Origin of the sequence: Kangiella sp. HZ709 (assembly GCF_009674675.1) — a bacterium.
Lineage (GTDB): Bacteria > Pseudomonadota > Gammaproteobacteria > Enterobacterales > Kangiellaceae > Kangiella.
In genome coordinates this window covers 57,672-288,357 of sequence record NZ_WKJC01000002.1, presented here as the reverse complement: position 1 = coordinate 288,357, position 230,686 = coordinate 57,672, and the positions used below count along the sequence as shown (strand labels likewise).

201 protein-coding genes, 6 tRNA genes and 2 pseudogenes (2 of these 209 only partly in view) are annotated in these 230,686 nt (G+C 39.2%); 136 read left to right on the top strand and 73 right to left on the bottom strand.

The annotated features are described in order from the left end of the window. Positions 1-644: the 3' portion of an EF-P lysine aminoacylase EpmA gene (epmA, locus tag GJS41_RS10250; protein ID WP_154247271.1), read on the top strand. 301 nt of this gene lie to the left of the window's left edge; 644 of the gene's 945 nt are visible here — the last part of the coding sequence; its start codon lies beyond the left edge, outside the window; it ends in the stop codon at positions 642-644. A gap of 67 nt (positions 645-711) precedes the next feature. On the opposite strand, the gene nudC is transcribed toward epmA, so the two are convergent. Beyond that, positions 712-1,608 (bottom strand): NAD(+) diphosphatase, encoded by an 897-nt coding sequence (nudC, locus tag GJS41_RS10245; RefSeq protein WP_154247270.1) that lies wholly within the window; start codon positions 1,606-1,608, stop codon positions 712-714. Then, positions 1,608-2,564, bottom strand: coding sequence for a putative sulfate exporter family transporter (locus GJS41_RS10240; RefSeq protein WP_154247269.1), 957 nt, complete (start codon positions 2,562-2,564; stop codon positions 1,608-1,610). Before GJS41_RS10240 ends, nudC begins: the two co-directional genes overlap by 1 nt. A 246-nt stretch (positions 2,565-2,810) precedes the next feature. Here GJS41_RS10240 and GJS41_RS10235 point away from each other — a divergent pair, with 246 nt between their 5' ends. The 10 genes from GJS41_RS10235 (at position 2,811) to GJS41_RS10190 (ending at position 17,810) form a co-directional block, all read left to right on the top strand. Next, positions 2,811-3,230, top strand: coding sequence for a GntR family transcriptional regulator (locus tag GJS41_RS10235; RefSeq protein WP_154247268.1), 420 nt, complete (start codon positions 2,811-2,813; stop codon positions 3,228-3,230). Beyond that, complete coding sequence (locus GJS41_RS10230; RefSeq protein ID WP_154247267.1) at positions 3,223-4,077, top strand: ABC transporter ATP-binding protein; 855 nt, start codon at positions 3,223-3,225, stop codon at positions 4,075-4,077. Before GJS41_RS10235 ends, GJS41_RS10230 begins: the two co-directional genes overlap by 8 nt. Next, positions 4,077-5,042 (top strand): hypothetical protein, encoded by a 966-nt coding sequence (locus GJS41_RS10225; RefSeq protein WP_154247266.1) that lies wholly within the window; start codon positions 4,077-4,079, stop codon positions 5,040-5,042. The genes GJS41_RS10230 and GJS41_RS10225 overlap by 1 nt, the downstream gene beginning before the upstream one ends. Positions 5,043-5,139: 97 nt before the next feature. After that, positions 5,140-5,319 (top strand): hypothetical protein, encoded by a 180-nt coding sequence (locus tag GJS41_RS10220; protein WP_154247265.1) that lies wholly within the window; start codon positions 5,140-5,142, stop codon positions 5,317-5,319. Between the two features lie 316 nt (positions 5,320-5,635). Next, complete coding sequence (locus GJS41_RS10215; RefSeq protein WP_227551324.1) at positions 5,636-7,591, top strand: DUF1302 domain-containing protein; 1,956 nt, start codon at positions 5,636-5,638, stop codon at positions 7,589-7,591. A gap of 34 nt (positions 7,592-7,625) precedes the next feature. Continuing rightward, positions 7,626-9,002, top strand: coding sequence for a DUF1329 domain-containing protein (locus GJS41_RS10210; protein WP_154247263.1), 1,377 nt, complete (start codon positions 7,626-7,628; stop codon positions 9,000-9,002). A 117-nt stretch (positions 9,003-9,119) separates the two neighbouring features. Beyond that, positions 9,120-10,136, top strand: a complete 1,017-nt coding sequence (locus tag GJS41_RS10205; RefSeq protein ID WP_154247262.1) for a YCF48-related protein — start codon at positions 9,120-9,122, stop codon at positions 10,134-10,136. Positions 10,137-10,152: 16 nt separating this feature from the next. After that, a complete protein-coding gene (locus GJS41_RS10200; RefSeq protein ID WP_154247261.1) occupies positions 10,153-12,507 on the top strand; it encodes an RND family transporter in 2,355 nt (784 codons plus the stop codon). A 132-nt stretch (positions 12,508-12,639) separates the two neighbouring features. Beyond that, complete coding sequence (locus tag GJS41_RS10195) at positions 12,640-17,466, top strand: NAD-glutamate dehydrogenase (protein ID WP_154247260.1); 4,827 nt, start codon at positions 12,640-12,642, stop codon at positions 17,464-17,466. Positions 17,467-17,594: 128 nt separating this feature from the next. Next, positions 17,595-17,810: a hypothetical protein gene (locus GJS41_RS10190; protein ID WP_154247259.1), complete on the top strand. Its 216-nt coding sequence runs from the start codon at positions 17,595-17,597 to the stop codon at positions 17,808-17,810. 44 nt (positions 17,811-17,854) lie between these two features. Here GJS41_RS10190 and GJS41_RS10185 read toward each other — a convergent pair whose 3' ends face one another. The 7 genes from GJS41_RS10185 to GJS41_RS10155 are packed head-to-tail and all read right to left on the bottom strand — an operon-like array spanning position 17,855 to position 25,632. Further along, positions 17,855-18,613 carry an SDR family NAD(P)-dependent oxidoreductase gene (locus GJS41_RS10185; protein ID WP_154247258.1) on the bottom strand — a complete coding sequence of 253 codons (759 nt, stop codon included), beginning with the start codon at positions 18,611-18,613 and terminating at the stop codon, positions 17,855-17,857. Positions 18,614-18,671: 58 nt separating this feature from the next. Beyond that, positions 18,672-20,318 (bottom strand): BatD family protein, encoded by a 1,647-nt coding sequence (locus GJS41_RS10180; protein ID WP_195758381.1) that lies wholly within the window; start codon positions 20,316-20,318, stop codon positions 18,672-18,674. A gap of 35 nt (positions 20,319-20,353) precedes the next feature. After that, a complete protein-coding gene (locus tag GJS41_RS10175; protein WP_154247256.1) occupies positions 20,354-22,060 on the bottom strand; it encodes a VWA domain-containing protein in 1,707 nt (568 codons plus the stop codon). Beyond that, complete coding sequence (locus GJS41_RS10170) at positions 22,053-23,075, bottom strand: VWA domain-containing protein (RefSeq protein ID WP_154247255.1); 1,023 nt, start codon at positions 23,073-23,075, stop codon at positions 22,053-22,055. The genes GJS41_RS10175 and GJS41_RS10170 overlap by 8 nt, the downstream gene beginning before the upstream one ends. Further along, the gene (locus GJS41_RS10165; RefSeq protein WP_154247254.1) at positions 23,068-23,550 is read right to left on the bottom strand and encodes a DUF4381 domain-containing protein; all 483 of its coding nucleotides are present in this window, start codon (positions 23,548-23,550) and stop codon (positions 23,068-23,070) included. Before GJS41_RS10165 ends, GJS41_RS10170 begins: the two co-directional genes overlap by 8 nt. A 1-nt stretch (position 23,551) precedes the next feature. After that, positions 23,552-24,586, bottom strand: a complete 1,035-nt coding sequence (locus GJS41_RS10160) for a DUF58 domain-containing protein (protein ID WP_154247253.1) — start codon at positions 24,584-24,586, stop codon at positions 23,552-23,554. A gap of 26 nt (positions 24,587-24,612) precedes the next feature. Then, positions 24,613-25,632, bottom strand: coding sequence for a MoxR family ATPase (locus GJS41_RS10155; RefSeq protein WP_154247252.1), 1,020 nt, complete (start codon positions 25,630-25,632; stop codon positions 24,613-24,615). Positions 25,633-25,875: 243 nt separating this feature from the next. Between GJS41_RS10155 and fadI the strand changes: the two genes are divergently transcribed. After that, the gene (gene fadI, locus GJS41_RS10150) at positions 25,876-27,198 is read left to right on the top strand and encodes an acetyl-CoA C-acyltransferase FadI (protein WP_154247251.1); all 1,323 of its coding nucleotides are present in this window, start codon (positions 25,876-25,878) and stop codon (positions 27,196-27,198) included. Further along, a complete protein-coding gene (gene fadJ, locus GJS41_RS10145; RefSeq protein WP_154247250.1) occupies positions 27,198-29,345 on the top strand; it encodes a fatty acid oxidation complex subunit alpha FadJ in 2,148 nt (715 codons plus the stop codon). The genes fadI and fadJ overlap by 1 nt, the downstream gene beginning before the upstream one ends. Positions 29,346-29,494: 149 nt before the next feature. On the opposite strand, the gene GJS41_RS11425 is transcribed toward fadJ, so the two are convergent. From GJS41_RS11425 to GJS41_RS10135, 3 genes are all read right to left on the bottom strand, one after another. Then, positions 29,495-29,653 (bottom strand): hypothetical protein, encoded by a 159-nt coding sequence (locus GJS41_RS11425; RefSeq protein WP_195758380.1) that lies wholly within the window; start codon positions 29,651-29,653, stop codon positions 29,495-29,497. Between the two features lie 240 nt (positions 29,654-29,893). Next, complete coding sequence (locus GJS41_RS10140; protein ID WP_154247249.1) at positions 29,894-30,514, bottom strand: outer membrane beta-barrel protein; 621 nt, start codon at positions 30,512-30,514, stop codon at positions 29,894-29,896. Positions 30,515-30,622: 108 nt separating this feature from the next. Further along, a complete protein-coding gene (locus GJS41_RS10135) occupies positions 30,623-31,153 on the bottom strand; it encodes a hypothetical protein (protein ID WP_154247248.1) in 531 nt (176 codons plus the stop codon). A gap of 146 nt (positions 31,154-31,299) precedes the next feature. Here GJS41_RS10135 and GJS41_RS10130 point away from each other — a divergent pair, with 146 nt between their 5' ends. Genes GJS41_RS10130 through pepE form a run of 5 tightly spaced genes read left to right on the top strand, consistent with a single transcriptional unit; the run spans position 31,300 to position 36,563 of the window. Further along, positions 31,300-32,217, top strand: coding sequence for a MoxR family ATPase (locus GJS41_RS10130; RefSeq protein ID WP_154247247.1), 918 nt, complete (start codon positions 31,300-31,302; stop codon positions 32,215-32,217). A 20-nt stretch (positions 32,218-32,237) separates the two neighbouring features. Continuing rightward, a complete protein-coding gene (locus tag GJS41_RS10125) occupies positions 32,238-33,191 on the top strand; it encodes a DUF58 domain-containing protein (RefSeq protein ID WP_154247246.1) in 954 nt (317 codons plus the stop codon). An 11-nt stretch (positions 33,192-33,202) separates the two neighbouring features. Then, positions 33,203-35,161 (top strand): DUF3488 and transglutaminase-like domain-containing protein, encoded by a 1,959-nt coding sequence (locus GJS41_RS10120; RefSeq protein WP_154247245.1) that lies wholly within the window; start codon positions 33,203-33,205, stop codon positions 35,159-35,161. A 30-nt stretch (positions 35,162-35,191) separates the two neighbouring features. Continuing rightward, complete coding sequence (locus GJS41_RS10115) at positions 35,192-35,803, top strand: tRNA-(ms[2]io[6]A)-hydroxylase (RefSeq protein WP_154247244.1); 612 nt, start codon at positions 35,192-35,194, stop codon at positions 35,801-35,803. 49 nt (positions 35,804-35,852) lie between these two features. Beyond that, the gene (gene pepE, locus GJS41_RS10110; protein WP_154247243.1) at positions 35,853-36,563 is read left to right on the top strand and encodes a dipeptidase PepE; all 711 of its coding nucleotides are present in this window, start codon (positions 35,853-35,855) and stop codon (positions 36,561-36,563) included. 2 nt (positions 36,564-36,565) lie between these two features. On the opposite strand, the gene GJS41_RS10105 is transcribed toward pepE, so the two are convergent. Then, a complete protein-coding gene (locus GJS41_RS10105) occupies positions 36,566-37,282 on the bottom strand; it encodes a UDP-2,3-diacylglucosamine diphosphatase (protein WP_154247242.1) in 717 nt (238 codons plus the stop codon). After that, entirely contained in the window at positions 37,282-37,785 is a 504-nt protein-coding gene (locus tag GJS41_RS10100) for a peptidylprolyl isomerase (protein WP_154247241.1), read from the bottom strand. Before GJS41_RS10100 ends, GJS41_RS10105 begins: the two co-directional genes overlap by 1 nt. A 139-nt stretch (positions 37,786-37,924) precedes the next feature. Between GJS41_RS10100 and cysS the strand changes: the two genes are divergently transcribed. After that, entirely contained in the window at positions 37,925-39,322 is a 1,398-nt protein-coding gene (gene cysS, locus GJS41_RS10095; protein WP_154247240.1) for a cysteine--tRNA ligase, read from the top strand. Positions 39,323-39,356: 34 nt separating this feature from the next. Here the strand turns inward: cysS and folD are convergent, their stop codons facing one another. Then, positions 39,357-40,211: a bifunctional methylenetetrahydrofolate dehydrogenase/methenyltetrahydrofolate cyclohydrolase FolD gene (folD, locus tag GJS41_RS10090; protein WP_154247239.1), complete on the bottom strand. Its 855-nt coding sequence runs from the start codon at positions 40,209-40,211 to the stop codon at positions 39,357-39,359. 238 nt (positions 40,212-40,449) lie between these two features. Between folD and GJS41_RS10085 the strand changes: the two genes are divergently transcribed. From GJS41_RS10085 to clpP, 6 genes are all read left to right on the top strand, one after another. After that, positions 40,450-40,526 (top strand) — tRNA-Pro (locus GJS41_RS10085). A gap of 36 nt (positions 40,527-40,562) precedes the next feature. Beyond that, a tRNA-Arg gene (locus GJS41_RS10080) sits at positions 40,563-40,639 on the top strand. A 40-nt stretch (positions 40,640-40,679) separates the two neighbouring features. Beyond that, positions 40,680-40,755: transfer RNA gene (locus GJS41_RS10075), tRNA-His, on the top strand. 97 nt (positions 40,756-40,852) lie between these two features. Then, a tRNA-Leu gene (locus GJS41_RS10070) sits at positions 40,853-40,937 on the top strand. A 130-nt stretch (positions 40,938-41,067) separates the two neighbouring features. Next, positions 41,068-42,357, top strand: a complete 1,290-nt coding sequence (gene tig, locus GJS41_RS10065; protein WP_154247238.1) for a trigger factor — start codon at positions 41,068-41,070, stop codon at positions 42,355-42,357. Positions 42,358-42,448: 91 nt separating this feature from the next. Next, the gene (clpP, locus tag GJS41_RS10060; protein WP_154247237.1) at positions 42,449-43,096 is read left to right on the top strand and encodes an ATP-dependent Clp endopeptidase proteolytic subunit ClpP; all 648 of its coding nucleotides are present in this window, start codon (positions 42,449-42,451) and stop codon (positions 43,094-43,096) included. Between the two features lie 47 nt (positions 43,097-43,143). On the opposite strand, the gene GJS41_RS10055 is transcribed toward clpP, so the two are convergent. Further along, entirely contained in the window at positions 43,144-45,054 is a 1,911-nt protein-coding gene (locus GJS41_RS10055; RefSeq protein WP_227551358.1) for a metallophosphoesterase, read from the bottom strand. A gap of 245 nt (positions 45,055-45,299) precedes the next feature. On the opposite strand from GJS41_RS10055, the gene clpX reads away from it, so the two are divergent. The 6 genes from clpX (at position 45,300) to GJS41_RS10025 (ending at position 51,999) form a co-directional block, all read left to right on the top strand. Then, the gene (clpX, locus tag GJS41_RS10050) at positions 45,300-46,565 is read left to right on the top strand and encodes an ATP-dependent Clp protease ATP-binding subunit ClpX (protein WP_154247235.1); all 1,266 of its coding nucleotides are present in this window, start codon (positions 45,300-45,302) and stop codon (positions 46,563-46,565) included. Between the two features lie 119 nt (positions 46,566-46,684). Beyond that, on the top strand, positions 46,685-49,114 hold the full coding sequence (gene lon / locus GJS41_RS10045; protein ID WP_154247234.1) for an endopeptidase La: 2,430 nt from the start codon (positions 46,685-46,687) through the stop codon (positions 49,112-49,114). Between the two features lie 191 nt (positions 49,115-49,305). Continuing rightward, complete coding sequence (gene hupB, locus GJS41_RS10040; RefSeq protein WP_370515695.1) at positions 49,306-49,578, top strand: nucleoid-associated protein HU-beta; 273 nt, start codon at positions 49,306-49,308, stop codon at positions 49,576-49,578. A gap of 12 nt (positions 49,579-49,590) precedes the next feature. Beyond that, positions 49,591-49,666 (top strand) — tRNA-Val (locus GJS41_RS10035). A 77-nt stretch (positions 49,667-49,743) separates the two neighbouring features. Beyond that, positions 49,744-49,820, top strand: a tRNA-Asp gene (locus tag GJS41_RS10030). A gap of 283 nt (positions 49,821-50,103) precedes the next feature. Further along, entirely contained in the window at positions 50,104-51,999 is a 1,896-nt protein-coding gene (locus GJS41_RS10025; protein ID WP_154247233.1) for a SurA N-terminal domain-containing protein, read from the top strand. A gap of 85 nt (positions 52,000-52,084) precedes the next feature. On the opposite strand, the gene GJS41_RS10020 is transcribed toward GJS41_RS10025, so the two are convergent. Genes GJS41_RS10020 through GJS41_RS10000 form a run of 5 tightly spaced genes read right to left on the bottom strand, consistent with a single transcriptional unit; the run spans position 52,085 to position 57,399 of the window. After that, complete coding sequence (locus tag GJS41_RS10020) at positions 52,085-52,873, bottom strand: ABC transporter ATP-binding protein (RefSeq protein WP_154247232.1); 789 nt, start codon at positions 52,871-52,873, stop codon at positions 52,085-52,087. Continuing rightward, on the bottom strand, positions 52,873-53,829 hold the full coding sequence (locus GJS41_RS10015; RefSeq protein ID WP_370515694.1) for an ABC transporter ATP-binding protein: 957 nt from the start codon (positions 53,827-53,829) through the stop codon (positions 52,873-52,875). Before GJS41_RS10015 ends, GJS41_RS10020 begins: the two co-directional genes overlap by 1 nt. Before the next feature lie 42 nt (positions 53,830-53,871). After that, a complete protein-coding gene (locus GJS41_RS10010) occupies positions 53,872-54,771 on the bottom strand; it encodes an ABC transporter permease subunit (protein WP_154247230.1) in 900 nt (299 codons plus the stop codon). A gap of 10 nt (positions 54,772-54,781) precedes the next feature. Beyond that, positions 54,782-55,744, bottom strand: a complete 963-nt coding sequence (locus GJS41_RS10005; RefSeq protein ID WP_370515693.1) for an ABC transporter permease subunit — start codon at positions 55,742-55,744, stop codon at positions 54,782-54,784. Next, positions 55,744-57,399: an ABC transporter substrate-binding protein gene (locus tag GJS41_RS10000; protein ID WP_154247229.1), complete on the bottom strand. Its 1,656-nt coding sequence runs from the start codon at positions 57,397-57,399 to the stop codon at positions 55,744-55,746. The genes GJS41_RS10005 and GJS41_RS10000 overlap by 1 nt, the downstream gene beginning before the upstream one ends. 395 nt (positions 57,400-57,794) lie before the next feature. On the opposite strand from GJS41_RS10000, the gene GJS41_RS09995 reads away from it, so the two are divergent. The 12 genes from GJS41_RS09995 to GJS41_RS09940 all read left to right on the top strand — a co-directional run bounded on the left by GJS41_RS09995 (position 57,795) and on the right by GJS41_RS09940 (position 70,542). Then, positions 57,795-59,000: a hypothetical protein gene (locus GJS41_RS09995; RefSeq protein WP_154247228.1), complete on the top strand. Its 1,206-nt coding sequence runs from the start codon at positions 57,795-57,797 to the stop codon at positions 58,998-59,000. A 283-nt stretch (positions 59,001-59,283) separates the two neighbouring features. Then, positions 59,284-60,060, top strand: a complete 777-nt coding sequence (locus tag GJS41_RS09990; protein ID WP_154247227.1) for a DUF3450 domain-containing protein — start codon at positions 59,284-59,286, stop codon at positions 60,058-60,060. After that, positions 60,057-61,403 carry a MotA/TolQ/ExbB proton channel family protein gene (locus tag GJS41_RS09985; protein ID WP_154247226.1) on the top strand — a complete coding sequence of 449 codons (1,347 nt, stop codon included), beginning with the start codon at positions 60,057-60,059 and terminating at the stop codon, positions 61,401-61,403. The genes GJS41_RS09990 and GJS41_RS09985 overlap by 4 nt, the downstream gene beginning before the upstream one ends. An 11-nt stretch (positions 61,404-61,414) precedes the next feature. Then, positions 61,415-61,927 (top strand): MotA/TolQ/ExbB proton channel family protein, encoded by a 513-nt coding sequence (locus tag GJS41_RS09980; protein ID WP_154247225.1) that lies wholly within the window; start codon positions 61,415-61,417, stop codon positions 61,925-61,927. Positions 61,928-61,945: 18 nt separating this feature from the next. Then, positions 61,946-62,347, top strand: coding sequence for a biopolymer transporter ExbD (locus GJS41_RS09975; protein WP_154247224.1), 402 nt, complete (start codon positions 61,946-61,948; stop codon positions 62,345-62,347). A 1-nt stretch (position 62,348) separates the two neighbouring features. After that, complete coding sequence (locus GJS41_RS09970) at positions 62,349-62,981, top strand: energy transducer TonB (protein WP_154247223.1); 633 nt, start codon at positions 62,349-62,351, stop codon at positions 62,979-62,981. A gap of 11 nt (positions 62,982-62,992) precedes the next feature. Beyond that, complete coding sequence (locus GJS41_RS09965) at positions 62,993-64,357, top strand: tetratricopeptide repeat protein (RefSeq protein ID WP_154247222.1); 1,365 nt, start codon at positions 62,993-62,995, stop codon at positions 64,355-64,357. Positions 64,358-64,387: 30 nt separating this feature from the next. Beyond that, positions 64,388-66,016, top strand: coding sequence for a hypothetical protein (locus GJS41_RS09960; RefSeq protein WP_154247221.1), 1,629 nt, complete (start codon positions 64,388-64,390; stop codon positions 66,014-66,016). Between the two features lie 118 nt (positions 66,017-66,134). Then, on the top strand, positions 66,135-67,508 hold the full coding sequence (locus tag GJS41_RS09955) for a YcjX family protein (RefSeq protein WP_370515692.1): 1,374 nt from the start codon (positions 66,135-66,137) through the stop codon (positions 67,506-67,508). Continuing rightward, a complete protein-coding gene (locus tag GJS41_RS09950; protein ID WP_154247220.1) occupies positions 67,505-68,554 on the top strand; it encodes a YcjF family protein in 1,050 nt (349 codons plus the stop codon). Before GJS41_RS09955 ends, GJS41_RS09950 begins: the two co-directional genes overlap by 4 nt. Beyond that, positions 68,547-69,344: an ABC transporter ATP-binding protein gene (locus tag GJS41_RS09945; RefSeq protein ID WP_154247219.1), complete on the top strand. Its 798-nt coding sequence runs from the start codon at positions 68,547-68,549 to the stop codon at positions 69,342-69,344. The genes GJS41_RS09950 and GJS41_RS09945 overlap by 8 nt, the downstream gene beginning before the upstream one ends. A 1-nt stretch (position 69,345) precedes the next feature. Further along, entirely contained in the window at positions 69,346-70,542 is a 1,197-nt protein-coding gene (locus GJS41_RS09940; protein ID WP_154247218.1) for an ABC transporter permease, read from the top strand. A gap of 79 nt (positions 70,543-70,621) precedes the next feature. Here the strand turns inward: GJS41_RS09940 and GJS41_RS09935 are convergent, their stop codons facing one another. Then, positions 70,622-72,049 carry a LysM peptidoglycan-binding domain-containing protein gene (locus tag GJS41_RS09935; protein ID WP_154247217.1) on the bottom strand — a complete coding sequence of 476 codons (1,428 nt, stop codon included), beginning with the start codon at positions 72,047-72,049 and terminating at the stop codon, positions 70,622-70,624. 6 nt (positions 72,050-72,055) lie between these two features. Next, positions 72,056-72,829: a hydroxyacylglutathione hydrolase gene (gloB, locus tag GJS41_RS09930; RefSeq protein WP_154247216.1), complete on the bottom strand. Its 774-nt coding sequence runs from the start codon at positions 72,827-72,829 to the stop codon at positions 72,056-72,058. Between the two features lie 144 nt (positions 72,830-72,973). Between gloB and GJS41_RS09925 the strand changes: the two genes are divergently transcribed. The 3 genes from GJS41_RS09925 to dnaQ are packed head-to-tail and all read left to right on the top strand — an operon-like array spanning position 72,974 to position 74,848. After that, on the top strand, positions 72,974-73,627 hold the full coding sequence (locus tag GJS41_RS09925; protein WP_154247215.1) for an SAM-dependent methyltransferase: 654 nt from the start codon (positions 72,974-72,976) through the stop codon (positions 73,625-73,627). 15 nt (positions 73,628-73,642) lie between these two features. Next, positions 73,643-74,125: a ribonuclease HI gene (rnhA, locus tag GJS41_RS09920; RefSeq protein ID WP_370515691.1), complete on the top strand. Its 483-nt coding sequence runs from the start codon at positions 73,643-73,645 to the stop codon at positions 74,123-74,125. Between the two features lie 30 nt (positions 74,126-74,155). Then, positions 74,156-74,848 carry a DNA polymerase III subunit epsilon gene (dnaQ, locus tag GJS41_RS09915; RefSeq protein WP_154247214.1) on the top strand — a complete coding sequence of 231 codons (693 nt, stop codon included), beginning with the start codon at positions 74,156-74,158 and terminating at the stop codon, positions 74,846-74,848. Between the two features lie 67 nt (positions 74,849-74,915). Here dnaQ and nhaB read toward each other — a convergent pair whose 3' ends face one another. Beyond that, a complete protein-coding gene (nhaB, locus tag GJS41_RS09910; RefSeq protein ID WP_154247213.1) occupies positions 74,916-76,508 on the bottom strand; it encodes a sodium/proton antiporter NhaB in 1,593 nt (530 codons plus the stop codon). A gap of 232 nt (positions 76,509-76,740) precedes the next feature. On the opposite strand from nhaB, the gene fadR reads away from it, so the two are divergent. From fadR to GJS41_RS09885, 5 genes are all read left to right on the top strand, one after another. Then, positions 76,741-77,463: a fatty acid metabolism transcriptional regulator FadR gene (fadR, locus tag GJS41_RS09905; protein ID WP_154247212.1), complete on the top strand. Its 723-nt coding sequence runs from the start codon at positions 76,741-76,743 to the stop codon at positions 77,461-77,463. Positions 77,464-77,607: 144 nt separating this feature from the next. Further along, on the top strand, positions 77,608-79,776 hold the full coding sequence (locus GJS41_RS09900; protein WP_154247211.1) for a hypothetical protein: 2,169 nt from the start codon (positions 77,608-77,610) through the stop codon (positions 79,774-79,776). 97 nt (positions 79,777-79,873) lie between these two features. After that, entirely contained in the window at positions 79,874-80,968 is a 1,095-nt protein-coding gene (sohB, locus tag GJS41_RS09895) for a protease SohB (protein ID WP_154247210.1), read from the top strand. 12 nt (positions 80,969-80,980) lie between these two features. After that, on the top strand, positions 80,981-81,640 hold the full coding sequence (locus tag GJS41_RS09890; protein WP_154247209.1) for a thiopurine S-methyltransferase: 660 nt from the start codon (positions 80,981-80,983) through the stop codon (positions 81,638-81,640). Further along, positions 81,637-83,532: a S9 family peptidase gene (locus tag GJS41_RS09885; protein WP_154247208.1), complete on the top strand. Its 1,896-nt coding sequence runs from the start codon at positions 81,637-81,639 to the stop codon at positions 83,530-83,532. The genes GJS41_RS09890 and GJS41_RS09885 overlap by 4 nt, the downstream gene beginning before the upstream one ends. Positions 83,533-83,582: 50 nt before the next feature. On the opposite strand, the gene GJS41_RS09880 is transcribed toward GJS41_RS09885, so the two are convergent. Beyond that, positions 83,583-84,848, bottom strand: coding sequence for a dicarboxylate/amino acid:cation symporter (locus GJS41_RS09880; RefSeq protein ID WP_154247207.1), 1,266 nt, complete (start codon positions 84,846-84,848; stop codon positions 83,583-83,585). Between the two features lie 170 nt (positions 84,849-85,018). Here GJS41_RS09880 and GJS41_RS09875 point away from each other — a divergent pair, with 170 nt between their 5' ends. The 3 genes from GJS41_RS09875 to GJS41_RS09865 all read left to right on the top strand — a co-directional run bounded on the left by GJS41_RS09875 (position 85,019) and on the right by GJS41_RS09865 (position 87,427). Further along, positions 85,019-85,474, top strand: coding sequence for a DUF4920 domain-containing protein (locus GJS41_RS09875; RefSeq protein ID WP_154247206.1), 456 nt, complete (start codon positions 85,019-85,021; stop codon positions 85,472-85,474). A 93-nt stretch (positions 85,475-85,567) separates the two neighbouring features. After that, positions 85,568-85,927, top strand: a complete 360-nt coding sequence (locus GJS41_RS09870; protein ID WP_154247205.1) for a BlaI/MecI/CopY family transcriptional regulator — start codon at positions 85,568-85,570, stop codon at positions 85,925-85,927. 3 nt (positions 85,928-85,930) lie between these two features. Then, the gene (locus GJS41_RS09865) at positions 85,931-87,427 is read left to right on the top strand and encodes a M56 family metallopeptidase (RefSeq protein ID WP_154247204.1); all 1,497 of its coding nucleotides are present in this window, start codon (positions 85,931-85,933) and stop codon (positions 87,425-87,427) included. A gap of 35 nt (positions 87,428-87,462) precedes the next feature. On the opposite strand, the gene astB is transcribed toward GJS41_RS09865, so the two are convergent. The 3 genes from astB to astA are packed head-to-tail and all read right to left on the bottom strand — an operon-like array spanning position 87,463 to position 91,381. After that, positions 87,463-88,836, bottom strand: a complete 1,374-nt coding sequence (gene astB / locus GJS41_RS09860; RefSeq protein WP_154247203.1) for an N-succinylarginine dihydrolase — start codon at positions 88,834-88,836, stop codon at positions 87,463-87,465. Beyond that, the gene (gene astD / locus GJS41_RS09855; protein ID WP_154247202.1) at positions 88,836-90,302 is read right to left on the bottom strand and encodes a succinylglutamate-semialdehyde dehydrogenase; all 1,467 of its coding nucleotides are present in this window, start codon (positions 90,300-90,302) and stop codon (positions 88,836-88,838) included. The genes astB and astD overlap by 1 nt, the downstream gene beginning before the upstream one ends. Positions 90,303-90,322: 20 nt before the next feature. Then, on the bottom strand, positions 90,323-91,381 hold the full coding sequence (gene astA / locus GJS41_RS09850) for an arginine N-succinyltransferase (protein WP_227551323.1): 1,059 nt from the start codon (positions 91,379-91,381) through the stop codon (positions 90,323-90,325). Positions 91,382-91,587: 206 nt separating this feature from the next. Between astA and GJS41_RS09845 the strand changes: the two genes are divergently transcribed. Next, positions 91,588-92,820 carry an aspartate aminotransferase family protein gene (locus tag GJS41_RS09845; RefSeq protein ID WP_154247201.1) on the top strand — a complete coding sequence of 411 codons (1,233 nt, stop codon included), beginning with the start codon at positions 91,588-91,590 and terminating at the stop codon, positions 92,818-92,820. A gap of 89 nt (positions 92,821-92,909) precedes the next feature. On the opposite strand, the gene GJS41_RS09840 is transcribed toward GJS41_RS09845, so the two are convergent. Further along, positions 92,910-93,521 carry an arylesterase gene (locus GJS41_RS09840; RefSeq protein WP_154247200.1) on the bottom strand — a complete coding sequence of 204 codons (612 nt, stop codon included), beginning with the start codon at positions 93,519-93,521 and terminating at the stop codon, positions 92,910-92,912. 228 nt (positions 93,522-93,749) lie between these two features. Here GJS41_RS09840 and GJS41_RS09835 point away from each other — a divergent pair, with 228 nt between their 5' ends. From GJS41_RS09835 to rlmKL, 5 genes are all read left to right on the top strand, one after another. Then, positions 93,750-94,493, top strand: a complete 744-nt coding sequence (locus GJS41_RS09835; protein ID WP_154247199.1) for an ABC transporter ATP-binding protein — start codon at positions 93,750-93,752, stop codon at positions 94,491-94,493. Then, positions 94,493-96,991, top strand: coding sequence for an ABC transporter permease (locus tag GJS41_RS09830; protein WP_154247198.1), 2,499 nt, complete (start codon positions 94,493-94,495; stop codon positions 96,989-96,991). The genes GJS41_RS09835 and GJS41_RS09830 overlap by 1 nt, the downstream gene beginning before the upstream one ends. A 203-nt stretch (positions 96,992-97,194) precedes the next feature. Next, a complete protein-coding gene (gene topA, locus GJS41_RS09825) occupies positions 97,195-99,897 on the top strand; it encodes a type I DNA topoisomerase (RefSeq protein ID WP_154247197.1) in 2,703 nt (900 codons plus the stop codon). Positions 99,898-99,977: 80 nt separating this feature from the next. After that, positions 99,978-101,012, top strand: a complete 1,035-nt coding sequence (locus tag GJS41_RS09820; RefSeq protein WP_154247196.1) for a quinone-dependent dihydroorotate dehydrogenase — start codon at positions 99,978-99,980, stop codon at positions 101,010-101,012. Positions 101,013-101,104: 92 nt separating this feature from the next. Next, positions 101,105-103,270 (top strand): bifunctional 23S rRNA (guanine(2069)-N(7))-methyltransferase RlmK/23S rRNA (guanine(2445)-N(2))-methyltransferase RlmL, encoded by a 2,166-nt coding sequence (gene rlmKL / locus GJS41_RS09815; RefSeq protein WP_154247195.1) that lies wholly within the window; start codon positions 101,105-101,107, stop codon positions 103,268-103,270. Between the two features lie 61 nt (positions 103,271-103,331). Here rlmKL and GJS41_RS09810 read toward each other — a convergent pair whose 3' ends face one another. Continuing rightward, entirely contained in the window at positions 103,332-104,057 is a 726-nt protein-coding gene (locus GJS41_RS09810) for a hypothetical protein (protein WP_154247194.1), read from the bottom strand. Positions 104,058-104,199: 142 nt separating this feature from the next. Here GJS41_RS09810 and GJS41_RS09805 point away from each other — a divergent pair, with 142 nt between their 5' ends. The 10 genes and pseudogenes from GJS41_RS09805 to GJS41_RS09760 all read left to right on the top strand — a co-directional run bounded on the left by GJS41_RS09805 (position 104,200) and on the right by GJS41_RS09760 (position 117,659). After that, on the top strand, positions 104,200-104,451 hold the full coding sequence (locus GJS41_RS09805; protein ID WP_154247193.1) for a glutaredoxin family protein: 252 nt from the start codon (positions 104,200-104,202) through the stop codon (positions 104,449-104,451). A gap of 216 nt (positions 104,452-104,667) precedes the next feature. Next, positions 104,668-105,297, top strand: a complete 630-nt coding sequence (locus GJS41_RS09800) for a TetR/AcrR family transcriptional regulator (protein ID WP_154247192.1) — start codon at positions 104,668-104,670, stop codon at positions 105,295-105,297. 55 nt (positions 105,298-105,352) lie between these two features. Next, positions 105,353-107,851 carry an acyl-CoA dehydrogenase gene (locus GJS41_RS09795; RefSeq protein WP_154247191.1) on the top strand — a complete coding sequence of 833 codons (2,499 nt, stop codon included), beginning with the start codon at positions 105,353-105,355 and terminating at the stop codon, positions 107,849-107,851. A gap of 220 nt (positions 107,852-108,071) precedes the next feature. Then, positions 108,072-109,217, top strand: a pseudogene (locus GJS41_RS09790) (2-isopropylmalate synthase); the annotation flags it as partial. Between the two features lie 30 nt (positions 109,218-109,247). Beyond that, positions 109,248-109,829 (top strand): hypothetical protein, encoded by a 582-nt coding sequence (locus GJS41_RS09785; RefSeq protein ID WP_154247189.1) that lies wholly within the window; start codon positions 109,248-109,250, stop codon positions 109,827-109,829. 19 nt (positions 109,830-109,848) lie between these two features. Then, on the top strand, positions 109,849-110,301 hold the full coding sequence (rimI, locus tag GJS41_RS09780) for a ribosomal protein S18-alanine N-acetyltransferase (protein ID WP_154247188.1): 453 nt from the start codon (positions 109,849-109,851) through the stop codon (positions 110,299-110,301). Between the two features lie 33 nt (positions 110,302-110,334). Next, positions 110,335-111,912, top strand: coding sequence for a peptide chain release factor 3 (prfC, locus tag GJS41_RS09775; protein WP_154247187.1), 1,578 nt, complete (start codon positions 110,335-110,337; stop codon positions 111,910-111,912). Between the two features lie 28 nt (positions 111,913-111,940). Beyond that, on the top strand, positions 111,941-112,747 hold the full coding sequence (locus tag GJS41_RS09770; protein WP_154247186.1) for a TatD family hydrolase: 807 nt from the start codon (positions 111,941-111,943) through the stop codon (positions 112,745-112,747). Positions 112,748-112,898: 151 nt separating this feature from the next. Continuing rightward, on the top strand, positions 112,899-115,802 hold the full coding sequence (locus GJS41_RS09765) for a TonB-dependent siderophore receptor (RefSeq protein WP_154247185.1): 2,904 nt from the start codon (positions 112,899-112,901) through the stop codon (positions 115,800-115,802). A gap of 87 nt (positions 115,803-115,889) precedes the next feature. After that, positions 115,890-117,659 carry a GspE/PulE family protein gene (locus GJS41_RS09760; protein ID WP_154247184.1) on the top strand — a complete coding sequence of 590 codons (1,770 nt, stop codon included), beginning with the start codon at positions 115,890-115,892 and terminating at the stop codon, positions 117,657-117,659. Here the strand turns inward: GJS41_RS09760 and mltF are convergent. Further along, positions 117,643-119,334, bottom strand: a complete 1,692-nt coding sequence (gene mltF, locus GJS41_RS09755; protein ID WP_154247183.1) for a membrane-bound lytic murein transglycosylase MltF — start codon at positions 119,332-119,334, stop codon at positions 117,643-117,645. The genes GJS41_RS09760 and mltF overlap by 17 nt on opposite strands. Positions 119,335-119,534: 200 nt before the next feature. On the opposite strand from mltF, the gene purL reads away from it, so the two are divergent. The 8 genes from purL (at position 119,535) to GJS41_RS09715 (ending at position 130,077) form a co-directional block, all read left to right on the top strand. Next, positions 119,535-123,443, top strand: a complete 3,909-nt coding sequence (purL, locus tag GJS41_RS09750) for a phosphoribosylformylglycinamidine synthase (RefSeq protein ID WP_154247182.1) — start codon at positions 119,535-119,537, stop codon at positions 123,441-123,443. A 77-nt stretch (positions 123,444-123,520) separates the two neighbouring features. After that, complete coding sequence (locus tag GJS41_RS09745) at positions 123,521-124,039, top strand: hypothetical protein (RefSeq protein ID WP_154247181.1); 519 nt, start codon at positions 123,521-123,523, stop codon at positions 124,037-124,039. Between the two features lie 127 nt (positions 124,040-124,166). Further along, positions 124,167-125,735, top strand: coding sequence for a glutamate--cysteine ligase (gshA, locus tag GJS41_RS09740; RefSeq protein ID WP_154247180.1), 1,569 nt, complete (start codon positions 124,167-124,169; stop codon positions 125,733-125,735). An 18-nt stretch (positions 125,736-125,753) separates the two neighbouring features. Beyond that, on the top strand, positions 125,754-127,256 hold the full coding sequence (gene putP, locus GJS41_RS09735) for a sodium/proline symporter PutP (RefSeq protein ID WP_154247179.1): 1,503 nt from the start codon (positions 125,754-125,756) through the stop codon (positions 127,254-127,256). A gap of 2 nt (positions 127,257-127,258) precedes the next feature. After that, positions 127,259-127,735, top strand: coding sequence for a GNAT family N-acetyltransferase (locus GJS41_RS09730; RefSeq protein WP_154247178.1), 477 nt, complete (start codon positions 127,259-127,261; stop codon positions 127,733-127,735). Positions 127,736-127,834: 99 nt separating this feature from the next. Continuing rightward, a complete protein-coding gene (gene lysM, locus GJS41_RS09725) occupies positions 127,835-128,269 on the top strand; it encodes a peptidoglycan-binding protein LysM (protein ID WP_154247177.1) in 435 nt (144 codons plus the stop codon). A 112-nt stretch (positions 128,270-128,381) separates the two neighbouring features. Next, positions 128,382-129,563, top strand: a complete 1,182-nt coding sequence (gene purT, locus GJS41_RS09720; protein WP_154247176.1) for a formate-dependent phosphoribosylglycinamide formyltransferase — start codon at positions 128,382-128,384, stop codon at positions 129,561-129,563. 58 nt (positions 129,564-129,621) lie between these two features. After that, positions 129,622-130,077, top strand: coding sequence for a universal stress protein (locus tag GJS41_RS09715; protein WP_154247175.1), 456 nt, complete (start codon positions 129,622-129,624; stop codon positions 130,075-130,077). Here GJS41_RS09715 and GJS41_RS09710 read toward each other — a convergent pair. From GJS41_RS09710 to GJS41_RS09700, 3 genes are read right to left on the bottom strand one after another with little or no spacing between them, the layout of a single operon-like run. After that, positions 130,069-132,573 (bottom strand): RND family transporter, encoded by a 2,505-nt coding sequence (locus GJS41_RS09710; protein ID WP_154247174.1) that lies wholly within the window; start codon positions 132,571-132,573, stop codon positions 130,069-130,071. The two genes, GJS41_RS09715 and GJS41_RS09710, sit on opposite strands and share 9 nt — an antisense overlap. Positions 132,574-132,575: 2 nt before the next feature. Continuing rightward, on the bottom strand, positions 132,576-133,844 hold the full coding sequence (locus GJS41_RS09705; RefSeq protein WP_154247173.1) for an HlyC/CorC family transporter: 1,269 nt from the start codon (positions 133,842-133,844) through the stop codon (positions 132,576-132,578). Between the two features lie 3 nt (positions 133,845-133,847). Continuing rightward, positions 133,848-134,645: an inner membrane protein YpjD gene (locus GJS41_RS09700; protein WP_154247172.1), complete on the bottom strand. Its 798-nt coding sequence runs from the start codon at positions 134,643-134,645 to the stop codon at positions 133,848-133,850. 188 nt (positions 134,646-134,833) lie between these two features. Here GJS41_RS09700 and ffh point away from each other — a divergent pair, with 188 nt between their 5' ends. After that, positions 134,834-136,246 (top strand): signal recognition particle protein, encoded by a 1,413-nt coding sequence (gene ffh / locus GJS41_RS09695; protein WP_154247171.1) that lies wholly within the window; start codon positions 134,834-134,836, stop codon positions 136,244-136,246. A 90-nt stretch (positions 136,247-136,336) separates the two neighbouring features. Here the strand turns inward: ffh and GJS41_RS09690 are convergent, their stop codons facing one another. From GJS41_RS09690 to GJS41_RS09670, 5 genes are all read right to left on the bottom strand, one after another. Then, positions 136,337-136,960 (bottom strand): hypothetical protein, encoded by a 624-nt coding sequence (locus GJS41_RS09690; protein ID WP_154247170.1) that lies wholly within the window; start codon positions 136,958-136,960, stop codon positions 136,337-136,339. A 71-nt stretch (positions 136,961-137,031) separates the two neighbouring features. Next, positions 137,032-137,367: a PQQ-binding-like beta-propeller repeat protein gene (locus GJS41_RS09685; RefSeq protein ID WP_154247169.1), complete on the bottom strand. Its 336-nt coding sequence runs from the start codon at positions 137,365-137,367 to the stop codon at positions 137,032-137,034. Between the two features lie 151 nt (positions 137,368-137,518). Beyond that, on the bottom strand, positions 137,519-138,241 hold the full coding sequence (locus GJS41_RS09680) for a hypothetical protein (protein WP_154247168.1): 723 nt from the start codon (positions 138,239-138,241) through the stop codon (positions 137,519-137,521). A 172-nt stretch (positions 138,242-138,413) separates the two neighbouring features. After that, positions 138,414-139,127 carry a sel1 repeat family protein gene (locus GJS41_RS09675; protein WP_154247167.1) on the bottom strand — a complete coding sequence of 238 codons (714 nt, stop codon included), beginning with the start codon at positions 139,125-139,127 and terminating at the stop codon, positions 138,414-138,416. A gap of 156 nt (positions 139,128-139,283) precedes the next feature. Further along, positions 139,284-139,583, bottom strand: coding sequence for a DUF6482 family protein (locus GJS41_RS09670; protein WP_154247166.1), 300 nt, complete (start codon positions 139,581-139,583; stop codon positions 139,284-139,286). Positions 139,584-139,834: 251 nt separating this feature from the next. On the opposite strand from GJS41_RS09670, the gene rpsP reads away from it, so the two are divergent. From rpsP to GJS41_RS09635, 7 genes are all read left to right on the top strand, one after another. Then, positions 139,835-140,080 (top strand): 30S ribosomal protein S16, encoded by a 246-nt coding sequence (gene rpsP / locus GJS41_RS09665; RefSeq protein WP_154247165.1) that lies wholly within the window; start codon positions 139,835-139,837, stop codon positions 140,078-140,080. 30 nt (positions 140,081-140,110) lie between these two features. Continuing rightward, on the top strand, positions 140,111-140,635 hold the full coding sequence (gene rimM, locus GJS41_RS09660; RefSeq protein ID WP_255473457.1) for a ribosome maturation factor RimM: 525 nt from the start codon (positions 140,111-140,113) through the stop codon (positions 140,633-140,635). Between the two features lie 26 nt (positions 140,636-140,661). After that, positions 140,662-141,417, top strand: coding sequence for a tRNA (guanosine(37)-N1)-methyltransferase TrmD (gene trmD / locus GJS41_RS09655; protein WP_154247164.1), 756 nt, complete (start codon positions 140,662-140,664; stop codon positions 141,415-141,417). 75 nt (positions 141,418-141,492) lie between these two features. Next, positions 141,493-141,855, top strand: a complete 363-nt coding sequence (gene rplS, locus GJS41_RS09650; RefSeq protein ID WP_154247163.1) for a 50S ribosomal protein L19 — start codon at positions 141,493-141,495, stop codon at positions 141,853-141,855. Positions 141,856-141,988: 133 nt separating this feature from the next. Next, complete coding sequence (locus GJS41_RS09645; RefSeq protein WP_154247162.1) at positions 141,989-142,567, top strand: outer membrane beta-barrel protein; 579 nt, start codon at positions 141,989-141,991, stop codon at positions 142,565-142,567. Between the two features lie 126 nt (positions 142,568-142,693). Then, positions 142,694-143,278 carry an outer membrane beta-barrel protein gene (locus tag GJS41_RS09640; RefSeq protein ID WP_154247161.1) on the top strand — a complete coding sequence of 195 codons (585 nt, stop codon included), beginning with the start codon at positions 142,694-142,696 and terminating at the stop codon, positions 143,276-143,278. 118 nt (positions 143,279-143,396) lie between these two features. Beyond that, positions 143,397-144,431, top strand: a complete 1,035-nt coding sequence (locus tag GJS41_RS09635) for an SRPBCC family protein (protein ID WP_154247160.1) — start codon at positions 143,397-143,399, stop codon at positions 144,429-144,431. A 13-nt stretch (positions 144,432-144,444) separates the two neighbouring features. Here the strand turns inward: GJS41_RS09635 and GJS41_RS09630 are convergent, their stop codons facing one another. Then, positions 144,445-145,659, bottom strand: coding sequence for an erythromycin esterase family protein (locus GJS41_RS09630; RefSeq protein ID WP_154247159.1), 1,215 nt, complete (start codon positions 145,657-145,659; stop codon positions 144,445-144,447). A gap of 15 nt (positions 145,660-145,674) precedes the next feature. Between GJS41_RS09630 and xerD the strand changes: the two genes are divergently transcribed. After that, the gene (xerD, locus tag GJS41_RS09625; protein ID WP_154247158.1) at positions 145,675-146,565 is read left to right on the top strand and encodes a site-specific tyrosine recombinase XerD; all 891 of its coding nucleotides are present in this window, start codon (positions 145,675-145,677) and stop codon (positions 146,563-146,565) included. A gap of 228 nt (positions 146,566-146,793) precedes the next feature. After that, on the top strand, positions 146,794-147,555 hold the full coding sequence (locus tag GJS41_RS09620) for a thioredoxin fold domain-containing protein (protein WP_154247157.1): 762 nt from the start codon (positions 146,794-146,796) through the stop codon (positions 147,553-147,555). Between the two features lie 9 nt (positions 147,556-147,564). Here GJS41_RS09620 and GJS41_RS09615 read toward each other — a convergent pair whose 3' ends face one another. After that, positions 147,565-147,933 (bottom strand): Mth938-like domain-containing protein, encoded by a 369-nt coding sequence (locus GJS41_RS09615; RefSeq protein ID WP_370515690.1) that lies wholly within the window; start codon positions 147,931-147,933, stop codon positions 147,565-147,567. Positions 147,934-147,990: 57 nt separating this feature from the next. Here GJS41_RS09615 and GJS41_RS09610 point away from each other — a divergent pair, with 57 nt between their 5' ends. Both GJS41_RS09610 and recJ read left to right on the top strand, forming a co-directional pair. Next, positions 147,991-149,214 (top strand): amidohydrolase family protein, encoded by a 1,224-nt coding sequence (locus GJS41_RS09610; RefSeq protein WP_154247156.1) that lies wholly within the window; start codon positions 147,991-147,993, stop codon positions 149,212-149,214. Between the two features lie 3 nt (positions 149,215-149,217). Beyond that, a complete protein-coding gene (gene recJ / locus GJS41_RS09605) occupies positions 149,218-150,933 on the top strand; it encodes a single-stranded-DNA-specific exonuclease RecJ (RefSeq protein ID WP_154247155.1) in 1,716 nt (571 codons plus the stop codon). 13 nt (positions 150,934-150,946) lie between these two features. Here recJ and GJS41_RS09600 read toward each other — a convergent pair whose 3' ends face one another. Beyond that, on the bottom strand, positions 150,947-151,339 hold the full coding sequence (locus GJS41_RS09600; protein ID WP_227551322.1) for a hypothetical protein: 393 nt from the start codon (positions 151,337-151,339) through the stop codon (positions 150,947-150,949). Between the two features lie 161 nt (positions 151,340-151,500). On the opposite strand from GJS41_RS09600, the gene GJS41_RS09595 reads away from it, so the two are divergent. After that, positions 151,501-152,340 carry a mechanosensitive ion channel family protein gene (locus GJS41_RS09595; protein WP_154247154.1) on the top strand — a complete coding sequence of 280 codons (840 nt, stop codon included), beginning with the start codon at positions 151,501-151,503 and terminating at the stop codon, positions 152,338-152,340. A 131-nt stretch (positions 152,341-152,471) separates the two neighbouring features. After that, positions 152,472-153,845, top strand: a complete 1,374-nt coding sequence (gene mtaB / locus GJS41_RS09590) for a tRNA (N(6)-L-threonylcarbamoyladenosine(37)-C(2))-methylthiotransferase MtaB (protein ID WP_154247153.1) — start codon at positions 152,472-152,474, stop codon at positions 153,843-153,845. A gap of 3 nt (positions 153,846-153,848) precedes the next feature. Here mtaB and GJS41_RS09585 read toward each other — a convergent pair whose 3' ends face one another. Both GJS41_RS09585 and GJS41_RS09580 read right to left on the bottom strand, forming a co-directional pair. Further along, positions 153,849-156,680 carry a response regulator gene (locus GJS41_RS09585; RefSeq protein WP_370515689.1) on the bottom strand — a complete coding sequence of 944 codons (2,832 nt, stop codon included), beginning with the start codon at positions 156,678-156,680 and terminating at the stop codon, positions 153,849-153,851. Continuing rightward, on the bottom strand, positions 156,677-157,777 hold the full coding sequence (locus tag GJS41_RS09580; RefSeq protein WP_154247152.1) for a hypothetical protein: 1,101 nt from the start codon (positions 157,775-157,777) through the stop codon (positions 156,677-156,679). The genes GJS41_RS09585 and GJS41_RS09580 overlap by 4 nt, the downstream gene beginning before the upstream one ends. Positions 157,778-157,845: 68 nt before the next feature. Here GJS41_RS09580 and GJS41_RS09575 point away from each other — a divergent pair, with 68 nt between their 5' ends. Further along, on the top strand, positions 157,846-158,628 hold the full coding sequence (locus GJS41_RS09575) for a 3'-5' exonuclease (protein ID WP_154247151.1): 783 nt from the start codon (positions 157,846-157,848) through the stop codon (positions 158,626-158,628). 35 nt (positions 158,629-158,663) lie between these two features. Next, positions 158,664-159,998, top strand: coding sequence for a 23S rRNA (uracil(1939)-C(5))-methyltransferase RlmD (gene rlmD, locus GJS41_RS09570; RefSeq protein WP_154247150.1), 1,335 nt, complete (start codon positions 158,664-158,666; stop codon positions 159,996-159,998). Positions 159,999-160,061: 63 nt separating this feature from the next. Here the strand turns inward: rlmD and GJS41_RS09565 are convergent, their stop codons facing one another. After that, a complete protein-coding gene (locus GJS41_RS09565) occupies positions 160,062-160,436 on the bottom strand; it encodes a TonB-dependent receptor (RefSeq protein ID WP_154247149.1) in 375 nt (124 codons plus the stop codon). A gap of 156 nt (positions 160,437-160,592) precedes the next feature. Here GJS41_RS09565 and relA point away from each other — a divergent pair, with 156 nt between their 5' ends. The 24 genes from relA (at position 160,593) to GJS41_RS09445 (ending at position 187,067) form a co-directional block, all read left to right on the top strand. After that, positions 160,593-162,815, top strand: coding sequence for a GTP diphosphokinase (relA, locus tag GJS41_RS09560; protein WP_154247148.1), 2,223 nt, complete (start codon positions 160,593-160,595; stop codon positions 162,813-162,815). Positions 162,816-162,817: 2 nt separating this feature from the next. Continuing rightward, a complete protein-coding gene (mazG, locus tag GJS41_RS09555; protein ID WP_154247147.1) occupies positions 162,818-163,615 on the top strand; it encodes a nucleoside triphosphate pyrophosphohydrolase in 798 nt (265 codons plus the stop codon). Then, positions 163,612-164,439, top strand: coding sequence for a peptide-methionine (S)-S-oxide reductase MsrA (gene msrA / locus GJS41_RS11600; protein WP_154247146.1), 828 nt, complete (start codon positions 163,612-163,614; stop codon positions 164,437-164,439). The genes mazG and msrA overlap by 4 nt, the downstream gene beginning before the upstream one ends. A 138-nt stretch (positions 164,440-164,577) precedes the next feature. Then, a complete protein-coding gene (locus GJS41_RS09545; RefSeq protein ID WP_154247145.1) occupies positions 164,578-165,057 on the top strand; it encodes a hypothetical protein in 480 nt (159 codons plus the stop codon). 273 nt (positions 165,058-165,330) lie between these two features. Continuing rightward, entirely contained in the window at positions 165,331-166,962 is a 1,632-nt protein-coding gene (locus GJS41_RS09540; RefSeq protein WP_154247144.1) for a CTP synthase, read from the top strand. A gap of 27 nt (positions 166,963-166,989) precedes the next feature. Beyond that, on the top strand, positions 166,990-167,850 hold the full coding sequence (kdsA, locus tag GJS41_RS09535; RefSeq protein ID WP_154247143.1) for a 3-deoxy-8-phosphooctulonate synthase: 861 nt from the start codon (positions 166,990-166,992) through the stop codon (positions 167,848-167,850). 46 nt (positions 167,851-167,896) lie between these two features. After that, a complete protein-coding gene (gene eno / locus GJS41_RS09530) occupies positions 167,897-169,171 on the top strand; it encodes a phosphopyruvate hydratase (RefSeq protein WP_370515688.1) in 1,275 nt (424 codons plus the stop codon). A 65-nt stretch (positions 169,172-169,236) separates the two neighbouring features. Beyond that, positions 169,237-169,524, top strand: coding sequence for a cell division protein FtsB (ftsB, locus tag GJS41_RS09525; protein ID WP_154247142.1), 288 nt, complete (start codon positions 169,237-169,239; stop codon positions 169,522-169,524). A gap of 3 nt (positions 169,525-169,527) precedes the next feature. Next, positions 169,528-170,220, top strand: coding sequence for a 2-C-methyl-D-erythritol 4-phosphate cytidylyltransferase (gene ispD, locus GJS41_RS09520; protein ID WP_154247141.1), 693 nt, complete (start codon positions 169,528-169,530; stop codon positions 170,218-170,220). A gap of 177 nt (positions 170,221-170,397) precedes the next feature. Further along, a complete protein-coding gene (locus tag GJS41_RS09515; RefSeq protein ID WP_370515711.1) occupies positions 170,398-170,760 on the top strand; it encodes a DUF4156 domain-containing protein in 363 nt (120 codons plus the stop codon). 316 nt (positions 170,761-171,076) lie between these two features. Then, positions 171,077-171,997 carry an ATP phosphoribosyltransferase gene (gene hisG / locus GJS41_RS09510; protein ID WP_227551321.1) on the top strand — a complete coding sequence of 307 codons (921 nt, stop codon included), beginning with the start codon at positions 171,077-171,079 and terminating at the stop codon, positions 171,995-171,997. A 10-nt stretch (positions 171,998-172,007) separates the two neighbouring features. Next, positions 172,008-173,696, top strand: coding sequence for an aminotransferase class I/II-fold pyridoxal phosphate-dependent enzyme (locus GJS41_RS09505; protein WP_154247138.1), 1,689 nt, complete (start codon positions 172,008-172,010; stop codon positions 173,694-173,696). Next, on the top strand, positions 173,693-174,271 hold the full coding sequence (hisB, locus tag GJS41_RS09500; RefSeq protein ID WP_154247137.1) for an imidazoleglycerol-phosphate dehydratase HisB: 579 nt from the start codon (positions 173,693-173,695) through the stop codon (positions 174,269-174,271). Before GJS41_RS09505 ends, hisB begins: the two co-directional genes overlap by 4 nt. After that, on the top strand, positions 174,268-174,858 hold the full coding sequence (gene hisH, locus GJS41_RS09495) for an imidazole glycerol phosphate synthase subunit HisH (RefSeq protein ID WP_154247136.1): 591 nt from the start codon (positions 174,268-174,270) through the stop codon (positions 174,856-174,858). Before hisB ends, hisH begins: the two co-directional genes overlap by 4 nt. Continuing rightward, the gene (hisF, locus tag GJS41_RS09490) at positions 174,846-175,643 is read left to right on the top strand and encodes an imidazole glycerol phosphate synthase subunit HisF (RefSeq protein ID WP_154247135.1); all 798 of its coding nucleotides are present in this window, start codon (positions 174,846-174,848) and stop codon (positions 175,641-175,643) included. The genes hisH and hisF overlap by 13 nt, the downstream gene beginning before the upstream one ends. Then, positions 175,637-176,875, top strand: a complete 1,239-nt coding sequence (gene hisI / locus GJS41_RS09485; RefSeq protein ID WP_154247134.1) for a phosphoribosyl-AMP cyclohydrolase — start codon at positions 175,637-175,639, stop codon at positions 176,873-176,875. The genes hisF and hisI overlap by 7 nt, the downstream gene beginning before the upstream one ends. Beyond that, on the top strand, positions 176,865-178,082 hold the full coding sequence (gene hisD, locus GJS41_RS09480) for a histidinol dehydrogenase (protein WP_154247133.1): 1,218 nt from the start codon (positions 176,865-176,867) through the stop codon (positions 178,080-178,082). Before hisI ends, hisD begins: the two co-directional genes overlap by 11 nt. Before the next feature lie 20 nt (positions 178,083-178,102). After that, on the top strand, positions 178,103-178,579 hold the full coding sequence (gene ispF / locus GJS41_RS09475; RefSeq protein ID WP_154247132.1) for a 2-C-methyl-D-erythritol 2,4-cyclodiphosphate synthase: 477 nt from the start codon (positions 178,103-178,105) through the stop codon (positions 178,577-178,579). Then, entirely contained in the window at positions 178,579-179,703 is a 1,125-nt protein-coding gene (gene truD / locus GJS41_RS09470; RefSeq protein WP_154247131.1) for a tRNA pseudouridine(13) synthase TruD, read from the top strand. Before ispF ends, truD begins: the two co-directional genes overlap by 1 nt. Next, the gene (gene surE / locus GJS41_RS09465; protein ID WP_154247130.1) at positions 179,681-180,427 is read left to right on the top strand and encodes a 5'/3'-nucleotidase SurE; all 747 of its coding nucleotides are present in this window, start codon (positions 179,681-179,683) and stop codon (positions 180,425-180,427) included. The genes truD and surE overlap by 23 nt, the downstream gene beginning before the upstream one ends. Positions 180,428-180,439: 12 nt before the next feature. Further along, positions 180,440-181,108 carry a protein-L-isoaspartate(D-aspartate) O-methyltransferase gene (locus tag GJS41_RS09460; RefSeq protein ID WP_154247129.1) on the top strand — a complete coding sequence of 223 codons (669 nt, stop codon included), beginning with the start codon at positions 180,440-180,442 and terminating at the stop codon, positions 181,106-181,108. After that, entirely contained in the window at positions 181,105-181,692 is a 588-nt protein-coding gene (locus tag GJS41_RS09455) for a YqaA family protein (protein WP_154247128.1), read from the top strand. Before GJS41_RS09460 ends, GJS41_RS09455 begins: the two co-directional genes overlap by 4 nt. 35 nt (positions 181,693-181,727) lie before the next feature. Then, positions 181,728-182,696, top strand: a complete 969-nt coding sequence (locus tag GJS41_RS09450; RefSeq protein ID WP_154247127.1) for a peptidoglycan DD-metalloendopeptidase family protein — start codon at positions 181,728-181,730, stop codon at positions 182,694-182,696. 156 nt (positions 182,697-182,852) lie between these two features. Next, a complete protein-coding gene (locus tag GJS41_RS09445) occupies positions 182,853-187,067 on the top strand; it encodes a M36 family metallopeptidase (protein ID WP_154247126.1) in 4,215 nt (1,404 codons plus the stop codon). 32 nt (positions 187,068-187,099) lie between these two features. On the opposite strand, the gene GJS41_RS09440 is transcribed toward GJS41_RS09445, so the two are convergent. The 4 genes from GJS41_RS09440 to GJS41_RS09425 are packed head-to-tail and all read right to left on the bottom strand — an operon-like array spanning position 187,100 to position 188,750. Continuing rightward, positions 187,100-187,549 (bottom strand): DUF2007 domain-containing protein, encoded by a 450-nt coding sequence (locus tag GJS41_RS09440; RefSeq protein ID WP_154247125.1) that lies wholly within the window; start codon positions 187,547-187,549, stop codon positions 187,100-187,102. Continuing rightward, positions 187,549-187,812, bottom strand: a complete 264-nt coding sequence (locus GJS41_RS09435; RefSeq protein WP_154247124.1) for a BolA family transcriptional regulator — start codon at positions 187,810-187,812, stop codon at positions 187,549-187,551. The genes GJS41_RS09440 and GJS41_RS09435 overlap by 1 nt, the downstream gene beginning before the upstream one ends. A gap of 11 nt (positions 187,813-187,823) precedes the next feature. After that, positions 187,824-188,123 carry a YciI family protein gene (locus tag GJS41_RS09430; protein ID WP_154247123.1) on the bottom strand — a complete coding sequence of 100 codons (300 nt, stop codon included), beginning with the start codon at positions 188,121-188,123 and terminating at the stop codon, positions 187,824-187,826. A 15-nt stretch (positions 188,124-188,138) separates the two neighbouring features. Next, on the bottom strand, positions 188,139-188,750 hold the full coding sequence (locus tag GJS41_RS09425) for an inner membrane-spanning protein YciB (protein WP_154247122.1): 612 nt from the start codon (positions 188,748-188,750) through the stop codon (positions 188,139-188,141). 71 nt (positions 188,751-188,821) lie between these two features. Here GJS41_RS09425 and GJS41_RS09420 point away from each other — a divergent pair, with 71 nt between their 5' ends. The 9 genes from GJS41_RS09420 to ppk1 all read left to right on the top strand — a co-directional run bounded on the left by GJS41_RS09420 (position 188,822) and on the right by ppk1 (position 197,674). Then, entirely contained in the window at positions 188,822-189,640 is an 819-nt protein-coding gene (locus GJS41_RS09420; RefSeq protein WP_154247121.1) for a PHP domain-containing protein, read from the top strand. A 30-nt stretch (positions 189,641-189,670) separates the two neighbouring features. Then, positions 189,671-190,294: an L-threonylcarbamoyladenylate synthase gene (locus tag GJS41_RS09415; protein ID WP_154247120.1), complete on the top strand. Its 624-nt coding sequence runs from the start codon at positions 189,671-189,673 to the stop codon at positions 190,292-190,294. 11 nt (positions 190,295-190,305) lie between these two features. Then, positions 190,306-190,632: a DUF6122 family protein gene (locus GJS41_RS09410; protein ID WP_154247119.1), complete on the top strand. Its 327-nt coding sequence runs from the start codon at positions 190,306-190,308 to the stop codon at positions 190,630-190,632. Positions 190,633-190,849: 217 nt separating this feature from the next. After that, positions 190,850-192,025, top strand: a complete 1,176-nt coding sequence (locus GJS41_RS09405) for a tryptophan--tRNA ligase (protein ID WP_370515710.1) — start codon at positions 190,850-190,852, stop codon at positions 192,023-192,025. Beyond that, positions 192,026-192,988: a ScpA family protein gene (locus GJS41_RS09400; RefSeq protein WP_154247117.1), complete on the top strand. Its 963-nt coding sequence runs from the start codon at positions 192,026-192,028 to the stop codon at positions 192,986-192,988. It begins immediately after the preceding gene. An 11-nt stretch (positions 192,989-192,999) separates the two neighbouring features. Beyond that, entirely contained in the window at positions 193,000-193,752 is a 753-nt protein-coding gene (scpB, locus tag GJS41_RS09395) for an SMC-Scp complex subunit ScpB (protein WP_154247116.1), read from the top strand. Between the two features lie 221 nt (positions 193,753-193,973). Then, the gene (locus tag GJS41_RS09390; RefSeq protein ID WP_154247115.1) at positions 193,974-194,546 is read left to right on the top strand and encodes a hypothetical protein; all 573 of its coding nucleotides are present in this window, start codon (positions 193,974-193,976) and stop codon (positions 194,544-194,546) included. 134 nt (positions 194,547-194,680) lie between these two features. Continuing rightward, positions 194,681-195,508, top strand: coding sequence for a 23S rRNA pseudouridine(2605) synthase RluB (gene rluB / locus GJS41_RS09385; RefSeq protein ID WP_154247114.1), 828 nt, complete (start codon positions 194,681-194,683; stop codon positions 195,506-195,508). A 51-nt stretch (positions 195,509-195,559) separates the two neighbouring features. Next, complete coding sequence (gene ppk1, locus GJS41_RS09380) at positions 195,560-197,674, top strand: polyphosphate kinase 1 (RefSeq protein ID WP_154247113.1); 2,115 nt, start codon at positions 195,560-195,562, stop codon at positions 197,672-197,674. A 16-nt stretch (positions 197,675-197,690) separates the two neighbouring features. Here ppk1 and GJS41_RS09375 read toward each other — a convergent pair whose 3' ends face one another. Together GJS41_RS09375 and GJS41_RS09370 are read right to left on the bottom strand one after the other, a co-directional pair. Continuing rightward, on the bottom strand, positions 197,691-199,217 hold the full coding sequence (locus tag GJS41_RS09375; protein WP_227551320.1) for a phosphatase: 1,527 nt from the start codon (positions 199,215-199,217) through the stop codon (positions 197,691-197,693). 51 nt (positions 199,218-199,268) lie between these two features. Further along, positions 199,269-200,015 (bottom strand): YciK family oxidoreductase, encoded by a 747-nt coding sequence (locus GJS41_RS09370; RefSeq protein ID WP_154247112.1) that lies wholly within the window; start codon positions 200,013-200,015, stop codon positions 199,269-199,271. 101 nt (positions 200,016-200,116) lie between these two features. On the opposite strand from GJS41_RS09370, the gene pdsR reads away from it, so the two are divergent. Beyond that, positions 200,117-200,812: a proteobacterial dedicated sortase system response regulator gene (gene pdsR, locus GJS41_RS09365; RefSeq protein ID WP_154247111.1), complete on the top strand. Its 696-nt coding sequence runs from the start codon at positions 200,117-200,119 to the stop codon at positions 200,810-200,812. After that, positions 200,809-202,815, top strand: coding sequence for an ATP-binding protein (locus GJS41_RS09360; protein WP_154247110.1), 2,007 nt, complete (start codon positions 200,809-200,811; stop codon positions 202,813-202,815). The genes pdsR and GJS41_RS09360 overlap by 4 nt, the downstream gene beginning before the upstream one ends. A gap of 12 nt (positions 202,816-202,827) precedes the next feature. Here GJS41_RS09360 and GJS41_RS09355 read toward each other — a convergent pair whose 3' ends face one another. Genes GJS41_RS09355 through GJS41_RS09345 form a run of 3 tightly spaced genes read right to left on the bottom strand, consistent with a single transcriptional unit; the run spans position 202,828 to position 205,525 of the window. Next, a complete protein-coding gene (locus GJS41_RS09355; RefSeq protein WP_154247109.1) occupies positions 202,828-203,493 on the bottom strand; it encodes an HAD-IA family hydrolase in 666 nt (221 codons plus the stop codon). Between the two features lie 10 nt (positions 203,494-203,503). Next, positions 203,504-204,205, bottom strand: coding sequence for a bifunctional 2-polyprenyl-6-hydroxyphenol methylase/3-demethylubiquinol 3-O-methyltransferase UbiG (gene ubiG / locus GJS41_RS09350; RefSeq protein ID WP_154247108.1), 702 nt, complete (start codon positions 204,203-204,205; stop codon positions 203,504-203,506). A gap of 15 nt (positions 204,206-204,220) precedes the next feature. Further along, a complete protein-coding gene (locus GJS41_RS09345; RefSeq protein ID WP_154247107.1) occupies positions 204,221-205,525 on the bottom strand; it encodes a hypothetical protein in 1,305 nt (434 codons plus the stop codon). A gap of 245 nt (positions 205,526-205,770) precedes the next feature. On the opposite strand from GJS41_RS09345, the gene gyrA reads away from it, so the two are divergent. The 3 genes from gyrA to GJS41_RS09330 are packed head-to-tail and all read left to right on the top strand — an operon-like array spanning position 205,771 to position 210,230. After that, positions 205,771-208,383, top strand: coding sequence for a DNA gyrase subunit A (gene gyrA / locus GJS41_RS09340; protein ID WP_154247106.1), 2,613 nt, complete (start codon positions 205,771-205,773; stop codon positions 208,381-208,383). Between the two features lie 3 nt (positions 208,384-208,386). Then, a complete protein-coding gene (gene serC, locus GJS41_RS09335; RefSeq protein WP_154247461.1) occupies positions 208,387-209,481 on the top strand; it encodes a 3-phosphoserine/phosphohydroxythreonine transaminase in 1,095 nt (364 codons plus the stop codon). 8 nt (positions 209,482-209,489) lie between these two features. Further along, positions 209,490-210,230 carry an enoyl-CoA hydratase gene (locus tag GJS41_RS09330; protein WP_154247105.1) on the top strand — a complete coding sequence of 247 codons (741 nt, stop codon included), beginning with the start codon at positions 209,490-209,492 and terminating at the stop codon, positions 210,228-210,230. Between the two features lie 53 nt (positions 210,231-210,283). On the opposite strand, the gene GJS41_RS09325 is transcribed toward GJS41_RS09330, so the two are convergent. The 17 genes and pseudogenes from GJS41_RS09325 to GJS41_RS09255 form a co-directional block, all read right to left on the bottom strand. Continuing rightward, positions 210,284-211,726 (bottom strand): DASS family sodium-coupled anion symporter, encoded by a 1,443-nt coding sequence (locus GJS41_RS09325; protein ID WP_154247104.1) that lies wholly within the window; start codon positions 211,724-211,726, stop codon positions 210,284-210,286. A 27-nt stretch (positions 211,727-211,753) separates the two neighbouring features. After that, positions 211,754-211,888: a hypothetical protein gene (locus GJS41_RS11595; RefSeq protein ID WP_255473455.1), complete on the bottom strand. Its 135-nt coding sequence runs from the start codon at positions 211,886-211,888 to the stop codon at positions 211,754-211,756. A gap of 16 nt (positions 211,889-211,904) precedes the next feature. Continuing rightward, positions 211,905-212,630: a M15 family metallopeptidase gene (locus tag GJS41_RS09320; protein ID WP_370515687.1), complete on the bottom strand. Its 726-nt coding sequence runs from the start codon at positions 212,628-212,630 to the stop codon at positions 211,905-211,907. After that, positions 212,617-213,762: a succinyl-diaminopimelate desuccinylase gene (dapE, locus tag GJS41_RS09315; RefSeq protein ID WP_154247103.1), complete on the bottom strand. Its 1,146-nt coding sequence runs from the start codon at positions 213,760-213,762 to the stop codon at positions 212,617-212,619. Before dapE ends, GJS41_RS09320 begins: the two co-directional genes overlap by 14 nt. Next, positions 213,762-214,106, bottom strand: a complete 345-nt coding sequence (locus GJS41_RS09310) for a Spx/MgsR family RNA polymerase-binding regulatory protein (RefSeq protein ID WP_154247101.1) — start codon at positions 214,104-214,106, stop codon at positions 213,762-213,764. Before GJS41_RS09310 ends, dapE begins: the two co-directional genes overlap by 1 nt. Before the next feature lie 9 nt (positions 214,107-214,115). Then, positions 214,116-214,928, bottom strand: coding sequence for a 2,3,4,5-tetrahydropyridine-2,6-dicarboxylate N-succinyltransferase (gene dapD, locus GJS41_RS09305; RefSeq protein WP_154247100.1), 813 nt, complete (start codon positions 214,926-214,928; stop codon positions 214,116-214,118). A 10-nt stretch (positions 214,929-214,938) separates the two neighbouring features. After that, a complete protein-coding gene (gene glnD / locus GJS41_RS09300; RefSeq protein WP_370515686.1) occupies positions 214,939-217,581 on the bottom strand; it encodes a [protein-PII] uridylyltransferase in 2,643 nt (880 codons plus the stop codon). Positions 217,582-217,587: 6 nt separating this feature from the next. Next, complete coding sequence (gene map / locus GJS41_RS09295; RefSeq protein WP_154247098.1) at positions 217,588-218,421, bottom strand: type I methionyl aminopeptidase; 834 nt, start codon at positions 218,419-218,421, stop codon at positions 217,588-217,590. A gap of 245 nt (positions 218,422-218,666) precedes the next feature. Beyond that, complete coding sequence (locus tag GJS41_RS09290) at positions 218,667-219,548, bottom strand: class I SAM-dependent methyltransferase (RefSeq protein ID WP_154247097.1); 882 nt, start codon at positions 219,546-219,548, stop codon at positions 218,667-218,669. A 93-nt stretch (positions 219,549-219,641) separates the two neighbouring features. Beyond that, positions 219,642-220,016: a VOC family protein gene (locus tag GJS41_RS09285; protein WP_154247096.1), complete on the bottom strand. Its 375-nt coding sequence runs from the start codon at positions 220,014-220,016 to the stop codon at positions 219,642-219,644. After that, positions 220,003-221,208, bottom strand: coding sequence for a GGDEF domain-containing protein (locus GJS41_RS09280; RefSeq protein WP_154247095.1), 1,206 nt, complete (start codon positions 221,206-221,208; stop codon positions 220,003-220,005). Before GJS41_RS09280 ends, GJS41_RS09285 begins: the two co-directional genes overlap by 14 nt. 65 nt (positions 221,209-221,273) lie before the next feature. After that, positions 221,274-221,759, bottom strand: coding sequence for a GNAT family N-acetyltransferase (locus GJS41_RS09275; RefSeq protein ID WP_154247094.1), 486 nt, complete (start codon positions 221,757-221,759; stop codon positions 221,274-221,276). Continuing rightward, positions 221,759-222,130: pseudogene (locus GJS41_RS11675) on the bottom strand (VOC family protein). Before GJS41_RS11675 ends, GJS41_RS09275 begins: the two are co-directional and overlap by 1 nt. A 69-nt stretch (positions 222,131-222,199) precedes the next feature. After that, a complete protein-coding gene (locus GJS41_RS09270) occupies positions 222,200-222,598 on the bottom strand; it encodes a DoxX family protein (RefSeq protein ID WP_154247092.1) in 399 nt (132 codons plus the stop codon). 117 nt (positions 222,599-222,715) lie between these two features. After that, entirely contained in the window at positions 222,716-223,243 is a 528-nt protein-coding gene (locus GJS41_RS09265; protein WP_227551319.1) for a fasciclin domain-containing protein, read from the bottom strand. Between the two features lie 190 nt (positions 223,244-223,433). Beyond that, positions 223,434-224,249: a phosphodiester glycosidase family protein gene (locus GJS41_RS09260; protein ID WP_154247091.1), complete on the bottom strand. Its 816-nt coding sequence runs from the start codon at positions 224,247-224,249 to the stop codon at positions 223,434-223,436. Positions 224,250-224,257: 8 nt separating this feature from the next. After that, entirely contained in the window at positions 224,258-226,084 is a 1,827-nt protein-coding gene (locus tag GJS41_RS09255; RefSeq protein WP_227551318.1) for a PLP-dependent transferase, read from the bottom strand. Between the two features lie 371 nt (positions 226,085-226,455). Here GJS41_RS09255 and rpsB point away from each other — a divergent pair, with 371 nt between their 5' ends. The 3 genes from rpsB to GJS41_RS09240 all read left to right on the top strand — a co-directional run bounded on the left by rpsB (position 226,456) and on the right by GJS41_RS09240 (position 229,061). Then, positions 226,456-227,184 carry a 30S ribosomal protein S2 gene (gene rpsB, locus GJS41_RS09250; RefSeq protein WP_154247088.1) on the top strand — a complete coding sequence of 243 codons (729 nt, stop codon included), beginning with the start codon at positions 226,456-226,458 and terminating at the stop codon, positions 227,182-227,184. 228 nt (positions 227,185-227,412) lie between these two features. Further along, positions 227,413-228,279, top strand: a complete 867-nt coding sequence (tsf, locus tag GJS41_RS09245) for a translation elongation factor Ts (RefSeq protein WP_154247086.1) — start codon at positions 227,413-227,415, stop codon at positions 228,277-228,279. 122 nt (positions 228,280-228,401) lie between these two features. Next, positions 228,402-229,061, top strand: coding sequence for a DUF2799 domain-containing protein (locus GJS41_RS09240; RefSeq protein ID WP_195758379.1), 660 nt, complete (start codon positions 228,402-228,404; stop codon positions 229,059-229,061). A gap of 37 nt (positions 229,062-229,098) precedes the next feature. Here GJS41_RS09240 and GJS41_RS09235 read toward each other — a convergent pair whose 3' ends face one another. After that, the gene (locus GJS41_RS09235; RefSeq protein WP_370515709.1) at positions 229,099-229,461 is read right to left on the bottom strand and encodes a helix-turn-helix domain-containing protein; all 363 of its coding nucleotides are present in this window, start codon (positions 229,459-229,461) and stop codon (positions 229,099-229,101) included. Positions 229,462-229,623: 162 nt separating this feature from the next. Next, positions 229,624-230,385 (bottom strand): phytanoyl-CoA dioxygenase family protein, encoded by a 762-nt coding sequence (locus tag GJS41_RS09230; protein ID WP_154247082.1) that lies wholly within the window; start codon positions 230,383-230,385, stop codon positions 229,624-229,626. A 220-nt stretch (positions 230,386-230,605) separates the two neighbouring features. Between GJS41_RS09230 and pyrH the strand changes: the two genes are divergently transcribed. Next, positions 230,606-230,686: the beginning of a UMP kinase gene (gene pyrH, locus GJS41_RS09225; RefSeq protein ID WP_154247081.1), read on the top strand. The gene runs 636 nt beyond the window's last position; 81 of the gene's 717 nt are visible here — the first part of the coding sequence; the start codon lies at positions 230,606-230,608; the stop codon falls past the right edge of the window.

Below are 230,686 nucleotides of genomic sequence, written 5' to 3'. Positions count from 1 at the left end.
ACCCTGAGTTCACTATGCTGGAGTGGTATCGAGTAGATTTTGATCACTGGGCCTTGATGGATGAAACATTTGAATTGTTGGTAAAAGTTTTAGGCCAAAGGCAAAGAGTTAATTACTCTTATCAAGAAGCTTTCAAAGTCTTTTTAAACATTAATCCTTTTACCATCAGTTTAGAACAATTAAAAATTTTATCGGAAAAAACATTAGGTGAATTGCCAGATAATTTAGAGCCTGATGATTATTTAAGTCTATTATTTGAAGATCAAATTGAGCCTAAGCTCGGCACAGAAAACACCATAACATTTATTATAGACTTTCCTGCAAGTCAGTCAGCGTTAGCAAAAATCGATCCTAAAAATCCAAAAGTTGCACAAAGGTTTGAAGTCTATATTGAAGGCTTTGAGCTAGCCAATGGCTTTAATGAGTTACAGGATTCTGGTGAGCAATTAGAGCGTTTTAAAGCGGATAATGCATGGCGAAAAGCTAATGGCTTAGAAGAAGTTGATATCGATACCAACTTTATTCAGGGGTTAGAAAGTGGTTTGCCTCAATGTGCCGGAATTGCGTTGGGTCTTGATAGATTATTGATGATTCATTTGAACTTAAAACACATTAAACAAGTTCTAGCATTTCCTGCACACTAGCAGCGTTTTATAAGTAAGTTATCTTTCTCTTGAAGATCCTTTAACTAAAGTTCCCTTGAACCAAATATCACTTTAACCAAAGATCGATAATATGCCTTGAGATAGAATAGTTCATTGGCAGAATTAACTTTTCAGCTTTAATAAGATTGTGAATTTCTTCACGTGAAAACCAAGCCGCATTTTCCAACTCTTTATCTTTTAAGATTATTTCAGTGGTTACTGCCTTGGCTTTAAAGCCAAGCATAACCGATTGAGGAAAAGGCCAAGGTTGCGATGTGATATATTCCACCTGGCTAAGTTCAATTCCAACTTCTTCTAACGCTTCTCTTTTTACCGCCTGTTCAAGGCTTTCGCCAGGTTCAACAAAGCCTGCGACATTCGAATAACGGTTTTCTTCCCAGGTAGATTGACGGCCTAAAAGTATTTTTTCGTGACCTTTATCATCGGTATGGGTGATAGCGACAATAATAGCCGGATCGGTTCGTGGGAAGTGTTGCTTAGCACATTCTTGATTACTGCATTTACGGACAAAACCTGAGTCCATGGCGTAGGTTTCATTACCACAGTAACCACAAAATTGATGGACGCTATGCCATTGATTTAGAGCTGTAGCGACATTGACTAGATAGCTATCTCTTTCATTCAAAACCGCTATTAAGCTGCGTAAATTACTGCTGTTTGACGAGATAGTCTCTAATGCTTGCTGTCCAGACACACGATAGGCAAAATAATGCTGCTCATCAATTAAGCCTAAATAGATAAAATGAATATCCGAAAGCTTACCAACTCTCTCAGCTAGTTCACTCTTACTTAACCAATTAGCACCTTTTTCTGTGCTTGAAACCGTTTGTCTAAATACGGGTAAGAATAGTGTATTGGGGTGGTCAATAGCTGATTTAATGAAAGCGTTATCTTGGCGCATTTCGCCTTGTCTATTGAGCTGGTCAAACTGAAAAGTAAACATTAGAAATACCAATAAATCACTGTTAGTCCTATGATTGAAATTAACAACCATAAGATAATGCCGAGAATAAAGGCTTTAGGAGAGATGCCTAATATACTCTTTTTATTTAAACTTGCGCCCATCCAAAGTAAGCTCAGCGCAAATAGACTTTTAGCAACAAACTGAATATTCGGTTTCATCGTATCAAGCGGCAAAAAATCACTCATAAAACTGGCAACGATAAATAAAACAATAAACCATGGAATAGTCACTTTAGTGCTCTGATTCTCAGTGGCCTTTTTATTGGAAATGAATGCCGCTAATAATGCAACAGGGATTATCCAGAGTGCTCGTGATAATTTTGTGGTGGTGGCTACATTTAAAGCTTCTTCCCCATATTGAGATGCAGCACCAACTACACTGGAAGTATCGTGTATTCCAATGGCAGCCCAAAGACCGAACTGTAACTGAGAAAGTCCAAGCCAGTGACCAATGATGGGGTAGAGGAACAGTGCGACGGCATTTAGAATAAATACGATGGCTAAGCAAAGGGCCATATTATTGCCTGAAGCTTTGATTGAAGAACCTATGGCGGCAATAGCACTACCACCGCAGATAGCCGTTCCCGAGCTGATTAACCAAGCGATTTCGTTGTTAAGTTTAAGTGCCTTAGATAACAGTAATCCGATTAATAGGGTTCCGCCAATAACGGCGACTGTTAACCCAAAGCCGGTTTTAGCGGTTGCTAGTAATTCTGTCACCGGAAGCGAAAAGCCTAAGATCACAATTGCGATTTTGAGTAGTAATGAAGCCCACTTGTTTAATGATGAGCTTTCTAGTGGTTGATATCGGCCATTGGCAAACCAACCTAAAATTAAGCCACTGGCTAACGCATAACTGGCATTTAACCAGCCAAAAAGGGCTGCTATGCTCAATAATAAGAGTATCCCAAAAGCTATTTTAGGTGTGTTACTCAAGCTATATCACCCTGACTATAACAGTCATTAACGAACTTTAGTTAAAATCTATGTTAGCTATTCTATAAAAATATACTAGCAAAATCATATATTTATATTCTTGGAGAAAAATTATTTGTGAAACAAGCTTGACGTGAATAGGTGTTATATATTAGTATAACACTAAATCGGCATAACACTTAAGATGTCTTAAGCCGAACCAAGCGACGAGTTTCGCAACCATAGTTACTCAATTAGGACAAAGGTATGCAAGTACACTGGGATGATACCCAACCAATTTATCTGCAATTAAAAGACAAGGTTCTTAATATGATCCTTGAAGGCGCAATTGCAGAGGGAGAAGCGTTACCTTCGGTACGAAATATTTCAGCAGAATATAAGCTGAATCCAATAACCGTATCTAAGGCTTACCAACTTTTAGTGGATAACGAATTAGCAGAAAAACGCAGAGGTTTAGGAATGTTTGTCACAGAAGGGGCTAAAGCAAAATTATTAGCGGCAGAGCGTGAGCAGTTTTTAACGATTGAATGGCCAGCATTATTAGAAAAGATTGAACGCTTAGGCATTTCACTGGAGGATTTGGTCCAGTCTGCAAAAACTGATGAAGAGAAGTTTCAAAAGCCACAAAAACAACTAGATGAAAGCGGGGAAAGCAACAATGGCTAATATCTTACAAGCACAAGGCTTAAGTAAGAAATATGGCAATTACAAAGCCTTAAACAATGTGAATCTGAGTTTAGATTCAGGCCGCATTTTAGGCCTTATTGGTCCAAATGGTGCCGGCAAAACGACCTTGCTAAAGTCGATTTTGGGGTTGACTCCTTATGATGGGAAGTTAGAGATTTTTGGTCTTGATCCTCATAAGCAGCGTGATGAGTTGATGGAGCGCGTTTGTTTTATTGCCGATGTGGCTGTATTGCCTCGTTGGATAAAAGTTAGCCAAGCTATCGACTTTGTCGAGGGCGTTCACTCGAGATTTAATCGAGAGCGCTGCATGGGTTATTTGGCGAAAACCAAAATCAAGCAAGATTCAAAAGTAAAAGCGCTGTCAAAAGGCATGGTAGTGCAATTGCACTTAGCTTTGATTATGTCGATTGATGCTGACTTGTTGATTTTGGATGAGCCTACTTTAGGTTTAGATATCCTGTTCCGTAAAGCATTTTACGAACAATTATTAAACGATTATTTTGATGAAAATCGCACTATCATTATTACTACCCATCAGGTTGAAGAAGTTGAGCATATTTTGAGTGATTTGGTTTTTATCCAAAATGGCGAAATCGTACTGGACGATTCTATGGATGCGATTGCAGAAACTTACTTTGAAGTCATGGTTGAGAAGGAGTATGAGGAACAAGCCTTGGCGATGAAACCACTAAGTGTACGCGAAGTCTTCGGACAAAAAGTGTGCTTATTTAGTGGCGTCGCCAAGCCTCATCTTGAAGAAATGGGTAAGGTTCGTAAACCAAGCGTTGCCGATCTGTTTGTAGCCAAAATGCAAGGAGAAGCCTAATGAACACTTTTTTGACATTACTTAAAAGAGAATACTGGGAACATAAAACCGGCTTTCAATGGGTGCCAGTTGGAATTTCAGCGCTAGTACTATTTACCTCTTTGCTATTAGTGATTTTTTTCACTAATGACACTGTAAAAGTTAGTATTGGTGCCACTAACCCTACGGATTTATTGGGCTTGTGGGAAGCAACCGCTTCTGAAGGTGATAAAAACTTGGCTATGACGGCTTGGTATTACATGAACATCTTTAATCTTGCGATTGTGATGGCGTTTGTTGGTTACTTTTACTGCTTAGGTGCGCTGTATGATGATCGCAAAGATAAAAGCATTTTGTTTTGGAAATCATTACCGATTTCAGATACACAAACGGTGTTATCAAAAGTAGTTAGTGTGACTGTAGTATTACCGCTAGTGATTTGGGTCATATCCATGGTCACTAACCTAGGTATGATGTTGATAGGTTTGTTATTTGCCGCCATGTCTAATGGCGACATTGCTGGACTGGTCTTTTCTCCTAGCGCCATCTTTATGGCTAGTAGTTATCAGTTAATGGCCAATGTGATGGCGGTATTATGGATTTCTCCATTTATTGGTTACTTATTGTTTATTTCAAGCGCTACTAAAAGAGTTCCATTTTTAGTTTCTTGGTTACCGATAATCGTAGTATTGATAGTAGAAAGTATCGCATTTAGGTCTGCTCATTTTCTAGGTTGGATAGGTAACCAATTTACAGGTATAGGTAAAGCGTACTCAACACCGATGGCAATGATGTCTCAAGTTGAAGAAGGAGGGGTGTCAGAGTTAGTAGAAGTACTGGGTCGAGTAGGCTGGGAATTTGACAGTGGTTGGGGCAGTTACCCTAATCAACTGATGGACCCCAATTTATGGTTCGGTTTGATTGTTGGTGCGGTATTCATAGTGGGAGCTATTTACATCCGCCGCTACCGAGATGAAGCGCTATAAATAGTTTAAGAAATATTAGATGCATCTAATCCAAATGGGCCTTAGCTGCATCTAATTAAAGAGAAATGGATACATAGGATTAAGTGAGGATAGTAAAATGACGTTAAATAGACAAAGTATTAAATGGTTACCGAAAATAAGTTTAGTAATTGGCGTGGTGTTATTAACGGTATTGGTTTTAGTTAAAACTGCTAATTCAAGCCCTGAAATGGACATGTTAAATTCGCTTGAGAGAGTAAATAATGTTCAGGAGTTTTTAAAAGACCTACTTTTTTAGTTGTGACTAAAATTTTAAAGATTCCTTACTTATTTATCCTATGTTATTGATCTAGCAAAAGGATTTGCTAACAGTAACCTTAACTTTATCAAAAAAAACAGCAAAAGAATTACCCTGATTCAGTTTTTTCTACCCTTCATTCATCGGCTATTCAGCAGATAGGTTAAAAAATAGGCGCATATACGATAAAACCTTGCGAGCTAACAGATTTTACTGCTAGTATGCGATTATCAAGTGGTATGATGACTTATAAATTTATGCTATTGAAACTCAATAAAACGATAGATTCCTATCACGGGGGAAGGAATTAATGAAAATGAACGAGTTAAATCAAAAAAACTCTCCTCTTAAAGCTCTGTCAAAAGTCGCTGTTGGTGTTGCACTAGCTCTTTCTGCAGCTTCAGTTCAAGCAGTTGAATTTGAAACAGAAAACTTTGAGATTAGCTTTGACAGTACATTCAGTGCCGGTGCCAGTTGGCGAGTAGATGAGCGTGACAACAATCTCATTGGTAAAGCTAATCTGTATCCAAGATTAAATGGTGGGCTTCCAATATCTGCTGCATATGCTTGTAATTTGAATCCAGCATGTCCAGGAGTACCTCCTGGTGCTTGGTCAAACAATTCTGATGACGGCAACCTCAATTATGACAAAGGTGATGTATTCTCCAACGTTTATAAGGGGTTGCATGAATTTGATATGCGCCATAAAGATGGTGAGTTTGGTGTGTTTGCACGTGCCTTATGGTTTTATGATGCTGAGATCATGGATGGAACGACCCGTTTCAAAGACTTGGACGCTACTCCAAGAGGTGCTTTTGCTGCAGGTGAAAATACAGCTAAAACAGAACAAGGCCGTGACGCTGAAATTTTAGATTTCTATGCCTGGGCTACTTGGGATATCGGTGAAGCTTCGACTCTACAGGTTCGCTTAGGTGAGCAAGTCGTTAGCTGGGGTGAGTCGACTTTCATTCAGCACAGCTTAAATGAAGCAAATGCTGTTAACCTTCGCACCTTGCGTAACCCTGGTGCTGAGTTAAAAGAGGCTTTGATTCCATCTGGAATGTTATGGGCATCTTTAGATTTAACTGAAAGCTTATCGATGGAAGCTTTCTATCAGTATGAGTGGGAACCGGTGCGTGTTGATGAGCCGGGTACTTATTTTGCGACTCGTGACTTTTTAGGCTTTACTGGTCAAGACGTACATTTAGGTTTTGCTCAAGTTCCAGAAGGTACTCCAGGAACTGTGGCAGTACGTCGCGAAACTCGTAATGCTGACGACCAAGGTCAGTATGGTTTGAAGCTTGCTTACTTCACTGAAGGCGGCACTGAATGGGGCTTCTACTATATGAATTATCATAACAGACGCCCAATTATTTCAGGTGTTTCTGCTGATACAACTGGTACTGTTAGTGGTTTCCTTGAGTATCCAGAAGATATTCAAATGGGTGGCCTTAGCTTTAATACTGCTACCGATAACGGTTGGTCAATTGGTGGTGAGATTTCTTACCGTTTCGATGAGCCTTTGCAAGTTGACGATGCTGAATTGTTATTTGCGCTATTAGAGCCATTAGATGGTTTGACAGCTCCAGGCCCAGTACTTCGCGGAACCAGCCAAGTTGCTAATATCACAACGTTTAATACTGAAGTTTCAGGTTATCGCTTGTTAGATACCATTCAAGCTCAGGCAACATTTACTAAATTGTTGGGCTCTTTGTGGGGTTCCGATCAAACCGTATTCTTAGTAGAGGTTGGTTTAAACCAAATACAAGACATGCCTTCACAAGATGAATTACGCTTTGAAGCTGAAGGTACTTTCCGCTCGGGTAATGCAGCACGTGTATGGGATGGCAATGGTAATGGTATTGGCGAAGGCTTTTTCGTAGCCACTGGTAATACCGCTTCTCCTTGTGGCTTTACTAACCCAGCAAATGGACAGCGCGTTTATACTGAGTGCGAAGGCTTAGAAACCAATGGCTTTGCTGATGACTTCTCTTGGGGTTATCGTATGGCAATGCGTTGGAATTACGAAAATGCGTTATTCGGTGGTAATTTAGCTCCTCGCCTCGTCTATCAACATGATGTGAGTGGTAATACTCCTGCGCCTATCAGTAACTTCCTCGAAGGACGTAAGGCACTAGCAGTAGGTATGAGCTGGGACTACTTAAGCACTTGGAGAGTCGATTTAAATTATAATCGTTTCTTCGGCAACGAAAGTGCAAACTTAATTCACGACCGTGACTATGTGTCGCTTGCGGTTAGTTATTCAATATAACTTATATAGTTAATTAAAAAGGGCTAGTTACAATATGGCTAAAATTATGAATAAATGGTTATTGGCAACCGCGGTAGCTTCAACTTTCTTAGGGGCAACTGCTGATGCGAAAGTTACGGCTGAAAAGGCGGCGCAGTTAGGCGGTGATACTTATACTCCAATGGGTGCAATCAAAGCAGGTAATGCTGACGGCTCAATCCCAGCTTGGAATGGTGGTATTACTTCAGTACCTCAAGGCTACACAAAAGGTGACCACCACCCGGATCCATTTGCTGGTGATCAAGTTCTGTTCACTATTGATGCACAAAATTATACGCAATACCAAGATAATTTATCTCCTGGTCAAATTGCTTTGTTTAAGGCATACCCTGAACAGTACAAAATGAAGGTTTATCCAACTCGACGTACCGCTTCTTATCCGCAATATGTTTATGATGCAATTAAACGTAATGCTCCAACTGCAACGTTAGTAGATGGTGGTAATGGTATTAAAGGTGCTGCGATTGGTACACCGTTTCCATTTCCTGAAACGGGTTTAGAGTTAATCTGGAACCACTTAACTCGCTACCGTGGAGTAACGGTTCAGCGTGAGGCTGGACAGGCTTCACCTCAAGCAGATGGTGACTATACTCTAGTTAAGATTAAAGATGAGTTAGATCAAATCTATAACCGTCCAGGTATGACTCCTGAGAAACTAGAAGATGGCAACGTCTTATTCTTGTTCCGTCAATACGTGACAGCTCCAGCTCGTTTAGCTGGTACTGCATTATTAGTTCACGAGACAATGGATCAGGTTAAAGAGCCACGTAAAGCTTGGATTTATAACGCAGGTCGTCGCCGTGTGCAACGTGCACCAAACGTTGCTTATGATGCTCCAGGCACAGCTTCGGATGGCTTAAGAACTACAGATGATTTTGATATGTATAACGGTGCCCCTGATCGTTATAACTGGACTATCAAAGGCAAGAAAGAGATGTTCATCCCGTATAATACTTATCAGTTACACTCTGATGAATTGTCTTATGATGACATTATTCGTCCTGGCGTAATTAACCAAGACTTGGTGCGTTACGAAAAACACCGTGTTTGGGTTCTTGAAGCAGCGCTAAAAGAAGACACTCGTCATCAATACGGTAAGCGCGTTTTCTATATAGATGAAGATAGCTGGCAAGTCTCTGCTTCAGATATCTATAATGAAGCGGGTGATTTATGGCGTGTTGCGATGGCACATGCTATTAACTACTATGAAGTTCCGGCTTTATGGTCAACGCTAGAAACTTATTATGATTTACCTTCAGGTCGTTACTTGGCGATTGGTTTAGACAACCAAGAAGATATGTATGACTTTGATACACAATTCAGAGGTAATCATTTTACGCCTTCAGCATTACGTCGCTTAGGTCGTCGTTAAACCTTGCTGACTTTAAAAAGCGGTCTTTATTGACCGCTTTTTAGTATTTGTCTTAAATTAGTAGTAATCTTACAACTGATATAATATTAATAATCAACAATTGGATAGACGCTGTTTATGAAGTTTTCTATTTTTCTAAAAGGGTTATTGTTAGTGCTTTTATCTTTAGCGATAACCTCCGCTCCTGCCTATACGGCGGATTCTATTATAGCGCCAAAAGCTAAAGACTCGCTTCTGTTGGATATACAAAAATTACCTTCTGGTCGTTTAGTAACAGTTGGTGAAAGAGGCCATATTTTGATTTCTGATGACCAGGGACAAACTTGGCAACAAAAGCAAACACCAACTAGGAATGATTTAACGGCGGTAGATTTTTATGATGATAAATGGGGTGTAGCGGTTGGTTATCAGCAAGTGGTGTTGATTACTAAAGATGGTGGTGACACTTGGACCCAGACTTATATTGCGGAAGATTCTATTGAGTTCCCGGCTTTATTTGATGTTGAGTTTATTGAGCTGAATAAAATTATAGCCGTTGGTGCCTTTGGCCTATATCTTGAGTCGAGCGATGGTGGTGAAAGTTGGAAAGAAAGACAGGTGGATTCATTGGCAGATTTTTATGGTGGATTTAGTCATTTCTATAGCTTGGTTCATCAAGAAGGTTCTAAGAATGTCTATCTTGCAGGTGAGAAATATGTTGCTGGTGAAACTGCGGATGGAGAAGAGGTTAGCTCAGGTTTACTTGCGGTTTCGAGAAACAACGGTTTAACTTGGAATAAAATCAACTCGCCTTACGATGGGTCATTTTTTGGTGTGACAGTAGCGCCGAGTAAAGCAGTATATGCTTATGGGTTAAAAGGGAATTTATTTCGCTCGAATAATTACGGTAATAGCTGGCAACAGATTAATGTAGCAACCAACTCAGGATTGCATGCCATTGAGTTCATTAACAATGAATGGTTTTCCGTAGGTACAAGTGGCACCTTGTTAGGAAGTTCATTGCCGTTACAACAAAGAGGCGATCTGAAAGGTCGAGCAGCAATTGTCACCACCGACGAAAATACTCTAGTCATTGTTGGCGAAGGTGGCGTAGAAATCGTTAAGTTATCAGAAGCTGAAAAAGCAACAAATTAATTGGGGATAAATTTTAATGAAACAAAATAAGTTAGAGTCTTTAGTTAGAGGCTTATTCAAACAAAGAAATTTACTCATTACATTGTTTGCTTTAGTAACTTTGGTGATGCTGTATTTCGCATCACAGTTAAGAGTCGACGCAAGTTTTGAAAAGAATATTCCGTTAGAACATGAATATATGAAAACTTATATTCAGTACCAGGAAGAGTTTGGCGGCGCAAACAGAGTCTTAGTGGCTTTAGAAGACAAAAATGGAGATATATTCAATCCAGCTTTTTTTAATGCTTTAAGTGAAATGACTCGTAAGGTTCAACAGATTCCTGCAGTCAGTCAGCCGCAAGTGCAATCTCTTTACACGCCTAATACTCGTTATATTGAAGCCAGCGAGTTTGGTTTAGAGGGCGGGCCTGTAATTTACGCTGAGTTTAACCCAGCAGAAGAAGATCCTACTAAGTTAGCGAATGATTTTAATATTATTAAAGAGAACATCTTAAAAGCTGGCATTGTTGGTCGTTTAGTCGCCAATGATTTCTCAGCTGCCATGGTTACTGGTCAGTTGTTGTCGCAATATAATGCAACGGATGAAGAAGGCAATACCAGTTCGGTAAAAGCAGACTTCGTAGAAGTGGCAAATGCTTTAGAGCAAATCCGAACGGATATTGAAAGCAAGTACCCTGATGTTAATGTGAAAATCATTGGCTTCTCAAAAATGATTGGTGATGTGAGCAATGGCGCAGAAGGCGTTATGATGTTCTTTTTGATCGCCTTGACTATTACTGCAATTTTAGTCTTCTGGTATTCGCGTTCCATTAAATTAACCATTTTGCCTTTATTCACTTCAATCATAGCGGTAATTTGGCAGCTAGGTATTTTAACGGCACTGGGTTATGGCATAGATCCTATGTCTATCTTAGTACCATTCTTGATTTTTGCCATTGGCGTCAGTCATGGCGTTCAAATGATCAATGGTGTTGCTCATAATGTGGCAGAAGGTAAATCAGCATATGACTCTGCGATTATTGCCTGTGCAGTGTTACTAGTTCCGGGTGGAATCGCTCTTATCAGTGACACAGTGGGCTTTTTGACGTTGCAGCTGATTGAGATTGATATTATTCGTGAGTTGGCTATTACTGCGAGTATTGGTGTTGCAGTATTGATTTTAACCAACCTTATTTTGCTTCCCTTATTGTTGTCATTCAGTAAATTTGATGAATCCTTTATTAAGGCAACTCAAGCCCGTGAAGTAGCACGCGAGAAATGGTGGACTTCACTATCGAAATTTGCGCAAAAACCCATGGCGATTGGGTTAGTCTTAATCGGTATTGTCTTAGGTGCTTTGGGTTATTGGCAATCACAGCACATGAAAATCGGTGATCTGCATGCAGGTGCGCCAGCATTACGTCAAGATTCTATTTACAACCTAGACACTAAATATATTACCGAAAACTTTTCTATCGGTACGGATATGATTTCGATTTTGGCAGAAGTACCAAACGATGGTTGTACTATCTACCCTGTGATGAAAACCATTGACGATTTCCAGTGGCATATATCGAATGTGACAGGTGTTCAGTCGACTATTAGTTTGCCGCAAGTATCGAAAATCGTTAATGGAATGCTTTCTGAAAACAATTTGAAATGGAAAGTGTTAACTAGAGATGAAACTATTTTACCCGAAACTATTGGTCGAATTGAAACCAGTAGTGGTTTATTAAATTCTAAATGTAGTGTTATCCCTGTGTTGGTATTTTTGAATGATCATAAAGCAGAGACGATAGAAAAGGTAGTGGCCGCTACTAAAGCTTTTATTGATAGCAATACCAATGAACAGGTTAATTTTAGATTAGCAACTGGGCCAGTGGGAGTTATGGCTGCAACTAATGAAGCGGTAGAGGAGGCTCAATTGCCGATGCTCTTCTGGGTTTATGCAGCGGTAACTTTACTATGTTTAATTAGCTTCCGTTCAGTTAGAGGGACCATTTGTGTGATCTTACCTTTGGTTGTAGTTTCTTATCTAGCACAAGCTTTAATGACTTGGTTACAGATTGGTCTAACTGTGGCGACCTTACCTGTTATTGCACTAGGTGTTGGTATTGGTGTTGACTATGGTATCTATATTTTCACGCGTATGGTTAAGTTCATTCGTGCTGGAGATCCCGTTTCAGTCGCCTATTTTAAGACATTAAAGCTTACAGGTAATGCCGTCATCTTTACTGGTCTTACCTTAGCAATCGGCGTTAGCACTTGGATCTTTTCTGACTTACAATTCCAAGCTGATATGGGGATTTTATTGACCTTTATGTTCTTGGTTAATATGTTAGGTGCGATTATTTTACTACCAGCATTAGCTGCTGTCTTATATCGCAAATAGATAAGCTAAAAAGAATCCAAGCTAATGGCACTGTTTTTTTAAAATTCAGTGCCATTTTTGTTTTAAATGTCCTAAAATCGTATAAGTTATTTGCCGATATTATTATTAAAGTAATTGGACCAGGACAGAATTATGGCAAGCCCTCAAGCTAAAAAGCAATTAGCCCAAATTAAGACACTTATCAATAAAAAAATAGCAAAAACCAAAGCGCCTTTGGTTTCAAGTTTTGCAGAAATTCTTTACAGCAGTGTTTCCTATGATGAGTTCGCAGAAAAAGACACTCGTTATATTTATGACTCTGTTTTGAGCCTGTGGAATTTTATTCAAGACTTTGATGGTACTAGCAAAGTACGAGTGTTTAATCCGACTATGGAGTCTAACGGTTGGCAGGCAAAGCATAGCATCATCGAGTTAAATCATAAAGACATGCCATTTTTGGTGGACTCGATTCGTATGGAGTTAAATCGTCAAGGTATAGATGTGCATATGCATCTGCATGTCCCGATGAATATTCGTCGGAGTAAATCTGGTAAAATTCGTGAATTGGAAAAAGCTTTAGAAGGCGAAGGTAACATTGAAACTCCAATGTACCTTGAAGTCGATCGCATTTTAGATGAAGAGTTACTTTTTCAAGTGCAAGCAGATTTATCGCGTATTTTAAGTGACGTTAGGGCGACCGTATCAGATTGGGAGCCAATGCGTAATAAGATGCACTCGATTATCGATGAGCTTGAGGAAAACCCGCCACCAATGTTGGCTGAGCGGATTGAAGAAGCATTAGATTTTTTACGCTGGGTTGGTCAAAATCATTTCGTCTTTATGGGATTTAGAGCTTATGATCTAAATAAGACTGCGAAACAAACAGCACTTCAATCGGTTAAGGGAACTGGCCTTGGGATTCTATCAAATGAACAAAAGTATAAGGAATATAATTTATCTATGGCACCAAAAGGTGCGCAAAAACTAGCCCTTTCAAATGAACACTTATTAATCCTTACTAAGACAAGCAATGTCTCTACTGTTCACCGCCCAAGCCATATTGACTATATAGGGATAAAACGAATAAATGCCAAAGGTGAAGTCATTGGTGAATATCGCTTCTTTGGTTTGTTTACCTCCGCTGCCTACAATATGGACCCGCAATTTATTCCAGTACTACGCAAAAAGATTGCCAATGTCTTGTCTGAATCAAATTTACAAGCTGGTGGGCATGATTATAAAGCGCTCAAGAACATTCTAGAAACCTACCCAAGAGATGAGTTATTCCAAACTCCAACGCTTAAGTTGTTAGAATTTGGTTTAGGAATTTTACACATTCAAGAAAGACGTCAAGTAAAAGTGTTTGTGAGGCGAGATCCTTTTGGCCGTTATTTTTCAGTGTTAACGTTCATCCCTAGAGATACTTATAATACTAAGATACGTAAAAAAATTGAGAAAATATTAGCTAAGAATTTTAACAGTACAGCTAATATAGAGTTTAATACTTTGTTCTCTGAGTCTGTTTTGGCCCGTACCCATTTTGTGGTCCCTGTTAAAAACACCGAGTTAGTTCAGTTTGATCATGAAGAGTTACAAGCCGAAATAGAAGATGCTGCGTTAAGCTGGGAAGAAGTTCTTGATGATGAAATTCGTTATCACTTCAGCGATAAGCAAGCGGCCTATCTATTAAAGAAATATCAAAGTGCTTTCCCATTAGGTTATCAGAACCAACAAACAGTTAACTCAGCCATTGTTGATATCAAACATATTGAGAATTTAAGCGATACAAAAGAATTGGGAATGCTTTTATATCGTTCACAAGAATCTTTGGAGGGTGAACTTCGGTTTAAACTATACCATAAAGATAGTCCGATGCATTTGTCTGAAGTGCTACCCATGCTCGAAAATATGGGGATGCGGGTTATTGATGAAACGCCTTACAAAGTTAAGTCCGATAAGTTAGGAACCTATTGGATAATGGATTTTAATATTCATTACCCTAATGCAATCAATCTAGATCAGGTTCGTGATAACTTCCAAGTGGCTTTTGCCAAAGCATGGTCAAATCAAACTGAAAAAGACGGCTTTAATCGTTTAATCATTGGAGCTTCACTGAATTGGCGCCAGGTAGCGATGTTGCGTGCTTATGCCAAATATATGTGGCAGATCGGTTTCACTTTCAGTCAGTCTTCTATAGAAGATACTTTGAGTGATTACCCAGAAATATCCAGAGCATTAGCAGATTTATTTAGTTTAAAGTTTGATCCGGAACAAAAATTTTCTGTGAGAAAATTTAACGCGCTAGTCAAAGATTTAAATAAATTAATTGCACAAGTCTCAAGCTTAGATCAAGACCGTATTATCAATAAGTATTTGGAGCTGATCAAAGCAACGGTAAGAACTAACTTTTACCAACCAGCCGCTGATGGTAAAGAGAAAAGCTATATCTCCTTTAAATTAGAACCTAATAAAATTTTTGATATTCCTAAACCAGTTCCAATGTTTGAAATTTTTGTCTATTCTCCAAGAGTAGAAGGCGTACATTTGAGAGGTGGCAAGGTTGCACGTGGGGGATTGCGTTGGTCCGATCGTCGAGAAGACTTCAGAACAGAAATTTTAGGATTAGTAAAAGCTCAACAAGTAAAAAACTCAGTTATTGTTCCAGTGGGTGCTAAGGGCGGATTTGTTTGTAAGCAACTACCTAAAACTGGCGGTAGGGATGCATTTTTTGCAGAAGGGGTAGAGTGTTACAAAATCTTTATTAGCGCTTTATTAGATATCACGGACAATATAGTTTCCGGAAATATAGTGCAGCCTACGCAAGTAATAGTTCACGATGAGGATGATCCTTATTTAGTAGTCGCGGCAGACAAAGGGACTGCAACTTTTTCAGATATAGCTAATGGGATCTCTGAGGATTATGATCACTGGTTGGGCGATGCTTTCGCTTCAGGTGGTAGCAATGGTTATGACCATAAAGCCATGGGGATTACTGCAAAAGGAGCTTGGGAATCGGTCAAACGCCACTTCCGCGAAATGGGCATCGACAGTCAATCAGAAGAGTTTACGGTAGTAGCGTGTGGAGATATGTCAGGTGATGTTTTTGGTAACGGAATGTTATTATCAAAACATATTCGCTTGCAGGTAGCCTTTAATCATTTGCACATCTTTGTTGACCCAACGCCTGATGCGGCCAAGACATTTAAAGAGCGTCAAAGATTATTTGAATTACCACGTTCTAGTTGGTCAGACTACAATCAAAAATTAATTTCCAAAGGTGGCGGTATTTTTGAGCGAAGCGCTAAATCAATCGAGCTTACCCCAGAAATTCAGACTATGCTTGGAGTTAAAGCCAAAAGCTTATCTCCTAATGAGTTTATTCATGCAGCTTTAAAAATGCAGGTTGATCTGTTTTGGAATGGTGGTATTGGAACCTATCTTAAATCAACTAAAGAAAGTCACTCAGATGTCGGTGACAAAGCTAATGATAGAGTGCGGGTTAACGGCAATGAAATGCAAGCCAAAGTTATTGGCGAAGGCGGTAATTTAGGTTGCACTCAACTTGGTCGAATTGAGTATATGCAATCTGGCGGTCGTGCGAATACAGACTTTATCGACAATGCGGGCGGTGTTAACTGCTCTGATAATGAAGTTAATATTAAGATTTTACTCAATACCATTTTGAATGATGGCGAGTTAACCGTTAAACAGAGAAACAATTTATTAGCTCGAATGACCGATGAAGTTTCTGATATTGTCATCGAAGATAATTACCGTCAAATTCAATCGCTGAGTATTACACAACGTCGTGCTAGTTCCATGGTTAAAGAGCATATGCGCTTTATCCATGGCTTAGAAAAACGTGGTCTATTAGATCGAGAATTAGAATATCTACCTTCCGATGAAGAATTAATGGAACGCGAAGTTAAAAAGCGTGGTCTAACCCGTGCGGAGTTATCAGTCTTGTTAGCTTATGGGAAAATGGAGTTGAAAGACGAGTTGCGTATTCCTGCGGTAACTCAGGAAAAATACTTCCAGCAATATTTGCATAATTATTTCCCGAAACCTTTGCGCCAAAAATATCAAGCAAAGATGGATAAGCACCCATTAAAAGACGAAATCATTGCTATGAGTGTGGCAAATGAAATGGTTAATTTGATGGGCACCAATTTTGCATTCAGAGTGATGGACGAAGTTGGCGCTAACATTGGAGAAGTCGCGCAATGTTATGCCATGGCTAAAGAAGTATTTGATATGCAAGGTTTATGGCGCAGTATCGAAGAGTTGGATAATCAAATTGCGGCAGACGTGCAAATTGAGATGATGTTCCAAGCTCGCCGAATTGTAAGAAGAGCTACTCGTTGGTTTGTTCGTAATCGTAGTAAGGACCAGTCTATTGAAGCTATTGTCGACTTCTTTAAAGGTGGGGTTAATGAACTGCAAAAAATAGTACGAAAAACCTTGGAAACTAAAGAGGCGGCAGGTATTGAAAAAGATGTTGCAGATCTAGTGGCGAAAGGCGTACCGACCAAACTTGCTAAGCAAGTGGCCTATTTAAGCACTATGTTCTCGGCAATGGATATTATCGAACTAGCAAGACAGTACAAGCTCCCAATTCAATTGGTGGCGGAAGTCTATTACAAGCTAGGTAACAAAATTGGCTTGCACTGGTTCTTAAATCAAATCATTGCACAGCCGGTAGGCAATCACTGGCAAGCCTTTGCTCGAGCGGCTTTCCGTGAAGAGTTGGATTATCAGCAACGTAATTTAATTGAAGCTGTTCTTCCACTTACGAAAAAACAAAAATCTGCAGATGATAGGATTGATCACTTTTTAGCAAAGCACGATGACTTGCTATCGCGTTGGGCGGAAATGGTTGCTGATTTTAAGCAATCAAATACTCATGAGTTTGCCAAGTTTTCAGTGGCTCTTCGTGAGTTGCAAATTTTAGTGCAACGAAGTCATCGTCTAATTAATTAGCATGCTTAGTTCAAGAGCCCGATAAACATCGGGCTTTTTTATGTCCATAATTCGTCATAATTGCACCATTAAGACACAATATTTATTTGTTCAAATATCATTAACAATTAAACAGAAGGTAATTGAACATGTGTGTATTAGTAGTTCCAGATGAATTAAAAGCATTGCAGTTAGTTATGCAGAAGAGAGAAAAAGAAGCCAAAGCAAAAAAATATAGTGAACAATTCGATAGTTACTGGGATAGACAAAAATTAGACGCAGCTACATTAGTGGGGATTGAACAAGAGATTGATCGGTTGTTTCTGCAAATGGTGAAATGTAATCCAATGCCGAATGCTTTGTAAGTCGTAGCAATCAGCAAATACGACATTGGATCTAAAGAGTTAAATTACTGTAATCTAGCTGCTGCATCTAGGCGTATGGTGTTGCCGTTTAAGTATTGATTTTCAATAATATGCTTAACGGTTTTAGCAAACTCTACAGGTTTTCCAAAGCGGGAAGGGTTTGGAATTCCTGCTGCAATTTGTTCACAAATTTCTGGAGTGATTTTTTCCATCATAGGTGTTTCGAATACGCCAGGAGCGATAGCCATCACTCGAACACCGATGCGGGCAAATTCTCTTGCTAGAGGCAGAATCATACCGGTAATTGCTGCTTTTGTAGCAGAGTAAGCAGTTTGACCAACTTGACCTTCATAGGCTGCGATAGAGGCCGTATGAATGATAACGCCTTTTTCACCATTGTTAGCATCATTAGCCTGCATATGCTTTGATGCAGCACGGGTAAGTAAGAAGCTACCGACTAAGTTGATATCGACCACTTTTTGAAAGTAGTCCGCGGGCATAGGGCCTTTTTTACTATGGATTAAACCTGCACCTAGAATACCTGCGCAACCAATGGCAAGATTAATTCCTTCCATTAACTCTGCGGCTTTATCTGCGGCGCTTTCAACTTGTTGTTCTTGACTTATATCAGTAACGATAAAGTGCGCCTTGCTGCCCAACTCAGCTACAGCTTTTGCTCCTTGCTCTTTATTGATATCTAACAAAGTTACTGAGCCGCCGTTATCGATTAGCATCTTGGCACAAGCAAAGCCTAGACCAGAAGCTCCACCGCTTATAATGGCTTTAGTTGAAGAAATATTCATAAGTTTCTCTCTTTAATTTATTGCGACTATTTTATCAGTATTTTAATCAGGAAGCAGGTTATTCAGGATAAAGGGGAGGTAGATGTCTTTTTCTATCCGCCTTAACTTTTTTGAAATCTATCGAAGAAAGCAGGGAGTGGATTTTTAAACCATCCCAATCATTTGGCTTACCTGTATTTACCGTATTTGCATAAAGAGCAGTTTGCAATCTAGATAATTCAAGTGCTAGCTTTGGGTTGTTGCACTGATTAATTATTTGATTAAGGTTAGTAAAGCTTGATTGGCTAGCATGTGAGTACCATTGAAGCAATGTATTGGCAAAATCTCTTGGATTGGTTTCTTTAGCCAAGGCTTTTAATTTAATACTTTCGGAAGACGTTTTCAAAGTAGAGCTTTTTTCGAGAGGTTGAGTCTCTACTGCGGGCTTACGCTTTCTGAAAAGAAATAATAATAAAGTCGTCAACCAAAGAAGGGCAAATCCGTAAGTTAAATATTGCCAGTAACTTGGCTGAGCAGTTTCAGATACAGGGTTGTTACGGGCATCTAGCGATTGCTGTTGGGTAATGGAAGGTAAGTTAATGGTATTAACCTTGTCTTGGATACTAATGGTAACAGGTTTTAATTCAGCAAAGGCTTGCACGTCTTTTGTGGTATCCCAGTAGGGTATCTTTAATGCAGGAATAGTCACTTGACCAGTCTGGTTTGGAATGATGGCAAGTTTTTCTAAATGGTAACTATTAACACCATTCGCATTAATTCGGCTTTGCAATATGGGTTTGTCGCGATAGATTTTTAAGCCAGTTATTTCCGGAAATTCAATTGTGGGAAGTTGCTCGGGTAGTAATGCAACTCCTTTAATATAGAAGTCTAAAGTTGCGGGTTTGCCAACTTCAAAAGAATCTACGCCTTCTTGCCATTGAGCGGTGAGCTCTAGCGCTTTTGCAGGGATCCAAGGTGTTTCTGCTGAAGCAGGTTTTGGCTTTACTTGAACGGTAAAGGGTTTAGATTGCAGCTCTATAGGGCGGTAACGGCTCAAGCTACCAAACGATGCTTGAGTATCAACAATATTGGTCCTAAACTGCATCGGCGGAATTGCCAGCTCGCCACTTTGCTGTGGAAAAATAACATATTTTTCTTCTTTAACATTATAGCGAACACCTTGACTCATCATTTGAAAATCAGATGCATCGCCAAGCTTTTTGATGATGGCATTATCTACGTTTAAAGGCTCTAGATAATGTCTTCTGCTAGGAACCGAACTATAAATTCTGACGGTATAGATAATCTGTTGTTGAACATACACTTCTTCATCGCTAATTCGTGCTGTCATTTTGACTTTTGAATTTGGGTTCAGCTCGTCCAGATTCGAAATCGCGGGCAATATTCTTATGGTAAAAGCCTCTGACTCCTCATTTCCAATACGAAATTTAGGAATGCTGTAAGTGCCAGCCTGGCTTGAAATCAGAGTTAAGGTCCAGCCCATTTGATTAGCAAACTGTTTATCAATAACCGTGCTTTTTTGGAAATGCTGACTACTTAAAACTTGTAATTCACTAGGTAAAAAATCCATGCTTTGCTGAGCCGATAAAGTTTTTGGGTCTTCTACATTAATGGTCAGCTGAAAAGTTTCATTAACTCTGACATCATTTCTATCTATAGCAATGTCAATTTTTGCATGAGCTATGTTGATTGATAATAGGCTCAAAAGAAGTATTAATAAAAATCTCATAGTTTCAATAATTACCAAGTTTTTGAAGGCTGGGAACGGTAGCCTCTACGATTATACTCAAGCTTCATTTTGTTACGAATAAGACGGCCAGGGTCGTCCGAAATCTTTTTAAGCCACTGCTCTAACTCTTGCTGCTTTTCTTGCTCAGAAAGCTCTTTCAATTGCTGCTCAGGTGATTTCTCTTGCTGCTCTTCTTGTTCTTCGTTTTGCTGCTGGCTGTCTTGCTGCTGTTGATTCTGCTGGTCTTGTTGCTCTTGTTGCTCTTGCTCATTTTGTTCTTGTTGTTGCTCTTGTTCTTGCTCTTGCTCAGAAGGGTTTTCCTGCTCTTGCTGCTGCAACAAGTCTTCTATTACTTTTTTATTAAAAATAGCATCTTGATGTTCGTTATCTAAGTCTATTGCTTTTTGGTAACTATCAATAGCCGTTTGATAGTCTCCAGCTAGCGCCAGAGCATTGCCTAAGTTATAAAGCTCATCTGCGGACTGGGCTTGTGATAAATAGTTGCTAGCCGCTGCATAGTCACCGTTTTTGTAGGCAGCAATGGCTTTCCAGTGTTGATCTTTAAATTTTGACTCTGCCTCAGAAAATTCACCTTGTTTATATTGCTTGAGAGCCTGCTGGTCTTTGTTCAAAAATAGTTTATCGGTGACACTGGCTTGAGTGCTTTGATAGGGCGAGTATAAAGCTACAGAAAGCAATAAAACCGCTAGAACATTTTTATTTTTAAAAGAGTAAATCACGATAGGAAGCATCAATAATATTAACCAATAACCTGAGTCATGCCAATTATCGGCAAAAATATCTTCTTTTTGATAATTATTATCCAGCGGGCTTAAGTTATTCGCGCTTAAAATGCTTATATCAGTATTATCAGCAGTAATGGCTGTTAAAATCGCTGTATTACTATTGGCAAATTCAGCTAGCTGTGAATAATTTAGTTTTGGCACCACAATATTACCGCTAGAGTCTTTTAAAAAACGCCCGCCTGGCATTTTGATCGGTGCTCCCTCATCAGTTCCTGCTGCTAATATCTTAAGCTGAAAATTGGTGTTGCTAATTAAGTTGCTGATGGTTTCTAGTTGGCTGGTTTCAGCACCATCAGTTACCCAGATGATGTTGCCTGTAACTTGGTTAGCATTCTCAAGTAGTTCTATCGCCTTTTCGATACCACGTTGAGGCTGACTGCCTTTGATGGGCATTAACTCAGTTTCTAGTGGGCGAATTAAGTTCTCTATGGTTTTTTCGTCACTGGTTAGTGGGCTTAAGATAAAAGCATCACCGGCATATACGATTAAAGCGCTATTACCTTCCGCGACTTGTTGTAGCAGATCATAGAGCTTGAATTTAGCCCGCGCTAGTCGACTTGGTGCTATATCTTGAGCATCCATAGAGCTTGAAAGATCTAAGACCAGAACATTTGCATCGTTACTTGAATAAATGGGTTGGGGTAATTTATTCCAACTCGGCCCTGATAGAGCGGTAACAACTAACAACCAAAATGCCAGCAGAAGAAAATTCCTTAGCGGTTTTTTTTGCTTGTCGTCAGTATTAGGTAAAATCCATTGTAATAAATGGTCATCAATTAAATTTGACCAACTTGATTGATAATTTTTCTTACTGGTTTGCCAAATAAATAAGAGCACTACAGGAATTAATAATAGCCATGCCCAGGGGCGAATAAAGTAAATCCCGAAGGTATTAAATAACCAATCAGTCATTAGCAATACCTCTATCATTTGTGATGGCGTCAGTTGCTCGCCTAGTGCTGAATAGTTGGATGAATTTATTGAGTAAGCTGATGATTAATACCATTAATAAAGGAATGAAAAATAAGGCTTTAGTAGGGCGATAAGTTTCTTGGTCCTGCTCGACTGGTTCTAGCTCATTAATGATATTATAAATTTCATCTAAAGACTCTGTATCTCTTGCTCTAAAATAACGGCCATTAGTTAGTTCAGCTACTTTAGTTAGAGTTTCTTCATCTAATTCGCGAGAAGGGTTAAAGCGGCGGCTGAATAATCCATTGCTGGTCACCACTTCATCGGCGCCAATACCGATGGTATAGATAGTCACGCCAGCATGCTCAGCAAGTTGCGCAGCCTGCAGCGGATCTAATATACCGGCATTGTTAACACCATCGGTAAGTAAAATGAGCACTCGATTTTTAGCATTACGATCTTTGAGGCGTTTGACGGCTAGTCCGATACTATCGCCAATTGCAGTAGCAGATGGACCGGCTAAACCTATTTCACTTTCGTTCAGCATTATCTGAACCGTTTTTAGATCAAAACTTAAAGGTGTCTGTAGATAAGCTTGTTCACCAAATAAAATCAAACCGAGTCGATCGCCTTCGCGTCGTTCAATGAAACTGTTAAGAATATGCTTAACCGCAATCAGCCGGTCGACCTGTTTACGCTCAACAACCATATCCTTCATTTCCATACTGCCTGAAACGTCAATCGATACCATTAGGTCGCGGCCACTAGCAGGTAATCTTATCGGGTCGCCAATCCATTGTGGACGACTAGCGGCTAATAATAACAAAAGCCAAATAAGCATTAATAACCAAGGGAAGTTAAAACTGGACTCTTGATGGTTATCTTTAAATTGTTGCCACTGTAAAAAAATGGGTGCTCGTAAAGCATTTTGCTGTGCTTTTCTTTGGCTGAGCCACCAGACTAATATTGGCAGTGGTGCTAATACCCATATCCAAGGCCAGGCCAATTCAAACATTGTTAGTCTCCAAAGGGAGTTGCAATAGCCATTGTTTTGCTTCAGAAAGCAACTGGTTTTTATGGCTTGTTGGAATTGCTTTTTTATCTTGGAATACACCATCTTTTAGCAGCATTAAAGATTGATCATTCCAAACATCTTTACCCGTGGAGATTAAAAAGTTGATCCAGCTTTCTTGGGTCAAGCTGGCTACTTTCGGCTTTGGGAAATAGGCAAGGCTGGCGCGTTTTAATAATACTTCTAACTGCATTAGCCAGTTGTCACTGTGAGAAGAGGCGATAATGTTCAGCTCTTTAATAGCTAATTTACTTAATCGAAACTTCTTTGCCTTTTGAAGTCGGATAACAAGCAAAACTGTTAAGCTGAGCAAAAGGGAACCGATTAATAGCCACCAGCCAATGGCTAACGGCCACCAACTCACCTCAGCAGGTAAGTGCACATCTTTAAGTTTTGATAGCAATTCTTGTTGCGCCATTTTAATTGTTCATTAATGTAGAAGGTTGCAGCGCGTCGGTATGATTAAACATTGCCACTTGTCTTTCTAACGCCATAGGGTTTAAGGCCAAATGATTAATCGAATGCTGGGTACTTAAGTGATTAAAGTAGCACTGGTTTTGTATAAAACGATTTTTTATATTGGCAAATCTTTGCGCAAAATGCTGCTGATAGTTACGAACATTTTTGCGGCTATTGGCATTAAAGCCAAGAGTGTTATGACCATCGGTGACGTGATAATGTCCAGCTACATCAATAGTTTGTTCAAGCGGGTCACTCAACATGACGCCATAAATATCATTATGTTGCGATAAGTGCGCTAAATGTTTATCACATTCGTCAGTGAAGTCCATAAAATCACTAAAAACATAAATCAGGCAGCCACCCTTGGTTAAGTGACGCAGCCTTAATAATGAATCACTTAAAGAGTTGCGATTAATTTTATAGGATTCAGCTTGTGATTGAGGATTGTAGAGTTCCGACAATCGATGGTTATGAACTTCTAATATTTTTTGCAGCATCCTCAGTCCATCTTTTCGACGGTTGGACGGCTTAAGCTCATGATGAGTATGAGCATTGTTGAGTAAAGCACCAACTCGGTTGCCTGAATTGAAGGCAACCCAAAAAGCCCGAGCTGCTTGGATAGACGCTAGGGTGGATTTGAAGCGATTTTTGGAGCCAAAAAACATGCTGTCTTGTAAATCTAAAACTATAAATACTGGACGCTCACGCTCTTCTTGAAAAATCTTAGTGTGTACCTTGCCAGTTCGGGCGGTAACTCGCCAGTCGATAGTTCGAATATCATCGCCAGCTTGATATTGTCTAACTTCCGAAAATTCCATACCACGGCCTTTGAAAGGAGACAAATGGCCGCCAACTAAGTGAGCTTTGGTTTTTTTATTAGGTAATGGAACCTTGTCGTTTGCCATATATTGGCAAGCAATCAATTGTTCCAGACTAAGCTCAATGGTTTCCGCTTGGAGCGATAGGTTATTGGCTGAAAAACTTTTCTGCATGCTAAATAGCTACCTTATCAAAATGCTTAAGGTGTAGGTACTAGCTGGATTAATTGCTCAATGACCTGATTACTATTGATGCCTTCTGCTTCAGCTTGATAGCTAAGAATAATACGGTGACGCAAAGTATCGAAAAGCACGGTTTGAACATCGCCTGGAGTCACATAGTCTCGCCCGCTTAACCAAGCATTTGCTCTGGCGCATCGATCTAAAGCAATGGTGGCGCGAGGACTGGCGCCAAATTCAATGTATTGGCCAAGCTTATTATCATATTTTTCAGGGTGACGAGTAGCTAAGACCAGTTGAATTAAATAATCTTCTACTTCTTGCGCCATATAAAGTGACACTACTTCTTTGCGGGCGGCAAATAACTGCTCTTGAGACAGTTCTGGAATAGTTGGTGCACTATCTTCAAATGCCTCGCGGCGATTCAGCGCCAAAATTGCAGATTCAGCTTGATTATCAGGATAGCCTACTTCTATATGCATCAAGAAGCGATCTAGCTGAGCTTCGGGTAGCGGGTAAGTGCCTTCTTGCTCAATAGGATTTTGTGTCGCCATCACTAGAAATAATGGCGGTAGTTGAAAACTATTATTACCAACACTGATTTGACGTTCCGCCATGGCTTCTAGTAACGCTGACTGAACCTTTGCTGGTGCACGGTTGATTTCATCTGCCAATACTAGGTTGTGAAACAAAGGTCCTTTTTGGAAGCTAAAGCTGGAATCTTGTGGGCGATATATTTCAGTACCGGTTAAATCCGCCGGTAACAAATCTGGTGTAAATTGAATACGCTGGAAGTCACCTTCTATGACACGAGAAAGCTCTTTGATGGCTCGAGTTTTTGCCAAGCCTGGCGCGCCCTCTACGAGCAAATGACCATCTGCCAATAGTGCAATCAAGATCTTATGGACTAAATCTTTTTGACCAATAATTCTTGAGCTTAGATATTGCTCTAAATTATTAAAATGATGGTTTTGCTCACTATTCTCAAGATTAGGGTTGTTTGCTGTCTTGGTTTCGGGTCTGATCGATTCTTCTTTCAAAATTCTTCTATTCCATGCCTAGCATTTCAGGGCATTATAATTTAATGAAATTATCATCTCTTGTGTAGCCTTGAATTGCAAAAAAATGCAACTAATTGTGTCTTTATCCTTATATCTTGTACTTAATGAGCAAAAGCTGGAGATTATCAACCAGATAATCACGGTTGACCATTTAAACGTTTGTTTGAAAAAATTATAGCATCAGGTACAATCGATGGATAAGATTTATTATTGGAGCTAAGTATGAGCGCTGAAGTCGCCAAAAAGACCACAAAACGCCCTAAGCAAGATAGGGTGGCTATCGTTTCAGGTTTAAGAACCCCTTTTGCTAAGCAAGCTACTCACTATCGAGGTGTGAATGCAATTGAATTGGGTAAGATGGTGGTGAATGAACTGATCACTAAAACAGAGCTGGATCCAGATTTAATTGAGCGAGTGGTTTTTGGGCAAGTGGTAGTTTTACCGGAAGCTCCAAATATTGCTCGCGAAATTGTACTGGGTACGCCAATGAATGTGCGTACTGATGCTTATTCGATTTCTAGAGCTTGTGCTACCAGTTTCCAAACCATAGCGAGTTTGGCTGACTCGATTATGTTAGGTGACGTTTCTGTTGGCATTGCTGGAGGTGCTGACTCTTCTTCAGTGGTGCCGATTGGTGTTAGTAAAAAATTGTCTTTAGCTTTAGTTGATTTACAAAAGGCGAGAACCTTTGGGCAGAAACTAGCGATATTAAAAAAGCTTCGTCCTGGCGACTTGTTGCCAGTACCACCTGCGATTAAAGAGTACTCTACCGGCTTGAGTATGGGGCAAAATGCTGAACAAATGGCGCGTGATCGCGGCATTACTCGTGAAGAGCAAGATGCTTTAGCGCATCGTTCTCATTCCTTAGCGGCTAAAGCATGGGAATCGGGTTTGCTGAATGATGAAGTTATGACTGCACATGTTCCACCATATACTAAAGAACCTTTGAGCCAAGATAATATCGTTCGTTTTAATTCGACTTTAGAAGGTTATGCCAAATTACGTCCAGCATTCGATAAAAAATATGGAACCTTAACCGCTGCCAATTCTACGCCATTAAGTGATGGTGCTTCGGCGGTGGTTTTAATGAGCGAATCGAAAGCTAAAGCTTTAGGATATAAGCCTTTAGGTTACATAAAAAGCTATGCTTTTTCCGCTAACCAAGCCGATCATGACATGTTAATGGGGCCATCTTATGCGACGCCATTGGCGCTTAAAAAAGCAAAAATGAAATTAAAAGATTTGGATCTCATTGAAATGCATGAAGCTTTTGCTGCGCAAGCGCTTTCTAATGTGCAAGCGTTTGGTTCGACTCAGTTTGCCAAAGACAAGTTAGGCCAAAGAACCAAAATTGGTGATATTGATATGGATAAGTTTAATGTCAATGGAGGCTCACTAGCTTATGGTCATCCATTTGCCGCTACGGGTGCTCGTTTGATTACTCAAACATTGAATGAATTGAAGCGTCGTGGCGGTGGCGTAGGTTTAACCACGGCTTGTGCTGCTGGTGGTTTAGGTGCAGCTATGATCGTGGAGGTGGACTAATGGCTAACAATAGTATTTTTGAATTTGATTTACAAGATGACGGTATCGCCATTGTTTCCTTTGAAGTCGAGGGTGAAGCACAAAATGTTTTAAAGCAAGAGTTTATTGATGAAGCCGATAGTCTCATCAAGGACATTGCTCAACAAAAAGAAATTAAAGGCGTTATTTTCACCAGCCGTAAGCCAAAGAGTTTTATCGCCGGCGCTGATATAAATATGTTGAACTCAGCTAAAACGGTAGAAGAAGCCGAGCAAATGAGTCGCAATGGCCATATTATTTTCGATAAAATTGAAGCATTAAACATCCCTGTAGTTGCTGCTATTGATGGTGTTTGCCTTGGCGGTGGTTTAGAGTTTGCATTGGCCTGTCATGGCCGTGTTTGTTCTGATGATAAGTCTACCAAGTTAGGTTTACCTGAAGTACAAATTGGCTTGTTACCAGGCGGCGGCGGTACTCAGCGTTTGCCTAAATTAATTGGAATCGCGGCATCTTTAGATCTGATGTTAACAGGTAAACAGGTTTTTCCGAAAAAAGCCTTAAAGCTTGGTTTAGTAGATGAAGTTACTGCAAGTGCTAACTTAATAAAGGCTGCTCGAAAGCGCTTGATGCAATTACGCAAAGGTCAGCAAAAGAAAAAATCAATCTTCTCTATGCAAGCTTTGCAAACCTTAGCACTTGAGAAAAACCCAATTGGTCGTAATATTTTATTTGATCAGGCTAAAAAGCAATTATTGAAGAAAACCAAAGGAAATTACCCCGCGCCAGAAAAAATCTTAGAGTGTGTAGAAAAAGGTGTTTCACAGGGTAAAGCCGCAGGTTTTGCGATTGAAGCGAAAAATTTTGCAGAGCTGGTTATGTCTTCAGAAGCTAAGTCTTTGATCAATATCTTCTTCGCCACAACCGAGTTGAAAAAAGATACGGGTATCGACTCTGATGTTCAGCCAGCTACTATCGATAAGGTTGGAGTTTTGGGTGGCGGCTTGATGGGTTCAGGCATTGCGTATGTATCAGCTGATAAGGCTAATAAAATGGTTCGTATCAAAGATATTAGCGCCGATGGTATCAATAAAGCTCTAAATTACTCTTGGAAGATTATCTCGAAAAAAGTGAAGCGCCGTTTTATCAGTGATGCAGATGCTAAGAAAACCATGTCGCGTTTAACAGGTTCAATTAATTACGATGGCTTTCATGATTGCGATATGGTGATTGAGGCAGTCTTTGAAAAGTTAGAGTTGAAGCATCAAATGGTTAATGAAGTTGAGGCTAACTGTTCTAACAAAACTATTTTTGCCACAAACACTTCTTCAATTCCAATTACTGAGATTGCTAAAGCTGCTAAGCGTCCCGAACAAGTGGTGGGGCTACATTATTTTTCACCAGTTGAAAAAATGCCACTATTAGAGATTATTACTACTCCTGATACCGCAGATTGGGTAGTGGCTTCTTGTGTCGAATTAGGTAAAAAACAAGGTAAAACCCCAATCGTGGTCAATGATGGTGCAGGTTTTTATGTCAACCGTATTTTAGCACCTTACATGAATGAAGCAGGCTTGTTGTTAAGTGAAGGTGTGGCGGTTGAGCAATTAGATAAAGCTTTAGTAAAAGCTGGATTCCCGGTTGGACCTATTACCTTATTGGATGAGGTGGGGATTGATGTTGCCACCAAAGTTGCGCCTATTCTTGAAGATGCTTTTGGTGAGCGCATGGCTCCACCTAAAATCTTCGAACGCTTAATTGCAGATAATCGTCTGGGTAAGAAGAACGGAAAAGGCTTTTACCAATATGGTAAAAAGCAAAAAGGCCCTAAGGAAGTCGATAGCAGTGTGTATCAGCTTCTTGGCGTCGAGCCGACAAAGTCTATGTCTAATGATGAAATCGCCGAAAGAGGCATTTTATTGATGCTGAATGAAGCAGTACGTTGTTTAGATGAAGGCATTATTCGTAGCGCACGTGATGGTGATATTGGCGCCATATTTGGTATAGGCTTTCCACCGTTTAGAGGTGGCCCTTTCCGTTATATGGATGGCATGGGTATTGAACAAGTAATTGCTCGTTTAAAACATTATGAAGCCTTGCATGGAGAGCGCTTTTCTCCTGCAGCAAAATTAGTTTCAATGGCTGAGCAGAAAGAGACTTTCTATGGTTAGCGCTCTATAGTTAGTATTTACTTACAAGAAACACTTTAAAGCCTAACATTAACTGTTGGGCTTTTTTGATCAATCATCTTATGTTAAGGGCAAAAAAAGCGGCTTGAAGCCGCTATATCAGAGGACAATGATTCTTTTATAAAAGAGCCCTATTCGAAAATCCTTTTTAGAAGTGGGCGTGAAGCTAGAGTTAGAGCTGCAGCCATCAGTAACTCTTTGTAATCATTTAAATAAGTAACAGCTTGCGGGTTTGAAAGTGCAAACTTACTAATAACTAATAATGCGGCTATACCTAATAAATATTTCATAATGTTTCTCTGCGCTTTTGCTTAAATCAAGGCTAAATCAGGGATTAAATCTATCTAGCCTTTCGTTGTCAGAAAATTTAACACTATGATTGAACTATTTGTGTGTCAGAAATCGCATAAAAGAAGGGGTATTTGTGAAATGGTTTGCAAAAGTGTCAGCTTTTTATACATTCAGTGATTGATGTCACAAAACCACTGAATGTAAAAGCGTGATTATAGTTTTGAAATTGTCCCTAAGGCTTAAAAGTTAGCTCTTAGTGTCAGCTGGCTCGTTTCGCCAGTGGCTTCTTCGCCTATAGCTAGGCCTAGTGACCAAGTCTTATTTAAATAGTAACGCAGCTCAGCACCAAAAATGATGTCATCGTCCTCGTAACTAGTTATATCAACATAGTCAGCAAGATCAATATCTTGGTATCCCGCGTAAAGATTAGTTTCCCAAGCGGCACTCCAACGTGTACGAACGCCAAGCTTCGCCAAGAAACCTTCGCCGTCATTACCAAAAGTGGTTTGACTAAGTAAACTTTGGCCATCTTGCTTTAGTAAGCCTATTTCACCATAAAAGTCAGAAGAGCGACTTAAAGCTGCATGATAACCAAGACTAAAGCTATATTCAGTGGCGTCGCTGTTGGCTTTTAACCCTGAGGCGTAAACATCAGCAGATTGAGTGTTGTAACGAGTTTTTATGTATAGAGATTCGGTCCAGTCAAAACTAATATCGAAGTTATAACCAAATTTATCACTAGTGAGTTCGCCTGCACTCTGGATAAAGCCAAATTGTATATAATTATAGTTGAGTTTGTCATTGGCATTAGCTGAGAAACCTAAAGCGGAAAGCACTAATGCTGTTATTATCTTTTTCATCGGAAGTCCAAAATTACTTTAATTGCGTGAATGATACTATAAATTATCCAGGATACTAAATGTAGATAATAAAAAAGCCGCTAAAAAGCGGCTTTGATAAGCGATTTGCTAGAAACTATATCGAACGCTGACGCCATAGTGCTCATCTAATTCGTCATCGTTACCAATTTCTAAAGCGAGTGAAAGCTGATCGGTAAAGTGGTAGCGACCTTCGACCGTGATATCAGTTGATTCCAGCACATCAGAATAGCTAGCAAAAGCGCCCAGCTCTAATTGGTTGGTGGCCATACCTCTAAAGCCTAAGCGAGCATTGAAACCATTATCATCAGCAACGCCTACATCGATGTCTTCGTAACCAAGCTCGGCAATGAAATCTACACTAGAGTTAAGGCTAGCAAGATAACCTAAGTTCAAGCGAGTAGCTGAAAACTCTCCGCCAAAATCGCCATCCAAATCGGTATAGTCTATTCGACCATATAAGTTACTTGAAAAAGATTTTGATAATTCAAAATTGTAACCATCTGCGCCGTCATATTCTTGCAGGCTAACATCAAGGTAGTCATAGCTAACGCCGCTAGCTAGGGTAATTCCAGAAGATAAGGCTAAGGTGGTTGCTAGAAAAACTTTCTTTAATGACATTATTATTTCCTCATGTATATTAGTGTTTATGTCGAGCTCATTGTGAATTGAGTTAAATGAATAAAAACTGAATCGATTTGAAATAAATAGGTTCATTCATAGCCTGTTACATTAATAGTGAATTTTAATTAAAAAAAAGGAAAGAGATGCATCAAGCTTTAACACCGGTATTAAATCAGCTCAATAAAGTAGTTTTAGGAAAGTCGCATCAAGTTAAATTGTCTGTAGCTTGCTTGTTGGCGGAAGGGCATTTATTGATAGAAGATCTTCCTGGAATGGGTAAAACTACTCTAGGCCAAGCTATAGCCAAAGTATTTGGACTTGAGTTTCAGCGCATCCAATTTACAAGTGATATTCTGCCAGCGGATATTATAGGCGCAAATATTTTTGATAAAAATGATGGGCAGTTTAAATTCCATCCTGGACCTGTTTTTAGTCAGTTAATCCTTGGTGATGAAATCAATCGAGCTACGCCAAAAGCACAAAGTGCTTTGCTAGAAGCCATGGAGGAGCAGCAAGTTACGGTTGAAGGTGAAACCTTTGCATTGCCACAGCCTTTTTTTGTGATTGCTACCCAAAACCCGTCACACCAAATTGGGACTTATCCGCTGCCTGAGTCACAACTCGACCGTTTTTTATTTAGAATTCAGCTTGGTTATCCTGATGCGAGTTTTGAGCGCGTTTTGTTGCAAGGCAAATCTGGCCGTCAAAATCTTAATACTCTAGAGCCAATGTTAAGTTTAGAAGACTTAATGAGAATCCAACAAGAGGTTGCTAAAGTAACAGTCAGTGAGCATTTGCTGAATTATGTCATTCACTTAATTAAAGCTACTCGTCAAAGTCCCGATTTTGAACATGGTTTATCTCCACGGGGAGGCTTGGCGCTTATTGGCGCGGCGAAGGCTTGGGCGTTTTTAGATGGTCGAGATTATGTATTGCCTGAAGATATTCAGCAAACCTTTATCCCAGCAGTAGCACATCGTCTAGAGTTTTCTCAAAAAACATCGGGTGACTCGGTTAAGCTTGTCAGTGAATTATTAGAACAAGTTAGCGTTCCTAGTTAAACTAGCTATTAGTCAGAAGATTGATTAATAAAATTATTAAACGGATCCAAAAGCGCTTTTACCGGTGGATAGAAGCTCGGTTACCGACTGCGCCTGAAATTCAGCTCAAGCAAAAAAACATCTATATTTTACCCACACGATACGGTTGGTTAATGCTGTTGATCATAGTGTTAATTTTGATAGCAGCAACTAATTATCAAAACAATATGGGCTATATGGCTGGGTTCGTGTTACTCGCCATTGGTTCGCTCTCTACTTTTTACACTTACCGTAACTTACGTCAGCTTAAAATAAAAATGATCAAACCTAAGGCTGTTTATGTTGGTGAGAGTGCAACTTTAGACATTGAAGTGATCAATGGAACGCAACAGTATCGCGCAAGTGTTGGTATTGGCGAAACTAAAGTAAAGATGAGCTTATTGGATGTGCCACAGCAATCCAGTAGTCAATTTACAAAAACGTTTCTAGTCACAAAGCGTGGCTGGTTTAACGTGCCACGCATGGTGATTTCCAGTGTCTTTCCCTTTGGTATTTTTCAAGTCTGGTCTTGGTTTAAAATACCATACCAAGTTCTGGCATACCCTAAACCTATTCCAGCGCCGATTAATTTAAGCGATAGTAATCAAGGCGATGAAGAGGGTAGTCATTCGATGAAAGGCAGCGAAGATTTTTATAGTGTTAAGGAATATCAACCTGGAGATCCTTTGAAGCAGGTTATGTGGAAAGCTTATGCCAGAGGGCGGGGGATGTTAAGCAAGGAGTTTGAAGATAAAGTGGGCCAACAAAAAATATTTAGTTGGCAGTCAGTCGCACACTATGAAAAAGAATTAGCATTATCTTATTTGTGTCACGAATTAATAGAAGCCAACAAAAAAGGCATCGATTTCGGTTTGGAAATGCCAGAAAAAAAGTTTGACTTAGCCAATGGCGACAAGCATTTATACGATTGCTTAACGGCACTGGCAATTTTTTAACGAGAATAAATTTGCAAGCAAAAGAACTTAATATTCATCGACAAGGAATTATCCCAATGCTGATTTTTGTGCAGGCATTGGTGCTCTTTCCTCTGTGGTTTGAAATTCCTATTTGGGTAACGGCTAGCACAATTGCGCTTATGCTTTTTAAATTTCTTAGCTATAGATTGCAAATAAAATTACCAGCTTGGATTGTTTTGATTTTCGTTTTTTCAGCTCTGGCAGGAGTCTACTTTCACTTTAGAACTATTAGTGGACGTGATGCTGGGGTAAGCCTTATTTGTTTAATGTACGGCTTTAAATTACTTGAATCTAAAAGTTATCGGGATGCAGCTTTAACCTTGTTTATTTCCTTTTTTATTATGGTGATGGCATTTTTATTCAATCAATCCATAGTGATGGGTCTTTATTTATTGCTAGCTATGATTGCCATTCTTTCAGGTTTAGTAGCTCTTAATTCAATTCACGGCTTTCAAGGTTTAAAACATCTCAGTAAAATATCTGGCGTAGCTTTACTGCAAGCTTTACCCATAATGTTGGTACTGTTTTTTCTATTTCCAAGATTGCCAGGTCCTTTATGGGCAATGCCTGATAGTAGCCAAGGTGGTACAGGTATTTCTGACAGTATGAGTCCAGGTGATATTGGTTCATTAACTACTTTTGATGACCCTGCATTTCGCGTCAAGTTTGAATCGACTGCGCCTAGTGCTAATGATATGTATTGGCGCGGTATGGTCTTTTCAGATTACGATGGCTTTACATGGCGTGAGGGAGTGCGTTCACCGACGCGTACTACAAATATTCCAAACTTCACCTCCCGTCATCAATACAAGGTACAAATGGAGCCTAATCAGTCACGCTGGCTTTTTGGCTTGGAGCAATTGGCGACATCTCCAAAAGGTACTTTTTTGTTTAATGATTTTACGTGGCGCCGTCCTAGGAAGATTACCACCCAATTCAGTTATAGCGCGGAAGCTGTGACTTATGATTATCAAGGGGTTGAGTTATCGGTTACTCATCGAAATGTGAATCTTCAACTGCCAGCAACTGGTAACCAAAGAACGCGTCAATGGGCGCAAGAGTTATTTGCTCAATCGAGTTCCACCCAAGATTTTATTCAGCGAACGCTAAATGTTATTAACCAACAAGAATACAGCTATACTTTAACGCCAGAAGTGCTTGAAGAAGAAGTCGTGGATGGTTTCTGGTTTGATACCAGAGAAGGTTTTTGTGAGCATTACTCCGGCGCCTTTGTTTTTATTATGCGTGCTGCAGGGGTGCCTGCTAGAGTTGTGACTGGCTATCAAGGTGGTGAGTATAACCCCTACGGTGATTTTTATTTGATCAGGCAATCCGATGCACATGCATGGACTGAAGTCTGGGTCGATAACCAAGGTTGGATTAGGGTTGATCCAACTGCAGCCATTGATCCTAGTAGGGTCGAAGCGGATTTAAGAACTCGCGCTACTCGTCGAGATAGTTGGTTTAGTGATAAAGAATTTGGTTTTGATTTGCCGCAGGGATTTATCCAAAAGCTGCAATTGCGATGGGATGCTATCAAAAGCTTTTGGGATGATTCATTGATGGGTTATGGTCAAGATCAACAAAACAATTGGTTAAGCAAGATTGGAATAAAGTCTAACCAATGGCGTTTTCTTGGCTATGGTTTGGTTTTTGCTTTGATCGTTTCAGGCTTGGTTTTTGGACTTTGGCTGCTACGAAAATCTAGCAAGCGCGATCCTATAGAGAAGTATTATGAGCTTTTAAAAACTAAGTTAATGAAGCAAGAAGTGATAATTTCACCACATTTGGGGCCTAAAGCTATTCTTGAGTTATTGCAAAGGGAATACCCTGAGTTGTATAAAAAATATTCGACGCCTATAAAGTTTTATATTGCCCTACGCTATAAGAAAGTATCCGATAAGGATAATTTACTGCAAAGATTTAAAACTCAGGTGAAAGCGTTATAATAGCCGCACTCTATTGTATTTGAAGTTTTTATGGCCGATATCACGCCCATCCATAATTTTTTATTGTGCAAAACGCCGAAAGCTTGGTTAGAAAAAGCAACCACTGAATTGGAGCTTGTTTTAATCGATCATGCTCATTGCGAAAAGAAAGCAGCAGCTACAGCGGTTAAGCAAATGTTTCGTTATCCAGAGCATATAGAGCTGTTGAAAAAGCTTTCTCAACTGACAAGAGAAGAAGTATTGCATTTTGAGCAGGTCTTAGACTTTATTGAAAAGCGCGGTATTAAATATAGAGCTATAAAGCCATCTCGCTATGCCGCCGGCTTGCATCAATATGCTGCAAAAGATGAACCTCAAAGGTTAATCGATGGCTTGATTATTGGTGCTATTATTGAAGCTCGTTCTTGTGAACGTTTTCATGCGTTAGCGCCATATTTTGATGAGTCTGAACCTGAGCTAGCAAAATATTATCGCTTTTTATTAAAGTCTGAATCACGCCACTTCATGGATTATTTAGACTTGGCGATGCGTTATTCCGATAAAGCCATCGATGAAAGAGTGCAATTTTTCTTAACTAAAGAAAGAGAGCTTATAGAATCGCCAGATCCTCTATTTCGTTTTCACTCAGGGGTTCCTGCTTAAATTTTTAAGGTCATTCTCGTGAAGGCGGGAATCCATTATAGAAACGGTTATGAAACAAAAATTATTATTACTTAGCGCTTCAAGAGAAGGACGAACGAGCTACCTTGAACATGCCTTACCACTAATTGATGGGTTTTTACCTAAAACCATCAAGAACATTTTATTTCTCCCGTATGCCGGTTTTGCTTTGGGCTATGATACCTATGAAGAAAAGGTTAATGGTGCGCTTATCGGTATTGATAAAATTGTCACTTCAGTTCATCGCTTTAAAGATCCTATTAGCGCCGTGGAAGAAGCTGATGCTATCGCCATTGGTGGCGGCAATACTTTTTATTTATTAAAGCAGCTTTATGATAATGAGTTATTAGATGCTGTTCGTAGAAAGGTTGCTTCAGGGACTCCTTATATTGGCTGGAGCGCTGGCTCGAATATGGCTGGCTTAAGTATTTGTACCACTAATGATATGCCTATCGTTCAACCTAGAAGTTTTAAGGCTTTAGGCTTAGTACCTTTTCAGATTAATCCGCATTACACCGATTACCAGCCACCGAATCATAATGGCGAAACTCGCGCTGAACGTATTTATGAGTACACTTGTGCCAACCCAGATAAATACGTTATCGGAATTAAAGAAGGTACTGCTTTAGAACTTGATGGAGGTAATCTGTACCTTAGAGGCAAAAAAGATGGTTTAGTGTTTAGGGATGGAGAAGCTATCCGAACCATCAACGCTGATTCGGATATTAGTTGGCTATTATAGGCTTATTTAAAGTAATGGCTCTCTATATCACTCTTGCAGACGGTTAAATAATTACCTTGTTCGTCCCAGTCACTAAGGACGATTCTTTGACAATGTTTGTTATTAACTTCTAAGTCGTGAAAATCAGGGCGATGGGTGTGACCATGAATCAAAATGGTGGCATTATTCTCTTGCAATGCTTGTTCGACAGCTTCTGGATGCACATCCGTTATGGATTCTGCTTTATTTTCTTGGGCGTCTTTACTTTTTTGACGAAGGTCTGCCGCGATTGCGCGTCGAACGGTTAATGGTTGTGATAGCAACTGTTGTTGCCAAGCATCAGAGCGAACCATTTTACGGAACTCTAGGTATTCCACATCATCCCAACAGAGCGAATCGCCATGCATTAAAATGGCGTTTTGGTCACCGATGACAAGTGGATGTATTTCGTCAATAATCACTCCTCCGGTTTTATTGGCAAACTCGTTCGCCAACAAAAAATCGCGATTACCGTGTTGAAAATAGAGCTTTTTTCCTGAGTCAGCATAGGCTTTAAACTGAGCAGTAATTGACTTTACAAAGTCAGAATCATCGTCATCGCCAATCCAACTCTCAAACAAGTCACCTAATACAAATAGCTCATTTGATTTAGGTGCTATTTCATTCATGTATCTTGTAAAGAGCGCCGTTAAGTCAGGGCGCTCTTCGCACAAATGCAGATCAGAAATAAAGTGACGCATTATTCTTCGCTGATGGTCGCTTTTTCAATTAACACAGTTTCTACTGGTACATCTTGATGCACACTGTAAGAGCCGGTTTCCACTTCTTTAATAGACTCGACCACATCCATGCCCTCAATGACTTGCCCAAAAACGCAGTAGCCCCAGCCTTGTGATGTTTCACTGGAGAAATTTAAGAAATCATTATCTTTGGTATTAATAAAAAATTGGCATGACGCAGAGTGTGGCTCCATAGTACGAGCCATAGCGACTGAGCCATTTACGTTTGATAAGCCGTTATTGGCTTCGTTTTCGATAGGCGCTTGAGTATCTTTTTGCTCCATATCAGCAGTGAATCCGCCACCTTGGATCATAAAGTTAGAGATCACGCGATGGAAAACAGTGCCTTCATAGTGGCCAGCACGCACATAATTCAAAAAATTCTCTACCGTTTTCGGCGCTTTTGCTGCGTTTAATTCAAGAACAATATCACCGTGATTAGTGGTAAGTGTAACTTTAGCCATAATTTAACCTTTTTATGAAAATTGACGTAGCCTAGATGGCGCTCAGTGGCTACAATATCAAGCTTAATTTGCCGCATATAATAATGCTTTTACGCTAAAAAAGCGAAAGCAAAACTTTAAATATCAAACTGAGAAGGCCATGCTACAGATTTATAATAACCTGACACGCCAAAAAGAAACCTTTAAGCCACTTGTTGAGAGTAAGGTCTCTATGTATGTCTGCGGCGTCACCACTTATGATTTGTGCCATATTGGTCATGCTCGAACTTATTCATCTTTTGATGTGATTAATCGTTATTTACGTTTCCGCGGTTATGATGTGACCTATGTACGCAATATTACTGATATCGATGACAAGATCATTGAGCGTTCGAATGAAAATGGTGAAGCTTTTAATGAGCTTACCGAACGCTTTATTCAAGAAATGTACAAAGATTTTGATGCTATAGGTTTGCAGCGCCCTGACATTGAGCCAACGGCGACTGGAACTATGGATGGTATTATCAAAATTATCGAAACCTTAATCGAGAAAGATTATGCCTATGTTACCGAATCTGGCGATGTAAATTATTATGTCCCCAAATTTGATGATTACGGTAAGTTATCCAAACAAGACTTGGAACAATTAAACTCCGGTGAAAGAGTTGAAGTAAATTCGGAAAAGCGTGACCCGATGGATTTTGCCCTATGGAAAGCCGCTAAACCAAATGAACCTACTTGGGATTCGCCATGGGGTAAAGGACGTCCTGGGTGGCATATTGAATGCTCTGCTATGTCAAAAGAATGTTTAGGAGATACCTTTGATATTCACGGTGGCGGTTCTGATTTACAGTTTCCACATCATGAAAATGAAATTGCCCAATCGGAGGCAGCTAATGGTTGTCAATTTGCCCGTACTTGGATTCACACCGGAATGGTGCAAGTGGACAAAGAAAAGATGTCTAAATCTTTGGGTAATTTCTTTACTATCCGTGATGTGTTGACTCAATATCGTGCTGAGTCTGTGCGGTATTTTCTAATGAATGGCCATTACCGCTCGCAACTTAGCTACAGTCAAGCGAATCTCGAAGCCGCAGATGCGTCTTTGGAGCGTTTATATACAGCCTTGCGTGGGGTGGATCTTGCCCAAGCTGTTAATAAAGAGTTCGAACTTATCACTAAAGCAGAAGCTAAGTTTGTAGAATCGATGGATGATGATTTTAACGTTCCCGAAGTATTGCCAGTATTATTTGATTTGGCTAAAGAGATCAATCGTTTAAAAGCTACAGATATGGTGCAAGCTGCCACTATCGCAGTCAAACTGAAAGAATTGGCTAGTGTTTTAAGTTTATTACAACAAGATCCTGAAGAATTCCTAAAATCTGGAGCGGGGGAGTCAGGCGTCTCAGATGAGGAGATCGATGATTTGATTCAGCAGCGCTTGCAAGCTAGAGCTGATAAAGATTGGGCTAAAGCTGATGAAATTCGCGATAGACTCAACGAGTTAAATATTGAACTCGAAGACGGTGCCAGTGGCACCAGTTGGCGCAGAAAATAAAAAGCCGCATACGCGGCTTTTTTGATATAAAAAATTAGTCGTGCAAATGCTCGCAAGCAAATAATGTATTACTCATAAGCATTGCTACAGTCATGGGGCCTACACCACCTGGAACTGGTGTGATCCAAGAAGCACGCTCTTTGGCGATATCAAATTCAACATCTCCCGCCAATTTACCTGTCTCCAGACGATTAATGCCTACATCAATGACGATAGCTCCAGGTTTGATCCAGTCACCTTTAACCATTTCCGGGATACCAACGCCTACCACCACTATATCGGCTTCCGAAACTTTCTTTGGCAAGTCCTTAGTTTTACTGTGACAGAAAGTCACGGTGCAGCGCTCCATTAATAGTTCCATTCCCATTGGGCGCCCAACAATATTGGATACACCCACAACTACGGCATCTTTGCCAACTAAATCGATCCCAGTTTCTTTTAACATGACCATTACACCATAGGGGGTACAAGGGCGCATGGTTGGCATTTTTTGCGTTAGGCGGCCCATATTGTAGGGATGGAAGCCATCCACATCTTTATCAGCTTTGATTCGCTCTAAGATGATGTTCGAATCTAGGTGAGCAGGAAGTGGCAGCTGCACTAAAATGCCGTCAATCGCAGGGTCATCATTTAAAGAGTCAATTTGTCGTAATAGTGAATCTTGGGTGGTGTCTTCGTCCATCACGAATTTTTGTGAGATAAAGCCGACTTTTTCGCAGGCTTCTACCTTTTTACCCACATAAATTTGTGAAGCTGGATCGCCACCAACTAATACCACTGCTAAACCTGGTGCTCTAAGGCCTTGATCTAAGCGTGCTTGTACCTTTTCGGCTAGTTGGTTTTTTACTTTTTCAGAAATGGCTTTGCCATCTAAGATTTGAGCAGACATATTGATAATCCTGAATATTCTTAAGCTGATTTAATTCAAATGAGCGTTTGAAAAGGCGATATTGTCGCAATATTTGCAGCTTTGCTCAATCCTTATTCAGCTTTTCTTGATAATTATGAAATATCCATAAAAAATGGCTGAAAAAGTGTTGACGCATTTCGTATGAGTCAGTATTATTGCGCTCCCTGTTCGGGTTAACCTAATCTTAGTCAAGGTATGGGGCCGAATAAGGCAAAATCGGCGATTAGCGCAGTCTGGTAGCGCGCCTGCTTTGGGTGCAGGATGTCGGGAGTTCAAATCTCTCATCGCCGACCAATTTTTTGTCATTTGTTATGCGGTATCGATTCAAATGCGCCCGTAGCTCAGCTGGATAGAGCAACGGCCTTCTAAGCCGTGGGTCGCAGGTTCGACTCCTGCCGGGCGCGCCATTTAGCGTTGCAGGCACAACAGATGATATGACGATTTATGGTGGGCGTAGCTCAGTTGGTAGAGCCCTGGATTGTGATTCCGGTTGTCGTGGGTTCAAATCCCATCGTCCACCCCATATTTTTTCTGCTTCTACTACCAATATCAGAAGCGTGAAATAAACAATACGGTTCGATGAGGGCTGTCTGGGCGCAAGCCCACTGTAAGAACAATGCGCGAGAGTGGTGGAATTGGTAGACACGCTGGATTTAGGTTCCAGTGCCGCGAGGCGTGAGAGTTCGAGTCTCTCCTTTCGCACCATTTACTAAGAGAACAATTCAAGTAAATGGTCATTTCTTTATCCTTCATCTTAATAATAGACAAAGTGATTATAATTGCTTTGTCTTTTTCCGTTTTTAAATAGTTTAGGTTTAATCTTCGGAGATTAATAATGCAAGTTTCAGTTGAAACCAGCCAAGGTTTAGAAAGAGTTTTAACAATTGATGTTCCTTCAGAGAACATTGATGGCGCCGTACAAAAACGTTTACAGGATATGTCTCGTAACGTGAAGATGAATGGCTTCCGTCCAGGTAAAGTACCATTTAGTGTTGTTAAAAAGCGTTATGGTGCGGCAGTTCGTCAAGAAGTTCTTGGTGAAGTTATGCAACGTCATTATTTTGAAGCAGTGCAGCAAGAAAAGTTAGTGCCTGCTGGTTACCCGCAACTTGAGCTTGTAGAAAATAAAGATGGTGAAAATTTAAAATTCACTGCTAAATTTGAAATTTATCCTCAGGTTGAATTAACAGCTTTTGATAAATTAGAAGTTGCAGCAAAAACAGCTGAAGTTACTGATACTGATTTAGACAAGATGCTAGAAACTCTTCAAGGACAGCGCGCGACTTGGAAAGAAGTTAAACGTAAGTCTAAGAAAGGTGATCAAGTAGTCATCGACTTTACAGGTTCTATTGATGGCGAAGCATTTGCCGGTGGCGAAGCTAAAGAATTTCCATTAGAGCTTGGGTCAGATAGCATGATCCCAGGTTTTGAAAAGCAAATCATTGGCGCTAAAGCCGGCGAAGATGTGAATGTTGAAGTTGCTTTCCCAGAAGATTATCACGTTGAAGATCTGAAAGGTAAAGACGCAGTATTTGCTACTCATGTTCATAAAGTGAACGAGAAAGAATTGCCATCTCTAGAAGATTTAGCAGCAGCGCTAGCGGCTGAAGATATTGATGGTCTAAAGTCTGACGTTAAAGACAATATGGAGCGTGAATTACGCAATGCGCTTAAAGCGCAGGTAAAAGGTCAAGTGATGGATGCCCTAGTAGGTGCTCATGAGTTTGATATTCCTAAGGCAATGATCGACCAAGAAATCGATCGTATGCGCCAAGAAATGGTGCAGCAAATGCGAGCTCCAGAAGGTGCAGATACTCCTGATTTACCTGCTGAGTTATTTGAAGAGCAGGCGACACGTCGTGTGAAACTAGGTTTAGTGGTTGCAGAAATCATCAAGACTGAAGAGTTAAAAGCTGATGAAAATAAAGTGCGTGCTCAAGTAGATGATTTAGCGGCTGTCTATGAGCAACCTCAAGAAGTGATTGATTGGTACTATGGCGATCCACAACGTTTACGTGAAGTGGAATCTTTAGTACTAGAAGATACAGTGGTTGACTTGGTGCTAGAAAAAGCTAAAGTATCGGAAGAGTCTGTAAAGTTCGATGATATTATGAATAAAAAATAATTCGTAACGTCAAATGAATACTAAAAGCGGGCCTTGGCTCGCTTTTTTAATGTCTGTTCAAAAATAAAAGAAAGTTCCCAAAGGATAACGCATGAACAACCCTAAAAATCCTATTATTACCAACCAAGAGTCGATAATTACTGATCCTTATGCCGGTGGCTTGATCCCAATGGTCGTAGAGCAAACTTCAAGAGGTGAGCGCTCTTATGACATATATTCTAGATTGCTAAAAGAGCGCGTGATTTTCTTAGTAGGCCCAGTAGAAGACTACATGGCAAACTCTGTTATCGCTCAGATGTTGTTTTTAGAGTCCGAAAATCCGGATAAAGACATTTATTTATACATAAACTCGCCAGGCGGTGTGGTTACATCCGGCATGGCGATTTACGATACCATGCAGTTTATTAAACCGGACGTTAGTACTGTTTGTATTGGTCAAGCGGCCAGTATGGGTGCTTTTTTATTAACCGGTGGCGCCAAGGGTAAACGTCATTGTTTGCCTAATTCTCGTATGATGATTCACCAACCTTTAGGTGGTTTCCAAGGCCAAGCATCTGATTTTGAAATCCATGCTAAAGAAATTATTGATTTAAAGCGTCGCTTGAACTCAATAATGGCAGGTCATTGCGGCCGCCCGGTTGAAGATTTAGAGCGGGATACGGATCGTGATAACTTTATGACTGCTGAAGAAGCTGTTGAATATGGTTTGATTGATTCAGTAATTAATTCAAGAAAATAAAATAAAAGAGCACTGTTTTTTGCAGTGCTCTTAATAATCCCTGCTGGTTATTTACTTTTAGCAGACTGTTGTAAAAGTAGATCACGTCGTAGCAGTATATGTTCAATTTGCTGCTTAGAAATATACCTCCCAATTCTTTTATTTAAATTATCTCTGTTTAGTAGGTTAAGAGATTTTATAAACAAAGGAGATACTCTGTTTGGCATATCGCTGAAGAAACTTTTATCAGAATCTAGCTCCCTAAATGCACCGGCATGATTTATTAACCAAAGTTGGGAGTTCGCTGGAATATACAATTGATCCTCATTGCTTCTGTCAGTATTAGCAATTAACCAATCAAATATTTGCATTAATTCTTGTGATTGCTCAGGTTTGCAATAACCCTTAAGACTAATATTTTCTATTTCAATCTCATGTTTAGTTTTTGAGTTTTTTAGTAAATACTGAAGAATGCCGGCTTTACCTTGATAATCATACTCCATTACAAATGGAACTAGGTGAAGCTCTAATAATCTATCTAATTGATAAGCGGCTAACTCTTTTTTTACCTGGTGAGGTTTAGCTTCTCTAAAAGCTGCTTGGATAGTCCCATCTTTAAGTGGAAAAGTAAGAATAGACAGATCTTGACCTGGGCTTGACTTGGGTTTACTGCGAAGAAATATTTTGCTTATTTCGTTATCATTAAACCCGTGAGGATTTAATGGTTTTCTTGCAGATTCACTAATGGGGGAAGTATTGTTTGCATCATTGAGGTTTAGCACTTTTAACTCAGCTTTATTAATAGAAACTAAACTCGGATTGCCTTTATAGTATGCGGAAGACATTCCTGTATCGAGCATGATGACTTTGTTATTAAGACGTGAGCGAACTGTCAAGCTGCTGTCTGGAGTGTGACCTAAAAATATTTGAGTAGCTCCAAAGTGTCGTAAAACATTATCAATGGTGTTTTCTTCAACATACTCATGACATAGCATATTGCCGCGATACCAAGTAGGCCCAAAGCTGTCGAAAAGTAAAGAGTCAGCTAAAGCTATAAACTGCTGAGTTTTTAGTTTGAGAGACTCGTCATCAGCTAGAGAGCTTTTTAAATTGCCAGCAATGAACCGTTTAGCAATATTTAACCGCTCACGTTTTGAATCCGAAAATTGGAAAAGTCCAGCATTAACAAGCTCACGCCATAACTGGCTATAGCGACTTAAATCAGAAATAAACTGCTGATTGAGTTCTTGAAGACTCTTACCGCTATCAATTAAGTCTTGTGAAAAACCTCCGTGGGCAAACAATTTATCTTGGACATTCACTATCATTTGCTTGCTGAGTAGCCATCGACCATATTTGCCATCAGGGGCATACATTTTAATATGACCAAAAAAACCTTCAGGGTATTGATTCTGGAATTCTTGTCGGCTTTTGTCTGAGTCAGTCAATTTGGACTTTTTAATAAAAGCTTGGTAGGTGGATTGACGTAACCCAATAGGTTCATCATTTTTAAATGCGGCAAATTCCGGATCGGATACGTAGCGTAGATCGCCACGAATATTCATGACTTCATGGTTGCCAAGCGCCATGTAAAAGGCGCCACCAGCTTTAGCAGCTTGCTTTTCTAGTTCCATGAAAAAGTCGAGTATCTGACGTGAGTCAGGACCTCGATCAACTAAATCGCCTACGCTGACAAGGATTCGTTTACCAGCAATCCAACGGTTTTGAGCATCGATGAGCTTACCAGCTTGTAATAACTTTTGCAGAGTTGGGAAGTCGCCATGTACATCTGCTATTACTGTAATAGGAGAGTTCAATGGATGTAATTGTTGTACGGCAATGTCATTAGAGTCTGATCTAAGATATGGCTTATCGTCCAGAGTAACTTTCTTCTTGTTGATAGATAAGCAGGCTGTCAATAGTAACAAGGGTATTGATAGACCTATAAGTTTTAATGTTTGAATGATAATAAGCTCCATCACGATAGATCGAATATGAATGATAAGTATAAAGAAGTTGTCTTACAAAAAAGAGGCTATTTGGATTATTTTGCTAAATTTGCCTAAATATCAGTCAGCTCAAGCTATTTTGCTTTTTTTGCCCTAAGGTTTTTGTTAATGTTAGTGCATAAAGGCAAGAATCAGTTGAAGGCTGAGGGTTAGTCCCCATATAGCAGGGATTAGCGGCACCAATCGATAAGGCGTCTGAAAAGACCGAGGAATGAATGAGCGATAGCAACGATAATAAAACACTGTATTGTTCTTTTTGTGGCAAAAGCCAACATGAAGTGAAAAAACTAATAGCTGGTCCACGTGTATTTATTTGTAATGAATGCGTCGATTTGTGCAATGACATCATCATTGAAGAAGTTAAAGATATCGCCGCAGAAGCTGGTGGTCGTGATTTGCCATCGCCAAAAGAAATAAGCGCATTCTTGGAAGAGTATGTCATCGGGCAAGAGAGAGCAAAAAAAGTATTGTCAGTTGCAGTTTATAATCATTACAAGCGACTTGAGAATGAACCGCAATCCTCTGAAAATAAAGAAGTTGAGTTGGGCAAAAGTAACATCCTTTTAATAGGTCCAACTGGCTCAGGTAAAACTTTGCTAGCCGAAACTTTAGCCAGAATGTTGGAAGTGCCTTTCACCATGGCTGACGCAACTACTTTAACTGAAGCTGGCTATGTAGGTGAAGATGTAGAAAACATTATTCAAAAGCTACTTCAAAAGTGCGATTACGATGTTGAAAAAGCTGAACGCGGAATTGTGTATATCGATGAAATCGATAAAATTTCACGAAAATCCGATAACCCTTCCATCACTCGTGATGTATCAGGTGAAGGAGTACAACAAGCCTTATTAAAATTAATCGAAGGTACGGTTGCTTCTGTTCCTCCACAGGGCGGTCGTAAGCATCCACAGCAAGAATTCTTACAGGTGAATACTTCAAACATTCTATTTATTTGTGGTGGTGCTTTTGCAGGAATCGAAAAAATTATTCAGGAACGCACTGAAAAAGGCGGCATAGGTTTTGGCGCTGATGTTAAAGAAGTTCATGATGGTAAAGCGATTGGTGAAATGCTTAAGAATATAGAACCAGATGATTTAGTGAAATTTGGTTTGATCCCTGAATTTATTGGCCGATTACCGATTGTAGCGACTTTGCAAGAACTCGACCAACATGCATTAGTACGTATATTAACTGAACCAAAAAATGCTCTTACTAAGCAGTACAATAAATTGTTGATGTTAGAGAATGTAGAACTTGAATTTAGAAAAGATGCGTTAGAAGCGATAGCGCGAAAAGCGATGCAGCGCCGCACTGGTGCGCGAGGATTACGCTCTATCCTTGAAGAAATTTTATTAGACACCATGTATGAATTACCATCTTTAGAAAATGTTAGTAAAGTTTGTATCGATGCAGCAATGGTGAAAGGTGAGGCAGAGCCTCTACTCATATACGATTCTCAAGCAAAAGCTGCTTCTGAGTAATATTAAGCTGCAACCATCCAAATGTGGGCTCGTTCTGGGCCCATTGATGCTAACAATTTTGAGAGCCCAGTTTTTAATTAACCAACTGAGTTTAACCAACAGTTAGGAAAAAAAGCGCAATGCAAAGCGATACCCAAGAAACGAACCTAGAATCTAAAAATAAACAACTTCCTTTGTTACCACTTCGCGATGTGGTGGTTTTTCCACATATGGTTATTCCATTGTTTGTGGGGCGAGAAAAATCTATTCTGGCGCTTGAAGAAGCGACTAATGGTGATAAGCAGGTTATGTTGGTGGCGCAAAAAGAAGCCTCTGAAGATATGCCTGAGCCAGATCAACTTTATACATACGGCTGTGTTGCTACCATTTTACAAATGCTGAAGCTACCTGATGGTAATGTCAAAGTTTTAGTAGAGGGCGTGCAAAGAGCAAAAGTAACTCAATACACTGAAACTGAACCTATGTATGTTGCAGAAGTGGAAACAGTGAATGCTCCTTCACTGAATCCAGCTGAAGAGGATGGACTTGCTAGAGCCGCTTTATCTAATTTTGATAAATACGTAAAACTCAATAAAAAGGTTCCAAGTGAAATTTTGACTTCACTATCGGGTATTGATGAGCCAAGTCGTCTAGCGGATAGTATCGCGGCGCATATGGCTCTCAATATCCAAGATAAGCAGCAAATCTTGGAAATGGAAAACACTTCTGAGCGTCTTGAACATCTCATGAGCAAGATGGAAGGTGAAATGGAGTTGTTGCAAGTTGAAAAACGAATTCGTAGTCGCGTTAAGAATCAAATGGAAAAAAACCAACGCGAATATTATTTAAATGAGCAAATCAAGGCCATCCAAAAAGAATTGGGAGATGGTGAAGAAACGGCTTCGGAACATGAAGAGCTAGCAAATAAAATTGCTAAATCTGGGATGAATAAAGAGGCTAAGGAAAAGGCAGAGGCCGAGCTTAAAAAGTTAAAAATGATGTCACCAATGTCTGCAGAAGCGACAGTGGTTAGAGGCTATATTGATTGGCTTTTAGGGGTTCCTTGGAAGAAGCGCTCGAAAGTAAAGCATGATTTAAATAGTGCCGAAGACACTTTGAATTCTGATCATTATGGTTTAGAAAAAGTTAAAGAACGTATTCTAGAATATTTGGCGGTACAACAAAGAGTTAAGAAACTTAAAGGGCCTGTATTATGTTTAGTGGGACCACCAGGTGTCGGTAAAACGTCTTTGGGCCAGTCAATAGCTAAAGCCACTGGCAGAAAATATGTGCGTATGGCGCTTGGTGGCGTTCGAGATGAAGCTGAAATTCGTGGCCACCGAAGAACCTATATTGGCGCTATGCCAGGAAAGATCATGCAGAAAATGAGCAAGGTCTCTGTGAAAAACCCGCTGTTTTTGTTGGATGAAATCGACAAAATGGCGATGGATATGCGCGGCGATCCTTCTTCGGCTTTGCTAGAAGTATTAGATCCTGAGCAAAATCATACTTTCAATGACCATTATCTAGAAGTCGACTATGATCTTTCTGAGGTGATGTTCATCGCGACATCTAACTCCATGAATATCCCCGCGCCTTTATTGGACCGGATGGAAGTGATTCGAATTCCAGGCTATACCGAAGATGAGAAAGTGGAAATCGCGACGCGGTATTTGTTGCCTAAACAAATGACAAATGCTGGTCTGCGCGATGGCGAATTGCAACTTTCAGAGTCAGGTGTGCGCAGTATCATTCGTTATTACACCCGAGAGTCAGGAGTACGAAATTTAGAGCGTGAACTGGCTAAAATTTGCCGTAAAACGGTTAAAGAGCAGTTATTAGCTAAGAAAGAAAAGAAAACTATTAAAGTACATAAAGGTAATATCGATAAATATCTAGGTGTGCAACGCTTTGATTACGGTAAAGTTGGAGACAACAATCAAATTGGGCAGGTAACAGGGCTGGCTTGGACTTCAGTTGGAGGCGAGCTGCTGACTATTGAGTCTGTCGTAGTTGGAGGTAAAGGTAAAACCAGTTTTACGGGCCAGCTTGGTGATGTTATGAAGGAATCAATCCAAGCTGCAATGACAGTGGTTAGAAGTCGTTGTTTGGCACTTGGGATTGAGCCGGATTTTTACGAAAAGAAGGATATCCATGTGCATGTTCCTGAGGGCGCTACGCCAAAAGATGGTCCAAGTGCGGGTATTGGTATGTGCACAGCGTTAATTTCGAGCTTGACAGAAATTCCTGTAAGAAAAGATGTAGCCATGACCGGTGAAATCACTTTACGCGGTGAGGTGTTACCTATTGGTGGTCTAAAAGAAAAATTACTGGCAGCGCATCGAGGTGGTATCAAAACAGTTATGATCCCCAAAGATAATGAACGCGATTTGGCGGATATCCCTTCAAACATTAAAAAGGATTTAGAGATAAATTGCGTGAAGTGGATCGATGAAGTAATTGATATTGCATTGGAACGCCCTCCAGAGCCTAAGAGTCTTGCTAGTCAAAGTAAATCTAAGGCAGTAGCCAACAAATCAAAGCAGCAAGAGGATATCCATCCTCATTAGTAATTTTTAAGTGGTTGAATTTTGCGCAAAAGCCTTGTATTTAAAGGTTTTTGCGCGAATTGACGGGATTTTCCTTGACACTCTAAAGCGCAAGTTGCTATAACAAACAACCTCATTAAAAACCGATGACAACCAAGTTGGTTTTAATAGTAAAAATATCGTAATAACTCTATCTATCAAGGGGAATAAGAGTGAATAAATCAGAATTAATTGATGCAATCGCAGCTGGCTCAGACATTTCAAAAGCAGCAGCAGGTCGCGCACTAGACTCAATGATCGGCGCAGTAACTGAATCACTTCAAAAAGGTGAGTCAGTATCATTAGTAGGCTTCGGTACTTTCTCTGTAAAAGAGCGTGCAGCCCGTACTGGTCGTAACCCGCAAACAGGCGCAACTATCCAAATTAAAGCTGCAAAAGTTCCAGGATTTAAAGCTGGTAAAGCACTTAAAGACGCGGTAAACTAGCCGCCGTTTTCTGGGTGGTTAGCTCAGTTGGGAGAGCATCGCCCTTACAAGGCGAGGGTCACTGGTTCGAGCCCAGTACCACCCACCAAATTCTTCAGTCAAAATAAATTGGCGATAGAATTAGTCTTTTAAGTGACCCTGAACTTAAGCTTAAAAGACTCTGCTGGAGCGGTAGTTCAGCTGGTTAGAATACCGGCCTGTCACGCCGGGGGTCGCGGGTTCGAGTCCCGTCCGCTCCGCCATTATTTATGAACGCGCCTCAGGGCGCGTTTTCTTTATAGCGACTACTTCGAAGTTTTATAACTTTGTTAAAAATTCGCTCCAATGTGCTCATTTGCAATAAGCAAACTGCGCATTCTCGCAAATTTTTTCCTCGTTCTAATAGCTTCTCGTTAGTCGCAATAACAGTAAAAGTAAACTGTTAGAGTTAAGAGTGCTTAAATAGTACATTTTGTGATAAATATATTCTTATAATATTGATTATATAAATAATTGAAGTAATAAATAAAAAGTAGGTACTTAGCTATGATGCTAGAAAGAATACAGCAGAAGATGGAAGGCCCAGCCATGAAGGTGGTGTTGGCTATAATTATTATTTTCTTTGTTTTTGCTGGTTACTTTGGTGCTAACCTTGTTACGCCAGGTAATGAAACTGTGGCTAATGTTGATGGCGTCAACATTACCAATGCGGAAATTGATAATGTGATCAATAATCAAAGAAGACAAAACCCTAACTTTGACCAACAGTATCCAACAGAAGCGAGTAAAGCTGAGTACCGTGAGCAAGTCCGAAATCAGTTAATTAATGACCGTATTTATACAAATACGATTGAAAATGCTGGTTTAACAGCTTCGAAAGCTCAGATTATTGAACAAATCCATTCAATGCCAGAGTTTCAATTAGGGGGTCAATATGATCCACAAACCGCAAAAACCATTATGGCGCAAAATGGTATCAGCGATACAAGACTATACTCGATTGCAAGAAATCAGATTGTTCGCGAACAATTTAATCAAGGCATCTCGGAGAGCAGCTTTGTAACTGATAAAGAGATAGAAGCCTTTTACCGTATTCAAGAGCAAACTCGCGACGCTCGAGTTCTAACGGTTCCGAAAGCTAAGTTCTCAGAAGGTATTGTTATCGAAGATGGCGAAAAGCAAACTTATTACGATAACAACAAAGCGAATTTTGAACAGCCAGAGCAAGTTAGCTTGCAGTACATTTTGCTTACCAAAGACATTTTAGCTCAGTCTATTAAATCTAGCATTACTGATGAGCAAGTAGCAGATTTTTATAATAGCGAAGAAAATAAATCGGAATTCGTAGCTCCAGATAAGATCACTGTGGCGCATATTTTAATTGCAAATGATGTCGATAATGCGGAACAAAAAGCTACAGATTTATTGGCTCAGTTACAATCTGGCGCTGACTTTGCGGAATTAGCTAAAGCCAACTCTAGCGATACTTTTAGTGGTGCTGAAGGCGGAGTGTTACCGCAAACTGAAGCTCAAGCTGGTAATTCAGGTTGGGTTCCAGAGTTTGAATCTGCAGCATTAGAGCTTACAGAGCCTAATGAGTTATCAGGTTTAGTAAAAACAGATTTTGGTTTCCATATCATTAAATTAAACGAGCGTCTGGTTGGTGATTCTAAACCTTTGGCTGAAGTTTCAGAAGAAATTAAGCAGCGAATGGCTGATGTCCAGGCACAAACCCAATTCTTTAATAAAAAAGCTTTGTTAGATGATGCTTTATTCAGTACAGAATCGATAAGTGATTTAGCAAAAACGGCTGAGTTAGAGTTACAAACGACAGAGTTATTTGATCGTAATAGTATACCTGTTGCAATTAATCACCCGGCAGTAATTGAGCAAGCTTTTGCTAAAGATAACATTCAATCTAAAGAAATTTCTGATGAAATTTCAATGGGCGAGCAGCAAATTGTTTATATCGCCGTGCAAGATTACCAAGCTGCCGGCATTAAGCCTTTAACTGAAGTTGAAGCTGAAATTGTTAGTCTATTAACTGCAGAGAAAGTCACCGAAAAAACAAAGACCTATGCTGAATCTATTAAGTCAGCATTAAAGGCTGGCGAATCAGTAGAGACTCTGTTAACGGAAAAGGAATTAACCTGGGTAGAAAGCTCTGCTTTCGGCTCAAGGGACGCTGCTTTGGGTCCTGAGTTGAATTCGAAATTATTCCAACAGGTTGCTCCATTGACGGATGAAGCGGCTATAGAAATTGAAGATTTATTTTCTGGTGATGTTGCGATTCTTGAATTGCGTAAAGTTAACTATCCAGACCTAAGTAAATTGGATGATGCTAAGAAACAACAGTTAAAATCATTATTAGCAAACGTTAACTCTCGTGGCGACTTTAGTAAGTTTGTTGGGGAACTTAGAGAGAAGAGTGATGTTAAGTAATTCTTCACGCTAAAAACTGATAATAAAAAGCCCTCTTGATGAGGGCTTTTTATTGCTGAAATTAAATGCTCATATAGAGAAGTAGCTAAATTTCGATGGCTCTTTTATAGCCAGCAGAAGCGTTTAATAGTTTTTGAGTATATTGAGATTGCGGTTGGCTGAAGACTTCACCCACAGGGCCATACTCTTCTTGCACGCCTTTATGCATTACCAACACCTTATCACTAAAATGTTGTACCAAACCAAGATCGTGAGAGATAAAGATATAGGCAAGATCCAGTTCTTCTTGCAAATCCAATAACAGATTGATGATTTGCGCTTGAACCGAAACATCTAAAGCAGATACTGGCTCGTCGGCAACAATAACTTTAGGATTTAATATTAAGGCTCTGGCGATAGCAATGCGCTGTCTTTGACCTCCAGAAAAAGTATGCGGATAGCGGGAAGCATATTCGGCTCTTAGTCCAACCCTTTCTAATGCTATACGAATTTTTTTCTGGATTTCGAAACGGTTAAAAGCTCTAGAGTTAATTAATGGTTCGGCAAGTATTTGCTCAATGGTTAATCTTGGATTAAAGGAAGATCTAGGATTCTGAAAAATCATACGAATGCTTTTGTACCAAGCAAATTTTTTGTCAGCTAATACATTGTGACCATTAAATAAGAGTTCACCGGTATCGGGTTTTTCTGCACCCACTAAAATTCGAGCAAGGGTGGACTTACCAGAACCAGATTCACCAACTACCGCTAGTGTTTGCCCTGGATTGATAGAAAAGCTAACTCCTTGCAGTACTTGTAAGTAACGAGCTTTGAATGGATTGTTAGAAACCTTATAAGACTTCCTTATCAGTTCTGCTTTGAGTAAATTTGCCATTAAGGTGCTGCCTTCTTTTTTTGTTCAAGGGGAAAGTGGCAACGCACGGAACGACCTTTGATAGAGCGTAACTCCGGCATATTGACACATTCTTTGCTAGCATAGGGGCAGCGGGGGCCAAGATTGCAACCTACCGGTAAGTGACGCATTGGCGGAGTTGAGCCTGCTAAATTATAAAGCCTGCGTCCTTTTTTATAATGCATACCAAAATGCGGAACACTATCGAGCAGTGCCTTGGTGTAGGGGTGAAGAGGCTCTGTTAATAATTTATAAGTTGCTCCCGACTCAACCACTTGTCCTGAATACATCACATGAACTTTCTCGCTCGTTTCAGATAAAATTGAGAAGTCATGAGTGATCAACATTAACGCCATACTTCTCTCTTCATTCAGTTTCATCAATAGATCTAAAATCTGTGATTGAACCGTAACATCCAGCGCAGTTGTTGGTTCATCAGCAATTAATAATTTAGGGTTACAAGCTAAAGCCATAGCAATCATAACCCTCTGGTTTAAGCCACCAGAAAGTTGATGTGGATACTCGTGATAGCGGCGCTTAGTATCTTTTATTCCTACCGAGGTCAATAATTCCATTGAGCGCTCTTTGCATTGTTTTGCAGAACCGCCGTCATGGAAACGAAGAGTTTCATCTAGTTGATAACCGATGGTTAAAGCTGGGTTCAAGCTGGAAGTAGGATCTTGAAAAATGATTGAAATACTGTCGGTAATAAGTTTTTTCTTATCAACGCTTTGCATTCGATTTAAATCTTGATTTTCTAGAGTAAATAAATCTGCCTGAGCTACTGCGGATGGGGACAACAAATCAGCTAGAGCTAGCGCCATAACACTTTTACCAGATCCTGATTCACCAATAACGCCTATTACCTGACCTGGATCTATTTGCAATTTGAATTTATCAACAGCTGTGACTAAACCGTGATCAGTTTTAAAATTCACGGTTAAATTTTCTATATGGAGTAAGCTCAAAGTCAGATATCTCTATTGATTGATTTGCGGATCGAGCGCATCGCGTAAACCATCGCCCAATAAATTAATGGATAAAATTGTTAAGAAAATAGCCAGACCTGGTAGTGCCATGGTCCAAGGCGCATACTGGATATAAGAGCGAGACTCTGCCAGCATGGTTCCCCATTCGGCAATTGGAGGTTGTGCGCCAAGTCCTAAAAAGCCAAGCGCTGCAATGTCTAGTAGGGCAGTAGAAAAACTAAAAGTGATCTGCACAATAATCGCAGGAACTATATTAGGTCCAAGATGTTTGAACAATAGGCGATTTTGACTGGCTCCATCAAGTTTTGCAGCCATACTGTATTCTTTATTGAGTTCTTGTGATATGCCACTTTGAGTAATCTTTACGAATTGAGGAATGAGAACTAATATCACTGCGTAGGCAGCATTAGTAATCCCCGGGCCAATAATAGCCACGACAGTAATAGCTAATATCAATGAAGGAAGCGATAACATCAAATCCATTACTCGCATCACAACACTTCTTAAAATCGGTGGTAAAAAAGCAGTAAAAGCACCAATCAAAACCCCAACAATGGCAGATACAAAAACAATGAAAGCAGATAAAAAAAGCGACAATCTAGCGCCATGTAATAACCTTGAAAATAAATCGCGCCCTAAGTCGTCGGTACCGAGAAAATGTGAAAAGCTCCCACCAATATTCCAGACCGGTGGTTGAAAACTTTTATTGCTAAACTGCTGAGCTGGATCATAGGGCGCAATCCACGGACCAATAATGGCCAACAAAATAATAATTATAATCACAGCGGCACCAAAAACGGCGCCATAATTTTGGCGGAACATTTGCCAGGAAGCTTTTGCTTTAAAGAGCTTTAAGCGATGAGCTAGGCCATTTACTTTTGCGTAATTCATTCAATCAGCCTTATGCTAGTGGTCGTCGTTTTTTGGGGTCTAAGAAATTCGAAATAATGTCGATGAAAACATTAAAAATAATGACCATAAATGATAAAGCTAAAATACCGCCCTGAATACTCGGGTAATCTTGTCTTGCGACTGAGCGAAGCAGCCAATTTCCAACACCTGGCCAGGCAAAAATATGTTCTGTGATGATAATACCAGTCATTAATATACTGATCTGTAAGCCGCCAATGGTCAACAGAGATTGCAGGGCATTACGAAGCGCATGAACCCAAATAATTCGATTTTCAGACAAGCCTTTTGAGCGAGCTGTTCTTACGTATTCAAACTTTAAAATATTGACCAACGCTGAGCGGGTCATTCTAGCCATGATGGCCATAGGCACCCAACTTAAGGTGATCGCTGGTAAAATAAGATGATTCAAGGCATTAAAAAATGCCGACAAGCCATAAGAGTGATTACCAATTAAGGTATCAACCAGCATAAATCGACTAATGGGCTCAATGTAATATTGATAATCAATTCTACCTGCCACAGGAAAAATACCTAAGAACAAAGAGAAAAACAAAACCAGTAACAAGCCCCACCAAAAAATAGGCATTGAGTAACCTACTAAGGTCGCTCCCATGACGCTATTATCGATCCAAGTTCCTCGATTTTTAGCAGCAACAATACCTAAAGAAATGCCGCAAATAAAGACGATAAGCAAAGCAAAAAGTAAAAGTTCAAGCGTTGCCGGAAAGTGTTTCAAAAATTCGCTTAGGACGTCCGAGCCTGTAATGTTAGAAGTTCCCCAGTTAGCTTGAAAGAGGTATCCAAGGTATTCAAAGTACTGGACAAACACACTATGTGATTGATAGTCATGTAAAGGTATCGAGCTTTGCAGACTGATAGCGAAAGTAATAACCGTCAAGCCAATGAGGCTAATTAAAGCAGTAACAAATATTCGAAGTAAAGAAATCAGCACTAAAACGCGTCCTCTTTGCTAATAATTGTTACCCCTTCAAAATTAATAGTCCCTAGTGGTGATAAATTAACATCTTTGACAGTGTTTTTAATTAAAAGGTTATTGGGTGTATGCGCAATCGGTAACCAAGGTTTTTCAAAGTGTAGAATTTTTTGCGCTTGTTGGTAATAGAGCTTGCGCTTTTCAATATCGCTTTCTTGTCTCGCCTTTAAAATAATATTATCGAATTCTGTGTGACACCAGCGGGAATAGTTACTGCCATTATTGCTGGCGGCGCAGCTCAGCAAAGGTGTTAAAAAATTGTCGGGATCGGCGTTATCAGCACTCCAGCCCAATAATACGGTTTGATGTTGTCCTGCGGCGACTCGGTTTAAAAAAGTACCCCATTGGTAGCTCACGATATTAGACGTTATTCCAATTTCTAGTAAATCCTGCTGGATCATTTCTGCCATTTTGCGGGCGTTGGGGTTATATGCTCGCTGTACCGGCATGGCCCAAATATCTAAGTTAAAGCCCTCGCCGTATCCAGCCTCTTGTAAAAGCTGTCTTGCTTTTTCAGGGTTATAAATAATTTTGTCTTGGCTTATTGCATAAGCCCAAGAGCTGGGACCCAAAGGACCTTCCGCTAAAATTGCTTGATTATCGTAGACTGCACGAGCAATCGCTTTACGATTAACTGCGAAATTAAGTGCTTGGCGTACTTTAGGCTCATTAAGCGGCGGTTTTTGAGTATTAAACCCCCAGTAAGCAACATTTAGCGCCGGCGTTTGAATGGTTTCGATAGTGTTATCTTGCGCCGCTAATTTGTTATGTACTGGAAGAGGATAGCGCATAATGTCGCACTCTCCTGCAGAAAATCGGGCGAAGCGCATGGCTGGATCAGGAGTGATCGAGTAAACCAAATGCTCAACGCTGCTTTGGAAAGCAAAGTGTTTATCAAAACGCTTAAATCGTAAGTAGGAATCTGCTTCATATGCCAGATATTGAAAAGGGCCTGTACCAATCGGATTTTTATCATAAAGCTCTAATTGGTTTTTTTTCATCAAAGTGTCTGCATATTCTTTTGATTGAATTGGTAGAAATGGGGTTGCTAGAATTGACAAAAAAGGACTTTCTGGCCGCGTTAGTTCTATTTCAACCTGATATTGGCCTGTCTTTTCTATTCGCTTAATAAGCTTTGCTAAGCCTTGGCCATTAAAATAAGGGTAACTATTGCCATTAAGGTTATGCAGAGGGTGGTTGGCGAGTCTTTGCCGGTTATAACTAAAGATTACATCGTCTGCATTTAAATGACGGCTAGGCGAAAAGTGCTCATTAGAATGAAAGGCAATATCATCTCTAAGAGTAAAGCGGTAAATCGTCCCTTTTTCATTAATGGACCATTCAGTGGCTATGCTGGGTCTCAATTCAGTAGTCCCAGGAATATAGTCTAATAACTGATTGAATAGCGTTGGAGCGGTCGCATCTACTGTAGTTCCGGAAGTATTAGTTTGCGGATTAAGGGATACAGGGCTGCCTTCAGAGCAGTACACAAGGAGGTTAGAACCTGTCTTACTATCGACGGAAATGCTTGGCTGACAACCAATTAAACAGGCCAAAAAGCTCAGTAATAGTAATTTTGTATGCGAGGACTTCTTCTCTGATACAAAGCTCATGTTGTTTTTGCTTTAATACTCAATGGCTTATCATAACAAGATTCGGCTAGAACACCTAGGATCGAGCTTAATTTTCGAGTTTTAGTAAAATTTAAAGGATATTTGATAATTATCTTAAGAGTGACATTTATAAGGATTGTAAATAATCGGTAAACACTTGTCATATAAGGATAAAAGCCGCCTGTTCAAGTTGAAAGCGGGTAGCTAATTACCTATACTAAATTATGCCTAGTAATGTTTTGCGAATATGTTGTAATAACATATGGATTAAAGTTTTCGTTACTATGCGGTTAACCCGCAGTCTTTTTTAGAAAGGACACTGCTAGATTAGAAAAGGAAATTTAATGAACATAGCTAAAGATAAGGTTTAAATTCTGATTGTGAAACGTGGGAAATTGAAACAAACATTATTGCTTTTGTCAGTATTGACCTTGGTTATTACTGTTCCCTCTATTGGTCTTGATAAAAGTACTGAAAAGCCATCCACTAAAGCTGTGTATCAACAGTTTGACTCTTTGTCTGGAAAAGGTGTTTTGCAAGGTCATCAGCAACTATCAATGATTGATGAATCCCCTACACTTTTCATCGAGCAAGAAGTGTCACAAAACCTCAATAGTTATGAAGCATTAACTTCTAGTACTGAGAAAGATAGCGGCCAATGGATGGTGTCATTCGATTTAAATCGATTTAATATACCTACTAATGATTTTAATTTTGATACGGCGGTTACTAACCCAATAGATCGAGCTACTAGCAACGCTAACTGGGGCTTGGGAGCTAGTTTAGTTTCTCCAGAGCAAACATCTAAATTTTTTGTTAACTATGGCAATAGAAAGGTGCCCATATCCATTAGTTTTGATGCTCATCCAGCAGGGTTTTCGAGTTTAGCTCAAGAGAATTTCAGTATGGAGTTTGAGCAATCAATTAATGAACGCTGGGCTGTGAGTATTTCTTATTTAAAGTCTGAAAATAATTTGCTTGACGCTACAGGCATTCAATCACCAAGCTCATTGCATAATTTGAATTACCAATTTCATTTCAATCAGACTAATAAAGTTGAAACCGTTAATTTTGCGCCTTTTAATAATGACTTTTCTAATAGTAACTTTTTAAATGATATATCAGCTATTGAAATTAAAGTTTCTAGGAAGTTCACGAATAATTTCAGCATGACGGCGAATGCTGCTAATAAACAAGGACGAAGCGGTTTAGCTGATATCGAATCCAATGTTGCAAATGAGTTTAGTCCTTCCGATAGTCGATTTTTATCGCAAGAGCTATCTTTGACGGGTAACTATAATCTTTCTGATAGCTGGGTGTTAGGAGCTAATATCGAGCGCCAAGAGGGGCGGTTTGATGGTTTTCTTTTACAAGAAGATAGACAAGACTTTGCTCAGTTGAACAGCACTACATTAGATATCGGTTTGCAATATCAAACTAGTTGGAATCAGGTAGGAGTGATTATTAGAGTTGACTTAATGAATTTACTGGGTAAATCAGAGGCTTATTCAGATTCGGTTAATTCAAACATTAACGGTTTGAAGCCATTTAGCTTTGATACTCCTAAATTTATTAAAGTCAGCGGAAGCATTAACTTCTAGCTGCTTAATATTTGAGCACCTAATGATTTATATTTGCTGAAGACACTCCAATGTGAATATTTTATGAAATATATCGTTAAATAATCGCAAATTAGCCGGATTACTGTGTTGACCGCCTTTGGCTTTGACTTTATAGTTGGTCTCTTCGCATTTTCAGAATGACCAAACTAAGGCATTTTAAAAAGAATTTTGTAAAGAAGGGATAGTTTTAACCCCTTTTTATAAACCAATCGTTAATACGATTGATAACAATAGATTTCTAAGTTGAAATTTGGGTATGTATATGAAAAAAACATTAATATTGAAAAAAACTGCATTGGCCGTTATTACCAGTGCCTTTGTGGGAGGTGCTGCTTTTGCTGGGCCATTTGAGTCTTCAGTAACTGTAGAGAAAAGAATAGATAAAGCTTCTGCAAGTTCTCAATCTAAAATTGATAAGCTTGCTGAACAAGCCGCAGACGCAGCTTTTGAGTATCGTAATACCTTAAGCCGTGTTGATAGCTTAGAAACATTCAATACTCAGCTTAGACGTCAAGTTAGAAGCCAGGAAGAGTCAATATCCAATATGGGCTCTGAAATGGAGTCTATTGATGAAACAGAAAAAGGCGTGCTGCCTTTAATGGATGAAATGATTAAAACCCTTGAGCAGTTCGTTGAGTTAGATATCCCATTCAACTTAGATAGAAGAACTCAGCGTGTTGCTGACCTTAATAAGATGATGGATAACGCGGATATATCTGTATCCGAGAAATATCGTAAAATTCTCGAGGCTTATCAAATCGAGATGGGTTACGGTAACGTCATGCAATCTACGTCTGGTTCTATAGACCGTGACGGACAGACACTTGAAGTTGACTTTTTACGCGTTGGTCGTACAGCATATATTTATTTAAGTAAAGATCGTAAGAGCGGTCGTTATTGGAATAAAGCTGACAAACAGTGGGCAGAGTTACCAGTTGAGTACATTGATGAAGTCAGCGAAGCCATGAAAATGGCTGATGGTATTGTTCCAGTAGAAATGTTCAAAATTCCTGTTCGCGTAGCGGAGGCAGCACAATGAAAAAAATAATAACTTTATCCTTAGCTGCAATTGTAGGTTTATCAGCTAATTTCAATACTAAAGCGGCAACCACGTTAGATGATTTGTTACGTGAAGTTCGTAATCAAGAGCAGTTACAGCAACAAGTCAATGCGCAGCGTGAGTCGGAGTTTCGTGCAAACAAAGCTACTCAAGAGCGTAAACTTCGCGATGCACGTGCCAAATTAGCACAAGCCGAAACAACAGCTAACAATTTACAAGCTCAGTTCCAAGCAAATGAATTGCAATTAACAGAGTTAGAAACAGAGTTGCGTGCAAAACAAGGAAACTTAGGTGAATTGTTTGGTGTTGTTCGTCAAGCGGCAAATGGTATTCAAGGCGACATGGGCGCTTCAATTATTTCAGCCCAATATCCTGGCCGTGATGTATTGCTATCTAACTTGAATGATGCTGGAACACCTAGCATGCAAGAGTTACGCGAGTTTTATGTATTATTACTGCAAGAAATGACAGAACAAGGTAAAACCACTTCTTTTACTACTGACGTAGTTTCTAAAGAAGGTTTAACAGAGTCTGAAACTGTAACTCGTATCGGTGCATTTAACCTTCTATCAGGTGGTGAATACTTAGATTATGAAAACGGTAAAATTAGCCATTTACAGGTACAACCAGGGGCTAAAGTTTTAGATACTATTTCTAATTATAGCGGTGCTTCTGCTGGTGGTTATGGCAGTTTGTATGTTGACCCGTCAAAAGGTGGTATTTTAAGAATTCAAAAGCTTAAAGTTGGATTGCTTGAGCGTTTAACGACTGTTAAATATATGGGCGCTGCTGGTATTGCTGTTGCGGTATTGTTAGTGATTGGTTTATTGATTTGGTTATTTAGCTTTGTATCGCTATATTTCGTTACTGGTCCGGCGATTAGTAGTCAAAAGAAAAATTCTACGCCTAAAAATAATCCTCTTGGCCGTATCATGAAAGTTTATTTAGCAAATAAGAATGAAGATACTGAAAACTTAGAGTTAAAGCTAGATGAAGCGGTTCTAAAAGAAACCCCAAAAATAGAACGCGGTATTAACTTGATCAAAGTTATAGCGGCAGTAGGTCCTCTGTTGGGTCTATTAGGTACAGTAACCGGTATGATTGATGTATTCCAATCGATTACTCTACACGGAACTGGCGACCCTCGTATTATGGCAGATGGTATTTCTAAAGCGTTGGTGACTACGGTTTGGGGTCTTATTTGTGCAATCCCTTTGACTTTATTACACGCGGTTGTTGCTGGTAAGAGTAAAAACATCATTCATACTTTGGAAGAGCAAAGCACTGGCTTAATGGCTCAACACGAAGAGAATAACTCTTAAGGTAATCACTGATGGAAATTATTTACACCATTTTAGATTTTATAGCCAAAGGGGGAAATCTCCTTTGGTTTATCGCTGGTGTTCTGTTCCTAATGTGGATGTTTATCGTAGAAAGAATTTGGTTTATCTATGGCGAGTTTCCTAAGCAGGCAAGAATGAAAATTGCTGAGTGGGACGCAAGAGAAGACACTATGTCTTGGAAGGCTCATAGAATCAGGGATTACTGGATTTCCGATGCTAAGTTGGCATTGAATCAAAATCTTCTGTTTATCAAAACACTTATCGCGGTGTGTCCTTTATTAGGATTAGCAGGAACGGTTACGGGTATGATCGACGTATTTGATAGTATGTCTGGTCAAGGTTCTGGTAGTGCAAGACAAATGGCGGCAGGCATTTTTAAAGCAACAATTCCTACTATGGCAGGCATGGTTGCAGCGCTTTCTGGTTTGTTTGTTAGTAACAGACTAGAGCAAGCGGCATTTGTGAAGTCACATCAGTTCGCTGATAGCCTTCCGCACCATTAAAATTTTAGGTTAGATTGAATGGCAATTAATACTAAAAAGAAACAAGAAGATGTCGATATCGACATGACACCAATGTTAGATATTGTATTCATTATGTTGATTTTCTTCATTGTGACTACCGTATTTGTTAAACAAGCTGGTGTCGATGTTAATAAAACATCAGGTACTACTGCAGGTCCATGTAAGAATGCATATGTGTTTATCGCAATTGACGATAAAAGTCGTATTCATATGGATAAAACAGAAGTTCAGCCTTCAGAAATTAAAGCAAAGCTTAATTCATTGCGAGTAGAAAACCCTGAAGGCTCTGTTGTAATTCAGGCAGATCAAGATGCTCGTGCCGGTGTGGTCTTAGATGTATTGGACCAAGCTAGAAAAACTGGCGCAGAAGTTTGTAACGCCATAGATTCGGAGAAATAGAATGGGCAGATTAGCATTAAGTGCATTAATTTCTTTTGGTATAGTCGTTGGTTTGTTTTTACTGATGAATAGTCTGATCGGCACGGGTGAAGGCGCTTCAGAGCGCGAAAACACAGTGATAGATTTAGGCTTTATTGAAGAGGAGAAAGAAGTTCAGCGTAAAGAACGTCGAGTTCCTAAGAAACCACCGCCGCCCAAAGAACCGCCTCCGCCTCAACAGCAAGCTCAAGAAAAAAATAAAGTGATCACTGCAATTGTGAACATTGAAATTGAAAACTTAGATGCTACCTTTGAAGGTGAAGGTTTATACTCTGGTGCTTTAGGCGCCGCACAAGCTGACTTTGCAGGTTTTGGTGATGGTGATGCAATACCTTTGGCTACATTCCCTGCAACATATCCACAAGAAGCTGCAGTTAAAGGAATTGAAGGCTGGGTAGAGTTTAGTTTTACGATCGAACCTGATGGCAGCCCTTCAAATATTAAAGTTTTAAATGCTAAGCCACGAAGAGTATTTGAAAAAGAAGCGAGAAGGGCTATTAGACGCTGGAAATTTAAACCTAAGCAATACAATGGCCAACCTGTTGCTCAAACAAATATGAGATATAAGTTGGTTTTTGAGCTTAATAAGAACTAGGTATGTGAGTTATGAAGATTTTTTTAAAAAGCGTACTTTTAATATCTAGCATTACAGTTGTAAGTGATGCAAATGCATTATTCAGTACTAAGTATACAAACTCGTGTAGACCTCTAGCTAAAGAGAGCGGAGAGTATCCTAAAAAGAAAATTAAAGGTTTCTCATCTGAGTCATTGTATAAAAAAATGCAGGAAGCAAATCAGGCTATGGCTGATGGTAATAAAGTCTTAGCTAAACAATTGTTAACAGAAGTAAAAGACTCAACAACTGACGGCTATCCACTATCAGTTGTTTATCAGTATTTTGCACGTATGGAATATGAGGTTGGTAACTTCAATGGTGCCGTTAATAATGCGAAAAAAGTAATTGATCTCGATGCTTTACCAGTTCAAGCATTGCTAGCAATGAAAAAGCAAGTTGCTTACGCATACCTTGCTAAAAAGGATATCAAAAATGCTATTAAATGGATGAATGATTACTTTGCGCAAGTGATTAAACCTCCTGTATCAGATTATAAGACATTGGCACAGCTATATTATCAGGACAAGCAATATAAAAATGCTGTTTGTCCAGCTTATATTGCGTTAAAGGGAACCACCACAAAGAAAGACAAAGAGCCATTATATAAAATGTTATTTGGTTTACACTTTTCTTTAAGTGATCTAGATGGTAGTGCGAAAGTATTAAGTGAAATGATCAATTTTTGGCCTCAAGAAAAAAAATATTGGGAGCAATTATTCTCAATTCATTATCAAAGAGGCGATACAGCTTCTGCACTTGCCGTAAATGAGTTGGCATACAAAAAAGGTATTTGGGAAAAGGAGTCTGAATATAAGAATTTAGCATCTTTACATGCAAATACTGGTGCTCCGTTAACGGCCGCTCTTAGGTTGGAAGATGGAATCAAAAAAGGTGTTGTCAGCCAATCATTGGAAAATTTAAAGCTAGTTGCTAGATATTGGGAACAGGCAAAAGATAGAAATAAAGCAATTAGTGCTTATACAAAGGTTGCTAATGCTGATAGTTCGGGGGAATATTTCTATAGAATCGGTAATATGTATTTCGAGCAAGAGAAATATAATCAAGCTATTGATAATTTTGCGAAAGCAATTAATAAAGGGAAAATGAAATCTGTTGAAGCTGGATATTCACGCCTACAAAAGGGCGCTGCTCACTTTTACTTAGGTCAAGAAGATGCTGCTATCGCCGCAATGAATAGTGCTAAAAACTTTGACAAGACTAAAAAGCAAGCAATTTCATGGATTGGATTTATTAGAGAAAAGCAAAGAATAAGAGAAGAACTACGTAAAGATGCAGAACAAATTGAGGCAGAAGTTGCTGCTGAAAAAGCTGAATCTGAAAATAGAACAAACTAAAATACAGGCCTCGTAAGAGGCCTTTTTTTTATGAAGTATATTACTCTAATTTATTTTATCTTGTTTTGTAATGCTCTAGCTGCAAAAAACTGGAGTACAGAAAAACTAATAACTGAGCAAATTTCTGAGCACGTCGGTTTTCAAATTGTTAAAAGTAATTCTGAAAGCCTCTTCATTACTTTAGAATTAGATTCAAAAAACAGCCAACTACTGGCTAGTAATATTAAGCTGTTGAGTTATCAGTTAGGCTTCGAATTTACCAATAATGAATCAGTTTTCTCTAGTAAGTTTTCTATCGTTTTTAATCAAATACAAAAAGATTCTATTCTTTCTGAAATATATAATTACATCGACGAGCATAATAATGATATTAACTATTTTAGTATTACTTTGTTTGGAAATGTAGCTGAGCAAAAGGTTACTGGAGACTTATATAAATATTTAAAAAAAATAAAATCTAATAATGAACTGGTTAGAAATAAGAACAAGACCATTTATTCATTGCAAGAGCAAGATCAAACAGTCGATAATTTTATTGCTGCTCTGATGGTTTGTGTGAGAGAAGATATAAAAACTACAGCGTATGTTTTTTATAGCAATAGTTTTTATTGTAGTGAGCCTACGTCTACCAGCCCATTGAATCAAGGGCAGGTTGCAAATTTATTAGTGCGTTATAAAAGTTATTTCACAGCAGTAAATAATAGCAAGCAAGATTATACATTGTTATTAAACAGCTTGAAACTGGACGACGGTGCAATTTTTACGGGGATGCTCCCTGCTAGTTTGACGAGCATTTCTATTGAACCATTGCATCAGCGCTATTTAGAAATATTATCGTCTAACCGTTCTAACAAAATAAGCAAAGATAACTTAATAGATTCAAGTGGTAATCTCAAAATTTTAAAGGGTTTACGTGTCGTTGATGATGATAATCAAAGTCTAACTTTGGCTATTAATTTGAAACAGTTAGTCGATGCCTGTTCAATTTTAGATTGTGATTTATTAGGAAAAACTATTAATTTTTCTTTTTCCCAATCTATTCCAAGTCTGTTGGTCATAAGCGATATTGATTTGAATTATGAAGAAAATATCAAAGCCATTAATAATATGATCTTAAAACCACTATTATACTCTGGTATAGATGTATCTTTGTTTGATTATTTGATATTTCATGATGGCCAGCAGCCAACGATGCTTCAAAATTTAGAAAATAGCCTTAGTTTATTAGCTTCTAATCAAGACAGAGCTGAGCAGCATGCTTTTACATCCAATCTTTTTTGCTTAGAGCAGTTGAATTTGAACGATAGGTTGTGGGGTGTTGAAAAGCTGCTAGTATATGATTTTATTTCCAGCCAATCTAATAACCAGGTTAGTGGCTTTAAGTCATTTAATGTATTAAATAGTAACTGTACTGATATTGCTATGCAGGATGTTACTTTAGACAGCTTCAAGAAGAGTACAAAAAATATATCCGTAGAAAGATTAGATACTATCAAATTAGCTTTTATTAATCGGTTAAACCTGTCTCAAGACAATCCGCACTTTTATATCTTTAATGAAATTTATAAATATGATGTCATCAATTTTCACAGCAGTATGGTTTCAAATGTTACCCTCGAGCAAGTCAATCAATATTTAGATGAGATAATTTATAACTAAATACTCAAGCAAACGCTATATAACCAACATATGCCTGAGTAATAATTTCTTACCTTTCAATACAGCATTACATATAATCTCTAGTTATAATGACTTATAGCGTTAAATTAGGATATCTGTGGCGATTAAAAAGCAATTAAAACAAGCAGTAGAGCTTTTAGATAGGGGGCTAGATAAAAATATCAGAGTTTGCGTTACGGGACTTAGTGGCTCCGGCAAAACAGCATTTATTACCTCTTTGATGAGTCAGCTTCTACATCAAAAAAAAGCACAGCTACCTTTTTGGTTGGCGCATGCAGAATCTCGTATATTAGGGGTTAAGCAGATTACATATACCGATTTGCACATCCCTGAGTTTCCTTATAAGGAAGCTATATCTGCATTAGAATCACATCAATGGCCTAAGTCTACAATCAATATAAGCCAATCGAGAATTAGTATTAAATTTGAGGTTAAGAATAAATGGTTAAAACGAATCCAACCTCACAGCCACCTTAATATTGACATTATTGATTATCCAGGTGAGTGGCTGCTAGATCTACCTTTGCTAGATCTAAATTTTATCACTTGGTCCAAGCAGTTTTATGAGTGGGCTAATAAAAAGCCTCAGTCTAAATTAGCAGATGATTGGCATCAGAGTGTAAACAATTTATTGAAAGCACCTTCTTCTGAAAGTGATATAAAGCTGTTAGCAAAAGAATTTAGGCAGTTTTTAGTACGCTGCAAGGATAGCTCTGAGGGTATTCATTTAATTCAACCAGGTCGTTTTATTTTACCAGGCGATTTAGATGGTGCACCAGTTTTAGACTTTTTTCCTGTGCCTAGTCATGTCAATATTTCTGATGAACTAGCAGAAAAATTAGAGCAGCGATTTAACTATTATAGAGATAATATAGTAAAACCTTTTTTCAAGGAGTACTTTACAAGTGTCGATAGACAGTTGCTTTTGGTTGATGTCTTAAAAGTTCTAAACTGTGGTTATGACTCTTATCGTGAGTTGCAGCAAACGTTGTCCAAGTTGATTACAAGTTTTGATTATGGACAGACAAATTGGTTTAAAAGAATGTTTCAGCCAAAAATTAATAAATTAATTATCGCATCATCAAAATCTGATCATGTTCCGCCGGAGCAGCATAATGCCATGAGGGCTTTTTTGTCGAATATGTTAATCGATGCAGAAAATCAAGTTGGCTATCAAGGTATCGACGTCGCTACCGTCGTTTTTAGTGCAATTCAAGTGACTGAGCCAGTATTGGCAGAGCATGAAAGTAAAAAGCTAGCCTGTGTAAAAGGGATAGAGTTTGAGAATAATAAAGAGGTTATAAATTACCCTGGAAAAATTCCAACTGAACCTATGAGCAAGAAACAATGGTCAGAGCAAAGATATAACTTCATTGATTATGCCGTTCCTGACTTAGCGACGGATAAACAGCTTCCGCACCATCGTATGGATCGGCTGATTGAACTATTAATTGGAGATAAGTTTTTATGAGTGATCAACCAATAAAATTTGATAGTCAATCAGTAAAAGTCGAAACTTCGCAACTTGATGATGCGGAACAGGTAAAAGAAGATTTATTACAAGAGCAGCAAAAATCGTTGCCAATTAGTGCGAATGGACTAAAGCTAAAAAAGTCAGCAAAATCCAACAGGTGGCTTAAATGGTTTGGCATTTCATTTGGTAGCTTAGTAGTCACTGCAGCGATATTTGAATCTTGGCAGTTTATACAAGAGTTATTTGCGATTAGTAGGGTGTTAGGCATTACAGTAGCAGCTTTACTTGTGAGTGTTGTTATAGCGGGTTTTGGTACCTTAATAAGCGGCAGAATTAAAAGTAAGCGTTTAGAATATCGAAAAAGTATTCAGCAAAAGCTATCAAGTTATTCAAATAACGAAACCTACGGCAAGGCTGCTAAGGTTCTTGATGAAGTTAGTGACGAGTTTTTACAAGAAGTTGATATATCGAAAACACTTGCGCTGTACCGTCAAACTGCTAATTCTTCGCATAATGATTCAGAATTAATACAAATTTATAACAATCAAGTTTTGAATGGTCTAGATCAGCTAGCTCTGGAGGCGATTAGAAAGCATGCCACAGAGTCAGCACTTATGGTAGCCTTGAGTCCATTAGCAATTGCTGACATGGCCCTAGTTGCTTGGCGCTCGAGTCGAATGCTGCAAGATATCTCACGGATTTATGGTTGCCCTCAGACAGCCTTTGGGCGTCTAGGACTGACTAAGCAGGTTGCAACCAATCTAATGTTGGCTGGAGCAAGTGAGTTTGTGGCAGAGGCTGGGGTAGAGTTACTGGGAAAAAGTGTAGCTGCAGCGATTTCTAGCAAAATGGCCCAAGGTATCGGGGTAGGTATTTTGATTTCGCGTTTAGGCATTCAAACCATGCAAATTTGTAGGCCAATTGAGTTTGATGAAGATAACAAACCTAAGCTAGGGCAAATTCGTAAATCAATTACGAATAAGATCCTTTCAATGGTTAAAAAGAATGATAAAACTTTAAATAAGGGGAAAGACAATGATTGAAATTAAAAATCTTGCTAAAACTTTTGCTTATGACAAAAAAGAAGCGAAGGCTAGGCAGAAAAAAGTAATAACCGATCCTCGTGAAGGAGAGGGAGTGTTTCATGCGGTTAAAGATGTTAGTTTCAATGTCGAACCAGGTAAAGTTTTAGGCTTATTAGGCCCTAATGGTGCCGGTAAAACAACAACTTTGCGAATGCTTTCAACCGCTTTACAACCTACCGAAGGTCAAATTCTTATAGATGGTAAAGATGTGACTAAAGATCCCTTGTATGCTACTAAGCAGATTGGTTTCTTGTCGGGTAAGACAGGTCTATATCATCGTTTAACAGTGCAAGAAAATGTTGAATACTTTGGTCGTATGCATGGCTTAGCAAAAAATGAATTAGATGAGCGACTTGATAAGATTTTTACCCTTTTGGATATGCACTCTTTTGCCGGCAAACGTGCCGACGATTTATCTACAGGTATGTCGCAAAGGGCTTCGATAGCAAGAGCTGTTATCCATAACCCGAGAGTATTAGTGTTTGATGAGCCTACAACCGGTTTAGATGTGATTTCAGCCAAAACCGTACTAGATTTTATTGAATCGTATCGCGGTACCGACATGTCAGTTATCTTTTCAACGCATCATTTACATGAAGTTGAACAACTATGTGATCAAGTATGCTTAATTGATTTGGGTGAATCTAAGTTCTTTGGGACTACGGAAGAGTTTTCAGCCATTTCCGACAATGGTGATTTATATTCATCATTCCTTAAGTTAGTAAAAGTTCAAAAAGAGGTAGCATAATATGTGGTTAGTATATAAAAAAGAAATGATGGAACTCTTAAGAGATAAAAGAACCTTAATTTTATCAATACTATTACCAACTGTAATATTTCCTATTATCTTTTTCTTTGTTGGTAAGTTCTCAGGTGATAGAGCTCAGGAAGCCAGAGTCCAAGAAATAGAAATCGCTTTTGTAAACGCAGAACAAATGCCGGGTTTGAGAGATTTGTTTACGGCTGAAAAAAACTTTAAAAAAGTCAATATAGAATCAAATAATTATAAAGAACTAGTTTTAAGTAAAGATGTTGATTTCATTCTTGAAGTGCCGGAAGGATCTTTAGCACCATCAAATTCCCGAGTACAGCAAACAGTAAATTTACATTACAAGGGAGCCTCTCAATTAAGTAATATTTTATCAAATCGAGTGAATAAAATATTTGAAAGCTATAATAATGTCCAAAGAAATAAACTAGGAGATGCTTTTAATATACCTAATGCATCTCTAAAAGCGTTTAATAAACCTCTTGAAGTTGAAAATAAAAACTATGCTTCTAAAAGAGAAAGAACGGGTGAGATTGCAGGAGCCATGATCGCCTATATTTTAATTTTATTGGCAATTGCTGGAGCTATGTACCCAACACTGGAAGTTGGTGTAGGAGAAAAAGAAAGAGGAACTTTAGAAACATTATTGTTGACGCCGATGAATAAAAGCAGAATTGTTTTAGCAAAATTTGCCGTAATATTTTCGGCAAGCTTTTCTTCCGTGGCATTTACACTTTTAAGTTATCTATTTTGGGCTTATATTTTCACCAACGCTTTAAATTTAGATGCAATTGGTTTCCTGGCAAATGTTTCTACTTTAGATATTTTACTAATTGGCGTTCTCTTAATCCCTTTAACAAGTATTTTTGCATCAATCATGTTATCTGCTTCTATTTACGCAAAAAACATGAAAGAAGCACAAGCCTATATGTCCCCAATTATGATGCTTGGTTTTGTTCCAGTACTAGTAGCGTTCGTTCCCGGTATGGAGCTTAATTGGAAAACAGCAATGATTCCTGTAACTAATGTCGCTCTAGCTATGAAAGATTTAATCAAAGGAACCGTAGATTATTCTTTGATAGCAGTTTTACTCGTTTCAACTGCACTGATTGCAGGTGCGTTACTGTTTTTTGTTACTCAATTCTTCAAGAAAGAAAAAGTCTTGTTTAGAAGTTAAAGATATTAGTCTGTCAAATAAAAAAGAGCGCTTCACGCGCTCTTTTTTATTTAAATTAAGAAACGTGCTTTGTAAAGTATTAAGGCGATGGCCAAATTTTTAAAGACTGCCCTATGCGTAAAACTTTTTTAGCTGATAAGCCATTCCAACGCGCTAGCTTCCGAGTGGTAACTTTAAATTTCTTGGCAATTTTCCATAGACTGTCACCAGAGCGAACTTTATAAACTTGATACCTTCTGCGCTTTTTATAATTACCGAGCTTGGTAAAAAATGCATTTTCTTCTTTACTTACTGTAACAGCACCAGGCAATTTTAAAGACTGGCCAATTTTAATTTTATCTGATTTAAGATGATTGATTTTCTTAATATCAGACACCCTGGTTTTGTGCTTGTGAGCAATCATACTTAAATTATCACCGGATTTAACTTTATAACTGAAACTGACATTGAAAGTATCAGCGGGAAGCTGTAATAGTTTCTCTTCAAATGTTGCTCGAGATTCGACCGGTATTAGTAAGTCAGCTTTTTTATGCTCTGCTGGAATAAATAAACGGTTAAAAGCAGGATTTAGCCTGTAAAAAGCTTCTTTGTTCAAATTAGTTTCAGATGCTAGTTTAACTAAATTTACAGGAGCTGTAATTCCAAAACTCTCAAAGCGTGGAGCATTTTCTATTGGAGTGAGTTGTAAGTTATAATCACTTTGATTAATCAACAAATTAGAAAGGGCTATCCATTTGGGAATATGACGCTGAGTTTCTTTAGGTAAATCAAGTGACCAATAATCAGTGGCTTTACCCCGTTTTTTATTTTTCTTAATGGCTTTAAAAACATTGCCTTGGCCGTAGTTGTAGGCCGCCACCGTAAGTAACCAATCGCCATTAAATAGTTTATTAAGGTATTGATAATAATCTAGAGCAGCCTCTGTTGAAGCAACAACATCACGGCGGCCATCATACCAATCGTTGATCTTAATACCGAAACCGCGAGCCGTTTTTGGCATAAACTGCCAAAGGCCTGCAGCTTGGACTACTGAATGTGCAAGGGGATCAAAATTAGACTCCACCATTGGAGTAAAAGCGAGCTCCAGTGGCATTTGGCGCTTTTCTAATTCTTGAATAATGTAGTAAAGATAAGGCGCAGCTTTATCAGTTTTTTTCTTGAGATAATTTGAATGTTTTAAAAAGTATTGTTCAAATTGCTTGATACGAGAATGCTGGATGCGAGTCAATTGCTGTTTTGAGCGAATGTATTCCCATAAATCTAGTACCGGTTTAAGCTCAATGGCTACTGCTGTGTCTTCTTGCGGCTCTTCTACTTCGACATCTGAAAAAGTATTTTGGGCTTCATTGATTGTTTGTTCTGTAGTTTGCTCAATTGGCCTAGGTTCAATGATTTGAACAGCTTCATGTTGATCCTTTTCGCTTGCTTCTTGTGTTGTTATATGAGCGCAAGCGGTCAATGTTGCTAAAGTGATAGCAGCAAAGCTAAGTTTTTGATTTTTATACATCAAGAGTTAAAAGTTATCTTTCAAGCGACGCATACTAGCAAAAATTTCATATTCTTTCTTAACATTTACATTAGCCAGTTGTTTAACACTTTCAGATACAGAGGGTATATGGCATCTTAAAAAAGGGTTGCACTTAAGCTCACTGGCAAGATTTGAGGGCAGTGTTACTAGGTCCTTTTCCCTTAAAGCCTTGCATTCCTGAAGTAATTGTTTGATATCGTGGTTTGACGGCTCAATATGCTGAGCAAAGGCAAGATTACTTAAGGTGTATTCATGCGTGCAGTAAACTTGAGTATCTATAGGCAAGTTGGCTAGAGTTTTTAGAGAGTTATAAAATTGTTCTGGTTCGCCTTCAAACATTCTCCCACAGCCAGCGCGAAATAAAGTATCTCCGCAGAACAATAGTTTTTTCTGAGAATCATGATAGGCAATATGACCTAAGGTATGGCCTGGTACATGAAGTAGCTCAAAATTTAACTGGCCGCTCCATAGATTTAGTCTATCTTGATCAGATAGGTAATGATCACAGCATTCTAAGTTATCGTAGCTAGAGCCATACACCGGGCAATGATACTTGTTCTTTAGCTCATTAACGCCACCGATATGATCATGATGATAGTGAGTGATCAGAATGGCATCAAGTCTTAACCCATTAGCATTGATATAAGCGATAACAGGCTTCGCGTCACCTGGATCGACGACAATCAAGCCAGCGTCTTTTTTTTGATGAATGGCCCAGATGTAATTATCGGAAAAAGCTTTTATCGGGTGAATAATCATAAGTTACAAGCTTGCCTGTAAAACTGCCACGGGTTAGCATGAACATAATAAGTTGTTAGTGGGAAGTCAATTTAAACTGACTGAAAATAAAACGTGGCTTTATTAAACGAACTTAGCTGGCCGCTGCTGCCAGCTGGCAATCGCATGCGATACATCTGGCAAGAATGGTTACAAAGTCAATTAGAGGCTTATCAAGGTGGCTTCTTATTGACATTGGATAGCCTTACCCAATGTTTGAATATGCCTGATAATGTTTTTGATCATCATATTAAGCTTGGGCCTTCGCTAGCTCATGATCTCAATGCTGATCCTCAAGCCTTACCGGTAATGGCAGACTCTTTAAAAGCAAGCGTCATTAGCCTTGGGTTTGACTTTACTGAAACGGGCTCTATATTGCTGGGTGAGATTCATCGTGCGCTTGAACCACAGGGCAACTTATATGTGTTGTTATCAGCCCCTAACAACCTATGGCATATCAAATCAAAAATGGGTCTTAGTGATAGTAGAAAGCTAGTGCCTGAACAAAGTATTGGTTTGCATCGTTTTAAAGACTGGTTAAGTTTGCTTGGTTTTGAAATTGCCGATGTGGATGTCATTAGTTGTCCTTGGTGGCGAGGCTTCAGTCAATTCCACAAAAAATCTGAATTGTCTAAAGCATGGCTTTCAGTGCCTATCGCTTATATGATCAAGGCACAGAAAAAAGTGGCAACTTTAAACCCAATTAAACCGTTGGAAGAGACTTTATCCATTCCGCTGAATACTAAGCTGGCTAATGTTTCCACTAAAGAAGCATCTTAAATTGAGAATGAAGCAGTGAAAAAAATTGAAATATTTACCGATGGTGCTTGTAAAGGAAACCCCGGCGTTGGTGGCTGGGGAGCTTTGTTACGCTCAGGTAAGCATGAAAAAAAATTATACGGTGGAGAATTAGAAACCACCAATAATCGCATGGAGCTAATGGCGGCTATTGAAGCGTTAAAAGCGTTAAAAAAACCTTCGCAAGTTGAATTGACTACGGATTCAAGTTACGTCAAAAATGGTATTCAATCCTGGCTTGAAGGTTGGAAAGCCAAAGGCTGGAAAACGGCTAGTAAAAAGCCGGTGAAGAATAAAGATTTATGGCAAGCTCTGGATGAAGAGGTTGCCAAGCATCAAGTGAACTGGCATTGGGTTAAAGGCCATAGCGGGCATACTGAAAATGAAATTGCAGATGAGCTTGCTAATTTAGGTGTGGATAAGGTGCTTGCAGAGCAAGACTTATCAAATGCGCGTCGAAGTGTAAACCAAAGCAACTAAATCTAGATAAAAATTTAAAAAGAATTAATCATGAGACAAATAGTATTAGACACAGAAACTACCGGTTTAGAGCCTTCAGAAGGGCATAGAATCATTGAAATTGGTTGTGTGGAGTTAGTTGACCGAAAGTTAACTGGTAATCACTATCATCAATATTTGAAGCCTAACCGAGAAATTGATGAGGGTGCGATTGAAGTACACGGTATTACCAATGAGTTTTTAGAAGATAAGCCTTTGTTTGAAGATGTGGCTCAAGATTTTTTGAATTTTGTTGATGGTGCTGAACTTATTATTCATAACGCGCCGTTTGATATTGGCTTCTTGGATCATGAGCTCAATTTATTGGGCAGTTCGAAAGGTTCTATGAGTGATTATTGCTCGGTGTTGGATACCTTGACGCTGGCGAGGCAAATGCACCCAGGACAGCGCAATAGCTTAGATGCTTTATGTAAGCGTTATGATATTGATAATACCCATCGTGAGCTGCATGGCGCCTTATTAGATTCCGAAATTCTAGCCGACGTTTACTTAAGAATGACGGGCGGTCAAACCAGTTTAACTTTGGGACGCCAGGCCTCTACTAATACCTCACAAACGGGTGAAATAAAAATCCGTAAACTTTCTGCTGAGAGAGCGCCTTTAAGAGTAATTAAAGCCAGTGATGAAGAGTTAAAATTGCATCAAGAAAAAATCGAATCTTTATCGGATGCTCTTTGGAAATAAATAATCCATTAAATTTAAAATGGAAATAAAAAAGCAGGCGTATGCCTGCTTTTTTATTGATAATTAATTAATGAGAATTAGATTTACCGTCGCTCTTTAATTGTTCTATTGAATGATGATTGAGCAACCCTTTTTCATACATGGTTGCTGTAGCAGGTTTTAAGAAATACAAGACTCCAATCAAACCGATAATGGTCATAACAATGGTATAAGGCAGAGCCATAACCACCATGCGCATATAGGATAATCGAATCAATGGCGCTAAACCGCTAGTTAACAAGAATAAAAAGGCAGCTTGACCGTTTGGTGTGGCAACGCTTGGAATATTGGTACCGGTATTAATCGCTACAGACAGTAGATCAAATGTCTCTCGATTAATAACGCCATTAACAGCTGCTTGCTTTATTTCACCTACATAGACGGTGGCTACAAAAACATTATCGCTGATAGCGGATAAGACACCATTGGCCATGTAAAACGCTGCAACTTGTGAATCGCTGTCCATGGTGAAAATATATTGAATAATTGGTGTGAAAAGTTGCTGATCAAAAATTACCGCAACAATAACAAAAAATACGGTTAATAAAGCTGTAAAGGGTAGTGCTTCTTCGAAGCTTTTACCGATAGCGTGTTCGTCAATAACGCCAGTAAAGGCACTTGCTAAAACAATAACGGATAAACCAATTAAGCCCACAGTGCTAAGGTGAAGTGCTAATGCAATGATTAACCAAACGCCAACCAAAGCCTGCATGACTAAATTCCAGTTATCTTTTTTGGTGCGTTTAGCATCACGATTAACTTGGTCTTCTTCCATCACTTTTCTTACTGTATCTGGAAGCAACGCACCGTAGCCCATGACTTTAAATGTTTCTAACAAGTAGCAAACGATAATGCCGGCAAATAACACGGGAATAGTTACCGGTGCCATTCGCAAAAAGAACTCAGTAAATTCCCAACTAGCAGTATTAGCAATTAGTAAGTTTTGCGGCTCTCCTACTAAAGTACAAACTCCACCCAAAGCGGTTCCGACTGCGGCATGCATCATAAGGCTACGTAAGAAAGAGCGGAATTGACCTAGATCAGCTCGATGTTGCTCATAAACTTCTTCGTCCGTATTAATATCTGCTCGATCTTTGTAATCAATTCCGGCAGCTACTTTATGGAAAATACCGTAAAAACCAACCCCCACAGAAATCACTACCGCGGTCACGGTTAAAGCATCTAAGAATGCTGATAAAAAAGCAGACACTAATAAAAACATTAACGACAATGCTCTTTTAGATTTGATACCTAGCAAAATTCTGGAGAATAAAAATAGCAATAGATTCTTCATAAAGAAGATACCTGCCACCATAAAAATCAACAACAATAATACTTCTAAGTTGTCGTCAATTTTGTGCATGATGGTACTGGTCGAAGTTAGCCCTAAAAAGACGGCTTCAATCGCGATTAAACCGCCAGGTTGTAATGGGTAGCATTTCAAAGCCATAGCTAGGGTAAAAATAAACTCAGCAACAATAACCCAACTAGCAATCACAGGACCAAGAGCATACAGAATAAAAGGGTTAAGTAACAAAAATCCAATAATGGTAGTTTTGTACCAGTCAGGGGCATTCCCTAAGAAATTATCGAAAATCGCATTGCGAACGTTATAGCTCATATTGGTGTCATTTTTCTTTAGAATTTATGGTTATACATTCTATGGAGTTATCGTAGATTTTCCAGCATTTTCGGGCTAAAAACTTTGATAAAGCTTTAGATTAGAGTTTTTAATCAATTATTGCTGCTTTATTAGCCAATAGGCTAGAAATGGGGTGGACTATGTGTTAAAAACGTTGAAAATAAGTGCTCTTACCACTTTTTCCTACTAAAACAGAATTTTGGGGATCTAAATGGCTACAGCTAAAGCTTTAACGCCAGCCGCCTTTGCCGAGCAATACATTGTTGAGTCTATCTGGAATGGTAAATTCGCCGCCGGTACTATTTTACCTGCTGAACGCGAGTTGGCAGAGATTATTGGAGTGACTCGAACGACTTTGAGAGAAGTATTGCAACGTTTGGCTCGTGATGGTTGGTTAACTATCCAACATGGTAAGCCAACTAAAGTAAATGATATTTGGGAATCGGCTACTTTAAATGTGTTAGATACTTTAATTCAACTTGATGACGAAGGCTCTATAGAGTTAGCGGATAATTTATTAGAAGCAAGAACTTCAACTGCCAGTATCTTTTTACGCAGAGCTATCAAAAACGATCCTGCTGCTTTAATCGAAATGCTAGATAAAATTGATCAGGTTCCAAACAATACCCAAGGCTACATAGCATTTGACTGGCAATTTCATCACTTGGCGACACGTGCTTCGGGAAATCCAATCTACACTTTAATGCTTAATGGCTTTGAAGCTATTTATTATAAAATAGGAAATTTCTATTTTGGTTGGGAGCAAACTCGGAAGCTTGCTTATCAATACTACAAAGATTTAGCACAAGCAGTAAAAGACGGTGATGCTGATAAAGCCATCGATGTTCTATGGAAATACGGTCATGAAAGTGGTGAATTATGGAACCGCGCTAAAGCAGAGTTAAAAAGCTTTAGTGAGATTGCAAATCGTTAATTTTATTAGTGATTTGAGAATCTGGTAAGTCCACTTGCCAAAGACATACATTACAGAGTAGGATTGTTTATCTTACTGTGTTTATAACATTAAATTATATAAATAAGGCCTGTAAGTCCTTGATATTTAAAATGGGAGTAATCAATGAATAAAGTTTTAGTCGGGTTAGCTCTTGCCAGCAGCGTGATATTATCAGCGTGTGGTGATGGCCCAGCAGAACCTATAATTCCTGGCGTAGACTCAGGTTCAGGTAGCGGCGGACCATCAGCTCAAATGTCGCCAGTCTATTCGCCGGCTTCAGGTAGTGTGCCTGTACCGAATGATTTGCTATTTTTAGGTTCTGAGGACTTAACCTTAAATATTCCAAACAGTGATCCAAGTGCATCAAATCCAATTACGGCTATTAATGCATTAGACGGTTGGTCTACTCATGCTCCGTTTACCATCAGTTTTACGGATAATGGTGCAACCTTAGATTCCACGAGTTTAACACTAGGGCAATCTTTTAGAATTTTTAAAACTTCGGTTTTAAGATCAGAAGTTCAACCCGGTATTATCGCTCCCACGGGCCCAGTTACAGGTATTGAGGCAGAGCTAGTTCCTGGTGTTGATTATGTAGCGCAAGTTGCTGGTCCATTGACAGTAGCGGTTGTGCCGTTAAGACCATTTGAACCTCAAGCATCTTATATGGTAGTTCTAACAAATGGCTTAACGGATTCTAATGGAACGCCATTATCTGGTGATAGTTCTTATAATTTAGCCAAGTCTACTGAGCCACTTGGTGGTGCAGCAGCAGCGTTAGAGCCTATTAGGCAGCTAGTGAACGCGATGCTAGCAGCAGCAGCCACACAAGGAATAGAAAGCGATGATGCTATTTTATCCTATCAGTTTACAATTCAGTCGGTAGCTGATTCATTAGTAGCCGCAAAAGGTTTCTATATTGATCTACCTTTTTCGCAGGGTGCTTTGCCAGCAACGAGTTTCAGTAGCTTAATGACGGATACTACGCCTTTTACCGGTATTGGCGCCGCCAACCTTTATAAAGGTCAAATGACGCTTCCTTACTTGTCAGGTATTCCAAGTGCGGCCACTCCTACTGCTATCTTAGATGATAGCTGGGTTGCGGCAGATTTCGTTCCTGTTGGTGGTAACTTAGTACCGAACCCATTAGCTGGCGGTAATCTAACTTATGCAAACCCATTGCCTCAAAAGCAAGGCGATGAGACGGTTCCATTATTGGTTTCTCTTCCGAAGAATCCTGCTTGTCCAAAACCTTATCCTGTAATGATTTTCCAACATGGTATTACTAGTGACCGTACTGCGATGTTAGGTATAGCTGATACTATGGCTGGAGCTTGTAATGCGGTTGTGTCTATGGATCAACCACTGCATGGTATTGCTGCGGATAATCCAGTGCATTTAGGCTTACAAGCTGCTTCTGGTGGTTTGCTTGGTATTTTTGAAGGCTATATCCCAGGTGGAATTCGTGAGCGTACATTTGGTGTGGACTTCATCGATAATGCTACAGGCGCTCCAGGCCCTGACGGAAATGTTGACGCCTCTGGTGCTCATACGATTAATTTATTAAACCTTTTAGCGTCACGTGATAATTTGCGTCAAGCCTCTTTAGACTTGTTAACTTTAGAAAAAGCGATTCCTGGAATGGATATTGATGGTGATTCAATGCCTGATTTAGATGCTAGCAAAGTAAGCTTCATGGGACACTCTCTAGGCGGTATCGTCGGTTCAAATTACACTGCGTTAGCTGATTTAGCGCAACAAAGCATTATTGCTACCGCGTCCGGTTCAATTGCACAGATGTTAAATGCTTCTGAATCATTTGGTCCACGTATTCGTGCTGGTGTGGCTGCGGGTTCTGGTGAAGACCCAACTGATCCAGCTTTCTTAGCTGGAACGCTACAAAGCTTCTTGGTTGCGGCTCAGACAGTTGTTGATTCGGGTGACCCAATTAACTATGCAACGATTGCTCAAGCGAATAATATTCCTACTTTATCCATTCAAGTACGCGGTGATTCGGTAGTTCCAAATGCAGCGCCTGGCGCTCCGTTAGCTGGTTCTATTCCTCATGCTGCTCTATACGGTTTGGCTACAGTAACCGATACCACTATGACTGATAGAGCCTTTATGAAGTTTGTTTCGGGTAACCATGCTACGCCATTAAGCCCGGCTGGCGCTAATGGCCCAACAGAGTTCTTAGCAGAAACTACGGCAATGCAAACAGCGATAGCAACCTTTATAGCTTCTGGCGGTACGCAAGTGGTGGTAACTGATACGGCACTCGTTGAACCTTAAGCAATAATCCTTTAGGATCAAAAGCCCTCGCTAAAATAGCGAGGGCTTTTTTGTATCTAGTCTTGTTACGACTTTTATTGATAACTTGGAGTCTCTATTGGAATTTATAGCCGATTACGGTCTTTTTCTGCTCAAAGCAGCTACTATTGTGGTAGCTATTATTATGGTGTTTGGGTTTATTTTAAGCGCGGGTCAAAAGCAACGCTCGACTCATAAAGGTGACATTAAAGTTACCAATCTTGGTGAAGAAATTAAAGATCATAAACACACGATTCAAAGTGAAGTCTTGTCTAAAGCTGAATGGAAAGCACTGCAAAAACAAGAAAAAGAACAAGATAAGAAAGAGGCTAAAGCTGAGAAAAAGAAAGTTAAAGCAGCAAAAGAAAATACCACTAAAGAAAATGAAGAAGTTATTCAAGACGAATTAGAGATCAAACCAAGAACTTACGTTTTAGATTTTGATGGCGATATTGAAGCCAGCGATGTTGAGTCTCTACGTGAAGAAATTAGTGCCATTTTAGCAACCGCAAACAAACAAGATGAAGTCTTAGTTCGCTTGAAAAGCCCCGGTGGAATGGTCCATACCTACGGTCTTGCTGCCTCGCAATTGAGTCGTATTAAGTCTGCGGGTTATCAACTGACTATTGCCGTAGACGAAGTGGCGGCTAGCGGTGGTTATATGATGGCTTGTGTTGCTGATAAAATCATCAGTGCACCATTTGCAATCATTGGTTCTATCGGTGTGGTTGCAGAAATCCCAAACTTTAACAAACTCCTAAAAAAAGCTCATGTAGACTATGAGCAACATACCGCAGGGGATTATAAAAGAACCTTAACCATGTTTGGTGAGAATACGACTTATGCTCGTGATAAGTTTAAGCAAGAGTTAGAAGATACACATGAGCTGTTTAAAGCGTTTATTACCGAAAATCGCCCTGACTTGGATATAGAGAAAGTTGCTACTGGGGAGCATTGGTATGGTTCCCAAGCATTGGAGCTAGGTCTGATTGATGCTATCAGTACCAGTGATGATTTGATCACACATGCAACTAAGGATAGAGATGTTTACACTGTAAAATACGAAATAAAACGTCCACTATCTGATAAGTTATCCATTAGCCTTCATGGGTTTCTAGATCGTTTTGTTATGGGGTGGGTGCAACGATCTAATCAATCCAATCTTTTTAAATAACACTATTATTGAATGGATTATCATTTTTGGGATACTTGTTGGCAAAGAGCTTCGCAACCATTTCATCTAAGCGAAGCTCACCCTTTCTTACGGCGGTACTTGTATCTTCTTGATAACAAAGAAAAGTTGTTATTACCTTTATCAGGTAAGTCGGTTGATCCAATTTTTTTAGCGCAAAATAATATCCACTCAACTTCTATAGAGTTTAATCCTTCAGCTATCGATAACTTTATTATTGATTCAGAATTAAGTTTCAAGCGTAAAACTTTTGAACAGAAGAAGTGTTATGACTTTGGGGATTTTGATATTTGGCTAGCTGATTTCTTTGATATAGAGACCAAAGATATTGGTAAATTTTCTCAAGTATTTGATAGAGCTGCGTTAGTTGCTCTGCCTAAAGAGTTAAGAGATAAATATATAAAGCATTTAAAGTCTTTATTACAACCTAAGGCGACTATTTTAATGGTCACGATGGATTATGAAGAAGGTGAAATGTCTGGACCACCTTTTTATATTGCTCAAAATGAATTAACGGAGCTTTTTCCAGAGTCTTCGATTCGAGAGCTTGATCGTATTTCACTTATCAACAATCATCACCGTTGGAAAGAATTACAGCTTTCAAAATTGGATGAAGTTTTATTTCAAATTAATTTTAACGATTTAAAAACATGAATGATAACACCTTAAATATAGCCCCATTCGGTCATTGGCAATCTGACATTAGTACTGAAATGTTAGCCGCGAAATCTAATCGATTAGGGCAAATGAAAGTGATTGGAAACTCTGTCTATTGGCTAGAGTCTCGAGCACAAGACAAAGGCCGTGGCGTTATTGTTAAATATTGCAATGGCAAAACGGTTGATATTACGCCAGAAGGGTATAGCGTTAAAACGCGAGTCCACGAATATGGCTCTGGCGACTTTTGGGGGGCGAAAGGAAAAATCATATTCGCCAATGACAAAGATCAAAGGTTGTATTTGCAAAACCTAGTTAGTGAAACCGTTAGACCTTTAACACAGGAAAGTGAAACCAAGCTTGGCTTAAGGTATGCAGATGGAGATTTATCAGATCTGCATAACTTTACCGTTTGTGTGCGCGAGTTTCATCCTAAAGATTCAAATGCTCATCAGGTTATTAATGATCTAATCAGTTGTCATATTGAAACTGGTGAAGTGAAAGTTATAGCTAATGGTGCTGATTTTTACTCTAATCCTAGAATAAGTCCTGACGGTAAGAGAATTTGTTGGCTACAGTGGTCGCATCCAAATATGCCTTGGGATGAAACTGAGTTATGGCAAGCAGATATTTATTCTGATGGAGATGTTGGTAATCCGCTTAAAGTCGCTGGAGGTGATCAGACGTCAATTTATAATCCTCAGTGGACTGATGATAATCAATTAATCTATGTGTCTGACTCAAATGGTTGGTGGCATATCTATTTAAATGGCGAGCTTAGTCATGATTTTGATGAAATTGAATTTGGTTTTCCTCAATGGCAATTTGGCTGTAATAGTTTTCAATTAATTGATAATAAGCTTTATGCCATTGGAACTAAAAAGGGTGAGCAGAATTTATATAAGATCGACCTAGAGACTTCTGAAGTTGAACTTTTAGAGAAACGGTTTTGTTATTTCAATGGTCAACTTACTAAAGTAGATGAGCAGCTGTTTTTTATGGCAGCCAGCAAAGTTAAGTCATTAAGTATTTATCTTTTAGATAGTAAAACCAATGAAATTAGCCCCCTTGTTCCTGCTAAAAATAGCTTTCAATTTCAAAGTATTTCGCAAGGACAACATCTAACATTTAGTACCACCAAGGATGCTAAAGCGCATGGCTTCTTTTATCCGCCAGCAAATGATGATTACCAGAATCCAACAAATGAACTGCCGCCATTGATTGTAATGAGCCATGGTGGCCCAACAGGCATGACGGATGCCGGTTTTAATTTACAGGTACAGTTTTGGACTAATCGTGGGTTTGCCGTTGCCGACGTTAATTATCGCGGCAGTACTGGCTATGGACGTAAATTCCGTGACTCGCTAAAAGGCCAGTGGGGTATTTATGATGTGGACGATTGTATTGCTATGGCCCAACACTTGGTGCAAGAGGGTAAAGTGGACATCAATCGCCTTGCTATCAGAGGCGGCAGTGCCGGCGGCTATACGACCCTTTGTGCGCTGACCTTTCATGATAAATTTAAAGTAGGTATGAGCCGCTATGGTGTTGCGGATTTATTATCACTTGCACAAGATAGTCATAAATTTGAGATTCGTTATCTAGATACGGTTGTAGGCCCTTTGCCAGAGTCTGAGAAGCTCTATCTTGAACGCTCGCCCAGTGAGCATACCGATAAGCTTTCTTGCCCAATATTACTCCTGCAGGGCTTAGAGGATAAAGTGGTGCCTCCTAGTCAATCTGAAGCCATGGTTAAGGCGCTAGAAGCCAAGGGTCTGGCATACGAATATATAGAGTTCGAAGGCGAAGGGCATGGTTTTAGAAAACCAGCAACTATCATCAAAGCTTTTGAAGCAGAGTTAGAATTTTATAAAAAATACCTACTTTAAAAAAAGGCTCCATCTGGAGCCTTTTTTAGTTGAACTATAATTTAGAGATGCTATTTCTCATCCTGGAAGTTGGAATGAATCACAGGATCGTTGTACACATCCATATCAATTTCACCTTCTGATTTTGCAACAATTGCTGTAACCGCAGCATCGCCAGAAATATTCACGGCGGTTCGAGTCATATCAAGTAGCCTATCAATCCCTAAAATCATACCAATGGCTTCAACGGGTAGATTAACTTGTGTTAATACGCCAGCTAAAAGAATTAAGCCGACACTTGGAACGCCTGCTGCACCAATTGAGGCTAACGTGGCCGTTAGAATAATGGTTAACATCTGTACCATGGTTAAGTCGGCATTATAAGCTTGCGCAATAAATAGAGTGGCAATGCCCTGCATAATGGCCGTGCCATCCATATTAACGGTCGCGCCTAAAGGTAATGTAAAAGAATAGGTGTTCTTATGAACGCCTAGGTTTTTTTCCACACAGCGCATAGTGACAGGTAGAGTGGCATTAGAGCTTGAAGTACCAAAGGCGGTAATCATAGCTGGCCACATACCTTTAAAGAAACTAATAGGGTTCATTCTGCCAAGTAGGGCGATTAGAGATCCGTAAGTTAAAACAGCATGCATGATGAGAACTATAATCACCAAAATAAAATACTTACCGAGACCGCCTACTAGATCACTGAAAGGGAAGGTCGCAAAAGTTTTGGCAATCAACATAAAGACGCCGTATGGGGCAAATTTCATAACGATATTTACGATACCCATAACCACGTGATTAGCGCTTTCGAAAAAGTCTTTTACCAGTTTTCCTTTGGTGCCAGAAAAAGAAATCGCTAAGCCTAGAATGATTGCAAAGATGATAATTTGCAGCATATTTGCTTCAGACATAGCTGCGATAGGATTTGTTGGGATCATATTGATCAAGACATCTGTCAGTGGCGGCTTTTCTTTCGGCGTAAAAGATACATCTCCCACTGGCATACCAACACCTGGTTGGAAGATAGATGCCATGGTTAATGCAAGTATTAAAGCGATAGCTGTAGTCAGAAGATATAAAGCAACGGTTTTTAAACTTAAACGCCCAAGCTTAGCAGGATCAGTTAAAGAACAAACACCAACCACTAAAGATACTAAGACTAGTGGCACCATCAGCATTTTTAAGGCGTTGATAAACCACTTACCGCCTACATGGAGTAGACCATTAACTAAATAGTCGCTGACAAATGCGTTTCCCGTAAATTGATGCAGAATGGTTCCTACAACAGCACCAACTGCCATAAATATAAGTATTTTTAAGCTTAAATTCATTGTTATTTGCCCTTTAAAATCAATGCAAACACTCTAAGGGATTGATTTATAAACTGCAAGGGTAAACCTGATGGCGGTATCAATCAGTAAATGGCATAAGCGTTATTGCATAGGAAAATCATTAAAGATGGATTATCATCAATCACAATAAATCAATGTGAGTAAAAGTTATGAAGAAAATTATAATTATTACGGTAGGTTTACTATTTACGATTTACGGAACTCATGCAAAAGAGTTATTGCTTGGCGATCCCGTGAATATGGACTTATATCAACCGCTGGAAGAAATCAGCAAGCAGCTTGCAAGTTATACCAATCAACAAATCACTCTTAAAGGACAAATCACTAAAGTTTGTAAAAAGAAAGGCTGTTGGGCAGACATTAAAAGCGGAGATGAGCAAATACGCATAAAAGTAACTGATGATGTGATTGTGATACCTATCTATACGGTAGGGCGTGAAGCCTATGCTACGGGTACTCTAAAGTCCAAAGTTATGAGTAAAGAAGAAACTATCAATTATTTACAGCATATGGCAGATGATGCAGGTGAGACTTTTGCCCCTGCCAACGTTAAACAAGGAATGACGCTTTATCAATTGCAGGCTGAGGCGATTCGCATCTTTTAAACTTTTTTTCATAATTTGATTGCATGTTATAGATTACAGGTGTAATCTATAACCAATGATTACATTTGTAATCATCAAATAAATGAGCAAAGTATGTCAAACCGAGTGAGTGAGTCAGAACAAATTGTAATGGAGGTGCTGTGGCAGGAATCTCCATTAAGCAGTCAGCAGGTAGTTGCGCGTTTACAAGCACAAGACTGGAATGAAAAAACGGTTAAAACCTTTTTAAATCGTATGGTTAAAAAAGGTGTGATTGGATTTGAGAAAGAAGGTCGGAAATACCTCTATCATCCCATTATCAAAAGAGAAGAATACATCCAATCGGAAAGTAACGGCTTTTTAAATAAAGTCTTTAACGGAAATGTTAAAGATCTCTTAGCAACTTTTGTGCAGAACAAACAATTATCAAAACAAGAGATTGCTTACTTAAAAGAATTGCTCGAAAAGGAATAACCCATGAATGAATTAATCGCATATTTATGGCAATTCAATATTGAACTCAGTTTATTATTATGCGTGATTCTAGTAGCAAGATTAGTCATTAGAAAAACCACAAAAAATTACAATGCCTATCTACTCTGGTTATCGATACCTATAGGGCTTTTAGTTGCCAAACTGTTAAGTTTTATAGAGTTTGAGCAAGCACCCCAGCAGACCATTAATTTTATTATTACAAACTATGTTGTCGAGCCTTCACAGCAAATAGATAGCTGGAACTATCTACTTTATATCTGGGGCTCAATAAGCGTTTTATTAATTATAAGATTACTCAAGCAACATAAAATGTTACGGAAAGACTTAAATAAAATTATAGTTCCGCATCATTTAAGCTTCAAAACCAAATATCCTATTGTGGGTATTGATAAAGAAGGGTTTTCGCCAGCAGTGTACGGGTTTATAAAACCAAAAATATACTTCCCGGTTCAATTGGAAAAGCAGCTTTCCCAGGAACAAATACGACTAATCATAAAACACGAAGAACATCATATCAGTCAAAAGCACTTATGGTTGAATCTATTATGGGATATCTTAGTGTGCTTTATGTGGTTTAACCCTTTAGTTTACCTGTCACGACAAAATTTTAGACACGATCAAGAGGTGTATTGCGATTATCTTGTCTTAAATAGAGCGCCAGAACCAGATCATAAATCATATGGTCATGCGCTGTTATCAACCGTTTCTGCCACACACTCGGTTAGCTTACTTTGCTCATGGAAAATGTTTAACCAACTTGAGGAAAGAATCATGAGCATTAAAAATGTTAAACGAAAGTCTAATAAAATAGCACTAGCGATAGGAGCTGCTGCAATAATAGGCTGTACATCGCTATATGCGATTAATATGAATCAATTTCAACAACACCCTAATGGTCAGCATAGTGAGCACAAAGTCGAATGGACTATTGATGGTGAATCTTACGTACAGGAAAATGGCCAATGGAAGCTTTATAAAAATGGTAAAGCTCGCGTTATGACTTCAGCAGAACAACGTAAATTTGAAAAACATGTGCAAATGGCTGAAGAAGAAATGCGCCGTTTTGAAGAAGAAATGAAAATTTCGGAGCAAGAGGTGGAGCTAGCAGAAGCCGAAATGCAGGAAATTATGGAAGAGGCAGAAAGGGTTCATGCAGAAATGGCGCTTAGCTTTGAAGAAATGCAGGAAGCGTATAAAGAATTAGAATTCAGCCAATTAAAGTTACAAACAGATTATTTGGAAGGTAACCTATCTAAAAAAGAGGCACAAAAAGTTCAGCTGGAATTAAAGGAAGCACATAAAGAATTGCAAAGAACTCAATCGCTTCGTCAAAAAGAAATGATGAGGGCTAAACAGCAATTAGAGCGTTCGAGAAAGGAAATACTAAAGGGGCAATCGGGATTAAGATTCCCTCCGCCTCCTAAAGCTCCTAAGCCAGCTCAATCTAAATTCCCAAGATTAAATGAGCCTAAAAGTTAAAATTTAAAGCCCGCAATTGCGGGCTTTTTTGCTTTTTATACCCGCTGGAATTGATAGACTGAGCCTAAGTGTAGTGTCTGAGTCAGTTCATCTAAAGCTGTTCTTGATTCAGTTAATAGACTTGGATCGGCTAAATCATCTTCGGTAAGACTTTCACGATAATGCTTCTCGACCCAAGTGTTTAAGGAATTAAATAAATCATCCGACATAATGACGTTTTGATTCATTGCCGACACCTCTGTTTCATTTAAAACAATTCTTTGGCGCAAACAGGCTGGGCCACCACCATTTTGCATGGATTGTTTGACATCATAAATCTTAACCTCTTTGATTGGTGTGTCTTGCTCAACCAGCCAATCAAGGTATTCTTTGACTGAAGGAATTGCTTCACACTCTCCAGGGCAAATCAATGCCATATCGCCAGTAGGTAAAGTTACTAGTTGGCTATTAAATAAGTATGATTTAACCGCATCTTCCACTGGTACGTCACTAGCGCCCACTTCCACGACATGAAATTCTTCGCCGTCGAAGGCTCTTTCTAAATCGGTATAAACCTGCATTTGATTGACGAAAGCTTTTTGATGAGCAAATAGGACGTTACCATTACCGACTGAAATTACATCGTTGTGGAAAACCCCTTTGTCAATAACGTTGGGGGTTTGCTGAGCGTAAACCACATTGTCAATATCTAAGCCATGCAAACGAGCAACTGCTTGGCTTGCCTCAAAGGTTTGGCGCGCTGGGAATTTATGCGGAGCCGGCTTTGATGCATCAAAAGCGTATTTACCATAAACAAAAAAATGTACCCCTTTTTTGCCATAACCTTTATTAGCATTCACATCTACAAAACGCGTATGGTTGGCTGCGCCTTCATCACCAAAATGGTCACCATTCGGTAAAGCTGGATGATGAGCGAAATAATTTTCATCATTGAACATCGCTTTTAAAATTCGCCCGGTCGTTGGGTGCTCTATTGAACGATGAAACTTATTTGATAAGTTAGCTGGGGTGAAGTGTACCTTGGCATCAGCTGTATCGCTTGATGGAGCCATTGTACAAGCATTAGCAGTCCACATGCTGGACGCGGATGAGCAAGCCGCCAAAACTTTTGGTGCTTGTTTTGCAGCTTTAATGATCACTTGTGCATCGGTGCCGGTGAAGCCTAACTTACGCAATGTAAAAACATCCGGGCGCTCCATCGGAGCAATGACGCCTTGTTTTAATCCTAAGTCATGCAAAGCCTTCATTTTTTGTAGACCTTGTAGAGCAGCCTCTTTTGGTTTTGCAACTAAGTTGGCATTGCCTGTCGATGCAACGTTGCCGTGGGATAAACCTGCATAATTGTGCGTTGGCCCAACTAAACCGTCAAAGTTAAATTCGTAAGCTTTTCCTTTTTTCGATGCACTCATTACAGAATAACTCCTGGGGTTAAATTTTCTGGCAGCGAACAGCTTGGGTTCTCAATCGAAGCAACAGGGTAAGCACAGTAGTCAGCAGCATAATAAGCACTAGGGCGATGATTACCTGAGTTGCCAACGCCACCAAAAGGTGCGGCACTTGAAGCTCCTGTTAATTGATTGTTCCAGTTCACGATACCTGCTCGAATTTTATTATAAAAGGTGTCGTATTCGGATGGCGTATCACTCAATAAACCAGCCGCTAAACCAAAGCGAGTATTATTCGCTTCTGCGATAGCAGCGTCGAATTCTGCATAACGATAGACTTGTAGCAGAGGTCCGAAAAATTCTTCATCGATAGTTTCAATATGAGTCACATCTAAAAGTGCAGGGCTTACAAAGCCTGTGCCTGTTTTCATGTGCTCCATTTTGACTAAAATGCCAGCCCCTTTTTTGATTAAGTTTTCTTGTGCTTTGACTAAATCTAGCGCTGCTTTTTCTGAAATCACAGGCCCCATAAAAGGTTTGTCTGAATCGTTATAGTGACTAACTCGGATATTTTTTACCGCTTCTGAAAGACGGACTAAAAACTCATCGCCTTGTGTAGTTTTTGGAACAAATAATCGGCGAGCGCAAGTACAACGCTGTCCTGCAGAAATATAAGCCGATTGAACAGTATGATAAACGGCAGCATCAATATCGTTAACTTGGCCGATAATTAACGGATTATTACCGCCTAGTTCAAGCGCTAAAATTTTATTGGGTTGGCCGCTGACCTGCTTATGTAGAATATTGCCCACCGTTTCACTGCCGGTAAATAAAATGCCATCAATTTGTGGATGGTTAGCCAAAGCAATGCCAGTTTCAACTTCGCCTTGAACTAGATTAATAACACCATCTGGAATACCGGCTTTTTGCCATAAGCGAATGGTAAATTCAGCAACGGCAGGAGTTAATTCAGAAGGTTTAAACACTATTGTGTTGCCTGCAATTAGAGCTGGCACAATATGACCATTAGGCAAATGCCCTGGGAAATTATAGGGTCCGAAAACTGCAAGCACGCCGTGTGGTTTATGGCGAGTAGCTGCTAAGCCAGCGCCCATCGCATTTTCTTTAGTTCCAGTTCTTTCTTCATAGGCTTTAATTGAAATATCAATTTTACCAGCCATGGCACCAGCTTCGGTTAAGGTTTCCCAAAGTGGCTTGCCAGTTTCTTGGGCTATTATTTCTGCTAGCGCTTCTTTCTTTTCTTTTAGTAAAGTTTCAAAACGTTTAATGATTTCTATTCGCTCAGTTAGGCTTTTTTGACTCCAATCCCAACCTGATTTTTGCGCCGCTTGAATGGCCTGGTCGACTTGTGATTCATCTGCTGCATTGGCTTCCCAGATGATAGAGCCATCTGCAGGATTTATAGATTGGAAAGTTTTACCATTGCCTGCAAGCCATTGGTCATTAATAAATAAATTTTTCTCAGTCATATTAGTAGTCCTGTTAGAACTTATTGTCTGTTGGTATTGCTTTGAGGTTTTGCTCTTAACCTAGCAACTCTTACTGAATCACCTTCATTAACAGCTAATGCTGATAAAAAGGATTCAGTCACATATAAAACTTCGCCATCAAAGTCTGATTCGATAATGCCTGTTCTGAAAGTTTCTAACTGTCGATTGCTAACCATCAATGTTTCAGGAGGGTTGTCGCTAATCATGTGCGGTTTGCCAACTATTAGTTGCATCAATTTACTACTGCGATAGGTCTTTATTTGATCTTTCGGTGCTTCGATAGTTGGGCCTGCATCAAAAATATCCACATAGTTTTGATAGCGAAAACCTTCGCGCTTTAGCATCGAAATCGCAGGTTTTGTTTTTGGATGAACTTGTCCGATAACTTCTTGAGCCTCTTGTGAAAGCATTGTGGTATAAATCGGATATTGCGGCATTAATTCCGCGATAAATTGATTGGAACCAAGGCCACTTATGGCATCCGCTTTTGCAAAAGGCATACTGAAGAAATGGCGACCTAAGGAATGCCAAAACGGCGAGTTGCCTTCTTTATCGGAATAACCTCGCATTTCAGCAATTACCGTATCAGCAAATCGTTCAGGGAAATCAGCCATAAACATAAAGCGAGATTTCGCCAATAAACGGCCATTAACTCCGCCACGATAATCGGGTGATAAAAATAAAGTAGCGATTTCGGTACAGCCCGTGTAATCGTTGCCTAGTACTAAAACTTGGTGTTTATTATAAATACCCAAGTCGAAGCTAGTATTAACCACGGTTCCAAGTTTGTAGGTATAAAAAGCTTCATCCATACCCACGGCCGCCACCAAAGCACTAGTGCCAACAACTTTTTGTTGTTCAGTATCTTCTAGCACAAAGAAATAATACTCAGGACCTGGCTCATTAATCGGTGTATTAAAGGCCTTAAGCGAGCTGGCAATTTTATCCTTAATGCGCACCGGATCGTTGGGCAAAGTCGTTAAACCAGTCCCCGCAGCAGCGGCTAATTGCAGAATATCTTGCAAATCATCAGTTTGAGCTGGTCGAATTACCATCATATAAGCATAAATCCTTAATTATTAGGGTGTTTTAGGCACAAATCAAACAAGACCAGTGATGATAAGAAATCTGGCTTGAAAAGGAAAGGATCAGTTTGTCGGAAATTCACTGGTTTTGCCAGTAAAGACTGGTATTTTGGCTAAAAAAAGTGGATTATATGCGGCTTATTCGTGTCTCAATTTCTCAAGTGTCAAACAGGTGATTTATGTCTGATAATCAAAGCCCTAATTCTAGTTCAAAATATTCTCGCGCTACTTTCGATGAAGTAATGGTGCCCAATTACAATCCCGCCAGCATCATCCCAGAGCGTGGTGAAGGTTCAAAAGTTTGGGATCAAAACGGTAAAGACTATATCGACTTTGCTGGCGGTATTGCTGTAACAGCACTGGGTCATAATCATCCAGGCATGTTAAAGGCACTGAAAGAGCAGTCTGAAAAAATTTGGCACTTAAGTAACGTATTCACAAATAAACCCGCTCTTGAATTAGCGCAAAAGTTAACTGATGCAACTTTTGCCGACAAAGTCTTCTTTTGTAATTCCGGTGGTGAAGCAAATGAGGCGGCCTTTAAGTTGGTTCGTAAATACGCCAACGATAATTATCCAGATCAAGGTAAGAGTGAAATTGTAGCTTTTAAGCAAGCTTTCCACGGCCGTACCTTATTTACTGTGTGTGTGGGCGGTCAGCCTAAATACACTCATGGTTATGAACCCTTACCGCAAGGTATCAGCCATGGCGAATTTAATAATATTGAAGCACTTGAGGGATTAATCAACGATAAAACTTGTGCGGTGGTGATGGAGCCAGTACAAGGCGAGGGAGGTATTATTCCTGCGGATCCTGAATTTGCTAAAGCAGTGCGCGAATTGTGTGATAAGCACAACGCTTTATTAGTGTTTGATGAAGTACAAACTGGTGTGGGCCGCACCGGTCATTTATATGCTTACCAAGGTTTAGGCGTTACTCCGGATATTCTAACTACGGCTAAAGCAATGGGCGGTGGTTTCCCAATCGGCGCTATGCTGACTACCACTAAAATTTCAAAAAGCATGGGCGTTGGAACGCATGGTTCTACCTATGGCGGTAACCCACTAGCTTGTGCTATCTCAAACGTAGTGATTGATGAAATTAACACCCCAGAAATGTTGAATGGCGTTAAAGAGAAAAGCGCGAAAATCAAAGCCCGGTTGGAATCTATTGGCGAGAAATATGATGTGTTTGAAACTGTACGTGGCGAAGGTTTGCTTATTGGCGCAGTTTGTAATGAGAAGTGGCAAGGCAAAGCTCGTGAGTTTTTAGTATCAGGTTGGGAGCATGGCGTTATGTGCCTGGTTGCGGGTCTAAGCGTTGTTCGTTTTGCACCAGCACTAAACATTACCAATGAAGAAATTGATCTGGGCTTAGATAGATTCGAAAAAGCCGTCGCAGCGATTGCTTGAAATTATTGCTTTAGTTTATAGGCTCCTAAGGGAGCCTTTTTTTACCAGCTTTGTTTGTATAAGTTAAATGCCAATGATTACTTTTTAAGTTAGAAAGATAGTATGTTTTTTAATAAAATCTTCTGAGCATTCTGATTCGGGTGAATACCATCATTTTGCATAAGCTCAGGCTTATCCCCTACATTTTCTAGGAAAAAAGGAATCAGCATGGTTTCTTTTTCTTTAGCTAAGTCTAAGTAATTTTGATGGAATGCTTCAGTGTATCTTTTGCCATAGTTTGGCAATATATGCATACCTAATAATAGTACGTCACTCTCTATTGCTTGCGCCATATCAATCATTTTGGCAAGATTATGCTTGATTAATGCTGGGGCAATTCCGCGTAAACCATCATTTCCGCCTAGTTCTAGAATGAGTAAATCAGGCGCATGTTTCTCCAATAAAGGTTTGAGTCTAGACATACCTTGTCCAGTGGTATCACCACTGACACTGGCATTGATAACTTCAATATTAGAGTTTTTAGTTTTTAGTTCTTGCCGAAGTAGATTTACCCAACCACTTTCAAGGGGCATGTTATAGCCAGCGCTTAAGCTATCACCCAGTACTAGGATCTTGTTATATTTTTCAAGTGGTTTAGCGATTGCTGTCCACGAGAAAAGTATCGATAAAGCAAAGAATGTCAGGAAGTTAAGTTTTCTCATATATTGTTAGTGCCGAAATATTAGTTTGCTAATTAGCTTCATATATCACCTGATCATGGAGTTTATCGTGAATAACTTCAAGCTCAACTGTGTTTTTCAGGATATAAATAGCCAATCGTCAGCTTTGGATACTTTTGAAAAGGATAGTAACACTTCTTTCACACTGTTTTTTTTAAATTGTTTGCATTTACGTTATTCTATCAATAATCCTAACCGTAGATTTAAAAAATGCTAACAACTCAAAACCTAACTAAGACAGTCAGCTCTCAAGAGCAAGATTTAACAATCTTATCAGAAGTAACCTTAACCATTAATGAAGGCGATATCGTAGCTATTATCGGTGCTTCTGGTTCTGGAAAATCAACACTTTTATCTTTATTGGCAGGACTCGATGTGCCAACAAGTGGAGAGGTTATCCTTGCAAATCATAAACTTCATGAGCTGGATGAAGATGAAAGAGCTGGGGTTCGAGCACAGTTTGTGGGTTTTATATTTCAATCATTCCATTTATTACCTGGACTAACAGCACTTGAAAATGTGATGTTACCGATTGAATTAAAAGGTGGAAAATCACCACGTAAAGATGCTTTGGCAATTTTGGATAAAGTGGGTTTGAGTGAAAGGGTTAAGCATTATCCTAATCAACTTTCTGGTGGCGAACAGCAGCGAGTTGCTATTGCTAGAGCTTTTGCATCGGAACCAAAAATTCTATTTGCAGATGAACCTACCGGTAATTTGGACAGTGCTAATGGTCAAAAGGTGGTCGATTTGTTGTTTGAATTGAATGAGCAGTTTGGAACCACCTTAGTATTAGTAACTCATGATCAGAATCTAGCTAATCGTTGCGACCGACAACTTAGTTTAGAAGCTGGGCGTTTAGTTGCAGATACTTCTGAGCAGTCAGATTCTGTTTCTTCAAATACTAAAGCAACAGTTAAAGCGGTCTCATCTGAAGCTAAGGTAGCTTCCTAATGTTTAAGATGGCCATTAAAAACTTTCGTCGTGACTGGAAAGCTGGCGAAGTTAAAGTTTTATTTTTCGCATTAATTGTCGCGGTTGCTGCTATGACTGCTATCAGTGTAATCACTGATCGGATTCAGCGCGCTATGGGCGAGCAGGCTAGCGAATTTTTAGGAGCAGACTATGTCATTAGCTCTCCAAGAGAAATCCCTCAGGAATGGCTCTTAGAGGCTCAGAATAACAATTTGATCGCCGCTACTGGTAAAAATGTTAGTACGGTAATATCCAGAGGCGATAAATTCCAATTAGTTTCTGTCCGAGTGGTGGATGATTTCTACCCCTTGAAAGGAGAGCTTGAAATTGCTGTTGCCCCATTTGAGGTTGGCAACAAGGTTCAAGCGAAACCTGACCAAGGTAAACTTTGGGTGGAGCCACGGGTTTTAAGTTTGTTGGAGTCAAAAGTCGGCGACATCATCGAATTTGGTAATACCGAATTAATCATATCTGGAGTGGTGGTTTCAGGTCCTGGACAAGCTAGCGAGGTTTTTAATGTTGCACCGGGCATTATTATTAATAGTGCTGATTTAGCGGTTGCGGATATTCTTGGGCCAGGTAGTCGAGTCAATAATCAAATGTTGCTGGCTGGAGAGGAAGCTGCCCGCGAAGCTTATATTAAATGGTTAAAACCTCAGCTTAACGAAACTCAACGGATAACCGGTGGCAAAGAGGGAACACCTGCGTTACAAGCTTCACTCAGTCGTGCCGAGTCTTTTTTGCGTCTAGCGAGTTTAGTGTCTGTAATACTTGCCGGAGTGGCCATAGCGGTCGCCGCAGGGCGTTTTAGCCGTCGGCATTACGATTATGCGGCAATTTATCGCTGTTTAGGCATGCGGATCCGTCAGGTTCATCAGCTTTATTTATGGCAATTGGCACTTATTGGATTGATTGGCGTAGGCTTAGGTGTGGTAATTGGTTTGGCGATACAGCAATTGATTATTTGGCAATTTGCTAATGTGTTGCCACAACCTATGGTTTCGATTGGTTTAGTACCAATTATAGTTTCTGCTTTTTCAGGCTTAGTCGTTTTGCTGGGTTTTGCATTACCTTCATTTTTCCAAATCGCTAAAGTTCCGCCACTGAGAGTTTTACGTAAAGAGTTGATGCCGTTAGCAGTTTCGGGCTGGATTATTTATGCTTTAGCAATCGGCTCTATGGCTGTTCTAATGTGGTGGCAAAGTGGTTCTTGGCTGCTGGTAGGTATTTTATTAATCGTGTCGATTATTGCTTTTATTGTGATTCGATTATTTGCTTGGTTGATTTTTAAAATTGGTATTTGGCTGGGCAAAAGAAGTCCAACATCCGTAAGGTTTGGTTTAGGTCAATTAAAACGTTATCCGGCTTACACCATCAGTCAGATAACCGCTTTTGGTTTAGCTTTCATGATCATGCTATCGACTTATTTGATCAGAACGGAGCTTTTAACCGAATGGCAAAATCAAATGCCAGCCGATGCGCCTAATCATTTCTTAATCAACGTTCAAGATTATGAAGTCGAGGCACTTGATACGATTTTGCAAAAAAATAACGTAGAAACCAGTGGTATTTATCCTATGGTGCGTGGTCGGGTAACCCGATTGAATGGTGAGTTAGCCAATGAAGTGCTTTCCAAAGAAGAATATCAACAGGCTCGAGCTCTTAGAAGAGAGCTAAATCTCACTTGGATGAAAGATTTGCCGGCGGCCAATAAATTAGTAGAAGGTAATTGGTGGTTACAAGATGACGAATCATTTGATCCTAGCGCGGTGAAAATTTCAATTTCAACTGAAATTCAAAATATGATGAAGGTTAAAATTGGCGATAAACTTTCTTTTGATATTGGTGGTTTAAGCGTAGAAGGGCAGATTGCAAATGTCCGGGAAATTCAATGGGATTCTTTTCAACCCAATTTCTTCGTAATATTTGAGCCGCAGGGATTAAAAGATTTTCCCGCCAGCTACATAACCAGCTTTAATATAGCGAAAAGTCAAAAGCCTATGCTCAATCAAATTTTAGAGCAGATGCCGACAGTTACCATTATTGAGCTGGATAAAATCATGGAGCAGGTGCAAAAGATATTGGATCAAGTCACTCTGGCGGTTGAGTTTATTATGTTATTCGTTTTGTTAGCAGGAATTGCAGTGTTGTACGCAGTACTGCAGGCCAATCGAGAAGAGCGAGTATTATCAGCTACTTTATTAAAAACCTTAGGTGCTAAAAGTCCATTTATTCGCTCAGGTTTAATTGCTGAGTTAGCTTTGTTAGGGATATTTTCAGGTTTGCTTGCAGTGATTTGTAGTGAGTTAATGGTCTCTTCTTTATACATTAATGTATTGGATCTAACTGCAAAGCCACATTTGATATTTTGGTTGGTGGTTCCTTTAGCGGCTGCAATTTTTATTAGCGTAGTGGGTTGGTTTGGAATCAAATCGATACTGAAACAACCTGCTTATCAGGTGTTGAGGCAAACTTAAAAAAGTGTGCAAAAGGATGAGTTAGTAATGAAAACTGGCTCATCAAAAAATAAAAAATAATAGAAAAAACTAGACAGCCACCAGCTTTGGTTGCTATTAATAAAAAAAGGAACAACAGAGTTTGAGTTCAGTCTAGCTCTGTTTTTTTGAATCTAAAATTTAAAATAGTTGTTTTAAAACAAAACCTTAAGTAAGAATTTTTTATGGGAAAAGCATTAGTAATTGTGGAATCGCCAGCCAAGGCGAAAACCATTAATAAGTATTTGGGTAATGATTTTGTGGTTAAATCCAGTGTTGGTCACATCCGTGATTTGCCAACTGGAGCTAGCAAAAAAGAGCCTGTGAGTGCCAAGGAAAGAGCGCGAAAAGCTGCGATTACTCGCAAGTTGCCGCCAGAAGAAAAGGCTCGTCAAAAAGCTTTAAGAGAAAAGACAGCTTTATTCACTCGTATGGGAATCAATCCCGAAGAGGGATGGGATGCGCATTACGAAGTGCTACCAGGAAAAGAAAAAGTTCTTAATGAGCTAAAAAAATTAGCGGATCAATCTGACACTATTTATCTCGCAACAGATTTGGATAGAGAAGGAGAGGCTATCGCTTGGCATCTAAAAGAGCTGTTAGGTGGTGATGACGATAGATATCGTCGAGTAGTTTTTAACGAGATCACGAAAAAAGCTATTCAAGAAGCTTTTTCGAAGCCTGCTACATTAGATATGCACTATGTCAATGCGCAACAAACCCGTCGTTTTCTTGATCGAGTAGTTGGTTTTATGGTGTCGCCATTGTTATGGCGAAAAATCTCTAGGGGTTTATCCGCGGGGCGCGTGCAATCAGTTGCTGTGCGTTTATTGGTAGAGCGTGAGCGCGAAATCAGAGCTTTTATCCCTGATGAGTATTGGGACTTACATGCCGATACTATCAGCCAAGGGGGGGATAACTTACGTTTGTTGGTTGCTAAATATAAAGGCAAAGCTTTTAAACCAACCAATGAAAAAGATACTTTAGCAGCGGTTGAAGCCCTAAAGCATTCAGATTACAAAGTCCGTTCATTAGAATCTAAACCGCAGAAATCAAAAGCGCCAAAACCTTTTATTACTTCGACCTTGCAGCAAGCGGCTAGTACCCGATTAGGTTACGGTGTAAAACGCACTATGATGATGGCCCAGCGCCTATACGAAGCTGGTTATATTACTTATATGCGTACCGATTCAACTTACTTAAGTGCTGATGCAGTAACGCAATGTCGAGACTTTATTGCTGATAGCTATGGCAAGAATTATTTGCCAAAAGAAGCAATGAGCTATTCAAGCAAAGAAGGTGCGCAAGAGGCTCATGAAGCCATTCGTCCTTCTGATGTCACTAAGAAAGTTGGTCATCTAAATAATATGGAAAAAGATGCTGAGCGTCTTTATGACTTGATTTGGCGGCAGTTTGTGGCTTGTCAAATGCTGCCTGCAGAGTACGACGTGACTAATCTATTCGTCGAAGCAAATGAGTATGAGTTAAAAGCTAAAGGCCGAGTCATGCGTTTTGATGGTTGGACGAAAGTTTTGCCGATGCAAAAACGGTCTAAAGATGATGATGAATTGCCTAATGTTGAAGAAGGCGAGAGTTTAACTCTAGAAGCACTGGATCCAAAGCAACATTTTACTAAGCCGCCAGCTCGATTTTCTGAAGCTGCGTTGGTTAAAGAATTAGAAAAAAGAGGTATCGGAAGACCTTCTACTTACGCTTCGATTATTTCAACTATTCAAGATCGCGGTTATGTTAAACAAGAAAAGAAACGATTTTATGCTCAAAAAATGGGAGAAATTGTTACTGATAGATTAATGGAAAGTTTTAATGATTTGCTCGATTATTCTTTCACAGCGACTATGGAAGAGCGTTTGGATGCAATTGCTAATGGTAAGAAAAATTGGAAAATAACCTTAGATGAATTTTATCAATCTTTTTCAGATAAGCTTAAAAAAGCTGATGAAGAAGAAACCAATGGCGGTATGCGTCGCAATAATGCGGTTGAAACTGAATTAACGTGTGACTTATGTAATTCTCATCATTTTGCTATTAGAAACGCTAGTACGGGTGTTTTCTTGGGTTGTACCGGTTATTCCTTGCCGCCAAAGGAGCGCTGTAAAAACACTAAAAATCTAATGCCTGGCGATGATTTCGTGGCGGCCAATGAGGAAGAAGAAGCGCTTCACTTGGTCAGTATCAAACGCTGCAAGATTTGTGAATCGGCGATGGAAGATTACCTTCTGGATGAAAAGACTAAGCTATACATATGCGGAAATAACCCTGATTGTGAGGGTTACGAAGTTGAGAAAGGCGAGTACAAAATTAAAGGTTACGACGGCCCAGTTTTAGATTGCGATAAGTGTGGCGATGAAATGCAGTTAAAAACAGGCCGTTTTGGCAAGTATTTTGGTTGTATGAGTGACGATTGCAAAAATACGCGCAAGCTTCTAGCCAATGGCCAACCTGCACCACCAAAAGCTGATCCAATTCCTATGCCAGATTTAGCTTGCCAAAAAGTAGATGATCACTATATTTTACGGGATGGCGCTGCAGGTATTTTCTTGGCAGCTAGTCAGTTTCCAAGAAATAGAGAAACCAGAGCTCCTTCAGTGAGTGAACTGCTGACAGTTAAAGATAAATTGGATCCAAAGTATAAATTTTTAGCTGAGGCTCCTGAAAAAGATCCGGCCGGTAATGCTGTTTTTGTGAAATACAGCCGTAAATCTGCAGAGCAGTATGTGGCTGGTCTTGATAAAGAAGGCAAAGCTTCTGGTTGGACAGCTTTTTATGAAGATAAAAAGTGGGTTGAAAGAACCCCTGTTAAGAAGGCTGCCGCTAAGAAAACTACTAAGAAAACGACCAAGAAAAAAGCTGCAAAAGCAAAAAAGTAACATATTTGTTTAAAAGTCAGTAAAATAGGGCCAGTTCAAGACTGGCCTTTTTTATTGCCGTTAATTTTTCAGGAAAAACTATGTACTCAATGCTAAGAAGCATTCTATTTATGATGGACGGAGAAAGGTCGCATCATCTATCACTAAATAGTTTAAATGCATTACATAAACTAAAGCTGTCAGGACTGATGGCACAACCTTTAGTTGATGATCCGGTTGAAGTGATGGGGCTTCAGTTCCCTAATCGAGTAGGTTTAGCAGCAGGTTTGGATAAAAATGGCGAATATGTTGATGCCTTGAGCCAGTTTGGTTTTGGCTTTATCGAAGTTGGTACCGTTACTCCGCGAGCTCAAGAGGGAAATCCAAAGCCGCGCTTATTCAGAATTAAAGAAGCTAAGGCGATCGTCAATCGAATGGGCTTTAATAATGATGGCGTTGAGCAACTCATAAAGAATGTCACGGATATCAATTTCGGAAATAAAAATAAGGGTATTCTGGGGATCAATATCGGTAAGAATTTTGACACGCCAGTAGAACAAGCGGTAGATGATTACCTTATTGGCATGGAGAAAATTTACCAACGAGCAGATTATATGGTGGTAAATATTTCATCGCCGAATACTCCTGGTTTGCGTGATTTACAGTTTGGTGAAAACTTAAAGTTATTGCTTGAGAACCTTAAGAACAAACAGGCAGAGTTACAGCAAAAGTATGGATTTTATAAGCCATTAGCGATAAAAATAGCACCGGATTTAGATTCGAATGATATTAATGAATTAGGCAAAACCTTTGTTGAATATGAACTAGACTCTATTATCGCAACCAATACTACCTTTGATCGTTCTAAAGTTGAAGGGTTAAAATTTGCGGATGAACAAGGCGGTTTAAGCGGTAAACCTTTAGCGGGTAAATCCACTCAAGTTATCAAACAGCTAGTTCTTGCAATGGATGATAAAATCCCTGTTATTGGTGTTGGTGGTATTACCGATGGTCAATCTGCAGTTGATAAAATTAAAGCTGGCGCGGCTATGGTGCAAATTTATTCGGGTTTTATTTTCCATGGACCAAAACTTATTCATCAAGCGGCTTCAGCAATAAAAGACATGAAGGTCTGATATAAGCGCTGAAAAAAAATCACAATTGCAAATAGAACTTGAAGAGCTAATTGCAGTACAACACATGCTAGAAGATTAAAGGTGCTTATTTAATGTCGGAACAATATAATTTCTACTCATCATGTCCGCCTGGTTTAGAGTCGCTTTTAATCGATGAGTTAGCAGTATTAGGTGCTAGCGAGTTAAAAGAACATCCCACTCATGTTACCTTTCAAGGCGACTTATCGGTTGCTTATAAAGTGTGTTTAAACTCTCGATTGGCTAACCGTATTTATCTGACGTTGTTACATGATAGAGCTCAATCAACGGAAGATTTTTATAACAAAATTAATGCTATTGAGTGGGGCTGGCATTTTGATAGCCATCAATCATTAGCTGTAGATTGCACCAGTCGGAAAAATAATTTTATTAAGCACTCGGGTTTTGGCGCTTTAAAAGCCAAAGATGCCATAGTGGATTACTTTCAAGAGCGATATGAAAGTCGTCCGCCAGTAGATAAAGAGTCACCGGATTATCGAGTACATGTCTTAGTTAATGGCTCAGAATTAAAGGTTGGCTTGGATATTTCTGGCCGTAGCCTTCAACAACGTGGGTATCGAGACTCTACTGGCGCTGCGCCAATAAAAGAAAACTTAGCTGCAGCAATGCTTACCCGTGCTAAATGGCCTGAGTTATCGACTGCTGGGTATGATTTTCATGATCCTATGTGCGGCACAGGAACTTTATTGATAGAGGCGGCCATGATGGCATTGGGAATGGCGCCAGGTTTATTGAAACCGAATTTTGGTTTTCATCATTGGAAGCAACATGATGAAGAGCTATGGCAAGAAATATTGGCGGTGACAAAGCGTCAAGCTAATAAAAATAAACTTAATCATTCTGGAAAAATTCTTGGTAGTGACCGACATAGGAGAAGTATAGAGCTTGCGCAAGAAAACATTAAAGCAGCGGGTTTAGAGAATATTATCGACGTTGTGCATCAAGATATTGCCAAGCCTGAACAATTTGAACTGGATTCCGTAGGGCTTATAGTAACCAATCCGCCCTATGGTGAGCGCCTAGGAAATCCCGAAACCATTGTTGAGGTATATAAAAAGCTGGGTCATTATTGGAAAACGCAGTTTGATGGTTGGCAAGCAGCCATGATCACCACTGAAGTGGAGTATGCAAAAGCCATTGGTTTACGTTCTAATAAACGTTACAAGCTTAAAAATGGCGCGCTAGACTGTCAGCTTTATTTGTTTGATATAAGCTCTGAAAACGCCTACGAGCCGTTTGATCCAAGCAAAGTTAACCCTAGTTGGGATACAAACTTATCGGATAGCGCGGTTATGTTGAAAAATAGATTGAACAAGAATTTACAGCGCTACAAATCTTATTTAAAGCAAAACAATGTAACTTGTTATCGTTTATATGATGCGGATTTACCTGAGTTTTCAGCGGCTATCGATATTTATGAAGATGAAGTCCATATTCAAGAATATCTAGCACCTAAGGAAATCCCTGAAAAGGTAACACTAAAACGTCTAAATGAAATTAAAAGGGTCACTTCAGGTGTGATGCAAATTCCTGAAGTTAAAATTCATCTTAAGCAACGACGACGTCAGAAGGGCGCTCAACAATACGAAAAGCTCAGGAAAAGCGATGAATTTAAGGTCGTTAAAGAGCAAGGTTTTAAATTTAATATTAACTTAACGGACTATTTGGATACTGGTTTATTTTTAGATCATCGTAAAACTCGAAAAATGATTATGAATGAGGCAAAGGGACGGCGATTTTTAAATCTTTTTGCATATACTGGTTCTGTTAGTGTTTATGCTGCAAAAGGTGGGGCTAAAACCACAACCGTCGATATGTCGAAAACCTACATCAATTGGGGAATAAAGAACTTTTCACTGAATGACATACCGATTTATGGGCATCAATTTATTCAAGCAGACTGTATTAAGTGGCTCAATGACAATCAAAATGAACAAAAGTACGATTTAATCTTCTTAGATCCGCCTACTTTTTCAAATTCTAAACGAATGGAAGCTTCTTTTGATGTGCAAACTGATCATGCCGAACTGGTTAATTTAGCCATGTCCATTTTAAACCTGGATGGCAAGCTGTACTTTTCAAATAACTTTAAAAAGTTTGTTTTAGATAGAGATCTTGAGTCATCCTATAGAGTGCAAGAAATCACCCCAAAAACCTTACCCATAGACTTTCAAAAAAGCAGAAACCATCATCGAGCTTGGTTAATAGAGCATAAATAGACTGTTATGGTTATTCGAGCAAAAAAAAACCGGCAAAGCCGGTTTTTTTTATTAAGAAGTATTACTTCTTTTTAGCTACTTTTTTCTTCTTAGCTGGAGCTTTCTTCTTAGCTGGAGCTTTTTTTGTTACTTTTTTCTTAGCTGGAGCTTTTTTTGTTACTTTTTTCTTAGCTGGAGCTTTTTTCTTTACTGCAGCTTTCTTCTTTACTGCAGCTTTCTTCTTAGCTGGAGCTTTCTTCTTAACTGCAGCTTTCTTCTTAGCAGGAGCTTTTTTAGCTACTTTCTTTTTAGCAGCGGCAGCTGCACGTTTTTTAGCAGCAGCGGCTTTCTTTTTGTCTGCAGCAGCTTTTTTCTTGGCAGCGGCAGCTGCACGTTTTTTAGCAGCAGCAGCTTTCTTTTTGTCTGCAGCAGCTTTTCTTTTAGCGGCGGCAGCAGCTTTTTTCTTTTCCTTAGCAGCCCAATCTTTTTCAAACTTAGCAATTGCTTTTGCCATCGCAGCGTCTTTAGCAGCAACTGCTTTAGCTTTTGCAGCAACATCTTTAGCTTTTACAAAAGCTTTTGCAGAAGCTGTAGCGGCTTTCTTTGCTTTTGATGCTGCATCCTTAGCTTTCTTAGCTGCAGCTTTAGATGTTTTGGTAGGTTTTGCTTTAGCTTTAGCTGCAGTGTCTTTAGCTTTAGCTGCGGCTTTAGTTGCAGCAAGCTTATCTTTAGCTGCTGCAGCTTTTGTTTTTTTCAAAGCAGATTCAGCTGATTTCAAAGCTGCTGCTGAAGTTTGTTTAGTGGCCATGGTTATTTCCCCTGTCGTAATAATGTTTGGTTAAGTTTCAAACAAATTATACGAGAAGAATTTTAGAAAGTTAATAAAAAATTATGTTAAAGTTCGATTTATCAATGTTTTTTTAACTTTTTTAGAACTTTTTTTAATAAAAATGCAAAAAATAATTTTTTATACCACTTTTGGGTGCCATTTGTGTGAAACAGTTGAGCAGATGTTTTCTCAATTTTTTCACGAAAAAAATAATCAAATTAATTTTGAAATCGAAATTTTTGACATAATAGATGACGAAAAAATTATGTTTAAATACAAACAAAAAATTCCTGTTATAAAAAATAATTTTGATGGCAATATTTTAATTTGGCCATTTGATTATCAAGAATTCAAAAATTGGTTACCGCATTAAATTTTCTTACCAAACTAATTATTTCCCCATAACAAATAATTATCACTTATTATAGGCCTTCATTTTTGGCAGTCTCTACATGTGCTTGTTGCAGTTTGCCTCCCTTTGTTGTCATTTACTTGAAAGCAAATAGTCTATAGAAATTTGTTCCATGACTTGACATTTCACTGTGTTGAACGTATGTTTCAAACAGATGTTTGATATTTTTTAATTATAATGAACAAAAACGATACAACAAAAAGCAAAATTCTGGATGCAGCTGAGCAGTTATTTGCTGAAAGAGGCTTTGCAGAAACAAGTCTTCGAACTATTACTGCCCGCGCAAAGGTAAATTTGGCCAGTGTTAATTATCACTTTGGCTCTAAAAAATCTTTGATTCAGGACGTATTTGACCGGTTTTTATCCGAATATTCCTCAGTACTCAATGCCCAGCTAAATAGTTTGGAGTCAAACCAGAGTGATAGCTTGACCACAGAAACTTTGCTTAGAGCTTTAGTTTCACCGCTTTTAGCTCTTGAAAAGCAAAGGGAACAATCAATTTCCATTTTTATGCGGTTATTGGGGCGCGCTTATGCAGAAACTCAGGGGCATTTAAGGCGCCATGTTACGGATAAGTATGGCTATGTTTTAGTCCGTTTTACGCTGCTATTTCAGAATGCTTACCCAAATTTAAGTAATGACCAGATTTTCTGGCGACTGCACTACACTTTAGGCAGTTTGATTTTTACTCTAGCGGGTAGTGATGCTTTACGAGAAATAGCAGAAGCAGATTTTGATAGAAAAATGGCTATCGAGGAAGTCATTGACGAAATGATTCCTTTCTTAGCTGCTGGTATGAAAGCTTAACTGAAGTTGTTCATACCTAATTAATTAATTTTATATAGATTGAGGTAGAAATAAAATGACTGGATTATGGCAGTTATTGTTAATGGTTTTGGTTGCAGGCGTTTGTGCTTACAACCGCTGGCCTATGAAAAAAGTAATGCTAGCCAATTTAGCCGCATTAGCGGTTATTTGGTTTGCTAGCGATTTAGCTTGGGGTTTTTACACTTCAGCGATTGTGTACGGTGTTGTAGCTTTGTTTTATATGTTGCCAGATTTACGGATCGATTGGATTTCTCGCAAAGCTTATAGCTTTATGCAAAAAGTTCTACCTCCTATGAATGAAACTGAAAAAGTTGCTTTAGAAGCTGGCGATGTTTGGTGGGAAGGTGACTTATTCCAAGGTAATCCTGACTGGATTAAGATGTTAGAGATAGCCAAACCAACCCTAACAGATGAAGAGCAAGCCTTTGTCGATAATGAAACCGAAGAACTTTGTTCAATGTTAGACGATTGGGACATAGTACAAAAGCGTAAAGATTTGCCACCTGAAGTTTGGCAGTTTATTAAGGATAAAGGTTTCTTAGGTATGATCATCCCAAAGCAATTTGGGGGTAAAGGTTTTTCTGCTTTAGCTCATTCTTCAGTAGTTACTAAAATTGCAACCCGATCAGGTAGTGCGGCTGTGACGGTTATGGTTCCTAATTCACTCGGTCCTGCGGAATTGTTACTACATTATGGTACTGATGAACAAAAAGATTATTACCTGCCTCGTCTGGCAGAAGGTAAAGAAATCCCATGTTTTGCTTTAACTTCGCCGGTAGCTGGTTCTGACGCAGGCGCTATTCCTGATAAAGGTGTGGTATGCATGGGCAAGCACGAAGGTAAAGAAGTTTTAGGTATCAGCCTAACTTGGAACAAGCGTTATATCACTTTAGCACCAGTAGCAACCATTGTTGGTTTAGCCTTCAAACTTTATGATCCTGATGGTTTACTAGGGGGAAAAGAAGGCGATCAAGATAAAACGGATTACGGCATTACTTGCGCATTAATTCCACGAGATCATCCTGGTGTTGAAATTGGTCAAAGGCATATGCCGATGGGCCAAGCCTTTATGAATGGTACTACTACTGGCGAAAATGTATTTATTCCAATGGATATGTTGATCGGTGGACAAGAGTTCGCTGGTCAGGGTTGGAGAATGTTAATGGAATGTTTGGCTGCTGGCCGCTCAATTTCATTACCAGCAATGGGTACTGCGGTTTCTAAGCTTTCTTATCGTTTGACGGGTGCCTATGCCATGGTGCGCGAGCAATTTAAAACGCCTATTGCGCGTTTTGAAGGGGTTGAAGAGGCTATGGCTCGTATCGCAGGAATGACATACCGTATTGAAGCTATGCGTACTATGACTGCCGGGGCTGTGGACTTAGGTGTTAAACCATCTGTTGTTTCAGCGATCGCTAAATACCATATGACGGAAATTGGTCGACAAGTTCTCAATGATTCAATGGATATCCATGCAGGGCGTGCGATCATTATGGGTGAACGTAACTATTTGGCCAGTGGCTATATGAGTCAGCCGATTGGTATTACTGTAGAAGGCGCTAATATTCTAACGCGTAACTTGATGATCTTTGGTCAAGGTGCGGTGCGTTGTCACCCTTATGTGTTACGAGAGATGTTTGCGGCGCAAATGGAAGACAAAGAAGAAGGTGTGAAGCGTTTTGATAGCTTATTGTTCCGTCATATCGGTTATGGCGTGAGTAATTTTGCGCGAACTTTTGGTTTAGGTTTAACTGGCGGTTTACTGGCTAAAAAGCCAGTAGCAGGTCAAACTGGAAAATTATACCAACAGCTTACTCGCATGAGTTCTGTTTTAGCCCTGACTTCTGATGTTGCTATGGGCATGCTAGGTGGCGATTTAAAACGTAAAGAGCGGTTATCGGCTCGCTTGGCTGACGTCTTGAGTCATTTATATATGGCTTCTGCAGTATTGAAATACTATGAAGATAATCAACGTCCAATCGCTGATCTACCTTATGTTCAATGGAATATCGAAAGCAACTTAGAAAAAATTCAAGAAGCATTCTATGATTTCTACGCGAACTTCCCAGTTAAAGCCGTAGGTAAGATGTTACGCTTTGTAGCTTTCCCTTATGGCAAAAGTTATAAGAAACCTAGCGATAAGTTAGATCGTGAAATTGTTAAACCAATGTTGAGTCGTAATGAATTACGAGATCGTATTACTGATTTATCTTATGTTGGCAAAGAGGCTGATGATGTAACAGGTCGCGTGGAACAAGCTTTCTTTAAGGTATTAGCTGCAGATGAAGTTCGTCGTAAACTGCGTAAAGCAATGAAAGCAAAAGAACTAGATAAAGATGCTACTAATATGGAGCGTATTGAACAGGCTATTGAAAAGGGAATTATTAACGAAGACGAACGTCAAATGTTAGTGGATGCTGAAGAGGCTAGAATGGATGTGATTCAAGTGGATGATTATTCCCACGAAGAAATTGTTGACGGGTTCAAAGCTAAATCACAAGCTAAGCCCAAAAAGAAATCTAAAGCTGCATAATTGCTAACTGATTTAGATATTAAAGTTAAAAGCAGAGTCTAGACTCTGCTTTTTTTTGTCTGATGATTCCCTTTTTTGGTCAAACCTCTTAGCAAGTCTTATTCAAAACTGGAAATATTTGTTATCCTATAGTTATGAATAATCAACTGGTTGTTTATTGACCATTTGTCAGCAAATACACGATATTTGCGGCATTTTAATAGTTTTTGGAGACTTTGGTATGAGCCAAAAAGATAAATTGGTGATTTTTGATACAACTTTGCGCGATGGTGAGCAAAGCCCTGGCGCTTCCATGAATAAAGACGATAAATTAGAGATTGCTCGTCAGCTGGAAAAAATGAAAGTTGATGTTATCGAGGCGGGTTTTGCAATTGCTAGCCCAGGCGATTTTGAGGCGGTAAAACTAGTTGCTGATAACATTAAAGATAGCACTATTTGTTCTTTATCTCGCGCTATGGAAAAGGATATTCAAGCTGCAGGTGATGCTATTAAAGGCGCTAACTCTGGCCGCATTCATACCTTTATTGCGACTTCTCCTTTGCATATGAAGCATAAGTTACAAATGCCACCAGAGCAAGTTATTGAACAGGCAGTTAAATCTGTTAGTTTTGCTAGGAATTTATGTGAGGACGTTGAGTTTTCTTGCGAAGATGCAGGACGTTCTGATATTGATTTCATGTGCAAGATTGTCGAACAGGTGATAGATGCTGGAGCTAGAACGATCAATATCCCTGACACTGTGGGCTACAATATGCCCGATCAATATGCGAACACTATAAAACAATTAATAGAACGTATCCCAAATTCTGACAAAGCCATCTTCTCGGTTCATTGTCATAATGATTTAGGTTTAGCGGTAGCAAACTCTTTAGCTGCGGTTCAATCTGGCGCACGACAAGTTGAGTGTACTATTAATGGACTAGGTGAGCGCGCTGGCAATGCTTCTTTGGAAGAAATCGTGATGGCCGTTCGTACTCGTGGTGATTATTTTGATGTGGAAGCAGATATTGATACGCGCCATATAGTTCAAACGTCACAATTGGTCTCCAAAGTGACCAGCTTCCCAGTGCAGCCGAATAAAGCTATTGTTGGTGATAATGCTTTTGCCCATGAGTCAGGTATTCACCAAGATGGTGTTTTAAAGCACCGTGAAACCTATGAGATTATGCGCGCTGAAGATGTTGGCTGGGCAAATAATAAAATGGTGCTTGGTAAGCACTCTGGACGTAATGCTTTCAAAAGTCATTTGGCAGAGTTAGGTCATCAATTTAATAATAATGATGAGTTAAAAAATGCTTTTGTTGCTTTTAAAAAGTTAGCCGATGAAAAGCACGACATTCTTGATGATGACTTGTTGGCATTAGTTAAATAATTCTAGAACAGTGACAATTATCGAATGAGTTGGAATACCGCCTATCTTGACGCGCTAGGAATAGCACGCTGGGAGCTAAGAGATGAGCAGCCTCGTCACGAGCAAGCTGATGCTAAGATTGAGCAACCCGAAGCTAAAGAACAAATGGCATTCAAGTCTGCAGTTCAGGATGAGACAGCTATCAATGAAGCCGCTTCTAAAAAGAGCAGAAACGCAACTCTAGTTGAGTCTTCTGAGACTGGTGTAACAGGACAACATCAGAATGTTGGAATAAAAGCTTTAGTTAATCATCCTAATGCTAAATTCGCTGTTTTAGTGTCAGCTGAGGCTTCTAAAAAAGAATTACAAATGGCTTGGAAGCAACTTAAATTTGCATGGAAACAATGGCAAAACCAAGAGATACCTGCGAGTCTATTTCAATTGGACCCTAATTCCGACTATCAGTTATCGCAAATAGAAACACAACAGCTGATTCTCTTGGATACTACCGATACTTCTGATCAAGAACAAAAAATGCAAGCGCCACAATTATCTCACTTAGCAAAGGAAAAGAAGCTTTGGTGGAATCTGTTGCAAGAAGTCCAGCAAAGATCTCAACTGCTTTAAAATATACTTTTTCTATAAGATGATAAAAATAAGGCCGCTAGTTGATTCTAATTTAGAGCAAATCTTATCAATTGAAAACAATGCTGCGCCGTTTCCTTGGTCTAAAGAAGCTCATCAAGATGCAATTATTCAGCAGTACCCCAGTTTAGTTCTGACCCAAGCTGACATGATAGCTGGGTTTATTGTTTTTAATTACTACTTGGATGAATGCCATTTACTTAATCTCGTTATTGATCCCAGTTTTCAAAGTCAAGGTTATGGAAAGAAACTGGCTAATAAAATGATGGAACAAGCTAGAGAAAAAGGAATGAAAACTGTTATTTTGGAAGTTAGGGAGTCTAACAGCTCAGCTATAAAGCTATATGAGCGATTGGGCTTTAAACAAATAGGCACCCGTAAAAACTACTATCGAGGTAACTTAAAGCAAGATTTAGCTCGAGAAGATGCCATTGTGATGCAAAAACCATTATAATCCCGCCATCAAAGAAATACTGAAATAAGTTCAATGACTAAGCTTGTCGACAATATCCAAAATCGCCGCACCTTTGCGATTATTTCTCACCCAGATGCGGGTAAGACCACTATTACGGAAAAGGTTTTACTTTTTGGTAACCAAATCCAAGAAGCAGGTGTGGTGAAAGGGAGAGGCGGTAAACATGCCACTTCTGATTGGATGGAGCTTGAGAAGCAAAGAGGGATTTCGGTAACTACATCGGTAATGCAGTTCCCTTACGGTGGTAGAACGGTAAATTTATTGGATACCCCAGGTCACGAAGATTTCTCAGAAGATACTTATCGAACATTAACGGCAGTGGATTCGGCTTTAATGGTCATCGATGCCGCCAAAGGTGTTGAGGCAAGAACCATTAAGCTGATGGAGGTTTGCCGCTTAAGAACAACGCCAATCATTACTTTTATGAACAAAATGGATCGAGATATTCGTGATCCGATTGAAGTTCTTGATGAAGTTGAAGATGTTTTAAAGATTAAGTGTTCGCCGGTGACTTGGCCAATTGGTATGGGTAAGCAGTTTAAGGGTGTTTATCATATTCTTGAAGATAAGATTTATTTATATCAATCTGGACAAGGCCACACCATTCAAGAAGAAAGAATTATTGAAGGCTTGAATAACCCTGATTTAGATGAAGCGGTTGGGCCTTTAGCTGATGATTTGCGTGAAGAGCTGGAGTTGGTGCAGGGTGCGAGTCATGAATTTGATTTGCAAGAATTTTTAGAAGGTAAATTATCACCAGTCTATTTTGGTACCGCTCTAGGCAATTTTGGCGTAGATCATATGCTTGATGGCTTAGTTGAGTGGGCACCAAGCCCCCAATCTCGTGAATCGGAAAATCGCGAAGTGGTGGCAACAGAAGAAAAATTTTCTGCTTTTGTGTTTAAGATCCAAGCTAATATGGATCCACAACATCGCGACCGAATTGCTTTTGCCAGAATTTGTAGTGGCAAATATGAAAAAGGCATGAAGATGCGTCATGTTCGTATCGGTAAAAATATCGCTGTTAATAATGCCTTAACTTTCCTAGCCGGAGATCGTGAGCATTTAGATGAGGCGTACGCCGGTGATATTATTGGCTTGCATAACCATGGCACTATTCAAATTGGTGATACTTTTACCGAAGGTGAAGTTTTAAAGTTTAAAGGTATCCCTAATTTCGCTCCAGAACTGTTTCGTAGAGTACGTTTGAAAGACCCAATGAAAAATAAAGCTTTACTAAAAGGGTTGGTGCAGCTCTCAGAAGAAGGCGCTACTCAGGTTTTTAAACCACAAGAGTCTAATGACTTGGTTTTAGGCGCCGTTGGTGTGTTACAGTTTGATGTGGTTGCACACAGGTTAAAAAACGAATATAAAGTAGAGTGTATATACGATCAGGTTAGTGTTGCCACCGCTCGTTGGGTTGAATGTGAAGATGAAAAGCAGTTTGAAGAGTTCAAACGCAAAAACTCGCAAAACCTTGCTTTAGATGGTGGTGATAATTGGACTTATCTTGCTCCATCCATGGTCAATCTTAATCTAGCTATCGAGCGTTGGCCTGAGGTGAGGTTCTTCGAAACTCGAGAACATTAAAGGAATAGTAAGCCATAAGGGAGTCTTGATGTTTTTTAATAAAAAGAAACCAGCAAAAAAAGCCGAAATTCAATTGTTTGATAGTATCACTCATTTGGATGACTCTGTATTTGATACAGAGCGTGATACCTTGATTGATAGGTTGCCTAAGGTGGGTATTGACGGGGTTTTAATTGCTGGAATTACTCAAGATAAGTGGCGTTTTATTCGTCAATTGGCGGCGCTAAAGAAAAATGTCTATTCAGCTATTGGCCTACATCCTAGTTTTTTAGCGCAACATTCAAAAAAGAATTTACATGACCTCGAGCTCGCCGTTGGGGTAAAGCCTTTATGGGCTATTGGTGAAATCGGCTTGGATTATTACGAGTCCAACGTTAACCGTAAAGCGCAGATCGATTTATTCAGTGCTCAAATCCAAATTGCCAAAGCAGCTAAACTACCGATTATTTTGCATGTGCGTAAAGCGCATGAAGATGTTCTGATTTACTTAAAAGCTTTAAACTTTCAAGAGGGAGGAATAGTGCACGCCTTTAATGGAAGTTTACAACAAGGTATGCGTTATATTGAAATGGGCTTTAAACTGAGTTTTGGTGGCGCTATGACCTACCCGAACGCAGTAAGGCTTCGCAAATTGGCTGAAGAATTACCCTTAGATTCTATCGTTTTGGAAACTAATTCCCCGGATATGAAGCCTTATAACAGTAAAAAGGCTTATAACACTCCTCTGCAATTATTTGATGTTTATAACGAGTTCTGCAAAATCCGCCCGGAAAGCTCTTCGGACATTGCCAGAATTACTTGTCAAAATTCAAAAACAGCCTTAAGAATCAACTAGTTATTATCTTTTTGCGTGATCTTAATCACGGTATTCTGTACGAAAAATAAACTATAGTGGCGGTGGGACTTATTCCGCCATTTCTGTTGGCGTTTAACATTCCAGCATTTTTTGCGGATTAAGTTAAGAAAACAAAAACAGAGGAATAAAAATGGACACAAAAAATAAGTATCCACCTTTTCATATAGCATTAGTAACAGCCTTAATCATTTCCGCAACTGGTATAGATTCTCCAGTCTATGCCGCAGAAGATCCAGAGTCAGAAACTATAGTCGTAACAGGCTCTAGGATCCGGCAGGCTGAAGCTGAGGGAGTCAACCCAGTAACTACCTTAAGTCGCGAAGATTTAGAGCGAGCTGGCTTAAAAACGGTTGGCGATATTCTTATGCAGCTACCGGCAGCTGGTTCAGCGCTTAACTCACGATTTAACAGTAGCGGTAACTTCGGCTTTCCACCCGATGGTGGTGGTATCGGTGCTGGAGCTGCGCAAGTAGCCTTGAGGCATTTAAATCCAAAACGTACCTTGGTATTAGTTGATGGGATTCGATGGGTAAATGGTTCATCCGCCAGTGGTGTTGAGAATTCGGTAGATTTGAATACCATACCTGTCAGTATGATTGAAAAGATTGAAATCTTGGAAGATGGTGCTTCTTCTATATATGGCTCCGACGCTATTGCCGGCGTGGTTAATATTATTACTCGTAACGACTTCGACGGTTTTGAAGTCAACCTTTACGGCGGTACTTTTGATGAAAAAGATGGTGAGGTTGAACAAATCGATTTATCTTTTGGCGCAGAAGGCGACAGACATAGAGTCTTCTTTAATTTAAGCCATTACGATCAGAAAGCTGTCAGTTCGGCAGATAGAACCTTAGCTGCTTTCCCAACCCCAAACACAGGGTTAACTCGTGGAAGCTCGGGAACACCACAGGGGCGCTTTTTATTCTTAGGCGCCGACAATGATGGCGATGGTAATCCTGATGTAGTGAATGTGACCATTAACGACGGGGTCACCGGCATTCCATTTTTTGATCCGACTAACCCTGGCGGACCTGGCGATGATTTCCATCCCTTTACCAATAATGATCGTTTTAATTTTTCCACTTTTAACTTGTATGTAACGCCTAGTAAAAGAACTTCAATCTTTACGCAAGCGGAATACGACATTACTGACACTACCGTTTTTTATACCAAAGCTTTGCACAATAATCGTAAGTCAGTAAATCAGGCGGCGCCAGAGCCAATTTTCATAGGTCCTGAAGCCGGTACTGGGGGCTTAGGCGATTTAGTTACAGTAGATGTGACTAATCCATTTAACCCTTTTGGCGTGACTTTGGATGCAAGTAACTTTATTTTTATTGGTCGACGCCCGTTAGAAGGGGGGCCACGAGTTTTTAGGCAAGACGTAGATACTCAATATATAGGCACTGGGTTTAGAGGCGAATTTGATGCCAATCAGCAAACTTATTATTGGGATATTAATTATACATATGGTAGAAGCCGTGCAGATCAAATTAAAACCGGTGGTTATAACATCCGTAATATCTTGAATGCTTTGGGGCCTTTAGCGGATTGTCAAGCAATTGCTGGTTGTGTACCTTTGAACTTATTTGGTGGTCAAGGTGATGGTTCTGGGACTATTACGCAAGACATGCTCGACTACATTCAGTTTACGCAAAAAGATGTGAGTGAAAATGTTATTGAAACATTCTCTGCAAATATTTCTGGAGATATCACAGAATTGCCTGCAGGGCCTTTATCTTTTGCGGCGGGTTTTGAACGCCGTGATTATCGAGGATTTTTTGAGCCCGATGCTGTAGTTCAAGCTGGTGATAGTAATGGCATCCCAGCTAATCCAACTAGTGGTGGTTATGACGTAGATGAACTCTATGCAGAGTTTAAAGTGCCGCTTCTATCCGGGGCAGCAGCGGCTGAAGACTTAAGTCTAACATTAGCGGCTCGAAATTCCGATTACAGTACATTTGGCTCTGACACAACCACTAAGTTTGGTTTGCTATGGCGTATTAATGAACAATTCCTTTTTAGAGCTTCGGTTTCAGAGGGCTTTAGAGCGCCAGGTATCAGTGAGCTTTTTGCCACAAGAGCTCGATTTGATGAAACCCTAACCGATAGATGTAGTAATTACGTTGGAACTGCATTTGAGGCACGCTGCAACGCTTTAGGCGTTCCTACTACTTATACTCAAAGTGGTGGTCAAATTTCAGTCTTTACTGGTGGTAATCCAAATCTTGATGAAGAAAAATCAGATAGTCGGAATATTGGGTTTGTGTATAGCCCTGCTTGGGTAGAGTCACTGTCTTGGGCAGACACTCTGGACTTTGCTGTGACTTATTATAAGCATGAAATTGAAGATGCAGTTGAGCCAGATGATGCACAAAGACTTATTGACGCATGTATTATTGATTTAGATGATTCAGCTTGTGCTGCTATAAGCCGAACTGCTGGCGGCACTATTAATGGCATTGATAACCAGCTGGTGAATATTGGTAATGTCGATACTTCAGGTTATGACATTAGAACTAATTATCTAAGCCCTGATTATTCATGGGGAAGATTAAGCGCTAATTGGTCAACCACTTTAGTGAATGAATTTCTCAAAGATGGAGAGGAAAGAGCTGGGGTTGAAATTAATAACACTGGTATTCCAGAGCTAAAGTCTACATTAAGCCTAGGCTGGCAAAGAGACAATTGGCGTTTGGGATGGAATGTTCGTTTTATTGATCAGTTAACTGAATCTTGCAGTGATTTTCTGGATGGTTCGCCTGCCAGTTTAACTGCCTTGGGTTTATGTTCTGATCCTGATACCGTTAACAATAGTAATTCGAGAAATAAGCTAGGTTCGACTACTTATCATGATTTGCGTTTTGATTATATTCCTGACTCCGATATTGATATGGAGTTATCTGTGGGTGCGAATAATGTTTTTAGAAAACAGCCACCAACTTGTTACAGTTGTTCTTTAAATGGTTATGATCCAAGTGTTTACGATCCTGAGGGAACATTTTTTTACGTTTCTACCAAGATAAAATTCTAATTAAACCTAAAATAAAAAGTGGGGCTTTTGCCCCATTTTTTTATGATGGAAAAAAATGAGCATTTAGTTTAATCTGTGCAAGACTTAATGAAAAAAATAAAGGGAACCATGCTTTCAAATTTTCAAATATTGGATGCGCTTAAAAAAGAGAGCTGGATAACTGCAGAACAGTTCCAAGCAGCAAGAGTAAAGGTGCGTCAGGCAAGTGCCGAACTTTCTCCTATAGAGCAAGTTGCTGAACTAATGCTCACTAGACTTGATGATGCAAGGCAGATCTTAGATGAAGAATTGGTGACTAAGTTTGTAGCAAAGCTTCTTAATATTAAATATTTGAAAGTTGATCCGTTAAAAATAGATGTTGATACAGTTACCCAAGTGATGTCGCTTGCTTATGCTGAGCGTCACCAAATTTTAGCGATAGAAGTAAAATCAGAATTTATTGTCGTTGCGGTCATGGATCCGACAGATTTAAATTGGATACAAGGTTTAGAGCAAACGAATCGTAAAAAAGTCATTCCTGTTTTAGCCAATCCAGCATCGGTTAAACGTTATCAAAAAGAGTTTTATAATTTATCAGCTTCCATTAAAGGCGCTAATAAAACAAAAATGCAGGCAGATAATACTGTTGGTAACTTAGAACAGTTAATTGAATTAAAAGGTTCGGAAGAAGCTGATGCTAATGATCAACATGTTGTGCAAATTGTTGATTGGTTACTGCAATATGCCTTCAAGCAAAGAGCTAGTGATATTCATATAGAACCTAGAAGAGAGGTGGGCAAGGTTCGTTTTAGAATTGATGGTGTTTTACATGATGTGTATCAACTGCCAATCTCTATTACTCATGCAGTAGTGTCCCGTTTTAAAATTTTAGGTCGAATGGATTTAGCAGAACGTCGCAAACCGTTAGATGGCCGTGTCAAAACCAAAAATCCTGATGGAATGGAAATCGAACTTAGATTGTCGACGTTACCAACAGCATTTGGTGAAAAATTTGTTGGTCGTATTTTTGATCCAACAGTACTTAGTCGAGATTTTTCGCAACTAGGTTTAGAACCTGAAACCGAAAAGTTATGGCGCGAACTGATTTCATATCCAACAGGGATCGTATTACTTACTGGGCCTACTGGTTCTGGTAAAACAACTACTTTGTATACCTCTTTAGATTTATTAGCTACGCCAGAAGTTAATATCTGTACCATCGAAGACCCAATTGAGATGGTGGATCCAAAACTTAATCAAATGCAGGTTCATCATGATATTAATTTGGACTTTGCATCTGGTGTCCGAGCTCTACTTCGCCAAGATCCTGATATTATCATGATTGGTGAAATACGAGATCAAGAAACGGCCCATATGGCAGTCCAAGCTGCGTTAACAGGTCATTTGGTCGTGTCCACTTTGCACACCAATGATGCTCCGTCAGCGATCACTCGTTTAATGGAGATTGGTGTAGAACCTTATCTATTAAATGCTACCATGCTTGGTGTGATGGCTCAGCGATTAGTACGAACCTTATGCGAAAGGTGTAAAGAGCCCTCTAGCCTTGAGCAGGATGCTTGGCTTTCTTTAGTGGGATCAGTTAATAAAGTGCCGAAACCTGAATTGATATACCATCCAGTGGGTTGTGATTACTGTCGCAATACTGGCTATCAAGGACGTCAAGGTATTTATGAGTTGCTTGAAGTGACGGATGAGCTGAAAGGTATGATTCATGAAAACACAGATTTACGAGAAGTGCGTAAACAAAACGTTAAAGATGGCATGAATTTACTTCGTATCAGTGGTGCTTATAAAGTGGCTCAAGGTTTGACTACGATTGAGGAAGTATTAAGGGTAGCGCCTAAAGCGAGTCTGTAGCTTGGTTGGTGATCACAAGATTTCCATCAACTAATACTATTTGATAATTTTCAAATGTGAGGTCATCATTTGCTCGATGACTAATTTCTAAATTGAAACCTTGCTCGTTGCATTGAACATTTTCCACTAGCCATTGTTGGTTAAGAGAAGCATCGATGGTTTGTGACTTATTTAATGCCAGTTGATGATAAAAAGTATCTTCGCTGACAGGCGTTATCGTTAGTTTATTCGTATGTTTCTCGCAGCTAATTTCAGTCACTTCGTCGTACTTTATAAACTTGGAGGTTCCATCGGTATTAAAAAGTTGTACTAAGACTGCATAGTACTGGCGGATATTCCGAACATAACGCACTGGCTCATTACCACGGGCATAACCAAATCGGGTTTTCGAATACCATTTTTTTTGTCGTAATAAGGGCAAGAAATCTTGCAGTACTTGCCATTTATCTGGGTTAGCTCCTTGTCCTTCAGCCAAACGTCTGGCGTCTTCTAAATGTCCAAAACCAACGTTATAACCGGCAAGGGCAAACCAGTTACGATCTGGAGCAGTTATTCGCTCTGGGATTTTACGGAGCATTAATCTGAAATAATCGGCACCACCAAAAATGCTTTGTTTGGCATCTAAGCGATTTTCAATACCCATTTGTTTTGCAGTATTTATGGTTAACATCATAAGACCACGAACACCGGTTGGAGAGAGAGCATCAGCTTTCCAATGAGATTCTTGATAGCCCATAGCAGCAAGGAAACGCCAATCTAAATCATTACCCGCAGCTTCTAAGAAATAACCTTTCAGCTCAGGTAAGCGCGACTGGATGGCTCGATGAAACTCACGGCTATCGACATAATCAAACTTCTTTAAATGACCATAATAACGTTCAATTAAATAATCCAAAGTTCCATTACCACGAATATGTGCAAAAAAATCAATGCTTGCAGCATAGAGACTATCGTCGTCAGTTTTCGCTAAAGCCCATGCTAAATACTGTGTATCAGAAACATTAAAAGCAACAGCCAATTCCGGTTCAATTTGCCGAGCCAAATCTAAATCATTGGAATCGGCAATAGTATATTTAATATCGCCATTAATAACCTGAGCTAATAAATCTTGACTGCTTAGTGTTGAGGATACTTCCCAATTAAGTTCGTTATAAGTTTTTTTGTTTTTCTGAAGAAGACTTGAATGAGAAGAGTTGGCCATAACCACTAGACCATCTTCAATTTGCTCAAAATCACGAGGACGTTTCTCACCTTGTTTATAAACCAACTTACTGGTGATCTCTTGATAGTAAGGCGCAAAGCGAAGTCTTTTTTGCCTTTCAGGTGTAATGGTTAAACCCGCAGCGATTAAATCAGCTTTACCCTGTTCTAAATCTTGGATCATCTGTCCAAGGTTATTTTCTGTAACGATTTGAACATCAATGTCTAAAAAATCAGCGAACTGTTTTACCAATTCGTATTCAAAACCTGTAAAGCCGCCGTCACCAACGTACATTGAGGTGGGTGCTATGCGGGTATAAACCTTGATATACCCTCTATCTTTAATGTCTTGCAGCTGGCTTATTTGAGCTTTTTGTTCGCATGCGCTTAACAAAAGTAGTGCAAAAGACAAGACGCCAGCAACAAGGATTCTTGATACAGGTTTTTGATTAGAACTCAAAGAGGGATAAAGCATCAGCATCTACTGATAATTCAATAACTTAAAAAGACTTTAGCCACATTATGCTTTGAAATGATTAAAATGTACAAATTTACCATTAATTTGTGAATTATCAGCTTGCAGGACTTATCAAAAACTCTGTTTTAGAGTAAAATTTGCGCTCCTTGTCACAGCTACGCTATGACCCTGTAATCACGCTATCGGTAGAGAATTGTATGCTCATTTTACGCGGTAACCCTGCTTATTCTGATTTCCAAAAATCCCGTCTTTTAAAAGAAACTCAAGCCATAGAACCTCGAGTGGCAGAAATTTATGGCGAGTATGTTCATTATGTGCATACCAATTCAGAATTAACCGAAGGTGAACTATCGGTTTTAGAGCGATTGTTAGAGTATGGACCAAGCCGTCCTGCTAGCGAACATAATGGCCGTCGTATGATTGTTGTACCTCGTCCAGGAACTATTTCTCCTTGGTCGTCTAAGGCGACAGATATTGCGCAAAATTGTGGCTTAGACAAAATTGAGAGAGTTGAACGCGGAGTTGCCGTTTATTTTATCAATCCTGAAGGTGAGCAAATTAAAGATGAAGTGGTTGAGCGTTTAAAGCCACTAGTTCATGACCGGATGACTCAATCGGTTTTAGATGAGCACAATGAAGCCAAAGTATTATTTGTACAAGAAGATCCTAAAAAGCTTGCTCATGTGGATATTTTAGCTGGCGGTCGTGCAGCCTTGGTTAAAGCCAATACCGATATTGGGTTAGCTTTAGCGGAAGACGAAATTGATTACTTAGTGGAAAGTTTCACTAACTTAGGGCGCAACCCGAGTGACGTAGAACTCATGATGTTTGCTCAAGCAAACTCTGAACATTGCCGTCACAAAATCTTTAATGCTTCTTGGACCATTGATGGCGAAGATAAAAATTTATCATTATTTAAGATGATTAAGAACACTTACGCTAACAATTCAGAAGGCGTCTTATCGGCATATAAAGATAATGCTGCTGTATTTGAAGGCTTCAATGCACACCGCTTTTTTGCTCAGCCAGAAACTAATGAATACCAATATCATTTAGAGCCTGTGCACGTTTTAATAAAAGTTGAAACTCACAACCATCCAACTTGTATTTCTCCTTATCCTGGCGCATCCACTGGATCAGGTGGTGAAATTCGTGATGAAGGAGCTACTGGTATTGGTGGCAAACCCAAAGTGGGCTTAACAGGTTTCAGCGTTTCTAATTTGCGTATTCCTGGTTACGAGCAACCTTGGGAAACGGATTATGGCAAGCCCGCTCGTATTGTCACAGCTTTAGATATTATGCTGGAAGGCCCTATTGGCGGTGCCAGCTTTAACAATGAGTTTGGACGACCAGCCGTTAATGGTTACTTCAGAACCTTTGAAGAAAAGTTTGAATTTGACTTTGGTTTTGAAAAACGCGAAGAAGTTCGTGGTTACCATAAACCTATAATGATTGCAGGCGGCATGGGTAATATTCGTGAGCAGCATGTAGAGAAGAAAGAAATAAAGCCAGGTTACAAGGTTATCGTACTAGGTGGTCCTGCCATGTTAATCGGCCTTGGTGGCGGTGCAGCATCTTCAATGACCTCAGGAACTAGCCAAGAAGATCTAGATTTCGCATCCGTGCAGCGCGACAATCCTGAAATGGAACGCCGTTGCCAAGAAGTTATTGATCGCTGTTGGGCGCTTGATGATCAAAATCCCATCGAATTTATTCATGATGTAGGTGCTGGCGGTTTGTCCAATGCAATCCCTGAATTAGTACATGATGGCGAACGTGGTGGAAAGTTTGAATTACGTCGTGTGCCAAATGCAGAAAAAGGGATGGCACCTGTAGAGATTTGGTGTAACGAAGCGCAAGAGCGCTATGTGATGGCGGTAGATCCTGCAAACCTTGAAAAATTTAAAGCAATTTGTGAGCGTGAGCGTTGTCCTTTTGCGGTAGTGGGTGAAGCAACAGAAGAGTTACATTTGAGCTTGAGTGATGAGCATTTTAATAATGAGCCAGTTGATTTACCGATGGATGTTTTATTCGGTAAACCACCTAAAATGCACCGCACAGCAGAAACCTTAAAAGCGCCTTCAACAGAGTTACCGCAAGTTGCAGATATTAATGAAGCCGTGGATCGTGTTCTAGCATTACCGGCGGTTGCAGATAAAACTTTCTTGATAACCATTGGTGATAGAACAGTTGGCGGTATGGTTTCCCGCGATCAAATGGTAGGCCCTTGGCAAGTGCCGGTAGCAGATTGTGCTGTGACTACCTCTACTCATAATAGTTATACCGGCGAAGCGATGGCAATGGGCGAGCGAACTCCTGCTGCGCTATTGGATTCAGCTGCAGCAGCAAAGATGGCGGTTGCAGAGTCACTAACCAATATTGCTAGCGCAAAGATTGATGACATTAAGAAAATTCGCTTGTCCGCTAACTGGATGGCTCCTGCGGGTGCACCAGGAGAGGATGTGAATCTTTATAATGCGGTTGAAGCAGTGGGTATGGATTTATGTCCTAAACTTGGCATAACTATTCCAGTGGGCAAAGATTCTATGTCCATGAAAACCGTTTGGGAAGAAAATGGCGAACAAAAATCCGTAACAGCTCCAAGCTCTTTAATCATTACGGCTTTTGCCCCAGTGACTGATGTGCGTAAATCTTTAACACCTGAGTTGAAATCTAACCAAGGTCAAACAGAATTATTATTATTGGATTTAGGTCGCGGTAAAAACCGTCTAGGCGCGACGGCATTTACTCAAGTTTATAAATTGTTGGGTAAAACACCAGCGAACGTTGATTCAGCAGATGACTTACGGAATTTCTTTAATGCCGTGCAAAGCTTAAATCAGCAAGCCTTAGCCTATGCTTACCATGATCGCTCAGATGGCGGCTTATTAGCGACTTTAGTGGAAATGGGTTTTGCTGGTAACTGTGGTATCAGTGCTGATTTATCTGAATTAAATGGTTCGGCCGAAGAGTTATTATTTAACGAAGAGTTAGGCGCTGTTATTCAAGTGGCTGCAGCAAAACGCCAACAAGTTGAAGCAATTCTAGCAGAACATCATGTTTCTGAGTTTGCTCATTTTATTGGCGAACCGGCAGAAACAAAAACACTTAGCATTACTAAAGATGGGCAAGATATTCTTTCCCGTGATATGAAAGGTTTGCGTGAGATTTGGTCTAAGATGACTTTTGAAATGCAAAAGCTGCGTGATAATCCTAAATGTGCTGAAGAAGAGTTTGCTGCAAAGTTAGATTTAGATAACCCAGGTTTATCGGTTAATTTAACCTTTGATCAAAACGACAATATTGCAGCGCCCATGATCAATTCTGGGGTACGTCCGCGCGTTGCTATTATGCGCGAACAAGGTGTTAACAGTCAGCTTGAAATGGCGGCGGCTTTCACTAAAGCAGGTTTTGAAGCCATTGATGTTCACATGAGTGATATTCTTTCGGGTCGAACTTCGCTGAATGACTTTATCGGCGCTGTGGCTTGTGGTGGCTTCTCATATGGCGACGTCCTTGGAGCTGGTGAAGGTTGGGCTAAATCGATTTTATTCAATAACCGAGCTCGCGACGAATTCGAAGCATTCTTTAAGCGCAATGATACTTTCAGCTTAGGGATCTGTAACGGTTGCCAGATGATGTCAAACCTTAAAGAGTTGATTCCTGGAACAGAGCATTGGCCGCATTTCGTGCGCAACCAATCGGCACAGTTTGAAGCTCGTGTGGCTATGTTAGAGGTGGCTAAATCACCGTCATTGTTTATGACTGGCATGGAAGGTTCGCGTTTACCTATCGCAGTTTCTCATGGCGAAGGTCGCGCTGAATTTAAATCTACTGACGCTGCCGCTAAAACCAATGACTCAGGATTAGTTACCGCCAGGTTTATCAATAATTATGGTGATATCGCAGATACTTATCCAGCCAATCCAAATGGCTCGTTGCATGGCATCACCGGCTTAACCTCTGCAGATGGTCGTGCGACTATTATGATGCCGCATCCCGAGCGTGTCGCGAGAGCGGTGCAAAACTCTTGGCGACCTGAAGAGTGGAGCGAAGATGGTGGTTGGCAGCGTATGTTCTATAACGCTAGAAAGTTCGTAAACTAATACTAAAGCCATGCAATCGCATGGCTTTTTACTATATATTATTAAAAAAACACTGTGAGAATACTCTGAGAGGATATATGAAAAAAATAATATTAATAGTTACTTTGTTTTTAATGACTGGTTGTGATGCTGGAAATATATTCAATAAGGAAGATAAAACTATCCAGTTCCTTGACGATCAATATCAAGCGACTGTGCCTGGACATTGGTCAAAGTTAAATCTACATGAAGATGCTGATTTTCAAATGGGTAATCTAAGGAAAGAAGCTTATTTGATAGTTTTCACTGAATCTAAACAAGATTTTGATGATAGCTATTCTATCAATGATTACTCAGAGCTTACTTTGAGTATGATCAAAGATAGCTTAAAGAATCCAGTACTTGGCAAAAAGTCTACTTTAACTACTAATGATTATAGTTTTTCTAAATCTATTATTTCTGGCGTGATAGATGGAGTTAAAATTAAATATCTCCATACCACTACCGAAGATAAAGATAACTTCCATCAAATAATACTTTGGTCGCTACCTTCTAAGTATGAAGGTAATAGGCAGGATTTCGATAATGTTATAAAGTCGTTTAAAAAGGCAAGATAATAGTAGAAAGTAACATTAAAAAGGGAACAGATTCATTTGAGAATGATAATTTCTTTTATTTGTCACTGCCCCCTATAGAGTGGCATACTGTACCCCATTAATCTAAAAAATTACTAATAATATCAATATGCTAAAACCTAAACTTGATATTGAGGCGTTGGCTTTTGTTAGGGATCAAAAAGCTAACTCTTTGACTAGGCTTAACCGCGGTATTGAGAAAGAGAGCTTGCGGGTTACTCCTGATGGTTATTTATCAAAACGCGCACATCCTAAGTCTTGGGGTTCGGCTTTAACTAACCGCTACCTAACTACAGATTATTCTGAGGCGCTTCCTGAGTTGATAACGCCGGTTTCTGATGATGTTGAAGCGCCGCGGCAATGGTTAAAGGATATTCATCAATACATGTATCAAGACATGGAAGATGAAGTGCTTTGGGCAGGCTCTATGCCTTGTATTATGACTAAGGAAGAAGATGTCCCTTTAGCTGATTATGGTAGTTCAAATGTTGGTCAGATGAAGCATGTATATCGACGTGGTTTAGGCTATCGCTATGGCCGTTATATGCAAACGATTGCTGGCGTACATTATAACTTTTCTATGCCTGATGACTTTTGGTTAGATTATCAAAAGTTTAAAAATAATTCTGATGAGTTAAGCGATTTTATCTCAAAAGAGTATTTAGGCTTAATTCGAAATTATCTACGGTATTGTTGGATATTACCTTATCTGTTTGGTGCTTCTCCTGCGATTTGCAAATCTTTCATGAAGGGTCGGGTGGGCTCCATGTTAGAAGATTATTCCGATTGCACTCTTATGGGTAAGTACGCCACTTCGTTACGAATGAGTGATTTGGGGTATCAAAACAATGCCCAGTCTAAGTTTACTATTTGCCATAACGATATCAATGACTATGTGGAAGCTTTAGAGCAAGCGATCCGTACCCCCGATGAGTTTTATCAAGAATTAGGTGTTAAAGTGGATGGTGAGTACCGTCAACTGAATGCCAATTTGCTGCAAATTGAAAATGAATACTACGCTAAGATTCGCCCTAAGCGAGTTATCACTAGTGGCGAACGTCCAACTCAAGCACTCAAGCGTGGCGGAGTTGAATATATTGAAGTTCGCTCTTTGGATTTAAATCCATTTGACTCAGTAGGGATCAGCCAATACCAAATTGATTTTCTGGATGTGTTCTTACTGTTTTGTTTATTGCAAGAAAGCAAAGACTTATCCCAGCGTGAAAATGCGGAAAATGATGAGAATTTTAAAAGGGTTGTAAACTTTGGTCGCAAGCCAGGTTTGCATTTATTATTAGGTAATCGTTCGGTTCCTCTGATGGACACGGCTAAAACCATGTTGCAAGAAATGCAGCCTATTGCAGATCTTATGGATTCCAGTAATAAAACTGAGCGATATACTGAAGCTTTAGAAAAAATATCGTTAATGACGGATGATCCTGCTGCAACACTATCGGGTCAATTTATGCGTCAGTTACAAGAGTCTGAGCAAGGTTATTATGGTTTTGTCTTATCATTATCGGAACAGTACAAAATGGAATTTTCTGAGTCGTTATTAAATGACGCTCAACATCATAAATTTAAAGAAGAAGCGACCGCCTCATTACATCGACAACAAGAAGTTGAGCAAAGTGATGTTATGAGTTTTGAGCAATATCTTGAAAATTATTTTAAGTAAATTTTAGAAGAGGAATTTATGCCAACCGCTACTCTCATCACTTTTGCCGCCTATCTTATTTTTATGGTCTTAATTGGCCTATGGGCATATCAAAGAACCAATAGTTTGTCCGACTATATTTTAGGAGGGAGAACTTTAGGCAGCGGCGTTACGGCTTTAAGTGCAGCTGCTTCTGATATGAGCGGTTGGATTTTGATGGGCTTACCAGGCGCTTTGTATGCCAGTGGAATTATTGAAGGTTGGATTGCTCTGGGCTTAGTAATTGGAGCCTATCTTAATTGGAAGCTTGTGGCTGGAAGATTGCGCTTATATACTGAGATTGCAGATAACTCTTTAACTTTGCCAGACTACTTTGAAAACCGCTTCAAGGATAACTCGAAGGTTCTTCGTATTACTTCCGCTTTGGTGATTTTACTGTTTTACACTTTCTATACTGCTTCAGGGATGGTAGCTGGCGCGACTTTATTTGAGAGCAGCTTCCAGATGAGTTATCAACAAGCCTTATTAGTCGGTGCTGCTGTCATTGTCGGTTATACTTTTTTGGGTGGTTTCCTAGCGGTTTCTTGGACGGATTTTTTCCAAGGTATTTTAATGGTCACGGCCTTAGTCGTTGCCCCAATCACTATTGTTATTGAATACAATGGCTTGATGCCTTTAATGGAAAAGATGGAGTCTGTTAGAGCTAATGCGTTGGACGCTACAACTGGTTTGACTCTTATTGGTTTTTTATCCCTTCAGGCTTGGGGTTTAGGTTATTTTGGTCAACCGCATATTCTTGCACGTTTTATGGCTGCTGAGGGTGTCCATACCATTCGTTCAGCTAGACGAATTGCCATGAGCTGGATGGTCATTAGTTTATTAGGTGCCATGTTTATTGGTCTGGCAGGCATAGCTTATTTCTCTAACGATCCCAATGCAGTGGCGACATTAGCAGAAAACCCGGAACGTATTTTTATTTTAATGAATAAGGCTTTATTTAACCCTTGGTTAGCAGGCTTTTTGTTAGCAGCTATTTTAGCGGCAGTGATGAGTACCATCGACTCACAGCTATTAGTGTCTTCAAGTTCTTTAACTGAAGATTTCTATAAAAGTTTATTAAGACCTGAAGCCAGCGAAAAAGAATTGGTTTGGGTAAGCCGAGTGGGAGTGGTGATTATTGCAATAATTGCTGTGGTAATTGCGCTGGATCCTAAAAGCCGCGTCTTAGAACTCGTAAGCTACGCCTGGGCTGGTTTCGGAGCAGCATTTGGACCATTAGTTATCATGTCACTATTTTGGCAAAAAATGACGCGTTGGGGTGCTCTGGCAGGAATCTTAACAGGTGCTATTACGGTAGTTGTTTGGAAGCAGCTAACAGCAGAACAACATGGGCTAGCAATTTTTGATCTGTACGAAATGTTGCCTGGATTTGTTTTAGCAACAATAGCTATTATCGTGGTAAGTAAATTGACCCAAGTTGATGAAACCTGCTTCAATCAGTTTGATTGGTTTCGTTCCCAATTTAAAAAAATGGTGAGCTGATTATGGTCACTGTTCGTAAAGCACAGCAATCTGATGCACAAACTATTGTTGATTTGATTAACGGTTTAGCTGAATATGAAAAATTAGCAGAACATGCAGTTGCTTCCGCTGGAGATATAAAAGCTAGTTTATTTAATGAAAACCCTAAGGCCTTTGCTTTAATTGCCGAAGTTGATCGAGAAGTCGCTGGCTTTGCTTTGTATTTCTTTAATTATTCTACCTTTATTGGAAAGCATGGGGTTTATCTTGAAGATTTATTTGTTAAGCCTGAGTTTCGTAGTCGTAAGGTTGGCTTGGCTCTGTTTAAGGCTTTAGGGAAAGTCGCAAAAGAAAATGATTGTGGTCGTATTGATTGGGCAGTATTGGACTGGAATAAATTGGCCATCGACTTTTATGATCGCTTAGGAGCTAAAGCTCAAACTGAATGGACTGGTTATCGGCTAGAGGGTAATGCATTAGACTTACTTAAAAAAATGTAATCAATTGTAATAGATTGGTATAAATGAGAAATAAAGCTTGGTTAAGTTGTATAACTACTTATATATTATGGTAATTCGTAAAAACAAGAGGATAATATCATGGGTTTATTTGATTTCGCATTCAATATGGGTAAAAAAATGTTTGGCAAGGATGACGACGCGCCGACAGAAATTAAAAAACATATTGAAGAAGACAACCCTGGCGTTGAAGATTTAAATATCGAAATGAATGAGGATGGCAAAGTAGTTATGACGGGTAAAGCGAGTTCTGCCGATGCTGTTGAGAAAGCGGTGTTGATGGCTGGTAATGCTGAGGGCGTAACTCAAGTGGACACTTCAGGCGTTGAAGCGCCAGAGCAAGAAAAAGAAGTGGAGTTTTACGAGATACAAAAAGGCGATACCCTTTGGGCTATATCGCAAAAATTCTTAGGTAATGGTGCTCGTTATACTGAGATTTTTGATGCCAATAAAGAAGTGATCAAAAACCCTGATTTAATTTATCCGGGACAGACTATCCGTATTCCACTGGATTAATAACCCGATAAGATAAAAAGGCTCTTTTGAGCCTTTTTTTATGCTTGAGTTTTTTATTCAAGCTTAAGTTGTTAAACTCTTAGTTATTATTGTTAATTCTTATAGGAAAAACATGGCAGCAATAGGAACTCCCTTATCCGCAACTGCAACAAAAGTGATGATGCTTGGCTCAGGAGAGTTAGGCAAAGAAGTGGTCATCGAGTTACAACGATTTGGTGTTGAAGTCATTGCCATAGACAGATATGCCAATGCCCCTGCAATGCAAGTTGCTCATCGAGCTTACGCTATTGATATGCTTGATGCTGAAGCCCTAAAAGAGATTGTTTACCAAGAAAAGCCAGATTTGATTGTTCCTGAGATTGAGGCCATTGCGACCGATCAACTGTTGGAGTTAGAGCAAGAAGGTTTTAATGTTGTACCAACGGCTAGAGCTACTCGTCTGACAATGGATCGTGAGGGTATTCGCAGATTAGCGGCTGAAACCTTAGGTTTGAAAACCTCGCCTTATCAATTCGCGGATACTTATGAAGAATATCGCGCTGCGCTAGAAGAAATAGGCTTGCCTTGTGTGATAAAACCAGTGATGAGCAGTTCGGGTAAAGGTCAGTCAACGGTCAAAAGTGAGTCAGATATTGAAACGGCATGGCATTATTCACAAGAAGGTGGCCGCACTGGGGAAGGGCGAATTATTATTGAAGGTTTTGTGGATTTTGATTATGAAATCACTTTGCTAACGATACGCTCAGTCAATGGTACCCATTACTGTGCTCCTATCGGGCATATCCAAAAAGATGGTGACTACCGAGAATCATGGCAACCACAGGCAATGTCTGAGCGAGCGTTGCAACAATCTCAAGCCATGGCCAAAGCGATTACTGATGATTTAGGGGGTTATGGGTTGTTTGGGGTAGAGATATTTATTAAAGGCGATGAAGCGATCTTTAGTGAAGTTTCCCCTAGGCCGCATGATACTGGTTTAGTGACTTTGATCTCGCAAGATTTATCTGAATTCGCACTTCATGCTAGAGCTATTTTGCAATTACCTATTCCAGTAATTAATCAAACTGGACCTTCGGCATCAGCCGTTATTCTAGTTGAGGGTGAATCCTCTCATGTAAGCTTTGGTAATTTAGATAAAGCCTTAGCTGAACCTAATACCTACCTGCGTTTATTTGGGAAACCACAAGTTACTGGTAAACGCCGTATGGGAGTTGCTTTAGCTAATGCTGACTCAATTGAAGAAGCTAGGGAAAAGGCTCGAAATACAGCTAGCTTAGTGTCTATCCAATTATAATTGATTAATATCAAGTTGGATTGATGATTCTTATTCTATAGTAAAGTTTGGAGGATTTATGTATTCAAAAATTTTAGTAGCAGTGGATTTGCGTAAAGACAGCCGCAAAGTGATTAAAAAGGCTAAAGCTTTACTAAAGCCTAAGGGCAAAATACATCTATTGCATGTGATTGAGCCTAGTGATCTGAGCCTGTTTTCAGCAATTCCAATTCCCGGTTTAATTAACCTCAAAGATATGGAGAGCACAGTTTTTCAAGATAGAACAGAAAAACTCATAAAGCTTGCTCAGAAGTTTGACGTCAGTGAAAAAAATACTAGTATTGAAGTTGGTAAAGCTAGTAGTCAGATCAAACAAAAAGCCATTGAGCTTAAATCAGACTTAATTGTCTCAGGCACTCATGGACAAAGTGGTTTTGAATTATTGCTAGGTTCAACCGCTAGTGGTGTTCTACACGGAGCTCCTTGTGATGTGCTTACCGTGCAAATGCGAGTGAATAAAAAAGCTTTACGTTGATTTTAATGGTTTAACAGTAACTAGCATTAGTGGCAGTAGGGTTAAATTTAGAAATAAAGCTACTGCCATAGCTAAGCCAGTTAATAACCCAAAGTAAATCGACGGAATAAAATCGGATAAAGCGAGAATCGCAAAGCCAGCGATCACGGTAACGCCAGTGTAATAGATGGCTTTACCAATACTGGCATGACATCGCTTCATGGTCGCTAGGTAGTTATTATCATTTGAAAACTCAGCTTTAAAACGATGCACATAGTGAATTGAGTTATCGACCGCAATGCCAATCACAATGGCAGCGATCGTAATGGTCATCATATCCATAGGAATCCCGGTTAGCCCCATAATGCCTAATACCATAGCTGCAGAAAGAGCGTTTGGAATGGTCGCGATAATCGCAATGGTTATAGAGCGGAATAACACTAAAAACATCAATAAAATAGCTATGTAAACTGCACCAATTGTTAGAATTTGCGATTGGAACAGACTCTCGAGCATATTATTGTAAAGCACTAACATACCCGTGATCTGAACATTCTCAGGCTTTAAATCGGCATCTTTAATTAAGTGCTCGCGAATAGTTGCTATTAATTCAGCGCGTTTAAGGTTTTGATTGGTCTCTTCAACCCGGATATTAATTCGAGTTTGGTTGCCATCATCCGATAAATAAGGCTTGAGCAAAACACCTTTCACATCATCAGGTAATTTCTGATGCGCCAAGCTTAAAGTCACTTGATCAGGCATTTCGCCTTGATTCATATTCTTTAGAACCTTGGCGGTAGTTGCTAATGATTGCACTTTGCCAGTGACTTCAAGGCTATCAATAAAGTCATGAATAGACTCTAACTGTTTTAGTTTGTTAGCTGTGAACCAATAACCTGGATCGTATCCCGAGCCAAACTCGTCTTCAAATTCGTCGCCAAATTCTTCATCTGACTCATCACCCCATTCATCATCAAAGTCATTCTCATCGGAAGAAAGCTCGCCATTAATGACTATATCTAGCGGGGTAGTGCCACCTAGTTTTTGGTCAATCACCTTCATACCCTGATAGATTTCGGTTTCTGGCTTGAAATAATCGATGAAGCTATTTTCAACTTTTAACTGAGAAATACCGTAGCCACTAACAGCTATTAAAATAACGGTGGTACTAAATATCAGCGTTTTAAAATTAACACTGAAGTTATAAATCCAGTTAGTAATTTTGTAAGTAATGCTGGTGCCTGATTCGTGCGAATCTGCCTTCATGAGTTGAATAAAACTTGGGAAGATGACAAAAGTCAAACTAAAGCCTAATACAATCCCCATGGTCATAATCCAGCCGAAATCAATCACCGGGCGAATGCCACTAATCAGCAAAGAAATAAAAGCAACAATAGTGGTTAAAGCGGTATAGAAACAAGGCCAGAACATTCGAGTGACAGTAGTGATTACTCTTTCTTGTTGTTCAGACTTAGGATTTTGCGCAATATAGTCGCGGTAAAACACCACTAAATGAACAGACAGGGCCAGAACTACTATGAGCAATATTGATGGGAAATTTGAGGATATAACGGTTATCCGCCAATCAAGGAAGCTTAATAATCCGGCTAAAATAATAACAGTGGTTAGACAGGAAAATAATGGCAAGATGACCCATCGTAATTTTCCGAAGAAAATAAATAAGGCTAGCATAATGAATAAAACAATTCCTATGCCGAAAACTGTTATATCATGCTGAATAAAGTCCAGCATATCATTAGTGATCATAGATACGCCGCCTAAATGTAAAGTGGCAACGTCTCGGTAGTCTTGCATGATGTCTCTAACTTCAGAAATGATAGTACTAGTTCTTTCGGAGGTGATCCGACTATAGTCATCAAATTCTTGTTCAAACTTCTCAAGTTTTAACTGTTGCTCTGGCGTTAACTTTTGAGTTCGTTGTTGTTTGCGAATGGCATCGCGACCTTCTTGTAATGAAAAGAACTTCTCGTCACGAACGAAGTTGATTTGAATAGCGCTTGTATCGCCATCTCGACCTACCAATAAGTCTCTATATATTGGGCTTGAAGTAAATTCTTTCAGTGCTTTTTCTTTATTTACGCCTTCGCTGCGAAGTGTTGGAATATTGCCTAATGCTTCAACATCAATGGTTAATCCGTCAAGTAACGGCACATTCAAAATACTGTTTACATTAGCGACTGTTTGCACCTTTTCGAGGCGACTCACTAAGTCCGTTAACTTAGTCAGCGCAGTGGCATCCATTAACCCTGCATTAGGCTGCCAAGTAATAACCAAAAAGTCATCAGAGCCATATTTTTTAGTGACCTCTCGGTAGTAAGCAAGAGAAGTATCACTTTCTAATACTAGAGATTCGCCCGAAGCATCTAATCTGAATTTTGGAAGTTGTGTGGCGGCTAACACTGTGATTAATATCACTGTGATTATAGAGATAAGTGGCTTATCTATAATTAGCTTTTTATATAGCCTGAAGAAAAAGTGATTGTCTGATTTACTCATAATTATTGTGCTTTGTATAAGTTTGGAATAACGCGAACGCTTTTAATTAAGTTGCCTTTTACTTGCAATACTTCCATGGGGTAACCATGCAGTCGCACACAGGTCCCTGATTGTGGTATCGCTTCGAGGTGTTCGGTAATTAAGCCATTTAAGGTTTTTGGGCCTTCGGTTGGTAAGGCCCAATGAGTGTTACGATTGAGATCACGAATGGTAATGGTGCCATCGACTAATATTGAACCATCACTTTGATTTTGTACTTCTTTATTGATCGAGGACATCTCAGTGGTAAAGTCACCGACAATTTCTTCTAAAATATCATCTAGAGTGACAAGGCCTTCAATATCGCCATACTCATCTACCACCAAGCCAATTCGATCCCGCTTGCGTTGGAATTTCATTAATTGAGTATGCAGTGGCGTACCTTCTGGCACATAGTAAATTGGATCGAGATGATTGAGTAAGTCTTCAGGTTTTGGGTTTTCTGTTTCTAAAACTCGACCAAAATTACGCGCATGCAAAAAACCTTGAACCTTATCAATATCTTCCCTAAATACAAGCAGACGAGTATGGATTGAATTTCGGATCTGCTCAAAAATAAAATCGATATTATCATCCAAATCAATTCCTGCAATTTCATTACGCGGAACCATAATGTCGTCAACTGTAACATCTTCTAAATCTAGAATGCTTAACAACATATTTTGATGGCGACTAGGTATTAAGGCGCCGGCTTCATTAACCACACTTCGTAGTTCTTCTTGGCTCAGTTGGTCGCCATTTTCTTCTTCTGTTTTTACCCCAAACAATCTTAAGATACCATTGGAAATAAAGTTAATCAGCTTTACTGCAGGATAAAAAATACTTGCTAAAACCCCAAGGGTAGGAGCAGCAAAAAAGGCAATCTTTTCAGGAAATAAAGCCGCTAGTGTTTTGGGAGTAACTTCTGCGAAAATTAACACCACAAAAGTAAGCATTAAAGTTGCTGCAAAGATACCGCCTTCACCCCAGAAGCGAATGGCAATAACTGTGGCAATGGCCGACGCTAGGATATTAACAATATTGTTTCCTAATAATATCAGGCCGAGCAATTTATCCGGACGTTTAAGCATATCAGTAACTTTGCGGGCTTTATTATCACCTTGCTTAGCTCGATGGCGAAGGCGGTATCGATTCAAGGACATCATGCCAGTTTCTGAGCTTGAGAAAAACGCAGAAAGTAGTAGTAAAATTCCAAGAAAAATAAAAAGCGTGCCGGTCGACAGAGATTCCAACGATTAACCTCTTTGTAGTATGAGTTCTATTACCAGCTTGCTTCCGATAAAGCCTAATGCTAATAAGGTAAAAGCAATTAATGTAAAGCGAGCAAATTGGATGCCGCTTATCTTTGTGCCTTTATACAGCAAGATAAATGTACAGAAACTGAACCAGGCTATTACCGTTAAAATGATTTTATGCAGAGCTTGTTGCTGGATAACTTCCGGGGGTAAGAAAAAACCTAAGGCTAGTGCCGCGGTTAAACAGATAGCACCGATCAATACTAGATCAAAATTAAAACGCTCCATCTGCATCAATGGTGGCATTAATGGGTGGATTTTAGCGGGTTGAGTTTTAAGTTTTTTATTAAGCATTAATACTAAACTGCTTTGCAATGCAGCCAATAATAATAAGCTAAAACTTACTATGGCAAGCCATATGTGAGTAATACCTATCCAATCTCCAGATAATACTGAAATCCTTGCTGGATGTGGTAATAGTTTAGTTAAAAGGCATACAGCTGCGAAAATCGCGGTATACAGCATTAAATGTGGCGCAGGTTTTCGGAATCGATATAAGGCGACGATTAAAACCAAGATAAAGGCAGTTAAGGATAATAAATTAAATAAGGATAAATTTTGACCTGCACCAGTTTCAATCGCTAAGTACAATGAGTAAAGATGGATCCCCATGGGTACAAAGGGCAAAAAATGGCTCCAAGATGGCAGTATCCCTTCTGGATGTTTTAAGCGCATAGCAAAAAAAGCAGCGAGTCCGAGGTAAGCTAATGCGGTGATAATAGTGATATATAATGACATGGTATTAATGATATCTATTCTGTAATGATTTTTAGGAGTGTCATTAGTTATTCGATTAAGGCAAATAGTATCACAAATTTACTATTGATCCGCTATAATGCAATCAATTGAAAATTTATATTAGTTCTCCAATTAGTACCAAATAAGAAAAGTAGCATGGTAGTTATGGTTGGGTATGAGGAAGTTGCATGTTTGAAAGTTTAAGTGACCGCTTATCGGGCGCGCTCAAGGCCATTCAAGGCAAAGCTAAAATTACCGAAGACAATATCAAAGATACGTTACGTGAAGTGCGCATGGCTTTGCTAGAAGCGGATGTTGCCCTGCCAGTAGTAAAGGACTTTGTATCGTCAGTGAAAGAAAGGGCGGTAGGTACTGTAGTAGGTAAAGCGCTCGATCCTGGTCAGGAATTCATCAAGATCGTTAATGATGAAATGGTTAAAGCTATGGGTGAAGAGAACGATTCTCTTAACCTCGCAGCTAAACCACCTGTTGTGATCTTAATGGCGGGTTTGCAAGGTGCTGGTAAAACAACCTCTGCTGGTAAGCTTTCTCACCTTTTAATTAATCGCGAAAAGAAGTCAGTGATGGTAGCTTCTGCAGACGTTTATCGCCCTGCAGCGATCAAGCAGTTGGAAACGGTGGCTGGCGAAGTAGGGGCGACTTTTTTCCCAAGTTCGACCGAGCAAAAGCCAGTTGACATTGCGAAAAATGCTATCGAAGAAGCTCGGAAAAGCTTTATTGATGTCGTCATAATTGATACCGCAGGCCGTTTAGCGGTTGATGAAGAAATGATGGATGAAATCAAAGCGCTGCACTCTGCTATTGACCCGACCGAGACACTGTTTGTTGTCGACTCAATGACTGGTCAAGATGCAGCCAATACAGCCAAAGCATTTAATGATGCCTTGCCATTGACGGGTGTGATTCTAACTAAAGCTGATGGTGACGCTCGTGGTGGTGCGGCATTATCGATTCGTCAAATTACCGGTAAACCCATTAAGTTTATTGGTATGGGTGAAAAGCTCGATCAATTAGAGCCATTCCACCCAGAGCGTGTTGCTTCTCGAATCTTGGGTATGGGTGATGTGCTCAGTTTGATTGAAGAAGTTGAGCGTAAAGTTGATAAGAAAAAAGCCGAGAAAGTTGCCAAGAAAATTATGAAAGGCAAAGGCTTTGATCTTGAAGACTTTAGAGAGCAGTTAGTACAAATGCAAAATATGGGCGGTATGGCTGGTCTTATGGACAAACTGCCAGGCATGGGGCAAATTCCAGAAGCCGCTAAGCAGAAAGTCATGAATGATAAGTCTACCGGTCAAATGATGGCGATTATTAATTCAATGACCCCCAAAGAGCGAACTCGACCTGAGCTAATTAAAGGATCACGCAAAAAACGTATCGCCAACGGATCGGGAACTCAGATCCAAGATGTGAACAAGCTATTAAAGCAATTTACCCAGATGCAAAAAATGATGAAAAAGATGAAGGGTAAAGGCGGCATGATGAAAATGATGCGTGGCATGCAAGGAAAATTGCCGCCAGGCATGGGTGGAATGGGAGGCCCTGGAGGTCCGGGCGGAATGCCACCTTTTGGTCGTCGTTAGAATCTAAAATTTCAAGAGTTTTGTAAAATTAATTGATTTGCCTTGCTCTTGAGAAACGTTATTTCTATAACGAGGACCTAAAAATCCGCTTTATTTCACCTTCGCATCGCTTTTTCCATATACGGTAAGCACTGCTACAATATAAATAATGGCTAAAATATCTATGGATATTTCAGTAATAGGTAGGTTTTCAGTAAATTTCTGAAAGTAGAAACCGGGATTGATATTTGCATTAATTCCAAAATAAAAATCCTTTCCCCATGATAGCGTTAGATAAACCCCGCCAATTCCTGAGTAACCCATGTACATTTTACCAATAGCAAAGCTCACTAATTGGAGAGTTTGATTAACAACAGTTAACCAGTACATGCTAACCTTTTCCTTTATGGCAAAATAGCCTGCGCAGGCGTTTAAGGTGATAAAGAAAAAAGCAATGATTATTGAAACGGCTCCACTTAAATAACCGGTAAAGATATACCCTACGAGTACAATAGAAGCAATAATTTGAAGATATCCGATGAGTTTTACTCTTTTTTCGGCAATTTTAAACTCGGTGGCTTGAGTTTCAGCTTGTAGCTGTTGAATTTCACCCTTTCTCGAATCTAACTCTTTTAGCAATACATTGTAATTCTCAGGGTAAGCTTCGGGGTCTATATTGTTTTTAGCATCTAAAAGTTCATACACTGAGTATTTTGAGTAATCGATGGAACTCAAAGAGAATCTTCCTTAGTAGTGTTTTTAACAGAAGGATTATAAATTGGATTCGATTAAATGTGTATTCAAAGTTAGGTTGCAGCAGTAGTAGTTGCAACTACGCTTGCTGCTGTCGCAGTCTGCTGTGCTGTGGCAGCGCTAGCGGATGCTCCGGAGGTTTGGTCTGAACCTGCAATAATACAGTAGCTGTAACCAAGGCCTTTGAGTTCGTTTTCCCATTGGATATCGCCAGTGAGGGCGTTTAATGCGAATAGATGACCGCCGGAATAGGCAATGATTTGGTTGCCTTCTTTAATTAGGTTGGTTAGTGAGCTGCCTTTCTTTATTTTAGTCCGCCAAACTTCACGGCCTGTAGACTTATCAATGCAAGTTACGTGTCCAGCCATACCAATATAAACGTAATTCATATTCTTTTTTTAGTTGTACATTTAAAGAGTTAATGTACCATCTGCGGCCACGTAAAGGTATTTTAAATAGTAACAAACTGTTCTATAAATACGACAAATCAGTTATTTGTTTGCGTGTAATGAGAATAAACAGGTAGCGATTTGGAGCGTATTACTTCCTAAAATCATTGGCCTTGCCAGACTCCACTTCTTCAACCAATACATTGGTAGAGTATTGTTCAGTGATATATTGTTTGATAGCAATGGCGTTCTCTTTGTTTTTTAAAATCTTCGCTATATTCATATTAAACTCGTACTCTTTACAGCGTTTCTCTTGTTCGAAGCTTAAAGGGATATACAATCCCTCTTCTGTGCGAATTCCACCGCAGTTTACTTTTATATTGCCACAGTTCCCTTTAATTCTTGAGCCGGTACAGTGGAGTACTTTATTAGAAAATAGTTCTTGATATCGCTTAGCTATTGCAAGGTCGTTGAAATTGGCTTGGAGCTCGCTATATAGCTTTTCGGCTTCATCAATTTCCGCTGAACTTAATTGAGATTTAATGTAAGAAAAGTTCTCAACTAAAGTTTTTGCGCCAGTAGTTTGAGAAAGCTTTGCCCATGCGTAGGCTTTTTGTGGGTCATTCTGTTCAGATAATCCATTAAAAGCGAATACAGACAACATATATTGAGCATGTTTATCCCCAGTTTTAGCGAGCCTATCGTATAAAGCCCTTGATTCAAGGTATTGCTTATCTTGAAACAAACTCATGGCTTTTTTTGAATCTGACTTGGTAGGCAGCCTATCTACAATAACTTCTTCATTAGATTGGAGTGTTGCCGAACTAATTAATAAGGTTATTAGAGTAAATCCATAAAGTAAATATTTCATCATTATTCTCATCCTCCATTATTCTATACGACTACAACCATAGGGATTTAGTGACAATGAATTCAAGGCAGGAGCTGTATAGAAATGGGCATTAGACTTCTTAAGCATACTTTTTGTTGTGATACAAAAAAGTCCTAGCGTGAAACACTAGGACTTATGTTTAAAAAAATAACTTCTAGTTGTCTTCTTTTATTACTTCTTCAACGGTAACACTGGTATTGGTGTTGCTTAAGATGTGTTTTTCAATCTTAGCCGTATTGTTTTTAATTCTCGCTATGTATAAAGGGTCTAGCTTTTTTGCATACTCACGACAGCGCTTTTCTTGCGCAGGATTCAAGGGGATGCCGCCAAAACCATTACAAGATGCCGTGACGTTGCCGCAGTTACCTTTAATTCTAGAGCCAGTACAGGTTGGCATTTCTTTTTTAAATAGGCTTCTATATTTTCTTGCAACAGCTAAATCACTGTACTGTTTGTATAGATCTTTGTAGCGAAGTTCAGATGTTTCAGCTAAAGCAGGAGTGTATGCCGCGGATAGGTTTTTATGATGTTCTACAAAAGAGGTGATGTTGGTTTCTTTAGATAATTTTGACCAAGCATAAGACTCTACAGCATTTTTTTCAGTGCCATATCCGTGAGCGTACATGACCGATAGCATATATTGGGCATGTTTATCGCCGGTTTTTGCCAGTTTCTGATAGAGATCCAGTGATTTATCAAACTCTTGTGTTTGAAATAATTCCATTGCTTTAGCGCTATCAGTCTTACTTGGCATATAGGTTTCGCTGCTAGACTCTTTAGCTAAAATGGATACAGAAAAAATGCCTAAAAATAAGGTACATAGAATGTTGTTGACCGCTTTCAATATAGACTCCTTTATTAAAGCCATTTTTTAATGGCTACTCTGTAACATTTAAATTACGTTACTATTCACTAAAATAGTAATGTTTTGCATCTTTAGCGAATAATCTATCATTAGTATTTATTTTTATCTGTAGCAAATAGTAACAAACTGTTCCAAATAACAGGTTTGATTCGAATGAACTTAGCTGCTTTGAAAGTTACCAATTGGAACTTCCATACGATTGTCCTTGATAGTGCTTTGTCCAATCATTTCATCATAGGGACTTTCATGCCTGATCACGGTCTGAGCAATCTCAAGTTTGGCAAAGTGATTTTGCATTTCAGTTAGACTGTGGGTAAGTAAGGTTTTGCCTGAGTAATCCCAAACTAGCCTTTCTTCATTATTAATTACCACTATGGCTTGATAGAGAGCCTGTTCAAGAGAATTGATTACCAGTTTGTCGATTTTCTGACTTGCTAAATCTTTTAGGGTAGTTTTCATAAGGTGTCTCTGAATGCTGCTGATTGATGATTTTCAAAAGCTTATAACACTAGGTTTGGATATAATGTGAAAGTGGGCTGTAAAGAATGTGGCAACGCTTTGAAAATAAGCGGTTTCAGAGGCAAAAAACCATTTCCCAAAGCCGTTCTTTTCATGTAAAATTCGCGCTCTTAAAAATTTGTAAGTCTTTGAAAACCTCGTAATATGGCGTTTTCGAGGCTTTTATGTACTTAAAACAGAGGATTTAAACGATGGTAGTCATTCGTTTAGCTCGTGGCGGTTCTAAAAAACGCCCTTTTTACCATTTAGTAGTTGCTGATCAACGTATGAAACGTGATGGCCGTTTTATTGAGCGTGTAGGTTTCTTTAACCCTGTTGCTCGCGGTCAAGAAGAGCGTTTACGCGTTAATGCTGAGCGTGTTGAGCATTGGGTTGGCCAAGGCGCACAACCAAGCGCTCGTGTTGCTAAGTTGTTGAAAGATAACGCAGCTGCATAATTAACTTCTTAATTTATTAAGAGGTCGAAGATGTCATTGCCGATTGATTTTAAACCATTGATTGTGGGGAAAATTAATGGCGCTTATGGCATTAAGGGTTGGATTAAGATTTATTCTTATACTGATCCAAAGGAAAACATTCTTTCCTATAACCCTTGGTATATGAAGGTGAAAGGCCAATGGCTACCACTGGACATAACTAAAGGGCGTGAGCAGGGTAAAACCGTAGTGGCTCACATTAAAGGTTGTGATGATCGTAATTTGGCCGAAAGTTACCATGGTAATGAGTTGGCGATAGACGAATCACAGCTTCCTCAATTAGAAGGCGACGATTATTATTGGCGCGATCTGGTGGGGTTGTCAGTGGTTAACTTGCAAGGTGAAAACTTTGGTCAAGTTAAGAAACTGATGGAAACTGGTGCAAACGATGTGTTGGTGGTTAAAGCCGATGGGACAGAAGAAATTTTGATTCCATTTGTACTGGACTATAGTGTTATTAAGGTTGATTTAGCCGCGAAATTAATCACGGTTGATTGGCAAGCTGACTATGTATAAGCGCTTTGGGCTTTAAGGCTGTTCGGATGAATATTCATGTGATCAGTTTGTTTCCGCAGATGTTTGATGTGGTGACTGAGCAAGGTGTGGTGGGCAGAGCCATTCAAAAAGGTAAGGTTGGGTTTGAAGTGACTAACCCAAGAAACTTTACCAGTGACAAACATCGTACGGTAGATGATCGACCTTATGGGGGCGGGCCAGGTATGTTGATGATGACTGAGCCATTAACCCAAGCGATTCGATTTGCCGATTCTAAATTGGCAATAGATGGCGAACCGGTCCATAAGATTTATCTTTCACCACAAGGTAAAAAGTTAGATCAAAAACTGGTTCAAGAGTTGGCTAGTAAGCCAAACCTGCTATTAGTAGCAGGGCGCTATGAAGGAATTGATGAGCGAGTGATTGAATCAGAAATTGATCAAGAAATATCGCTGGGAGATTTTGTTCTTAGTGGAGGGGAAGTTGCGGCTATGGCCGTAATCGACGCGGTTGTTCGCGTAATGCCTGAGGTACTCGGGCATGAGCAGTCGGCGGTTGAGGATTCGTTTAGTGGCGATGGGATAAGTTTATTGGATCATCCACACTATACGCGCCCTGAGAGTTTTGAGGGCAAACAGGTTCCAAACATATTGCTAACTGGTGACCACGAGAAAATTCGTCGCTGGAGGCTGAAGCAATCTCTGGGCAGGACTTGGGTAAGACGCAAAGACTTGTTGCAAGACGTTGAGTTAAACGAAGAACAGCAGGCTTTGTTGCAAGAATTTATCGATGAACTCGAGTAATTAAACTTTCATTCATCACCATATTTATTAGTTTTTATTCTATTGAAAAGTAGAGCTCAAGTGAGGAGCACAGCCATGAACATTATCGATCAGTTAGAAGCTGAACAAATGACAAAAGAAATCCCGACATTCGGCGCGGGTGACACTGTTGTAATTCAAGTTAAAGTTAAAGAAGGTGACCGTGAGCGTTTACAGGCTTTTGAAGGTGTTGTAATTGCTAAACGTAACCGTGGACTTAACTCTGCATTTACAGTACGTAAAATTTCTTCAGGTGTAGGCGTTGAGCGTACATTTCAAACCTACAGCCCATTAGTTGACAGTATTACTGTTAAACGTCGTGGTGATGTTCGCCAAGCGAAAATCTACTACTTGCGTGAGCGTTCAGGTAAATCTGCGCGTATTAAAGAAAAATTGGATCTTAAGAATAAGAACAAATAAAACTCTTATTTTTGTATTTAAAAAAGCAGCCTACGGGTTGCTTTTTTTGTTACATACGTTAACTTTTAATTTTATAAAATCATGATATGGTACTTTCCTTATTAAGTGTATTAACAACAGAGAGGAAAACATTATGACAAAAAAATTAATCACTTTATTAGTAGCAGCGGCTTTTACTGGCACCGTTTCTGCAAGCGACCTAAGTTACGATAATTTTACTATTGGTTATAATCAAGTAGATTTAGATGGCGCATCATTCGATTTAGATGGCTTTAACCTTGGGGCATCTTTTAGTTTGTCTCCTGAATGGTATGTGAAGTTAGACACATTAATGTCTAGTGGTGATGAAGCTGGGGTAGATGTTGACTTCGATTTAACTACAGTTAACTTTGGTTACCATATGCCTATGTCAAATGGTGTCGATTTCATTGCGGAGTTGGGTTATGTAGGAGCTGACGCAGAAGTGAGCTCTCAGTTTGGTAGTGACTCTAATGATGATTCAGGTGCTAATTTAGTATTAGGGTTTAGAGGTTTGGCTACAGATAATTTTGAATGGGGTTTGAATGTTCAATATGCTGATTTGGATGAGTCATCTACCTTTATTAACCTTGAAGGGCGCTACTATTTTACGGATAGCTTTTCATTAGGGGTTCGCGGTAGTTTTGAAAGTGACATTAATATTTACGGCATCAATGCTCGCTTTGATTTTTAATTTTTTAAGATGTGAATAAAAGCAGCCTACGGGCTGCTTTTTTTGTTACTCAGGTTCAAGTTTAGCTATTGTCTTCTGTGCTAAGGTTTATATGGCTTGACCATATAATTTAGAGAGGAATATAGAATGGCAAAAAAACTAATAACTTTATTGGTAGCTAGCGCCTTTGCTAGTGCGGCTTCAGCAAAAGATGTTGGGTATGATTACTTTACCGCTGGCTGGAATCAGGTGGATGTGGACTTTAATACGGTTTCATTTGACCTTGATGGGATTAATTTGGGTGGCTCATTCAGTATTTTGCCAGAGTGGTATGTAAAGCTCGATACTTTACGTTCTAGTGGCGATGAAAATGGCGTTGATTTGGATTTTGATTTGACCACTATTAACGCGGGCTACCATATGCCAATGGCTAGCAATATCGACTTTATTGCTGAGTTAGGTTATGCCAGCTCAGACGTTGATGCTAGTGGTTTTGGTCAGGCAAACTTGATCGATGACTCTGGCGCAAATCTATTAGTTGGTTTTCGAGGTTTTGCAACACCAGAATTAGAATGGGGTATTAATGCCCAGCATTTTAACCTAGATGATTCTTCTACTTTTATTAACATCGAAGGGCGTTATTATTTAACTAGTACTTTGTCTTTAGGTTTGAAGGCTAGTTTTGAAAGCGATGTCAATATCTATGGTATTTCAGCAAGATTTGACTTCTAGGGTTGACACATTTATCGACTAAAGGCTGCCAAAGTGCGGCCTTTTTAATAATGGTGTTATCAATTAAATTTAGGTAGCATATACTTTTAAAGCTTATATGTGATTGGGGGAATCTATCATGGCTTTTCTAAGAAAGTTATTAATGTTTTTTGCTATTGTTATTGGCATTTTATTTGTAGTGAGCTTCTTCTTACCAAAGGAAGCAAGCATCAATCGCTCAGTAGTTATTAAGGCTTCTTCTGCTCAGGTTTTTGACTATTTGAATAAAGCGAAAAATTTTAATGAATGGTCACCTTGGTTTGAAATGGAGCCAGAAGGCAAGTATGAGTTTTCAGGCCCGGAAATAGGCATTGGTGGTAAGTTAGCATGGGAAGGAGAAAAAACGGGTAAAGGTACGCAAGAAATTATTGAGTCTAATCCATATCAAAATATTAGATCAGAACTCATTTTTGATGGTCAGCCGCCAGCTTATGCTGCTTATGATTTGGAGCCTTTAAATGATGGCACTAAAGTCACTTGGAGTTTTAAAGTTGATCTTAATGGTCCTATCGATAAATATATGGGGTTAATGATCGATTCGTTTGTTGGCGATATGTATGAAGCCGGACTGAAGAATTTAAAGGCTAAAGTTGAGTCATTGCCTAAACAAGCAGAACTAGCTATACAAGTAGACAGTATTGAGCACAAACCTGAATTAGTTACAGTTGACGCGCAAGCACTGCTATATGTTAGTAATAAGGTTGATTTTGACGCCGATAAAATTTCTCAAGCAATGGCGCAAGATTACGCCAAATTGATTGGCTTTATGGCTGAGAAACAATTAAATTTTGCAGGGCCACCATTAGCCATTACAACTGGAGGTAGTCCAGAAGAAGGTTTTTGGGCGTTTGAAGCAGCTATGCCAATTGACATTCCTGCTGAAGTTGATGATGCTAGCGAAATAAAGTTCAAACAATCTTATTCGGGAAAGGCAGTTAAGCTGGTACATATTGGCTCCTATATGAGCATGTCAGCGTCATACGAAAAGCTTGCCAAATATGTCGCCGACAATGGCTTAGAAATGAACGGTAATGTTTGGGAGCAATATATTTCTGATCCTGGTGTTACTGCAGAGAAAGACCTCATTACTCATCTATATTTTCCGGTAAAATAAATATCCCTGCCTGTTAATTCAGGCAGGACTTCATTTTTTCAACATAAAGAATCCCGTCAAATATCTTATGCCACTGACCTTTTTCTAAATTGTGGCTAAGCCCTTTAGCATTGTACATTGAAGAGTAATTTTTAACTTTAGAGTTAAACAAACTGAAATCTATAAATGCGTAATTAAAGTTATTTTTTTTAAGCCAATGATCTAGGCTTGTACTAGGTGGTACTTTAATCTGCTTTAGTGATTGATTGACTCTTCCAAAATTGCCAGCATAAGAGACAGTGCCAATAGAATATAACTCATGGGGTATACTCTTAGATAAATGTTCTCCCATCGAACGTCTTCGGCCGTATTTGCCGGTAATCATTTCCCAAGCATTTTTAGCTGCATGAGTATTGGCGGTCCAGATAATAAACTTGTCTTCAGGATAATTATTCATATACCAAAGTACATTTTTGGCCATTTGCAAGTCCCTTATAGTTGCGCCGTAATCAGCTAATAACGAACTCATGTAGGCTTGAATGTTTTCGATTATCTGCTCTTGAAACTTATTCAGTTGGATCTTATTGATTAATTGATTAAATTCTGAGTATAGCTTTTCAATGTGTTCTCGACCTAAAGTCCCTAATTTACGTTTGCTCGAATATTCATAGAAGATGACTATATCTTTAAACAAAGCTTCTAGCTCTATTGCAGGATTTGACTCTATTATTTTCTTTAATTCTAGCTCTAGTAATTTTGTAGGCACTGAACCATCTATGTAGATGTCCATGCCGGAATAAATAATGGGATTAGAGCTTTTGAAGGTATCATTAAAGTATTGGATCATTGGTTGAAAGTTTTTACATTTAAGCCAATAGTCATCAAGGGTATTGGTTATCCGGTCGGTTGGGTTATGTAAATTATTTAAGTCATGAAGCAGTAAGCTAGAAAAATCTTCTTCAAATAATATTCGAGTGAAACCTTTTTTAGAATGTAGATATCTTATCAATCTAGTTTTAGCAAGAAAAGTATTGGCATCTCCATGATCTTGCTCACCCAATAGAACTACTCGTTTATTACCGATGACATTACCCAGCTTAACTAAGTCTTGAAAGTTATTATCGCCTGGTGATATGGAATTAATTTTATGGGTATTATTAGCTATATATTTTTCTATTTTATCCGTATTATCAGAGCATGCAGTTAAGATACAAATAAAAAATAAACAGAGTAATCTAATGGGAGCCATTTCAGCAATAAAGCCATGAGTGATATAGAGATTATAGAACAGTTTTGTGATCAAATCTGGATGGAGCAGGGATTATCTGATGCCACGCTTGCCAGCTATCGTAGTGATTTGAAAAAATTCTCTCAGTGGCTTGCTACCAATCAAACCCTCTTGATCGATGTTAGCAGAGTGGATATACAAAATTATTTGGCTAATAGATACAAGCACGGTTTTAATAGTCGCTCAACGGCGCGTTTTTTATCCTCTGCACGAAAATTTTATCGTTACATGATGCAAAATAATGTAATAACAGAAGATCCAACACTGCATATCGATAGTCCAAAAATCCAACCGCCAGTACCCAAATCTATTAGCGAAGAAGATATCGACAATTTGTTACAACAACCAGAATTAGAAACTCCAATGGGCTTAAGAGATAAAGCCATGCTTGAACTGTTATATTCTAGTGGTTTGCGGATAACTGAGCTCATTTCTGTAGAAATTAATCAAATTGGTTTCCAACAGGGCGTGATCAGGGTAGTCGGTAAAGGTAACAAAGAACGTCTGGTGCCCATGGGGGAAGTCGCTCTAGATGCTATCTTGTCTTATATTCGTGCAGGTCGAGCAGAATTAGCTAAAGGTAAAGTGATTGATGTTTTGTTTCTCAGTAACCGGGGCCAGCAAATGACTCGCCAGACTTTTTGGCATAGGATCAAATTTTACGCAAATCAGGCCGGCTTTAATAAACCAATATCGCCTCATACGCTCAGGCATGCATTCGCAACTCATTTATTAAATCATGGGGCGGATTTGAGAACGTTACAGATGTTATTAGGACATAGCGACCTCTCAACTACCCAAATCTATACACATGTTGCTAAAGAGCGGTTAAAACAGTTACATTCTACTCATCATCCCAGAGGATGACATGGTGACGGTGGGCTATCTTGCTATAGAGTTTAGCTATTGTTATTGCTTGTAAATTTTGTGTAAACTTCACTCGAAATTGATGTAAAAGGCATAGAATAGCCTCATATTTAGGCTATCACTCTTGCTTAGTGATATTTTTTTAATGCTTAGTAACATCATTAGATCTTTACAGTCTAAGGTTTAAACTGATAAGTAATTTATTGTTAAAAATAGTTGGTTGGTAAAATGAAAAAAGTATTGGTGCTGGTAACAGCTTTATTAATGACGGTAAGTTTCAACGCCGTTTCTGCAGAACTCGATAAAACAAAAATTAAAGAATTAATGAAGCAGCGCTTTCCGAGCCTCAATATTACTTTGATGGAAGAAAGTAAAATACCTGGCTTTTATGCAGTGGAAGCGGACGGAGAATTGATTTATTTATCTAAGGATGGTCGCTTTTTCATTCAAGGCACCGCCATTGACTTAGAAACTCGAGTAAACCTGAACAACTATCAAAAGGCACAATGGAATAATCTAAAATCGCCAATGCGGAAAACCGATATAGCAAAGCTAGCAGAAAAAGATATGGTGGTTTTTAAAGCGCCTAATGAAAAGCATGTAATATCCATCTTCACAGACATTGATTGTGGCTATTGCCGAAAACTGCATCGGGAGCGTCAAGACTATTTAGACCGTGGTATAACTCTCCGTTATTTGGCTTTCCCTCGCGCAGGTTTGCAGTCTTCGGCAGCAAAAAAACTTGAAGGGATATGGTGTTCAACAGATCGTCAGGTGGCAATGACTAATGCCAAGATCAAGCAAAAGTTTAATAAAGCCAGTTGCGAAAATCCAATCGCTGAGCATATGAAGCTAGTGCGTAAATTTGGCTTGGGCGGTACACCAAGTATTATTTTAGAAAACGGTGATTTGATTGGCGGCTATCAACCGGCAGAAGTTTTAATTCAGCGTCTTGATAATATAAAAGCTAAAGCACAAGCTAGTAAATAGATAATTGATTTAAGGCTGCAAAATAGCAAGAACTTTACGACCTTCGCCTGCAAGTATGGCGAAGGTTCTGCAAGCAGCTCCAGTGTTCATTATTTCTAAAGGCGTGCCCAGGCACTGTGCCTCTTCTACTAATTCCCAGTCGGGAAACTCCAAAGTATTTCCGGTACCCAGCAGCACGACTTCATAATCAGAAAAACCTAAGCTTTTTAAATCCTTAATGCTCATATCCTTGATGGCGGGAATAGCACTATTGGTTATTATCTTTTCCCCGTTTATTGCAATTGGCTCTGAGTAAGAAACTCCATTAATAATAATTTTGCTATTATCGTAAGAGTTAATTTGAATAAAATGATTTGAACTATCTGCTAATATTTCCACTGGAATATTTAAATTGCTTGTGCCAATCTTAACTTAATCATAACAAGATATACGCAAATGAAAAGAAGAAGGCTACTCAAAGGATTGGCGGGTTTAGGAGTTGCAGGCGGTATAGGTTATTGGCTAAGCCGTGACTATTGGGATGGGTTTATAAGAAACCCTTGCTTTCAAACCGTACCTGAAGAATTAAAGCAAATTGAACTTTGGCAAACTATTTGGAAAGATGTAGATACAAGTCAAGTTTGGGATTGTCATGTGCATACCGTAGGGCTAGGTGAGTCTGGTTCGGGTATTTGGGTTAATCCGAAAATGCAGTCTCGCTTTCACCCTATACAATTAGCACAATTTAAGTTTTACTTAAATGCTTCTTGTATCAATAGCACAGAGCAAGCCGACACAGCTTTTCTTAGCCGACTAAAGCTTCTAGTAAATGATATGCCTAAAGGCTTTAAAACTATGCTTTTTGCTTTTGATTATCACTACGATTCTAATGGACAACCAAATAAAAATTTGAGCACTTTTTATGTGCCTAATGAATACTCTGCAAAGTTGGCTAGCCAATCTCCAGAACATTTTGAATGGGTTGCATCGATTCATCCTTATCGCCCAGATGCTATCGATGAGCTAGAAAAAGCGAAAGCGCAGGGAGCAAGGGCTGTTAAATGGCTACCGCCTGCGCAAAATATGGATCCTATGTCAGGCAGATGTGTGGCTTTTTATAAGAAAATGGAGCAGTTGGATATTCCTCTCATTTGTCATGCCGGTACTGAAAAAGCGGTTCAAGGCTCGGATACACAGGAGCTAGGCAATCCTTTGAGACTTAGAACAGCATTAGATAATGGTGTTAAAGTGGTAGTGGCTCACTGTGCTAGCCTTGGTAAAAATCAAGATTTGGATAGCTCTCGATTAACTATGACTGATAGTTTTGATTTATTCGTCAGGATGATGAGTGAATATCCACAAAATATGTATGGAGAAATTTCAGCAATTCTGCAAATCAATCGTCACCCAAGAAAGCTTAAATTTTTATTAGAAAATACAGATTTACATTCACGACTTTTAAATGGAAGTGACTATCCATTGCCAGCAGTGATGCCTTTAATTTCTGTAAGGCGCTTAATTAAGAGTCAATTGCTGAATAAAAAATGGTTACAAGATCTAAATATGATTCGTCAATACAATGCTTTGCTTTTTGATTTTGCAGTTAAACGTTTATTAAGTTTTAATGGGCATCACTTTTCTTCTAAAGTGTTTGAAACCAAATCTTTTTTTAGTTCTTAATTTATGAATAAAACTATTAGAGTTCGACAATCCAAATATACCAAACTAGAGCGGCAACTGACGCTCACCCAACGAATACTCGCTAACCGAAACCTCAATCCAGAGCAGACATTGGACTACGGGCTAGACAAACTTTTGCCTTTTGAAAGTTTAAAGGATATCGATAAAGCGGTAACTTTGCTATTTGATGCAATTAGTAATGATCGAAACATACTAATTGTCGGTGACTTTGATGCAGATGGGGCCACTAGTACCGCTTTGTGTAAATTAGTCCTAGAGCGTTTTGGCGCAACCAAAGTAGATTATTTAGTACCTAACAGGTTTGATTATGGCTATGGTCTATCTCCAGAACTAGTAGAGGTTGCAAGCACAAAAAGACCGGATCTAATTATCACCGTTGATAATGGAATCTCCAGCATTGCTGGGGTAGCTAAAGCCAAAGCATTAGGAATCAAGGTTTTAGTCACCGATCATCATTTAGCAGGCGAGCAGCTACCTAATGCTGATGCTATCGTAAACCCTAATCAGCCAGATGATCAGTTTCACAGTAAAAATTTAGCAGGTGTCGGCGTTTTATTCTACATGTTGCTAGCATTAAGAAAATATTTGCGAGAGCGAAACTGGTTCAATGATACAAGAGCTGAACCTAATCTTGCTCACTACCTTGATTTAGTTGCTTTGGGAACAGTCGCGGACTTGGTTCCTCTCGATGAAAATAATCGTATTTTAGTGAAGCAAGGTTTACGCTTAATTCGTTTGGGTAAAGCTCGACCAGGGATATCGGAACTGTTAGCTTTAACAAAGCGTAAACTGTCTAAAATCAAAAGTTCTGATTTAGGGTTTGCAGTTGGCCCAAGGTTAAATGCCGCAGGACGGCTAGATGATATGAGTTTAGGCATTGAGTGTTTATTGGCACCGGATAAAAGCACGGCTAATGAGTATGCGCAAATATTACATAGCCTGAATAGCGACCGACAAGAAGTTGAACAGGATATGCAGCAAGATGCGCAGCAAATCCTTGCTGAGCAAAAGCTTGAAGTTAATGACGAACAATCGATCTGTTTATACCAGCCTCATTGGCACCAAGGAGTGGTAGGGTTATTAGCCTCGAGAGTCAAAGATAAAGTCAATAAACCCTGTATCGTGTTTGCTGATGAATCTGAAACTGTTTTAAAAGGTTCCGCTCGCTCGGTTAAACAAGTCCACATTCGAGATGCGTTAGCATTAGTAGATGCACAACATCCTGGCTTGATTTATAAATTTGGCGGCCACGCAATGGCCGCAGGCTTGAGTGTCGAAAAATCTAAGCTTAAGCAATTTAAGCAAGCTTTCGATGTTGCGGTTAAAACCTTATTAGCCGGTGACTTGATTGAAAATACTATCGAGTCTGATGGCGAATTATTGGCTTCAGATTTAAATATACAATCTGTTATTGATTTAGAATCTATTGGACCCTTTGGGCAGGGCTTTCCAGAGCCGGTTTTTCATGGCGTCTTTAACGTGTTAAGCCAAAGGATTGTTGGGCAAAACCATTTGAAGCTCACTTTATCAAATGAGCAACTTAAGCAACCAGTTTCGGCTATTGCTTTTAGGGTTGAACCAAGCGAATGGCAAGATAACGCAAATCGTATAAGGGTAGCTTACCAATTAGATATTAATGATTATTTTGCACAACCTGAGCTGCAGTTAATTGTTACTTTTATTGAAAAAGTTTCTTAAAATTTATAGAGTATCATTCCTTTTCAGGAATGGAGTCGTAGCATGTATCAGGGTCGCCTTTCCAGTTAGAGCTTTTGACTTGACCTTGCGAATCGTAAGCCACTTGGACTAAGCAGTGCGATTCTTTTCGACCGCCGAAAAGTGTGGTTCCAATGCTGCCAAAAATTCTACTGCCAAAACCGCCAATACCAAGATTTATTGAAGGACGATTGGATACTTCTTTACTGTTCCATTCGGCGTATTTCATCCCCTGAATTTCTCTTTCTGTACTAGGTAAACCCCAGACCTGTATCAAGGTGGAAATATTACTTCCTTGCCAGCTTGAAAGCTTGGAATCAACCTGATTAGGGTTAATCGAAGCACAGCTACCGAGCAGCAGTAGTGCAAAAATAATGGTGTAACGCATAATAAGCCCAATCATGTAAAAATTAGTATAAGCTGATATTAGCATGAGAAATGGCTAATTTATAAGCGACTGTTTAAAATACTGTAAAATAGGGCGTAGTTATTTGCTTGAATTTAACTAAGTTATTACAATTTATCCAAAATTTTACATTGGAGATAAGTATGAGCTTACCGATAGATACTGAAGAAGTTAGCAATTTAGCTAATAAAGCAATGGATTTGAGTTTAGAGTACGCACCCAAGTTGGCGATGGCCATTGTCGTTTTTATTATTGGTTCTATTATCATAAGAATGGTAACAGGCGCTTTAAAACGCTTATTCGATAAAAAAGATTATGATGAAACTCTTGAGCGCTTTTTATTAAGCCTTACGGGTATTATTTTAAAGATCTTGTTAGTCATTACTGTTGTGACAATGCTTGGCGTTCAAATGACTTCTTTTGTTGCCATTCTTGGTGGAGCCGGTTTAGCAATTGGTATGGCATTATCAGGCACATTGCAAAACTTTGCAGGTGGAGTGATGTTGTTAATATTCCGTCCTTACAAAGTTGGAGATGTAATTCATGCCGAAGGGCACACTGGTAAAGTTGAAGAAATCCAAATTTTCAATACAGTTTTACGAACTCCGGATAATCAAACAATTATTATCCCTAATTCGCCAATCTCCACTAATTCCCTCATAAATTATAGTGCGCAAGGGACTAGAAGGGTAGATTTAACTATTGGCATTGGTTATGACGACGATATTGATGAAGCAAAAAAAGTTATATTAGACACAGTGTCAAAAGATAGTCGAATTCATCAAGAACCAGCACCATTTATAGCTGTTTCAGAGTTAGCCGACAGCTCTGTTAATTTCACCTTACGCTTGTGGGGTGATGTGGCGGATTATTGGGGTATTTATTTTGATAATTTAGAGGCCATCAAGAAAGCTCTAGATGCAGCAAATATCTCCATTCCTTACCCACAAACGGATTTACATTTACATACGGTAGAGAAGTAGAGGTTACTTAATTGAATAAAATGGCGCCTAAGGCGCCTTTTTATTGGATTGAACTATATGTTTTTCGATGTAAGCGATTAACTATGGATGTTATAATCGTATTCATCTAAATCTAACGTTATCATAATCCTATGAAAGTCCATTTAAGCTCACTGGGTTGCCGATTAAATGAAGCGGAACTTCAAAACTGGGCGCAGACATTCCAGGCAAAAGGCTATTCCATAGAAAGTGAGTCGACTCAGGCTGACTTGGTAGTGCTAAATACTTGCGCGGTTACTTCTGAAGCTGCAAGAAAATCAAGACAAACCATCCGAAAGTTTCACCGAAATAACCCAAGAGCTCGCTTAGTAGTGACCGGTTGTTATGCTTCACTCGAACCGCAAGAACTTGAGAAAATAATGGGTGTCGATTTAATCGTCGATAATAGTGATAAAGAAGTTTTAGTGGAAAAGGTTCATGAGATACTAGAAGCGCCCGTCATGCCTGAATTCGCAACTGAGCCAGGGGAGAGCTCACTTTTTACCCGCAACCGGGAAAGAGCTTTTATAAAAATTCAAGATGGTTGTCGTTATCGCTGTACCTATTGCATTGTGACAGTTGCTAGGGGGGAAGAAAGAAGTCGTACTATCGATGATTTAATTGATGAAATCAATCAATTGCATCAGCAAGGTGTTCCAGAAATAGTTTTAGCAGGGGTGCATGTCGGCGGTTATGGCTCAGATATAGGCTCGAGTTTGTATGAACTGGTTGAAACAATTTTAGCTAAGACCAGCATACCGAGAATTCGCTTCGCTTCCGTAGAGCCTTGGGATTTAGGCGAAGGTTTTTTCGAACTGTTTAAAGATCCGCGTTTGATGCCGCACATGCATTTACCCATTCAAAGTGGTGCTAATTCCGTTCTAAAAAGAATGTCTCGTCGTTGTAAAACAGAGTCTTTTGCTGAGCTGGTGAATCAAGCAAGACAATATGTCCCTAACTTTAATATTACAACAGATGTGATTGTGGGATTTCCAGGTGAAACAGAAGAGGAATTTGCACAAACTTTGAATTTTGTTGAAACGCAGCCTTTTGGCCATATGCATATTTTCAGCTACTCGGATAGAGAAGGAACTAAAGCTTCACGATTACCAAATAAAATCGATAAGGATACTAAAAAACAGCGGAGTAGAGAACTGCATCAGTTAGCAGCAAAATTAAAACATCGTGAGTTAAGCAATCAAATAAATCAGACGGTAGATGTTTTGTGGGAAAGTTCCTCATTGATATTAGACAATGGGCTAAAGCGTTATTTTGGATACACACCAAATTACCATAAGGTACAAATTGATATAGCCCCCAAGTATCAAGTGGAACGGTCTATATTGCCGACTAATATTAAAGCTGTTAACGACTCTAATGTGCTTGTTGGAGATGTATCCGTATGTGAACTCGAAACGCTGTCTGTGGAAATAGCTGATGATATTAAAAATCATTCTCAACAGAGTATACAAATTACACAGCTTTAGGTGTTAGCTATTATTGATAACTTTGTCGGCAATGTAAGGGACTGCTTCTTGGTTTATTTTCTCTAGCTCTAATAACAGTTCATTATGAATATTTTCAATCGAATTGAACTGCTGTTTTTTTAATTTGGTTTCGTAATTCGAACTAATTCTTTTGAGTTTAGGGGTACCCAAGTAGCAACTGGCACCATGTAATTTATGCACTTGATGTAACAGGTTTTCAAACTCTTGCGCTTGAAACGCAGCATGAATCGTTTTACTTGTTTCAAAATTGGACTCTACAAGCATTTTAAGCATGTCTATCGCTAACTTAGTATTATTATTAGCGAGTTTAAGGCTTAGATTCCAATCTAGCGTTGTTTCAAGGTTCTGCGTTTTGTCGTCTACTAAATTATTTTCTACATTCACGCTATGGGTCCATTTTAAAAGGATTTTCACTAAATCATTTTCTGAAACAGGCTTGGTCATATAGTCTGCCATGCCTGCCTCTATAAGAAGTTCTTTTTCATTTGCCATGGCATGAGCGGTTAATGCGACTATGGGTGTTTTTGCATTGGTGGTGTTGGCCTTAATGGTTCTTGAAGCCTCTATGCCATCAATTTCTGGCATCTGTATGTCCATTAAAATCAGATCGTAAACTTTATCCTTACTCAGAGAAATTGCCTGCATAGCATCTTCTGCAATGTCCACATTAACACCCAAGTCTGTTAATAATATATCGACTAAGCGTAAATTTGCAGGATTGTCATCGACTGCTAAAACATAAAGATTAGATAGCACACTGAGATCTAAGTTTTCAAGTGAGTCTGCAGAGGTAAGATCTTTGTCGCGCAGGGTTTCTAATAAAACATTGTACACATTACGATGCGTTAAAGGTTTTCTTAAAGTTCTGCTAACTCCAAGCTGTTGTAATTGATCAAGTGCTGAAGGTTCGGCAGAGGTGCTGAAAGTAATTACAGGACAATTAATTTCATTTGCTTGAGAGCAAAGATATTCAAGTTGCGATTTTCTGCGTTTAAAACCTTGTCCGCCGACAATAATAATTTCAACACTTTTTTGATTAGCTTTACAAAGCTCTATCTCAGTTATTAAATCTTCAATTGCTTCAAAGCTAGTAACCGACATATTTAAATCTTCCAACATTTGTATCATTGAAAGCCTTACCGTAGGGTGGGGGTCGAATACTAATGCTGAATTATGGGCTAAAATTTGCGAGCCAACTTCTTTTTCTTGAGAAGATTCAGAAGCCATGCATTTAAGAGTAAACCAAAAGTTTGAACCTGCATCTGCGGTGCTTTCCACATTGATTTCGCCACCCATTTTTTCAACCAGTGATTTAGATATCACCAAACCTAGACCGGTCCCTCCGAATATTCTTTTGGTGCTTGCATCTGCTTGATTAAATGCTTTAAACAATGAGTTTTGCTGCTCTACACTCATGCCTATCCCTGTGTCTTTAACTTGAATTTTTAGAGTGAGCTCCTGTTCTAATTCTGACTCAACCTCTGCATGCAATTCAATGCAACCCGATTGAGTGAATTTAATAGCATTACCAATTAAGTTGGTAATGATTTGTTTAATTCTGATAGGATCGCCTAGTAATGAACTTGGAATATCTGAATAGATCAGTGATATTAATTCAAGTCCTTTTTTATTGGCCTTTGGTCCGAGCATACTAAAGACATCGTCAACACACTCTCTTAAATCAAAAGGGTAGCGTTCTAACGACATTTTTCCGGCTTCGATTTTTGAATAATCTAAAATATCATCGATGATGGACAGTAAGTTACCAGCAGAGCGTTTGATATCTAATAAAAAATCTTTTTGTTTGTTGTTAAGCTGAGTTTTTAATAGTAAGTCGGTAAAACCAATTACACCATTCATTGGTGTACGGATTTCATGCCCCATGTTGGCAAGAAATTCAGTCTTAATACGGCTGGCTTCCACAGCTTGCTTTCTAGCTAAATCAAGTTCCAAATTATTAACCTCAAGCGTTTCTAGAGTGTCTTGTAGATCGGTAGTGGCTTGCTGTACTGCGGTTTTGAGTTCTTCCTGATTGTGTTCAAGTCTTTGCGCCATAGTATTAATTCCTTGCTCAAGACGCTGTAATTCTGAACTTGTATCAGTCGATATGCGGGTGTTTAAAAAGCCTTCTTTAATACGGTTAACCCCACTGGTCATATTTTCAATAGGGCGAATGACGCTGCTTGAAGTTTTTTGTGCGAGTTTAACACTAAGAAGTAAGCCCAGAAAAATAATAGCTAAGGAGCCTATTAAAACCTTAATTTGGGAACTTTGAATAGATTCTTGGCTAAAGTAGACCACTAGATAACCAAGGATTTGATCCGATTCAACTAAATTGGCTTCTTTAGGTTTCCATTGTGAGTGTGGTTCTATAAAGTGACTGTTAATGGTTGAGCTGTATAAATAACCGTGAAAAAATTCTTGCGAAATAACATTAATATTGTTTTCTTGATTAATAGATTGGCTTTTAAAATTGCTAGGTTCAAATACCGGTAAAATATCTAGAATAGCAGTGGAGCCTGCAGAGGTTATTATGCGGCTATTGGAATCGTAAATTACTATAAGCTCTATATCGCTATCTGCCAGCATAGCCTGTTGTGCATTTTTTTGTAGGTTAATAAAGTTTTGACTGACAATATCAAACTCGCTACTAGCAGCTAAGTTAGCAGTAACACTGTACCCTCTTTGCGATAGAGATAGATTACTTGTTTTAGAATAGCTACTAACAAAAAATATACTGAGCAACAAGGCTATAAGGAGAGTTGGGACAATAGCTAAAACAAAAATCCTAGTGCTTACATTCCATTTGTTCACGATTTAGTTTCCTGTTTAAATATCTTCTCAGCATTTTTTATTTTATCAATTAAAATCCCAACAGAAAGTGCCTTATTACCTTTGTTAAATAAATGAGTTAATTTAGTATTAATATCAATAGCAAATTCTTGAGGGTAATGAATTGCGGCTTGTGGTTCTTTTTGTTGGATTTTATTAATAATGTTGACGGCCTGAATGCCTATTTCATGCTCTGGTGTGTAAATCACATAATTAGCGCCTAAAGAAGCCATATAAGGACGATTGCCTATGGTTACTATTCTTCTTCGATAACTTTCGTAGAATGTGGCTTGGTGTTTTCTAGTGTTACCCAAAAAGTCATAGTGTTTTAAATAAAGAATGCCGCAACAATTGTGTACACTATTGATAACTTTCATAACGCTAGTGTCAGCTTCAATGATAATGGCTTTGTAGGGGACGCCAATTTTTTTTGCACTATTGGTTTGGCTATGTCTTAGAGCTTGATGATGCTTAGTGAAAAACTCAGACACTTGCGCGTGCTTCAACTCTAGTGAATCAATAAAAGCAAAGATTCTATTTGGCGGCTGTTCTTTAGTTAATAAGAATTGATTGGCTTTTAAGCCAGACGAGTATTCCAATAGTGTTTTTTGACTAACACCCAGGCCAATAGCGTTAGTTTTAGTGTTTAGGTTGGCAATAATATTCCAGGCCATATCGCCTGATGCTATAATAATTTCGTAATCATTGTTGGATAAAAACAAAGGTATCAGAGCTTGATCTTTAAGAGAAACAAACTTCAGTAAATAGGGCTTATCAAAACCATATTCAAAGCCTTTTAAAATTAAATCTTCAGCAGGTTTTGGAGAGCTGCTAAGCCAAAGAACATCTATTGTTTTCGGCTTTAAAGATTGCTCTATTGTAGTTCCTGAGGAGCTTTGTAATTGAACAGGAATCTTGGAATTCTCACTAGCTTGAGTGAATCCGCTAAATAAAATACAAGCTGCAATTAGTCGTAAACACGAAAATAATGCTGACGTTATAAAGGCAACATTTATAAGTTTAATGCTTGGATATTTAGCGCTAATCAAATGGTTAAAACTCGTGTAGAATTTAGTCATATTTTTATTTAGTATTCTAATCTACCTTGCAATCTAAAAGGACGCAAGTGCGCTATAAGGCTGGCCATATGAACATTTTTGTATTCGATATTGAAACGATTCCTGACTTTGAAGCTGGCAGAGTTCTTAATGATTTTGAAGGGCTGTCTGACGAAGATATGGTTTCAGCAATGGAACATATGCGTTACCAGCAATCTGGCACCGCATTTCAGCCTTTGTATTTACATAAAGTCGTCGCTATTTCTGCTGTTTTTCGCTATGGCGATAAGGTAAAAGTGTGGACTCTAGGTGATGAGAGCGCTGACGAAAAAGAAATTATCCAACGTTTTTTTGATGGTATAGAGCGCTTTACTCCAACACTAGTGTCATGGAACGGTTCTGGCTTTGATCTACCTGTGTTGCATTACCGAGCTATGAAGCATAATGTCGTGGCCCAGAAGTATTGGGATCAAGGTGAGATTGATAGTCAATTTAAGTGGAACAATTATCTGAATCGTTATCAAGCTAGGCATACTGATTTAATGGATTTATTGGCACTGTATAACGGCCGGGCCAATGCGCCGCTGGATAAATTGGCTTCAATGTTAGGTTATCCTGGCAAAATGGGCATGAGTGGCGCTAAAGTTTGGGAAACCTACAACCAAGGTAACATCAAGGCCATCCGTGATTATTGCGAAACTGATGTGTTAAATACCTATCTTGTTTATCTGCGTTTTGAGATAATGCGCGGCAATTTAAGCATGGACGATTATGAACTGGAAACGCAAAAGCTTAGAGATTATTTGCGTGAAGAGTCTCTTAACCATGACAATAAAGACCATTTCAAAGAGTTTTTAGAAGCTTGGAAATAATCGTTTAAATATCATTAAAAATTCAGAGATAGATTATGGCAAGACGTCGCCGCAGAAAACCCTTACCGAAAGATCCTGTAACCGCTAGCATTCATGCTTTTTCCCATGAAGGGCGCGGTATCTGTTCCGTTGAAGGTAAAACCACCTTTGTTGACAATGCATTGCTAGGTGAAGAGGTCGACTTCATCTACACGGAAAAGCGCGGTAAATTTGACGAAGCTATTGCTACAGAAGTTCATCAAGCATCGAGTGACCGTGTCACTCCTCCTTGCGCTCATGCTGAAATTTGTGGAGGCTGTAGTTTGCAGCATATGGCCAACCCGGCACAAATTGCTCATAAGCAATCAGTCTTAGTCGAGCAACTAAAGCATTTTGGAGCCGCTGAGGATTATGAACTTGTAGAACCAATGCAAGCTGAGGTTTTAGGTTATCGCCGTAAAGCGCGTTTAGGCGTTAAATTTGTGCCCAAAAAGGGCGGGGCATTAGTAGGCTTTCGTGAAAAGAAAAGTAATTTCTTGGCCCAAATTGAATCTTGTGCAGTACTTGACCAAAGAGTTGGGGCAATCATCCGTCCGCTACGTGACATGATTTCCGAACTGGATACCAATAATAAAACAGCGCAACTTGAAGTTGCTATGGGTGATGAGCAAGTTGCATTAGTGGTTCGTCATTTAGAAGAGCTCTCAGAAAAAGATAAAGAGATATGGACAGCCTTTGGGCAAGAACATAATTTGTATATTTACCTGCAGCCTAAAGGTCCTGATACGGTACATCTTCTATATGGGCCTGATGATCGTGAGTGGTTATCCTATAAAATTGATGCGTTTGAAGTGGAATTATTGTTTCATCCAATGGATTTTACCCAAGTTAATGCCAGCATCAATCAACAGATGGTTAAAAAAGCGATTGATTGGTTAGAGCCAAAAGATGAAGACCGCATATTAGATCTATTCTGTGGATTGGGTAACTTCACGATTCCATTAGCAAAAGTTGCAAGGAATGTTGTAGGTGTTGAAGGCTCAGATGCTATGGTTGAGCGTGGGGGTATGAATGCTAAGCACAATGGTTTAGATAACGTAGAATTCTATGCCACTAATTTGCAAGATGACTTTACTGGTGAAGATTGGGCAAAACAAGGCTTTAATAAAGTCCTTATCGATCCGCCAAGAAGCGGTGCGTTGGATGTGGTGCAAAACATTGCTCGCTTTAACCCGGAGCGTATTGTCTACGTTTCCTGTAACCCGGCGACACTAGCAAGAGATGCTGGAGAGTTGAAAGAAAAGGGCTATAAATTGGTTAAAGCAGGGGTTATGGATATGTTTCCGCATACCAGTCACACAGAATCCATAGCCCTATTTTTAAAAGTCTGAAAACCAGCTACTCCTCAATACCGTTGTAGAGTATTAGTCGGGTTTTCAGTTAGTTGGTAGAGCTTAAACATTGTTGTTTTTGATCACTAAGATTTTCATCAATATTATGGCAATTAATATTAATATTGAACCTACGCCTAGAACTGGACCAATAATATTACTAGCAATATGGTTGCCGTACATAAGGTAAAGTCCAACAATAATAATTATAGTGCCAACTTGGTGTAACCAGTATTGCAAGTTAACAAGCTTTGAATTGTCATTAGCTACCCATAGTTTATAACAAACAGCATAAACGAAAGATATAACAAAGCCTATTAGTAGCATATGGGCATGGGTGACATTTTGAATGTGGTTTTTTGTACTAGCCATGTATATCCCTAGAGAGATTCCTAAAATGGCATAGCCAAGCGCTGTAACTAGATATCTTCTATCCATAAATACTCCTTTAAATAGTTAGCAAGATAAATATTACAGGAATTATTAATCAAATACTAAAAAAACAGATTTTGTTACTAATTCAAGTATTCATGGCCAGGGATTTTTGTTAAAACAATCTTTCTATTTATATCTTTGATGTATCGATTAAACACAATGAAGCGTAAAGATCACGATATTTTTGAGTTGGTTGAGAGGGGCGAGTTTGAATTTGAGGCTTGGCTTGCTTTAAATCAGTTGGAGTTAACTGGAAAGGCCAATAAGAAGATGGCTTTGGCGGTAGAGTTAGCGCAGAAGAATGTGACTAAGACTCCTAACTTGAAGTTGAACACATTTGCGGCGGGCTTGGAGTTGGCTGAGGTTTTGACTCATTTCAATGCTGACTCAGATACTTTGATCGCAGCAATTCTACTACCAGCAGTGATATCTCATTCTATTAAAGTGATAACCATTAAAGAAAAAATTGGCAAAGCCGTTGCTGATTTAGTGCAGGGTGCTGGTCAGATGGAGGCTATCCGAAGTCTGCAACAAGAAACTGGTGCGGAGCAGGATTCGCAGCAAATAGAAAGTTTACGTAAGATGTTGTTGGCGATGGTGGATGATGCACGAGTAGTGTTATTAAAGCTTGCGGATCGCGTGATCTCATTGCGCCATATCAAAAATTCCAGCCGTGAATTACAAATCACTTTTGCCCGTGAAACTAAAAATATTTTTGCCCCTCTTGCCAATCGTTTGGGTATTGGTCAATTAAAGTGGGAATTAGAAGACTTTGCTTTTCGTTATCTTGAACCTGAGACCTATAAAAAAATTGCCAAAAGTCTAAAAGAAAAGCGGGTTGCTCGAGAGAAGTATATTGAAGACGTTATTCAGCTGTTAACGGATAAGATCAAAGCTGAAAATATTAAAGGTGAAGTTTCTGGTCGGGTAAAGCATATCTATAGCATCTGGAAGAAGATGCAGCGAAAGAATTTACCTTTTGAAGAGATCTATGATGTTCGAGCTGTAAGGATTTTAGTGGAAAAAGTCCAAGATTGTTACGGCGCTCTAGGGATTGTCCATGGAGAGTGGCAACATATCCCCAAAGAATTTGATGATTACGTAGCGACTCCTAAAGAAAATGGTTATAGCTCGATTCATACAGCGGTGTTAGGTCCTGAAGGTAAGGTTTTAGAAATTCAGATCCGAACTTTCCAAATGCATGATGAAGCAGAAAAAGGCATTGCGGCACATTGGGCTTATAAAGAAGGTGCGAACCTAGCTAAAGCAGGGGTCGACGAAAAGATTGCTTGGATGCGTCAGCTGCTGGAATGGCAATCAGAATTGGCCGATGCTAATCCTGATGAGCTAATGGATGAATTTCAAACCTCTGTTGCCGAAGACCGTGTATTTACTTTTACTCCTGGCGGCAAGGTGGTCGATTTGCCTGCAGGCTCAACACCGATTGATTTTGCTTATCGAGTGCATACTTCTGTGGGTCATAGGTGCATTGGGGCTAAAGTCAGTGGTCGTATTGTACCTTTGACTTATAAAGTCCAAGGTGGTGATGTTATTGAAATTATGACTAAAAAAGATGAGGCGCCTAGTCGTGATTGGTTAGTGCCATATAATGGTTATATCGGTGCTACAAGAACCCGCCATAAAATTAACCAGTGGTTTAATAAGCTTAATAAAGAAGACAATGCAAATGCAGGTCGTACATTACTAGAAAAAGAGTTATCGCGAATTGGTATTAAAGATGCTGATTATTCTGAGTTGGCATCGCGGTTACACTTGGCTGCTGAAATTGAGTTGTTAGCAAAAATTGGCACTGGCGATTTGGGCATTAATCTTGTGTTAAACCGTGCACGAGAATTATTTCAAAAAGAATCAATGCAAGAAGAGAAATTGCAAGATATCTCGCCATCAATTCGTAAGAAGAGTAAGCGTAAGTCGATGTCTGATATATCGGTTTCTGGTGTCGATGATCTGTTAACTAATATTGCCAAATGCTGTAAACCTGTGCCTGGTGAATCAATTATTGGTTACATTACACAAGGCCGCGGAATTGTTATTCATCGCAAAGAGTGTGTACATGCAAAAAAAGCACTGCAACAAAAACCAGAGCGGATTATTGAAGTTAATTGGGAGGGTGACTCTGCCAATAGTTATGCGGTGGATCTAAGAATTAATGCCTTTGACCGTCGTGGTTTATTAAAAGACATTACTACCGTTTTATCAAATGAAGGTGCGGCTATTACTGATATGACTACTCACAAAAATAAAGAGCAAGTGCATATCAATTTAGAAGTGGAATTAGCTGCCTCTGATGACTTACAGCGGATATTGAGTTTGTTAAAGCAATTACCAAATATTTTTGAAGTAAAGCGTTTTCGTGGTTAGTTATGGATAACAAGCTCCCAAATACTCAACGGCTATTGCAAATCATGCAAGCATTACGTGATCCTGAAACAGGTTGCCCATGGGATCGTAAACAGACCTATAAAACAATCGTGCCTTATACTTTGGAAGAAGCTTATGAAGTTGCAGATGCTATAGAACAAGGCGATTTTGATGAGTTACATGGTGAGCTGGGTGATCTACTGTTCCAAGTGGTATTTTACGCTCAAATAGGGCAAGAAGAAGGGCGATTTGATTTTGAATCGATTGCAGGAACAATGGCGGAGAAATTAGAGCGCCGACACCCACATGTTTTTGCTGAGCAAGAATATATTTCTGACGAAGAGTTAAAGCGAAACTGGGAACAACAAAAACAATTAGAACGCCAACAAAAAGACGCAGGTAATCAAAGCTTGTTGGATGACTTGCCAAAAGGCTTTCCGTCCCTTTCTATAGCCCAAAAAATTCAAAAGCGAGTTGGCCGCCATGGTTTTGATTGGCAAAATATTGACGGTGTTTTTGATAAGGTCCAAGAAGAAATTACTGAATTAAAAGAAGCCATTGCAAATAAAGATCTTGCCAATACAGAAGAGGAAGTTGGTGACTTATTGTTTGCGGTAGTGAACTTATCCCGTCATTTACAATTTGATGCTGAGACGGCATTAAGGAAGTCGAATAAAAAATTTGAACTGCGCTTTAGAGAACTTGAGTTAATTCTATCTAAACGTAACTTATCGGTGGACAAGGCGTCTCTTGATACATTAGAAGCAGCATGGCTTGAAGCTAAAGGACGTCTGAAATGAATACAAATACATTGCAACTGGCAACTTTCGGTGGTGGCTGCTTTTGGTGTGTTGAAGCCGTCATTCAAAAACTAAAAGGTGTTTCCAGGGTCATCTCTGGTTATGCAGGAGGGGATGATCCTAAGCCTAACTATAATAGTGTATGCTCTGGTGTGACGGGGCATGCTGAAGTTATTCAAGTGAGCTTTGATTCAGCTATTTTAAGTTATAAAGACTTACTGGAAGTTTTTATGACTAGCCATAATCCGACTCAATGCGATGGGCAAGGCGCCGATATTGGAACTCAATATCGTTCAATCATTTTGTACCATTCTGAAGTTCAACAAGAAATAGCTTCCCAACTTATAGAAGAATTATCGCCATTATTTGAAAAACCAATCGTTACCGAAGTTGTTGAACTCGAAACCTTTTACTCTGCGGAAGATTATCATCAGGATTACTACCTTCGTAATACCGAGAATCGATACTGTTCTATAGTCATTGAACCTAAGCTAGCAAAGCTTCGTCAAAAGCATGCTGATAAGCTTATACAAGATGAAACCATTGAGTTACCAAGAGTGATTCATCAAGCCGACAAAGAGCAGTTTTTGGTAGAGTTAGAGCCTAAGCAATTCGCTTTACTGCGTTATAGTCATCATGGCGATTACCTATCTTTGGATTACACTCAAGTCCCAGTAGAGTTAAGAGGAAAGGGTTATGGTTCGGTCCTGATGAAAATGACATTAGCAGAAATTGAAAAAATGGGACTAAAAGTTAAACCTATTTGTTCTTATACGCTTAGTTACCTACAACGTCATCATGAATGGCATCATCTGTTACTTTAGTATGAAGTAATGGACACTTTTAATGGAACTGCTTTGCAGATTTTAAGGAACTATTTATAGGTTATTGATCCAAGGTTTTTCTTGTGTGATAGTGATTGGCGAAAAATACGCCTAACGTTTTAACTCAGTATCCGTTAAATGCCTATCACTCAATTAAATTCAGCTAAGACTATTCTAGAGAGCAGTTTTAAGACTTTATTTTTATTTCTTTTGATGGTTTCTTTGATATCCATTGCAAGTTATATGCTTACTCAAGGTGGCTTGCTTCCTGATTTAGGAGTCCAACCTTTAGTGATGGCATTTTTAATAGCTGCTGTGCTTAGTTTTTTAGGTTTTAGTTATTGGTCACTCTGGCTTTACTTACTTCAAAAAAAGTATTTCACGCAAAGTGAAGTACTAAACCAAGAGTTTAAAAGAGTCGTAGGCTCAAGTAATCGGCCTAAAGATAAGGCTTATATTTTTAAGCGGATCGGTCAAGAACGTAAGGAGTTAGACTCTCATTATCAAAGTGTATTGGGGTTTAAGAGAAAAACTGTAAAACCAGTAATGTTTTTGGCTGTCTTTTGGTCAGTCTCAGCTTCAATTGCTTATTTTTCAGCGTTACCTTTATTTTTATAAATTAACATTCCTCAATTTTGATGGTTAGAATTATAGAAAGGGGTTAAAAACTCCTCGCCAATCATCAGACCTTTTTGCTATAATATTTTCCCGTCCTGAGAACCCTTTCTTCTCAATGACATTTGGCTTGATTAATAGACTCAATATAAGCCAAATTGCAATAATAGAATTCGTCAAAACCGCTAATAACAAGGATTTCCAAGCTATTGGAACTATTTGGCGGTTTTGCTATTGGTATTTATAAATTTAGCGATAATCGGTTGAATTAGGCTTATGACTAAGTATGTATTTGTTACGGGCGGGGTTGTCTCGTCATTAGGTAAAGGAATAGCGGCGGCCTCTTTAGCGGCTTTGATGGAGTCTCGGGGTTTAAAAGTGACGCTTTTAAAGCTGGACCCTTATATTAATGTCGATCCTGGAACCATGAGCCCGATCCAGCATGGAGAAGTTTTTGTCACCGATGATGGCGCTGAAACTGACCTAGATCTTGGTCATTACGAACGTTTTGTTCGTACCCGCATGAAGCAAAGCAACAACTTCACCACTGGTCGCGTCTATTCTGATGTTTTGCGTAAAGAACGTCGCGGCGATTATCTTGGCGGAACTGTTCAAGTGATTCCCCATATTACCGATAATATTAAAGAAAAAGTCATTGAAGGCGCTAAAGGCGCCGATATTGCTATGGTCGAGGTTGGCGGTACTGTAGGTGATATCGAGTCGTTGCCATTTATGGAAGCCATTCGTCAATTGCGCTTTGAAGTGGGTAAAGAGAACGCGATGTTTGTACACCTTACCTTATTACCTTACATTGCTACGGCAGGTGAATTAAAAACCAAACCAACCCAGCACTCAGTAAAAGAGTTGCGCTCGATTGGTATTCAACCTGATATGCTAGTATGTCGCTCTGACCGACCGCTACCTGCAGGTGAAAAAGCAAAAATTGCTTTATTTACTAACGTTAAAGAGCAAGCGGTTGTTTCGATTGAAGATGTGCCGAGTATATACCAAATTCCACAAGTCTTATTAAGTCAAAAAGTCGATAGCTTTATTTGTGAGCGCTTTAAAATAGATGCCAAAGCTGCCGATTTATCTGAGTGGGAAGAGGTGCTTTATCGCGAAGCCAATCCAAAAGGCAATGTAGACATTGCTATGGTTGGAAAATATATGGATTTAACCGAAGCTTATAAGTCTTTGACGGAAGCTTTGAAACATGCTGGTTTGCATACCCGTCAAAAAGTTCGCATTCATTATGTGGATTCGCAAGATATCGAAAAAAATGGCACTGATATATTAAAAGATATGGACGCTATTTTAATCCCTGGAGGATTTGGTAATCGTGGTGTTGAAGGAAAAATTATTACCGCAAAATATGCGCGTGAAAATAAAGTGCCTTACCTGGGCATTTGCCTAGGAATGCAAGTTGCAGTGATTGAGTTTGCTAGACATGTTGCTGGTATGGCTAACGCCAACAGTACTGAATTTAATAGAGAGAGCCCAAACCCTGTGGTTGGCTTGATTACAGAGTGGGTAGATGCTGACGGTTCAAAAGTAGAGCGTTCAGATGATTCTGATTTAGGTGGAACTATGCGCCTTGGTTCGCAACCAGCAAACTTAAAAGCCGATACTAAAGCTCATAGTATTTATCAAAGTGATATAGTAGAAGAGCGTCATCGTCATCGTTACGAGGTAAACAATTATTTACTGCCTCAGTTAGAAGAGGCTGGTTTAGTGGTGTCTTGTACTTCTACTGAAAAGAAGTTGGTAGAGATGATAGAGCTTGAAGAACACCCTTGGTATGTAGCTTGTCAGTTCCACCCTGAGTTTACTTCGACGCCACGTGATGGGCACCCTTTGTTTACTGCTTTCGTGGAAGCGGCCATGAGTCAACGCGATCAAAATCGCTAAAATAGTGCTTAACGGCAAGGTTGTAATATGAAGTTATTGGATTGGGAAGTTGGACTAAATAAGCCGTTTTTCTTGATCTGTGGTCCTTGTGTTATCGAGAGCGAGCAGTTAGCAATCGATACAGCGGGCTACATGAAAGAAATAACCGATAAGCTAGAAATTCCTTATATATATAAATCTTCATTTGATAAGGCCAATCGTTCTTCAAGTAAAAGTTTTCGCGGGCCAGGTTTAGAAAATGGCTTGAAAATTTTACAAAAAGTAAAAGATCAAGTGGGGGTTGCGGTCTTAACTGACGTGCATGAAGATACTCCAATGCACGAAGTGGCGGATGTAGTTGATGTGATGCAAACACCTGCATTTTTATGTCGCCAAACCAATTTTATTCGTAAAGTTTGCGAGCCAGGCATTCCTGTTAATATCAAAAAAGGCCAATTCTTATCGCCCTGGGATATGAAAAATGTCATAGACAAGGCGAAAGAAACTGGTAATGAAAATATCATGATCTGCGAACGTGGTGTTTCATTTGGTTATAACAATCTGGTCTCTGATATGCGCGCTTTGTCAATCATGCGTGAGTCAGGCGTTCCTATTGTTTATGATGCTACCCACTCGGCTCAATTGCCAGGCGGCCAAGGTGCCTCTTCTGGCGGCTTACGAGAGGTGATTCCTGTATTAACTCGTGCTGCAATTGCTGCAGGTGTATCGGGCGTCTTTATGGAATCACACCCGGATCCAGCCATTGCCAAATGTGATGGCCCCAATTCTTTCCCAATGTACCGCATTGAAGAAATGCTAACGGTGATGAAAGAGTTAGACGCAGTGGTTAAGAAAGTCGGTTTCGTTGAAGACACTATTACTGAATTCGGTGATGGCGATTTAATTTAAAATATTGGTACTTAGTTTGTTGTTTAATCCTTGAAGGGGAAGAAGAGTGAAAATTGTTGATGTAATCGGTCGTGAAGTGTTAGATTCGCGCGGAAATCCTACGGTTGAAGCCGAGGTAGTTTTAGAAAATGGTACTAGAGCAATAGCTTGCTCTCCTTCAGGCGCATCCACCGGTTCAAGAGAAGCGTTAGAGCTGCGTGATGGTGATAACTCTCGTTATTTAGGCAAAGGCGTTTTAAAAGCCGTGGGATTCGTTAACAATGAATTGAAATCAGCTTTGCTTGGTCAAGACGCTTCGGACCAAGCCGCTATTGATAAAATCATGTTGGATTTAGATGGCACTGAAAACAAAGAAAAACTAGGCGCTAACTCTATATTGGCAGTGTCCTTAGCCAATGCCAAAGCAGCAGCACAAGCTTCTGGTAAGCATTTATTCGAACATATTAATCGTGACGGGAACTACTCTATGCCTGTACCAATGATGAACATTATCAATGGTGGCGAGCATGCTGATAATAACGTAGATATTCAAGAATTCATGGTGATGCCAGTTGGTGCTCCAACTTTCTCTGAAGGTCTAAGAATGGGCGCCGAAATTTTCCACAGTTTGCGGAAAGTACTGCAAAATAAAGGATTAAATACCGCTGTTGGTGATGAAGGTGGTTTTGCCCCTGATTTAGGCTCTAACGAAGAAGCAATCACTGCAATTGTAGAAGCAGTTGATATTGCTGGCTATAAGTTAGGTGAAGATGTTGCTTTGGCGCTAGATATTGCTTCTAGTGAGTTCTATGAAGATGGTAAGTATCATTTAGCCTCGGAAAATAAAAAGTTAACCTCAACAGAGTTTGCAGACTATCTAGCAGATTGGGTTGAACGTTACCCGATCGTTTCTATTGAAGATGGTATGGATGAGTCTGACTGGGAAGGCTGGAAAATCTTAACGGAAAAAGTCGGTTCGAAATGCCAATTAGTTGGCGATGACTTGTTTGTCACTAATACCAAAATTTTAAAGCGTGGTATTGATGAGAAAGTTGCTAATTCAATTTTGATTAAAGTAAACCAAATAGGAACTTTGACAGAAACTTTAGCCGCAATCGATATGGCTCATGAAGCTGGTTATACGGCTGTTATTTCTCACCGCTCTGGCGAAACAGAAGATACCACTATTGCTGATTTGGCGGTGGCAACAGCTGCTGGCCAGATTAAAACTGGCTCTTTGTGTCGCTCTGATCGGGTAGCAAAATATAATCAATTGTTGAGAATCGAATCTCAACTTAACGGCGATGCGCCTTATCCAGGTAAATCGATATTTAAAAGTTAATTAAAGGGCTCATTTTGAGCCCTTATTTATTTTGTAAGTGAATTTTTTTTGATAGAGTAAGCACTATGAAGTGGATGGCTGCAATATTATTGGTGATTTTTATATCACTACAATACCGACTTTGGTTCGGCCAGTCTTCTTTTCAAAAAATTGAGTTGCAGCACAATAAAATTAAAGAAGTAAAAATAAAAAACGCTGAGTTCACACAGCGCAATCAAAAGTTGTTGGCTGAGATAAAAGGGTTACGTAAAGGCACCGACTCTGTCGAGGAACGTGCTCGATACCAGCTTGGTATGATAAAAGAAGGCGAAGTTTTCTTTCGCATCTTAACTACCCAAAACAAAGAGCAATAATCGATGGTTGAGAACAATATCTGGGCGATTATTCCAGCAGCTGGTATTGGTAGTCGAATGGGTTCTGATATACCTAAGCAGTATCTTGAAATTGGTAGTAAAACTATTCTTGAGCATAGTGCCAGTAATTTTCTTAAGCATTCCCAGATCTATAAAGTCATCATAGTCTTACATCCTCAAGATAATCGCTGGCATAAGTTATCAGTTGCAAAAGACCCTAAAATAGTTACCGTAATAGGGGGAGAAGAAAGGGCTGACTCTGTTCTGGCTGGGCTAGAGTATATTCAGCAAAATGGCGGTGCTGATGATTGGGTGATGGTTCATGATGCAGCTAGACCTTGTTTATATACCTTACACATTGATAACCTTCTCCAGGCAAAAGCAACGTCACCAGATGGCGTCATACTAGCTGTTCCTTCCTATGATACCGTCAAGTTTGTCGATAAGACACAAACGATTGATAGAACCATCAAGCGCGAGGCAATATGGTTAGCCCAAACACCTCAGTTCTTTCCTTGTGAGAAATTACAAAAGTCTATCAATCATGCTCTAGCTGATAACTTTGAGGTTACTGATGAATCTTCGGCCATGGAATCTCAAGGTTACCGTCCAGCTCTAGTTACGGGTTCTCGCCGTAACATTAAAGTTACCGAGCAAGAAGATTTATTATTAGCCTCAGTTATTCTCGCTAGTTAGTCTGAGTTTATATTTTTGGTTATAAGCCAGTTTTCAAAGTTAAAATTCTAATTATCATCACCATATATTAGTAATTAATACCTGAGCACGAGTTGTTCAGATTTGATTCATTAAAGTTTATCTAAAATCCGTTTATACATTTCTTAGTAAGAATTAAAGGGTATCTTTATGAAATCAATGATTACTTTAGCTTTATCTCTTATTTTGTTGAGTGCTTGCTCAGCAATTGAATTAAACCCCGACGCACAAACTGTTCGAGTTACTAAAATTGAGCCGGGTAAAGAATGTCGCTACTTAGGCGATGTTACCGGTAGTCAAGGTGACTTTTTTACCGGTGAGTTTACTTCTAATGAAGACTTAGAAACTGGCGCGCGCCATGATTTAAAAAATAAAGCCTATGCACTGGGTGGTAATCTAGTTTACTTATTAACGGATCGTGCAGGTCAATCATCAAGTTTTGATCCTGAGTATGGCGGTTCAAGTGCACAAACGAATGTGACTTTAAGTGGTAACGTCTATTATTGTTCAGAACTGACTTAGCGAAAGCTTAATTTTTTAACTATATTAGGGTTTATTTTAAATAAGCGTTGACATCGTCATCTTGCTTTATTACATTAGCAACATGATTATTTTGAAAGCACAAAACCATCATCACCATCATACTAACATGATGGCGGGGTGATATTGCTTAAAATAATCTAATTAAGAATTTTAAAGCCCCGCAAATAGCGGGGCTTTTTTTATGTTTAAAGAAAATTGAGAAAATATGAACTATCAACTAAATACTATTCATCACCATCATCACACTTTGCTAAAGCAACGGTGGGATTGGTAGTATTTAACTAGATTACGAATTTTGAAAAACCCCGTTGCGCCGAAAGGTCAACGGGGTTTTTCTTTGCAAATTAAACACACTGGAGAGAAAGACATGACATTGAAAATGGTTATCCCAAAAGGAAAACTTTACAACAAGGTTGAAGAGCTATTATCGGATATTGGTTTAACCTTAATTGGTGATAGCCGAAATTATCGACCGAGCCTCTATGGTTGCGATATCGAGGTTAAATTATTAAAAAGCCAGAATATTCCAGAGATGGTGGCTTTAGGTCAACACGACATTGGCTTTGCTGGTATGGACTGGATCATAGAGCAAGATGCCGATGTTGAAGTATTAGAAGATTTAGGCTTTAACCCGGTGAAAATTGTTTCTTGTATTCCAGAAGATTGGGATTGGCAAGAAATCAAGCAGCGAGAAATTATAGTCGCATCGGAATATAAGAAGATAGCTGCTAAATATTTGGATTCTATTGGCGCAAACTACAAACTCTTCAGAGCCTATGGAGCTACCGAAGTATTTCCGCCTGAAGATGCCGATATGGTGATAGATAATACCAGTACCGGCTCAACCATTCGGGCAAATCGTTTGAAAATAGTAGGAACAGCTATGGAAAGCTCTACCCAATTTATCGCCAACAAAGCTGTGATGAATGATCCCGTAAAGAAAAAGCAAATTGATGACTTATTGTTGCTGATGCGTGGGGTCATGAACGGCCGTAAACGAGTGTTACTTGAAATGAACTGCACTCAAGACAATGTTGAAGCTATTGTGTCGTTGTTACCGGCTATGCGCTCTCCAACGGTTAGTGAGCTTTATAAAGGAGATGGTTTTGCTATTAAAGCCGCAATAGAAAGAAAAGCGACCAAGGACTTATTACCTAAGCTTATATCAGTAGGTGCAACGGATATTTTAGAAACCCCAATCAGAAAGGTGCTGTAGGGAGAAGTTTATGACGCAACTTAATATAGATAAATGCCTAGACTATCAATCAAAGAAGGCGTTGAAACTTGATTTTAATGAACGCTCCGACAGTTTGCCATTATGGTTGTCCGGCATTGATGTGGAGTTGGAGAGTTTATGGAAATATCCCTCTAAAAACAATTTACAGCAAAGGGCTGCAAAAAATTTGGGTATTAATGAGCAGCAGCTTTTACTAACCAATGGAGGCGATGAAGCCATTGAGCTGATGTTTAAGTGGGTAAAGCTTAATAATTATCAAATTATTATACCTTTACCAGCATTCAGTCAATATTGGATAGGCAAAGATAGTTGGCAGCTAGATAGCGTTCTTATAGAGCCAAATGAAGATTTGAGCATTAATTTAGAGCAAGCAATTCAGGCTATAGAAGAAAGCTCAGTATTAATTCTGACCAGTCCAAACAATCCTAGTGGTGAAACTTTTACTTATGAACAAATAAAAGCCGTATGCCAGCAAGCTAAAGAAAAACGGGCGTATGTTTTTATCGATTTTGCATACATAGAGTTCACTGAGCAAGAACAACAATGCATTGATCTATTGAATGAGTTTGAGAATATTTTAATGCTTAGAACTTTATCTAAAGCTTACGGTTTAGCCGGTATACGAGTGGGATACTTAATGGGTCAAGAGTTAATCATCAGTACTTTTAAAGCTTTAGCATTACCTTTTAATATTTCACGACCAAACGAGCAGTTAGCACAATTAGCATTTAGCGATGCAGCAAGATTAGAAGTGAGAAACTACTGCAAACAGATCTCAGAAAACCGTCAACAGCTGGTGAATTACTTGGCTAATTTTGAATTGGTTATTAATGATAGCCAAGCGAACTTTATATTAATTCAAGCCGATCCTAGGCAACTTCAGTTAATTAGTAGTGCTTGTAATCAATTTAATATCCAAATTAAAAGCGATTTAACGGGCCTGTCTACTAAGAAAGAATTTTCTGCAATACGAATTGGCATACCTATTTACATGGACCGATTATTGCTAGCATTGAGATTAGCTTTAGAGCCTGAATTGGTATGTTTCGATATGGATGGAGTCTTGATTGATACTTCCAGCAGCTATGACCAGTGCATCATTAAAGCGGTACAGGAGTTCACTGGTAAAAAGCTTACTAGAGAAGCTGTGCTCAAAGTTAGAGGGCAGGGTGGATTTAATAATGATTGGTTATTGGCTCAAGAGCTAATCCGCTTACAAGGCAAATCAGCTTCCATTGAGCAGGTGACGCAAGTGTTTCAGAGGTTTTATTTAGGTGATACCAGTAATAAAGGTTTATACCTAAAAGAGACAGCCTTTTTATCACAAAAGTTATCAAAGAAAGTTTTTATTTCAAAAGCCAAATCTTTAAATACTGCAGTGGTTACTGGCCGACCTAAATCAGAAGCTGAGCAGGGGTTAAGTCAATTAGAAATCCGAAATACCTTGCTCATCAGTGATGATGATGTGGCGCAATCAAAACCAAACCCTGAAGGTATCCAAAAAGCAAAAAGCTACTATCAAAAAAATTTAGTCTGGATGTTGGGCGATGCGCCAGATGATATGCAGGCGGCTAAATCAGCAGGTGCAATAGCGATAGGCATTGGTGATGATAATCTCTATCAATACGGTGCTGATTTGGTTTTGAATAATGTGAATGAGCTGGAGTATCTATTATGAGTTCAATAATTAATGTTGAAAGAAAAACTAAAGAAACTGATATTCAACTAAGCCTTAATATCAAAGGGAAACAACTGTTGGAAATTGATACAGGGCTTGCGTTTTTTGACCATATGCTAACTCAGCTGGCGATGCATTCAGGTTGGGATTTAAAGTTAATTGCTAGTGGAGATATAGAGGTTGATGACCATCATTTAATTGAGGATGTGGCCATTTGTTTAGGTCAGGCATTTAGTCAAGCATGGCGTGCTGAAAAATCAATCAAGCGTTATGGACAAAGACTTTTACCTATGGATGCAACATTGATAATGGTTGCAGTAGATGTTTGTGGTCGTTCTTATAGCGTTTGTGATTTACCTTTCACTCGAGAGCAAGTTGGAAATATCGCTACGGAAATGTGGAAGCATTTCTTTTATAGCTTTGCGATCAATGCACAAATCAGCTTACACATCAAAGCAGAGTATTTTGACAATAATCATCATTTGATAGAAGCAGCGTTCAAAGCAGTAGCCTTCGCTTTAAAGGAAGCGTTACAAGAGAATCCGCTGGACAATAGCTCTAAGGGGATCTTATGAGTCCTTTGAAAAAGGTTGCGGTGATTGATACCGGCGCAGGTAATTTATTTAGCTTATTTGCTTGTCTTGAAAGGATCGAGGTTGAAGCAGAGTTAGTGACTAGTGCAGAGCAACTAGATGACACTATTTATCAGACGTTACTGATTCCAGGGCAAGGCCGCTTTGGAAACGTGATGGAAAACCTTAATCAATCTGGCTTATCAGAAGCTATCAAGGCTTGGTATCTAAAGGGTAAAAACATTATCGGTATTTGTGTGGGTTTGCAAATTTTCTTTGAATCTTCAGAAGAAGATGAAGGGATTGCTGGGCTTAGTTTACTCAAAGGTCAGGTTTCCAAGCTAAATAGTCCTAAGCAGCCGATGGTTGGATGGTGCTCTTTACAATCATCATCTTCAAGCTTGAATGGTAAATCCGTTTATTTTGTGAATAGTTATGCAGTTAAAAACTCGGTTAATGTCACTTCTAAAGTAAGTTATGGCGAAGATTTTGTGGCTTCTATTGCTAGTAATGGTTTGACAGCATTTCAATTTCATCCAGAAAAATCAGGCAAACAAGGCGAGGAGATTCTAAGACGATGCTTAGGTTAAAGAAAAAGTCAAAGAATAGGTTGAATGACCGATTAAAATCACGAGTTATTGTGTGTTTAGATGTAGCTAACGGTAGGGTAGTTAAAGGCGTAAATTTTAAAGGCTTAACCGATATGGGCGATCCGGTTGAATTAGCATTGAATTATCAAGAGCAAGGTGCGGATGAGATCGTTTTTCTGGATATCAAGGCAACATTAGAGAATCGAAAAAATGCTTTAGATACCGTAACACAGGTGGCTAAAAACTTATCGATACCCTTTACTGTTGGTGGTGGCTTAAATTCATACGAAGATGTGAAAATGTTTTTAGATGCAGGTGCGGATAAAGTTGCACTAAATTCCGCTGCTGTTAATAACCCTGAGTTGATTAATCAAATCAGCAAGGGATTTGGTTCTCAATGCTTAGTAGTTGCGGTTGATGTCAATAAAGTTGGAGAAGAGTATCAGGTCTACATCAATGGCGGTCACTCTAAAACCAATTTGAAAGCTTTTGACTGGTTTAATGAAATAGAGACGAGAGGGGCTGGTGAAATTTTATTAACTGCTATGCACAAGGATGGAACCGGTACGGGTTTTGATAATGAATTAATGGCGCAAGCAACGGCTAATGCATCTATTCAAATTATCGCATCTGGCGGAGCATCCAATGCTCAACATTTTGTAGAGACTTTTAAAGCTGGTAGTGATGCGGCTTTAGCGGCAGGAATGTTCCATAGAGTAGAGATTACTGTGTCGCAAGTGAAAAATGAACTTATGAGAAATAACATTGAGGTAAGGATATGTTGATCCCATCGATAGATTTATTGGATGGCAAAGCCGTTCAACTACAACAGGGTAATCCTGATAAAAAAGTCGTAGAAAAGGATAATGTTTTCGAACTATTGGAAGAGTTCTCCTTATATGGTGAAGTGGCGATTATTGATTTAAATGCGGCTTTAGGTAATGGCGATAACAAAGCACTCATTAAGCAATTGTTAGCAAAACGTCCCTGCCGTGTCGGCGGTGGTATTCGAGACTATGAAACTGCTCGAGAATACTTATCAAGCGGCGCTAGCAAAATCATCATTGGCACTAATTGCCGAGACAGTTTTGTTAAAAAACTTCCTAAGCAACAGTTGATATTTGCGATTGATGCCTTTGATGATTATTGGGCAATTAAAGGCTGGAAAGAAAAGTCTAAACAAAAAGTTTTGGACTTAATTCCTGAATTAGAAAAAAATTGCTCTGAATTTTTATACACCCAAGTTAACAAAGAAGGTTTATTAAAGGGTATTGATAAGCCTAGAGTATCAAAAATAATCGAAAGCTCTAATGTCTCAGTGACTATTGCAGGCGGCATTACAGATTATTCGGATATACAGTTTATTAACTCACTGGGCGCTAATAGCCAGATTGGTATGTCTTTATATACTAATAAAATTACCTTGGCGGAATCTTTAGAAGCATGCTTAGACTTTAATAAAAGTGAGTTGATTCCAACTATTGTTCAAGATTACGAGACTGCTAGTATTTTAATGTTGGCATATTCATCTCGTGAATCTTTAAGGGCAGCTTTAGTAAAAAAGAAGGGTGTTTATTATAGTCGTTCGAGAAAAGAGTTATGGCAAAAAGGTTTAACTAGCGGCAGTTCACAGAATCTAATCAATGTAGATTATGACTGTGACGGCGATACTTTAATATTTAAGGTTAAGCAAACTGGTAATGCTTGCCATTTTGAGCGATACAGCTGCTTTGCCTCACAAGCAGCCAAGTTCAATTTAAATACTCTAGATCAGGTTTTGCAAACCCGTCTTGAGCAACCTGAACAGAAATCCTATACCGTTAAACTTTTTAATGATGCGCAATTGCAAGCTGAAAAATTGAATGAAGAGTGTGCGGAATTAATCGAAGCTCAGTCGCAGGAAGATGTGCGCTGGGAAGCCGCAGATTTGTTATTTTTTGCATTGGTTAATGCTAAGGCTAAAGGCGTATCTGCGCAAAATATTATTGATGAACTAGGAGCCCGTAATGCTGGATAATGGCGTTTATACCACTAACAATTGGCGCAGACCCAACACTAACGAAAGTAATCTAAGGTTGCATGCGGTTCATGAATTAATTAAAGAGATAGAGCTTGGCGGTGATGAATCTATCATTAAGTTCAGTAAGCGCTACGATGGCTTTGTGCCTGAGCATATAGAGTTAATGCCATTCGAATCTTATGGACTTGAAGATAAGTTGGCAGAGGCGATTCAAGCGGCAGCGAAGCGAATTGAAACTTTCTGTAAGTTCCAAAAAGAATCGTTAGCAGATAGAAGTTTTAGTGATGATACTGGTAGCTACGGTTATTGCTATCAAGCAATTAAACGAATTGGCGCTTATATTCCTGGTGGTCGTTTTCCTTTGATATCCACTGCTTTGATGACCTTAATTCCAGCAAAGGTGGCAGGGTGTGAAGAGCGGGTAGCTTGCTCACCATCGGATCACCCGGCAATTTTAGCCGCGGCCTCATTAGCGGGAGCTACTAGTTTTATAAAAATTGGCGGTGTTCAAGCTGTATCGGCTATGGCACTAGGCTTTCAATCAATTTCTCCAGTGCAAATGATCGTAGGACCGGGTAATCAATATGTGAATGCCGCTAAGCAGTATTTTCAGAGTCAATTAGCGATTGATGTGCCGGCGGGCCCGAGTGAATTGCTGATTTTAGCTGGAGAAGAGGCAAATCTTGAGTGGATTGTTAAAGATATGGCAGCGCAAGCCGAACATGATCCGCAAGCGCATAGTGTGTTTGTGACCGATAATCAGGCTTTACTGGGTGAGGTGTATCGCTCGTTAAAAGCTGACGAATATTTATGGAGTTTATTTGTAAGAGACCAAATTTGTTTAGTGTCTGCAAACGATCCTCAAGATATGATTCAATTTTCAGATGAGTTTGCCCCTGAGCACTTATTATTGGCTGATACTCGCATTGAATCGAAACAGCTTACGAGTTACGGCGCCATTTTTATTGGCGATAACAGCGCTGTGGCCTTTGGCGATTATTGCTCAGGCCCCAATCACACTTTACCCACTATGGGCACCGCTAAATACTCAAGCGGTTTAAACGTTGCGAGCTTTTTAAAAGTTCAAACCATACAACAAGTTACGGATAAAGGTCGGCAGATATTAGCGCCCATCGCTGATGCTCTAGCAGAGGCTGAGCAATTAGTTTGGCATAAAAGGAGTATAGAGGTAAGATCTTGCTAATTGAATGATTAGGAAGTTCTATGTTTCGAATTGGTCATGGTTATGATGTGCACAAATTTGGTGGTGATAAGCCGCTGATATTAGGTGGCGTTGAGTTTGTAAACGAGCAAGGTTTACTGGCTCACTCTGATGGCGATGTGGTTTTACATGCAGCTTGCGATGCCTTGTTAGGCGCTATTGCAAAAGGCGATATAGGGCATCACTTTCCAGATACGGATAAAGCCTATGAAAATGCTGATAGTAAAGATTTATTAGCAAAGGTTATGGAGCAAGTGACGGAGCACGGTTATCGCTTAGGTAATTTGGATGTTACGATTGTCGCGCAAACCCCAAAGATGGCCTCTAAAATTGAAGGAATGCGAGGCGTTATATCGGCAATCTGTGACGCTGACTTTGATCAGGTTAATGTGAAAGCAACTACCACTGAAAAGCTTGGTTATATAGGACGCAAGGAAGGGATAGCTGTGCATGCTGTTTGTTTGTTGCTACAAAACTAATGGCTGCCCCAAAGATTTATAATTGGGCTCGAGTCACTGGTGAAGTGGCAGGTGTTGCTCAATTTCGCTGCAAACTAGAGGATTTTCAGGTTACTGAAAACCTAAGGTTTGAACCTTCTGGCGAGGGTGCTCATCATTTATTATTCATTGAGAAAAGAAACGTCAATACGGATATTGTTTGCCAAAAATTAAGGCGCTTTGCCCAGGTGAAACCTTTAGACATTGGTTATGCTGGGAAAAAAGATCGGTTTGCCGTGGCTAAGCAGTGGTTTAGTGTGCAACTTCCAATCTTACAAGAAATCGACTGGGCAAGCTTTAATGATGATGAAGTGACTGTTCTAGAGTCGATTCGTCATGGAAAAAAACTTAGAGTTGGCGCTGTAAAGTCTAATCAATTTGTGATCACTTTAAGAAACTTTGAAGGCGATAAAAAACAACTTGAGCGTAAACTGTCGGAGATAGCACAAACGGGCTTTCCTAACTATTTTGGCGAGCAACGCTTTGGCCACAATGGAGATAATTTAACCCGTGGTTTGGATTTACTGAACAGTAAAAAGCGGTTAAAGAATCGAAATTTACAGGGCATACTTTTTTCATCAGTTCGCTCAGCAATTTTTAACCACCTTTTGTCACAAAGAATTACTACAGGACAGTTTGGCAACTTATTGCAAGGCGATTATGTTCAATTAGATGGCTCTGAGTCAGGCTTTATTGTAGAAGACCTAGAGCAAGAGCTCCCTCGTTATAATGCTAATGATATCCATCCATGCGCTACTTTAGTCGGTAGAGGGCGCGAGATTAATGCTGATGATGCTTATCAATTTGAACAACAATCGCTCAGTGATTATCAAGATGTTATCGATAGTTTAGCAGCTAAAGGTTTGTCAATGGCCAGTCGTGCTATACGAGCATTTCCTCAGAATATGAAGCTTAACTGGGAAAGTTCAAATACATTGGTTCTCAGCTTTGAATTACCAAAAGGTAGTTTTGCTACTAGTTTTTTACGTGAATTGGTGAATTTAAAAATCGAGAAAAATAGTCTTAAATTAAATATTGTGGATAATAAAGTCAAAACAGAAAATGATGTGGATATCATAATCAATGAACATATTACTAAGCAATGATGACGGCTTCTTCGCCCCAGGAATAAATGAGCTTTATGACCATTTATCCAAAATCGCCGAGGTGACAGTAGTTGCGCCTGATCGTAACCGTAGCGGAGCATCGAATTCGTTGACTTTAGATCAGCCAATTAGAGCGCAAAAGACAGAACGTGGTTTTTTTTCTGTTACAGGTACTCCCACGGACTGTGTACATCTTGGTACTCATCATTTGATGCAACAAGCCCCAGACATGGTTGTTGCAGGGATTAACACTGGGGCTAATCTAGGCGATGATGCTTTGTATTCAGGGACTATTGCTGCAGCGATGGAAGGAAGAGCACTGGGTTATACTGCAGTAGCGATTTCATTAAATGGTCATCACTGTAGTCATTATGAAACCGCGGCAAGAGTATCCATTAACATCATTCAAAAGCTCATTGAGAAGCCGCTGGCAAAAAATCGGGTGATAAATATTAATGTACCGGATTTGCCCTACGAAAAAATTAAAGGATTTAAGCTGACACGCTTGGGAAATCGTCATAGGGCTGATACTATAATTCCAGCTAAAGATCCTAAAGGTCGAGATATATACTGGATTGGTCCGCAGCCAGAAGGTCAAGATGTTGGAGAGGGCACAGACTTTCACGCAGTGGAAAATGGTTATGTATCAATTACGCCGATCAATGTGGATTTAACGGCATATAACAGCTTCGATGAAGTTGAAGATTTCTTAAAACAATTTTAATAAGACACGAATATGAATGCATCACAAGTTTCAGGCATTGGCATGACTTCACAAAGAACTAGAAGTCGACTAGTGCAATGGTTGATGGATGAAGGGGTCCAAAACCAAAATGTGCTAAAAATCATGGAAGAAACGCCACGCCATTTATTTATTGATGAAGGTTTATCGCATCGCGCCTATGAAAATACTGCGTTACCGATTGGTGATGGGCAAACCATCTCTCAGCCCTATACTGTAGCTCGAATGACCGAAATCCTGTTGGAGACAGGTTCATGCGATAAAGTGCTTGAGATTGGTACCGGTTGCGGATATCAAACCGCAGTTTTGGCAAAAACGTGTAAAACGGTTTTTTCGGTGGAAAGAATTCGTAACTTACATATCAAAGCTCGTAAAACGCTAGCAAATTTAAATTTACATAATATCCAATTATTGTTTGCGGATGGTTTTAATGGCTGGCAACAAAATGCCCCATTTGACGCAATTATTGTTACTGCCGCACCAGCCCAAATTCCAGAGAAGCTATTACTACAAATGGCGGATGGTGGTCGCATGATCATTCCTGTAGGAACTCAAGAAGCAGAGCAAGAATTGTATTTAGTAGAAAGACAAGGCGATAAATTCCGCAAGACCTTTGTAGAAAAGGTGAAGTTTGTGCCGCTAGTTGGTGGAGTCGCTCGTTGAAACTTTTCACTAGCTTATACGACAAGTGCTTAAAGTGGGCTCGACATAAATATGCAGTTTATATTCTAGGGTTTGTGAGCTTTATTGAGTCGATATTCTTTCCCATTCCGACTGCCATTATGTTTGCGCCTATGGCTCTGGCCAAGCCTAATAATGCGTTAAAGCTTGCATTGATAACCACTATCTTTTCAGTATTAGGTGGGATAGCTGCGTATTTCTTAGGGTTTTATGCTTTCGATTCTCTAGTAACACCTTTAATTGAGCAATTTAGCTGGCAAGACAAAATTGTTAAAGCCGAAGGTTGGTTTGAGACCTATGGTATTTGGATTGTCGTAATAGCAGGTTTTTCACCAATACCCTATAAGATTTTAACTTTAACTGCAGGGGCGATGCAGATGGCCTTTGTTCCATTTGTGATTGCTTCGATTGTCGGTCGCGCCGCTCAGTTTTTCCTTATTGCTGGTTTTGCTAAATGGGGCGGTGAAAGCATGGAGCAAAACTTAAGAAAGTATATGGAAGTTATAGGTTGGTCAGTTTTGATGCTTGCGATTGTAGCCTATGTGGCATATCAACTTTTTAACTAATCTATTGTCGAAAGTTATATGATTAGGCTATTTGTATGAATAAAAAAGAACCTAAACCACTATCACAAATTTTGAAAGAGTCGGCTATTCGGGCTTTGTGGTTGGTGGTTATTGTGTTTATTGTTTATTTGTTGCAAGGCTGTGGCAACAAACGTTTAGCTGCCGTTGAAGAAAGATATACTCATAATTCTAAAGTGCAAGTTAACGATAATGATGACTATTCCGCAGTAAATGAAAACACTAAAGTTTATCAAGTACAGCCAGGCGATACGCTTTATTCGATCGCTTTCCGCTTTGGATTGGATTATCAAACTTTAGCAAAATCTAATGGAATAAGTTCAGCTTATCTTATTAATATAGGACAAAACTTAGATATAGCGTCTGCTCGAAATTATCAAGAGCCAACTGTAAGGCAAGTTGTCACAGTGGTAAAACCTAAAACTAGCTCTCAAGCCGTTCGGAGAACAGTTCAATCAACTAATAAGCAACCTAAACATAAACCCGTAACAGTTTCTCAAAATACTAAACCAAACCCAAAATTGCCTAAAACACCTAAAGTGTCATCAAAGCCAAAAACGCAAACAGAAGCCAAACCATCCAATAGCCAGTCAGCAAAACTGGTTGATTCTAATAACCCGGTAAAATTTTGGATATGGCCGTACATGGGAAAAGTGGAACGCAGTTTCGTTGGAACCGGTAAAAAGGGTATTGATATAGTTGGGAATGTGGGTGACCCAGTAAGGGCATCTGCCGCAGGTAGAGTTGTTTACGCGGGACGCGGCTTAAGAGGCTATGGAAATTTAGTGATCATAAAACACAACAACAGCTTTATTAGTGCTTATGCGCACAACAAAAGTATTGATGTAAAAGAAAATGAAATCATAAAAGCTGGCCAAAAAATTGCCGAACTCGGCAGCTCAGATACCGACTCACCTAGACTACACTTTGAAATACGCTACAAGGGCAAACCAACAGATCCCTTGAAGTATTTGCCAAAACGTTAATGCCTGTTATTAAACGCTCCTAAATTATCTAGCATGAGCAAATTCTCATTTCCAGCCAGCGCTACAAAAAATTACAATTACGGATAAACAATTTGTGTTAAATTAATTGACGATTTTGCTAGCAATTAATTAGTTTATTTATGTCGGGGTAATTCCATGCAGTATTATAAGAAGCCGTTAGTAGCGCTTGCGGTCGCAACCAGTTTGATGTCACTCTCCTTAGTTGCAGATAACAGTCTGAATTTAAAGGATAATTTCTATTATTCTAGCTTTAACAGTAACGTCAATACTGCAGGTGAAATTGGCCAAATTGAGCATTATATAAAGCTGAATTCAGCTAAGATTGCTAAACCTAGATTGACTAATTTGAAGTCAGGTCTAGATTTAAATACCGTTTATGCGGACCATTACCTCGTTAAATTAATGCCGCAAGTGGCAACCAATAACATAGCTAAATCGAAAAAATCGCTTAATTCTGCTCAAATCAAAGTGCAGCACCAGTCGGTTAACGGTCCTATTATTGTTAAGTACCAGCAAAGAGTTGCGGGAAAAGAAGTGATTGGTCGCGAACTTAATATCTTGATGAATGAAAATCATGAATTAATTGCTTCATCTGGCCATTTTGCTAACCCTAGTTTAGTAGCTGTAGCGAAAACTCTTGGAGCTAATATTGATGCTAGTGATGCTTTCCAGTTTGCATTAAAAGATTTGTTTAATGGAAGTGTTTTTGCTGTTGCTGAAGCGACAAAAAAAACTGGAGATTATCAACATTTTGCCATGACTCAAACCAGTGCAGAATTTAGTTTAGATAAGCAAGCTCGCTCTAAAGAAGTTTGGTTTGACTCATTCGGTCAACTTCACCCGGCTTTTTACTTAGAGTTTTTTGGTAAAGATAAAGACAATCAACAGTTTGCTTACTCGTATGTGATCGATGCCAACAATGGTAAAGTTTTAGCTAGGAAGAACCTGGTTGAGTCAGAAAGCTTTACCTATAGAGTATTTACTCCTGATGCCAGTCAAGCACCGTTATTTGAAGGTCCGCAAGGTCATGAATACCCAATCGTTGGAACTAATCCTACTACAGTCAATAATAATAACCCACGAGTTTATCAAGCTGCGGCGCACCAGTTGGTTACGCTTGAGTCAGCTCCATTTTCTCAAAATGATCCTTGGTTAGCAGCTGGCGCGACTACAACGGATGGTAATAATGTTAATGCTTATTTAGATATTTCTGGCGGGCAAGGGTTAGATGGTTCTGACTTTAGAGCGACCATCACTTCGGCTAATACATTCGACTATAGTTATGATGTTAATGATGCTTTAGCAAGCTCCTCAAGAAATGCAGCAATAGTGAACCTTTTCTACATGAATAACTGGTTACACGATTGGATGTATGACTCGGGTTTTGATGAAGCTTCCTTGAATGCTCAAAATGATAACTATGGGCGTGGTGGCTCAGGTAATGACGCAATCAATGCTGAAGGTCAAGATTCATCTGGCCGCAATAACGCTAATATGTCTACACCAGCGGATGGATTCTCACCTCGTATGCAAATGTATTTATATGATGGCGCTGCGACTCAAGGGGTTGATTTCCAGTTAACTTTAACTGGCGTTGCTGGCTTGGCTAATCCAACAACTGGCTTAGCATCTTTTGGCCCACTAGAATATCCTACAACTTCAGGAGAGTTGGTGGCATTTACAGATGCAACAGCACCTGAATTTGATGCTTGTACTGCGCCTACTAATGGTGCGGCTTTATCCGGTAAAATTGCTTTAGTTGATAGGGGGGAGTGTAACTTCACATTAAAAGTTAAAAACTCTCAAGATGCGGGTGCGATAGCTGTTCTTGTGGCGAATAACCAAGGTGGCACAGAAGTTATTAACATGGGTGGTGATGATAACACTGTCACTATTCCTAGCATGATGGTAACCCAAAATGACGGCGCTACTATTCGTACTGCCATGAATAGCGGTACCGTTACAGCCACTTTATTTAGAAATAATACCGATGTCGATGGTACTCTAGATAACGCTATTGTTGCTCATGAGTGGGGCCATTACATTACTAACCGTTTAGTCGGCAATGCCTTTGGTTTATCAAATAACCAAGGTCGAGGTATGGGTGAAGGGTGGGGCGACTTCATGGCGCTTCTGTCTTATGTCGGTGAGAATGATAAGAATGTTGTTGGCAATGACCAATATCAAGCGCTTTACCCGATGTATGGATGGGCTGACGATAACGCCTATTTCGGGATCCGCCGAGTGCCTTATACAACTACCATGTCGCAAAATGCATTAACCTTTAAACACATTGCAAACGGAAATCCGTTGCCAACTTCGCACCCAGTTCAGTTTGGTGCAGATGGTTCTAACAACTCACAAGTCCATAATACAGGTAACTTCTGGGGAACGGTGCTGTGGGAGATTTATGCGTCTTTATTGAATACTTATGATTTCAATATTGCTCAAGATAAGATGAAAGATTACTTGGTTGCATCTTTGAAAATGACGCCAGTCGCACCAACCATTACTGAAGCAAGAGATGCCTTATTATCAGTGGCTTTAGCTTCTAATGCGAATGACTATGATTTGATGTTAACTGCTTTTGCAAAAAGAGGTTTAGGTCTTGGTGCTATTTCTCCAGCTAAAGATTCCACCGATCATGCAGGAGTAGTCGAAAGCTTTGTTGCGCGTCAATCTCGTTATGATTTTAATGGTGCTACTTTAAATAACTCTTTCGATAATGGTACTGTCGGATTCTGTACAGATGACGGCATATTAGATGCGGGTGAAACATCCCAATTGACTGTTACGATTGAAAATACTGGTAGTGAACCCTTAACAAATGTTGCTGTAGAACTGTCATCTGCTGCAGACGTTGCTTTCAGCGATAATGGTCGGGTTGTTATTCCAAACCTGGATCGCTTTACTAGTACTGATGTGACCTTCTTAGTGACTTTAAACTCTGCGCAGACGGCTGAAGATGTTGTATTCGATGTTGCCTTTCCAGAAGCAGCAGCGGGAGACTCTATTGTAGAACCATCGACTGAAAGCTTAACCTATAAAGTTAACTTTGATCTTGGTCCAGATGCCTCTAGGAGCCTTGAGCCGTTCTCAGATTTGAATACCGCTGAAGGTGACTGGAGCCGTGAGTCGGGAAGTCAAACGGTTGGCGATGGTGCTCAAGTTGCGTTAGAAACAGCTATTTTAACTACTGTTGATGGTCGTGCTGACTTAGGTAATGCACTACGCTTTATTGATAATGGCTTCCGCTCTGATATAAGTTTCGTTTCTCCGGCTTTAGAAATTGGTACGGCACCATTTTCTATAGGTTTTGAACATTTCTATGATTTTGAAGATGGAGAATGGGATGGCGGAGTAATTGAAATAAGTATTGATGGAGGCGTTTGGCAAGATGTCACTGCTGCGAGTGGCTCATTGGGTACTGGCTATAATGGGATAATTCAAAATAATCCTGATAGCCCTATTAGTCAAAGAAACGCTTTTGTTAATACTTCAACTAGTTATATTAACGAAACATTAACCTTTGGTACGGCTCATGCAGGCAAAACAGTTCGCTTAAGGTTCCGCCAAGGTACAGATGCTAATACGGGTGGTTTTGGCTGGGTGATTGATAACATTCAGTTTAATGGCGTAACTAACGCATTCTTATCAGGTGTAATTGACAATGTCATTGCTTGTAATAGCGAAGCTCCAGTTGTTAACTTAACGGCTTCTTCTATTAACGCTCGAGAGAACGTCAGTGTTAGTTTGGACGCTAGTAATTCTTCAGATCCGCAGGGTGACAGTTTGTCTTATGCTTGGACTCAAGTCTCTGGAACAAGTGTTTCAATCAGCAACTCTAATCAAGCTTTAGCTTCGGTAACGACGCCTGATATACTAGCGGATGAAGTATTGGTATTTGAAGTTACTGTGTCCGATGGAGCTAACTCTTCATCGGGTCGTGTTACAGTGAATGTGGAAGCAAACGCTGCTCCAATTGCTCGCGTAGCTCAGGCTTCGATTACGGTAACCGAAGGTGCCTCTGTGAATTTAGATGCAGGATCTTCTACTGATCCAAACAGCGATAGCTTAAGCTTCAGTTGGGTGCAAACCTCGGGTCCTACCGTAACCTTATCAAATGCTGATTCTGCCTTAGCAAGCTTTACAGCGCCAGAAGTTGCAGCGACGACTACTTTCGGGTTTGAAGTAACTGTTAATGACGGTGAGTTTGAAAGTAAAGCTACAGTGACTGTTTCTGTGAATAACCCGGCTCCAGCTCCTGGTGGCGGAGGTGGTGGTAACGCAGGGTTATTAACCTTATTAGCATTATCGCTATTAGGTTTAAGACGTCGACGTAACCGATAAAGAGTAAAAGGAGGCATAAGCCTCCTTTTTTATTATTTAAAATATTCCTTATGTGAACATTCTAGACATTTTTTGCCAACAGTTTTTCCTGGCGCAGGACCGACAATAAGAAAGAATAGAAGAGTTTTAATGCTATTGTAGATTGGCTTTAAATTACTAGAACCGCAAGCTTGACACAGAGTAATATCTTTATAATTTTCGTTTAGAAAGCCTTCATCGCGTTTCTCACTTTCTTGAACATGATATTCCGGCTGGTTTTTATAATATCCATTTCGCCAATTCTGTAAAGTCTTTTGGGCTTCAGGAAAATCAACTAGATTGACCATTACTCTTACACCGCCGAGAGCATGACTTAGCGCCCAATTGATCCTGATATGTTCTCCATCAAATACAAAAGCTTGAATTCCCTCTGATTCTAATAAACTTTTTGCAAGTTCGGCTTCCCAGACAAACTCAAAACTTTCAAGCTTAGTAAGAGCCATTAATGTATTTTAATACTGAGTGCATGAATATCGGTTTCCATCAAGTCGCCTAGTGCGTTATAGATTAAGCGATGTTGTTGGAGCATACGTTTTCCTAGGAGTGTTTCACTACTGATGATAAGAGTAAAGTGACCCTTACCATCCTTAGCGCCAGCATGGCCAATGTGTTTATGGCTATCATCGATGATTTCTAAATGACTTGGGCTAAGGTTTTCGGTTAACCGCTTAGTCATTTTTTCAATGCGTGAACTGTTATCAATCATCTAATATTCCTTTAAGGCAACACTTTGTTATAAGGTTTTACGGTTACTTTGTTATAAACGCCAGCTTCGATATATGGATCTGAGTCGGCCCATTGTTTTGCTGACTCTAATGAATCAAATTCCGCAACAATCATTGATCCAGTAAAGCCGGCTTCGCCGGGGTCGGTGGCATCAATCGCCGGCGTTGGGCCGGCAATGATCAAGCGTCCTTGGCTTTTGAGGGCTTGTAGGCGTTCCACATGAGCTGGTCTTGACTGCTTGCGAAGTGGTAATGAGTTCTTTACATCTTCAGCGTAAATAAGATAAAGCATGATTATTCCCTAAAATTAGTTATCTTTAGATGTGGTTTCTTCATCATCAAAATTCAAGTGTTCGGCCACTAGAATAAAGCTTAGAATCATTAACCCCATCAGTGTCACAAATAGTCCAATCATTTTGAAATAAAACCAAAAGTCAGTACTGTAGTTGTACGCGACATATAAATTTAAGCCGCCAAAGACTGTTAAAACACCGATCCATACGGCATTAATCTTGTTGAGTTTGGACTTTGGTGGTTCAGTTTTGAATTCTACAGAAGTATCCATTAAATCAATAAAAACATATTTTTTGCTTACCATTTGCCTAATTAAAATAACGAGTGCTCCAGCCCAAACCATAATAGTAGTTTTCCACTTAATAAAACTTTCATCATTGAACCAATAAGCCATCGCTAACAATAATAGGCCTAAAATAAAGTAAGCAATGTGCGACTTTTTAATGGGTTCTTTAAATATGACGCTAGAAAGGATTTGAATTAATGAGCCCAAGCTCCAAATGGCTGCTGCCAAGATTAAATTTTTAGTAATAATATAAGCAACTAAGAAGCCAACAATAGGGTAATTTTCTTTGAGAAATTTCATAGGTAACAAATCGGATAAATTGGTAAACAGTGTAACCATTGTTTACCCTGACTGCAAAGCAAGGCACAATGGACTTATGACTAGCTGATTATTAAAAGACTATCTGAAACATGATCGATTTACATACCCATACCTATTATTCAGACGGCAGTTTATCGCCTGTTGAATTAATTGATATGGCTGAGCAAGCAGGAATAAAGCAGCTGGCTATTTCTGATCATGATTCAATTGATGGGCTTTTAAGTTTGGAGTTATTGCCTGAAAAACTGAGAGTTATTCCTAGTGTTGAAATATCTACCAACTATGGTAAGCAAGGCTTGCATATTTTGGGATTAAATATTGATACAAACAATCAAGCGTTGCAATCCTTTTTGAAACAGCAGCAAAAAAACAGAAAGCAAAGGGCTTTACAAATAGCCAATAAATTAGTCGATGCTGGTGTCGAGCATGCACTTGATGATGTGAGCTTTCTTGTAGACTCTCAACCCATGGTTTGTAGAACTCATATAGCACAACTGTTGCTTGAACAAGGTTATGTTAAGAAATTTTCAGATGCTTTTAAAAAGTATTTGGCTAAGGGAGGCAAGGCTCATATTAAAGATGACTGGTTTGCTATAGAGGATGTGATTTCGATTATCAAAAGTGCTGGCGGACAGGCAGTTATTGCCCACCCAATGCGTTATGGTATGGGAGCTAATAAGTTAAAAAGTTTGATTGAAGATTTTAAGGCACTAGGCGGTGACGGCATAGAAATTTGCTATCCTAATATTCATCCTGGGCATAAAAATTTATTGGCAACTTGGGCTAAAACTTTTAAATTGTGTGGTTCACAAGGTTCAGACTTTCATAATCCCGACAAAAGCTGGGTCAAACTCGGTAAGTTTGCGCCTTTACCTGATGACGTGGAGCCAGTATGGACGCGTTGGTAACTCTATCGATAGTCAAAAAGAATTTATAATATGACGCAGCTTATAGAAATTCATCCGGAAAACCCCCAGTCTCGGCTTATTAGCCAAGTGGTGGCCATGATTCGCAACGGCAGTTTAGTCGTGTATCCAACTGATTCGGGTTATGCCTTAGGGTGTCATATTGGTGATAAGCGTGTATTGGATAAAATACGTCGCATTAGAGATTTAGATAAAAAGCACAATTTTACTTTGGTTTGTCGTGATTTGTCTGAATTGGCGGTATATGCCAGAGTGGATAATTTGGCTTTTCGCTTGATAAAGAACAATACCCCGGGACCATACACTTTTGTTTTGAAAGCAACTCAAGAAGTCCCAAATCGTCTCAAGCATCCTAAAAAGAAAACCATCGGTATACGAGTTCCTGATAATGCGATCGCGCAAGCTATGTTAGAAGACCTTGGTGAGCCAATGATGAGTACTTCGTTAAAATTGCCACAACAAGAAGACAATGAGGTGTTAGAACCGCATGAAATATTGGATTTGCTGGATGGGCGAGTGGATGCAGTGATTGATGGTGGCTATTGTGGTCATGAAGAAACCTCTGTGATTGACTTAACTTCAGGCTATCCAGAGATCATTCGCTATGCTGCTGGTGATCCAAGCCTTTTCGAATAACTCATAGCTATATGCATTTAGTTTTGCACTTTTTTGTGCCGCTTATTATTTCATTAATATTCTTTAGAAGTGCTTCTGATAATAAAGCTTGGCTGAAAGTTTATTTGATAATGATGGGAGGAATGTTAATTGATGTCGATCATTTATTGGCAAGTCCTATTTATAATCCAGGCCGATGCAGTATTGGTTTTCATCCTCTGCATACAATGACTCCTATTAGTGTCTATTTCCTTATGTGTTTTTTTAAGAAAACTCGAATATTAGGGATTGGTTTAACGATTCATATCATTTTGGATTCAATCGATTGTCAACTGACTAATGGAGTATGGTGGCTCTAGCCACTATTTAAGTTCGCCTTGCCAAAACCTTAGACCTTTAGATGAATAAATCCTTAATGGAACAGCGAAAATTCAAAGTGTAAACCCATAGCCTTTTCCCTTTTCTCTTTGGGGGTAATCTGGCTATAATAGTCTGCTATTAAATATTAAAATAACCATCCATAAGGGTATTCCATTGAGTTCAGTTTCTCTTGGTCAGCAGCGTGTATTATCAGGTATGCGTCCGACCGGGCCTTTGCATTTAGGTCATTATCACGGGGTTTTAAAGAATTGGGTTAAGTTGCAACATGAATACGAGTGTTTCTTCTTTGTTGCTGATTGGCATGCTTTAACCACCAATTATGACGATACTTCCCGTGTCGAAGAGTATGTCTGGGATACGGTTATTGATTGGTTAGCTGCTGGTATTAATCCTAGTGCTGCGAATATCTTTGTTCAATCAAAAGTACCTGAGCATGCGGAACTGCACTTGCTACTGTCCATGACCACGCCGTTAGGTTGGTTAGAGCGAGTTCCAACCTATAAAGAGCAGCAGGAAAAACTGAATACCAAAGATTTAGCTACCTACGGTTTCCTAGGTTATCCAGTGATGCAATCTGCGGATATCTTGATTTATAAAGCTGGCAATGTACCAGTAGGTGCCGATCAAGTGCCGCATATCGAAATGACTCGTGAAATTGCACGCCGCTTTAATCACTTTTATGGCAAAGAGCCTGGTTTTGAGGAAAAGGTTGAAGCTGCCATTAAGAAGATGGGCAAAAAGAATGCCAAGTTATACAAAAGCTTACGAAAAAAATTCCAAGAAACGGGCGATCAAGAAGCTCTAGAGCAAGCACGAGCTTTAGTAGAGACTTTGGCGAGTGTTTCGTTGAATGATCAAGAACGTTTGTACGGTTATTTGGATGGTGGCGGTAAAATCATCTTACCCGAACCACAGGCGTTGTTAACACCGGTGTCGAAAATGCCAGGCTTAGATGGTCAGAAAATGTCTAAGTCTTACGGCAACACCATCAACATGCGCGAACCAAAAGAAGTGGTAGAAAAGAAAATTCGCACCATGCCTACCGATACCAAGCGAGTCCGCTTATCTGATCCGGGTAATCCCGAAGATTGCCCTGTTTGGGAGTTCCACAAAATTTACTCTTCTGAAGAAGTAAAAGATTGGGTACAGAAGGGCTGTACAAGTGCTGGGATTGGTTGTTTAGAATGTAAAGGCCCTGTGATTGATGCAGTTTGTGCCGAACAGCTAACTTTTATGGAAAGAGCGCAAGAGTATAAAGAGTCACCTGAAATAGTGCGCAATATAGTCTCTGAAGGTTCTGAGCGAGCGCGAGACGTTGCCAGAGAGACTATGGATGATGTCCGACAAGCCATGGGCTTAGCGTATAAATAAATGAATAACGAAATTCCTGACAATCAAACTATCAACCCGGCTGATGCTGAAGCTGCGGGCGCTGCGGTAGTGGCTGACGCGGCAGCGGTTGCTGATAAAGCTGAGCATGAAGGACAGATAGTTCAGGAGGAAATGCCTTTTCACTTAGTAGGTGGAGAGCAGTTAGAAAAGTTTCCCGATGATTTATATATTCCACCTGAAGCCTTAGAGGTATTCTTGGAAGCTTTTGAGGGCCCATTAGATTTACTGCTTTATCTGATCAAAAGACAAAATGTCGATATTTTAGATATTCCACTAGCTCACATTACTGAGCAGTATATGGAATATGTGGAGTTGATGAAGACTTTGCACTTGGAATTGGCCGCGGAATATTTGGTGATGGCTGCTATGCTGGCTGAAATCAAAAGTAGAGTTTTATTACCACGGCCTAAACAAGATGAAGAAGATGAAGAAGATCCAAGAGCAGACTTAATTCGTCGCCTCCAAGAATATGAGCAGTTCAAAAAAGCTGCGGAAGAGCTTGATGAATTACCTCGTATGGGTAGAGATTTCTTCACTGTTAGTGCGAAAAAACCAGAGTTACGAATTAATAAGCCGGATCCTGAACTGGATATGAAAGAAATTTTGTTGGCTTTACGCGATGTACTAAAGCGTGCGGAGATGTTTTCTAGTCACCAAATTTCATTTGAAGCCTTATCCGTACGTGAAAAAATGGGTAAAGTTTTAGAGCAACTTTCAGCGCAAAGCTTTTGTGATTTTAGTCAACTATTTTCACCAGAAGAAGGCCGTATGGGAGTGGTAGTAACCTTTTTAGCAATTATGGAATTAGCAAAAGAGTCGTTACTAGAGCTGATTCAAACTGAAACATATGGCCCCATTCATGTTAGAGCTAAAGTTGATGAATCAAGCGTAGTCGATGTTGATGAATTACCTCAAGTGAGCTCCAGTCATGATGAAGAATAGAACTTAAAACTATGCAACAAGAAAAGATTATTAGAATTATCGAAGCTGCTTTATTAGCAGCGGGTTCGACTTTAAATAAAGATAGAATGTTAGAGCTTTTCACTGAAGACGAAAAAGTGAAGCCTGCTGACATTAAAAAAGCTATCCAAAGTTTGCAGCAGGAAGCTGAAGGTCGAGGGATTGAACTCATAGAAGTATCTACAGGTTATCGCTATCAAGCAAGGCAGGATTATGCCGAATGGATTGCCCGCTTATGGGAAGAAAGGCCCGCAAGGTATTCTCGCGCACTGCTCGAAACACTGTCTTTAATTGCCTACCGCCAACCCGCCACACGTGGTGATGTAGAGCAAGTTCGAGGTGTGAGTGTTAGCTCTAACATTATAAAGACTCTTTTGGAACGTGAGTGGGTAAGGGTAGTTGGGCATAGAGATGTTCCTGGCAAGCCAGCTTTATATGCCACCACTAAACAATTTCTGGATTATTTCGGCTTAAAAAGTCTGGATGAATTACCATCGTTAGCTGAAATTCAAGATTTAGATAATTTGAACCCAGAATTAAAGTTTGATCAAGATGATAAGCAAACTGAGCATTTGGATGAATCTCAATCAACAACAGTTCTAGAGCAGGATACAGAAAGTGAGACCGCTCAAGGAGAAGTGGAAACTGAGATTGCTTTTGAAAAGTCGGATTTAGATGATTCGGAAGAGTTGACTGAAGAACAAAAGGATTTGGAAGAAGAGATTGCTCTAAGAAGCGATGATTAAGATCGAATTGGTGCTAAAACCACTGATAAGATTAGGAATTCTATTGTAGTTGGCTGGATAAAAAAAGACAATAAACGTCATTTTTGCGGTATAAGCCGCAAAGTTAAACATATTGAAAATATTGTAACTCATTGATTTTACAATGTTTGAACTTTATAATTTGAACTGCGTCACATTTTTTGCTACTTTGGACCAATCGCAAATTGGTTAAAGGATTCGACATGCAAGAGAGCAGCATTTTAATTTATTCGTTAGCAGCAGTTGGAATACTAAGTTTTGGCCTTTTGCTCTTTAAATTACGCAGCAGTTTTATTAAATCGCTATACGATAAGATTAATACTCAAGAGCAGCAGCAAGGAAAATTGATTAATCAATTAGCGGCCGCCAAAACCATCACTAAAAATCTAGAAGCGACTATTGCTAATCAAAGTAAGCAAATCACCGAAATGACTACGGTTAACACTAAACATACGGATAAACTTTCTAAGACCTACCTAGAACATAAAAAGCTCCTTAAGGATATCCAGTCCTTTGCTGAAAACAAACGTAATTTAGAGCTAAAAGTTAAATCATTAGAATTGCAGCTTGAAAAGGCGGTAGATATTAAAGAACAAGAAGTTAATCGTATTGAAACTTCTTATGCAAAGGTTAATCACAGTTTTGAAATATTACAAAAAAGTAATGATAACCTTCGACAAGAAAGAGACTTCTATCGCGATGAATTTACTAGGTTAAGACAAGGAAGCGCTGTAGTTGGCGGTGACGATAGAATAAAACATATTAAATCTGCATAGCTCTAAAAATAGGGCTATATGGTGTTGGGGTATGTGATCGAAAACTAGATCAAGGAGCTTTAGGCTCCTTTTTTTTATCTTATAAGAAACAAATGGGTTACAATAAAGTTAACTTAAATTATTGACTGAAGTTTATGTCAGAAAAGATTCAAAAAATATTAGCTAATGCAGGGCTAGCCTCTAGACGTGAAATTGAAAAGTGGATCGCAGCTGGCAGAATAAGTGTAAATGGTTCAATTGCTACCCTAGGAGATCGTGCAACCGAGAAAGATACGATTAGGGTAGATGGGAATCCTGTGATGCTAAAAGCCAAAGATGAAACTTATACTCGAGTTATTGCTTATCATAAACCTTTAAATGAGGTTTCTACCGCAAAAGATCCTCAAGGTCGAGCGACTGTTTTTGATAGCTTGCCTCGCACAAAATTCGGGCGATGGATTGGTGTTGGCCGTTTGGATATCAATACAACAGGCTTGTTATTATTCACTAATAATGGCGAATTAGCCCATAAGTTGATGCACCCTTCCTATTCTGTTGAACGACGTTATGCGGTTCGTGTATTTGGCGAAGTTACAAATGATATGCTCAATAATCTAAAAAAAGGCGTATTGGTTGATGGTGATCTATGTCAATTTGATAAAATCATTGATAAGGGTGGTGAAGGTGCTAACCACTGGTATGAAGTTAGTCTATCCGAAGGTAAAAACCGGGAAGTCAGAAAACTGTGGCAATCTCAAGGAGTAGAAGTATCACGCTTGATTCGAGTTAAGTATGGCCCAGTAGAACTACCTACCAATTTAAGTCGTGGCCGCTGGATTGATTTAGATGCTAAGGCAATAGATGAATTAGCAAAAGTAGTCGAATTAAAAGTTACCGCTAGAAAAGAGAAACCGGATCAAAAAAGAAAAGAAAAAGGTAAATTTGCTTGGAGCAAGAAAAAATCAAGCAAACCTTCACGCTAATACTCAATACAAAAGTTAGCTTATTGTAAGAACAATCTACGCAAAAAATTTATGAAAAGAAACACTGACATGGATATTGAAGATTTGCATACCAATCAAGAACAAATGATTGATTTAGATCATCAAGAGAATTATTTTGAGCGTGAAATTAGTTTGCTTTCTTTTAACTGGCGAGTGTTACAACAGTCATTAGACGAAACCATCCCGCTCTTAGAGCGTGTTAAATTTCTTTGTATTTGCAGTAATAATTTGGATGAGTTTTTTGAAGTGCGTGTTGCTGGCTTGCGTCACCGTATTGCAAGAGGTGATACCAAACCTAGTTTTAGCGGTGAGTCTCCAGAGCAAGTGTTAAATAATATTAGAGACTATGCGCATGGTTTAGTTGATGAGCAGTACCGAATTCTTAATAATATTTTAATTCCTCAGTTAGAAAGCGAAAACATACATATTCGGAAGCCTTCAGAACTATCTAAGAAACAATATGCTTGGCTTAATAAGTACTTTAAACAACAAATAACCCCGGTTATCACGCCGATTAGTTTAGATCTAGCACATCCGTTTCCAAGGTTAGTCAATAAGTCACTGCACTTTTTAGTGCACCTTCATGGCAATGACGCTTTTGGCAGAGACTTAGAGTTTGCGATTTTACACATGCCGCGTTCCTTGCCCCGGTTAATTCTTTTACCTGAAGAATTATCGGAAAATGGTCAAACGGAATTTATCTATTTATCTAATATTGTTTCAGAGTTTGCAGATAATTTATTTCCAGGAATGGACATCAATGGTTGTTATCAATTCCGTTTAACACGTGATAGTGATTTGTGGGTTAATGAACAAGAAGTTGAAGATTTAGCAATCGCCTTGAAAAGTGAGCTCCAATCTAGAAACTTTGGTGCAGCCGTGAGGCTGGAAATAGAAAAGGCTTGTCCGAACAAGCTAAGGAATTTTTTACTTCAAAAATGCAATTTAACGCCTGATGAACTTTATCTGGTAGATGGCCCAGTTAATCTCAACCGCTTGTTTTCGTTACCTGATTTAATAGAGCGAGATGATTTAAAGTACGTAGGCTTTACACCTAAAGTGCCAGAAGAATTGATAATGCGTAGGCCAATATTAGAGGTTTTACAAGAAAAAGATTTATTGCTAAACCATCCCTACGAAAGCTTCAAGCCAGTTATAGAGTTTGTAAAACAAGCAGCTTTAGATCCTGATGTATTAGCCATTAAACAAACACTTTATCGAACGGGCAGCGATTCTCACATTGTGGAAGCACTGATTGAAGCAGCGCATTTGGGTAAAGAAGTAACAGCCGTTGTGGAATTAAGGGCAAGGTTTGATGAAGCGGATAATATTGAACTAGCTCAAAAGTTACAAGAAGCTGGAGTATTAGTAGTTTATGGTGTGGTAGGTTTTAAAACTCATGCCAAAATGAGCTTGGTTATACGACGTGATAAGAAAAAACTGATGCGCTTTGTACATTTAGGAACTGGCAATTATCATCATAGGAATGCTTTAGTCTATACGGATTATAGTTTGCTAACATCTGATAAGGAAATTGGAGAAGATGTGCATAAAGTTTTTCAGCAACTTACCGGAATGGGTAAAGTATATAAACTCAATAAATTATGGAATGCGCCATTTAGTTTACATAAAAAGTTAATTAAACAAATTGATGTCGAAATTGAAAATGCAGAGCAGGGAAAAAAGGCAGAAATTTTTATAAAAGTAAATTCCGTTACGGATCAAGAGCTAATTAAAAAATTATACAAAGCTTCTATGGCTGGCGTTAAAATCAAAATGCTAGTAAGGGGTATTTGCTGTTTGAAGCCAGGGATAAAGGGCGTTTCTGATAATATTAGCGTGTCGTCGGTAATTGGTAGGTTTTTAGAACACTCTAGGGTTTATATTTTTTACAATGATGGTGATGAGTTAGTTTTTGCTTCCTCTGCAGATATTATGGAGCGAAATTTATATAGAAGAGTAGAGGTAGCATTCCCAATTTTAGAACCCGTGGCTAAGCGTAAACTTATTAATAATATTAAAGCTATGTTAAGACCAAATAAACAAAACTGGAACTTACAGAGTGATGGGAGTTATGAGCTTTCAACCAGCAAAGAAGGTGATAGTAAAGTTCAAGAACAATTGCTATATGAATTATCTTTATAGTTAGCTAGCCAATAAGTTATGTGATTAGCCAGCTTAGTTTTAAATTATGATATGCCCAATATTTTTGCTCTTTCTCTAATTCAAAAATAATTAGTTGATGACTGTCGCTCCAAGCTTTAGGTATCTTAATAAAAAGCTCATTATTTTTTTCTGCAACAAATACCAAATCAGAAATATTGATATTGTCTCTTTTAATATTAAATAGTATCGACATGCGCAAAATTTGTGTAATTGCCAATATATCCATGTAAGGCTCATACTTATTCTTAAAATTCTCTAGATAGATTTTTTTATGCTGTGCTAGGACGATTGCTGCTAAAGTTTCTTGAGTTTGTAAACTAAAGCCTGGCATATCGGCATATTGAATAATGTGAGAACTGTGGTAACGAAGCTTATTATAACTGATAGATAAACCAACTTCGTGTAGTAAGCAAGACCAATCCAGTAAGTTCTTATAATGAGGATCATAGATACCCCATAAGTCTGAAACTTGGTCAAATATAGTCTGTGCAGTGCTTTTTACTTCTATGCCAAATTTGTCATCGATGTTAAAGCGGTTTATTAAACTAGCAACAGTTAGGTCACGATTATCAAACCCTTTAAGCTCATCGGCTAATTCAAGTAAAATACCTTCTCTTAATGAAGCATTAGAAATGTACATTTCTTCGATATTGAGTTCTTCAAACAAGGCAATCAAAATCGCTAGGCCCATAGCAAATGTATTAACACGGCTAGAGCTTAAGCCCTCTAGCTTAATGTTATCGATATGCCCGATTTCGATAAGCTTGCTTTTTAAGAAATATAAATGCTTCTTTTTTAAGTGGGTGTCTTGGAAGCCAAATCCTTGTACTACTTTATATACAGCTTCGATACTGCCAGATGAGCCAATGCAATGCTGCCAATGAATAGCCTTGTATCGGTGTTCAGTTGGGGATATTTCTAAAGAAGCATTTAAGATTGCTTGCTGAAAATTCTCTTCATTAAGCAGTTGATCAGCAAAGTAGCGTTTGTAAGTTACGCAACCTAAGGACAAGCTATCGAGTTGTTGATGTTCAAATTTTTGGCCTAAAATTATTTCCGTACTACCGCCACCTATATCAATAACTAAAGCCCGATTAATATCAGGATGGTTATGAGATACGCCATTATAAATTAGGCGTGCTTCTTCTGTTCCTGGTAAAATTTCAATGGGAGAAGAGAGTATGGATTCAGCCTTTTTAATGAAGTCTTGCGCATTTTTTGCTTTTCTTAAAGTATAAGTAGCAACAATTTTGATTTGTTGATTAGGGATTCCTTTGAGTCTTTCTGCAAATAGTTCTAGGCAATCTAGTCCACGCTTGATTGCTTCTTCTGATAGATAATCATTTTCATCTAAACCGCTAGCAAGTTGAACTTTTTCCTTGATTTTTCCAATGATTTGAAAAGACTGGCCATCATGTTTAGCGATGGCCATGTGAAAACTATTAGATCCTAAATCAACAGCTGCATAGTGATTCCGAACTTCATTATTAGTTTCAATAGCGTCGTTTTCAATTTTAGTCAATAGCTTATCCCAAGTTATATAGTTGGAGTTTTATTTATATACAATAATTATTTAGAGGAAATCTCTAGCATCAATACTTTGGCCAGTTTGGCGATTATTTTCTATATCCATTAACCATAAATAGGCTGGCATCAAATCTTTTGGTGTTGGCAATGTGTTTGGATCTTCTCCTGGAAAAGCATTCGCACGCATTTTTGTTCTAGTGCCCCCAGGATTAATACTGTTTACAATAATATCAGATTTTTCTAACTCGTCAGCTAAGGTTTGCATCAAGCCTTCTGTTGCAAATTTTGAAACTGCATAAGCACCCCAATAAGCTCTTCCTTGACGACCAACCCCAGACGAAGTCATTGCAATAGCGCCTTTGTTAGCTTTTCGTATAAGAGGCAAGCAATACTTAGTTAATAAAAAAGTCGCATTCACATTCACTTGCATCACTCGATACCAAGTTTCCTCATCAAAGTGCTCAATAGGGCTTAGCAAGCCTAAATCACTAGCATTAAGTAACAAACCATCTAACTGGCCAAATTCTGCCGCTATCACGTCAGCAACTTGCGAATATTGTTCTGGTGAAGAGTTTTGAAGGTTAAGCGGTACTAATGCCGGTTGCGGATAGCCAAGCGATTCTATTTCATCATAAACAGCTTCGAGCTTTTTAGTGTTTCTGCCTGAAAGAATAACCGTTGCACCATATTCTGCATAGGTTAATGCAGCCTGTTTGCCAATACCATCAGTGGCGCCAGTCACTAAAATAACTTTATTCGCAAGAAACTGGTCTTCTGCCGTATAATTCTTCATAGAATCCTTGAGTGGAATTTAGTAAAGAGGTATTTTACTTAAATGGTAGCTCAGTAACAAGATAAGAGCCCGCCCAAGCATAAAATACAAAAGGTACAGCAATGGCAAAGCGCATAGCACTGGTGGAAGACGAACCATTATTACAACAAAACTACAGTTTGGCTTTAAAAAAATCCGGCTATGAGGTCATGGTTTATGGTGATAAAGCGTCGGCCTTAACCAGCTTTAAAAATCGATTACCAGATCTGGTCTTGTTAGACATTGGTTTAGGTGATGAGCCAGAAGCTGGATTTGAAGTTTGTCGTAAGTTAAGAACCCAATCAACTCAATTGCCTATTATATTTTTAACAGCACTGGATAGTGATTTTGACATCATCTCAGGATTACGTTTGGGTGCTGATGATTACTTAACGAAAGATATCAGTATTCCGCATTTGCTTGCCAGAATTTCTGCGCTATTTCGCCGTATGGAACTTCTTACACAAACAGAGCAGGTTGAAGAGACAATTAAAGCGGGTGATTTAACTATTGATAACGAGCGCTTAGCTGTTAAGTGGCAGCAACAACTGGTTGATTTAACTGTCACTGAGTTTTGGATTGTTTGTGCTTTAGCACAAAAACCTGGTCATGTTAAAAGTCGCGAACAATTGATGCAAGCAGTCAAAGCGGTAGTTGATGACAGTACCATTACTTCCCATATAAAGCGGATCCGGCAAAAATTCCAAACTATTGATGCAGAATTTGATCATATCGATACTGTCTATGGTATGGGGTATCGCTGGAATTTGCGTGCATGAAATTAGCGATCAGCTGGAAAGTTTTCTTCTTACTGTTGCTGTTATTGTTAATACCTGTTGCTAACTGGTATGCGCTTAACATTTATCAACAACAAATTGAGATAAGCAACACCGAAACAAACAAACAGTTGCTCAATAGTTATCATGGATTATTGTTAAAGCTAATTCAGGAAGATAGTAACTTTGCAGAACAAATGTCACTGCAAAAAAATGCCAAGCAAGTAGTCGTGGCTAAAAGAGAAGGGCCAATATTAGTCGATGGTTTTGCTGATGAATGGTTTCCTTATCAAGATAATTTATTGCAGACACGTAATGATACTAATCCTTCACAAATGCGCTTGATAGAAGATCAGCAGTTTGTGTATGGCTTGATTGAAGTTCAAGATAATCATGTGATTTATCTCAATAATCAAAACCAGGGGCAGTCTTCGGATACGTTGAGACTCGACTTGGGGTATGGCTATTGGTTATTACAGGCTGTCGCTCCAGGAAGAATGAATGTACAAAGAGAGTTTGGCAGCGGCTTAAAACCCATTAACTCTATTGTTGCTGTCTGGCAAGAAACTAAAAATGGTTATGTGGTTGAATTTAGAGCACCTAAGCTATTGGTTGGGGATAAACTTAATGCTGTTTTATACGATGTCGATAACCAAGAGCTTTCAAATTATAACGATAAATACCAAGGAGTTTTTACCTTTACTAATTTCTCTTATTTACCTTTGGCACGTGAAAAAAATAATGCTTGGTTATTAGCTAACGAACTAAATCAAAAGCGACTAACCATTACCAATCAAACTGGTCAGGTTATTTATCAAGTAGGCGACTTGTTTCCAATCAATGCAGCAACTATGCCAACAAATGATCGCTATCGTTCAGTTAAAAAGATTGATGATGCTTTCACTCGATCTATTTATCAAAACGGTTCTCATTCAGAGGATTTTAATCAAGGAAGCATCGATTTTTATGCTCGGGCGGGTAAGTTTTTTCAAATCAATGGCGAGCAATCAGGCTTGGTGATACTTGAGTCATCCTTGTTAGAAGAAAAGCGGCTACTTGGAACTATCAAATGGTGGCTGTGGGCTTTTTCTGTACTTATTTGGTTATTGATTTTAAGCATGGTGATCAGTCAAATTTCCAAATATAGAAAAAGAATTGCTGTTCTCAATGATCTGACAGAACAAGCTAATGAAGCGGATGCAGATGCGGTGGATTTTTCTAATATTGAAATAGATGGTCATGATGAAATAAGTCAACTGTATGAAAACATGGCTTACTATAATCAAAGGCTCGAGCAACGTCGCGGGCACCAACAAAAACTCCTAGCTCGCCTTAACCATGAGTTGAGAACGCCTTTGGCCATCATAGGTTCTTCGATTGATAATTTGGCTCTGTCTGACCTTGATGAAGGAGATCAGCAACTAATTGATAACGCTAGAACTGGTTTAGAGCGTTTAAGTTTAAGTTTTAGTCGTTTAAGTGAGGCCAACCGATTAGAAGACTCGATTGATAAGGTAGAGCTTGAATGGTTTGTGCTGGGTCAGTTGTTAGAGTCTCTAGTTACCTCTTATGGTCATGCTTGGCCAGATATTAGCTTTAATCTTAATCTTGATGATGTTGATGTGAAAGTACGGGGTACGGAAGATTTGTTTGCTCAAATGCTAGATAAAATCATCTCTAATGCGGTAGATTTTTGTGATGACAGAAAAACCATTATTATTTCTTTGGAGCTGAATAAAAGCAGTTTGCAGTTATCGGTATTTAATTATGGTCCTATGATAGAACAAGATAAATTACAAACGGTCTTCAACTTAATGGAGTCTCACCGGAAAAAAGATAACGCAATTCCATCCAGCGGGAAAACCAGTAATTTAGGCCTTGGACTTTACTTGGCAAGACTCATCGCTCGTCGACATAAGGCAAAAATATTTGCTACGAATTCAGAAAATAACGATGGTGTAAGTTTTAATTTGCTATGGGCTAAGAAAAATTTTCGCTTACAATAACAGAAAAACGAATTACGACTTAAACAGGTCTAATAATTCTTTACTAGAATTGAGCACTAAATCTGCATTCCAATCAGCAACTTTATCATCAGCAGTAATATAACCATATTCAACCGCAACAGAGTATTGGCCAGCTGAATTGGCTGCTTGGATATCTCTTTGAGCGTCACCAACATAGATACATTCATTTGAGCTAAGTTTGGCAAGCTTGCAAGCTAAAAAGAGTGGTGTAGGGCTTGGTTTACTCGGCTTCACAGTATCGCCACAGACTACTGCGGCGGCTCTTTTCAATAAGCCTAAATGCTCTAATAAAGGTAAGGCTAAAAATTCAGGCTTGTTAGTTACAACACCCCATTTAATACCGTTAGCATCGAACTGGTTAAGTAGATCGTTTAAATGCGGAAAGAGTTGGCTTTTGATGGCTAAATTATCAGAGTAAACATTTAGATATTCCAGACGGTATTCTTCAAACTCTTGATGTTCAGGAGTAACGCCAAAGCCTAACTTAATAAGTGCAGCAGCGCCATGAGAAACCCAAGGTCTAATAACTGAGTAATCCAATGGGTTTTTATTATGGCGTTCTAATTGCAAATTGAGTGCCAACGCCATATCAGGAGCGGTATCAACTAGCGTTCCGTCGAGATCAAAAAAGACCCCTTTAACTTGATGCTTAAACATATACTTGGGACTATTCAGGCAGACAATGGACGATATAATTAACATCCACATTATCGCCCAACCAATATTTTTTGGTGATAGGGTTATAGTGCATTCCAATCATATTCTTAAAGCTTAAACCATTAGGTCTTGCCCAAGACTCTAGCTCTGAAGGGCGGATAAACTTTTTGAAATCATGAGTGCCTTTGGGCAGCATATTTAAAATATATTCCGCACCGACAATCGCAAATAAAAAACTTTTTGGGTTGCGATTAATGGTTGAAAAGAAGACATGGCCATCAGGTTTAACCAATTTATGACAAGCTTTGATAATAGACTCAGGATCTGGCACATGTTCAAGCATTTCTAAACAAGTGACTACATCAAATTGCCCGGCATGTTTTTCTGCAAACTCTTCAGCGGTAGACTTTTGATAATCTACCGACAATTTTGATTCTAGTAGATGCAATTTAGCAACTTCTAGAGGCATCTCTCCCATATCGATACCTATGACCTCAGCGTCTTCCTTAGCCATTGATTCTGTCAAGATTCCGCCACCACAACCAATATCTAAAACTTTCTTCCCGGCTAAACCATTGGCATGGTCAAGAATGAAGTTAAGACGTAAAGGGTTGATATCATGCAATGGTTTGAAATCACCTTCTTTATCCCACCAGCGAGAAGCCATTTGTTCAAATTTTGAGATTTCGTGTTGGTCGACGTTTTGACTCATGAGGTTGCCATAAATTTAATTAAGCCATTTGCTTAGGGTTTTAGTTAAATACTGCTCATCAATATCGGTTAGCTGATATGCCTTCACTTTAGCAATACCGTTAACCCACAAATGACTGATTCTAGATTGTTCGGCAGTATAAACTATTTGAGTAAAAGGATCATAATCATTAGTGTATTGATTGGCATGTTCAAATGCTGTGATATTAGCTTTAGCACCTATGCTCATAGCACCTGATGTTAATGGTGTATCAAGATTGTTGCTGTGTACAGCAAAGCCCAAAAGTGCCTTAGCATCGAAAAGCTGAGCGTTTTGTGACTCTAGCTTGGTTAGCCATGCCAACAGCTGTAATTCTTTTAATGGGTTTAAATTTGATGATAGATAATTGTTTGTGCCGATATATAGGTTGGCATTAGTGCTATGCAAGAAGTCGACAGGCGATAATGCATTGGCATGAATTAACTGCGCGCAAGGGCAAACAATAGATTTAACTTTATTTTTTGATAAGAAAGATACTTCCTGTCTGGACAAGCCAAATACATCAATTAGATGTAAATCGGGTGACAATAAATGGTGTTCTTTTAGCAGTTTAAAGCGGGCCTTACTGCTTTTAAAACTTTTATGTGAGCGATGGAACGAAGGGTTTAATGAGATTAAAAGTTTTATCATTAACTCATTGTATAAACCGCTAAAACTATTCAACTGGTCTTTAGTTAATAGTTCTGGGTTGGATAACGATAAACCTAATTCAATATTTTGACGATGCTTGGTTTCATCCCGTAGTTTTAAAAACTCGGTTAGCTGATGTTGGAAGGTTTGACGGTCATCGCTAACGTCAATGGAATAATAAATTAGAGCTTCTACAGAGTGTTTATTCGCTACCTCCATTGCTTGTTTAGGGTATGAATATTGGCTACTAAATTGAGCACAACCCGCGCGAAACAAATCGGCAAGTCCTAATTCTGAACTGATGCTAGCGAGCTCTGGACTAAGGTGCTTAGTTTCTAATGGCTGGATTTTATTTTGAATTCGTAAATTTAAGGGCAAGTCGCTGCCAATATGATGAAACGCTTTAAAGCCTATAGAGCAATAATGGTTATTAAAACTCGGCAACAAAGTATGCTGGCCAAGTTCAACTACTGTTTTCGCTTGGTATTTTGACGCCACTTGATCGGACGACAAGATATCGACAATAGTTCCATCATTAATCAAAACAGAATGATTGAATAGAAGCTCCTTTTGATTTGGATCAAAAGGCATAACTGTCTTAGCATTTATCTGTAAGTCTACGATTTGCTGTTGGCTATCTATAGCATTCAAAATGTATTGCAATTAAGAGTGATCTGTGGCCAATATTTATACACCAAACTGCCTTCTGAGGCTAGCTCAATCCTCAGTAAAACAATGACTTACTAAACAGCAAAAATAGTGATTAAAGGTCGCCCAAAAAGCCCAAATATGCTAGAATTTTATGCTTATTTTGAGTGCTGACAGTCGCTCAAAAAACAATCAAATATAGACAAAAATAAAACACTATAACTTATTGAAAATAAAAGGTTTTTACTATGGGTGAAGTCGCCAAAGAAATACTTCCAATTAATATCGAAGATGAGCTCAAAAATTCCTACTTAGATTATGCTATGAGCGTTATCGTTGGGCGTGCTTTACCTGACGTTCGCGATGGCCTAAAACCCGTGCATAGAAGGGTATTGTATGCCATGGAAGTATTGGGTAATGATTACAACAAAGCTTACAAGAAATCAGCCCGTGTAGTTGGTGATGTTATCGGTAAATACCACCCGCATGGCGATACCGCGGTTTACGATACTATCGTTCGTATGGCTCAGCCATTCTCATTACGTTATATGTTAGTGGATGGTCAAGGTAACTTTGGTTCGGTTGATGGCGATTCACCTGCAGCGATGCGTTATACGGAAGTCCGTATGGATAAAATGGCACATCAATTGCTAGCTGATTTGGATAAAGAAACGGTCGACTTTGAAGAAAACTATGATGGCTCTGAGTCTGAACCAACGGTTTTACCAACCCGTATCCCTAATTTATTAGTAAATGGCTCATCAGGTATCGCTGTAGGTATGGCGACCAATATTCCGCCACATAATATCAACGAAGTGATCGAAGGCTGTCTGGCTATTATTGATAATCCTGATATTACTATCCCTGAATTAATGGAGTTTATTAAGGGCCCAGATTTCCCAACCGCTGCAATTATTAACGGCCGTGCTGGAATTGTTGATGCTTATCACACTGGCCGCGGTAAGATTTATTTGCGCGCCCGTAATCATATTGAAACTGATCCTAAAAATGGTAAAGACTCGATTGTCGTTACCGAACTTCCTTATCAAGTTAATAAAGCTCGCTTATTAGAAAAAATTGCTGAGCTGGTTAAGGATAAAAAACTCGAAGGTATTACGGGTTTACGAGATGAGTCTGATAAAGACGGTATGCGCATGGTGATTGAATTGCGCAAAGGCGAAGTACCTGAGGTGATTCTCAATAATCTTTATGCTCAATCGCAAATGCAAAATGTGTTCGGTATCAATATGGTTGCGCTGGATAATGGTCAGCCACGTTTATTTAATTTGAAAGAAGCATTAGATGCTTTTGTGACTCATCGCCGCGAAGTGGTTACGCGTCGTACTATCTTTGAATTACGTAAAGCACGCGAAAAAGCTCACGTACTCGAAGGCCTTGCGATTGCCTTAGCCAATATTGATGAAATAATTGAGCTGATCAAGCAATCGCCAACACCAAAAGAAGCAAAAGCTGAATTAATTGCTCGTAGTTGGAAACCTGGTCAGGTTTCTGAAATGTTAGCAAGAGCTGGCACCGAAGCTTGCCGTCCAGAAGATTTAGGCGCTGAATTTGGCTTCCATGATGATGTTTATAATCTATCGGAAGCGCAAGCACAGGCAATTCTAGAGTTGCGTTTACACAAGTTAACAGGCCTAGAGCATGATAAAATTTTAGGCGAATACAAAGATTTATTAGGTTTGATCGAAGAATTACTTCATATCCTATTAAACACGGATCGTTTGTTAGAAGTTATTCGCGAAGAGTTGAACCAAGTAAAAGAAGAGTTTGGTGATGAACGTCGCTCTGAAATTTTAGAAAGTAAATTAGATTTAACCATTGCCGATTTAATTACCGAAGAAGATGTAGTGGTTACTTTATCTCACGAAGGTTACGTTAAGTATCAGGCTTTATCTGAATATAAAGCACAACGTCGTGGTGGTCGCGGTAAGTCGGCGACAAAGATGAAAGAAGAAGACTTTATTGAAAAGTTACTAGTTGCATCGACCCATGACACCATTTTATGCTTCTCTTCGCGCGGTAAAGTTTATTGGCTAAAAGTCTTTGAACTACCGAACGCTGGTCGCGGATCGCGCGGTAAGCCAGTGGTTAATGTTTTACCATTGGAAGAGGGTGAAAAAATTAGCGCTATTTTACCCATTCGAGAGTACAAAGAAGACGAATATGTCTTTATGGCAACGGCTAACGGAACTGTGAAGAAAACCTCTTTAGAGCAATTCTCACGTCCTAGAGCGAACGGTATTATTGCTTTAACCATTATGGATGATGATGAATTGATTGGTGTTGCTAAAACCGATGGTTCAAATCATGTCATGATGTTTAGCGATGCTGGTAAAGTTATCCGCTTCGATGAGGCCAATGTTAGAGCAATGGGGCGTACCGCAAAAGGCGTTCGCGGTATTCGCTTGCCAGAAGGTGCTAAAGTGATTGCGATGGTAGTAGCAGAAGAAAATGGCTCTATTTTAACAGCCACTGAAAATGGTTACGGTAAACGTACTGCTATGGAAGATCATCCTTTACGTGGGCGCGGTGGTCAGGGCGTGATTTCGATTCAAATGAGCGAACGTAATGGTGGTGTAGTCAGTGCTGTGCCTGTAATCGATGGTGATGAGGTGATGCTAATTAGTAAAGGCGGAACCTTAATTCGAACGGGTGTTGATGATATTCGGGTTATGGGCCGAAATACTCAAGGCGTTCGATTAATTAAGTTAGATGATAAAGAAACTCTAGTAGGACTGCAGCGTATCGTTGAATTAGAAGATGATGAAGAGTTAGATGGTGAATCGTCTGAAACTGCTAGCGAAGCTGTTGATAATAATGAGTCTAACGAATCAGAAGAATAAATGATGGACAAAGGCGATCGAGCTTATAATTTTTCTGCGGGTCCTGCTGCAATACCAACCGCAGTTTTAGAAAAAGCTCAAACAGAGTTTCTGAATTGGAATTCACAAGGCTGTTCAGTAATGGAGTTTGGTCATCGAACACCTGAATTTCAAGAGTTGATTGATAAAACGGAAAACGACTTTAGAGAGTTACTCAAGATCCCTGAGCAATACAAAGTGCTCTTTATGCATGGAAGTGCTTCTCATCAATTTTCTATGGTACCAATGAACTTTCTGGCACCTAATGATTCAGCTAATTATTTAGAGCAAGCACATTGGTCGAAAAAAGCGATAAAAGAAGCTAAGCGTTTTGCTAAAATTCATGTGCAGCAGGCTTTTGAAGAAACCGATGCTGGCTTATCTATTGTCCCTGAGTCTCAATGGAGGCTGGATGAAAAGGCTAAATATTTGCACTTTACCTCTAATGAAACCATTGTAGGGGTTCAATTCCAGCAAGAGCCAGCAGCGTTTAACGGACACTTAGTTTGTGATATGTGTTCTGACATATTATCCCGTCCAGTTGATATTGAAAAATACGCACTTATCTATGCTGGCGCTCAGAAAAATATTGGTCCCTCAGGCATGACTATGGTTATTGTGCGTGAAGATCTATTTGAACAAATGCAAACTGAAAGGGTACCTACCTTATTCCAATATCCTTTAATGGCTGAGCATGGCTCTTTATATAATACTCCTCCAAGTTATGGGATCTATTTAGCCAGTTTAGTATTTGAATGGTTAAAGGATCTTGGTGGCATTGCAGCGGTAGAAAAACTCAATATAGAAAAATCTAAGTTATTGTATAGTTATATTGATCAATCTGATTTTTACCATTCACCTGTGGCAGTTAATAGTCGTTCAGTCATGAATGTGGCTTTTACTTTGGCAGATCCAAAGCTTGATCAATTGTTCTTATCGCAAGCGCAGCAACAAGGTTTATTAGCACTAAAGGGACACCGTGATTTCGGCGGAATGCGCGCTAGCATTTACAACGCAATGTCTATCGAAGGTATTAAAGCTTTGATAGATTTCATGAAAAAATTTGAGCAAAAAAGCTAAAGGTTATTATGACTGGATTGGTTCACTCTTTTATCAATAATGGGGTTATGCACTTAGAGCTTAATCGAATGGATAAAAAAAATTCATTAAACTCTGAAATGTATCAGGCAATGACCGAGTCGATAATTGCCGCAGAAAATGACTCAGATGTTAGGGTTATTTTATTCAAAGGTGGCTTTGGTTGTTTTTGTGCAGGTAATGATATTCAGGACTTTTTGGATGAAGAAGTCATAGCGCCAGGTAGTCCTATTGCGACTTTTTTACATCTTTTAGTGGATATTGAAAAACCAATGATTGCCGCTGTTTCAGGCCCAGCGATTGGAATTGGTACCACTTTATTGCTGCATTGTGATTTGGTTTACGCAACTGATAAGGCTATTTTTAGCTTACCCTTTGTCAATCTAGGCGTCTGTGCTGAAGCTGGTTCTAGCTACTTGTTAGCACAACAAATTGGCCATGTTAGAGCATCAGAGTTATTAATGTTTGGTGAAAATTTCGATGCTAAGACAGCAAAAGACTATGGCTTGATTAATCAAGTTATTGGAGAAAACGATTATTGGGATCTGGCTATTGAGAAAGCGGAAAAATTAGCTTCTAAACCTTATGATTCTTTGCTAACCACTAAGGCTTTAATGAAAACTGAGCGTGCAACATTACACGCGGTTATTGACCAGGAAATTGCAGAGTTCTCTAGGTTATTAAAAACAGAAGAAGCAAAAACTATTTTCAGTAAGTTTCTTAAGCGTTAATCATTCATCAGTTAAACCACTAAATAGTAATGGTGTTTCAATAAATTTGGCTACTAGCTAGCTAGTAGCCAGTAAATGATTGTAGAAACAATCAAAACTCCAGCTAAGTTCAATATAAAACCATTTCGAACCATCTGCTCAACATTAATCCTTTCGGTAGAGAATATAACGGCATTAGGTCCTGTAGCCACTGGTAGCATAAAGGCACAGCTGGCACTTATAGCGGCAGGTACCATGAATATCGCGGGGTCTATACCGGTGTGATCACCAACGGATGCAAGTATTGGCATCAGTAGTGCGGTGGTAGCGGTGTTACTGGTTAATTCGGTTAAGAAAGTGACTAGCAAACAGATTAAAATCAAGGTTAAGAAAATGGGCATTTCTTTAACAAAAGATAAAGATGAGCCTATTGAACTACTGAGCCCTGACTGTTTAAATGCCGCAGCGATAGTTAAACCACCAGCAAATAGCAATAAAACTCCCCATGGAATTTTGTTGGCACTGTGCCAATCGAGTAGTCTTTCTTTTTTACCTTGCTGATCAACTTTGCCATTTGGGATTAAGAACATGGCGACTACAGCAAATAAGGCGACAGAAGCATCATTAACCTTGTCCATTTCTAGTAAACCGCTCCAGCCGCCAAAAGGGGCTTTACGAAAGATCCAAAGCATTGCGGTAATGATGAAAACGATTAATGTTCTTTTTTCTTCAGCGCGCCATGAGCCTAAATTAGGTAATTGAAAATTACAGTCTTGTTCAAGCTTTCGAGTTAACCAAAGCCACATAACTGGGATCATTAAAACCACAACAGGTAAAGCCCAGCTCATCCAGTCGAAAAAAGAAAGGTGCTTACCAGTAGCATCACTATAAACACTCATAAAAAGCGTGTTAGGAGGTGTACCGATTGGGGTTCCCATACCACCAACACTGGCCGCATAACCTAGGCCCAGAATTAGTGCTACAGAAAAATTTTCCGAGCTGGCTGAATTATTAATATGGACACTCTGAATAATAGCGATAGCTACCGGAACTAACATTAAAGTCGTGGCTGTATTGGATATCCACATACTTAAACCCGCGCTTGCAAGCATAAAACCAAGCACCACTCGTCGTTGAGAAATTGGTTTGACACTTGAGTTGCTGCCACCACTCACAAGTCGAATCATTCCTAGTGCTAAACGTTTATGGGTTCCACTTTTCTCAAGAGTTACCGATAAAATAAATCCGCCCAGTAACAATAATATCAACCAATGGCCATATGCAGATGCCACTTGCTGGCTATTAAGGACACCAAAAGTTGGAAAAGCAGCCATTGGGATTAAAGAAGTGGCGGGAATAGGAATCGGCTCAAAAATCCACCAAACTGCGCAAAGACTAGTCACGGAAGCAGTAGCAATCATTGCCCAGTCGAAGCTATAATAGTACATGATGACGGCAATGCTTAATGCAATTAAAGGCCCTAGTGGTAACGAGAGTTTTTGTAATGATGAACTCATAAATTAGCTTTGTTTGTTTTAGTTTTTTTAGTCATCGTTATCATAAGGTTGAGGCTTGACGCCTTTAGGCACTTTAAATTTATTGGCTGATTTCTTTAGTGCCCAAATACCTGAAAATAAAATCGCAAAAATAATAAACGTCACACCGATGGCTTGCCACATAAAGTCTCCTTAGAAATTAACCTTTAATGATACTTGAGTGAGTAATACGTCTAACGTATTTTTCAACTAAAGCATTAAGTTTGCCTAAAATGATCTCTTTACCACCAATCTCTGAGTTTTCAATAAGCTCTTGGAGCAAATCTACTGGAAACTCTTCTAGAGCTGGCGTAGCAATCGGAGCATAACTGATATGCCAAGGCTCACAGGCAATACCGCCTAGATCTTCAACATAAGGCTTGAAAAACTCATACTGTACTAAGTTTTCCTCTAGCCAATTATGCAGATTGCCACAAGGCCCTTGCGCTTCAAACTCAGTTTCCAATAATTCAGGTTCATAACCCTTATCAATAGCGCTGGCATCAAACACGTCGAAATCCGTGCCCCAATGATGGCGACTAGTACCCGGAATTGCTGAATAATTCAATATAGCATTGACACGATCTTTTATTGCGAGCTCTTGAGAGTTGACCGTTCTACCATCGCGTAGGTTTAACACCGCATCCTGATAAAATTTATTATTCCAAATTGCAACTTGTTGATCAAAAGAGCGATAACTGCTGACCACTCTTAAAGGGATTCCGTCATTTTCAGATTGACGAATAAGTTTTGCCAAAGGAACTAAGGCTTCATGATGGCATTGGAATTTTTGCCCCAACAGTTCGATATTGTCTTCAATCGTCAGTAAATGAGATTGATCGAGTCCTAAGAGCTGCTGCGGTGTCATTAAACTAGTCTGTATCACTGAGTAACTGCTTTAAAACTAAATAGTAAATTTCAGCAAGTTTATCGAGGTCGGTTATTTTGACGCTTTCATTCACTTGATGAATGGTTTTATTGATGGGGCCAATTTCAACTATTTCAGCGCCAGTTTTAGCGATAAAGCGACCATCAGATGTGCCACCAGTAGTTAATGCTTGTGTTTCTATTTGGCAAACTTGCTTAATGGCTTTCTTGGATGCTTGTAGCAATAACCCCTTTGCTGTTAAAAAAGGCTCACCATTAAGCTTCCAACTCAGTTCATAATCAAGTTGCTGTTGATTTAAAATAGTTTCAACTTCGGCTTTGAGTTTATGATGATCAGTTTCTGTTGAGTATCTAAAATTAAACTCGCAATAGAGTTCGCCTGGTATCACGTTAGTAGCGGTGCCAGCTTGAATGATCGCTATCTGAAAACTGGTGGCAGGGAAAAACTCATTGCCATTATCCCATTCAGTATTCGCTAAAGCATCCAGTGCCTTAAATGATTTATGAATGGCGTTATCGGCTAAGTGTGGATATGCAACATGACCTTGTTGTCCTTTAATCGTTAAAAAACCAGTAAAAGAACCGCGTCGTCCATTTTTAATGACATCGCCTAATTGCTCAGAGCTTGATGGCTCGCCAACGATACAGTAATCAATCGGCTGTTTTTGCTTTTGCAACTCTTCAACCACTTTTACAGTGCCATTGATAAAAGGGCCTTCTTCATCACTGGTAATTAAAAAACCTATAGAGCCTTTATGTTGAGGATAATCTTGCACAAAGTTTTTGCTGGCAACTAGCATGGCGGCTAGGCTTGATTTCATATCGGCAGCGCCGCGACCATAAAGATAGCCATCTTTTTCCGCGGCGTGAAACGGATCGGTATCCCATTGCTCTAAAGGACCAGCAGGTACCACATCGGTATGTCCGGCAAATACTACAACTGGCTCGCTGCTAGTAGCTGACTTTAGGCTCCAAAAGTTTTTGGTATCTTCGAAGTTCATCAGCTGATGTTTGAAACCAAGATCCGTAAGATAATTCATCATAAACTCTTGGCAACCTGCGTCTTCCGGCGTTACCGACTGACGGTTGATAAGGTCTTTAGTAATGCTTAGAACTTCAGATTCTGACATTAGGCAAATATCTCTTGATATTGCTCGGGTTTAAAACCTAGAAATACTTCTTTGCCTTTAACTAATACCGGTCGTTTTATAAGGGTAACTTTATCAAGCATTAATGATAAGGCTGTCTCGCGGTCAATAGTGTCTTTAACGCTTTGCTCCAGTGGCTTCCAAGCAGTGGAGCGCTTGTTGAGGAATGCCTCCCAACCGATCGCTTTATCCCAAGACTCTATTTCTGCTTTAGCTAAAGGGTTTTTGCGATAATCGATGAATTCATGCTTAATGTCTTGCGCTTCTAGCCATTTCACCGCTTTTCTAACGGTATCGCAATTGGGTATGCCGTAAATTTTTATCATCAGATTATCCTAGTCCATTCTCAACAAGTCATTAATAGAAGTTTTTGAGCGGGTTTTTGCATCCACTTGTTTAACAATAACAGCGCAATTCAAATTATATTTTCCATTATCCGACGGTAATGAGCCAGGCACTACTACAGAACCTGCAGGTACTCGGCCATAAGTCACTTCATCGGTTAAACGATTATAGATTTTAGTACTTTGTCCGATAAACACACCCATGGATAAAACTGCGCCTTCTTCTACGATAACGCCTTCAACGACTTCCGAGCGAGCGCCTATAAAGCAGTTATCTTCAATAATCGTAGGGCCAGCTTGTAATGGCTCTAATACGCCGCCAATACCGGCGCCACCGGACAAGTGAACGTTTTTACCAATTTGGGCGCAAGAACCTACGGTTGCCCAAGTATCGACCATAGTGCCTTCGTCAATATAAGCACCGATATTAGTGTAGCTGGGCATTAATACTACGTTTTTAGCGATATAAGAACCGTGACGTGCTATTGCATGAGGTACTACGCGAGTACCTCCTTGACGAAATTCTTCTTCGGTCATGTTTTGATACTTCATTGGAACCTTGTCGTAGAATTGAGCCAGTTGGGTGTTAATCACTTTGTTTTCGTTGATGCTAAATGATAATAGCACTGCTTTTTTTAGCCATTGATGAACAGTCCAACCGCCATCAATTTTTTCAGCTACTCTAGCCTTTCCTGAATCCAATAACTTTAATACCGAAGCTACTGCGTCAATGCTATCAGGTGTTTTTAATAAATTTCTATCATCAAATGTGGCATTTATAATTTGTTCTAATTGAGTTGTCATAATACGACCTTTAGGATTCTATATAGCGAATAATAAGTTGTTCTAGCTTTTGTTCTTGTTCTGGATTTAGTGGTGATAGGTCCAGATTACTAATAATAAAAGTATCTTCTACTTTTTCACCAAGTGTCACAATTTTAGCCGAATGGATCTTAAGATTACAATCTTTAAATGCTTGAGCAATATTAACTAATAAAGCAGGTCTATCTAGTGCGGTGAGCTCTAAAATAGTCAATTTGTTAGCTTTATCAAAACCGAACTCAACTTTAGTCGGGACATTGAAGTGCTTATAACGACTAGGAATAGAACGAGCTACTTTGGCAAACGCTTTATTGGGCTGTTCTAGAGCTGTAACTAGCTTGGACTCAATTTCTTTTAGACGGCTATTATTGGATAGCGGCTGACCTGCACTATCTAGCACGATAAAGGTGTCTAAACAGTATCCTTTAGGTGAAGTGAAAAGGGTTGCTGCTTGAATGTTCATTTGATTTTGACTGAGTACCGAAACGATTGTCGCAAAAAGGTTCGGCTGATCATTAATAGCAATAAAAACTTCAGTACCAGCTTTCGAGCGATGATTTTTAATGGCTACATAAGGTTGCTCGCTAGAATAAGCTAGCCGGTTTAATAATTGCTCTAATTGCCAGATAATTTGTTCTGGGTGATAGCGCAACAAATATTCATCGCCTAACGCATTTAATAATTTTTGCAGCGCTTGTTCACTTGCACCTTTGTGGAGAGACTGAGCAATGACTTGTTGGCGGGCATCTTGCAGCATTTCTTGCTGATTAGCTCGTGGTGATGATTGCCTTAAATAGTAAGAGGTCGCTAAGAATAATTCTTTTAATAATGATGCTTTCCACGAATTCCACAAAGTAGGGTTGGTAGCGCGAATATCTGAAACAGTGAGCACATAAAGTAATTCCAGATGCTGGTGGCTGGGCAGCCGTTTTGCAAAAGTTTCAATTACATCTGGGTCACTAATATCTTTGCGCTGAGCAATTAACGACATGACCAAATGGTTTTTAACAAGCCAAGAAACTAGCTCTGCCTGCTGAGTTGTTAACCCTAATTTGATGCAATATTCATAAGCATCGACAGCACCTAACTCTGAATGGTCGCCACCTCGACCTTTACCAATGTCGTGAAATATTGCAGCTAAGTAAATGGGGCTTGGATCATTTAACTCCTGCATAATTTGGCTGCAAATCGGGAATTCCTCTTGGCAATCAGGTTTGTTGTAACGAATGATATGCCTTAATAAAAATAAGGTATGCTCATCTACTGTATAGGCATGAAACAAATCAAACTGCATTTGGCCCTCTATCTGCGCAAACTCTCTAATTAGAGCCCCTAGAATGTTGGTCCGTTTCATAAGAGCAAAGCCACGACTGGTGACTTGTTTGGTAGACAAAAACTTAAGCCAAGCATCCTTATTTTTTTGAGATAATAAATAATCCTTATTGATAATTTGTTGGCTTGAGCGAATTAGTCGCAAAGTTTTAGCTTGAATTTGTTTTATTTTAGGCGCTTCGGCCAAATAGTTGAAAATGGTAATTAGCGCTTCAGGTTTTTCCTTAAAAAGCTCTTCGTTTTTAGTGCCAATACGATTGTTTTCAATATAAAAATCTTCATCTAAGTAATGCTGAGCTTCTAGCCTTTGTTCTAATAAATAATCCTGTTCGAATATTTGGATAAAAAGCTCAGCTAAATTTCTTATCGCCATGACCGAGCGATAATAGCGCTGCATTAAGTATTCAACAGCTAACTTTTTTTTGTCATCTTCATATCCAAGCCAAAGTGCAACTTGTTTTTGATGTTCAAAAGAAAGTCTATCTTCTCGTTTACCGGCTATCGCATGTAAGGCAAAGCGTACTTTGCGCAAAAACTGCTGATGGCTAATAAGGGTTTTATATTCTCGGCGGGTAAAGATTTGCTGGGAGATTAAGTCATGCAAGCTTTTAGAATTAAATTGTCTGAGTGCTATCCATTGAATCACCTGAATATCACGCAAACCACCTGGATTGGATTTGATGTTTGGCTCTAGATTGTAAGAGCTGTCTTCAAATTTTTTATGACGCAGTCGATGTTCTTTTACTTTTGCTTTATAAAAAACTTTTGAGGGCCAGAAATCTATATCTTGTAAAAGCAGCTGTAGTTCGTCAAAAGCATCTTTTTGACCACAAAGATAGCGTGATTCCATTAGACTTGTGGCAATTGTTAGGTCATCCTCTGCTAACTGATTGCAATCTGATATTCCTCTAACGCTATGGCCAACTTCAAGGCCAATGTCCCATAGAAAGGCAATCCAAGCTTCTAGTTTCTTGGTACAAGAATCTTCATTGACTAATATTAAAATATCAATATCAGAGTAGGGTTGAAGTTCCTGTCGGCCATAACCGCCAACAGCAATTAAGCTGCAACCTTCGCTGACGCTATACTGTTGCCAACTCTGAATTAAAATATTATCAATTAGAGCGCTTCTTGCTTTGAGTAATTGGTTGACGCTAATGCCTTTTTGAAATTGCTCTATAAGGGCTTGCAGACCTACTTTTAAGTGTTTTTTATATATGACTAGCTGCTCTGAAGAATCATAAAAGGGTTTATTGACTTCAGAGCTTTTTGGGAGGTAATTGTATTTGTCTGATGCTGCCACTGGGTCTTAGAAGTGTTCTTCTTGGCGCTTGGTTAATACTTCTACACCTGTTTTTGTACAAAGGAGAGTATGTTCCCATTGAGCTGACAGTGAACGGTCTTTGGTATTCACAGTCCAGCCATCTTTACGATTTAATTTGACATTTCTTTTTCCGAAATTCACCATCGGCTCGATAGTGAAGGTCATGCCAGCTTGCAATTCAACACCTGTGCCAGGTCTGCCGTAATGAGTAACTTGCGGTTCTTCATGGAAAACTTCGCCAATACCATGACCGCAATATTCTCTCACTACCGAGTAACCATGCTTTTCTACATATTTTTGCAATGCATAACCAATATCGCCTAAGCGAGCGCCAGGTTTTACCATGTCAATGGCAAGATACAATGATTCTTGAGTTACTTGAATTAGCTTCTTGGCTTGGTTGGTTGCTTCGCCGACCACAAACATTTTACTCGTATCGCCATGAAAGCCATTTTTAATAACGGTGACATCAAGATTCAAAATATCGCCGTTCTTTAGCGGTTTCTTATTTGGAATACCGTGACAAACCACATCATTAACAGAGGTACAGATAGATTTAGGGAAACCCTCAGGGTGAAATGAATGAGTAGGAGTTCCTTGCTCACTTAACTCCATCGGGTAAGGCTGACCTCCATAGTTTAAAGTGGCTGGGTAACCACCTTGCACTTTAACGATATGCTCGTGACAAATTCGATCGAGCTCTTCTGTAGTAACGCCTTTGACGATATGCTCACCGATCATTTCAAGGACTTCAGCAGCTAAGCGACCAGCTACACGCATGCCTTCAATTTGCTCGGGAGTTTTAAGTTTTATACCCATATTAGTTTAATGGTGTTGTTTCGATGGTTAAAAATTGCGGTCTATTCTAACTTTTCTGATTAGAAGAGTATAGAACTCATCTTTGAAATCTAGGTTCAAAATTAAAGGGTTCTTTAAAATAAGTGTAACGATAACAACTTGAGCGAATGATTAGTGTTAAGCGATAATCTAGTATTTCAGAGTGATAATTGATTGAGTGGCAATCGACCGAATGCCACTCTTATGTATTATTTATCTGGTTGCTGTTACTGCTTTTGGAATAATAGGGTCATACGATTAGACTCACCAATAGCGTTCATAGCTGCCTTCAACTCGGGTTTGTCTTGCGCTCCGAGCAAAGTAGGAGGTAAGCGCCAAACAATATCTTTGGGGCCAGGAACGTCTTTTGGATTAGCATGCATATCGCTCGAATCAATTAATTTAAAGCCCGCCGCTTCGAACATAGCAATGACTGCGGACTCTTTTAAATAACCTCTTTGACCATTGGCACCTTCATCGCTAGTAGATTCTGCGACCTTATGTTGAACCACTCCAACCATCCCATTGGGTTTTAATAGGCGATGCATGGCTTTTAGTGCTTTAGTTCGATAACCACCGTCATTCTCAAAACGGTTTAAATTGTGTAATGCACGAATAACTAATATTCTATCAAGGGTTCCGTTAGCAGTAGCAGGGGTATTGCTAAAAGTGTAACCCGCAGCTTTTATACCGTTGGTTGTTTTGCTTGCTACCATGGAGGGAAATTGAGCGGTTCTTGCGATTTGCCCTTTAATAGCTTCTTCACTAAAAAAGCCAAACTTAGGCCACATATCATCATTGTAGTTTAAACCTATCAAGCCACCATTAGAGCCTAAGTAATTAGCAATGATCTCGGTGTACCAACCACCGCCAGGCAAAGCTTCAGCTACAGTCATTCCAGGTTCTACTCTGAAGAAAGCTAAGGTTTCAGCAGGTTTCCTCCAGTTATCGCGTTGCTTGGTTTCACTACTACGAGCATCAACAACCGATTGCAGAGAAGCTTTGTTAACGCTGCTCAGCCGGTATTTTGTGTTGCTAGATGTTTGGTGCATACAACCAATTAAGGTTATAGACATTGCAGAAATACTTAATAAAGTTTTAAAGTTCATACTAGTCTCCCGTTCAGGTGGTTAACCATCGTAAAAAGATCGTGGGTAATATTCAAAAGAAAGTATATAACAAAGTTTTGTGGTGATTTTAAGTTATAGCATATGTTGAGAAACCCACCATATATTACCATTGGGGTCGCGAACGCCACCTAATCTATCGCCAAAAGGCATATCAGAAATTTGCGTCTCAATTTTACAACCTGCCTCTATTGCTTGCTTGAAGCTGTCTTCCACATGATCAACATACAAATAAATAGCAGTAGTCATAGCAGGGTGTTCTGGGGTGGCTTCACTCACGAACAACATAGCGTCATTGATGGATAGTAGGCAATTGACGACTCGCTCATCGCGTACGGTACGTCCTAATTCATTGGCATTAAATGCTTGCTTTAAAAAATCAATATAATCGGTAGCAGCATCTACGAATAAATAAGGCGTTATTGCGCTGAAGTTTTTAGGTCGCTTCACTGACTATATCCTTATCTGGATCTTGATAAATTACACTGCAATTACGACCTTGATTTTTAGCATCATACAGTGCTTGATCGGCTTTTCTAAGTTGATCTTCAATCGAGCTATCAGAGATATGAAATTCCACAATGCCGAAACTTGCTGTTAAATTAAAAGTATTATTACCATGTGAAATATCTAATTCTTGAGTTTCTTTTCTGCAACGCTCTACTAGCTCATAGGTAGTCAGAGAGTTTTTATTGACTGCTGTAGTGTGAAGAAGTATGACAAACTCTTCACCACCAATTCGGCCAACTACAGCACTATCATTGAAAGCTGTAGTTAAAAGCTTAGAAAAACAGATTAAAGCTTTATCACCAGCATGATGACCATACTTATCGTTTATAGTTTTAAAATTATCAATATCTGTAATAATGATAGCAGCAGTAGCAGCATCTCCATAATTAGAACCTGATGTTAGTACTTTAGATTTTTGGTAGAAGCCTCGACGATTAAAAACTTGGGTTAGACTATCTGTCACCGCTAAGGCTTTGAGTTTTTCTCCAATATCGTCGACTAAAATAAGTAGTGTAAATACTCCCATTCCGGTAAATGCAGCTGGCATAAATATCAAGTTAACTTGTTGATATAAGTCCAAATAATAACTATCCACTGTAGGGCCTTGACTAAGAGCAATAATGCCTGCAGCAATTTGTGTTAAGCCATACAGTGAAAATATGATTATGGCTGCAGCTTCTGCAGGTCGAACTTTGTTTTGGGTGTTAAATATTTCCCAACCGCATAAAAACATCATGATGCCGCCAAAAAGAGGAATTAGCATCATTCTATAACCAGCGTGCGGATTGAATACTGTAAAATAAACTAAAATTAGTTCGATAAAAATTAGGGCAAATATTAGTTTTAACTCAAATGGTGAACGCTTAGCTCTTAGACGAAAACCAGCCCATGTAAGCCATTGCAACAGTAAAGAAAAAGCATTAATAAAGATCCAGTAGAAATCTCTGTCGGTGAAGATATGATTGGTAGCGTTTATAACGCCTTTTACTGCAGCTAAAGCAAACACCAATGACCATATCAAGGTATGCTTTTTTGGCTGAATGGTTTTATAGCTTAATCCAAAGACGATTGACAGCATGATACTGATAAAGAAAAGTGCTATGTAAGTATAATCGCTGCCAGAAATTTGCAATCTTAGTTACTAAATAAGTTATTTGAAATTATTGTAGCATAGCTTTTTTTGAATAATATCTATTGCTAGAGAATTTTTGGCCAGTAGCCAACATCAATCCATTGGTCAAATTTATTACCAGTTTCCTTGAAGTGAGCAACTTTTGTCATGCCCATTTTTTCATGTAAAGCAACACTTGCTAGGTTTGGCAAAGAAATGCCACCGATCGCGGTGTGATAATCGAGTTGTTTTAATCGACTGAATAGTTCTTGATAAAGCGAAAGGCCATAACTTTTACGAATAGTTTTTGGGTCTAAATAAACAGTTACTTCGGCAGTAAAGCGATATGCGCAACGGCCTTTCCACTTACTAGCATATGCATAACCTACCACTTGGTTTTCATGCACATAGACTAAAAAAGGCAGCTTTAATTTATGCGCCTCTTGAATGCGAGAATATATTTCATCAGAGTGGACTTGTTCAGTTTCAAAAGTAATAAAGGTATTTGCGATGTAATGATTATAAATACTCGCAATAACTTGCGAATCATGTTTATTGGCGCTACGTATCATTAGACATGCTGATCAATAAGAATAGAATTACCACCGGGATCGACTAGAGCAAAACTGGAAGGACCTGAATCAACTATTATTGCTTCATGAGATACCTCGATACCTAGCGATTTAAAGTGCTGAAGAATGTCTCGAACATCATTAAAGGACTCAAGAGTATTGCACTGCTAATCCCATCCTGCATTAAAAGTTAACACATTGCCTTCGAACATACCTTGAAACAATCCAATAACATTATCAAAATTACGCAATATCAGGTAATTCCGAGAGATTTCACCGCCAACTTGCTCAAAACCGAGCTTTGAATAGAAATCGTTAGATGCCTATATGTCTTTTACTGCGAGGCTTATAGAAAATGCACCTAGTTTCATGAACATCTTCATAAATAATATACGCCTTCTGTTTTTTTATCTCAATATATAGAGTATTAAGTTGAAACTCTAAGAGCTAACAATTAAAAAGTCCTTTTTGGGCTTTCCACGAACCTGATTACTTAACCAATAAGAAAACATAATGGCAATAATTAGCACGTAAGCGTGAGTAGGCTGGTGACCTGCTTTTAGATGTGCTGTAGTAGACATAAGAGTATTAATGAAGTAGGCACCGTAGGCCATTTCTTTTAAATTGTTATATCGATTAATTAAGATGACTAATAGCGCTGTAACTTTTAGATAAGCCAAAGGGTAAACGATGTATTCAGGATATCCAAACTGCTTAAAAAAAGAGGCCATCACTTCGTGCTTGATATGATAATTAATGGCGGCGTAAAGCATGAAATAAAACATCACTAAAGTTGCAGACCAATATAAAACTTGTTTTACCAGAATTTTATTCTTCATAAGAATCAATAGATTATTGTTAATGTAAAATAAGATAACTTAGGCTTATAAATATTACATTAATTACTATAAACATAAAAAAAACCAGCGCGTAGCTGGCTTTTTATTGTCGCTTAATTACTTTGGCAAAATCACATTATCAATGACGTGGATAATACCATTGCTAGCTTTAACATCAGTAGCAACGACGTTAGCATTATCGACTTTAACACCACCATTACTAACTTTAATATCAACACTCTGACCATTAACAGTTTTTGCGCTCGATAATTTCACAACATCTTTTGCTTTAACTTTCCCCGCTACTACATGGTAAGTTAAGATAGCAGTGAGTTTATCTTTATTCTCAGGCTTTAATAGCTCTTCTACAGTACCTTCAGGTAACTTAGCAAAAGCCTCGTCTGTTGGTGCGAAAACAGTAAATGGACCTTTGCCTTGTAAGGTGTCTACTAACCCTGCAGCGCCTAATGCCGCAGCTAAGGTTTTAAAGTTTCCATTTTCAACCGCAGTAGTGACAATATCTTTGCTCTGTTCTTTATACTTGTGTGTACCGCCTGCAAATGATGCACTTGCAAATACTAATGACGTCATTAAAACAGCTAATGACAATAATTTTTTAAAACTAGATTGAGTTAAGTTATTCATGGTTTGCTCCTCTATTAAAATAACAAAACCATCAAAACATTAGTCCAGTAGAGTTTTTATGAAAAAATAGTGAAATAAATGTGGATCATTAAAAAAAATTTTATTTAATCAGTATTAATATTTCCTAATAAAATTAATTAACCAGGATTTCGTCTTTCGAGCATGAAGAGGTCACAACTCTTGCAAGTTTTTAATTGCTGCGGGGTTTTATTCCGATAACATTCGGTATAGGCCAAGAATAATTGTTATCATCATCTTCTACAAATCCAGTTTCGAAACTTCCATAGAGTTCAACTTCTTTCTGGTTATCTCGGTAATATAATTGAGCCTCCGGACCTCCTTCTAGGTGCTGAGCAGCAACCAAATCAATATTAAGAGAAAGTAGCTCATTATTAAAATCATGCATACTAAAAGGTGTGCGACTAAAAATAAAAAGTGCATTGCCATTGGCGTCAATACCAAGCGCTGCTTCGCTCCATTTTTTATTTTGCTGTGACCAACGGTTTTCACCTTTGCTTTTAATTAGTCTCAAGTTTTGCACTATTGAGCTGTAGTTTGCTTTTATAGTATTAAAATCTGTACCTTCATGATCAAGATCGTAAATTTTGAACTTAGGTAGCCCTTCTTTTTTAGGATGAAACGCGGCTACAGACTGGTAGCGATTGACATGTTTATTATTGAAAGTATTTTCTTTAGCCATATAGCCTATATGAGTTTTATAATCTGTAGCGAACATGCCTGCATTGATAGCCGCTTTATAGCCAAGTGAGCGGCTCCACTCCTTGACAGTCTGATTTTTATTTTTAACATCCCAGCTGCTACCAGTTAATTCTAATTGCCAAAACTCAAGATTTATTCTCAAAATGGTAAACGTAGAGTCTGCAATTTTGCTTTGTTGTTTTGCTTTAAACGTTCCAAGCTCTAAACCTTTATCTAAAGGTGTCCACTCAGCACTTGCATTGTTGTTAACAACTAATAAAAAAAGAAACGGAATAATTCTTGTCATGTATACTTTTATAATTTATCTACGAATTGCTGGAATACTTGCTTATGACGGTCTAAATCTAAGTTCCCTGAAACAGCCACCCGAGCAATATAGTCTTTATCGGCCTCTTTAGTCGTACCTTGCGTGGATGTGGCTGGAATAGTCCAGTAACAGCCTTTCAACTGACCATAACTAACGCAATATTTACTTTCTTCTGGTATTTCAGTAATCATCATATTAATTAATTTGAGGTTTAAAGCTCTTTTGTAATATTCACGCTCTTCTGGGGTATCGCCTTTAGTAGGTAAGTCCAAAGAAAATACGGAAGGGGTAAATCCTTTTGCGGCTAATTCTTCAGAGACAAAATTGATTTTGGCCTCTGGTAATTTTTCTTCAATAAAATATACGAATTCGCGAGTGTTCTTATAAGCATCCGCAATGCGTTGATTCATTGATGGCATTTGTTCGGCCAGTATCTCCATTTGCAATGGCGTCGCTTGGTTATCACAAAGTGCTAAATGCAAACCAATTTTTTGCATTAAATGTTCAGCCTTTTTATTGGCAACGCAATAACCAGCAGTACATTTACCGCCACTTGGGAATTTCGAGCCGCTGATATAAGCAATAGTTTGAACGTTTGACAGAACATCTTCATCACCCAAAAAATGGTAATTAGGACAGAATGTTTGATCTAAAATAAATACTGGTGCAGTGGCAATCTCACCATTGGGTGTTTTGCGCTCTTGTGATAAAGCTTGTCTTAGCTTTTCTAAATCAGGAACTTCAACTCTTGGATTGGTAGGGATTTCTGTAATGATTAATGGCACTGCATCAGCTTGTGCAACTTGCGTTAGAATTTTCTCAACGCCTTGCACCATGTCATTACCCCCATCTACAGGTAAATCCAATACTTCAACATTATCTAAACAAGCAGCAACACGACGAGCTTGGTCATTGGTTCCGCCATAGCAGTTTGGTGGAACAATAATTTTAATGGCTTTATTTGGATGAGCCTGGAGCGCATCATGGATTAAGCCCATCAAAATAGCGTATTGAATGGATAAGCCGCTAGAAGCTACTAATGCATCAGTATTAACATTCGATATAGATTTAATGGTGCTAATAACAGAATTTTGATTTTGTTCCTTCTCAAAGCTTGTAGCAGAGTAGGGCTGTCCTGCTAACTGGTGCAATACCGCATTAGAATCCGCCGGCGTCATAGCAATGGATTCGCGACGACGCACATGCTGGATTTCAGCAACATAGTCATATGCTTTTGGACTAGTCACTAGAACAATACTGCCGAAAGCATCATGCAGATTGATAATGAAATCTGCTTTGTTTTCGAGATTAAAATTGCCTACATCTTCTTTAGACTCGATAAATATCGTTGAGCCTTCAAAGTCAGTTATATGCTCAGCGCTATTAACTTTTTTTAGTTCAAACTGATAGCCATAAATTTTACGAACAATATCAGCATCAAAGTGAGAAGGTAATGAGTCTTTATAACAAATCATTGTATTGATATTGGAAAGCAGGTTTTTGCGTAAAATCGCCAAAATAGGCATAGTCTGCGAAGCAAAACTAATGACATTGTTAGCGGCTAGATTATTTAACTTACCAATAGCCCATTCTAAAACGGAAGATAGCGGATGACCTAAACGAATATAATCATAAGCGGTTGGTAAATTGCTCAGCTCAGTCTCAGTTACAGAGCCATTGGCATACAAAGAATCAAGCTTTACCAGAAACTCTGATTTAGCCAGTTCCTCGTTATAAATATCTAGCCTGTGAGTCGTAAGTCTTAACCAGTCATTGGGCTGGTCTTTAAGCACTTCTGTAAGAAAATTTAGCATATTGGGGCTCATGTTTAGAATAATGAATGCTCTGTTTTGCGAATAGTTGCTAATATACCGCAACACTGGGAATAAATGTATGAGTGGGGGCGACTTTCTTTTGTTACAAGTTACTATCTAGAAAGCCCCATAAAGTAAGGCTTTTAGGCTTGTTTAGGTTGCTTAAAAATGGTTTAATGCGCGCCGAGATTGAGATAGCGCTAATTTATTGATTTGTGCTTATCAACTCGAAGAATTGTAACTTATTGATTTTTAATAAGATTGCTTAAATAAAACACACACAAATCGTCACATTGGTCGGGGTGCAAATCGTAAGATTTGTCGGCTTAATGGGGTTTGTGGAGGCTTAACCCGAAATTCGGAGAAAAATTATGTCTAAAGTTAGTATGCGTGACATGCTACAAGCGGGTGTGCACTTCGGTCACAAAACTCGTTTCTGGAACCCTCAAATGCGTCCATACATTTTCGGCGCTCGTAACAAGGTTCACATCATCAACTTGGAGCAAACTGTTCCAATGTTCAACGATGCACTTAATTACTTAGGTAAAATTGCGTCGAACAAAGGTAAAATTCTTTTTGTAGGAACAAAACGTGCAGCTGGCAGTATTGTTAAAGAAGAAGCGACTCGTGCGGGTCAGTTCTTTGTAGATAAGCGCTGGTTAGGCGGCATGTTAACGAACTACAAAACTATCCGCGGTTCTATTAACCGTTTAAAAGATCTTGAAAAGCAAGCTGAAGATGGCACTTTCGAGCGTTTAACGAAGAAGGAAGCTTTAATGCGTTCTCGTGAAATGACTAAGTTAGAAGCCTCTATCGGTGGAATCAAGAACATGGGCGGTCTTCCAGACGTATTATTCGTTGTAGATGCAGATCATGAAAACATCGCTATCGCAGAAGCAAACAAGATGGGTATTCCAGTAGTAGCAGTAGTTGATACTAATACTAACCCTAAAGGCGTTGATTACATCATCCCAGGTAACGATGATGCGATTCGTGCGATTCGTTTGTACTGTGGCGCTGTTGCTGATGCTGTTCTTGACGGCAAGCAAGCTTCTGCAACGACAGCTGATTCTTCTGAAGAATTCGTAGCTGCTGAATAATACGCAACTGCTGCAAAGCTCAATTACTTCGTTGTAAGTTAGTTCAAAATGCTCACTTACCATTATGGTAAGCTCCGCTTTTTCACTAACTTACGCCTCGTCCTTGAGCTTTTCGCAAGCTGCCTGGATGGTGCAACCATCCTCAATAAACCAAACTATTGAATTTCTGGCGAGTGACGCAATATAGAAGCCCTATATAAGTGTTATAGCCAAACCGGAGAAAATATCATGGCAATTACTGCTGCATTAGTTAAAGAATTACGTGAGCGCACTGGCGCTGGCATGATGGAGTGTAAAAAAGCTCTAGTTGAAACTAACGGTGACATTGAAGTTGCAATTGATAACATGCGTAAATCTGGCGCAGCTAAGGCTGCTAAGAAAGCGGGTCGTGTTGCGGCTGAAGGTGTTATCTTATCGCGCACTGCAAACGGCGTTGGTGTTTTAGTTGAAATCAACTCTGAAACTGACTTCGTTGCTCGTGACGAAAATTTCATGGGTTTCGCAAACGCGGTTGCCGATTTAGCATTAGAAAAAGGCATTACCGATGTTGCTACATTGAATGACACTGCAATGACTTCTGGTGAAACGGTTGAGACTGCCCGTGCAAACTTAGTTGCGAAAATCGGTGAGAACATCACGGTACGTCGTGTTACTAAAGTTGAAGGTGATAACCTTGCTGGTTACATCCACGGTGGTCGTATCGGCGTTATCGTTTCATTAGCTGGTGGTTCTGAAGAATTAGCAAAAGACGTTGCAATGCACGTTGCTGCTGCTAACCCTCAGTTCAACAAAGCTGATGACGTTGATCCTGCGGTAATCGAGAAAGAAAAATCAATCATCCGTGAATTACCTGACATGGCTGGCAAACCAGAAAACATCATCGAGAAGATGATTGGAGGTCGTATCAACAAGTTCATCGGTGAAATTACTCTTGAAGGTCAAGGGTTCATTAAAGATCCTTCAACTACAGTTGGTAAGCTAGTGAAAGCCGCTGGCGCTGACGTGGTTTCTTACACTCGTTTTGAGGTAGGTGAAGGCATCGAGAAGAAAGAAGAAGATTTTGCTGCTGAAGTTGCAGCTCAAATGGGTGCTTAATTCTTTTAAGAATACCGTTTGAACTTCTCTTTTGAGAAACGCAAGAAAAGCCGCAGCATCCAAAAATGCCGCGGCTTTTTTTTACTATTAAAAAAGTATTACTAAAGTATTTGGGGAAACTAATGAAACAATTAATTTCAGCTGTATTGCTAATTGTCGTCTTGTCGTCCTGTTCGTCATTAACGGTCGAAGATTGCGCTATGACCGATTGGCAAGCTCGTGGTTTTGACGAAGGCAAGCGAGGTTTCTCGTTAAAGCAATATGATGAATATGCACAAGAATGTAAAGAAATAGGTGGTGTTATTCCTCCTAAATCAAAATACACCACTGGTCATTACAAAGGTACTTTAGAGTTCTGTACGGCTACTAGCGGTTATGCTTTTGGTAAAAATGGTGGCTACTATAGACACAGCTGCCGAGAGTGGAATCTAAATCCAACAGACTTTCTGGACGGCTATAATGCTGGCAAAGAGATTTATGCCGCTGAGAAAAAGCTTGATGAAACGATTGAAGAACTCGAAGATCATCGAACTTCGATGGATGATGCTCAATACCAAATACGCTGGAACACCGATAAGCTAAGTGATCCAGAGCTCACGGAAAAAGACAGACGAACGGCGCAAATAGAAATAGAAAAACAAAGAAGCCGCTACGGTGACTTATATCGTTCAGAGCATTTATATGAAGAAGATATAGAAGAAGCCAAGCGCGATTTAGAGTATATAATTTTAAAGCATGAGCGTTTAAATTATTGCGACTATGAAGGCTGTTTTGAAAAATAAAAAAGCCGCTCAATGAGCGGTTTTTTTATCTAGGTTTTCAAATATCCCAAAGGCTTTTATTGTCAGCATGCCTTACTAGTAAGCAATTTAAGTAAGCTGCAATTAACGCTAATATTGTAGGATAGCTAGGTTCTACAAAGATCCAAAGTGCAACAGCTACCACTAAAAAAGAAAGCTCTATGGCGAGAGCAACTTTTCTACTCTGGACGCCGAAAAATAAAAATTTAAGCCATGTAGGCTGGCTTTGCCATTTTTCTGATTGTTTATCTATCACGGTGATTTCCTCTGTAAATTTAGAAATATCAGTTTCAAATACAGAGGCGAGACTCTTTAAAGTTTCAAGGCTGGCACTTTGACCACTTTCAACGCGCTGAATGGTTCGGATACTAAGCCCACTCATGGTTGCTAATTGTTCTTGTGACCAATTATTTTTTTGTCTTAATCGTTTAACTATCATTGTGATAAGGTCCCAACACTCTGTGAGGAAATCATGGCCTAATTATACCATTGGCGGTGACGAAAATGACCTGACAAAGGGACGACAGCCTTGAATTTATTAGTTTTATAGCGAATTAATAATTTTGGCGGTATTCATAAAAGCGGTAGGGTCCTCAATAAGTTTTAGCTGCTCTTCATTGGGTAGGCAGTTAGGCTCAGCATATTTGAGTAACTCTTTGTTTGAGTCACAATAAAGAACATCTAGCGAAAAGCGATCTAAGCCATAAAGTCCGCGGTGAATCATTTTGGCTGAGAAGATCAGTAAATCACCCGCTTTTAAGGGGATGGTTTTGCCAGTAGATAAGTTATGGTGACTTTTCTTACCATTTTGCTCCAAGCGCACATCCAGCTCTTCTTGAGTATCCCAGTTCATGTGAGAACCTGGAACTAACTCGATTCCGGGTTCGTCTTTTAGGGCAACTCTAAAGTGTAGAGCTTGCGGGCCGGATAAAGCCGCTTTTTGCTGCTCAAGATCCAAATCATACTGGATGTCTCTATGCCAATAATTTTTTTGCTCAGGATTTACCGGATTAAAGAATAGCTGAGTATTCATAAAGGCAGGATCTTTAGGAATAATAGAGTAAACCTGCTCCATTAATTGGTTGGATCCAATAAACTGGAGTAGAGAGATTCTTTGTTCTTCGTTTAGGTGTTTTTGACTAGTGAGGTAAGCAGAATTAATAGCCCTTTCTTCGTAGAAACCTATATTAGCTTCAACCCAGGAATGATGAAAAATCTCAGTAATTAAGCTCAACCTATTAATTTGACTATGATTTAGAAAGTGTTGCTTTACAAAGTAACCTGAATTCTTAAAGTCTAGATTCATTACAGCATGGCGCGATTAATAAAGTGCTTTGTTAACTGTATCAATGTTTTTGTATTTTACCTATTACTACGTTTTATAATGAATACTAAAGCGAATCAGAATGAATAAGTAGTGTGCTGTAGATTTAGTAGAGCTCTTCGTCGATTAACTCAGGCAGATATGATTGCTCCAATTCCATAACCCAACTATAATCCATCCAATCAAATTATAAGGAGCCATCATGCCTGAACTTGCTTATCAACGAATTCTTTTAAAACTTAGCGGTGAAGCCTTACAGGGTGAGCAAGCTTTTGGTATCGCC

Excerpts from the sequence above, each read along its gene's own strand:
- dapD (WP_154247100.1), bottom strand. The coding sequence starts at position 214,928 with ATGACAACTCAATTAGAACAAATTATAAATGCCACATTTGATGATAGA.
- GJS41_RS09270 (WP_154247092.1), bottom strand. The coding sequence starts at position 222,598 with ATGAAGAATAAAATTCTGGTAAAACAAGTTTTATATTGGTCTGCAACT.
- GJS41_RS09950 (WP_154247220.1), top strand. The coding sequence starts at position 67,505 with ATGAGTGATCAACCAATAAAATTTGATAGTCAATCAGTAAAAGTCGAA.
- pepE (WP_154247243.1), top strand. The coding sequence starts at position 35,853 with ATGAAACAAAAATTATTATTACTTAGCGCTTCAAGAGAAGGACGAACG.
- nhaB (WP_154247213.1), bottom strand. The coding sequence starts at position 76,508 with ATGAGCTATAACGTTCGCAATGCGATTTTCGATAATTTCTTAGGGAAT.
- GJS41_RS09865 (WP_154247204.1), top strand. The coding sequence starts at position 85,931 with ATGAATGAATTAATCGCATATTTATGGCAATTCAATATTGAACTCAGT.
- purT (WP_154247176.1), top strand. The coding sequence starts at position 128,382 with ATGGCAGCAATAGGAACTCCCTTATCCGCAACTGCAACAAAAGTGATG.
- folD (WP_154247239.1), bottom strand. The coding sequence starts at position 40,211 with ATGTCTGCTCAAATCTTAGATGGCAAAGCCATTTCTGAAAAAGTAAAA.
- GJS41_RS10235 (WP_154247268.1), top strand. The coding sequence starts at position 2,811 with ATGCAAGTACACTGGGATGATACCCAACCAATTTATCTGCAATTAAAA.
- GJS41_RS10195 (WP_154247260.1), top strand. The coding sequence starts at position 12,640 with ATGGCAAGCCCTCAAGCTAAAAAGCAATTAGCCCAAATTAAGACACTT.
- GJS41_RS10020 (WP_154247232.1), bottom strand. The coding sequence starts at position 52,873 with ATGGCAAATTTACTCAAAGCAGAACTGATAAGGAAGTCTTATAAGGTT.
- GJS41_RS09940 (WP_154247218.1), top strand. The coding sequence starts at position 69,346 with ATGTGGTTAGTATATAAAAAAGAAATGATGGAACTCTTAAGAGATAAA.
- GJS41_RS09635 (WP_154247160.1), top strand. The coding sequence starts at position 143,397 with ATGGCTTTTCTAAGAAAGTTATTAATGTTTTTTGCTATTGTTATTGGC.
- GJS41_RS10200 (WP_154247261.1), top strand. The coding sequence starts at position 10,153 with ATGAAACAAAATAAGTTAGAGTCTTTAGTTAGAGGCTTATTCAAACAA.
- GJS41_RS09765 (WP_154247185.1), top strand. The coding sequence starts at position 112,899 with ATGGACACAAAAAATAAGTATCCACCTTTTCATATAGCATTAGTAACA.
- GJS41_RS10100 (WP_154247241.1), bottom strand. The coding sequence starts at position 37,785 with ATGGCTAAAGTTACACTTACCACTAATCACGGTGATATTGTTCTTGAA.
- GJS41_RS10000 (WP_154247229.1), bottom strand. The coding sequence starts at position 57,399 with ATGAGCTTTGTATCAGAGAAGAAGTCCTCGCATACAAAATTACTATTA.
- serC (WP_154247461.1), top strand. The coding sequence starts at position 208,387 with ATGGACAAAGGCGATCGAGCTTATAATTTTTCTGCGGGTCCTGCTGCA.
- GJS41_RS09435 (WP_154247124.1), bottom strand. The coding sequence starts at position 187,812 with ATGATTGATAACAGTTCACGCATTGAAAAAATGACTAAGCGGTTAACC.
- GJS41_RS09325 (WP_154247104.1), bottom strand. The coding sequence starts at position 211,726 with ATGAGTTCATCATTACAAAAACTCTCGTTACCACTAGGGCCTTTAATT.
- GJS41_RS09845 (WP_154247201.1), top strand. The coding sequence starts at position 91,588 with ATGTCTGATAATCAAAGCCCTAATTCTAGTTCAAAATATTCTCGCGCT.
- scpB (WP_154247116.1), top strand. The coding sequence starts at position 193,000 with ATGCAACAAGAAAAGATTATTAGAATTATCGAAGCTGCTTTATTAGCA.
- xerD (WP_154247158.1), top strand. The coding sequence starts at position 145,675 with ATGAGTGATATAGAGATTATAGAACAGTTTTGTGATCAAATCTGGATG.
- GJS41_RS09265 (WP_227551319.1), bottom strand. The coding sequence starts at position 223,243 with ATGAATAACTTAACTCAATCTAGTTTTAAAAAATTATTGTCATTAGCT.
- GJS41_RS09785 (WP_154247189.1), top strand. The coding sequence starts at position 109,248 with ATGAGTTGGAATACCGCCTATCTTGACGCGCTAGGAATAGCACGCTGG.
- trmD (WP_154247164.1), top strand. The coding sequence starts at position 140,662 with ATGAATATTCATGTGATCAGTTTGTTTCCGCAGATGTTTGATGTGGTG.
- GJS41_RS09685 (WP_154247169.1), bottom strand. The coding sequence starts at position 137,367 with ATGAATTACGTTTATATTGGTATGGCTGGACACGTAACTTGCATTGAT.
- GJS41_RS09360 (WP_154247110.1), top strand. The coding sequence starts at position 200,809 with ATGAAATTAGCGATCAGCTGGAAAGTTTTCTTCTTACTGTTGCTGTTA.
- cysS (WP_154247240.1), top strand. The coding sequence starts at position 37,925 with ATGCTACAGATTTATAATAACCTGACACGCCAAAAAGAAACCTTTAAG.
- GJS41_RS10115 (WP_154247244.1), top strand. The coding sequence starts at position 35,192 with ATGGCCGATATCACGCCCATCCATAATTTTTTATTGTGCAAAACGCCG.
- GJS41_RS10105 (WP_154247242.1), bottom strand. The coding sequence starts at position 37,282 with ATGCGTCACTTTATTTCTGATCTGCATTTGTGCGAAGAGCGCCCTGAC.
- GJS41_RS09410 (WP_154247119.1), top strand. The coding sequence starts at position 190,306 with ATGCATTTAGTTTTGCACTTTTTTGTGCCGCTTATTATTTCATTAATA.
- GJS41_RS10165 (WP_154247254.1), bottom strand. The coding sequence starts at position 23,550 with ATGGCGCAACAAGAATTGCTATCAAAACTTAAAGATGTGCACTTACCT.
- topA (WP_154247197.1), top strand. The coding sequence starts at position 97,195 with ATGGGAAAAGCATTAGTAATTGTGGAATCGCCAGCCAAGGCGAAAACC.
- GJS41_RS09875 (WP_154247206.1), top strand. The coding sequence starts at position 85,019 with ATGAAGAAAATTATAATTATTACGGTAGGTTTACTATTTACGATTTAC.
- GJS41_RS10025 (WP_154247233.1), top strand. The coding sequence starts at position 50,104 with ATGATGCTAGAAAGAATACAGCAGAAGATGGAAGGCCCAGCCATGAAG.
- GJS41_RS09980 (WP_154247225.1), top strand. The coding sequence starts at position 61,415 with ATGGAAATTATTTACACCATTTTAGATTTTATAGCCAAAGGGGGAAAT.
- GJS41_RS10170 (WP_154247255.1), bottom strand. The coding sequence starts at position 23,075 with ATGTTTGAATTGGCCTGGCCTTGGATATGGGTATTAGCACCACTGCCA.
- rlmD (WP_154247150.1), top strand. The coding sequence starts at position 158,664 with ATGGCAAGACGTCGCCGCAGAAAACCCTTACCGAAAGATCCTGTAACC.
- rimM (WP_255473457.1), top strand. The coding sequence starts at position 140,111 with ATGTCATTGCCGATTGATTTTAAACCATTGATTGTGGGGAAAATTAAT.
- GJS41_RS09430 (WP_154247123.1), bottom strand. The coding sequence starts at position 188,123 with ATGCTTTATCTTATTTACGCTGAAGATGTAAAGAACTCATTACCACTT.
- GJS41_RS09445 (WP_154247126.1), top strand. The coding sequence starts at position 182,853 with ATGCAGTATTATAAGAAGCCGTTAGTAGCGCTTGCGGTCGCAACCAGT.
- GJS41_RS09965 (WP_154247222.1), top strand. The coding sequence starts at position 62,993 with ATGAAGATTTTTTTAAAAAGCGTACTTTTAATATCTAGCATTACAGTT.
- GJS41_RS09255 (WP_227551318.1), bottom strand. The coding sequence starts at position 226,084 with ATGCTAAATTTTCTTACAGAAGTGCTTAAAGACCAGCCCAATGACTGG.
- GJS41_RS09415 (WP_154247120.1), top strand. The coding sequence starts at position 189,671 with ATGACGCAGCTTATAGAAATTCATCCGGAAAACCCCCAGTCTCGGCTT.
- ubiG (WP_154247108.1), bottom strand. The coding sequence starts at position 204,205 with ATGAGTCAAAACGTCGACCAACACGAAATCTCAAAATTTGAACAAATG.
- GJS41_RS10225 (WP_154247266.1), top strand. The coding sequence starts at position 4,077 with ATGAACACTTTTTTGACATTACTTAAAAGAGAATACTGGGAACATAAA.
- hisI (WP_154247134.1), top strand. The coding sequence starts at position 175,637 with ATGTTGATCCCATCGATAGATTTATTGGATGGCAAAGCCGTTCAACTA.
- GJS41_RS11425 (WP_195758380.1), bottom strand. The coding sequence starts at position 29,653 with ATGAAATATTTATTAGGTATAGCCGCATTATTAGTTATTAGTAAGTTT.
- GJS41_RS10205 (WP_154247262.1), top strand. The coding sequence starts at position 9,120 with ATGAAGTTTTCTATTTTTCTAAAAGGGTTATTGTTAGTGCTTTTATCT.
- map (WP_154247098.1), bottom strand. The coding sequence starts at position 218,421 with ATGGGTATAAAACTTAAAACTCCCGAGCAAATTGAAGGCATGCGTGTA.
- GJS41_RS09310 (WP_154247101.1), bottom strand. The coding sequence starts at position 214,106 with ATGATAAAAATTTACGGCATACCCAATTGCGATACCGTTAGAAAAGCG.
- GJS41_RS11595 (WP_255473455.1), bottom strand. The coding sequence starts at position 211,888 with ATGTGGCAAGCCATCGGTGTGACGTTTATTATTTTTGCGATTTTATTT.
- GJS41_RS10140 (WP_154247249.1), bottom strand. The coding sequence starts at position 30,514 with ATGAAAAAGATAATAACAGCATTAGTGCTTTCCGCTTTAGGTTTCTCA.
- GJS41_RS10230 (WP_154247267.1), top strand. The coding sequence starts at position 3,223 with ATGGCTAATATCTTACAAGCACAAGGCTTAAGTAAGAAATATGGCAAT.
- GJS41_RS09795 (WP_154247191.1), top strand. The coding sequence starts at position 105,353 with ATGACTGGATTATGGCAGTTATTGTTAATGGTTTTGGTTGCAGGCGTT.
- GJS41_RS09960 (WP_154247221.1), top strand. The coding sequence starts at position 64,388 with ATGAAGTATATTACTCTAATTTATTTTATCTTGTTTTGTAATGCTCTA.
- GJS41_RS09835 (WP_154247199.1), top strand. The coding sequence starts at position 93,750 with ATGCTAACAACTCAAAACCTAACTAAGACAGTCAGCTCTCAAGAGCAA.
- fadJ (WP_154247250.1), top strand. The coding sequence starts at position 27,198 with ATGGCTAACAATAGTATTTTTGAATTTGATTTACAAGATGACGGTATC.
- putP (WP_154247179.1), top strand. The coding sequence starts at position 125,754 with ATGCCAACCGCTACTCTCATCACTTTTGCCGCCTATCTTATTTTTATG.
- GJS41_RS09275 (WP_154247094.1), bottom strand. The coding sequence starts at position 221,759 with ATGATACGTAGCGCCAATAAACATGATTCGCAAGTTATTGCGAGTATT.
- GJS41_RS09820 (WP_154247196.1), top strand. The coding sequence starts at position 99,978 with ATGTACTCAATGCTAAGAAGCATTCTATTTATGATGGACGGAGAAAGG.
- GJS41_RS09580 (WP_154247152.1), bottom strand. The coding sequence starts at position 157,777 with ATGACTAAATTCTACACGAGTTTTAACCATTTGATTAGCGCTAAATAT.
- GJS41_RS09645 (WP_154247162.1), top strand. The coding sequence starts at position 141,989 with ATGACAAAAAAATTAATCACTTTATTAGTAGCAGCGGCTTTTACTGGC.
- GJS41_RS09715 (WP_154247175.1), top strand. The coding sequence starts at position 129,622 with ATGTATTCAAAAATTTTAGTAGCAGTGGATTTGCGTAAAGACAGCCGC.
- mazG (WP_154247147.1), top strand. The coding sequence starts at position 162,818 with ATGGATAACAAGCTCCCAAATACTCAACGGCTATTGCAAATCATGCAA.
- GJS41_RS09400 (WP_154247117.1), top strand. The coding sequence starts at position 192,026 with ATGAATAACGAAATTCCTGACAATCAAACTATCAACCCGGCTGATGCT.
- GJS41_RS09880 (WP_154247207.1), bottom strand. The coding sequence starts at position 84,848 with ATGAATTTAAGCTTAAAAATACTTATATTTATGGCAGTTGGTGCTGTT.
- GJS41_RS09595 (WP_154247154.1), top strand. The coding sequence starts at position 151,501 with ATGAGCTTACCGATAGATACTGAAGAAGTTAGCAATTTAGCTAATAAA.
- surE (WP_154247130.1), top strand. The coding sequence starts at position 179,681 with ATGAACATATTACTAAGCAATGATGACGGCTTCTTCGCCCCAGGAATA.
- GJS41_RS09945 (WP_154247219.1), top strand. The coding sequence starts at position 68,547 with ATGATTGAAATTAAAAATCTTGCTAAAACTTTTGCTTATGACAAAAAA.
- GJS41_RS09640 (WP_154247161.1), top strand. The coding sequence starts at position 142,694 with ATGGCAAAAAAACTAATAACTTTATTGGTAGCTAGCGCCTTTGCTAGT.
- GJS41_RS09670 (WP_154247166.1), bottom strand. The coding sequence starts at position 139,583 with ATGAAAACTACCCTAAAAGATTTAGCAAGTCAGAAAATCGACAAACTG.
- GJS41_RS09800 (WP_154247192.1), top strand. The coding sequence starts at position 104,668 with ATGAACAAAAACGATACAACAAAAAGCAAAATTCTGGATGCAGCTGAG.
- GJS41_RS09760 (WP_154247184.1), top strand. The coding sequence starts at position 115,890 with ATGAAAAAAATAAAGGGAACCATGCTTTCAAATTTTCAAATATTGGAT.
- hisH (WP_154247136.1), top strand. The coding sequence starts at position 174,268 with ATGAGTCCTTTGAAAAAGGTTGCGGTGATTGATACCGGCGCAGGTAAT.
- hisD (WP_154247133.1), top strand. The coding sequence starts at position 176,865 with ATGCTGGATAATGGCGTTTATACCACTAACAATTGGCGCAGACCCAAC.
- GJS41_RS09460 (WP_154247129.1), top strand. The coding sequence starts at position 180,440 with ATGAATGCATCACAAGTTTCAGGCATTGGCATGACTTCACAAAGAACT.
- ispF (WP_154247132.1), top strand. The coding sequence starts at position 178,103 with ATGTTTCGAATTGGTCATGGTTATGATGTGCACAAATTTGGTGGTGAT.
- GJS41_RS10010 (WP_154247230.1), bottom strand. The coding sequence starts at position 54,771 with ATGAATTACGCAAAAGTAAATGGCCTAGCTCATCGCTTAAAGCTCTTT.
- GJS41_RS09450 (WP_154247127.1), top strand. The coding sequence starts at position 181,728 with ATGAATAAAAAAGAACCTAAACCACTATCACAAATTTTGAAAGAGTCG.
- astB (WP_154247203.1), bottom strand. The coding sequence starts at position 88,836 with ATGAGTGCATCGAAAAAAGGAAAAGCTTACGAATTTAACTTTGACGGT.
- GJS41_RS09610 (WP_154247156.1), top strand. The coding sequence starts at position 147,991 with ATGAAAAGAAGAAGGCTACTCAAAGGATTGGCGGGTTTAGGAGTTGCA.
- GJS41_RS09240 (WP_195758379.1), top strand. The coding sequence starts at position 228,402 with ATGAAACAATTAATTTCAGCTGTATTGCTAATTGTCGTCTTGTCGTCC.
- GJS41_RS09810 (WP_154247194.1), bottom strand. The coding sequence starts at position 104,057 with ATGGCCACTAAACAAACTTCAGCAGCAGCTTTGAAATCAGCTGAATCT.
- GJS41_RS09890 (WP_154247209.1), top strand. The coding sequence starts at position 80,981 with ATGGATTATCATTTTTGGGATACTTGTTGGCAAAGAGCTTCGCAACCA.
- GJS41_RS09985 (WP_154247226.1), top strand. The coding sequence starts at position 60,057 with ATGAAAAAAATAATAACTTTATCCTTAGCTGCAATTGTAGGTTTATCA.
- tsf (WP_154247086.1), top strand. The coding sequence starts at position 227,413 with ATGGCAATTACTGCTGCATTAGTTAAAGAATTACGTGAGCGCACTGGC.
- GJS41_RS09770 (WP_154247186.1), top strand. The coding sequence starts at position 111,941 with ATGTTTTTTAATAAAAAGAAACCAGCAAAAAAAGCCGAAATTCAATTG.
- nudC (WP_154247270.1), bottom strand. The coding sequence starts at position 1,608 with ATGTTTACTTTTCAGTTTGACCAGCTCAATAGACAAGGCGAAATGCGC.
- dapE (WP_154247103.1), bottom strand. The coding sequence starts at position 213,762 with ATGTCAGAATCTGAAGTTCTAAGCATTACTAAAGACCTTATCAACCGT.
- kdsA (WP_154247143.1), top strand. The coding sequence starts at position 166,990 with ATGAAGTTATTGGATTGGGAAGTTGGACTAAATAAGCCGTTTTTCTTG.
- GJS41_RS09630 (WP_154247159.1), bottom strand. The coding sequence starts at position 145,659 with ATGGCTCCCATTAGATTACTCTGTTTATTTTTTATTTGTATCTTAACT.
- relA (WP_154247148.1), top strand. The coding sequence starts at position 160,593 with ATGAAGCGTAAAGATCACGATATTTTTGAGTTGGTTGAGAGGGGCGAG.
- GJS41_RS09600 (WP_227551322.1), bottom strand. The coding sequence starts at position 151,339 with ATGCGTTACACCATTATTTTTGCACTACTGCTGCTCGGTAGCTGTGCT.
- GJS41_RS10175 (WP_154247256.1), bottom strand. The coding sequence starts at position 22,060 with ATGACTGATTGGTTATTTAATACCTTCGGGATTTACTTTATTCGCCCC.
- gloB (WP_154247216.1), bottom strand. The coding sequence starts at position 72,829 with ATGATTATTCACCCGATAAAAGCTTTTTCCGATAATTACATCTGGGCC.
- GJS41_RS09575 (WP_154247151.1), top strand. The coding sequence starts at position 157,846 with ATGAACATTTTTGTATTCGATATTGAAACGATTCCTGACTTTGAAGCT.
- GJS41_RS09290 (WP_154247097.1), bottom strand. The coding sequence starts at position 219,548 with ATGAACTTTAAAACTTTATTAAGTATTTCTGCAATGTCTATAACCTTA.
- hisB (WP_154247137.1), top strand. The coding sequence starts at position 173,693 with ATGAGTTCAATAATTAATGTTGAAAGAAAAACTAAAGAAACTGATATT.
- GJS41_RS09900 (WP_154247211.1), top strand. The coding sequence starts at position 77,608 with ATGAATAAAGTTTTAGTCGGGTTAGCTCTTGCCAGCAGCGTGATATTA.
- GJS41_RS09990 (WP_154247227.1), top strand. The coding sequence starts at position 59,284 with ATGAAAAAAACATTAATATTGAAAAAAACTGCATTGGCCGTTATTACC.
- fadI (WP_154247251.1), top strand. The coding sequence starts at position 25,876 with ATGAGCGCTGAAGTCGCCAAAAAGACCACAAAACGCCCTAAGCAAGAT.
- GJS41_RS09925 (WP_154247215.1), top strand. The coding sequence starts at position 72,974 with ATGCGATACATCTGGCAAGAATGGTTACAAAGTCAATTAGAGGCTTAT.
- GJS41_RS10130 (WP_154247247.1), top strand. The coding sequence starts at position 31,300 with ATGCATCAAGCTTTAACACCGGTATTAAATCAGCTCAATAAAGTAGTT.
- GJS41_RS09680 (WP_154247168.1), bottom strand. The coding sequence starts at position 138,241 with ATGATGAAATATTTACTTTATGGATTTACTCTAATAACCTTATTAATT.
- pdsR (WP_154247111.1), top strand. The coding sequence starts at position 200,117 with ATGGCAAAGCGCATAGCACTGGTGGAAGACGAACCATTATTACAACAA.
- GJS41_RS09235 (WP_370515709.1), bottom strand. The coding sequence starts at position 229,461 with ATGAGTGGGCTTAGTATCCGAACCATTCAGCGCGTTGAAAGTGGTCAA.
- GJS41_RS09710 (WP_154247174.1), bottom strand. The coding sequence starts at position 132,573 with ATGAGTAAATCAGACAATCACTTTTTCTTCAGGCTATATAAAAAGCTA.
- GJS41_RS09935 (WP_154247217.1), bottom strand. The coding sequence starts at position 72,049 with ATGTATAAAAATCAAAAACTTAGCTTTGCTGCTATCACTTTAGCAACA.
- GJS41_RS10185 (WP_154247258.1), bottom strand. The coding sequence starts at position 18,613 with ATGAATATTTCTTCAACTAAAGCCATTATAAGCGGTGGAGCTTCTGGT.
- GJS41_RS09425 (WP_154247122.1), bottom strand. The coding sequence starts at position 188,750 with ATGGTTACACTGTTTACCAATTTATCCGATTTGTTACCTATGAAATTT.
- GJS41_RS09545 (WP_154247145.1), top strand. The coding sequence starts at position 164,578 with ATGCCTATCACTCAATTAAATTCAGCTAAGACTATTCTAGAGAGCAGT.
- lysM (WP_154247177.1), top strand. The coding sequence starts at position 127,835 with ATGGGTTTATTTGATTTCGCATTCAATATGGGTAAAAAAATGTTTGGC.
- GJS41_RS09540 (WP_154247144.1), top strand. The coding sequence starts at position 165,331 with ATGACTAAGTATGTATTTGTTACGGGCGGGGTTGTCTCGTCATTAGGT.
- GJS41_RS09730 (WP_154247178.1), top strand. The coding sequence starts at position 127,259 with ATGGTCACTGTTCGTAAAGCACAGCAATCTGATGCACAAACTATTGTT.
- ppk1 (WP_154247113.1), top strand. The coding sequence starts at position 195,560 with ATGAAAAGAAACACTGACATGGATATTGAAGATTTGCATACCAATCAA.
- rimI (WP_154247188.1), top strand. The coding sequence starts at position 109,849 with ATGATAAAAATAAGGCCGCTAGTTGATTCTAATTTAGAGCAAATCTTA.
- lon (WP_154247234.1), top strand. The coding sequence starts at position 46,685 with ATGCAAAGCGATACCCAAGAAACGAACCTAGAATCTAAAAATAAACAA.
- rluB (WP_154247114.1), top strand. The coding sequence starts at position 194,681 with ATGTCAGAAAAGATTCAAAAAATATTAGCTAATGCAGGGCTAGCCTCT.
- rlmKL (WP_154247195.1), top strand. The coding sequence starts at position 101,105 with ATGTCGGAACAATATAATTTCTACTCATCATGTCCGCCTGGTTTAGAG.
- GJS41_RS09975 (WP_154247224.1), top strand. The coding sequence starts at position 61,946 with ATGGCAATTAATACTAAAAAGAAACAAGAAGATGTCGATATCGACATG.
- gshA (WP_154247180.1), top strand. The coding sequence starts at position 124,167 with ATGCTAAAACCTAAACTTGATATTGAGGCGTTGGCTTTTGTTAGGGAT.
- purL (WP_154247182.1), top strand. The coding sequence starts at position 119,535 with ATGCTCATTTTACGCGGTAACCCTGCTTATTCTGATTTCCAAAAATCC.
- GJS41_RS10220 (WP_154247265.1), top strand. The coding sequence starts at position 5,140 with ATGACGTTAAATAGACAAAGTATTAAATGGTTACCGAAAATAAGTTTA.
- GJS41_RS09840 (WP_154247200.1), bottom strand. The coding sequence starts at position 93,521 with ATGAGAAAACTTAACTTCCTGACATTCTTTGCTTTATCGATACTTTTC.
- astD (WP_154247202.1), bottom strand. The coding sequence starts at position 90,302 with ATGACTGAGAAAAATTTATTTATTAATGACCAATGGCTTGCAGGCAAT.
- GJS41_RS09620 (WP_154247157.1), top strand. The coding sequence starts at position 146,794 with ATGAAAAAAGTATTGGTGCTGGTAACAGCTTTATTAATGACGGTAAGT.
- GJS41_RS09390 (WP_154247115.1), top strand. The coding sequence starts at position 193,974 with ATGCAAGAGAGCAGCATTTTAATTTATTCGTTAGCAGCAGTTGGAATA.
- GJS41_RS09745 (WP_154247181.1), top strand. The coding sequence starts at position 123,521 with ATGAAAAAAATAATATTAATAGTTACTTTGTTTTTAATGACTGGTTGT.
- GJS41_RS09805 (WP_154247193.1), top strand. The coding sequence starts at position 104,200 with ATGCAAAAAATAATTTTTTATACCACTTTTGGGTGCCATTTGTGTGAA.
- GJS41_RS10135 (WP_154247248.1), bottom strand. The coding sequence starts at position 31,153 with ATGTCATTAAAGAAAGTTTTTCTAGCAACCACCTTAGCCTTATCTTCT.
- GJS41_RS09565 (WP_154247149.1), bottom strand. The coding sequence starts at position 160,436 with ATGGATAGAAGATATCTAGTTACAGCGCTTGGCTATGCCATTTTAGGA.
- astA (WP_227551323.1), bottom strand. The coding sequence starts at position 91,381 with ATGATGGTAATTCGACCAGCTCAAACTGATGATTTGCAAGATATTCTG.
- GJS41_RS10160 (WP_154247253.1), bottom strand. The coding sequence starts at position 24,586 with ATGCAGAAAAGTTTTTCAGCCAATAACCTATCGCTCCAAGCGGAAACC.
- dnaQ (WP_154247214.1), top strand. The coding sequence starts at position 74,156 with ATGAGACAAATAGTATTAGACACAGAAACTACCGGTTTAGAGCCTTCA.
- GJS41_RS09370 (WP_154247112.1), bottom strand. The coding sequence starts at position 200,015 with ATGAAGAATTATACGGCAGAAGACCAGTTTCTTGCGAATAAAGTTATT.
- GJS41_RS09505 (WP_154247138.1), top strand. The coding sequence starts at position 172,008 with ATGACGCAACTTAATATAGATAAATGCCTAGACTATCAATCAAAGAAG.
- GJS41_RS10210 (WP_154247263.1), top strand. The coding sequence starts at position 7,626 with ATGGCTAAAATTATGAATAAATGGTTATTGGCAACCGCGGTAGCTTCA.
- rpsP (WP_154247165.1), top strand. The coding sequence starts at position 139,835 with ATGGTAGTCATTCGTTTAGCTCGTGGCGGTTCTAAAAAACGCCCTTTT.
- GJS41_RS09405 (WP_370515710.1), top strand. The coding sequence starts at position 190,850 with ATGCGTCCGACCGGGCCTTTGCATTTAGGTCATTATCACGGGGTTTTA.
- GJS41_RS09870 (WP_154247205.1), top strand. The coding sequence starts at position 85,568 with ATGTCAAACCGAGTGAGTGAGTCAGAACAAATTGTAATGGAGGTGCTG.
- GJS41_RS09515 (WP_370515711.1), top strand. The coding sequence starts at position 170,398 with ATGATTACTTTAGCTTTATCTCTTATTTTGTTGAGTGCTTGCTCAGCA.
- GJS41_RS09230 (WP_154247082.1), bottom strand. The coding sequence starts at position 230,385 with ATGAATCTAGACTTTAAGAATTCAGGTTACTTTGTAAAGCAACACTTT.
- tig (WP_154247238.1), top strand. The coding sequence starts at position 41,068 with ATGCAAGTTTCAGTTGAAACCAGCCAAGGTTTAGAAAGAGTTTTAACA.
- GJS41_RS10215 (WP_227551324.1), top strand. The coding sequence starts at position 5,636 with ATGAACGAGTTAAATCAAAAAAACTCTCCTCTTAAAGCTCTGTCAAAA.
- GJS41_RS09355 (WP_154247109.1), bottom strand. The coding sequence starts at position 203,493 with ATGTTTAAGCATCAAGTTAAAGGGGTCTTTTTTGATCTCGACGGAACG.
- ffh (WP_154247171.1), top strand. The coding sequence starts at position 134,834 with ATGTTTGAAAGTTTAAGTGACCGCTTATCGGGCGCGCTCAAGGCCATT.
- GJS41_RS10190 (WP_154247259.1), top strand. The coding sequence starts at position 17,595 with ATGTGTGTATTAGTAGTTCCAGATGAATTAAAAGCATTGCAGTTAGTT.
- mltF (WP_154247183.1), bottom strand. The coding sequence starts at position 119,334 with ATGCTTTATCCCTCTTTGAGTTCTAATCAAAAACCTGTATCAAGAATC.
- GJS41_RS09330 (WP_154247105.1), top strand. The coding sequence starts at position 209,490 with ATGACTGGATTGGTTCACTCTTTTATCAATAATGGGGTTATGCACTTA.
- fadR (WP_154247212.1), top strand. The coding sequence starts at position 76,741 with ATGGCTACAGCTAAAGCTTTAACGCCAGCCGCCTTTGCCGAGCAATAC.
- mtaB (WP_154247153.1), top strand. The coding sequence starts at position 152,472 with ATGAAAGTCCATTTAAGCTCACTGGGTTGCCGATTAAATGAAGCGGAA.
- rpsB (WP_154247088.1), top strand. The coding sequence starts at position 226,456 with ATGTCTAAAGTTAGTATGCGTGACATGCTACAAGCGGGTGTGCACTTC.
- ftsB (WP_154247142.1), top strand. The coding sequence starts at position 169,237 with ATGAAGTGGATGGCTGCAATATTATTGGTGATTTTTATATCACTACAA.
- clpX (WP_154247235.1), top strand. The coding sequence starts at position 45,300 with ATGAGCGATAGCAACGATAATAAAACACTGTATTGTTCTTTTTGTGGC.
- rplS (WP_154247163.1), top strand. The coding sequence starts at position 141,493 with ATGAACATTATCGATCAGTTAGAAGCTGAACAAATGACAAAAGAAATC.
- GJS41_RS09970 (WP_154247223.1), top strand. The coding sequence starts at position 62,349 with ATGGGCAGATTAGCATTAAGTGCATTAATTTCTTTTGGTATAGTCGTT.
- hisF (WP_154247135.1), top strand. The coding sequence starts at position 174,846 with ATGCTTAGGTTAAAGAAAAAGTCAAAGAATAGGTTGAATGACCGATTA.
- ispD (WP_154247141.1), top strand. The coding sequence starts at position 169,528 with ATGGTTGAGAACAATATCTGGGCGATTATTCCAGCAGCTGGTATTGGT.
- gyrA (WP_154247106.1), top strand. The coding sequence starts at position 205,771 with ATGGGTGAAGTCGCCAAAGAAATACTTCCAATTAATATCGAAGATGAG.
- recJ (WP_154247155.1), top strand. The coding sequence starts at position 149,218 with ATGAATAAAACTATTAGAGTTCGACAATCCAAATATACCAAACTAGAG.
- GJS41_RS09420 (WP_154247121.1), top strand. The coding sequence starts at position 188,822 with ATGATCGATTTACATACCCATACCTATTATTCAGACGGCAGTTTATCG.
- GJS41_RS10055 (WP_227551358.1), bottom strand. The coding sequence starts at position 45,054 with ATGGAGCTTATTATCATTCAAACATTAAAACTTATAGGTCTATCAATA.
- prfC (WP_154247187.1), top strand. The coding sequence starts at position 110,335 with ATGACTAAGCTTGTCGACAATATCCAAAATCGCCGCACCTTTGCGATT.
- GJS41_RS09260 (WP_154247091.1), bottom strand. The coding sequence starts at position 224,249 with ATGACAAGAATTATTCCGTTTCTTTTTTTATTAGTTGTTAACAACAAT.
- GJS41_RS09700 (WP_154247172.1), bottom strand. The coding sequence starts at position 134,645 with ATGTCATTATATATCACTATTATCACCGCATTAGCTTACCTCGGACTC.
- GJS41_RS09885 (WP_154247208.1), top strand. The coding sequence starts at position 81,637 with ATGAATGATAACACCTTAAATATAGCCCCATTCGGTCATTGGCAATCT.
- clpP (WP_154247237.1), top strand. The coding sequence starts at position 42,449 with ATGAACAACCCTAAAAATCCTATTATTACCAACCAAGAGTCGATAATT.
- GJS41_RS09440 (WP_154247125.1), bottom strand. The coding sequence starts at position 187,549 with ATGGCTCTTACTAAGCTTGAAAGTTTTGAGTTTGTCTGGGAAGCCGAA.
- truD (WP_154247131.1), top strand. The coding sequence starts at position 178,579 with ATGGCTGCCCCAAAGATTTATAATTGGGCTCGAGTCACTGGTGAAGTG.
- GJS41_RS09675 (WP_154247167.1), bottom strand. The coding sequence starts at position 139,127 with ATGGCTTTAATAAAGGAGTCTATATTGAAAGCGGTCAACAACATTCTA.
- GJS41_RS09830 (WP_154247198.1), top strand. The coding sequence starts at position 94,493 with ATGTTTAAGATGGCCATTAAAAACTTTCGTCGTGACTGGAAAGCTGGC.
- msrA (WP_154247146.1), top strand. The coding sequence starts at position 163,612 with ATGAATACAAATACATTGCAACTGGCAACTTTCGGTGGTGGCTGCTTT.